General features: G+C 61.0%; 214 protein-coding genes, 6 tRNA genes, 2 pseudogenes and 1 riboswitch (1 of these 223 cut by a window edge). Of the genes and pseudogenes, 96 read left to right on the top strand and 126 right to left on the bottom strand.

The features are described from left to right. Window positions 1-111 precede the first annotated feature (111 nt). Window positions 112-3,003, top strand: a complete 2,892-nt coding sequence (locus M1E16_RS20660) for a ribonucleoside-diphosphate reductase subunit alpha (RefSeq protein WP_305499377.1) — start codon at window positions 112-114, stop codon at window positions 3,001-3,003. A 264-nt stretch (window positions 3,004-3,267) separates the two neighbouring features. Here M1E16_RS20660 and flgE read toward each other — a convergent pair whose 3' ends face one another. The 6 genes from flgE to M1E16_RS20690 all read right to left on the bottom strand — a co-directional run bounded on the left by flgE (window position 3,268) and on the right by M1E16_RS20690 (window position 8,374). Then, window positions 3,268-4,587 (bottom strand): flagellar hook protein FlgE, encoded by a 1,320-nt coding sequence (gene flgE / locus M1E16_RS20665; protein WP_458128261.1) that lies wholly within the window; start codon window positions 4,585-4,587, stop codon window positions 3,268-3,270. A 32-nt stretch (window positions 4,588-4,619) separates the two neighbouring features. Continuing rightward, window positions 4,620-5,339 (bottom strand): flagellar hook assembly protein FlgD, encoded by a 720-nt coding sequence (gene flgD, locus M1E16_RS20670; protein WP_305499375.1) that lies wholly within the window; start codon window positions 5,337-5,339, stop codon window positions 4,620-4,622. A 15-nt stretch (window positions 5,340-5,354) separates the two neighbouring features. Further along, entirely contained in the window at window positions 5,355-5,798 is a 444-nt protein-coding gene (gene flgC, locus M1E16_RS20675; protein WP_434572380.1) for a flagellar basal body rod protein FlgC, read from the bottom strand. A 3-nt stretch (window positions 5,799-5,801) separates the two neighbouring features. Further along, window positions 5,802-6,209 carry a flagellar basal body rod protein FlgB gene (gene flgB, locus M1E16_RS20680; RefSeq protein ID WP_434572378.1) on the bottom strand — a complete coding sequence of 136 codons (408 nt, stop codon included), beginning with the start codon at window positions 6,207-6,209 and terminating at the stop codon, window positions 5,802-5,804. A 356-nt stretch (window positions 6,210-6,565) separates the two neighbouring features. Next, window positions 6,566-7,393 carry a protein-glutamate O-methyltransferase CheR gene (gene cheR / locus M1E16_RS20685; protein ID WP_305499372.1) on the bottom strand — a complete coding sequence of 276 codons (828 nt, stop codon included), beginning with the start codon at window positions 7,391-7,393 and terminating at the stop codon, window positions 6,566-6,568. 54 nt (window positions 7,394-7,447) lie between these two features. Beyond that, window positions 7,448-8,374: a chemotaxis protein CheV gene (locus M1E16_RS20690; protein WP_305499370.1), complete on the bottom strand. Its 927-nt coding sequence runs from the start codon at window positions 8,372-8,374 to the stop codon at window positions 7,448-7,450. Window positions 8,375-8,452: 78 nt separating this feature from the next. On the opposite strand from M1E16_RS20690, the gene flgA reads away from it, so the two are divergent. The 4 genes from flgA to M1E16_RS20710 all read left to right on the top strand — a co-directional run bounded on the left by flgA (window position 8,453) and on the right by M1E16_RS20710 (window position 11,049). Further along, entirely contained in the window at window positions 8,453-9,217 is a 765-nt protein-coding gene (gene flgA, locus M1E16_RS20695; RefSeq protein ID WP_458128262.1) for a flagellar basal body P-ring formation chaperone FlgA, read from the top strand. A 162-nt stretch (window positions 9,218-9,379) separates the two neighbouring features. Further along, on the top strand, window positions 9,380-9,694 hold the full coding sequence (gene flgM / locus M1E16_RS20700) for a flagellar biosynthesis anti-sigma factor FlgM (protein ID WP_458128263.1): 315 nt from the start codon (window positions 9,380-9,382) through the stop codon (window positions 9,692-9,694). A 48-nt stretch (window positions 9,695-9,742) separates the two neighbouring features. Further along, a complete protein-coding gene (locus tag M1E16_RS20705) occupies window positions 9,743-10,210 on the top strand; it encodes a flagella synthesis protein FlgN (RefSeq protein WP_458128264.1) in 468 nt (155 codons plus the stop codon). 92 nt (window positions 10,211-10,302) lie between these two features. Beyond that, window positions 10,303-11,049, top strand: a complete 747-nt coding sequence (locus M1E16_RS20710; RefSeq protein WP_458128265.1) for a flagellar brake protein — start codon at window positions 10,303-10,305, stop codon at window positions 11,047-11,049. A gap of 64 nt (window positions 11,050-11,113) precedes the next feature. On the opposite strand, the gene M1E16_RS20715 is transcribed toward M1E16_RS20710, so the two are convergent. The 5 genes from M1E16_RS20715 to M1E16_RS20735 form a co-directional block, all read right to left on the bottom strand. Next, window positions 11,114-12,481 (bottom strand): MFS transporter, encoded by a 1,368-nt coding sequence (locus M1E16_RS20715; RefSeq protein ID WP_434697061.1) that lies wholly within the window; start codon window positions 12,479-12,481, stop codon window positions 11,114-11,116. A gap of 70 nt (window positions 12,482-12,551) precedes the next feature. Beyond that, window positions 12,552-13,793, bottom strand: a complete 1,242-nt coding sequence (locus M1E16_RS20720) for a glutamine synthetase family protein (RefSeq protein ID WP_458130353.1) — start codon at window positions 13,791-13,793, stop codon at window positions 12,552-12,554. A gap of 330 nt (window positions 13,794-14,123) precedes the next feature. Next, window positions 14,124-14,816 (bottom strand): sensor histidine kinase, encoded by a 693-nt coding sequence (locus tag M1E16_RS20725; protein ID WP_434572366.1) that lies wholly within the window; start codon window positions 14,814-14,816, stop codon window positions 14,124-14,126. Further along, window positions 14,809-16,416, bottom strand: a complete 1,608-nt coding sequence (locus M1E16_RS20730) for a response regulator (RefSeq protein ID WP_434656293.1) — start codon at window positions 16,414-16,416, stop codon at window positions 14,809-14,811. Before M1E16_RS20730 ends, M1E16_RS20725 begins: the two co-directional genes overlap by 8 nt. 165 nt (window positions 16,417-16,581) lie before the next feature. Continuing rightward, a tRNA-Arg gene (locus M1E16_RS20735) sits at window positions 16,582-16,658 on the bottom strand. A 528-nt stretch (window positions 16,659-17,186) separates the two neighbouring features. On the opposite strand from M1E16_RS20735, the gene M1E16_RS20740 reads away from it, so the two are divergent. Further along, complete coding sequence (locus M1E16_RS20740) at window positions 17,187-17,513, top strand: Arc family DNA-binding protein (RefSeq protein WP_010226671.1); 327 nt, start codon at window positions 17,187-17,189, stop codon at window positions 17,511-17,513. A 261-nt stretch (window positions 17,514-17,774) separates the two neighbouring features. Here M1E16_RS20740 and mgtE read toward each other — a convergent pair whose 3' ends face one another. Next, the gene (gene mgtE / locus M1E16_RS20745; RefSeq protein WP_434628968.1) at window positions 17,775-19,217 is read right to left on the bottom strand and encodes a magnesium transporter; all 1,443 of its coding nucleotides are present in this window, start codon (window positions 19,215-19,217) and stop codon (window positions 17,775-17,777) included. Window positions 19,218-19,538: 321 nt separating this feature from the next. Between mgtE and M1E16_RS20750 the strand changes: the two genes are divergently transcribed. Then, the gene (locus M1E16_RS20750) at window positions 19,539-20,024 is read left to right on the top strand and encodes a cell envelope protein SmpA (protein WP_458128266.1); all 486 of its coding nucleotides are present in this window, start codon (window positions 19,539-19,541) and stop codon (window positions 20,022-20,024) included. A 47-nt stretch (window positions 20,025-20,071) separates the two neighbouring features. Here M1E16_RS20750 and M1E16_RS20755 read toward each other — a convergent pair. The 7 genes from M1E16_RS20755 to ltaE all read right to left on the bottom strand — a co-directional run bounded on the left by M1E16_RS20755 (window position 20,072) and on the right by ltaE (window position 26,028). Continuing rightward, window positions 20,072-20,148 (bottom strand) — tRNA-Arg (locus tag M1E16_RS20755). 72 nt (window positions 20,149-20,220) lie between these two features. Further along, window positions 20,221-20,297: transfer RNA gene (locus M1E16_RS20760), tRNA-Arg, on the bottom strand. Between the two features lie 106 nt (window positions 20,298-20,403). Beyond that, window positions 20,404-20,494 (bottom strand) — tRNA-Ser (locus M1E16_RS20765). Between the two features lie 62 nt (window positions 20,495-20,556). Continuing rightward, the gene (csrA, locus tag M1E16_RS20770; protein ID WP_003178872.1) at window positions 20,557-20,745 is read right to left on the bottom strand and encodes a carbon storage regulator CsrA; all 189 of its coding nucleotides are present in this window, start codon (window positions 20,743-20,745) and stop codon (window positions 20,557-20,559) included. A 186-nt stretch (window positions 20,746-20,931) separates the two neighbouring features. Continuing rightward, complete coding sequence (locus M1E16_RS20775; protein ID WP_305499355.1) at window positions 20,932-22,173, bottom strand: aspartate kinase; 1,242 nt, start codon at window positions 22,171-22,173, stop codon at window positions 20,932-20,934. A gap of 83 nt (window positions 22,174-22,256) precedes the next feature. Further along, window positions 22,257-24,878, bottom strand: a complete 2,622-nt coding sequence (gene alaS / locus M1E16_RS20780; protein ID WP_458128267.1) for an alanine--tRNA ligase — start codon at window positions 24,876-24,878, stop codon at window positions 22,257-22,259. Window positions 24,879-25,023: 145 nt separating this feature from the next. Beyond that, the gene (gene ltaE / locus M1E16_RS20785) at window positions 25,024-26,028 is read right to left on the bottom strand and encodes a low-specificity L-threonine aldolase (RefSeq protein ID WP_458128268.1); all 1,005 of its coding nucleotides are present in this window, start codon (window positions 26,026-26,028) and stop codon (window positions 25,024-25,026) included. 259 nt (window positions 26,029-26,287) lie between these two features. Beyond that, window positions 26,288-26,455: riboswitch (FMN riboswitch) on the top strand. Between the two features lie 101 nt (window positions 26,456-26,556). On the opposite strand from ltaE, the gene M1E16_RS20790 reads away from it, so the two are divergent. Next, window positions 26,557-27,066 (top strand): 6,7-dimethyl-8-ribityllumazine synthase, encoded by a 510-nt coding sequence (locus M1E16_RS20790; RefSeq protein WP_305499349.1) that lies wholly within the window; start codon window positions 26,557-26,559, stop codon window positions 27,064-27,066. Between the two features lie 123 nt (window positions 27,067-27,189). Here the strand turns inward: M1E16_RS20790 and astE are convergent, their stop codons facing one another. The 7 genes from astE to M1E16_RS20825 all read right to left on the bottom strand — a co-directional run bounded on the left by astE (window position 27,190) and on the right by M1E16_RS20825 (window position 35,042). After that, window positions 27,190-28,197, bottom strand: coding sequence for a succinylglutamate desuccinylase (gene astE / locus M1E16_RS20795; protein WP_458128269.1), 1,008 nt, complete (start codon window positions 28,195-28,197; stop codon window positions 27,190-27,192). 12 nt (window positions 28,198-28,209) lie between these two features. Then, window positions 28,210-28,497 (bottom strand): topoisomerase II, encoded by a 288-nt coding sequence (locus tag M1E16_RS20800; protein WP_305499345.1) that lies wholly within the window; start codon window positions 28,495-28,497, stop codon window positions 28,210-28,212. A gap of 69 nt (window positions 28,498-28,566) precedes the next feature. Next, entirely contained in the window at window positions 28,567-29,913 is a 1,347-nt protein-coding gene (gene astB / locus M1E16_RS20805; RefSeq protein WP_434628957.1) for an N-succinylarginine dihydrolase, read from the bottom strand. Window positions 29,914-30,044: 131 nt separating this feature from the next. Beyond that, on the bottom strand, window positions 30,045-31,514 hold the full coding sequence (gene astD / locus M1E16_RS20810; RefSeq protein WP_458130354.1) for a succinylglutamate-semialdehyde dehydrogenase: 1,470 nt from the start codon (window positions 31,512-31,514) through the stop codon (window positions 30,045-30,047). After that, window positions 31,511-32,536, bottom strand: coding sequence for an arginine N-succinyltransferase (gene astA / locus M1E16_RS20815; protein WP_458128270.1), 1,026 nt, complete (start codon window positions 32,534-32,536; stop codon window positions 31,511-31,513). Before astA ends, astD begins: the two co-directional genes overlap by 4 nt. Window positions 32,537-32,592: 56 nt before the next feature. Further along, complete coding sequence (gene aruF / locus M1E16_RS20820) at window positions 32,593-33,612, bottom strand: arginine/ornithine succinyltransferase subunit alpha (protein ID WP_458128271.1); 1,020 nt, start codon at window positions 33,610-33,612, stop codon at window positions 32,593-32,595. Window positions 33,613-33,821: 209 nt separating this feature from the next. Further along, a complete protein-coding gene (locus M1E16_RS20825; RefSeq protein ID WP_458128272.1) occupies window positions 33,822-35,042 on the bottom strand; it encodes an aspartate aminotransferase family protein in 1,221 nt (406 codons plus the stop codon). 262 nt (window positions 35,043-35,304) lie between these two features. Here M1E16_RS20825 and M1E16_RS20830 point away from each other — a divergent pair, with 262 nt between their 5' ends. Next, entirely contained in the window at window positions 35,305-40,479 is a 5,175-nt protein-coding gene (locus tag M1E16_RS20830; RefSeq protein WP_458128273.1) for an NEL-type E3 ubiquitin ligase domain-containing protein, read from the top strand. A gap of 295 nt (window positions 40,480-40,774) precedes the next feature. Continuing rightward, window positions 40,775-45,790, top strand: a complete 5,016-nt coding sequence (locus tag M1E16_RS20835) for a dermonecrotic toxin domain-containing protein (protein WP_458128274.1) — start codon at window positions 40,775-40,777, stop codon at window positions 45,788-45,790. A gap of 6 nt (window positions 45,791-45,796) precedes the next feature. Here M1E16_RS20835 and M1E16_RS20840 read toward each other — a convergent pair whose 3' ends face one another. The 6 genes from M1E16_RS20840 to acs all read right to left on the bottom strand — a co-directional run bounded on the left by M1E16_RS20840 (window position 45,797) and on the right by acs (window position 53,470). After that, window positions 45,797-46,777 carry a GlxA family transcriptional regulator gene (locus tag M1E16_RS20840; RefSeq protein ID WP_305499333.1) on the bottom strand — a complete coding sequence of 327 codons (981 nt, stop codon included), beginning with the start codon at window positions 46,775-46,777 and terminating at the stop codon, window positions 45,797-45,799. 112 nt (window positions 46,778-46,889) lie between these two features. Further along, window positions 46,890-47,654 carry an ABC transporter ATP-binding protein gene (locus M1E16_RS20845; protein WP_434656278.1) on the bottom strand — a complete coding sequence of 255 codons (765 nt, stop codon included), beginning with the start codon at window positions 47,652-47,654 and terminating at the stop codon, window positions 46,890-46,892. 56 nt (window positions 47,655-47,710) lie between these two features. Then, entirely contained in the window at window positions 47,711-48,409 is a 699-nt protein-coding gene (locus M1E16_RS20850; RefSeq protein WP_458128275.1) for an ABC transporter permease, read from the bottom strand. Further along, window positions 48,406-49,095: an ABC transporter permease gene (locus M1E16_RS20855; RefSeq protein ID WP_215008046.1), complete on the bottom strand. Its 690-nt coding sequence runs from the start codon at window positions 49,093-49,095 to the stop codon at window positions 48,406-48,408. Before M1E16_RS20855 ends, M1E16_RS20850 begins: the two co-directional genes overlap by 4 nt. 90 nt (window positions 49,096-49,185) lie before the next feature. Next, window positions 49,186-49,959 (bottom strand): ABC transporter substrate-binding protein, encoded by a 774-nt coding sequence (locus M1E16_RS20860; protein WP_305499327.1) that lies wholly within the window; start codon window positions 49,957-49,959, stop codon window positions 49,186-49,188. 1,555 nt (window positions 49,960-51,514) lie between these two features. Next, window positions 51,515-53,470, bottom strand: a complete 1,956-nt coding sequence (gene acs / locus M1E16_RS20865; protein ID WP_434601607.1) for an acetate--CoA ligase — start codon at window positions 53,468-53,470, stop codon at window positions 51,515-51,517. Window positions 53,471-53,890: 420 nt separating this feature from the next. On the opposite strand from acs, the gene M1E16_RS20870 reads away from it, so the two are divergent. From M1E16_RS20870 to M1E16_RS20885, 4 genes are all read left to right on the top strand, one after another. Continuing rightward, window positions 53,891-54,154, top strand: coding sequence for a DUF2790 domain-containing protein (locus M1E16_RS20870; RefSeq protein ID WP_305499325.1), 264 nt, complete (start codon window positions 53,891-53,893; stop codon window positions 54,152-54,154). 489 nt (window positions 54,155-54,643) lie between these two features. After that, window positions 54,644-55,894 (top strand): ribonucleotide-diphosphate reductase subunit beta, encoded by a 1,251-nt coding sequence (locus M1E16_RS20875; protein WP_305499322.1) that lies wholly within the window; start codon window positions 54,644-54,646, stop codon window positions 55,892-55,894. A 493-nt stretch (window positions 55,895-56,387) separates the two neighbouring features. Next, on the top strand, window positions 56,388-56,864 hold the full coding sequence (locus M1E16_RS20880; protein WP_458128276.1) for an HNH endonuclease: 477 nt from the start codon (window positions 56,388-56,390) through the stop codon (window positions 56,862-56,864). 227 nt (window positions 56,865-57,091) lie between these two features. Continuing rightward, on the top strand, window positions 57,092-58,084 hold the full coding sequence (locus tag M1E16_RS20885; protein ID WP_458128277.1) for a hypothetical protein: 993 nt from the start codon (window positions 57,092-57,094) through the stop codon (window positions 58,082-58,084). Window positions 58,085-58,130: 46 nt separating this feature from the next. Here the strand turns inward: M1E16_RS20885 and M1E16_RS20890 are convergent, their stop codons facing one another. Beyond that, window positions 58,131-58,826, bottom strand: a complete 696-nt coding sequence (locus M1E16_RS20890; RefSeq protein ID WP_458128278.1) for a DUF6933 domain-containing protein — start codon at window positions 58,824-58,826, stop codon at window positions 58,131-58,133. A gap of 301 nt (window positions 58,827-59,127) precedes the next feature. Between M1E16_RS20890 and M1E16_RS20895 the strand changes: the two genes are divergently transcribed. Further along, window positions 59,128-59,445: a helix-turn-helix domain-containing protein gene (locus M1E16_RS20895; protein WP_305499305.1), complete on the top strand. Its 318-nt coding sequence runs from the start codon at window positions 59,128-59,130 to the stop codon at window positions 59,443-59,445. 10 nt (window positions 59,446-59,455) lie between these two features. On the opposite strand, the gene M1E16_RS20900 is transcribed toward M1E16_RS20895, so the two are convergent. Beyond that, window positions 59,456-60,502, bottom strand: a complete 1,047-nt coding sequence (locus tag M1E16_RS20900) for an MBL fold metallo-hydrolase (protein ID WP_434698698.1) — start codon at window positions 60,500-60,502, stop codon at window positions 59,456-59,458. Between the two features lie 189 nt (window positions 60,503-60,691). On the opposite strand from M1E16_RS20900, the gene M1E16_RS20905 reads away from it, so the two are divergent. Beyond that, window positions 60,692-61,300 carry a TetR/AcrR family transcriptional regulator gene (locus M1E16_RS20905; RefSeq protein ID WP_434572330.1) on the top strand — a complete coding sequence of 203 codons (609 nt, stop codon included), beginning with the start codon at window positions 60,692-60,694 and terminating at the stop codon, window positions 61,298-61,300. A gap of 3 nt (window positions 61,301-61,303) precedes the next feature. On the opposite strand, the pseudogene M1E16_RS20910 reads toward M1E16_RS20905, so the two are convergent. Beyond that, window positions 61,304-61,408 (bottom strand): annotated as a pseudogene (locus M1E16_RS20910) (LysR family transcriptional regulator); the annotation flags it as partial. 100 nt (window positions 61,409-61,508) lie between these two features. On the opposite strand from M1E16_RS20910, the gene M1E16_RS20915 reads away from it, so the two are divergent. Together M1E16_RS20915 and M1E16_RS20920 are read left to right on the top strand one after the other, a co-directional pair. Next, the gene (locus M1E16_RS20915; RefSeq protein ID WP_458128279.1) at window positions 61,509-62,219 is read left to right on the top strand and encodes a CTP synthase C-terminal region-related (seleno)protein; all 711 of its coding nucleotides are present in this window, start codon (window positions 61,509-61,511) and stop codon (window positions 62,217-62,219) included. Beyond that, the gene (locus M1E16_RS20920) at window positions 62,216-62,524 is read left to right on the top strand and encodes an antibiotic biosynthesis monooxygenase family protein (RefSeq protein WP_458128280.1); all 309 of its coding nucleotides are present in this window, start codon (window positions 62,216-62,218) and stop codon (window positions 62,522-62,524) included. The genes M1E16_RS20915 and M1E16_RS20920 overlap by 4 nt, the downstream gene beginning before the upstream one ends. A gap of 270 nt (window positions 62,525-62,794) precedes the next feature. On the opposite strand, the gene M1E16_RS20925 is transcribed toward M1E16_RS20920, so the two are convergent. Beyond that, complete coding sequence (locus tag M1E16_RS20925; protein WP_458128281.1) at window positions 62,795-63,121, bottom strand: DUF2025 family protein; 327 nt, start codon at window positions 63,119-63,121, stop codon at window positions 62,795-62,797. A 235-nt stretch (window positions 63,122-63,356) separates the two neighbouring features. Here M1E16_RS20925 and M1E16_RS20930 point away from each other — a divergent pair, with 235 nt between their 5' ends. The 3 genes from M1E16_RS20930 (at window position 63,357) to M1E16_RS20940 (ending at window position 66,114) form a co-directional block, all read left to right on the top strand. Further along, window positions 63,357-64,484 carry a glycerophosphodiester phosphodiesterase gene (locus M1E16_RS20930; RefSeq protein WP_458128282.1) on the top strand — a complete coding sequence of 376 codons (1,128 nt, stop codon included), beginning with the start codon at window positions 63,357-63,359 and terminating at the stop codon, window positions 64,482-64,484. Window positions 64,485-64,606: 122 nt separating this feature from the next. Next, window positions 64,607-64,912 (top strand): PepSY domain-containing protein, encoded by a 306-nt coding sequence (locus M1E16_RS20935; RefSeq protein ID WP_030142484.1) that lies wholly within the window; start codon window positions 64,607-64,609, stop codon window positions 64,910-64,912. A gap of 179 nt (window positions 64,913-65,091) precedes the next feature. Continuing rightward, window positions 65,092-66,114: a transporter gene (locus tag M1E16_RS20940; RefSeq protein ID WP_305499288.1), complete on the top strand. Its 1,023-nt coding sequence runs from the start codon at window positions 65,092-65,094 to the stop codon at window positions 66,112-66,114. Window positions 66,115-66,331: 217 nt separating this feature from the next. On the opposite strand, the gene M1E16_RS20945 is transcribed toward M1E16_RS20940, so the two are convergent. Then, window positions 66,332-67,957, bottom strand: coding sequence for a methyl-accepting chemotaxis protein (locus M1E16_RS20945; RefSeq protein WP_458128283.1), 1,626 nt, complete (start codon window positions 67,955-67,957; stop codon window positions 66,332-66,334). Between the two features lie 287 nt (window positions 67,958-68,244). Here M1E16_RS20945 and M1E16_RS20950 point away from each other — a divergent pair, with 287 nt between their 5' ends. The 3 genes from M1E16_RS20950 (at window position 68,245) to M1E16_RS20960 (ending at window position 69,959) form a co-directional block, all read left to right on the top strand. Beyond that, the gene (locus M1E16_RS20950) at window positions 68,245-68,388 is read left to right on the top strand and encodes a hypothetical protein (protein WP_305499286.1); all 144 of its coding nucleotides are present in this window, start codon (window positions 68,245-68,247) and stop codon (window positions 68,386-68,388) included. A 75-nt stretch (window positions 68,389-68,463) separates the two neighbouring features. Beyond that, window positions 68,464-68,676, top strand: a complete 213-nt coding sequence (locus M1E16_RS20955; RefSeq protein WP_305499285.1) for a hypothetical protein — start codon at window positions 68,464-68,466, stop codon at window positions 68,674-68,676. Window positions 68,677-68,759: 83 nt separating this feature from the next. Further along, window positions 68,760-69,959: an MFS transporter gene (locus tag M1E16_RS20960; RefSeq protein WP_458128284.1), complete on the top strand. Its 1,200-nt coding sequence runs from the start codon at window positions 68,760-68,762 to the stop codon at window positions 69,957-69,959. Here the strand turns inward: M1E16_RS20960 and arfB are convergent. Together arfB and M1E16_RS20970 are read right to left on the bottom strand one after the other, a co-directional pair. Continuing rightward, window positions 69,956-70,369, bottom strand: coding sequence for an alternative ribosome rescue aminoacyl-tRNA hydrolase ArfB (gene arfB / locus M1E16_RS20965; protein ID WP_030142489.1), 414 nt, complete (start codon window positions 70,367-70,369; stop codon window positions 69,956-69,958). The genes M1E16_RS20960 and arfB overlap by 4 nt on opposite strands. Before the next feature lie 266 nt (window positions 70,370-70,635). Continuing rightward, window positions 70,636-72,057 carry an amino acid permease gene (locus M1E16_RS20970; protein WP_305499280.1) on the bottom strand — a complete coding sequence of 474 codons (1,422 nt, stop codon included), beginning with the start codon at window positions 72,055-72,057 and terminating at the stop codon, window positions 70,636-70,638. A 657-nt stretch (window positions 72,058-72,714) separates the two neighbouring features. Here M1E16_RS20970 and M1E16_RS20975 point away from each other — a divergent pair. Continuing rightward, the gene (locus M1E16_RS20975; RefSeq protein ID WP_003178782.1) at window positions 72,715-72,852 is read left to right on the top strand and encodes a hypothetical protein; all 138 of its coding nucleotides are present in this window, start codon (window positions 72,715-72,717) and stop codon (window positions 72,850-72,852) included. A gap of 85 nt (window positions 72,853-72,937) precedes the next feature. Beyond that, a complete protein-coding gene (locus tag M1E16_RS20980; RefSeq protein ID WP_458128285.1) occupies window positions 72,938-73,903 on the top strand; it encodes a leucyl aminopeptidase in 966 nt (321 codons plus the stop codon). A 251-nt stretch (window positions 73,904-74,154) separates the two neighbouring features. Here M1E16_RS20980 and rluB read toward each other — a convergent pair whose 3' ends face one another. The 6 genes from rluB to M1E16_RS21010 form a co-directional block, all read right to left on the bottom strand. Beyond that, window positions 74,155-75,390 (bottom strand): 23S rRNA pseudouridine(2605) synthase RluB, encoded by a 1,236-nt coding sequence (gene rluB, locus M1E16_RS20985; protein ID WP_305499278.1) that lies wholly within the window; start codon window positions 75,388-75,390, stop codon window positions 74,155-74,157. A 144-nt stretch (window positions 75,391-75,534) separates the two neighbouring features. Next, window positions 75,535-75,726, bottom strand: a complete 192-nt coding sequence (locus M1E16_RS20990; RefSeq protein ID WP_305499277.1) for a DUF1289 domain-containing protein — start codon at window positions 75,724-75,726, stop codon at window positions 75,535-75,537. 122 nt (window positions 75,727-75,848) lie between these two features. Then, complete coding sequence (gene scpB / locus M1E16_RS20995; protein ID WP_434628903.1) at window positions 75,849-76,802, bottom strand: SMC-Scp complex subunit ScpB; 954 nt, start codon at window positions 76,800-76,802, stop codon at window positions 75,849-75,851. 11 nt (window positions 76,803-76,813) lie between these two features. Continuing rightward, window positions 76,814-77,512 (bottom strand): segregation and condensation protein A, encoded by a 699-nt coding sequence (locus tag M1E16_RS21000; RefSeq protein ID WP_458130355.1) that lies wholly within the window; start codon window positions 77,510-77,512, stop codon window positions 76,814-76,816. Window positions 77,513-77,644: 132 nt separating this feature from the next. Next, window positions 77,645-78,274 carry an L-threonylcarbamoyladenylate synthase gene (locus M1E16_RS21005; RefSeq protein WP_305499273.1) on the bottom strand — a complete coding sequence of 210 codons (630 nt, stop codon included), beginning with the start codon at window positions 78,272-78,274 and terminating at the stop codon, window positions 77,645-77,647. Window positions 78,275-78,287: 13 nt separating this feature from the next. Continuing rightward, window positions 78,288-79,151, bottom strand: coding sequence for a PHP domain-containing protein (locus M1E16_RS21010; protein WP_434572306.1), 864 nt, complete (start codon window positions 79,149-79,151; stop codon window positions 78,288-78,290). An 87-nt stretch (window positions 79,152-79,238) separates the two neighbouring features. On the opposite strand from M1E16_RS21010, the gene M1E16_RS21015 reads away from it, so the two are divergent. The 18 genes from M1E16_RS21015 to M1E16_RS21100 all read left to right on the top strand — a co-directional run bounded on the left by M1E16_RS21015 (window position 79,239) and on the right by M1E16_RS21100 (window position 96,999). Beyond that, window positions 79,239-79,835: a septation protein A gene (locus M1E16_RS21015; RefSeq protein ID WP_434572305.1), complete on the top strand. Its 597-nt coding sequence runs from the start codon at window positions 79,239-79,241 to the stop codon at window positions 79,833-79,835. Window position 79,836: 1 nt separating this feature from the next. After that, entirely contained in the window at window positions 79,837-80,136 is a 300-nt protein-coding gene (locus M1E16_RS21020) for a YciI family protein (protein WP_434656241.1), read from the top strand. Between the two features lie 114 nt (window positions 80,137-80,250). Beyond that, window positions 80,251-80,661, top strand: a complete 411-nt coding sequence (locus M1E16_RS21025; RefSeq protein ID WP_434572302.1) for a translation initiation factor 2 — start codon at window positions 80,251-80,253, stop codon at window positions 80,659-80,661. Window positions 80,662-80,668: 7 nt separating this feature from the next. Further along, the gene (locus M1E16_RS21030; RefSeq protein WP_025215146.1) at window positions 80,669-81,346 is read left to right on the top strand and encodes a response regulator transcription factor; all 678 of its coding nucleotides are present in this window, start codon (window positions 80,669-80,671) and stop codon (window positions 81,344-81,346) included. Window positions 81,347-81,664: 318 nt separating this feature from the next. Then, window positions 81,665-82,102 carry a Spy/CpxP family protein refolding chaperone gene (locus M1E16_RS21035; protein ID WP_434601636.1) on the top strand — a complete coding sequence of 146 codons (438 nt, stop codon included), beginning with the start codon at window positions 81,665-81,667 and terminating at the stop codon, window positions 82,100-82,102. A 68-nt stretch (window positions 82,103-82,170) separates the two neighbouring features. Continuing rightward, window positions 82,171-83,511 (top strand): ATP-binding protein, encoded by a 1,341-nt coding sequence (locus M1E16_RS21040; protein ID WP_458128286.1) that lies wholly within the window; start codon window positions 82,171-82,173, stop codon window positions 83,509-83,511. Between the two features lie 74 nt (window positions 83,512-83,585). Continuing rightward, the gene (locus M1E16_RS21045; RefSeq protein WP_458128287.1) at window positions 83,586-84,104 is read left to right on the top strand and encodes an RNA polymerase sigma factor; all 519 of its coding nucleotides are present in this window, start codon (window positions 83,586-83,588) and stop codon (window positions 84,102-84,104) included. A 170-nt stretch (window positions 84,105-84,274) separates the two neighbouring features. Further along, a complete protein-coding gene (locus M1E16_RS21050) occupies window positions 84,275-85,180 on the top strand; it encodes a FecR family protein (protein ID WP_458130356.1) in 906 nt (301 codons plus the stop codon). Window positions 85,181-85,298: 118 nt separating this feature from the next. Then, complete coding sequence (locus M1E16_RS21055) at window positions 85,299-87,893, top strand: TonB-dependent receptor (protein WP_458128288.1); 2,595 nt, start codon at window positions 85,299-85,301, stop codon at window positions 87,891-87,893. Between the two features lie 160 nt (window positions 87,894-88,053). Beyond that, window positions 88,054-88,644: a biliverdin-producing heme oxygenase gene (locus M1E16_RS21060; RefSeq protein ID WP_458128289.1), complete on the top strand. Its 591-nt coding sequence runs from the start codon at window positions 88,054-88,056 to the stop codon at window positions 88,642-88,644. 138 nt (window positions 88,645-88,782) lie between these two features. Further along, window positions 88,783-89,211, top strand: a complete 429-nt coding sequence (locus tag M1E16_RS21065; RefSeq protein WP_434697025.1) for a YbaN family protein — start codon at window positions 88,783-88,785, stop codon at window positions 89,209-89,211. A 33-nt stretch (window positions 89,212-89,244) separates the two neighbouring features. Beyond that, window positions 89,245-90,591 carry a CoA transferase gene (locus tag M1E16_RS21070; RefSeq protein WP_458128290.1) on the top strand — a complete coding sequence of 449 codons (1,347 nt, stop codon included), beginning with the start codon at window positions 89,245-89,247 and terminating at the stop codon, window positions 90,589-90,591. Between the two features lie 693 nt (window positions 90,592-91,284). After that, window positions 91,285-92,712 carry an arginine-ornithine antiporter gene (gene arcD / locus M1E16_RS21075; protein ID WP_458128291.1) on the top strand — a complete coding sequence of 476 codons (1,428 nt, stop codon included), beginning with the start codon at window positions 91,285-91,287 and terminating at the stop codon, window positions 92,710-92,712. A gap of 31 nt (window positions 92,713-92,743) precedes the next feature. Beyond that, entirely contained in the window at window positions 92,744-94,000 is a 1,257-nt protein-coding gene (gene arcA, locus M1E16_RS21080) for an arginine deiminase (protein WP_434572284.1), read from the top strand. 66 nt (window positions 94,001-94,066) lie between these two features. Further along, window positions 94,067-95,077, top strand: coding sequence for an ornithine carbamoyltransferase (locus M1E16_RS21085; RefSeq protein WP_434700669.1), 1,011 nt, complete (start codon window positions 94,067-94,069; stop codon window positions 95,075-95,077). Window positions 95,078-95,209: 132 nt separating this feature from the next. Next, window positions 95,210-96,139, top strand: coding sequence for a carbamate kinase (gene arcC / locus M1E16_RS21090; RefSeq protein WP_458128292.1), 930 nt, complete (start codon window positions 95,210-95,212; stop codon window positions 96,137-96,139). Window positions 96,140-96,203: 64 nt separating this feature from the next. Then, entirely contained in the window at window positions 96,204-96,563 is a 360-nt protein-coding gene (locus M1E16_RS21095; protein WP_434697020.1) for a DUF5064 family protein, read from the top strand. A 259-nt stretch (window positions 96,564-96,822) separates the two neighbouring features. Next, complete coding sequence (locus M1E16_RS21100) at window positions 96,823-96,999, top strand: hypothetical protein (RefSeq protein ID WP_305499247.1); 177 nt, start codon at window positions 96,823-96,825, stop codon at window positions 96,997-96,999. Between the two features lie 7 nt (window positions 97,000-97,006). On the opposite strand, the gene M1E16_RS21105 is transcribed toward M1E16_RS21100, so the two are convergent. Beyond that, window positions 97,007-97,900: a helix-turn-helix domain-containing protein gene (locus tag M1E16_RS21105; RefSeq protein ID WP_434628867.1), complete on the bottom strand. Its 894-nt coding sequence runs from the start codon at window positions 97,898-97,900 to the stop codon at window positions 97,007-97,009. Window positions 97,901-98,070: 170 nt separating this feature from the next. Between M1E16_RS21105 and pobA the strand changes: the two genes are divergently transcribed. Together pobA and M1E16_RS21115 are read left to right on the top strand one after the other, a co-directional pair. Then, window positions 98,071-99,261 carry a 4-hydroxybenzoate 3-monooxygenase gene (pobA, locus tag M1E16_RS21110; RefSeq protein WP_458128293.1) on the top strand — a complete coding sequence of 397 codons (1,191 nt, stop codon included), beginning with the start codon at window positions 98,071-98,073 and terminating at the stop codon, window positions 99,259-99,261. A 51-nt stretch (window positions 99,262-99,312) separates the two neighbouring features. After that, window positions 99,313-100,848, top strand: coding sequence for an MDR family MFS transporter (locus M1E16_RS21115; protein WP_458128294.1), 1,536 nt, complete (start codon window positions 99,313-99,315; stop codon window positions 100,846-100,848). A gap of 141 nt (window positions 100,849-100,989) precedes the next feature. Here M1E16_RS21115 and M1E16_RS21120 read toward each other — a convergent pair whose 3' ends face one another. Next, the gene (locus M1E16_RS21120; RefSeq protein WP_458128295.1) at window positions 100,990-102,339 is read right to left on the bottom strand and encodes a spinster family MFS transporter; all 1,350 of its coding nucleotides are present in this window, start codon (window positions 102,337-102,339) and stop codon (window positions 100,990-100,992) included. Between the two features lie 353 nt (window positions 102,340-102,692). Here M1E16_RS21120 and M1E16_RS21125 point away from each other — a divergent pair, with 353 nt between their 5' ends. After that, the gene (locus tag M1E16_RS21125; protein ID WP_434601650.1) at window positions 102,693-104,867 is read left to right on the top strand and encodes a hypothetical protein; all 2,175 of its coding nucleotides are present in this window, start codon (window positions 102,693-102,695) and stop codon (window positions 104,865-104,867) included. A gap of 274 nt (window positions 104,868-105,141) precedes the next feature. Here the strand turns inward: M1E16_RS21125 and M1E16_RS21130 are convergent, their stop codons facing one another. Next, window positions 105,142-105,447 carry a DUF2288 domain-containing protein gene (locus M1E16_RS21130; protein WP_434601651.1) on the bottom strand — a complete coding sequence of 102 codons (306 nt, stop codon included), beginning with the start codon at window positions 105,445-105,447 and terminating at the stop codon, window positions 105,142-105,144. A gap of 339 nt (window positions 105,448-105,786) precedes the next feature. Between M1E16_RS21130 and M1E16_RS21135 the strand changes: the two genes are divergently transcribed. From M1E16_RS21135 to M1E16_RS21155, 5 genes are all read left to right on the top strand, one after another. Continuing rightward, a complete protein-coding gene (locus M1E16_RS21135; protein ID WP_458128296.1) occupies window positions 105,787-106,914 on the top strand; it encodes a branched-chain amino acid ABC transporter substrate-binding protein in 1,128 nt (375 codons plus the stop codon). A gap of 230 nt (window positions 106,915-107,144) precedes the next feature. Continuing rightward, on the top strand, window positions 107,145-108,068 hold the full coding sequence (livH, locus tag M1E16_RS21140) for a high-affinity branched-chain amino acid ABC transporter permease LivH (RefSeq protein ID WP_014336891.1): 924 nt from the start codon (window positions 107,145-107,147) through the stop codon (window positions 108,066-108,068). Then, window positions 108,065-109,321 carry a high-affinity branched-chain amino acid ABC transporter permease LivM gene (locus M1E16_RS21145; RefSeq protein WP_458128297.1) on the top strand — a complete coding sequence of 419 codons (1,257 nt, stop codon included), beginning with the start codon at window positions 108,065-108,067 and terminating at the stop codon, window positions 109,319-109,321. The genes livH and M1E16_RS21145 overlap by 4 nt, the downstream gene beginning before the upstream one ends. Beyond that, window positions 109,318-110,085 (top strand): high-affinity branched-chain amino acid ABC transporter ATP-binding protein LivG, encoded by a 768-nt coding sequence (gene livG / locus M1E16_RS21150; RefSeq protein ID WP_434558356.1) that lies wholly within the window; start codon window positions 109,318-109,320, stop codon window positions 110,083-110,085. Before M1E16_RS21145 ends, livG begins: the two co-directional genes overlap by 4 nt. Further along, a complete protein-coding gene (locus M1E16_RS21155) occupies window positions 110,086-110,787 on the top strand; it encodes an ABC transporter ATP-binding protein (protein WP_186613630.1) in 702 nt (233 codons plus the stop codon). It abuts the gene before it with no gap. Window positions 110,788-110,951: 164 nt separating this feature from the next. Here the strand turns inward: M1E16_RS21155 and M1E16_RS21160 are convergent, their stop codons facing one another. Then, window positions 110,952-111,860: a LysR family transcriptional regulator gene (locus tag M1E16_RS21160; protein WP_458128298.1), complete on the bottom strand. Its 909-nt coding sequence runs from the start codon at window positions 111,858-111,860 to the stop codon at window positions 110,952-110,954. 105 nt (window positions 111,861-111,965) lie between these two features. Here M1E16_RS21160 and M1E16_RS21165 point away from each other — a divergent pair, with 105 nt between their 5' ends. From M1E16_RS21165 to M1E16_RS21175, 3 genes are all read left to right on the top strand, one after another. After that, window positions 111,966-112,565, top strand: coding sequence for a short chain dehydrogenase (locus M1E16_RS21165; RefSeq protein WP_434572253.1), 600 nt, complete (start codon window positions 111,966-111,968; stop codon window positions 112,563-112,565). Between the two features lie 59 nt (window positions 112,566-112,624). Continuing rightward, window positions 112,625-113,299: a COG3650 family protein gene (locus tag M1E16_RS21170; protein ID WP_458130357.1), complete on the top strand. Its 675-nt coding sequence runs from the start codon at window positions 112,625-112,627 to the stop codon at window positions 113,297-113,299. Between the two features lie 110 nt (window positions 113,300-113,409). Continuing rightward, window positions 113,410-115,023 (top strand): NAD(P)/FAD-dependent oxidoreductase, encoded by a 1,614-nt coding sequence (locus M1E16_RS21175; protein ID WP_458128299.1) that lies wholly within the window; start codon window positions 113,410-113,412, stop codon window positions 115,021-115,023. A gap of 121 nt (window positions 115,024-115,144) precedes the next feature. Here M1E16_RS21175 and M1E16_RS21180 read toward each other — a convergent pair whose 3' ends face one another. Then, window positions 115,145-116,239 (bottom strand): PLP-dependent cysteine synthase family protein, encoded by a 1,095-nt coding sequence (locus tag M1E16_RS21180; protein ID WP_458128300.1) that lies wholly within the window; start codon window positions 116,237-116,239, stop codon window positions 115,145-115,147. Between the two features lie 265 nt (window positions 116,240-116,504). Here M1E16_RS21180 and nhaA point away from each other — a divergent pair, with 265 nt between their 5' ends. After that, entirely contained in the window at window positions 116,505-117,692 is a 1,188-nt protein-coding gene (nhaA, locus tag M1E16_RS21185; protein ID WP_458128301.1) for a Na+/H+ antiporter NhaA, read from the top strand. 582 nt (window positions 117,693-118,274) lie between these two features. On the opposite strand, the gene M1E16_RS21190 is transcribed toward nhaA, so the two are convergent. Then, on the bottom strand, window positions 118,275-118,739 hold the full coding sequence (locus M1E16_RS21190; RefSeq protein ID WP_003184697.1) for an outer membrane lipoprotein: 465 nt from the start codon (window positions 118,737-118,739) through the stop codon (window positions 118,275-118,277). 172 nt (window positions 118,740-118,911) lie between these two features. Here M1E16_RS21190 and M1E16_RS21195 point away from each other — a divergent pair, with 172 nt between their 5' ends. Beyond that, window positions 118,912-119,196: a hypothetical protein gene (locus M1E16_RS21195; protein WP_458128302.1), complete on the top strand. Its 285-nt coding sequence runs from the start codon at window positions 118,912-118,914 to the stop codon at window positions 119,194-119,196. Here M1E16_RS21195 and pdxH read toward each other — a convergent pair. From pdxH to dinG, 4 genes are all read right to left on the bottom strand, one after another. Continuing rightward, window positions 119,144-119,791, bottom strand: a complete 648-nt coding sequence (gene pdxH, locus M1E16_RS21200) for a pyridoxamine 5'-phosphate oxidase (protein ID WP_458128303.1) — start codon at window positions 119,789-119,791, stop codon at window positions 119,144-119,146. The two genes, M1E16_RS21195 and pdxH, sit on opposite strands and share 53 nt — an antisense overlap. Before the next feature lie 24 nt (window positions 119,792-119,815). Beyond that, window positions 119,816-120,934 carry an OmpA family protein gene (locus M1E16_RS21205; protein ID WP_434656176.1) on the bottom strand — a complete coding sequence of 373 codons (1,119 nt, stop codon included), beginning with the start codon at window positions 120,932-120,934 and terminating at the stop codon, window positions 119,816-119,818. A gap of 118 nt (window positions 120,935-121,052) precedes the next feature. Then, a complete protein-coding gene (locus M1E16_RS21210) occupies window positions 121,053-122,198 on the bottom strand; it encodes a serine hydrolase domain-containing protein (protein ID WP_458128304.1) in 1,146 nt (381 codons plus the stop codon). A gap of 258 nt (window positions 122,199-122,456) precedes the next feature. Then, window positions 122,457-124,601 (bottom strand): ATP-dependent DNA helicase DinG, encoded by a 2,145-nt coding sequence (gene dinG, locus M1E16_RS21215; RefSeq protein WP_434601660.1) that lies wholly within the window; start codon window positions 124,599-124,601, stop codon window positions 122,457-122,459. A 99-nt stretch (window positions 124,602-124,700) separates the two neighbouring features. On the opposite strand from dinG, the gene M1E16_RS21220 reads away from it, so the two are divergent. Continuing rightward, a complete protein-coding gene (locus tag M1E16_RS21220; protein WP_305499219.1) occupies window positions 124,701-125,165 on the top strand; it encodes a CopD family protein in 465 nt (154 codons plus the stop codon). A 40-nt stretch (window positions 125,166-125,205) separates the two neighbouring features. On the opposite strand, the gene M1E16_RS21225 is transcribed toward M1E16_RS21220, so the two are convergent. The 4 genes from M1E16_RS21225 to M1E16_RS21240 form a co-directional block, all read right to left on the bottom strand. After that, on the bottom strand, window positions 125,206-125,964 hold the full coding sequence (locus M1E16_RS21225; protein ID WP_434696996.1) for a collagen-like protein: 759 nt from the start codon (window positions 125,962-125,964) through the stop codon (window positions 125,206-125,208). Then, on the bottom strand, window positions 125,957-126,229 hold the full coding sequence (locus tag M1E16_RS21230; protein ID WP_458128305.1) for a DUF1145 domain-containing protein: 273 nt from the start codon (window positions 126,227-126,229) through the stop codon (window positions 125,957-125,959). Before M1E16_RS21230 ends, M1E16_RS21225 begins: the two co-directional genes overlap by 8 nt. A 145-nt stretch (window positions 126,230-126,374) precedes the next feature. Then, entirely contained in the window at window positions 126,375-127,100 is a 726-nt protein-coding gene (locus M1E16_RS21235; RefSeq protein ID WP_434696993.1) for an OmpA family protein, read from the bottom strand. Between the two features lie 90 nt (window positions 127,101-127,190). Next, window positions 127,191-127,892 (bottom strand): OmpA family protein, encoded by a 702-nt coding sequence (locus tag M1E16_RS21240; protein ID WP_458128306.1) that lies wholly within the window; start codon window positions 127,890-127,892, stop codon window positions 127,191-127,193. 192 nt (window positions 127,893-128,084) lie between these two features. Between M1E16_RS21240 and M1E16_RS21245 the strand changes: the two genes are divergently transcribed. The 4 genes from M1E16_RS21245 to M1E16_RS21260 all read left to right on the top strand — a co-directional run bounded on the left by M1E16_RS21245 (window position 128,085) and on the right by M1E16_RS21260 (window position 129,838). Then, complete coding sequence (locus M1E16_RS21245; protein WP_434601665.1) at window positions 128,085-128,582, top strand: DUF6231 family protein; 498 nt, start codon at window positions 128,085-128,087, stop codon at window positions 128,580-128,582. A 14-nt stretch (window positions 128,583-128,596) separates the two neighbouring features. Then, window positions 128,597-129,073 carry a YchJ family protein gene (locus tag M1E16_RS21250; protein WP_458130358.1) on the top strand — a complete coding sequence of 159 codons (477 nt, stop codon included), beginning with the start codon at window positions 128,597-128,599 and terminating at the stop codon, window positions 129,071-129,073. Between the two features lie 70 nt (window positions 129,074-129,143). Beyond that, complete coding sequence (locus tag M1E16_RS21255; protein ID WP_458128307.1) at window positions 129,144-129,629, top strand: LEA type 2 family protein; 486 nt, start codon at window positions 129,144-129,146, stop codon at window positions 129,627-129,629. Window positions 129,630-129,634: 5 nt separating this feature from the next. Beyond that, window positions 129,635-129,838 (top strand): SEC-C metal-binding domain-containing protein, encoded by a 204-nt coding sequence (locus M1E16_RS21260; RefSeq protein ID WP_003198420.1) that lies wholly within the window; start codon window positions 129,635-129,637, stop codon window positions 129,836-129,838. Between the two features lie 139 nt (window positions 129,839-129,977). Here the strand turns inward: M1E16_RS21260 and M1E16_RS21265 are convergent, their stop codons facing one another. After that, window positions 129,978-130,535, bottom strand: coding sequence for a cysteine hydrolase family protein (locus tag M1E16_RS21265; protein ID WP_434656161.1), 558 nt, complete (start codon window positions 130,533-130,535; stop codon window positions 129,978-129,980). Between the two features lie 184 nt (window positions 130,536-130,719). Between M1E16_RS21265 and M1E16_RS21270 the strand changes: the two genes are divergently transcribed. The 10 genes from M1E16_RS21270 (at window position 130,720) to pdeM (ending at window position 144,105) form a co-directional block, all read left to right on the top strand. Then, the gene (locus M1E16_RS21270; protein ID WP_458128308.1) at window positions 130,720-133,170 is read left to right on the top strand and encodes a penicillin acylase family protein; all 2,451 of its coding nucleotides are present in this window, start codon (window positions 130,720-130,722) and stop codon (window positions 133,168-133,170) included. A 324-nt stretch (window positions 133,171-133,494) separates the two neighbouring features. Next, on the top strand, window positions 133,495-134,526 hold the full coding sequence (locus M1E16_RS21275; protein ID WP_458128309.1) for a ligase-associated DNA damage response exonuclease: 1,032 nt from the start codon (window positions 133,495-133,497) through the stop codon (window positions 134,524-134,526). After that, window positions 134,523-136,211, top strand: coding sequence for an ATP-dependent DNA ligase (locus M1E16_RS21280; protein ID WP_458128310.1), 1,689 nt, complete (start codon window positions 134,523-134,525; stop codon window positions 136,209-136,211). Before M1E16_RS21275 ends, M1E16_RS21280 begins: the two co-directional genes overlap by 4 nt. A gap of 341 nt (window positions 136,212-136,552) precedes the next feature. After that, window positions 136,553-137,335, top strand: a complete 783-nt coding sequence (locus M1E16_RS21285) for a transporter substrate-binding domain-containing protein (RefSeq protein ID WP_305499201.1) — start codon at window positions 136,553-136,555, stop codon at window positions 137,333-137,335. A gap of 57 nt (window positions 137,336-137,392) precedes the next feature. Then, window positions 137,393-138,121, top strand: a complete 729-nt coding sequence (locus tag M1E16_RS21290) for an ABC transporter permease (protein ID WP_458128311.1) — start codon at window positions 137,393-137,395, stop codon at window positions 138,119-138,121. Next, the gene (locus tag M1E16_RS21295; RefSeq protein ID WP_434628821.1) at window positions 138,118-138,828 is read left to right on the top strand and encodes an ABC transporter permease; all 711 of its coding nucleotides are present in this window, start codon (window positions 138,118-138,120) and stop codon (window positions 138,826-138,828) included. Before M1E16_RS21290 ends, M1E16_RS21295 begins: the two co-directional genes overlap by 4 nt. A gap of 28 nt (window positions 138,829-138,856) precedes the next feature. After that, entirely contained in the window at window positions 138,857-139,975 is a 1,119-nt protein-coding gene (locus M1E16_RS21300) for a succinylglutamate desuccinylase/aspartoacylase family protein (protein WP_458128312.1), read from the top strand. A 13-nt stretch (window positions 139,976-139,988) separates the two neighbouring features. Beyond that, entirely contained in the window at window positions 139,989-140,753 is a 765-nt protein-coding gene (locus tag M1E16_RS21305; protein WP_434572213.1) for an ABC transporter ATP-binding protein, read from the top strand. 209 nt (window positions 140,754-140,962) lie between these two features. Continuing rightward, a complete protein-coding gene (locus M1E16_RS21310) occupies window positions 140,963-143,449 on the top strand; it encodes a ligase-associated DNA damage response DEXH box helicase (protein WP_458128313.1) in 2,487 nt (828 codons plus the stop codon). Beyond that, window positions 143,449-144,105 (top strand): ligase-associated DNA damage response endonuclease PdeM, encoded by a 657-nt coding sequence (gene pdeM, locus M1E16_RS21315; RefSeq protein WP_458128314.1) that lies wholly within the window; start codon window positions 143,449-143,451, stop codon window positions 144,103-144,105. Before M1E16_RS21310 ends, pdeM begins: the two co-directional genes overlap by 1 nt. Before the next feature lie 38 nt (window positions 144,106-144,143). Here the strand turns inward: pdeM and M1E16_RS21320 are convergent, their stop codons facing one another. Next, window positions 144,144-144,350: a hypothetical protein gene (locus tag M1E16_RS21320; protein WP_305499193.1), complete on the bottom strand. Its 207-nt coding sequence runs from the start codon at window positions 144,348-144,350 to the stop codon at window positions 144,144-144,146. Between the two features lie 100 nt (window positions 144,351-144,450). Next, window positions 144,451-145,017 (bottom strand): dCTP deaminase, encoded by a 567-nt coding sequence (gene dcd / locus M1E16_RS21325; protein ID WP_017126297.1) that lies wholly within the window; start codon window positions 145,015-145,017, stop codon window positions 144,451-144,453. 353 nt (window positions 145,018-145,370) lie between these two features. Here dcd and M1E16_RS21330 point away from each other — a divergent pair, with 353 nt between their 5' ends. After that, window positions 145,371-145,580 carry a cold-shock protein gene (locus M1E16_RS21330; protein ID WP_002554837.1) on the top strand — a complete coding sequence of 70 codons (210 nt, stop codon included), beginning with the start codon at window positions 145,371-145,373 and terminating at the stop codon, window positions 145,578-145,580. 194 nt (window positions 145,581-145,774) lie between these two features. Here M1E16_RS21330 and M1E16_RS21335 read toward each other — a convergent pair whose 3' ends face one another. Next, complete coding sequence (locus M1E16_RS21335; RefSeq protein WP_458128315.1) at window positions 145,775-146,782, bottom strand: DUF481 domain-containing protein; 1,008 nt, start codon at window positions 146,780-146,782, stop codon at window positions 145,775-145,777. A 146-nt stretch (window positions 146,783-146,928) separates the two neighbouring features. On the opposite strand from M1E16_RS21335, the gene M1E16_RS21340 reads away from it, so the two are divergent. The 4 genes from M1E16_RS21340 (at window position 146,929) to M1E16_RS21355 (ending at window position 151,723) form a co-directional block, all read left to right on the top strand. Continuing rightward, on the top strand, window positions 146,929-147,291 hold the full coding sequence (locus tag M1E16_RS21340) for an MGMT family protein (protein ID WP_434631171.1): 363 nt from the start codon (window positions 146,929-146,931) through the stop codon (window positions 147,289-147,291). Between the two features lie 44 nt (window positions 147,292-147,335). Next, entirely contained in the window at window positions 147,336-148,907 is a 1,572-nt protein-coding gene (locus M1E16_RS21345) for an AmpG family muropeptide MFS transporter (RefSeq protein WP_434572208.1), read from the top strand. 129 nt (window positions 148,908-149,036) lie between these two features. Continuing rightward, window positions 149,037-150,752: a proline--tRNA ligase gene (locus M1E16_RS21350; protein ID WP_434601678.1), complete on the top strand. Its 1,716-nt coding sequence runs from the start codon at window positions 149,037-149,039 to the stop codon at window positions 150,750-150,752. A 17-nt stretch (window positions 150,753-150,769) separates the two neighbouring features. Then, window positions 150,770-151,723 (top strand): hypothetical protein, encoded by a 954-nt coding sequence (locus M1E16_RS21355; RefSeq protein WP_305499188.1) that lies wholly within the window; start codon window positions 150,770-150,772, stop codon window positions 151,721-151,723. 50 nt (window positions 151,724-151,773) lie between these two features. Here the strand turns inward: M1E16_RS21355 and dinB are convergent, their stop codons facing one another. Further along, complete coding sequence (gene dinB, locus M1E16_RS21360; RefSeq protein WP_434572205.1) at window positions 151,774-152,835, bottom strand: DNA polymerase IV; 1,062 nt, start codon at window positions 152,833-152,835, stop codon at window positions 151,774-151,776. 282 nt (window positions 152,836-153,117) lie between these two features. Here dinB and M1E16_RS21365 point away from each other — a divergent pair. The 4 genes from M1E16_RS21365 (at window position 153,118) to M1E16_RS21380 (ending at window position 157,573) form a co-directional block, all read left to right on the top strand. Continuing rightward, window positions 153,118-153,194: transfer RNA gene (locus M1E16_RS21365), tRNA-Met, on the top strand. Between the two features lie 220 nt (window positions 153,195-153,414). Next, window positions 153,415-153,491 (top strand) — tRNA-Met (locus M1E16_RS21370). A 150-nt stretch (window positions 153,492-153,641) separates the two neighbouring features. Next, window positions 153,642-156,284: a bifunctional lysylphosphatidylglycerol flippase/synthetase MprF gene (gene mprF / locus M1E16_RS21375; RefSeq protein ID WP_458128316.1), complete on the top strand. Its 2,643-nt coding sequence runs from the start codon at window positions 153,642-153,644 to the stop codon at window positions 156,282-156,284. Further along, window positions 156,284-157,573, top strand: a complete 1,290-nt coding sequence (locus M1E16_RS21380) for a virulence factor family protein (RefSeq protein WP_458128317.1) — start codon at window positions 156,284-156,286, stop codon at window positions 157,571-157,573. The genes mprF and M1E16_RS21380 overlap by 1 nt, the downstream gene beginning before the upstream one ends. A gap of 200 nt (window positions 157,574-157,773) precedes the next feature. Here the strand turns inward: M1E16_RS21380 and M1E16_RS21385 are convergent, their stop codons facing one another. Further along, a complete protein-coding gene (locus tag M1E16_RS21385) occupies window positions 157,774-159,615 on the bottom strand; it encodes a potassium transporter Kup (protein ID WP_458130359.1) in 1,842 nt (613 codons plus the stop codon). Window positions 159,616-159,951: 336 nt separating this feature from the next. On the opposite strand from M1E16_RS21385, the gene rimO reads away from it, so the two are divergent. The 5 genes from rimO to tsaA all read left to right on the top strand — a co-directional run bounded on the left by rimO (window position 159,952) and on the right by tsaA (window position 164,295). Continuing rightward, window positions 159,952-161,292 carry a 30S ribosomal protein S12 methylthiotransferase RimO gene (gene rimO, locus M1E16_RS21390; RefSeq protein ID WP_458128318.1) on the top strand — a complete coding sequence of 447 codons (1,341 nt, stop codon included), beginning with the start codon at window positions 159,952-159,954 and terminating at the stop codon, window positions 161,290-161,292. Window positions 161,293-161,607: 315 nt separating this feature from the next. Beyond that, on the top strand, window positions 161,608-162,081 hold the full coding sequence (locus M1E16_RS21395; RefSeq protein WP_434628805.1) for a GNAT family N-acetyltransferase: 474 nt from the start codon (window positions 161,608-161,610) through the stop codon (window positions 162,079-162,081). Window positions 162,082-162,163: 82 nt separating this feature from the next. Beyond that, entirely contained in the window at window positions 162,164-162,874 is a 711-nt protein-coding gene (locus M1E16_RS21400) for an rRNA pseudouridine synthase (protein ID WP_434628803.1), read from the top strand. Window positions 162,875-162,938: 64 nt separating this feature from the next. Next, a complete protein-coding gene (locus M1E16_RS21405; protein ID WP_305499176.1) occupies window positions 162,939-163,400 on the top strand; it encodes a YehS family protein in 462 nt (153 codons plus the stop codon). 196 nt (window positions 163,401-163,596) lie between these two features. Then, entirely contained in the window at window positions 163,597-164,295 is a 699-nt protein-coding gene (tsaA, locus tag M1E16_RS21410) for a tRNA (N6-threonylcarbamoyladenosine(37)-N6)-methyltransferase TrmO (protein WP_458128319.1), read from the top strand. A gap of 187 nt (window positions 164,296-164,482) precedes the next feature. Here the strand turns inward: tsaA and fpr are convergent, their stop codons facing one another. After that, on the bottom strand, window positions 164,483-165,262 hold the full coding sequence (gene fpr, locus M1E16_RS21415) for a ferredoxin-NADP reductase (protein ID WP_003198368.1): 780 nt from the start codon (window positions 165,260-165,262) through the stop codon (window positions 164,483-164,485). Between the two features lie 122 nt (window positions 165,263-165,384). Between fpr and M1E16_RS21420 the strand changes: the two genes are divergently transcribed. After that, the gene (locus M1E16_RS21420; RefSeq protein ID WP_434628799.1) at window positions 165,385-166,311 is read left to right on the top strand and encodes a LysR family transcriptional regulator; all 927 of its coding nucleotides are present in this window, start codon (window positions 165,385-165,387) and stop codon (window positions 166,309-166,311) included. A gap of 3 nt (window positions 166,312-166,314) precedes the next feature. Here the strand turns inward: M1E16_RS21420 and M1E16_RS21425 are convergent, their stop codons facing one another. The 3 genes from M1E16_RS21425 to M1E16_RS21435 all read right to left on the bottom strand — a co-directional run bounded on the left by M1E16_RS21425 (window position 166,315) and on the right by M1E16_RS21435 (window position 168,361). Further along, complete coding sequence (locus tag M1E16_RS21425; RefSeq protein ID WP_305499171.1) at window positions 166,315-166,677, bottom strand: diacylglycerol kinase; 363 nt, start codon at window positions 166,675-166,677, stop codon at window positions 166,315-166,317. 70 nt (window positions 166,678-166,747) lie between these two features. Further along, window positions 166,748-167,401, bottom strand: a complete 654-nt coding sequence (erdR, locus tag M1E16_RS21430; protein ID WP_458128320.1) for a response regulator transcription factor ErdR — start codon at window positions 167,399-167,401, stop codon at window positions 166,748-166,750. A gap of 213 nt (window positions 167,402-167,614) precedes the next feature. Continuing rightward, window positions 167,615-168,361: a tRNA-uridine aminocarboxypropyltransferase gene (locus tag M1E16_RS21435; RefSeq protein ID WP_458128321.1), complete on the bottom strand. Its 747-nt coding sequence runs from the start codon at window positions 168,359-168,361 to the stop codon at window positions 167,615-167,617. 183 nt (window positions 168,362-168,544) lie between these two features. Between M1E16_RS21435 and M1E16_RS21440 the strand changes: the two genes are divergently transcribed. After that, on the top strand, window positions 168,545-168,967 hold the full coding sequence (locus M1E16_RS21440) for a quorum-sensing-regulated virulence factor family protein (protein ID WP_305499165.1): 423 nt from the start codon (window positions 168,545-168,547) through the stop codon (window positions 168,965-168,967). Here the strand turns inward: M1E16_RS21440 and M1E16_RS21445 are convergent, their stop codons facing one another. Next, window positions 168,968-169,162, bottom strand: a complete 195-nt coding sequence (locus M1E16_RS21445; protein ID WP_305499163.1) for a hypothetical protein — start codon at window positions 169,160-169,162, stop codon at window positions 168,968-168,970. Between the two features lie 291 nt (window positions 169,163-169,453). Here M1E16_RS21445 and M1E16_RS21450 point away from each other — a divergent pair, with 291 nt between their 5' ends. Further along, window positions 169,454-169,639: a hypothetical protein gene (locus tag M1E16_RS21450; RefSeq protein WP_434601687.1), complete on the top strand. Its 186-nt coding sequence runs from the start codon at window positions 169,454-169,456 to the stop codon at window positions 169,637-169,639. A 98-nt stretch (window positions 169,640-169,737) separates the two neighbouring features. Next, window positions 169,738-170,856 carry an LOG family protein gene (locus M1E16_RS21455; protein WP_434696970.1) on the top strand — a complete coding sequence of 373 codons (1,119 nt, stop codon included), beginning with the start codon at window positions 169,738-169,740 and terminating at the stop codon, window positions 170,854-170,856. A 44-nt stretch (window positions 170,857-170,900) separates the two neighbouring features. On the opposite strand, the gene recX is transcribed toward M1E16_RS21455, so the two are convergent. The 27 genes from recX to M1E16_RS21590 form a co-directional block, all read right to left on the bottom strand. Beyond that, the gene (gene recX, locus M1E16_RS21460) at window positions 170,901-171,368 is read right to left on the bottom strand and encodes a recombination regulator RecX (RefSeq protein WP_458128322.1); all 468 of its coding nucleotides are present in this window, start codon (window positions 171,366-171,368) and stop codon (window positions 170,901-170,903) included. Window positions 171,369-171,376: 8 nt separating this feature from the next. Beyond that, window positions 171,377-172,429 carry a recombinase RecA gene (recA, locus tag M1E16_RS21465; protein WP_079303629.1) on the bottom strand — a complete coding sequence of 351 codons (1,053 nt, stop codon included), beginning with the start codon at window positions 172,427-172,429 and terminating at the stop codon, window positions 171,377-171,379. An 83-nt stretch (window positions 172,430-172,512) separates the two neighbouring features. Beyond that, window positions 172,513-173,013 (bottom strand): CinA family protein, encoded by a 501-nt coding sequence (locus M1E16_RS21470; RefSeq protein ID WP_434672705.1) that lies wholly within the window; start codon window positions 173,011-173,013, stop codon window positions 172,513-172,515. 71 nt (window positions 173,014-173,084) lie between these two features. Next, the gene (locus M1E16_RS21475; protein ID WP_458128323.1) at window positions 173,085-173,621 is read right to left on the bottom strand and encodes a lysis system i-spanin subunit Rz; all 537 of its coding nucleotides are present in this window, start codon (window positions 173,619-173,621) and stop codon (window positions 173,085-173,087) included. After that, a complete protein-coding gene (locus M1E16_RS21480; protein WP_458128324.1) occupies window positions 173,603-174,166 on the bottom strand; it encodes a glycoside hydrolase family 19 protein in 564 nt (187 codons plus the stop codon). Before M1E16_RS21480 ends, M1E16_RS21475 begins: the two co-directional genes overlap by 19 nt. A 24-nt stretch (window positions 174,167-174,190) precedes the next feature. Next, complete coding sequence (locus tag M1E16_RS21485) at window positions 174,191-174,637, bottom strand: hypothetical protein (protein WP_458128325.1); 447 nt, start codon at window positions 174,635-174,637, stop codon at window positions 174,191-174,193. A 1-nt stretch (window position 174,638) separates the two neighbouring features. Further along, window positions 174,639-175,535, bottom strand: a complete 897-nt coding sequence (locus M1E16_RS21490; protein ID WP_458128326.1) for a gp53-like domain-containing protein — start codon at window positions 175,533-175,535, stop codon at window positions 174,639-174,641. A gap of 108 nt (window positions 175,536-175,643) precedes the next feature. Beyond that, window positions 175,644-176,204, bottom strand: a complete 561-nt coding sequence (locus M1E16_RS21495; protein WP_458128327.1) for a tail fiber assembly protein — start codon at window positions 176,202-176,204, stop codon at window positions 175,644-175,646. 7 nt (window positions 176,205-176,211) lie between these two features. Continuing rightward, window positions 176,212-177,306 carry a phage tail protein gene (locus M1E16_RS21500; RefSeq protein ID WP_458128328.1) on the bottom strand — a complete coding sequence of 365 codons (1,095 nt, stop codon included), beginning with the start codon at window positions 177,304-177,306 and terminating at the stop codon, window positions 176,212-176,214. 25 nt (window positions 177,307-177,331) lie between these two features. After that, on the bottom strand, window positions 177,332-177,841 hold the full coding sequence (locus tag M1E16_RS21505; RefSeq protein ID WP_458128329.1) for a phage tail protein: 510 nt from the start codon (window positions 177,839-177,841) through the stop codon (window positions 177,332-177,334). Then, window positions 177,838-179,001, bottom strand: a complete 1,164-nt coding sequence (locus M1E16_RS21510; protein WP_458128330.1) for a phage tail protein — start codon at window positions 178,999-179,001, stop codon at window positions 177,838-177,840. The genes M1E16_RS21505 and M1E16_RS21510 overlap by 4 nt, the downstream gene beginning before the upstream one ends. Window positions 179,002-179,012: 11 nt before the next feature. Further along, complete coding sequence (locus tag M1E16_RS21515; RefSeq protein ID WP_434656106.1) at window positions 179,013-179,612, bottom strand: YmfQ family protein; 600 nt, start codon at window positions 179,610-179,612, stop codon at window positions 179,013-179,015. Next, entirely contained in the window at window positions 179,600-180,640 is a 1,041-nt protein-coding gene (locus M1E16_RS21520) for a baseplate J/gp47 family protein (protein ID WP_458128331.1), read from the bottom strand. The genes M1E16_RS21515 and M1E16_RS21520 overlap by 13 nt, the downstream gene beginning before the upstream one ends. Next, window positions 180,630-181,028, bottom strand: coding sequence for a phage GP46 family protein (locus tag M1E16_RS21525; RefSeq protein WP_434572167.1), 399 nt, complete (start codon window positions 181,026-181,028; stop codon window positions 180,630-180,632). Before M1E16_RS21525 ends, M1E16_RS21520 begins: the two co-directional genes overlap by 11 nt. After that, complete coding sequence (locus M1E16_RS21530; RefSeq protein ID WP_434656101.1) at window positions 181,028-181,537, bottom strand: phage baseplate assembly protein V; 510 nt, start codon at window positions 181,535-181,537, stop codon at window positions 181,028-181,030. The genes M1E16_RS21525 and M1E16_RS21530 overlap by 1 nt, the downstream gene beginning before the upstream one ends. Window positions 181,538-181,746: 209 nt before the next feature. Beyond that, window positions 181,747-182,787 (bottom strand): phage baseplate assembly protein, encoded by a 1,041-nt coding sequence (locus tag M1E16_RS21535; RefSeq protein ID WP_434696952.1) that lies wholly within the window; start codon window positions 182,785-182,787, stop codon window positions 181,747-181,749. 3 nt (window positions 182,788-182,790) lie between these two features. Next, window positions 182,791-184,029, bottom strand: a complete 1,239-nt coding sequence (locus M1E16_RS21540) for a DNA circularization protein (RefSeq protein WP_458128332.1) — start codon at window positions 184,027-184,029, stop codon at window positions 182,791-182,793. Beyond that, entirely contained in the window at window positions 184,016-185,590 is a 1,575-nt protein-coding gene (locus M1E16_RS21545) for a phage tail protein (RefSeq protein WP_458128333.1), read from the bottom strand. Before M1E16_RS21545 ends, M1E16_RS21540 begins: the two co-directional genes overlap by 14 nt. A 130-nt stretch (window positions 185,591-185,720) precedes the next feature. Further along, window positions 185,721-186,017 (bottom strand): phage tail assembly protein, encoded by a 297-nt coding sequence (locus tag M1E16_RS21550; protein ID WP_458128334.1) that lies wholly within the window; start codon window positions 186,015-186,017, stop codon window positions 185,721-185,723. Continuing rightward, window positions 186,014-186,361, bottom strand: a complete 348-nt coding sequence (locus tag M1E16_RS21555) for a phage tail tube protein (RefSeq protein ID WP_024780162.1) — start codon at window positions 186,359-186,361, stop codon at window positions 186,014-186,016. Before M1E16_RS21555 ends, M1E16_RS21550 begins: the two co-directional genes overlap by 4 nt. A gap of 66 nt (window positions 186,362-186,427) precedes the next feature. Beyond that, window positions 186,428-187,924, bottom strand: coding sequence for a phage tail sheath subtilisin-like domain-containing protein (locus M1E16_RS21560; RefSeq protein ID WP_458128335.1), 1,497 nt, complete (start codon window positions 187,922-187,924; stop codon window positions 186,428-186,430). Further along, entirely contained in the window at window positions 187,924-188,106 is a 183-nt protein-coding gene (locus M1E16_RS21565) for a DUF2635 domain-containing protein (RefSeq protein ID WP_434601704.1), read from the bottom strand. The genes M1E16_RS21560 and M1E16_RS21565 overlap by 1 nt, the downstream gene beginning before the upstream one ends. Next, window positions 188,103-188,687 (bottom strand): phage tail terminator protein, encoded by a 585-nt coding sequence (locus M1E16_RS21570; protein WP_458128336.1) that lies wholly within the window; start codon window positions 188,685-188,687, stop codon window positions 188,103-188,105. The genes M1E16_RS21565 and M1E16_RS21570 overlap by 4 nt, the downstream gene beginning before the upstream one ends. Before the next feature lie 195 nt (window positions 188,688-188,882). Next, window positions 188,883-189,227, bottom strand: coding sequence for a phage holin family protein (locus M1E16_RS21575; protein WP_458128337.1), 345 nt, complete (start codon window positions 189,225-189,227; stop codon window positions 188,883-188,885). 81 nt (window positions 189,228-189,308) lie between these two features. After that, complete coding sequence (locus tag M1E16_RS21580; protein WP_458128338.1) at window positions 189,309-189,953, bottom strand: hypothetical protein; 645 nt, start codon at window positions 189,951-189,953, stop codon at window positions 189,309-189,311. A 40-nt stretch (window positions 189,954-189,993) separates the two neighbouring features. Next, complete coding sequence (locus tag M1E16_RS21585) at window positions 189,994-190,155, bottom strand: Com family DNA-binding transcriptional regulator (protein WP_458128339.1); 162 nt, start codon at window positions 190,153-190,155, stop codon at window positions 189,994-189,996. 459 nt (window positions 190,156-190,614) lie between these two features. Beyond that, window positions 190,615-191,349 (bottom strand): LexA family transcriptional regulator, encoded by a 735-nt coding sequence (locus M1E16_RS21590; RefSeq protein ID WP_305501185.1) that lies wholly within the window; start codon window positions 191,347-191,349, stop codon window positions 190,615-190,617. Between the two features lie 521 nt (window positions 191,350-191,870). Between M1E16_RS21590 and M1E16_RS21595 the strand changes: the two are divergent. The 5 genes and pseudogenes from M1E16_RS21595 to fdxA all read left to right on the top strand — a co-directional run bounded on the left by M1E16_RS21595 (window position 191,871) and on the right by fdxA (window position 196,617). Next, a pseudogene (locus tag M1E16_RS21595) lies at window positions 191,871-192,172 on the top strand (DUF6124 family protein). A gap of 257 nt (window positions 192,173-192,429) precedes the next feature. Further along, window positions 192,430-193,188, top strand: a complete 759-nt coding sequence (locus tag M1E16_RS21600) for a zeta toxin family protein (RefSeq protein ID WP_458128340.1) — start codon at window positions 192,430-192,432, stop codon at window positions 193,186-193,188. Then, complete coding sequence (locus M1E16_RS21605; RefSeq protein WP_305499122.1) at window positions 193,185-193,352, top strand: hypothetical protein; 168 nt, start codon at window positions 193,185-193,187, stop codon at window positions 193,350-193,352. The genes M1E16_RS21600 and M1E16_RS21605 overlap by 4 nt, the downstream gene beginning before the upstream one ends. Before the next feature lie 229 nt (window positions 193,353-193,581). Next, window positions 193,582-196,149, top strand: a complete 2,568-nt coding sequence (gene mutS, locus M1E16_RS21610; protein WP_434572145.1) for a DNA mismatch repair protein MutS — start codon at window positions 193,582-193,584, stop codon at window positions 196,147-196,149. A gap of 144 nt (window positions 196,150-196,293) precedes the next feature. Next, complete coding sequence (gene fdxA, locus M1E16_RS21615) at window positions 196,294-196,617, top strand: ferredoxin FdxA (RefSeq protein ID WP_030139464.1); 324 nt, start codon at window positions 196,294-196,296, stop codon at window positions 196,615-196,617. A gap of 488 nt (window positions 196,618-197,105) precedes the next feature. Here fdxA and rpoS read toward each other — a convergent pair whose 3' ends face one another. From rpoS to M1E16_RS21655, 8 genes are all read right to left on the bottom strand, one after another. Then, entirely contained in the window at window positions 197,106-198,113 is a 1,008-nt protein-coding gene (rpoS, locus tag M1E16_RS21620; RefSeq protein ID WP_003198289.1) for an RNA polymerase sigma factor RpoS, read from the bottom strand. A 106-nt stretch (window positions 198,114-198,219) separates the two neighbouring features. After that, window positions 198,220-199,065, bottom strand: a complete 846-nt coding sequence (locus tag M1E16_RS21625) for a peptidoglycan DD-metalloendopeptidase family protein (protein ID WP_458128341.1) — start codon at window positions 199,063-199,065, stop codon at window positions 198,220-198,222. Window positions 199,066-199,291: 226 nt separating this feature from the next. Further along, complete coding sequence (locus M1E16_RS21630; protein WP_161796107.1) at window positions 199,292-199,927, bottom strand: protein-L-isoaspartate(D-aspartate) O-methyltransferase; 636 nt, start codon at window positions 199,925-199,927, stop codon at window positions 199,292-199,294. A gap of 41 nt (window positions 199,928-199,968) precedes the next feature. Then, window positions 199,969-200,718: a 5'/3'-nucleotidase SurE gene (surE, locus tag M1E16_RS21635; RefSeq protein ID WP_458128342.1), complete on the bottom strand. Its 750-nt coding sequence runs from the start codon at window positions 200,716-200,718 to the stop codon at window positions 199,969-199,971. Continuing rightward, window positions 200,706-201,764 carry a tRNA pseudouridine(13) synthase TruD gene (gene truD / locus M1E16_RS21640; RefSeq protein WP_458128343.1) on the bottom strand — a complete coding sequence of 353 codons (1,059 nt, stop codon included), beginning with the start codon at window positions 201,762-201,764 and terminating at the stop codon, window positions 200,706-200,708. Before truD ends, surE begins: the two co-directional genes overlap by 13 nt. After that, the gene (ispF, locus tag M1E16_RS21645; protein WP_458128344.1) at window positions 201,761-202,234 is read right to left on the bottom strand and encodes a 2-C-methyl-D-erythritol 2,4-cyclodiphosphate synthase; all 474 of its coding nucleotides are present in this window, start codon (window positions 202,232-202,234) and stop codon (window positions 201,761-201,763) included. Before ispF ends, truD begins: the two co-directional genes overlap by 4 nt. A gap of 43 nt (window positions 202,235-202,277) precedes the next feature. After that, on the bottom strand, window positions 202,278-203,123 hold the full coding sequence (fghA, locus tag M1E16_RS21650; RefSeq protein ID WP_458128345.1) for an S-formylglutathione hydrolase: 846 nt from the start codon (window positions 203,121-203,123) through the stop codon (window positions 202,278-202,280). Window positions 203,124-203,131: 8 nt separating this feature from the next. After that, the gene (locus M1E16_RS21655; RefSeq protein ID WP_214915574.1) at window positions 203,132-204,244 is read right to left on the bottom strand and encodes an S-(hydroxymethyl)glutathione dehydrogenase/class III alcohol dehydrogenase; all 1,113 of its coding nucleotides are present in this window, start codon (window positions 204,242-204,244) and stop codon (window positions 203,132-203,134) included. A gap of 107 nt (window positions 204,245-204,351) precedes the next feature. Here M1E16_RS21655 and M1E16_RS21660 point away from each other — a divergent pair, with 107 nt between their 5' ends. Further along, a complete protein-coding gene (locus tag M1E16_RS21660) occupies window positions 204,352-205,248 on the top strand; it encodes a LysR substrate-binding domain-containing protein (RefSeq protein ID WP_092330626.1) in 897 nt (298 codons plus the stop codon). Window positions 205,249-205,398: 150 nt separating this feature from the next. On the opposite strand, the gene ispD is transcribed toward M1E16_RS21660, so the two are convergent. The 21 genes from ispD to pyrH form a co-directional block, all read right to left on the bottom strand. Then, window positions 205,399-206,106, bottom strand: coding sequence for a 2-C-methyl-D-erythritol 4-phosphate cytidylyltransferase (gene ispD, locus M1E16_RS21665; protein WP_458128346.1), 708 nt, complete (start codon window positions 206,104-206,106; stop codon window positions 205,399-205,401). Further along, entirely contained in the window at window positions 206,103-206,381 is a 279-nt protein-coding gene (gene ftsB / locus M1E16_RS21670) for a cell division protein FtsB (protein ID WP_003184873.1), read from the bottom strand. Before ftsB ends, ispD begins: the two co-directional genes overlap by 4 nt. A 168-nt stretch (window positions 206,382-206,549) precedes the next feature. Continuing rightward, entirely contained in the window at window positions 206,550-207,839 is a 1,290-nt protein-coding gene (gene eno / locus M1E16_RS21675; RefSeq protein ID WP_258631378.1) for a phosphopyruvate hydratase, read from the bottom strand. A 153-nt stretch (window positions 207,840-207,992) separates the two neighbouring features. After that, the gene (gene kdsA, locus M1E16_RS21680) at window positions 207,993-208,838 is read right to left on the bottom strand and encodes a 3-deoxy-8-phosphooctulonate synthase (RefSeq protein ID WP_041022908.1); all 846 of its coding nucleotides are present in this window, start codon (window positions 208,836-208,838) and stop codon (window positions 207,993-207,995) included. 4 nt (window positions 208,839-208,842) lie between these two features. Next, window positions 208,843-210,474, bottom strand: a complete 1,632-nt coding sequence (locus M1E16_RS21685; RefSeq protein WP_434572132.1) for a CTP synthase — start codon at window positions 210,472-210,474, stop codon at window positions 208,843-208,845. 274 nt (window positions 210,475-210,748) lie between these two features. Continuing rightward, window positions 210,749-212,077: a tRNA lysidine(34) synthetase TilS gene (gene tilS / locus M1E16_RS21690; protein ID WP_458128347.1), complete on the bottom strand. Its 1,329-nt coding sequence runs from the start codon at window positions 212,075-212,077 to the stop codon at window positions 210,749-210,751. A 133-nt stretch (window positions 212,078-212,210) separates the two neighbouring features. Beyond that, on the bottom strand, window positions 212,211-213,158 hold the full coding sequence (locus tag M1E16_RS21695) for an acetyl-CoA carboxylase carboxyltransferase subunit alpha (RefSeq protein WP_434656053.1): 948 nt from the start codon (window positions 213,156-213,158) through the stop codon (window positions 212,211-212,213). Window positions 213,159-213,307: 149 nt separating this feature from the next. After that, a complete protein-coding gene (gene dnaE / locus M1E16_RS21700) occupies window positions 213,308-216,829 on the bottom strand; it encodes a DNA polymerase III subunit alpha (RefSeq protein WP_305499098.1) in 3,522 nt (1,173 codons plus the stop codon). A 191-nt stretch (window positions 216,830-217,020) separates the two neighbouring features. Continuing rightward, complete coding sequence (rnhB, locus tag M1E16_RS21705) at window positions 217,021-217,659, bottom strand: ribonuclease HII (protein WP_458130360.1); 639 nt, start codon at window positions 217,657-217,659, stop codon at window positions 217,021-217,023. Between the two features lie 11 nt (window positions 217,660-217,670). Continuing rightward, on the bottom strand, window positions 217,671-218,801 hold the full coding sequence (gene lpxB / locus M1E16_RS21710) for a lipid-A-disaccharide synthase (RefSeq protein WP_434572125.1): 1,131 nt from the start codon (window positions 218,799-218,801) through the stop codon (window positions 217,671-217,673). A 2-nt stretch (window positions 218,802-218,803) separates the two neighbouring features. Further along, window positions 218,804-219,580 (bottom strand): acyl-ACP--UDP-N-acetylglucosamine O-acyltransferase, encoded by a 777-nt coding sequence (lpxA, locus tag M1E16_RS21715; protein WP_434572124.1) that lies wholly within the window; start codon window positions 219,578-219,580, stop codon window positions 218,804-218,806. Beyond that, a complete protein-coding gene (gene fabZ / locus M1E16_RS21720) occupies window positions 219,577-220,017 on the bottom strand; it encodes a 3-hydroxyacyl-ACP dehydratase FabZ (RefSeq protein ID WP_008154051.1) in 441 nt (146 codons plus the stop codon). The genes lpxA and fabZ overlap by 4 nt, the downstream gene beginning before the upstream one ends. 111 nt (window positions 220,018-220,128) lie before the next feature. Beyond that, a complete protein-coding gene (gene lpxD / locus M1E16_RS21725; protein WP_458128348.1) occupies window positions 220,129-221,184 on the bottom strand; it encodes a UDP-3-O-(3-hydroxymyristoyl)glucosamine N-acyltransferase in 1,056 nt (351 codons plus the stop codon). A 3-nt stretch (window positions 221,185-221,187) separates the two neighbouring features. Next, window positions 221,188-221,691, bottom strand: coding sequence for an OmpH/Skp family outer membrane protein (locus M1E16_RS21730; RefSeq protein WP_003184901.1), 504 nt, complete (start codon window positions 221,689-221,691; stop codon window positions 221,188-221,190). A gap of 45 nt (window positions 221,692-221,736) precedes the next feature. Continuing rightward, window positions 221,737-224,124 (bottom strand): outer membrane protein assembly factor BamA, encoded by a 2,388-nt coding sequence (bamA, locus tag M1E16_RS21735; RefSeq protein ID WP_434628705.1) that lies wholly within the window; start codon window positions 224,122-224,124, stop codon window positions 221,737-221,739. 74 nt (window positions 224,125-224,198) lie between these two features. Then, window positions 224,199-225,551 carry an RIP metalloprotease RseP gene (rseP, locus tag M1E16_RS21740; RefSeq protein ID WP_458128349.1) on the bottom strand — a complete coding sequence of 451 codons (1,353 nt, stop codon included), beginning with the start codon at window positions 225,549-225,551 and terminating at the stop codon, window positions 224,199-224,201. Window positions 225,552-225,603: 52 nt separating this feature from the next. Beyond that, window positions 225,604-226,794: a 1-deoxy-D-xylulose-5-phosphate reductoisomerase gene (gene ispC / locus M1E16_RS21745; protein WP_434628703.1), complete on the bottom strand. Its 1,191-nt coding sequence runs from the start codon at window positions 226,792-226,794 to the stop codon at window positions 225,604-225,606. Beyond that, window positions 226,791-227,597 (bottom strand): phosphatidate cytidylyltransferase, encoded by an 807-nt coding sequence (locus M1E16_RS21750; RefSeq protein WP_434572113.1) that lies wholly within the window; start codon window positions 227,595-227,597, stop codon window positions 226,791-226,793. Before M1E16_RS21750 ends, ispC begins: the two co-directional genes overlap by 4 nt. Continuing rightward, window positions 227,597-228,352, bottom strand: coding sequence for a polyprenyl diphosphate synthase (gene uppS, locus M1E16_RS21755; RefSeq protein WP_305499090.1), 756 nt, complete (start codon window positions 228,350-228,352; stop codon window positions 227,597-227,599). The genes M1E16_RS21750 and uppS overlap by 1 nt, the downstream gene beginning before the upstream one ends. Before the next feature lie 13 nt (window positions 228,353-228,365). Continuing rightward, window positions 228,366-228,923, bottom strand: coding sequence for a ribosome recycling factor (gene frr / locus M1E16_RS21760; protein ID WP_434696925.1), 558 nt, complete (start codon window positions 228,921-228,923; stop codon window positions 228,366-228,368). Continuing rightward, window positions 228,920-229,561: the 3' portion of a UMP kinase gene (pyrH, locus tag M1E16_RS21765; protein ID WP_039591983.1), read on the bottom strand. It continues 102 nt past the right edge of the window; the window shows 642 of its 744 coding nt (coding positions 103-744); its start codon lies off the right edge, out of view; the stop codon is at window positions 228,920-228,922. The genes frr and pyrH overlap by 4 nt, the downstream gene beginning before the upstream one ends.

Genomic DNA, 229,561 nt, shown 5'->3' on the forward strand with positions numbered 1-229,561 from the left:
CCTACTGTCCCGAAGTTGTTATACCCGGCGCCAGCCGGTTGTAGTGCTTCAGGACGGAACGGTGGGCACCGTGATGGTGCCCAAATAAACATAGAGAACGTGGAGACACCCATGCACACCGACACAACTCGCGAGAACCCGCAGGGCACCGCGCCGCTGGCCGCTGATTCGAGCCCGGATCTGTCCGCCACCGCGCCTGGCCAGCTGCGCGTGATCAAGCGTAACGGGACTGTCGTTCCTTACACAGATGACAAGATCACCGTCGCCATCACCAAAGCGTTCCTCGCAGTTGAGGGCGGCACCGCTGCCGCCTCGTCGCGAATCCACGACACCGTGGCCCGCCTGACCGAACAGGTCACCGCGACCTTCAAGCGTCGCATGCCGTCGGGCGGCACCATCCACATCGAAGAAATCCAGGACCAGGTCGAACTGGCCCTGATGCGTGCCGGCGAACAGAAAGTCGCCCGCGACTACGTGATCTACCGTGACTCCCGGGCCAAGGAACGCGCCATCCGCACGCCGGCCGACGCACCGGTCCAGGCTCACCCTTCGATCCGCATCGCCCGCGCCGATGGCAGCCTGGCGCCACTGGACATGGGCCGCCTGAACACCATCGTCACCGAAGCCTGCGAAGGCCTGGAAGAAGTCGACGGCGACCTGATCCAGCGCGAAACCCTGAAGAACCTCTATGACGGCGTCGCCCTCAAGGACGTCAACACCGCGCTGGTGATGACCGCCCGGACCCTGGTGGAGCGCGAGCCGAACTACTCGTTCGTGACCGCCCGCCTGCTGATGGACACCCTGCGCGCCGAAGGCCTGAGCTTCCTGGAAGTTGCCGAGAGCGCGACCCACCACGAAATGGCCGACCTGTACGCCAAGGCCCTGCCGGCCTATGTCGCCAAGGGTATCGAGTACGAATTGCTGAACCCTGTCCTGGCCGAATTCGACCTGGAAAAACTCGGCAAGGCGATCAACCACGAGCGCGACCAGCAGTTCACCTACCTGGGCCTGCAAACCCTGTACGACCGTTACTTCATCCACAAGGATGGCGTGCGTTTCGAACTGCCGCAGGTGTTCTTCATGCGCGTGGCCATGGGCCTGGCGATCGAAGAGAAGCAGCGTGAAGACCGTGCCATCGAGTTCTACAACCTGTTGTCGTCCTTCGACTACATGGCGTCGACCCCGACTCTGTTCAACGCCGGCACCCTGCGTCCACAACTGTCGAGCTGCTACCTGACCACCGTACCGGACGACCTGTCGGGCATCTACGGCGCCATCCACGACAACGCCATGTTGTCGAAATTCGCCGGTGGCCTGGGCAACGACTGGACCCCGGTTCGCGCATTGGGCTCGTACATCAAGGGCACCAACGGCAAATCCCAGGGCGTCGTGCCGTTCCTCAAAGTGGTCAACGACACCGCCGTTGCGGTCAACCAGGGCGGCAAGCGCAAGGGTGCGGTCTGCGCCTACCTGGAAACCTGGCACATGGACATCGAAGAGTTCATCGAGCTGCGCAAGAACACCGGTGATGACCGTCGTCGTACCCACGACATGAACACCGCCAACTGGATCCCGGACCTGTTCATGAAGCGCGTCTTCGATGACGGCAAGTGGACCCTGTTCTCGCCATCCGAAGTGCCAGACCTGCACGACCTGACCGGCAAGGCCTTCGAAGAGCGCTACGAGTACTACGAAGCCCTGACCGAGTACAACAAGATCAAGCTGTTCAAAGTCGTCCAGGCCAAAGACCTGTGGCGCAAGATGCTCTCGATGCTGTTCGAGACCGGCCACCCATGGCTGACCTTCAAGGACCCGTGCAACCTGCGCAGCCCGCAGCAGCACGTGGGCGTGGTCCACAGCTCGAACCTGTGCACCGAGATCACCCTGAACACCAACAAGGATGAGATCGCAGTCTGCAACCTGGGCTCGATCAACCTGCCGAACCACATCGTCGACGGCAAGCTGGACACCGCCAAGCTGCAACGCACCGTGAACACCGCCGTGCGCATGCTCGACAACGTGATCGACATCAACTACTACTCGGTGCCGCAAGCGAAGAACTCCAACTTCAAGCACCGTCCGGTCGGCCTGGGCATCATGGGCTTCCAGGACGCGCTGTACCTGCAGCACATCCCGTACGGTTCGGATGCTGCGGTCGAATTCGCCGACAAGTCCATGGAAGCGGTCAGCTACTACGCGATCCAGGCTTCCTGCGACCTGGCCGACGAGCGCGGTTCGTACGAGACGTTCCAGGGTTCGCTGTGGTCCCAGGGCATCCTGCCGCTGGACTCGCAGCAGATCCTGATCGCCCAGCGTGGCCAGAAGTACATCGATGTCGACCTGAACGAATCCCTGGACTGGGCTCCGGTTCGCGCCCGTGTGCAGAAAGGCATCCGTAACTCCAACATCATGGCCATCGCACCGACCGCGACCATCGCCAACATCACCGGCGTGTCGCAGTCGATCGAACCGACCTACCAGAACCTGTATGTGAAATCGAACCTGTCGGGCGAATTCACCGTGATCAACCCGTACCTGGTTCGCGACCTCAAGGCTCGCGGCCTGTGGGACTCGGTCATGATCAACGACCTGAAGTACTACGACGGTTCGGTACAGCAGATCGAGCGCATCCCGCAAGAACTCAAAGAGCTCTATGCCACCGCGTTCGAAGTGGACACCAAATGGATCGTCGACGCCGCCAGCCGTCGCCAGAAGTGGATCGACCAGGCTCAGTCGCTGAACCTGTACATCGCCGGCGCTTCGGGCAAGAAGCTCGACGTGACCTACCGCATGGCCTGGTACCGTGGCCTGAAAACCACCTACTACCTCCGTGCCCTGGCCGCCACCAGCACCGAGAAGTCGACCATCAACACCGGCAAGCTGAACGCGGTTTCCGCTGGCGGCAACCACGGTGACGATTCGGTCCTGGCTGCTCCAGCCGGCCCTGCGCCAGTGCCAAAAGCCTGCGCCATCGACGAGCCGGATTGCGAAGCTTGCCAATAAGCTGAGCGAGTGGGCGCTGAAAGGCGCCTGCTGAGGAAAGCCCCCGATAGACCGCTGGTTTATCGGGGGTTTTCTTTTGTCTGGAATAAAGTGTTGACTGACCCACCGCTTTCGCGAGCAGGCTCGCTCCCACATTGGAATGTGTCCTCTCTGTGGGAGCGAGCCTGCTCGCGAAGAGGCCGGCACAAACAATACAAAACCATCGCCCATGAAAAAGCCCCTCTTACGAGGGGCTCCTTGTGCAGCCTCAAGCAACCATCGATATCAAGTCATCTGAATAATGGTCTGCATGATGGTGCTCTGGGTGGAGATGGTCTTGGCGTTCGCCTGGTAGTTGCTCTGGGCCTTGATCAGCTCGACCAGTTCGTTGGTCAGGTTGACGTTGGACTCTTCCAGGGAGTTGGAGACGATCGAACCCAAGGTGCCGGTTTCCGGAGCATCGTAGCCCGGGATGCCCGACGCGAAGGTTTCTTTCCAGCTGGTGCCGCCTACCGGCTGCAGACCTTGCTCGTTGGTGAAGCTGGCCAGGGAGAGCTGGCCGATCGGCTTGGTCTGGTTGTTGCTGAAGTTCGCCAGCAACACACCGCTGCCGTCGATGGTCAGGTTGGTGATCTGGCCAGTGGCGTAGCCGTTCTGAGTAGGAATCGACCGTGCGGTGTCAGCGTTGAACTGGGTGGTCTTGCCCAGGGAAAGTGTGATGGTATCAGCGCCATCGGCACCGTTGGCGCTCCACACACCATCTTTCACGGTGCCTGGAATCCAGCCTGTGAGCAGCAGATCGCTACTCTCGCGCGGCGCGCCCGACGGCATCGGCGTACTAACCTTAAGCAACTCGCCGCTCTCGCCAAAAGTCATGGTCGAAGGGACCGCAAGGGTGGTTGCGTCGGTCGGCGAATTACCGTCCAGGTTACGACCATCGATCAGGGTGTAGACGTCCCAGGTGTTGGCGCCCGTCTTGACCATGTACTGGTCCATGGAATGCTGGTTACCCTGGGCATCGTAGACCGGGGTGGTGAACTGCTTGGTGAAGGTGGCGGTATTGGCCGGATCGAACTTATAGGTCGCCGTCTTCGGAATCGCGTCTGCCGTCGAGTTCAGGTTGATGGTCGACGAAATCAGGTCGGTAGGCTTGGGCGGCAGGTTGGACGTGTCGATGCGCAGGTCGGTCAGGATGCCGTTCTGGATCTTGCCGTTGGCATCCACGCCATAACCCTGCAGGCGCGCGGTGCCTTCGCTGTTGGTGATGAAGCCTTCCTTGTCGGTCTTGAAGGTACCGGCACGGGTGTAGCTCAGCGAACCGTTGTTGCTCAGGACAAAAAAGCCCTGGCCCTGGATACCCATGTCCAACACGTTGCCGGTGTTGTTCACGTCACCCTGGCCGAACTGCTGGGAAACGTTGGCCAGGCGCACGCCGTTGCCGACGGTCTTGGAGCCCGAGCCCAGCTTGGTGGCCGAGTAGACGTCGGCGAATTCCGCGCGGGACGACTTGAAACCGGTGGTCGCCACGTTGGCGATGTTGTTACCCGTCACGTCCAGCTGTTTGTTGGCTGCATAGAGACCGCTAAGGCCGATATTGAAAGACATATTGCACTCCTTTTTGCCGGGTTAGTCGGCTCTTACATACCAATAGTTTGTACGCGTGACAGCGGGATGCTGCCCAGGCCGGCGAGGTTGAGCATCAGCTCGCCGCCGGTCTGGCTGATCGTGACGCTGCTGACCGTGGCCGGCAGGTTGGTGACCAGCGAAGTCGCCTTGCCATCGATGGTGGTCGAGGCGGCGAAGGTATAGGTGCCCGACTCGAGCGGGGTGCCGTCTTCGCCCTTGCCGTCCCAGATGAAATCGGCCTTGCCGGCGTTCTGGCTGCCCAGCTCGATGGTGCGCACCGTCTTGCCGTCCTTGTCGTTGATCTTGATCGAGAGGGAAGACACCGATGTCGGTACCACCACCGTGCCGTTGAGGCTCTTGGAGGTGTCGACCACCGCCTTGTCGCCGGGGGCAATGACCGAACGGCCCACCAGCGAAGAAGCCTGCAGGGCCTGGGACGAGTTGTAGTTGCTGGCAATACCCCTGACGGTGTCGTTGAGGGTGGTGATGCCTTCCAGGCTGCTGAATTGCGCCAGCTGGGCAACGAACTCGCCGTTGTCCTGTGGCTCCAGCGGGTTCTGGTTATTCAGCTGAGTGACGAGCAACTGCAGGAACGCATCCTTGCCCAGCTCTTTCTTGCCCGTCGCCGCAGCCGACGCCGCGCCCAGGCCATCGGTCGTGGTGTTGGTCTTGACCGAGGAGTTGGCCAGTACTTCGTTGAGGCTCAAACCGGTGGTATTGGTGACGCTCATGTGACTCGCCCCTTATCACTGACCGAGGGTCAGGACCTTCTGCATCATGGCTTTGGCGGTGTTCATCATTTCGGCGTTGGTCTGGAACGAACGACTGGCGGAAATCATGTCGGCCATTTCTTCAACGACGTTGACGTTCGGGTAGTAGACGTAACCCTTGGCGTCGGCGGCCGGATGATTCGGCTCGTAACGGGCGTCGAGGTTGCTCTGGTCTTCAACCACGCCGAGTACCTGTACACCCTGCCCGGCCGCGTCCTGGTTCTGGAACAGCGAGTCGCTGCCGCCGGACTGGCCGCCCTGGAACATGGTGGCGAATACCGGGTGGCGGGCGCGGTAGGTCTGGTCGATGCTCGACGAGACGGTCTCGGCGTTGGCGATGTTACTGGCGACGGTGTTCAGGCGAGTGGTCTGGGCACTCATGGCACTGCCGGCGATGTTGAATACGCTCGCGATCGACATGAATTACTCTCCACGCAGGGCTGATACCAGCCCTTTGAATTTACTGTTGAGCAGGGTGAAGCTGGCCTGGAAGTTCACGGAGTTTTCCGCGTAGTTGGACTGTTCCAGTTGAGCATCCACGGTGTTCTGGTCGATCGACGGCTGCATCGGCGTGCGATACATCAACGATCCGTCGCCACTGCCAACGCCCTCGGCTTCGATATGACGGTTGTTGGTCATGTTCAAGGCGAAGTGGCCGTTCTTGGTTTTTTCGTTCTGCTCGGCGAGCACCTTGGAAAAGTCCAGGTCACGGGCCTTGTAGTTCGGGGTGTCAGCGTTGGCAATATTGTTGGCCAGGACTTCGGCACGCTGGGCGCGGAAGCTCAGGGCCTGTTCGTGGATACCGAGCGCTTTATCGAAGCTGATGCTCATGGCGGAAACCTTTGGGTGACCAGAATGTTCGTACGATGGCTTTAGCAATCACCGTGCCACTTTCCAAAAGCCCGTAAACCGGGGCTTTGCGGGGATCGGCAAAGCGGCAATGCCAGAAAAGCGGCAATCGGTTTCCGCTGGCTGCCGCTTTTCTGCCGCTTTCATCCAGACAATGGGGGACAAATGTGGGAGCGAGCTTGCTCGCGATAGCGATCTGTCAGATACATGGATTTTGGATGTGCCGCCGCTATCGCGAGCAAGCTCGCTCCCACAGGGATGTGTTGGATTGGAGGAACTGGAGGGCAAAAAAAAAACGGGAGCCCCGTAGGGCTCCCGTTTTTTACAACCCAGGCCAATCACTTCGCCTGATAGATGATCCCCGGACTGCACTGGACCATCTGGTAATGATCCGGCAAGCCGTTCAACGCCTCGGACGCGCCAAGGAACAGGTAGCCGCCCGGCTTCAGGGTGCTGTGGATACGCAGCAGGATGTCTTTCTTCACCTCGGCGGAGAAGTAGATCAGCACGTTGCGGCAGAACACGATGTCGAACTTGCCCAAGCTGGCATAGCTGTCCAGCAGGTTGAACGAGCGGAACTCCACGCGGCTCTTGATCGGCGCCTTGACCACCCACTTGCCCGGCCCTTTCGGATCGAAATAGCGTTGCAGGCGATCAGGCGACAGGCCACGGCCGATCGCCAGGCTGTCGTACTCACCGGTCTTGCAGTTGTTGAGCATGGTCCCGGACAGGTCGGTGGCGACAATTTGCACGCCCATCTTCAGCTGGCCGAGGTTGGAGCGTTCGAACTCATCGATGGACATCGACAGCGAATACGGTTCCTGTCCCGACGAGCAGGCCGCCGACCAGATGCGCAGGCGTTGCCCCGGACTGGCCTTGATGGCCGCCGGCAACACCCGGTTCTTCAATACCTCGAAGGGATAGGTATCGCGAAACCACAGGGTTTCGTTGGTGGTCATCGCATCCACCACCATCTCGCGCAAACCGCTGCGGGGCTGGGTCTGGATGCGCTGCACCAGTTCGCCCAGCGACTTGAGACCCTGTTGTTCCATCAATTTGTTGAGACGGCTCGACACCAGGTACTGCTTGTTTTCACCAAGCAAGATGCCACAGGCTTTTTCCAGGAAGACCCGGAACTGTTCGAAATCCAAATTACCCGTAGACAAGATACCGCCTCTTTTCACTGTGTTGACTTGCCGGGCGCACAACGCGCCCGACCTTTATTCTGCTGCCTTGATTCGCTCGACCACCCGCGACGCCAGGTCATCGGGCCGGAACTTGGCCAGAAAATCATCGGCGCCGACTTTCTTGACCATCGCCTGGTTGAAAACCCCGGACAACGAAGTATGCAAGATGATGTGCAGCTTCTGCATGCGCGGGTCGCTGCGAATTTCCGATGTCAGGGTGTACCCATCCATTTCCGGCATCTCGATGTCGGAAATCATCATCAGGAACTCTTCTTCCGGCTTCTTGCCCTCATCGACCATCTGACGCAGGTAATCCAGCGCTTGCCGTCCGTCGTTGAGGGCGACCACTTCGACGCCGACCGTTTGTAGACAACGCGTGACCTGCTTGCGTGCCACCGAAGAATCGTCGACGGTCAGGACTCGCAGCGAAATCGCCTTGTGCTGGGTCTCGGCATCCACCACGCCGACGGAAATCGTCTCCGGGGTCGGCGCCACTTCGGCGAGGATCTTCTCCACGTCGATGATTTCCACCAACTGGTTGTCGACCCGGGTCACTGCCGTCAGGTAGTGATCGCGGCCGGTGCCCTTGGGTGGTGGATGGATCTCTTCCCAGTTCATGTTGACGATGCGCTCCACCGACCGCACCAGGAACCCTTGGGTCTTGGTGTTGTACTCGGTGATGATCACAAACGGATTGCTCTGATCCAGCAGCCGACCGGAACCGGTCGCCATCGCCAGGTCGAGAATCGGGATGGTCGCTCCCCGGATATTCGCCACACCGCACACGACGGGACTGGACTTCGGCATCAGGGTCAGCTTAGGGCATTGCAGCACTTCGCGAACCTTGAATACATTGATCCCATACAGTTGTTGGCCATCGAGACGGAACAACAACAGCTCCAGGCGATTCTGACCGACCAGCTGTGTGCGCTGGTTTACCGAATCCATCACTCCCGCCATGCCCTGACTCCTACCTAACGCTAATGTGTCCGACGCGCATTCATCACTAAACGGCACGGGGCTTGCTATTGAACCGGCATGAACGCACAAACGACATTTTCTCGACGCCTGACCACTCACTGCCGCCACTGGCTCGGTGCACTGTTGGCTGTCTGCCTGTTTGCGGTCGGCGGACGCGCCGTCGCTGATGTGCCGGTTACCTTGCCTGATCTCCTTATCGGCGTCACGCAGGGCTTTCTTGAATTCACCGTAGAAGACTATCTGGCAACCAGTCAAACCGAAGGTCGCTACGAGATTGAAGTCAACCAGCTCGACCCGCGCCTGCGCATGCCGATGTGCGACAAGGAATTGACTGCCTCGCTGGAAAGCCCGGCAAAGCCCCTGGGCCGGGTCACGGTGAAGGTACGTTGCGACAGCGCCGCGCCCTGGACGGTTTTTGTGCCCGCTCAAGTGCGGCTGTTCCGCGAGATCGTCACGACCACCCGTCCGCTCAAGCGCGCCGGGATTGTCGAGCCGCAGGACGTGGTGCTGCGTGAACGCGACATCAGTCAGATCAGCCAAGGCTTCCTGACGTCCGTCGATCAGGCCATCGGGCAGAAACTTGTCCGACCAATGGTCGCCGATCAGGTCGTCACCCTCGTGCACCTGGAACAGGCCGAAGTGATCCGCAAGGGCGACCAGGTCGTCATTACCGCCCGCAGCGGCACCCTGGCCGTGCGGATGCCCGGCGAGGCCCTGGCCAATGGCGGCGTACGCGAGCAGATCCGGGTGAAAAACCTCAATTCGAAACGGGTGATCAAGGCGCAGGTGATAGCGCCCGGCCACGTGGAAGTGGCCATGTAACGGGGGTAGACAGGCTGGCGCTTGACCTCGGTGTTCCCTAGACTGTGCCTTACGCAAAGGCAAGCGCAGACGTGCGCACGTTCATTTGATAAATGAGCCTAAAGTTATTTTGGGAATGGCCGAAAACATGGCAAGCGTCCAAATACCCAGAGGTTTTTTACCATGGTCATCGATTTCAATCGTTTAAACAGCTCCTCGCCGCTGACAGGCACAACGCGCACTGGCGCCAGCAAGGAAACCGTCGAAACCGACAAGTCCAAGCCGGCTGACAAGGCCGCCACTGTCAACAACGGGGAGTCGGTACACCTCAGCAATGAGGCTCAGCAGTTGCAGAAGGTCACTGACAAGCTGCGCGATCAACCTGTCGTCGACAATGCCCGCGTGGCCCAGTTGAAAGCAGCAATCGCCGATGGCAGCTATAAAGTCGACAGCAACCGTGTAGCCAGCAAACTGCTCAACTTCGAAGCCCAGCGCTAGGCTGATGCCAGCGCCAGGCTTTTGGACGCTTAAGACCCAAGGCCAGCCATGCACGATACTAATTTATTGCAATTGATCATCGACGACTTTGCCCCGGCGCAACAACTGCTGGAGCTGTTGCAGACCGAAGCCCTGGCATTGCACGGGCGGGATATGCCTCTGCTGGAAAATCTTCTGGCACAGAAACAGGCATTGATCATTTTGCTCGATCAGCATGGCCGCAAGCGCAGCGAGATTCTCGCCAGTCTCCACCTGCCCGCCGACAACAACGGCCTCGCGCAACTGGCCAGCCAGTCGTCGATTGGCGATCAGCTGTTGGCGCAAAGTGCGGTGCTCAATGACCTGCTCAGCCAGTGTCAGGCCGCCAATACTCGCAACGGCCAATCCATCCAGATGCAGCAGGCCGCTACGGCCAACCAGTTGCGCATCCTCAATGGCGGCGAAATCCCTACGCTGTACGACGCTCGCGGTTCGACCGCTAAAATGGTCAAGCACCGTCCGCTCAGCCAGGCGTGAGGCGAACGATGCCTGCGCACTATCAACGCGCGATACATGCTGGCAAAATGCTGGCTCTTTGTAGTCGTATTTTGCCTGGAGATTGACCCACCGTGTTCAATGCCTCAAACGCGGATGATGCTCCGCAACCGCCCATTGTCCTCGCCACCCCCCTGGAAATCTCCGGCAACCTGCGGATGCTGCAAGAGAGCCACGATCCCCTGATCATCACCTTTCATGAGCGCACCCAGCGTTTCCAGAGCTACCTGGTGGATGTCGATCGCGAGACCAACACCATTGCCCTGGACGAAATGATCCCGCGGGACGGCGAGCGTTTCCTGCTGGCAGGCGAGCCGTATCGGGTCGAGGGTTTCCATGACGGCGTGCGCATCGCGTGGGAAGGCAACGGTCCGCTGACCATCCAGGAATCGAAGGACGGCCGCTGCTACCGCGGCGCCCTGCCTGAAGAAGTGGTTTATCACCAGCGCCGCAACGCCTTCCGGGCCGCGCTGAAACTGGCGCAACTGGTGAGCGTGGAACTGGGTGGCGACAAGCTCAAGTCGCCAGTGAACGGCAAACTGCTGGATATCTCCGCAACCGGCTGCAAGCTGCGCTTCGATGGCGACATCACCGCACGCCTGCAACTGGGCCAGGTCTACGAACGCTTTGTCGCCGCCCTGCCCTTCGGCAACATGACCGCGCCGGTCGAACTGCGCTACCTGCATTTTGAAGAGCGGATCAATACCACCTTCGCCGGTGTGCGCTTTCACAACATCAGCGGCCTGGTGCAGCGCCAGGTCGAACGCTTCGTGTATCAATTGCAGCGTGAAGCCCGTCGGTTCGACAAAGACGATTTCTGATTTTTCGCGGGCGATAAAAAACGGGCAATCCCTTGCAAGGATTGCCCGTTTTTTTATCGCCGCTTCAAGGCCTGGCCCGGGTGAAATCCGAAGGTGGCGGTTCGTCTTCCGCGCCTTCGGTGACCGGCTCCAATTCCGGCTCAGGCTCAGGCTCCACGTCGGGGTTGGGCGAGGTCTGCATCTGATCCTGGACGACCTGCTCGTCTACCCGAGGGTCGAGGCACGCCACCAAGGGTGAGCTGGTCATGTTGTCCGGCATGGCCACGTGGTGCAGCGGCGCATCATCGACCTGATGCAGGTTGGTGACCGCTTTCGGCCGGATCCGCCACACCAGCACCAACGCGAACAAGGCGAAAAATCCGTACAACATCTGGCTACCGAACAGCTTCATCAGCACCCCGGCCGCCAACGGACCGATACTGGCGCCCACGCCGTAAGTCACCAGCAACATGGCCGTGAGCGACACTCGGCGATCGCCTTCGACGTGGTCGTTGGAAAACGCCACCGCCAACGGATACAGGCAAAACTGCACCAGCGAACAGCAGAATCCCGCGATGAACAGGACCTCCACCGGCACCTTCGACAGGATCGCCAGCGGCAACGCGCACACCACCAGGATCAGCGCGAAGCAGCGGATCAGCAGCGCACGATCATAACGATCCGACAGCCAACCCAGCGGCCACTGCACCAGCAGGCCGGCAAAGATGCAGCTACCCATGAACAGACCGACCTGCTCGGTAGTAAGCCCCTGCTGGGAAGCGTACAGCGGCGCCAGGCCGTAGAAGGAACCGACGATCAGCCCCGAGCCAAGCACCGTGGTCAACGATTGCGGCACGCGTTTGATAAAGAAGCGCGGCTCCATCGGTGCCGGATGCAGCGGCGCCGGGTGAATCCGCCGAGTCAGCGCCACGGGCACCAGGCACAGGGCGAAACACAACGCCACCAGCATCAGCAGCTCCAGGCCCAGGGCCGGGTGCATGACCAGGATCAGTTGGCCCAGCACCAGCCCCAGGTACGAGGCGATCATGTAGCCGCTGAACACCACCCCGCGCTGCTTGGCCTCGGCCTGCTCGTTGAGCCAGCTCTCGATGACCATGTACTGGCACATCATCCCGAGGCCGACAATCATCCGCAGCACGATCCAGGCCGGCAGCCAGTTCACCAGGCCGTGGCCCAATACCGCCGCGCCGACGATCCCGGCGCACGCCGAATAGGCCCGAATATGCCCGACGCGGGCGATCAGCCGATGACCGATCTTGCCGCCCAGCACCAGGCCGAAATAGTTGGCGGCCATCAACGCACCGACCCACAGGCTGTCGACGTTGTCGGCAGCCAGACGCAAGGCCAGGTACGTACTCAGGAGGCCTGAGCCGATGAGCATCATCAGCGAGGCGAAATAAAGCGCTCGAAAAGGTTTCCAGATTTGGCGCATCGGCGTTCCGAGCGGCTCCTTGAGGTGAGTGAGGGCTACCTTCTGAAGATAGCCCGAATGCGACGGTTGGTTATGCCTGGGCCGCCAGGACGCGCCGCTCCCAAGGCGTGATCTCGTCAAAGAAACTGGTCAGTTCCAGGCTCTTCGACGCGATGTAACCTTCGATGAACTCGCTGCCGAACAGTTCCTTCGCCAAGTGGCTACGCTTGAGACGCTCAAGGGCCGCATGCAAGGTACATGGCAGGGAGAGATTCTCCGGCACTTCGAATTCGCCCTGGATTGCGGCGCTTGGCTCCAGCCGGTTTTCGATGCCATACAGCCCGGCCGCCAGGCTCGCCGCGATCGCCAGGTACGGGTTGGCGTCAGCCCCCGGCAAGCGGTTCTCGACCCGTCGGGCCGCCGGCGAACTGGCCGGAATGCGCAACCCGGCCGAACGATTGTCATGGGACCAACAGGCGTTGTTTGGCGAAGCAAACGGGTGGCACAAGCGGTGGTAGGAATTCACGTTCGGCGCGAGCAGTGCGGTGAAATCCGCCATGCCGGCCTGCTGCCCTCCAATGAAGTGACGGAAAACAGCCGTCGGCTCGCCCGCCTCGTCGCTGAACACATTTCGCCCACCCTCCAGCTCGACGACGCTCTGGTGAATGTGCATCGAACTGCCTGGCGTCTGCGCCAGGGGCTTGGCCATGCAGACCACCGTCAGGCCGTGCTTGAGCGCCACTTCCTTGAGCAAGTGCTTGAACAGGAACGTCTGGTCGGCCAGCAACAGAGGGTCGCCATGCAGCAGATTGATTTCGAACTGGCTCACGCCCATTTCATGCATGAACGTATCGCGCGGCAAACCCAACGCCGCCATGCATTCGTAGACTTCAGTGAAGAACGGGCGCAAGCCATTGTTGGAGCTGACGCTGAACGCCGACTGGCCGTCTTCGCGGCGTCCGTCCAGGCCCACCGGCGGTCGGAACGGCTGGGTCGGATCCGGATTGGCTGCGAAAACAAAAAACTCCAGTTCCGTCGCGACGACCGGCGCCAGCCCAAGCGCCGCATAGCGCGCTATCACAGCCTTGAGCTGACCACGGGTCGACAGCGGCGAGCTCTCCCCGCTGAGCTCGTCGGCGTCGCAAATCGCCAGGGCACGGGGCGGATGACTCCATGGCAAGCGATGGGTCTGTTTCGGATCGGCCACCAACGCCAGGTCGCCATCATCGCTGCCATAAAAACGCGACGGCGGGTAACCGCCCATGATGCATTGCAGCAGCACGCCCCGCGCCATCTGCAACCGGCGGCCTTCGAGGAAGCCCTCGGCGGTCATCACCTTGCCTCGCGGCACGCCATTCAAATCCGGCGTGACACATTCAATCTCATCAATGCCCGTCAGTCGCTGTGCGAATGAACGCTGGCCATCGGTCGTCATGACGCAATCCTTGTTATGTGCGAGCCGCGAACGGCAACCCGTACAAAATAGGCTCCGGCTGTTCGGAATATCAAGCAGCTACAAAAATAAACAGCTGCTACTGAAACAACTGTGGGAGCGAGCCTGCTCGCGAAGGCGGTGGATCAGCCAACTCAGTATCGAATGGGCGGACGCCTTCGCGAGCGGGCTCGCTCCCACAGGTGAGGGAAGTGTTGCGAGAGGTTTTGCTCAGGGCAGATAAAGCCTGAACACCCCGCCGCCCAGCACGCCGCCATTGGCAATCTCGGTACGCCCGCTCAAGCCACCCCGCTGATGCAGACCGGCGATCCTCGCGGCGAAATACAGGCCCAGGCCGGTGCTGCCGGTGCTGTGGTTGATGCCCTGCACATACTCGGCCTGACGCTCGATCATCGCAGCTGGATAGCCTTCGCCGTCGTCATTGATGGTCAATACCAACTGCCCGGCCTCGTCGCTCACACTGATCAAGAGCGTCTGCCGAGCATGGCGAATCGCGTTGTTGATCATGTTGTCGAGCACCGAGGCAATCAACTCACGATCAAAAAAACCCAGCGGACTCAGCGGGTCGACTTCGTAGGTGGCCATGATTCCGCGGCTGCGGAACACGTCCTGATGGCCGGCCAGCTGCGCTTCGATGAAGTCATCCAGCTCATGATAGGCCGGATGCAACGGCAACTGGTTGACCCCCAGCTTGTACAGCCCCAGCAGTTGCACCAGCAGGCCGTTGAGGTGGGCGAACTCGAAGTCCATCACGCCCTGCTCCGAAGTCTGTCGCTCGGACTCCGGCAAACGCTCGAGCCATTGCGTATGAGCCTGCATGAGCAAGGTCAGGGAGTTCTTCATATCGTGCACGGTAGATGCAATCACCGTGGAAAAATCGAGAGCCTGTTCGCTGTCATTCATCGCCAAATGCCTTGCTTCGCAGTTTCTGATAGCGCGCAAAACGCGCATCGGTATCGGGCATCATGCCCACCAGTTTCAGGCAGGCGCGACATTCCTGGAGCAGCTCCGATTCGACGCTGGTATCGGTGCCGTGCAGCAGGGATTGCGCCATGTTCAGGGCAATACTGATGTTTTTTGGTTGCAGCTTCAGGGCGCGCCGGAACAGCTCTCGCGCCTCGGGCAAGGCGCCGGTCTTGTAGACGCGCACACCCTCACGGTTCAGCTCGGCGGCGGCGTTGCCCTGATTGAGAATGTTGGGGTCATCGGTGAGCTTGGCGATGCCTTGCATCACCGTCGGGTCATCGCCGTAGATTTCCGCGCAGTTCTTCAGCATCGACTCGCCGGCGCTGGTCTGCCCAAGCATCTGCAACTGCTTGGCCACCAGCAAGGCGGCTTCGGCGCTCATGAATTGCTCCATGCCGTCGAGGCGCTGCAACGCCTGCTCGGTGAGCTTCTCGGCGGTTTCGGCATCGTTGAGCAGCAGGCTCGTGGCCTTCATCAGCCGCGCCCGGACTTGCAGCCCCGGATCGCTGGGGTTTTCCTTGGCCACGGCGCTGAGCGTCGTGTTGATTTCCAGGCGAGTGCGGGTATCCAGGCCTTTTTCGCTGCCCTTGCTGATCAGCGCATGGGCCAGACCGAGGTTGGTTTCCGGGTCCTTGAAGCGCGACTGCGCGCCCTGCCCCACCGCCTGGCGGTAGGCTCTCGACGCGGTGTCGTAATCTTCATTGGTCATTGCCAGCTTGCCCAGCAGCGCTTGCCGGCGCACCGCCAGGGGCGACAGGCGCACCGCCTCTTCCAGCACGTTTTGCGCCTGCTTCGTATCACCTTCGGCCACCAGCACATCGGCCATGCCGTCGTACAGGGCGGGCATCATCGGAAAAGCCTTCAAGGCTTTTTCATAGACAGCCTTGGCCTCGCCCACCTGCCCGCGCTTGAACAGCAACTTCCCCAGCCCCGCGTACGCCCAAGGCAACGGACGATCCGCGATGATGGAGTTGTACAACCGCTCAAGGGCCTCGTTCTGATTCAGGTCGCGTAACGCATCGGCGCGATAACGCAGGCACAGCGGCCCGTAGCGAGGGTCCTGCTTGCAAAGGGCGATACAGGCATTGAGCACCTCCATCGGCTTGCCACGGTCAAGGGCTTGCAGGATCGGCTTGAGCAAGGTCTTGCGCTGCTCGAGCCGCTCCAACCGCTGGGCCAGGCCGGAGCGATTGAACGGCTTGGTCAGGTACGCATCCGGCTCATGTTCCAGGGCACTGAGCACCATCGCCTGGCTGGTCTCGGCGGTCACCATGAGGAACACGCTTTCATGGCTGATCAGCTTCTCGACCATCAGGTCTTCCAGCACCTGCTGGCCATTCTTGCGCCCGTCGCCCAGGTGATAATCCTGCAGGATAAAGTCGTAGCGCTTCTGCGAGCACATGCGCAGGGCCACTTCACCGGTATCGGCGGTATCCACGTCCTTGACGCCCAGCTCCCGCAACATGGACCGGACGGAACTGCGGAAATCCGAGAAATCATCGACGATCAGAAAACTTTTTTGGTGGTACGCCAGCATCGAGGATGTCCAGGCAAATAAGAAAAAATGAACTCAATGGCGAAACAAACGAAACACCGCTCCACAACGCCGGGACGTCAGGAAAGGAAACTCATCGGGTTATCGGCAGCAGATGGCGTTCCGTTAAGGGAGAGTAGATCGGCGTTGGGGGGCTGGTGCGAAAAATGGTGTCCCAGGGCAGGTTCGAACTGCCAACCTTCCCCTTAGGAGGGGGATGCTCTATCCAATTGAGCTACTGAGACACGGGTCGACCGCGAGAAACGCGGTGCGTTGGACGGCGTGCATGTTAACGGCCGCTCTCGCGTTTGTCATGTCGTCGTTGCCTGATAAGTGTAGGCAAATGGTGCAGCTAAGCCGCTGCGCAGAGCACAGACCTGGCGAATTCAGCCACCATTCATCCTTCCCCGGCTCGTCGGCCTAGTAAATCGGCATTTTGCCACTATCCTATACAAAGCAAGGACAGTCGCCATTGTGCTCCGTAGCGGTTATCCGCCAAACGGTATGGCACAACGACACGATGCAGTGGTCACAAATGCGGAACCTGTGTGTTTTTTCAAACCAGTCCGCATTTTTTGACGAAGGGTGCTGGCATAACGCCTTTACCCGGATCAGAATTTGTCACAGAATTGGCGCCAATGATCTGGCAATTTTGAGGCATCATGCGGGCCTCTTAACAATTCAGGTTGAACATTTGGCTGCGGATCTTGTCCTATCGACATCCTGCGGCCAATCCCGAGAACCGCTCCCCTGAACTAACCGGTTAAATAAATATGCGCCCAATGAAACAGGCAATTTATTCCAGCCGTACGGCTGACAAGTTCGTCGTGCGTCTGCCAGACGGAATGCGGGAACGCATTGCCGAGGTGGCTCGTAATCATCACCGCAGCATGAACTCCGAAATCATCGCGCGCCTTGAGCAAAGCCTGATTCAGGAAGGGGCACTGGGTGAAGAGTTGAGCATGCGCCTGGACAGCCCTGAGCTGTCGTTGCACGAGCGCGAGTTGCTTCAACGCTTCCGACAACTTTCCCATCGTCAGCAGAACGCCCTCGTTTCGCTGATTGCCCACGACGCAGAAATGGCCGCAGACGCGTCCTGATCGCCACCCAATTATTAAAGCCAGCCTTGTGCTGGCTTTTTTTTCACTTGAAAAAAATGAAGTACCCGTGGCGAGGGAGCTTGCTCCCGCTCGGCTGCGAAGCAGTCGCAAACCGGCGGGTGCGGTGTGTCTGATCCTCCGCATTGGCAGGTTTTGGGGCCGCTTCGCAGCCCAGCGGGAGCAAGCTCCCTCGCCACGGGTTCGTCGGTTGTCTTAAGTGAACAGCATTACGCCAATCAAGCGGGCTTTTTGAGGAGCCATTCAGAGCAGGAAAATCGTCGCCAGGCCCAGGAAGATGAAGAACCCTCCACTGTCCGTCATGGCGGTAATCATCACGCTGGCGCCCATTGCCGGGTCGCGCCCCAGGCGGGCCAAGGTCATCGGGATCAATACTCCCATCAACGCCGCCAGCAGCAGATTGAGCGTCATCGCCGCGGTCATCACTACGCCCAGCGACCAACTGCCATATAGCAGGTACGCCACCACGCCGATCACGCCGCCCCAGATCACGCCGTTGATCAACGCCACCGCCAGCTCCTTGCGCATCAATCGCGAAGTATTGCCGGTGCTGACCTGGTCCAGCGCCATGGCGCGAACGATCATGGTAATGGTCTGGTTGCCAGAGTTGCCGCCGATGCCGGCTACGATAGGCATCAACGCCGCCAGCGCTACCAGTTTCTCGATGGAGCCTTCGAACAGGCCGATGACGCGAGAAGCGACAAACGCCGTAACCAGATTGACCGCCAGCCAGGCCCAACGGTTGCGCAGGGATCTCCAGACCGAAGCGAAGATGTCTTCCTCTTCTCGCAGACCGGCCATGCTGAGGACTTCGCTTTCGCTTTCCTCACGAATCAGGTCAACCATTTCGTCGATGGTGAGACGGCCAATCAGTTTGCCGTTCTTGTCCACCACCGGCGCGGAAATCAAGTCATAACGCTCGAATGCCTGAGCCGCGTCGTAGGCATTTTCGTCGGGATGGAAACTCACAGTGTCGCTGGCCATGACCTCGGCAACCTGCTTCTCCGGGTCATTGACGAGCAGCCGCTTGATCGGCAGCACGCCGGTGAGCACGCCGTCGTAATCAACCACGAAGAGTTTGTCGGTATGCCCCGGCAGCTCCTTGAGGCGACGCAGGTAACGCAAGACCACTTCAAGGCTGACATCCTCGCGGATCGTCACCATCTCGAAGTCCATCAGCGCACCGACCTGCTCCTCGTCGTAGGACAATGCCGAGCGGACACGCTCGCGCTGTTGCCCATCAAGGGCTTCCATCAACTCATGGACAACATCGCGCGGCAGTTCGGGGGCGAGGTCGGCGAGCTCGTCGGCGTCCATCTCCTTGGCCGCCGCCAACAGCTCGTGATCATCCATGTCGGCGATCAGGGTTTCACGAACCGAGTCGGACACTTCCAGCAGGATGTCACCGTCGCGATCGGCCTGGACCAGTTGCCAGACCGTCAGACGTTCTTCCAGTGGCAAGGCTTCGAGGATGTAGGCGACGTCGGCCGAGTGCAGGTCATCGAGCTTGCGCTGCAACTCGACGAGATTCTGCCGGTGGACCAGGTTCCCGACCCGATCGGAATGAGGGCCTTCCTGGCGATGCGTCAGGTCTTCCACGACCCGCTGACGATGCAGCAGCTCAACGACTTGAGCGAGGCGATCCTGAAGGCTTTCCTGCGTTTTTTTTACTTCTACTTCGGTCATAGGCGAACTCCACTCCCAGCAGTGGAGCACGCCGGAAGGATCAATCAGTCAATTCATGATTGGTAAAACGCGATATTGAGTAACTACTGGGTAAGTCCATGAAGATATTCCAAAGCCCCGGCGGGGCTGACGGCCGCAATCATACACCGCTTGACGCTCTAGAACGTTAAAAAATCGTGGCAAGAACAAGCGCTTGCGAGACAAACCTGAACACAGGCTGAACCTCTGCATTTACGACGACTTATTCTGAAAAGAAAACACACGCTGCGGCGCAAATGTAGCGGCTACCCTTCTTTACCAACGGTCAAGGAGGAAGCCCGGATGCCCGCAAACCGCTGTCTGTTTCCACTCGCCGCCTTAGCCTGCTTGCCTCTCTGGAGCGTCGCACAAACCGTGCATCGCTGCGAAAACGGCGCCGGGCAGGTGACGTTCACGAGCCTGAGCTGCCCGTCCGGGGAGATCCTGTCCGTGCAGCAGATAAACTCATTCAACCCAGGCCACGTCGCACCGCTGCTGCCGGAAGCGCTGCCGCTGAAAACATCCGGCAAAACAAACAGACGCAAGGCACCGACCATCGTTGGCCAGTTGGAGGACGACTGCGGGAATCTGATCGACGCCAGTCAGCGCCGGGAGGCAATCATGAATCGGCGAGTAATCGCTGGCATGAGCCAGCAAGACGTAGAGAGCGCACTCGGCAGGCCCGACACGATCAAGGTGCGGAATTCGAACACGCGCTATACCTACAAAAAGAGGAACGGCCGCAGCACCGAGGTCGCGTTCGATGGAAAAGGCTGCGTGAAACGTTAAATCCCAGACAGCAAAAAGCCCGCGTTGAACGCAGGCTTTTTGGTGTTTGGTGCACTCGACAGGATTCGAACCTGTGACCGCTCGGTTCGTAGCCGAGTACTCTATCCAGCTGAGCTACGAGTGCAAGTTGTGGTTTTATACCAGATCACAACTGGTTGTAGCCAAGTTATTTGCATCACTGCAAGCAACTCTTAAATGGTGCACTCGACAGGATTCGAACCTGTGACCGCTCGGTTCGTAGCCGAGTACTCTATCCAGCTGAGCTACGAGTGCATTTGTTGCCGCGCATTATAGGTCGCCGAATCTTTTTGTAAAGCGCTTTTTTCAGTAATTTCAAACACTTACCGATCAAGCCAGAGACAGCGCACTAAACGAATAATGGCGGAGAACGGGGGATTCGAACCCCCGACACCCTTTTGAGGTGTACTCCCTTAGCAGGGGAGCGCCTTCGGCCACTCGGCCAGCTCTCCGCAACACGGGGCGTATATTAACCACCTTCATCCCCGTTTGCAAACATAAAAATCGATAAAAATTAATGGCTTGGTTCGTCGTCCTTCTCTTTCTTGATACGCAGGTAAATTTCCTCCCGGTGCACAGCGACCTCTTTCGGCGCGTTGACGCCGATACGCACTTGGTTTCCTTTGACGCCGAGCACGGTCACGGTGATTTCGCCATCGCCAATAATCAGGCTCTCTGCGCACCGACGGGTCAGAATCAGCATACCTTTCTCCTCACGCGATTCAGTTCAGGAACAACAGTCTGCAAAAAAAAGGGCATGACACCTACAACCGAAACGGTCGCAGCCCACAGGCCTAGTATTGACCAGCGGGCGCAAAAGAACAGTTTTGGGACATGCCATCCGGAAAAACAAAGGGCGCGGTCGAAACCGCGCCCTCAGGGCAACGCCTTACTCGCCCTGTCGGGCCGCAGCGTCGAGCTCAAAAGCCGTGTGCAGGGCGCGCACGGCCAGTTCCAGGTACTTCTCTTCGATCACCACCGACACCTTGATTTCCGAGGTGGAGATCATCTGGATGTTGATGCTTTCCTTGGCCAGCGATTCGAACATGCGGCTGGCCACGCCTGCGTGGGAGCGCATGCCGACACCGACGATCGAGACCTTGGCGATCTTGGTGTCGCCCACCACTTCCCGGGCGCCAATCTCGCCAGCGGTCTTTTTCAGCACGGTTTCAGCGGCCTGGTAATCGTTGCGGTGCACGGTGAAGGTGAAGTCGGTGGTGTTATCGTGCGCGACGTTCTGCACGATCATGTCGACTTCAATGTTGGCCGCGCTGATCGGGCCGAGAATCTTGAACGCCACGCCGGGGGTGTCTGGCACGCCACGGATGGTCAGCTTGGCTTCATCGCGGTTGAAAGCGATGCCGGAAATGATCGGCTGTTCCATGGATTCCTCTTCATCGATAGTAATGAGGGTGCCCGGACCCTCCTTGAAGCTGTGCAGAACGCGCAGCGGAACGTTGTACTTGCCGGCGAACTCCACCGCGCGGATCTGCAACACCTTGGAACCGAGGCTGGCCATTTCCAGCATCTCTTCGAAGGTGATCTTGTCCAGGCGCTGAGCCACGGGCACGACCCGCGGATCGGTGGTGTAGACGCCATCCACATCGGTATAGATCTGGCATTCGTCAGCCTTGAGGGCTGCCGCCAGGGCCACGCCAGTGGTATCGGAACCGCCACGGCCGAGGGTGGTGATGTTGCCGTGCTCGTCCACGCCCTGGAAACCGGCGACAACCACGACGCGGCCAGCCTTCAGGTCACCGCGAATCTTCTGGTCGTCGATCTGCAGGATACGCGCTTTGTTATGCGCACTGTCGGTCAGGATACGCACCTGGTTGCCGGTGTAGGACACCGCCGGTACGCCACGCTTGATCAGCGCCATGGCCAGCAAGGCGATGGTCACCTGCTCGCCAGTGGAAACGATTACGTCCAGCTCACGGGGGACCGGTTGCTGGTCGCCGCTGATTTGCTTGGCCAGATCGATCAGACGGTTGGTCTCGCCGCTCATTGCCGACAGCACGACCACCAGGTCATCGCCAGCGTCACGGAATTTCTTAACCTTGTCGGCGACTTGTTCGATTCTCTCGACGGTGCCGACCGAGGTGCCTCCAAATTTCTGTACGATCAAAGCCATTTCAAAGCCGCCTCTGCCCATGAAGGGCGCCCAAATAATCTCGACAGCGCCCGGGCCCGCCTTGGCGAACCCGGGGCGCTGCCTTAAATGCCCTGCTCTACAAATGCAACGGTCTGGACCAGTGCCGCGTCCAGGGCGCTGGCGTCGGTACCGCCGCCTTGCGCCATGTCCGGACGACCACCGCCCTTCCCGCCCACTGCCGCAGCGGCCTGCTTCATCAAATCACCGGCTTTGAGTTGGCCAGTCAGGTCTTTGGTCACGCCTGCGACGAGAACGACCTTTTCCTCATGGACACCGCCGAGCAGGATCACTGCGCGGCCGAGTTTGTTTTTCAGTTGATCGACCAGCGCCAGCAGCGCCTTGCCGTCCTGGCCGTCGAGACGCACAGCCAGCACTTTCACGCCCTTGACGTCCACCGCCTGGGCCGACAGATCGTCGCCCGCGGCGCTGGCAGCCTTGGCCTGCAACTGTTCAAGCTGCTTTTCCAGCAGGCGGTTGCGTTCCAGCACAGCCGACAACTTGTCGATCAGGTTGTCACGGCTGCCCTTGATCAGGCTCGCCGCTTCCTTGAGTTGTTCTTCAGCCGCGTTGAGGTAGGCCAGCGCAGCAGCGCCAGTGACCGCCTCGATACGCCGCACACCGGAGGCCACGCCGCCTTCGCTGATGATCTTCAGCAAGCCGATGTCGCCGGTACGATTGGCGTGGATGCCACCGCACAGCTCCACCGAGAAATCGCCCATGCTCAGCACGCGCACGTTGTCGCCGTACTTCTCGCCGAACAGCGCCATCGCGCCTTTGCGCTTGGCGGTCTCGATGTCGGTTTCCTCGGTCTCTACCGGGGAGTTCTTGCGGATCTCGGCGTTGACGATGTCTTCCAGCGCCTTGAGTTGCTCAGGCTTGATCGCTTCGAAATGGCTGAAGTCGAAGCGCAGGCGCTGGCTGTCCACCAACGAGCCCTTCTGCTGAACGTGTTCGCCCAGCACCTGGCGCAACGCTGCGTGCAGCAAGTGTGTGGCGGAGTGGTTCAACGCAGTCGCGTGACGGACCTCGGCGTCGACATGGGCGGCCACGGGCGCTGCGACCATCAGGCTGCCGGAGGCCAGCACGCCGTGGTGCAGGAACGCGCCGCCGGTCTTGGTGGTGTCACGCACATCGAAGCGCGAGTTGCCGGCCTGCAAGTAGCCGCTGTCGCCGATCTGGCCGCCGGACTCGGCGTAGAAAGGTGTCGTGTCCAGCACGATCACGCCTTCCTGGCCTTCGCTCAGGATATCGACCGATTGCCCGTCCTTGTAGATCGCCACGATCTTGGCCGAGCCGGTGGTCGCGGCGTAACCGGTAAATTCGGTGGCCACGTCAGCCTTGACCAGGCTGTTGTAGTCCATGCCGAAGGAGCTGGCGGAGCGCGCACGCACGCGCTGGGCTTCCATCTCGCGCTCGAAACCTTCCTCGTCGAGGGTCAGGTTGCGTTCGCGGGCGATGTCGCCGGTCAGGTCCATCGGGAAGCCATAGGTATCGTACAGCTTGAACACCACGTCACCGGGAACCACGTTGCCCTTGAGCTCGGCCAGATCCTGCTCGAGAATCTTCAGGCCCTGCTCCAGGGTCTTGGCGAACTGCTCTTCTTCACCCTTGAGGACACGTTCGATGTGCGCCTGCTGAGTCTTGAGTTCCGGAAAGGCCTCGCCCATCTCGGCCACGAGCGCCGCGACGATCTGATAGAAGAAGCTGCCCTTGGCGCCCAGCTTGTTGCCGTGACGGCAGGCGCGACGAATGATCCGGCGCAGCACATAGCCGCGACCTTCGTTGGAAGGCAGCACGCCGTCGGCGATCAGGAAGCCGCAGGAACGGATATGGTCGGCCACCACTTTCAGCGAGGCCTGGTTGTCGTTGGTGCAACCGATGGCCTTGGCCGAAGCGGCCAGCAGGCTCTGGAACAGGTCGATCTCGTAGTTGGAGTGGACGTGCTGCAACACCGCACTGATCCGCTCCAGGCCCATGCCGGTGTCTACCGACGGCGCCGGCAGCGGATGCAACACGCCGTCGGCGGTGCGGTTGAACTGCATGAACACGTTGTTCCAGATCTCGATGTAGCGGTCGCCGTCTTCTTCCGGCGAGCCGGGTGGGCCGCCCCAGATGTCGGCGCCGTGATCGTAGAAGATTTCGGTGCAAGGGCCGCACGGGCCGGTATCGCCCATGGTCCAGAAGTTGTCGGAAGCGTAAGGCGCGCCTTTGTTGTCGCCGATGCGCACCATGCGTTCAGCCGGGACACCGACCTCTTTGGTCCAGATGTCGTAGGCTTCGTCGTCGGTGGCGTAGACCGTGACCCAGAGCTTTTCCTTCGGCAGGTTCAGCCACTTTTCGGAAGTCAGGAAGGTCCACGCGAACGTGATGGCGTCGCGCTTGAAATAGTCACCGAAGCTGAAGTTACCCAGCATTTCGAAAAAGGTGTGGTGACGAGCGGTATAGCCGACGTTTTCCAGGTCGTTGTGCTTGCCACCGGCACGCACGCATTTCTGGCTGCTCACCGCGCGGGTGTAGGCACGTTTTTCCTGGCCCAGGAAGCAGTCCTTGAACTGGTTCATCCCCGCGTTGGTGAACAGCAGGGTCGGGTCGTTGCCCGGAATCAAAGAGCTGGAGGCTACTCGGGTGTGGCCTTGCTCTTCGAAGAAGCGAAGGAAGGCTTCACGGATTTCTGCGCTTTTCATTAGGTTCTTCCACGGAGGCTGCGGCCAAAGGCCTGTGCAAAACGTCAACAGACGAAGCAACGGCAAAGGGCCGCATTATATCGGCCCTTTGCGTGGGGTACAGTGTGTTATGTGATAGAAACCGTCAATCGGACCGCTGAAAGGATCAGATGCGAGAAAATTCGACGAAAGTGTCGATCACCTGGTCGATTTGCCCGGCGCCGACATCCATGTGGGTGACCATGCGCAGACGGGGCGCGGCACTGAGCTGGATGCCTCGCTCGGCGGCATAGGCCTTGATCGCCTCGGCCCGTTCGCCGATCTGCACGTAGACCATGTTGGTCTGCACCGGCTCGACGGAATAACCCGCCGCACGCAAGCCTTCGGCAAGCCGCTGGGCATTGGCGTGATCATCGGCCAGGCGTCGGACGTTATGTTCCAGGGCATACAGCCCCGCCGCCGCGAGGATCCCGGCCTGGCGCATGCCGCCACCGACCATCTTGCGCAGCCGACGGGCCTTGCCGATCAACTCGTCAGTGCCGCACAGCACCGAGCCCACCGGGGCACCGAGCCCCTTGGACAGGCACACCGACACCGAATCGAAATGCTGGGTGATCTGCCGGGCGTCCACATTCAGCTTGACGGCGGCGTTGTACAGCCGCGCGCCGTCCAGGTGCAGCGCCAGGCCATGTTGCCGAGTGAAACGCCGGGCTTGCGCCAGGTATTCCAGCGGCAAGACCTTGCCCTGCATGGTGTTTTCCAGGGCCAGCAGGCGGGTGCGGGCAAAATGGAAATCGTCGGGCTTGATTGCGGCAGCCACTTGCGCCAAGTCCAGCGAGCCGTCCGCCTGCACTTCCAGGGGCTGGGGCTGGATCGAACCGAGCACCGCCGCACCGCCACCCTCGTATTTGTAGGTGTGGGCCTGCTGGCCGACGATGTATTCATCGCCGCGCTCGCAGTGGGCCATCAACCCCAGCAGGTTGCTCATGGTGCCCGTGGGCACGAACAACGCCGCCGCGAACCCCAGGCGCGCGGCCAGCTCGGCTTCGAGACGATTGACGGTCGGGTCTTCGCCATACACATCGTCGCCGGTCGGCGCGCTGGCCATGGCATCCAGCATGCCGGCGCAAGGTTGGGTCACCGTGTCGCTGCGAAGGTCGATAACGCTCATGAATCTGGCCTCGGTTTCAGATGGGGAAATTCCCTTTCGAAGGGCAATTACTGCGGGCATGGGCAGGAATAATCAAGCCCGGTGAAAGGAAAAGAACACCTGGCCTGAAGATTGATCAGTTCCCTGTGGGAGCGAGCCTGCTCGCGAACGCGTTGGGTCAGCGACATTTATTTAGCTGACACACCGTATTCGCGAGCAGGCTCGCTCCCACAGGGGGTTATGTGTTAAAAATCCTGCGCCGTCACAAAACGTGACGGCAAAACGTTCTCAGGGCGGGGTGCAACTCCCCACCGGCGGTAATTGCGCGCAATGCGCATAGCCCGCGAGCGCTTGGTGCTACACGGTCTTTACAGTGCAGCGACAAGGTCAGCAGACCCGGTGTGATTCCGGGGCCGACGGTCATAGTCCGGATGAAGAGAGAACGGGATTGACACCCAAGGGCCGCCTGCGACTGTCTTGTGCGCGGCGTACCCTCGAATCCCCTTCGATTCATGACGCCCTGTTTTTCACACAAACAGGAACCAGAACATGCAACCCACCGCAATCGACAGCAAGACCAAAACCCATCCGGGCGAGCGCGTCGCGTTCATCCAGGCCTGCTGGCACAAGGAAATCGTCGACCAGAGCCGTAAAGGCTTCGTCACTGAGATGATCAGCCAGGGTTATCAGGAAAGTGACATCGACTTCTTCGAAGTCGGCGGCGCGTTCGAAATCCCGCTGCACGCCAAGCTGCTGGCCAAGTCAGGTCGTTACGCCGGCATCGTCGCCGCCGGCCTGGTGGTGGACGGTGGCATCTATCGCCACGAGTTCGTCGCCCAATCGGTGATTAGCGGTCTGATGCAGGTCCAGCTGGAAACCGAAGTGCCGGTATTTTCGGTCGTGTTGACGCCGCATCACTTCCACGCTGGCGAAGAACATCAGAAATTCTTCTTCGAGCACTTCGTGCACAAGGGCCAGGAAGCGGCAAAGACCTGTGCCGATACGCTGCACAAGACGCGGGCGTTGCGCCGCAGTGAGCAGCGGGCGGTAGCGGTCTAAAGAAACACTGAGACCCTGTGGGAGCGAGCTTGCTCGCGATAGCGGACTGTCAGTCACCTTCAACATTGACTGAAGCACCGCAATCGCGAGCAAGCTCGCTCCCACATTGGTTCTGCGTTGGCTTTAGGCCAGGTTCTCGTCAGTCGTTGGCACGATCAGGATGCCCGCCCGCAAGCCATTCTTGACCTTGGGGTTCGGGAAGATGATCCGCGCGCCCTCTTCTTCGATCACCCAGCGGGTCTGGGCGATGTCCTCGGCCAGGACGTAACCTTTTTCAAGTTCCGAGAAGTTCTCGATGTCCGCCGGCAGGTTCAGGCGGAAGCTGTCGCTGTGCTTGATGATTTCTCGCGCGACGCTGAACAGTTGCAGACCGTCCAGGCTTTCTTCCAGCTCTGGCTCGTTGCCTTCGATGATCTGGTGCAGGCGGGTTTCCAGCGGGTTCACGTTGACGCCATCGTTCTGCCCGAACGGCCGGGCCTTGCCCAGCTCCAGGGTGAAGGACTCGGCGCCGAGCTGATCGTAGGTGTACGCGCTGAAGACGATGGACGGCTTGTTCTGCAGCAACACCGCTTCCATGCCCGCCGCGCGCAGGCGCGCCAGCTCGCGACGTGAATGTTGGCGACCTTCCTTCCAGGGGTACAGGGCGAACTGCTCGATCTTCGAACCGCGAATGGCGGTGTGCAAGTCGTAGTGCAGACGGCTGCGGTCCGGCACGCTGAAGAAACTCGCGGCCAGCCGTTCCAGCTCACAGGCGCGCAACGCCTCGGGGCCGCCGCTCAGTTCGTGGCGGCCGTTGAACAGCCGGTTGACGTCCTGCTCGACAAAACGCTCGCCGCGACGAATCGCCTCGGGGTTGCCGAACAGAAATAGAATGCGTGCCCGCGGCTTCAGGTCGCCACGGGCAATGTCGTGCAGCAGTCGATCGAGCAACTCGATCGGCGCGGTTTCATTGCCATGGATACCGGCCGACAGCAGCAGGTCCAGGCCGTTGTCCCGGGCTTCGGGCGGCTTGACCTCCAGCGCGCCCTCGCTCAACCAGCGCATCCGTACGCCTTCGACAGTCAGTTGAGTCTTCTCCGCCGGTTCGCGGCCGGCGAGGGTCAGTTCAAGCAGTTTGCCGAGGGCGAGCATAGCGCGGTTTCCTTAGTGATCGTGGCCGCAGTCAGGGCCATGGACGTGGTCGTCATCGCCGATGTCGGCCGGTTCCATTTCCAGTTGCAGGCTGACCAGGTTGGTCGCCAATGGACGCAGCAAGAGGTTGGCGTATTCCGCGTCCCCTTCCTCGACGTCGACGCCGATCAACAACTGGCCGCGGCCGTCCTGCTGGATCCACAGTTCCTTGCCCTGCCACATCACCGCGACGCGGGTGCAGGAGGTTTCCAGTTGCGTGCCGTCGGTGTCTTCCAGGATCAGCTGCAGGGTATCGCTCATGTCTTTACATTCTCATCGGGGGATAAGGCAACGCGCCCTGCTTTGACTGTAGTCAGGACGCGCGCGCTTTCAATTGATCTGGAAAGGATAAACCGCGCCAAGTTTAAGGATTTGTGTCAGTTCATCCAGTGCCGACCGGCATTCAAGCAACAATTGCGGGTCCGCCAGGTCGTTTTCGGTCATGCGGTCGCGGTAATGGCGCTCGACCCATTGGGTCAACGACTCATACAGCGGCGCGGTCATGATAACCCCTGGGTTGACGGCCGCCAGTTCGGTTTCGTTAAGCGCCACGCGCAACCTCAGGCAAGCGGGGCCGCCGCCGTTCTGCATGCTTTGCTTGAGATCGAAGACCTTCACTTCGCGAATCACCCCGCCAGAGCCCGTCAGGCCTTGCAGGTAGTTCCAGACACGTTCGTTGCCACGGCATTCTTCCGGCACGATCAACAGCATCGAGCCGTCGGCACGCGACAGCAACTGGCTATTGAACAGGTAGGAACGTACCGCATCATCCACGGTGACCGCCGAACGCGGTACGCACACTGGCTGAAATTTCCCACCGACCTTGGCGATTTTATCGCTCAGCTCGGCCAGCATCCGGTCCGTGTCGAGGAACGCGTCCTCGTGATAGAACAATACTTCGCCGTTACCGACCGCGATCACGTCGTTGTGGAAGACGCCCTGGTCGATCACCGCCGGGTTCTGTTGGGCGTACACAACGCCCTCCTCGCTCAGACCGTGCAGGCGGGCAACGGCGCGGGACGCTTCAAGGGTCTGGCGCGCCGGGTATTTCTGTGGCGACGGGTAACGGCTGTCGAAGGCGCTGCGGCCGAAGACAAAAAACTCGACGCCGGCCTCGCCATAGGCACGGCAGAATCGCGTGTGGTTGGCCGCGCCTTCATCGCCGAACTGCGCCACCGCGGGCAACGCGGCGTGATGGGCGAAGTGCTGCTGGTCGGCGAACATCGCGCCCAACACACGGCTGGTGGTCGGGTGCTCGATGCTGCGGTGGTACTTGCAATTGAGGTTGGCGGCGGTGAAATGCACGCGACCGTCAGCGGTGTCGGCGCTCGGGCTGACGGTGGCGGCGTTGGCCACCCACATGCTCGAGGCCGAGCAACTGGCAACCAGCAGCGGCATCGCTTCTTTCGCGGCGCGCTGGATGACCTGCGCATCGCTGCCGGCAAAGCCCAACCGACGCAAGGCCGCCACGTCCGGACGCTCCTGCGGCGCCAGCACGCCCTGCTGAAAACCCATGTCCATCAGCGCCTTCATTTTCGCCAGGCCTTGCAACGCCGCTTCCTTGGGGTTGGAGGATTGCTGGCTGTTGCTCTGGGACGCGACGTTGCCGTACGAAAGCCCGCCGTAGTTATGGGTCGGCCCCACTAGACCGTCAAAGTTGACTTCATAGGATTTCATCAGCGAGGCTCCACGAGAATCTGTTTTTTATAGACATCAATAACAATTGCGGCGCGCCTATCGCGAGCAAGCTCGCTCCCACAGGGTTTTGCGCAATCCTTTGTGGGAGCGAGCTTGCTCGCGATTGGGGTTCACACCATTCTCACGCCAGGAGTGAGGGCAGCCGGCATCACCAGGCTTGGTGTCTCCAGCGACGCCACCGGATACGCGCAATAATCCGCCGCGTAATAAGCACTGGCGCGGTGGTTGCCCGAGGCGCCGATGCCGCCGAACGGCGCGCTGCTGGCGGCGCCGGTCAGTTGTTTGTTCCAGTTGACGATGCCGGCGCGGCTTTGCAGCCAGAACTGGTCGTAACGTTCTTGCGAGTCCGAGAGCAAACCGGCGGCCAGGCCATATTGGGTATTGTTGGCCTCGCTGATCGCGGCGGTGAAATCCTGGTAGCGGATCACCTGCAGCAGCGGCCCGAACAACTCTTCGTCCGGGCGCTCGGCCACGGCGGTCACGTCGAGGATCCCAGGGGTCAGCAACGCGGCCTGGGGCTGCGGCTGGGTCATTGCGAGCAGTGGCACGGCGCCCTTGCCCAGCAAATGATTTTGCGCATCCATCAGCGCCTTCGCCGCGCCTAAGGAAACCACCGAGCCCATGAACGGCGCCGGTTGTTGGTCAAAGGCGCCGACTTCGAGAGTCGAGCTGACCTGCACCAGGCGCGCCAGCAAGGCATCGCCCCAGGCACCTTCCGGCACCAACAGGCGGCGTGCGCAGGTGCAACGCTGGCCGGCGGAAATGAACGCCGACTGGATGATCGTATAGACCGCCGCATCGACGTCGGCCACTTCATCCACCACCAGCGGGTTGTTGCCGCCCATTTCCAACGCGAGGATCTTGTCCGGACGACCGGAGAATTGCTGATGCAGCAAGTTGCCGGTGCGGCTGGAACCGGTGAAGAACAGCCCGTCGATGCCCGGATCCGCCGCCAGGGCGATACCGGTTTCCCGCGCGCCCTGCAGCAGGTTCAGCACGCCCGCCGGCAGGCCGGCCTCGACCCAGCACTGAACCGTCAGCTCGGCGACTTTCGGGGTCAGCTCGCTCGGCTTGAACAACACGCAGTTACCCGCCAGCAGCGCCGGCACGATGTGCCCGTTGGGCAAATGGCCGGGGAAGTTGTAGGGGCCGAATACCGCCACCACACCGTGAGGTTTGTGCCGCAGCACGGCGGTGGCGTCGCCCAGGGGGCCGCTCTTTTCGCCGGTGCGCTCGCGGTAGCTCTGCACCGAAATCGCCACTTTGTTGATCATGCTGGTAACTTCGGTGGCGGCTTCCCACAGCGGCTTACCGGTTTCCTCACCGATGCAACGGGCCAATTCGTCAGCATGCGTCTTCAAGGTGCCGGCGAAGGCTTCGAGCACCTGGATGCGTTCATCCAGCGAGCGCCGCGCCCAATCCGGGAACGCCTGGCGCGCCGCCTGCACGGCCGACTCGACCTGCGCCGCCGTGGCGCCCTTGCCCGTCCACAACACTTGCTGGGTGACCGGGTTCAACGACTCAAAGACGTCGCCTTGGCCTTCCAGCCAGCTTCCCGCGATGTACAGCGATTTCATTATTTGGTCTCCCGAACGGCGGACAACGCCACGGCACGCACCTGGTCGCCGGCGTTGAGTTGAAGACGTTTGGCGGTCAGCGGATCGACCACCAGAGTGCCCGCGGCGAAGCGCGCAGGCGCCGCGGTGATGCGGCAGTCCTGGCACTTGCGGTTATGGATGAGGAACGGCGTGGCGTCATCGCCCGGCGTGCCGATGGCGAGTACCAGCGCCTGGCTGTCGCGAATCGCGCGGATCTTGCCGGTCTCGCATTCGACGGCGGGGCCGGCGTCGAAGATGTCGACATAGCCCTGATAACTGAAGCCTTCGCTCTTGAGCATCGACAGCGCCGGTTCGGTGTCGGGATGGACCTGGCCGATCACGGCCCGGGCATCCTCGGACAGGAAGCAGGTGTACAGCGGGAACTTGGGCATCAATTCGGCAATGAAAGCCTTGTTGCCCACGCCGGTCAGGTAATCGGCCTGGCTGAATTCCATCTTGAAGAAGTGCCGACCGAGGCTTTCCCAGAACGGCGAACGGCCGTTCTCGTCGGACATGCCGCGCATCTCGGCGATGATCTTGTTGCCGAACAGCTGGGAGAATTCGGCGATGAACAGCAGCCGCGCCTTGGCCAGCATGCGACCGTTCAGGCCGTTGCGGTAGTCGGCGTGCAGGAACAGCGAGCACAGCTCGGAGTTGCCGGTCAGGTCGTTGGCCAGGAACAGTGTCGGGATTTCCCGGTAGATGTTCAGCTCCTGGGAAGCGCTGACCGTCAGGCCGACGCGGAAGTTGTACCAGGGCTCACGCAGCCCCACGGCACCGGCGATGGCGGAAATGCCCACCACGCGACCGTCGTCGTCTTCGAGCACGAACAGGTAGTCCGCATCGCCGCGCCCGGCTTCGCCGCGGAAGGTCTTCTCGGCCCAGCCGACCCGATGCGCCAGGCGCTCTTCGTTGGCCGGCAAGGTGGTCAGGCCGGTGCCGGTGCTGCGGGCCAGGGCGATCAGCGCGGGTAAATCGCTGCTGCGTACGGGACGAACGATCATGCTATCTCCTCAAACGGGCCGCTCAAGCCACCCGCGAAAAACTCGTCTGTAAAGCGTTATACGGCTACCAGGCGCACGCTGGCACCCTCGCCGACGCCCAAGGCTTCGGCCGCTTCCATATCCAGTGTCACGGGCTTGCCCGGCGCGTAATCGAGTTCGAGCAGCACGGCGCGGTAATCCTGCAGTTGGGCATTGGCCACCAGGTACTGGCGGCCCACGCTCTTCACCGTTTCACCGATCTTGACCGGCACCACGCGGCTCTGGGCGATGGAGCGGATCCCCGAGACACGCGCATGCAAGGTCGGACCGCCGTCGAAGATGTCGATGTAGTGATCGGTCTCGAAACCTTCGCGCATCAGGATATCGAAGGTGATCTGTGCACGCGGGTGGACCTGGCCCATGGCTTCCTGGGCGGCGTCCGGCAACAGCGGCACGTAGATCGGGTAATGCGGCATCAGCTCGGCGAGGAAGGTCCGGCTTTTCAGCCCGCACAGGCGCTCGGCGGCGGCGTAATTGAGGTCGAAGAAGTTGCGACCGATGGCGTCCCAGAACGGTGAATCGCCGTTCTCGTCGCTGTAGCCGACGATCTCGGTCACCACCGAATCGGCGAAGCGCTCCGGATGGCTGGCCACGAACAGCAGGCGCCCACGGGAATTGAGCTCCGCCCAAGGCGACCCGACCAGTTCCGGGACCACGTAGAAACTGGTCAACAGGCTGTTGCCAGTCAGGTCGTGGCACTGGGACAGGACGTGAATCTTGTTGTGGATCTTCAGCTCGCGGGAGGCATGGACGAACGTCTCGTTGCGAAAGCTGTAGAACGGCTCGGAATAGCCCGCCGACGCGACGATGGCCGAACAGCCCACCAGCTTGCCGGTGGTGGTGTCTTCAAGGACGAAGAAATAACTTTCCTCGCCGTTGAAACTGACTTCGGCGGCGAACGAGGCTTCGCTTGCAGCGATCTTGTCGCTCAGGCGTTCCACGTCGTCCGGCAAGGAAGTGACACCGATCGGACTGTCCGCAGCCAGCCGCTGTACCTCGCCCAGGTCAGCCATTTGCGCGGGGCGCATCACCAGCATGGTGTCACTCCTTAACTTGAAATAAACGGTTCGGCCGTGAGGCCGATACACAGAGAATAAAAACCGGACACTGAAGTGAACCTCCTGTGGGAGCGAGCCTGCTCGCGAAGCAGACGCCTCGATCTGCCTGGCGGACCGAGGCGATTCCATTCGCGAGCAGGCTCGCTCCCACAAAAGCCCGACCCACACCAGGGCCGGTCAAGTCTGGATCAGGCTTGCGTCAGCTTCGCCGCAGCCCGCTCGAAGCGGTCCAGGCCGGCGTCGATATCGGCGTCTTCCACCACCAGGCTCGGGGCGAAACGAATCACGTCCGGGCCGGCTTGCAGAATCATCAGGCCTTCCTGCTCGGCGGCGTTGAAGATGTCCTTGGCCTTGCCTTTCCAGGCGTCGTTCAGCACGCAGCCGATCAACAGGCCCAGACCGCGCACCTGGGTAAACAGGCCGTATTTCTCGCCGATCTGCTCCAGGCGCGCCTTGAATTTCTGATGCTTGGCTTTGACGCCGCCGAGCACTTCAGGCGTGTTGACCACGTCGATCACCGCTTCGGCCACCGCGCAGGCCAGCGGGTTACCGCCGTAGGTAGTGCCGTGGGTGCCGACCACCAGGTGCTTGGCCAGCGCTTCGGTGGTGAGCATCGCCGCGATCGGGAAACCACCGCCCAGGCTCTTGGCGCTGGTGAGGATGTCCGGAACCACGCCGTAATGCATGTAAGCGAACAATTCGCCACTGCGGCCCATGCCGGTCTGCACTTCGTCAAATACCAGCAGCGCGTTGTGTGCATCGCACAGCTCGCGGGCGCCTCGCAGATAAGCCAGATCGCCCGGCAACACGCCGCCCTCGCCCTGGATCGGCTCCAGCACCACGGCGCAGGTCTTGTCCGAGACCGCTGCTTGCAAAGCCGCAAGGTCGTTATAAGGAACGTGGGTGATGCCGGTGATTTTAGGACCGAAACCGTCGGAGTACTTCGACTGCCCGCCAACGTTGACGGTGAACAGGGTGCGCCCGTGGAAACTGTTGAGCGCGGCGATGATCTCGTATTTCTCGCTGCCAAACCGATCAAAGCCGACGCGACGGGCCAGCTTGAACGCGGCCTCGTTGGCTTCGGCGCCGGAGTTGCAGAAGAACGCGCGCTCGGCAAAGGTCGCGTCGACCAGCTTGTGGGCCAGGCGCAAGGCCGGCTCGTTGGTGAAGACGTTCGACACATGCCACAACTTGTTGGCTTGTTCGGTCAGGGCTCCGACCAGGGCCGGGTGGGCATGGCCCAGTACGTTGACTGCGATACCGCCAGCAAAGTCGATCAGCTCGCGACCGGACTGGTCCCACACGCGGGAACCGGCACCACGCACAGGGATAAAGGCAGCAGGTGCATAGTTGGGAACCATTACCTGGTCGAAATCGGCGCGTTGGACCGCGGCTTGCTCAACGGACATCGGAGTCTCCTGAAGAGGAACACCCGCCTGGAACTGGCGAGCTTGGTGAGGATTGTAAGGACAGTTTTCAGCCCGGCCTTGCCGCCAAGCGACAACTTCTTATAGCGCCAACCCATGATTTTCGCGGGTTTACGCCAATGCGACAAATAGCATCGCAAAGGCGCAGTTTAAACGTTGGCGCAGGATTTGCGGCGACAGCGTCGAGATTTGCTTCAAGCATCGGCCGGCATCGCCCATGCCATACATATGTAGTGCCTTTGCGTTGCGCAAATCAGGTTTGCTGGCGTGCCGATCCCGCGGGGATCGGCCTCCATCAACCTTTTCGGAATCAACCATGAATACGCCCATCACCGTCGTGCTTCCCAGGCGCAAAATCGCCCATCACAAGCTCATTGAAAAAGCCCTGCCTGAGTGGATCGCCAAGACCCCGCTCAAGCAACTCGAGCATTTGAAAACCATCCGTCCCGAACTTCCCGATTGGTTCAAACAGGCCACGCCGGCACAACACAAGGAACTGAGAGGTACACACACAGACAGCTGGACAAAACGTAACGAGGTCGAAAAGGAGCTGGAGCGATCACTGGATGTGCATTCATTTGCCGAGCCGTTGCTCAAGAAACATATCAAGCAACGCTTCAACATCGATCTGGATGTCAGGGAAACATTCATAAACCTCTATATTCCGACCAGACTTCCAATCATTGACCTGCCCACGGACGGCTCGAAGCAATGGCGTGTGTCGGTACTCGATGCAGCCTTGCATAACTTCGAGGCCCGCGAAGGAGAAGCGGATGCACACCTTCCCGAGTCCGGCTTCATCACTCGTCCTGACGCACATGGCCGGTTCAGGATACTCGACGAGGTCACCGGCAAGCTTCCGGTCGATCAGTTCGTCAGATTCTGCCGGGAGCTGGATATCGGTCGGCGCTACGACACCCATTTGAGGGAGGAGCTGGGCCTGGATGACCATGGCAAACAACTGCGCCTCAAAACCCGGATCATCGCCAGCCAACTAGCGGACCTGAAAGCCGTCCTGCACCACGCAAGCCTGACTCTCGCCATCCAGAAAAGCAGCCTGCAGTCGCTGCTGGCCTTTATCGCGGGCCGGGATAACACCTGGCAGACCTATGACCTGACCTTGCTCTCGACGCCGTTGACCGGCCCCATGATCTTCTCCCCCGGCAATGAGTGGTCAGCCTCCGCCCCCGTTGTCGTTTACATCCCCCACGACCCGAAGGTCCCCCTCAAGGAATACCCGTCGATGGCTGCGTTCATGACGCACCTCACCGAGCAACTGCGCGGCGACAGCTACAAAAAATTTTTCAGCCGGTTTATCCAGCACGACCAACTGGGCAGTTTCCACGAGGCCCTCAAGCGCAAATTTTTTCACGTCATCGAGGATCGCCCTAACGCTCCCGACTTCGGGATGCCGGAGCATGGATTTGTCGAAGATCTGAAACCAATTCCAGACCCAAGTCTGGACTACTCGGCTTCGAAAATATCCGGGAACGTGCTGGAAGAACTCTACAACAAACAACTGAGCAAGATTTTCAAGGACGCGAAAGTCATCGCTGTGTCTACCGACAGTGAAGACCGCAAGACCCGCCATGATCGCTGGGAGCGAATAAAGAGTATCGGCCTTGCGCTGTTCAACGCCGCGCTATTTGTCATCGCACCTTTTGTCCCGGTTGTCGGCGAGTTGATGTTGCTGCAGATGGCCTATCAACTGCTCGAAGACGCTTACGAAGGTGTACGCGACTGGGTGGCGGGCAAATCGATTGAAGCTTTTGAACATTTGTTCAGCATTGTCGAAACCGTACTCCAAGCGGCCGGGTTTGCCGTAGGGGGGAGCATTGTCGGGGATTTGCTCGCCAAACCATCATCGTTCGTCAAAAACCTCAAGCCGGTGATTTCCACCGATGGCAAAACGCGGCTGTGGAACCCTGACCCGGCACCCTATGCACACCCGATCGAAGTACCGCCCACCTCGAAACCCGACACGCTTGGCCTGCACGAACATGACAGCCGCATCTTGCTGAAGCTGGCAGCGGATGACGATTCACAGCACACCCTGGCCCTGAGCAAAACCGCCGAAACAGAACGCTATACCCTGACTCACCCGACCCGGCCCGACGCCTACAGCCCGCGAATGGAACATAACGGCCAGGGCGCCTGGTTGATGGAGGGTGAACAACCGCAAGCCTGGAAAAGCCAGACACTGATGCGGCGCCTGGGCCACGCGACGGATGGCTTCAGCGATGCCAAACTGCAACAGCTGCGCATCATCAGTGGCACCGACGAAGGCGTTCTGCGCAGGGTTCATCTGCAAAACGAAGCCATGCCGCCCTTGCTGGACGATACCTTGGCGCGCTTCAGAACCTACCGGACTGTCGGCCAGAATATCGGCCGTATCCGCGCGGGCGAAGCGCTGGACACCCAGGGCGGCTGGTTTGAACCCCTGGTAACCGAACTGGATGGCTGGCCCAGCGACAAAGCCCTGGAGGTATTTGCCGACTCCACGTTAACCGGCACACCTCATCACTACGGGGCATCCGTCCCGTCCGACGACACCTTCAAGATCTCCCTGGCAGACCTGAACGGCGGAAAACTTGCTCCGCTTATTGTCGAGGGTCTCGATGAGCAACAACTCAGCGACTTGGTCGGATCGCAAACCCCGAAAGAACAGGCGCCACAGCGTCTGAACGAAAAACTGGCCGACCGCGCTGTGAGCCGCAAGATGGAAATCTTCGAGCAGGAATACCGCGAACAAGAACCCAGGCAGGCGCCAGAAGCTGCACTGATCGAAAACACGATTGCGGACCTGCCTGCGCCAGTGACCCGGGTACTGCTCGACACGGCCACGCCTGCGGAAAACACCGTTATGACCGACCAGAACCGCGTTCCCCTGCGACTCAGGAACCTGGCCGAGGAGATGCACGTACAAACCCGGATAACCCGCGCCCAGGAAGGTCTTCTTGAAGACAACCTGCTCACCCCAGAAGGTGAAACGCTGACGCTCAACACCCTCAAGGCTTTTTCCGACGCGATCAGCGACGTCCACATTGAAGTCCGCGACAAAGTAATTGACGGCACGCTGCGCGCAAACCATCAACCGCAGCGCGCTACGCTCAAACGCGTGCTGGTGCGCACAGAGCCAGGCAAATATGAAGTGCGTGACACGGATGACCAATTGCTGCATCCGGCAAAACGTTTCCACAACGCATTGCTCAATGCCCTGCCGCCGAAAAATCTCGGCAAATTGACCTCACGCTTCAAGCCAGGCGAGAAATTCAGGGACTGGCTTATCGACCAGTACCAGAACACCCGCCAGATACGCACCGCGATGGATTTCCCAGCCGTCGGCGCCTCCACCGCCCGCGAAACCGAAACCCTGCTGCGTGGGCCGATTTATAGCCGTTTATGGCCTGCGGCCGAAGCCTTGCCCGCCGAAGTCGACCCATTGGCTGAACGGCTTAAAGAAATCTATCCGACTCGAGATGAAGAGCAGATCGCCAACATGGTCAGCAGACTCGACTCCGATGAGCAGATGCAAAAGCTCGCCGAGCTGGAGGACGAGAAGGCACAGCTTTTCGATGAGCTGGATAAGTGGGCGTCCACCCTGCCCCGCCATATCAATGCTCGCAGGATCCTCGCCGCACGACGCGAGATCACCCGTCGAATCAAGGACTCCTGGCTGCGTGGCGAAAAAGAGCAGATCCGCACCAACGGTGAGATATCTCGCGAGGACGTCACACTGAAGCTGGACCAGATATCGTTTGAGGGGGTGAAAATCGAAGATCTCGCGTTGAGCAAAAAGCTGCCCCATGTAATAAAACTGAGCCTGATTCAGTGCAATTTGTCTTCACTCAGCACAGATTTCCTCTCCAACTTCCCTGAGGTTCAGGTGTTGACCGCCGTCGGCAACAACTTGCAAAGCCTGCCTGAGGCCTTGAACGACCTGCCCACATTGCGCGTTATCAATCTTTCGCAAAACAAGATCGTGATTGATCCTGCCTCCGCAGCCAGTCTGCAAAAACCCGCGCTGCTATCTCTGAACCTCAACCAAAACCCCTTGGGTTTCGCTCCCGACGTCAGTCAACTGCCCGCTCTCAAAGCGCTCATGCTGAACAGGACGCAGATCACCGACTGGCCTCAAGGGCTGTTTTCACTCCCAAGACCCGAGCACTTCGACCTACAAATGCAGGGCAACCAGATAACCACCGTGCCCGACTGCGAAGCCGGATCCCCCGAGGCCTGGATTGTCGCCCGCACGCGCTTGGACCGGCAGAAACTCGATCTGCAAAACGATGAAAAGCTCGCCAATTACCGTCGCTCGGTGGGCCTCGATCCTCATCGTACCTATCCGCCACGGGGCGATAAAGGCAGTGCTTTCTGGGTGAAGGATTATCGCGGAACGGATCTGGAGGCGCTGAGATTCACTTGGGATATTCTGGAAAACGAAGTCGGCTCCCAAGGTTTTTTCGAAGTCATCGCCAAGTTGGAAATAACCGACGACACCCTCTTCGAGACCGACGAGGATCAAGAAGCCTATGAAGAAAACCGCTCTGCACTCACTGACCAGGTCTGGCGAGTGATAGAGGCAGCCAGTGACGACATCGAGCTTCGCGAGAAGCTGTTCACAATGGCCGACGCCCCCACCAACTGTGCAGATGCCGGGGCGCAGATCTTCAATGCCATGGGGATCGAGACCATGCTCTCTGAGTTCTCTCACGCTGGCAGCGATGCCCCGACGCTGGAAAAAAACCTGATCGGCCTGGCCAGGGGCAAAGCACGGCTCAACAAGCTCTACGAAATCGCCCGCGCCGACGTGGCGCAGCGTGTATCACCTGTAGAAAAGGACGGCCTGGGCCTGCGGTTCACCAGCGAGGTAATCAACGGTGAACCCGGCACGGTGGACGAGGTCGAGGTGCACACGGCCTATCAGGCCCGTTTCGTCAACAGCCTGGAGCTGCCGTGGGTATCGAAGCACATGGTTTATCGAAACACGGCGAACGTCACCGAACCGCAAATACAGAATGCCATGCGCCTGGTGCGAGAGGGTGAGCGTAACGGTGGCCTGGTCAATCAGATCCTTGATGTCGAGTTCTGGGACACTTACCTGAGCGACGCCTACGCCGATAGACTCCAGGCCAACGATGAACTCTACGAAGCCCAGGCCGAGCAACTAGAAGAACTGCGTGACCTGCAACACGAGTGGGTCGACTCCAACACCCGCCTGGAAGACAGGGATCCGGCAAAAAAACAGAGGCTGATTGAGCTCGCCAGCCAGTTGAGCGTGCCTGAAGCTGATGTGCTGACCGCAGATAAAATGCCGGACAGCATCTATAACCGAGCCTACAGCGCCATCGCCGACCGGCGGAAAGAGCTCAGGCGCCAACTGACCAGTGAAGCGATCACCCGGGCCGGACTGGTTTAACCCTTGCTTGCGCTCAGCAGGTAACAATGACGGCTCGACGAGCCCCCTTCGCGAGCAGGCTCGCTCCCACAAGGGTTCAGGGCTGCCGCAGGTTCCGTATCCACAACAAAAAACCTGTGGGAGCGAGCCTGCTCGCGAAGCTCTTGAAACTGTGTACACCGCATCCACGCCGCGCCGCAGATTACGCAACACCGCGCGGCGTGCCATGCATTTCAGGCGCTATACATATGTAGTGCCTTTGGCTTGGGAAATTTTGTTCTGCTGGCGCCTTCACTGACTTTCGAAGGCCACCCTAATGCACGAACTTAACACTACAGCCGACACCGGAACCCCGGTCAAATCCCACTATCAGCACGTGCTCGATGCCATCCCGTCCTGGGTGGGCAAGGCCCCCGCACAACAACAGACTGAGCTCAGACAGGCCAAGCCGCTATTTGCTCCCTGGCTGCTCGGCGCATCCGCCTCCCGGCACGCGCAGATGAAGCGCTTGAATACCGCCCAGTGGCGCGCACGCAACGGGCTCGAGGAGCGACTGCAAGCGCTGCAGGACATCAATGCCTTTGCCAAGCCGCTGCTTGAAGCCGCTATCAGGACTCAGTTCGGCTTGACGCTGGACGTCGAGAAAACCCAGTTATGGCTGTACGTACCACTGAATATTCCATGGCTGCCGATCCCCTCCGGTGGCGCACGGACGTGGAAGGTTTCCTTGCTGGATGCTGCTTTGCACAACTTTGAACCGGACGAGGCAAAGCCCGATGCCTACGAACCAGACTCGACCTATGTCGCCGAGACCACGAAGAGCTCGGAGGAAGGCGAGACGGGACGTTTGAAACTGCTGATGTCGGTCAGGCAGCAGATGCCGATTCCGGCATTTATCCAGCTGTGTCGGGAACTGGATATCGGCGGCCAGTACCAGCGTCATCTTCAGCAACAACTGGGCATCGGCGACACCGTTGCAACCCGCGCGCTGCAGCGCCAGGTCAGCGAAAGCCAGGAAGCGGCACTCAAGGCCGCCCTGCACCTGGCGCTGATGAAAAAAGACATCAGCGCGCAAAGCCACTCGCAGGTCCTCGGCCTGCTGGACGGTTTGCCAGGCATGCAGCTCGACGGCCAGCCACTGCGCAGCCATGACTTGAAGATCATGGACGTTGCGCTGACCGGCATAGTGCTGTTCGCCCCGGACTTCGAACAGGCGCAGCACACCGTGCCATTGGTGGCCTATATTCCCGACGACCCCCAAGGCGCGATCAAGGAATACGCCTCTTCTACGCTGTTCAGCTCGGCGTTGACTCAAAGGCTGCGAGAAAAAGACTACCAGCAATTCTTCAGTCGCTTTGTCGGACACCAGGAACGCCCGCTGTTTTTCTTCGAGCTGAACCAGCGGCTGGCTTCCATCCAATGGCACCGACCGGCTCCCGGTGACTCCCGGCCCCCATGGCGAGAGACGCCGGCCGATCAGCCCAACCTGCAATTCAGCGCACAGCTGACTGCAGGCGACCTGATGCGGCACCTCTATCAAGGCAAGCTGAACAAAATCCTCAATGACGCGCGAACCATTGCCGTTTCCACTGCCAGCGCCGACCGCAACGCCCGCTGGAAACGCTGGGATGCCCTGTCCAGGATTGCCAGCGAACTGGTCAGTATCGCCGCGTTCATCGCCACGCCTTTTTTCCCACCGCTGGGCGCCTTGATGCTCGGCTATGCCGCTTACCAACTGCTGGACGATACGTTCGAAGGAATCATCGATTGGGCCGAAGGCTCAAAACAACAGGCTTTCGAGCACCTGATGAGCGTGATGGAAACATTAGTCGAGCTCGGCGGCTTCGTGGTTGGTGTACCGATAGCGGAGGGTATGCTGCGCCAGGCACTGCCAAAGGAATTATGGACCTTCATCGACAACCTGATGCCGGTCACCCGCCCTGATGGCCAGCAACGCTTGTGGTCCCCGGACCTGACACCCTATCACCAGGATATCGAACCGGTCAGCAGCGCCGGCCCCGATCAGCTTGGCCTGCATGAGCACCTCGGCCGAAAGATCCTGAAGCTGGACGCGCAGCGCTTTGTCGTCAGGCAAGATGCTGGCGAAGGCATTTATCAGATCGAGCACCCGGCACGCGTGGATGCCTATGCTCCACAGCTCAGCCACAATGGCGCCGGCGCCTGGCGAACGGAGCTGGACCGCCCGTTGACCTGGGACGACACCACGCTCGTCCGCCGTCTAGGCCCGCAGACCGACGCATTCTCCGACGAGCAACTCCGGCAGATGCTCACTGTCAGCGGCACTCACCCCGATGCGCTGCGCAAATTGCACATCAACAACGAACCGCCACCGCCGCTGCTGGCCGATACGTTGGAGCGCTTCAAGGTCGCCCAGGATCTTCAACGCTTCGTTGACCTGATGGGCAGTGACGATCCGTTGCTCTATCGCCGCGCCGACGTGCAAACCCAAATACAGCTGTTGACCAGTTATGGGCTGCTGCCATCGACGCGGGGGTTGCGCTTTCTCGATGGTGCCGGAAAAGTCGCATGGAGTTATCCGCCCGCCTCGCGCCTGCCCATGATCGACATCCCCGAAGCGCAGATGAACAATGGGGCGATGCTCGATACGATCATCCAGGGCTTGAGCGAACCGGAGATCAAGACGCTGCTGGACGAAGAACCTGGCCTCCCGCCCACCAGCCTCGGCGCCCGAACGGCCCGGTTGCGCCAGCAGATGGCAAAGCTGGCCAATGACAAATGGGCCTCGTTATTCGAAACGCGCTACAGCGCGAAACAGGCCCCCCCTGATCCCGCGGTTCGAAACCTGATGGACCGTTATCAGGGTCTGCCTCGCAGCGTCGCCGAAGAGCTGCTGCGCACCGCCACGGTCGAGGAATACAAAGGCATCGGCGCCCACCGTTTTTCGCCGCGCATCGATGAACTGGCGCGCTGGACCCTGCTGGAAACCCGCACCGTTCGCGCCTACGAAGGCCTGTATATCGACAACCTTGGCGGGGCCGACACTGATCGGCTGGTCCTGCATTCGTTGGATCGATTGCCCAACTGGTCCGCGGAGGTACGCTTGGACATGCGCGCTTATTCCTTCAGGGGCACGTTGCACGACAGCGTCGGAGCCCCCCAGGCAAAAATCGTCAGGACCCTGGTTCGCGGCGACGACAGACGCTATACCCCCTTTGATGATGCCGGTCTCGAGTTGCATGGCCCGACGGATATCTATCAAGGCGTGCTGCAGGCTTTGCCCGATGCGCAACGCAACGCGCTGGGCATCCACATCGGCCAAGGCGAGCGCCTGCGCCAGGCCATCGGCCGCTCCCCGCTGGACCGCGACAGCATGCGAGTACTGCTGAGCAGCGACCCGGTCCGCAAACCCCACTACGACAGCAGAATCATGCGCCTGCCCGGCGGCATGGATGGCTATCGGCCCGGCGCGCCGGCCAGTGGACCGAGCGCTTCACCAACGCCGGAGGAACGCGCGCAAGACCTGTTTCCGACGTTCAATGCAGAGCAGATCCGCAACCTGGTCAGGTCTCTGGAAAGCCGCCCTGCAGGTGCCAACTCGACCTTGGTGGCATTGCAACAATCCTACTCGGCACTGGAGGTGGACCTTTCCCGTTGGGTGAGCGATACGCCGCAACCTGCCGCCGGGACGGGAGTCATCGTGAATCGCAGCGAATACCAGGCAGCCAGACTCAACCGTCAGCGCTGGGCCGAGGAGATCAAGCGATGCCTGCGGCGGGAAACGGAGCTGGATGAGTTTCAAGGCAGCCATACCAGACCCAGCCACGTATTGGAACTGGAAGAACCGATGCCAGGTCCGTTGCCGCCCCTGAGGATGCGCTTCACGCATGTGACCTATCTGCAATTGGCTGGCGACAGCACAACCGAGGGCCTCGTCGAATTCCTGCAGGCCTTTCCCGGCCTCCGGCATCTGGACATCGATGGGATACCGATCCGAACGCTACCGGAGCAGATCACCAGCCTGCCGGATCTGGGCGTACTGACGCTGAACAATTGCCGGATCACTCTGGATGCCAACACCCATGCCGCGCTTTCATCCATGACTCGGTTGCGTGTGCTGGACCTGTCCGATAATCCACTCGGGGGGGCCCCCGATGTAAGCAGGATGGCAGAGCTGCGGCAGTTGAAGCTCAGGAACACAGGTATCGATCAAGTGCCAACAGGGCTTGAAACTCGTCCGCACCTGACCACCGCCAGGCTCGAACGCAACCGCATTATCGACCTGCCCCCAGCGCTGTTCGAGTTGCCGGGCGAGGTCAGCAAGAAGATCGACCTCACCGGCAATCCCCTCTCCCGGGCGGCGCTCGACCGAGTGAAAGCCTACGCCCTGGAAAACGCCGAGCACATGAGTGTCGATGCCCCGCATGAATTGAGCCGACGGGTACAGGCGCTGTACCCGTCACTTAGCCGCAGGGACGCCAATCGATTCATTTTCAGCCTGCCGGGTACGCTCGATGAGGTCCCCGGAGGGCTGTCACGCCTGGAAAGCGAATTGGCCCAGCTCACAGCCGACCTCGAACGATGGCGGCAAGACGTGTTCCTGCCGGATCCGATCGCCCTGACACAGGAACAGCTCAGGCGCAGTGCGCTCAAGGAGAAGCTTGTCGATTGCTGGCAACGCGACTTTTACCAAGACCCCGATGAGCTGCCCGACAGGTTCGCGTTCGCCGGGAACATCCATGGCGCGATGCCCAGGCTCGATGCGCGATTCGAGCACATTACGACAGTCGACCTGCAAGGCGGCGTTGCCACGACCGGAGTGGATGGCCTGCTCCAGTGCTTTCCCAATCTTCAGACCGTGAACCTGGCCGATTTCAACCTGGGACAGCTGCCCGAATCGATATTCAACATGCCCCAGCTGACCGACCTCACCCTGCAAAACTGCAGGATTCGGCTGACATCTGCCGACGCAGGGCGTCTCGCCGGATTGACCGGGCTGGAAGATCTGGATTTGAGCGGCAACCCGCTGGGTACTACGCCAGAGGTCTGGCGCATGACCCGGTTGAAAACCTTATTGCTACCCGACTCGCAACTGACGCGGGTGCCAGAAGACGTTTTCAACATGTCCACGCTGCTGACCCTCGACCTCAGCAATAATCTGATCACCGACCTGCCCGTCGATATCCTCGAAATGAGCGCCGAGACTGGTGAAGACTTCGAACTGGACGGCAACCCGTTATCGGAACAGGGCCTGGGCCTTTTACGAATCCGCTACCAGCAAACCGGCAACGACATGGGCGTGGCCGCGGCCAGGCTGGATGCGCAAGGGAACCCGTTGCAGACACACCGCTAGCAAATCTCAGCCGCGTTCCGACGGCACCGACGACAATTCGAACGGGCTGCTGCTGCGCCGCTGGTTACGATCTTCCCGCGGCGTGGCGCCGAAGAAGTTGCGGTAGGCGCTGGAGAAATGCGGCCCGGAGGAGAAACCGCAGGACAGGCCGATCTGGATGATCGATTTGCTGGTCTGCATCAGCATCTGCCGCGCCTTGTTCAGGCGCAGCTCCAGGTAGTACTGGCTGGGCACGCGGTTGAGGTATTGCTTGAAGATCCGCTCCAGCTGCCGACGGGACACGCACACATGCTGGGCGATTTCGTCGGTGGTCAGCGGCTCTTCGATGTTGGCCTCCATCAGCAACACCGCCTGGGTGAGCTTCGGATGACTGGAGCCGAGGCGGTTCTGCAACGGGATGCGCTGGCGCTCGCCGCCTTCGCGAATGCGCTCGACCACCAGCTCCTCCGAGACCGCGCCGGCCAGCTCGGCGCCGTGATCGCGCGCCAGCACCGCCAGCAACAGGTCGAGCACCGACATGCCGCCGCAGGCGCTCAGGCGATCGCGGTCCCAGTCGAACAAATGGCTGGTGGCGATAACCTTTGGAAAACGCTCGGAGAAATCGTCCTGCCAGCGCCAGTGTACGGCGGCCCGGTAACCATCAAGCAAACCCAACTGCGCCAGCGGATAGACACCGGCGGACAAGCCGCCAATGACGCATCCGGCGCGCACCAGTTGCTTGAGCGCGCTGCTCAGCGGCGAAGCCAGCGACGTCGGCGGCTCGTCGGCTAGCAGGAACAGTTTCTGCAGGCCTTCGAGCTTGCCGGCCCAAGGTTCGCCCGGCAGTTGCCAGGCACCCTCGGCCGGCGGCTCGGCGTGCAAAAACGACAGCTCGTAGACCACGTCCGGATGCACTCGCTGCGCAACACGCAAGGCCTCCTCGGCCAGCGCCAGCGTCAACGCTTTAGTGCTGGGCCAAATCAGGAAACCTATTCGATGGGCAGTCATGGCGAGCGATCCGAAGCGAAAACAGTGTTAAAGCCAAAAGCGGCTGCAACCAAATTAGACCATCTGGCGCGCGGTGCGCAGCATGACCCAAATCAGGTGCGTACGGGAGCGATTACTTCAGGCTGCCCGACAGGAATTGTTGCAAGCGCTCCGATTGCGGATTGACCAGCACTTCGCGCGGGTTGCCGCTTTCTTCGACGATGCCTTTGTGCAGGAATACCAGTTGGTTCGACACCTCGCGGGCGAAGCCCATCTCGTGAGTCACCACCACCATGGTCCGGCCTTCCAGGGCCAGGGCCTGCATCACCTTGAGCACGTCGCCGACCAGCTCCGGGTCCAGCGCCGAGGTTGGCTCGTCGAACAGCATCACTTCAGGCTCCATCGCCAGCGCCCGGGCAATCGCCACGCGCTGTTGTTCACCGCCGGACATGTGGCCCGGGTAGGCGTCCTTGCGATGCGCCACGCCGACTTTGTTCAGGTAATGCTCGGCCTTCTCCCGCGCCTCGGCCTTGGCCACGCCCAGTACGTGCACGGGCGCTTCGATGATGTTTTCCAGTGCGGTCATGTGCGACCACAGGTTGAAATGCTGGAACACCATCGACAACCGCGAACGCATACGCTGCAATTGCTTGGGATCCGAGGCCTTCATGGCGCCGTCCTTGCCTGCCACCAGCCTCAGCTCTTCGTTGTTGAGCAAAATCTTGCCGGCGTGGGGTTGCTCAAGCAGGTTGATGCAACGCAGGAAGGTGCTCTTGCCGGAGCCGCTGGAGCCGATGATGCTGATCACATCACCGGCGGCGGCTTTCAGGGACACGCCCTTGAGCACTTCATGACTGCCATAGCGTTTATGCAGGTCTTGGACTTCAAGCTTGTACATGCGGTCGGTTCTCACAAAACGTCAGTCGTTGAGCAGTCGATCGGATCGATGCGTTATCAGTGCTTGCGCGGGGCCAGGTAACCCAGCCAGCGGCGCTCGGCCAGTTTGAACAGGCGCACCAGGATGAAGGTCAGGCACAGGTAGAAAACGCCGGCCGTGATGTAGGCCTCGAACGGCAGGTAATACTGCGCGTTCACCGTGCGCGCGGCGCCGGTGATGTCAATCAGGGTGACGATGGACGCCAGGCTGGTGGTCTGCAGCATCATGATCACTTCGTTGCTGTATTGCGGCAGTGCCCGGCGCAACGCCGACGGCAGCAGGATCCGGCGGTACAGCTTGTAGCGCGACATGCCCATGGCCTTGGCCGCCTCGATCTCGCCGTTAGGCGTGGCCCGCAGGCTGCCGGCGATGATTTCGGCGGTGTAGGCGCTGGTGTTGATGGCGAACGCCAGGCACGCACAGAACGTCGCGCTGGACAGCCACGGCCAGAGGAAGCTCCCGCGCACCACCTGGAACTGCGCCAGCCCGTAGTAGATCAGAAACAGCTGCACCAGCATCGGCGTGCCGCGGATCACGTAGGTGTAGAGCCAGGCCGTCATGTTGACGATCGGCTGCTTGGACACGCGCATCAGCCCCAGGGGCAACGCCGCCAGCAGGCCGAAGAACAGCGACAGGGCCAGCAGCTTCAGGGTGGTCAGCAGGCCACTGAAGTACAGCGGCAAGGCTTCATAAATGACGTTGTAGTCGAAGATCATAGATCAGCCGCCCTTACGCCTACCGAGTAGCGCTTCTCAAGGTGACGCAATGCCAGCAACGAGACACTGGTGATCACCAGGTACATCGCCGCCACCGCGAGGAAGAAGGTGAAAGGCTCGCGGGTGGCATCCGCCGCCTGCTTGGCCTTGAACATCATGTCCTGCAGGCCCACGACCGAAATCAGCGCGGTGGCCTTGGTCAGTACCAGCCAGTTGTTGGTGAAGCCCGGGATCGCCAGGCGGATCATCTGCGGCACCATCACCCGGAAAAACACCTGGAAGCCGTTCATGCCATATGCCATGCCCGCCTCGGCCTGCCCCTTGGGGATTGCCATGAACGCGCCGCGAAAGGTCTCGGACAGGTACGCACCGAAGATGAAACCCAGGGTGCCGATACCGGCCGCCAGCGGGTTCAGGTCGATGTAGTCGTCATAGCCGAGCATCGGCGCGACGCGGTTGAGCAAGTCCTGGCCGCCGTAGAAAATCAGCAGGATCAGCACCAGGTCGGGAATGCCGCGGATGACCGTGGAATACAGGTCGCCCAGCCACGCCAGCCAACGCACCGGCGAGAGGCGCAACGCGACACCGATCAGCCCCAGGACGATGGCCAGGGCCATGGACGACAAGGCGAGCTGAAGCGTCAACCATGCGCCATCGAGGATGACAGCCCCGTAGCCTTTCAACATGATTCAGGTCCTCGAAAGTGGGATGAAAAAATGGCGCAAACCGCAGAGATCCTGTTGCTTGCGCCATTTCGCCGCAGTGGCGGGACGTGGTTACTTGCCGTAGATATCGAAGGCGAAGTATTTGTCCTGGATTTGCTTGTACTTGCCGTTCTCGCGAATGGCGGTGATCGCGCTGTTGATCTTGTCTTTCAGCGCATCGCCCTTGCGAACCGCGATACCGATGCCGTCGCCGAAGTATTTCTCGTCGGTGAAGGCCGGGCCGACGAAGGCAAAGCCCTTGCCCGCGTCAGTCTTCAGGAAGCCGTCATCCAGCAGCGTGGCGTCGGCCACGGTGCCATCGAGACGACCGGCGGAAACATCCAGGTAGATTTCGTTCTGCGAACCGTACGGCTTGATCTCGGCACCCAGCGGGGCCAGGACTTCACGGGCGAAACGCTCGTGGATCGAGCCGCGCTGCACACCGATGTTCTTGCCCTTGAGCTCGGCCAGGCCGTCGCTCACCTGGGTACCGGCCTTCATCACCAGGCGGGCCGGGGTGTTGTAGTACTTGTTGGTGAAGTCGACGGACTTCTTGCGATCTTCAGTGATCGACATGGACGACAGGATCGCATCGATCTTGCGTACCTTCAGCGCCGGGATCAGGCCGTCGAACTCTTGCTCGACCCAGACGCACTTGACCTTCATCTCTTCGCACAGCGCATTGCCGATGTCGTAGTCGAAGCCGACGATGCTGCCATCCGGGGCTTTCGAGGCGAACGGAGGGTAAGCCGCTTCGATACCGATCTTCAGGGGTTTCTCATCGGCGAATGTCGGCAGGGACAGCACGGACAGTGCCAGGGCGCCAAGCAGCACAAGTTTCTTCATCTTGGAACTCCATCGGTAAAGGGCGAAAACGGCAGAGTGAGCAACAGCCCAATATGCGAATGGGTGGAACGAACTTGCGTCCTAGGAAGCTCACGATTTATCCAACGCGAGCCACGACGAGCGAGTGATCGGCATTCTAACGACAGGCCCGAAGCCGATATTTCTTCAATGCGACAACTAATTACAGAAGCACCGAGAAAGCTGTTCGAGCACATTGACAGCTCCGCAAATTCATGCAAGAGCAAAAGACAGGGAACCGATCCATGCTGCAAATAGCGGGCCCATTATTCGCAAACCCTTCTAATCCGGCAAGCACAGCGTGTCGGCTTGTTTTTCCATCGGTCCGAAACGGCCCTGAAACGGGGCTTTGCGTTTCACTTCGCCCCGTCGTGGCGCCTTCGGTTACACATTTCGAAACACCGGTAACGTTCAGACACCTCCTACTTTGAAGCCCGATATTTATTCAAACCCCTCCCGTGGCGAGGGAGCTTGCTCCCGCTGGGCTGCGCAGCGGCCCCAAAACCAGGCACCGCGGTCGCTCAGGCATATCGCGCCGGCCGGTTGACGACTGCTGCGCAGCCGAGCGGGAGCAAGCTCCCTCGCCACAAAGGCGCCCCAAACCCAGGCACCGCGGCTACTGAGCTACACCCCATCGGCCGACCACCCTATCCATTCAAACACCTAACACCCGTGGCGAGGGAGCTTGCTCCCGCTGGGCTGCGTAGCGGCCCCAAAACCAGGCACCGCGGTCATTCAGGCATATCGCGCCGGCCGGTTGACGACTGCTGCGCAGCCGAGCGGGAGCAAGCTCCCTCGCCACAAAGGCGCCCCAAACCCAGGCACCGCGGCTACTGAGCTACACCTCATCGGCCGACCACCCTATCCATTCAAACACCGAACCCGTGGCGAGGGAGCTTGCTCCCGCTGGGCTGCGCAGCGGCCCCAAAACCAGGCACCGCGGTCATTCAGGCATATCGCGCCGGCCGGTTGACGACTGCTGCGCAGCCGAGCGGGAGCAAGCTCCCTCGCCACAAAGGCGCCCCAAACCCAGGCACCGCGGCTACTGAGCTACACCCCATCGGCCGACCACCCTATCCATTCAAACACCGAACCCGTGGCGAGGGAGCTTGCTCCCGCTGGGCTGCGCAGCGGCCCCAAAACCAGGCACCGCGGTCATTCAGGCATATCGCGCCGGCCGGTTGACGACTGCTGCGCAGCCGAGCGGAAGCAAGCTCCCTCGCCACAAAGGCGCCCCAAACCCAGGCACCGCGCCTACTGAGCTACACCCCATCGGCCGACCACCCTATCCATTCAAACACCGAACCCGTGGCGAGGGAGCTTGCTCCCGCTGGGCTGCGCAGCGGCCCCAAAACCAGGCACCGCGGTCGCTCAGGCATATCACGCCGGCCGGTTGACGACTGCTGCGCAGCCGAGCGGGAGCAAGCTCCCTCGCCACAAAGGCGCTTGTTCCCGAGCCACATCGCGCGGCGGGCGCGCACAAAAAAGCCCCACCCGGCAAAACTGCCAGGCGGGGCTTTGTGTGTTGCACTGAGCGTCAGGCGACGTTCATGGTCTTGTGCGTCTCGATCAGGTGCGCCACCACACCCGGGTCGGCCAGAGTGGAGATATCACCCAAGCCATCGTATTCCGCCGTGGCGATCTTGCGCAGGATGCGGCGCATGATCTTGCCCGAACGGGTTTTCGGCAGCCCCGGCGCCCACTGGATCACGTCCGGCGAAGCAATCGGGCCGATCTCCTTGCGCACCCAGTTCTTCAGTTCCAGGCGCAGGGCTTCGCTGGTTTCTTCGCCAGCATTCAAGGTGACATAGACGTAGATGCCCTGCCCCTTGATGTCGTGCGGCACACCCACCACCGCCGCCTCGGCGACTTTCGGGTGAGCAACCATGGCGCTCTCGATCTCGGCGGTGCCCATGCGGTGGCCGGAAACGTTGAGCACGTCGTCCACCCGACCGGTGATCCAGTAGTAGCCGTCCTCGTCGCGACGAGCGCCGTCACCAGTGAAGTACATGCCGCTGAAAGTCTTGAAGTAAGTATCGACAAAACGGTCATGGTCGCCGTACAGCGTACGTGCCTGGCCAGGCCACGAATCGAGGATCACCAGGTTGCCTTCGGCGGCGCCTTCGATCAGGTTGCCGAGGTTGTCCACCAGCGCCGGCACCACACCAAAGAATGGACGCGTAGCCGAACCCGGCTTCAACGCGGTGGCGCCTGGCAGCGGGCTGATCAGCACGCCGCCGGTTTCGGTCTGCCACCAGGTGTCGACGATCGGGCAACGCTCCTTGCCGACGTTCTTGTAGTACCAGTCCCAGGCTTCCGGGTTGATCGGCTCGCCCACCGAACCCAACAGGCGCAGACTGCTGCCATCGGCACCTTCGACAGCGGCGGTGCCCGAGGCCATCATCGCGCGGATCGCGGTCGGCGCGGTGTAGAGAATATTGACCTTGTGCTTGTCGATCACCTTGGCCACCCGGGTGACGTCCGGGTAGTTCGGCACGCCTTCGAACAGCAGCGTGGTCGCGCCATTGGCCAACGGGCCGTAGACGATGTAGCTGTGGCCGGTAACCCAGCCCACGTCGGCGGTGCACCAGTAGATGTCACCGGGCTTGTAGTCGAATACGCGTTCATGGGTCAGCGCCGCGTACAGCAAGTAACCGGCGGTGGTGTGCTGCACACCCTTGGGCTTGCCGGTGGAACCGGAGGTGTAGAGGATGAACAGCGCTTCCTCGGCGCCCATCTCTTTCGGCGCGCAAACGGTGCCAGCCACTTTCATCAAGTCTTCGTACCAGATGTCACGATGCTGGTTCCACTTGATGTTGCCCGACGTGCGCTTGCACACGATGACTTTCTGGATGCTGCTGGTTTCCGGGTTGGTCAGCGCGTCATCGACGTTGGCCTTGAGCGGGATCTTCTTGCCGGCACGGATGCCCTCGTCGGCAGTGATCACCACTTTCGATTTGCAATCGATGATCCGGCCAGCCAGGGCTTCCGGCGAGAAGCCGCCGAACACCACCGAGTGGATTGCACCGATTCGGGTGCAGGCCAGCATGGCGACCACGGCTTCGGGAATCATCGGCATGTAGATAGTCACCACGTCGCCGCGGTGCACGTCCTGACCTCGCAGGGCGTTGGCGAACTTGCAGACTTCTTCATGCAGTTCGCGATAAGTGATGTTGCGGCTCTCGGAAGGGTCGTCGCCCTCCCAGATGATCGCAACCTGATCGCCGCGCTCTTCCAGGTGACGGTCGAGGCAGTTGTAGGAAACGTTCAAGGTGCCATCGGCAAACCACTTGATGTCGACATGGTGATCATCGAACGAGGTCTGTTTCACCGTGGTGAAAGGCTTGATCCAGTCGAGGCGCTTGGCCTGCTCGCGCCAGAAGCCATCGGGGTTGACGACCGACTGCTGGTACATGGCCTTATAGGTCGCCTCGTCAGTCAGCGTACTGGCCGCAACCTCGGGACGAACGGGATACACAGAAGCCGCACTCATCTTTCTTACCTCGGTGACAATAGTTGTTTTTGTATGGTTCCGTTGTAGCTTGGGGCGGGCCTATAGAACCATTCGACGATGGTAGTAACAAGTCCCTACAAAATGTCGGTACTAACCTGCAAATCCCCCTGAAGATATCTTCATGTGGGAGCGAGCCTGCTCGCGAAGGCGCCCTGGTGAGCCAACATCAGTCCAACGGGTAATCAGCCGATTGTTACCAGATCAACCAACAGTGTTTATCAAAACCAAGTCTGTTTACCCCTCCCCTCGCCTCCTAAAATCAACCCCGCCAACCGGCAAACCCGATTGACGCAACACAGCCCCCACGAAGGCCGTTGATCCAACTTCCAACACTTGCTCCACACGCAGCCTCAAAAAGTCTGCGTGACCCCACTCGACCTCAAGAAAGGTGAAATACAGATGAAAGCTTTATGGGTTCTGGTCCTTGGCAGCCTTTGCGCCACCGCCATGGCGGATGAGGCCCCGACCGATGTCGCACAGCAAAAACCGGCGATCGAGGAGTACACCTACTCCACCCACCTGGACATCGCCAAAGTCATTTCCATGAGCACCATCCCGAATGTCTGCGAAGTGGTCCCGGCAAAAATGGAATATGAAGATTCCAAGGGCCAGCGCCACATCATGCGCTACAGCGTCATGGGCACCGGCTGCTCCAACGGCTGATCACAACTGATAGTTCTCAGGGCCCGATTTCGATCGGGCCTGGTTGTGTCTGGAGCCACCAAAAACCGCCAGCAAACACAACATGTAGTGCAAAACGGCAAAAATCGATCATTTTCTGAGCAAAAAAGCCCGCCATCCGATCCATGCAAAAAAAATCTTCAACGGCCAAAGCCTTGTAAACCCTCGCTCCCATGCGGGTATGCCCCCCGCGACCTCTTCTGTGAGCTATTTCGCCGCACCACGTAGGCAAAAAAGTCCTTATAATGCCGCCTTAAACGGGCCTGCAATATCCCCTTACAGGGATCAAAGCCAACCTGAAGCCTGCGTAACGGCCGACCATGCCGATGCGTGCAAGCCGCTTCAGTACAACCCGTACATTTTTCTGTTTATTGCCTGCGTCAGCTGCTGCAACAAACGACTTTCCAAGATCCACCGCGGCCAGTAGGCCTTTCAATGGGCATCTGGCCCTCACGCAGGAGACGACACGTCATGCTGAGCTGGGACGAATTCGACAAAGAAGACGACGGCGAAGTCGCGGTAAAAGGCGCCAACGCCGGCCACGCTTCTGAAGCCAACATGGACCGCCTCGACAGCGCCGGCGGTGCCGCCGCGCTCGAAGCCCGCGCCGTGACGGCCAGCGACTCGGCCGCGATCATTCGCGCCAAGGCCGCCCTCGACAAACTCGACGTCGCCGAAGGCCTCGCCGAACTCGAAGGCGCCTCCGCCCGTGTCGCCGTCGATGAAAAGCGCATGATCAACTGCCGCGCCGACCTCAACCAGCTCGTGCCTTTCAAATACGACTGGGCCTGGCAGAAGTACCTGGACGGCTGCGCAAACCACTGGATGCCGCAAGAAGTCAACATGACCGCCGACATCGCCCTCTGGAAAAACCCGGAAGGCCTGACCGACGACGAACGCCGCATCGTCATGCGCAACCTGGGCTTCTTCTCCACCGCCGACTCCCTGGTTGCCAACAACCTGGTCCTGGCCGTGTACCGCCTGATCACCAACCCGGAGTGCCGCCAGTACATCCTGCGCCAGGCCTTCGAAGAGGCGATCCACACCCACGCCTACCAGTACTGCATCGAATCGCTGGCCATGGATGAAGGCGAAATCTTCAACATGTACCATGAGATCCCGTCGGTCGCGAAAAAAGCCGCCTGGGGCCTGAAATACACCCGTTCGATCTCCGATCCGAAGTTCGAAACCGGCACCCCGGAAACCGATAAAGAGTTGCTGCGCAACCTGATCGCCTACTACTGCGTCCTGGAAGGCATCTTCTTCTACTGCGGCTTCACCCAGATACTCTCCATGGGCCGCCGCAACAAAATGACCGGCGTCGCCGAGCAGTTCCAGTACATCCTGCGCGACGAATCCATGCACCTGAACTTCGGCATCGACGTGATCAACCAGATCAAGATCGAAAACCCACACCTGTGGGACGCCGAAATGAAGGAAGAAGCAACCCAGATGATCCTGCAAGGGACCCAACTGGAAATCGAATACGCCCGCGACACTATGCCTCGCGGCGTACTGGGCATGAACGCGGCGATGATGGAGGACTACCTCAAGTTCATCGCCAACCGTCGCCTGTCGCAGATTGGCCTGAAGGAAGAGTACCCAGGGACGACCAACCCGTTCCCTTGGATGAGCGAGATCATGGACTTGAAGAAAGAGAAGAACTTCTTTGAGACGCGCGTGATTGAGTATCAGACGGGTGGGGCTTTGAGCTGGGATTGATTCCTAGTCCTCGTTGCAACATCAGCATTTAATTAAAAGCCCCGTGAAAACGGGGTTTTTAGTTTTCTATGGGAGCAAAACTGCGTTTAGCTCTGAGACTGTAACGCTGTCTTTTGCCCTACGCAAAACTCAGAATCGTTCCGTATTGACGCAGTATCGCCTCGTTACCTATCTTAGTCGCAGGTGCCTAAGAAACGCCCAACGTAGTAGCTAATCGCCGAACATAGAACCGCATACTGTCTAAGGACATTTGCATTTCTGTGTGGAGAAGAAGCTGGTTGGGATTTCTTACATCCTCTACGTCGGGCTCGCGCCGCTAACCTTCTAACGTAGAGGTCGTCATGCCCACAAAAACGCAGCTCTGTTCTCCGTGCACCTCGGAGACCCATCATGCCTGATGCTTACATTCCGGCGGTTTTCATCCGTCATAGCCTCCATCTTCAATATCTCTGCGGTCCTTGAGCAAATGGAGTTGCGGCGAATCAACGGCTACATGCCCGCCAAGAATATTGGTGCGGGTGTGGCTCAGCGAATCCGCAAGGTGCTTACCAATAAGGTGCTGCCAGGGACGGCCGAGTCTGCTCCAACCGCCGATCAAAAGACGTTGATCCGCCGGACCGCCAAGCTGCAAAAGAACGGGCTCAAGATCGAACCGTTAGGAAACCCGACCCCGCAACAAGTCAGTACGACTACGACGTCTTACGTTCGGGATCCCAAAGTCTGGGCGTGGGTTGCTGAGTTGGCTAAAGGTGTTTGCGAAGGTTGCGGTCAAAAAGCACCGTTCGAGGTGGATGGTTTGCTGTTTCTTGAAGTGCATCATGTGAAACATCTGGCTCAGAACGGATCGGACAGCATTACTAACGCGGTCGCGCTATGCCCGAATTGCCATCGGCGTTGTCATCTTGCCAGTGATAAAGAGGCATTCACTTTATCGCTGTATAAGAAAATTAGTCGATTGGTCGTTGAGTGACTAACACTCCGTTGGGTTGGGGCTGCTTCGCAACCCAGCGGGAGCAAGCTCCCTCGCCACGGGTTGCTGTCAGGGCACAAGTAGAGGGAAGGCTTGATGGTCGGATTGGGGATTGGGCATCGCAAGCAGGCTCGCTCCCACAGAGTTTTGTGATGTGTTGAAACTTTGGGTGCAGCCCGCCGCGTCCTTCGGTATTAATACACTTCCTCTCACGGACCCGAGCCTCGATGAAATTCGACACTGCCTACTGCCTGAGCCTCGATGCCAAGCTTTCGATCTATGACGTTCGGGATCTTAATTTCGACGAGACCATGGCATTCGACTCGGCCAACGAGCGCTTCCAGTGCCCCAACGATGTGTGTCGGGCGGCGTTCGATGAGGAGAATCGGCTGACGACGCTCAACGCCAAGAACGTCAATTACATCCGCACGCCACATTTCAAGAATCAGCCAACTACCCGGCATATCGAGGGTTGCCCGTATGTCAGTCCGAAGACGCCAGGGTTGGGGCTGGAGAGTGGCGAGGCAGAAGCGGATGACGGCCGTGAAGAGCATTTCCCGTCGGAGCTGTTGCTGACTCGGCGTGAGTACATTCGCAAGCCGTCGGATCAGCCGAAGGATGTTAATGCGACTCGGCCCACGTCGAACCTCCCATCGTCCCACGGCGAAAACGCCCATTCTGCCGAGGACTCGACACCCGACAAGACCAGCGTCTTCGCCCACCCGGTGGAGTGTTTCGTCTCGAATTTCGACAACAAGGATCTGCTCAAACGCATGCCGCTGAAGATTGGCGAGCACACCGCGCCTTACAGTTCCTTTTTCAAGAAGATCGACTTTCTGCTGGATAACAAGGGACTGATCTACTGGGGCAAGATCAAGGAGATCAAGGATTACACCCAAAGCTTTCGCATCGATTTCGAAGCGAAGGTCTGGTTCAAGCAGCCGGACGAGGCAAAAAAGAAGCCTTATTCGGTCAACGTCTACCTGAGCAAGAAGCTGATCGATAACTACCGCAAGCGCAAGGCGTTCCTGGAAGAGATCAAGCACGCCATCGACAGTGATGCGCCGTTGTACTGTTTCTTTTATGGCGTCACGCCGGAGTTGAAGCAGGTGCCGAGCAAGAAGAACCCCGAGCAAACGTTCGGGGTGTTCAGCGCCAATATCGAGAACCTGGATCACTTCCTTATTCGGGAGGCGCCCGGACTGACTGAGTCACTTTAAAAAAGCCAGGGCCTTGATTCGGGCAGCAAATTTCCGGCCTTCAGTTTCATTGCGTATCCCGGGCAAGTTCGCGTTCGTACGCCCAGATCTCCTGTTTCACTTCAATGTGCCGCTCATGTGCTGCCTGGGCCGCTGATTCATCCAGGCCGCCATAACGTCGCAACCAGTGAACAATCATCTCTTCATCCGGGTACTGATAGCCCTTGTATTCCTTACTGCCTCTGGGGACGTCGTTCATGCTGCCATCAAAGCGGCCTGCAGAGACCTCATTAGAGGGTAACGTGCCCCATTCAGCGGCGCAGTCCTCGAACGTCCAGGAAATCTCGTTGATGTGCTTTTGCGCACCGCGATGACCGCGCCTGTAAAAAACGTATTCGCGACAGCTCTCCTGGAAACGCTCCATCATCAGTTCGTCGTCAACCCAGTCAAGAAGATCGTGCAGCCCCGCCTGACGCATCAGGCCATCTATCCATCGTTCGGAAAACCGCCGGATAAAACCTTCGATGTCAGCCTTTTTAGCATCGGCGAAAATCATGCAGTAGCGGGTTCGTACGTGGATGACGAACAACACGTGTTTGCGCTGCACAGTGATCGCATGAACGAGCCATTGTTCGGCAAACTCACCCCCCTCATCGTCGTCGATAACAGGCGATGGTGGTTTTTCCATCGGGGTGATTTTCTTGCCTTTGCTCATACGGCTGAAAAAGTTGCTCGCCGCTTCGGTGCAGTTGAAGATCAACATCTGGGCTCTCGGAAAATGCTGGAAATACTAGGCGTCTTCGGCCCATTCAATCTCGAAGGGTGGCGATCAGCTTCAGAAATCCTTTCACGTAACTCCTCGCCCAGAACCGCCAATTCCTGATCGCTCAGCAGATCATATGCAACCAGCAATCTCAAAGAGTTTCGTCGGGTACTAGGCCACGCACCGAGCACCTGGCCGGAAACGACCGTTGGTCATTGATCAAGAAAATGAGATTGAAGCGGGATCAAAACAACTGTACAAAAACACAGTATTTTTGAATCCACAGCTTTGGAGCACCCCCATGGCCTCTCTCGCAATCAAGACCACCCTGGAACGCATCGCCGTCTATCAATTCACCCCTGCCCACAGCGCACAGGCCCGAGCCATGCTGGGGTGGAGTGTCGAGGAGCTGTCCCGTGAATCCGGCGTCTCGGTCCAGGCCATCCGACGTTTCGAGGCGGGCGGCGAGTTGCTCGATGTCACTCGGCTGGCCCTGGCGTTTCGATTCGAGGCCGAAGGCCTGGTGTTTTTCCCCGGCTTCACTCCTGGGCGCGGCATGAATATCAAGGGCGCGACGCCCAACCCGATGGAGCGGGCGGATTACGCCATGATCGAGTAGCGGCCTGCTCTCACGCCACGCCGGTCTGGTTCTGATAAACCGAGGGCTCCACGTCCAGCCACCAGGCGCGACCCCGTTGCGGTTGCGCCAGGTTGAAGGCCTCGCCCATTTGCGGCGTGGTGATGCTGACGTTGCGCTCCCAGGCCAGGGCCAGAATGCGATCGAAGGGTTCATACCAGGCGTGCATCGCCAGGTCGAACGTGCCGTTGTGGATCGGCAGCAGCCAGCGGCCCTTCAGGTCGATATGTGCTTGCAGGGTCTGCTCCGGCTGCATGTGGACGTGGGGCCAGTCGACGTTATAGGCGCCGGTTTCCATCAGCGTCAGGTCAAAGGGGCCGTATTGCTCGCCGATGCGTTTGAAACCGTCGAAGTAACCGGTGTCGCCACTGAAGAAGATTCGCGTGGCGCCGTCGATCATGACCCAGGACGACCATAAGGTGCTGTTGCTGTCGAACAGGCCACGTCCGGAAAAGTGCTGGGATGGCGTAGCGATGAACTCGATATCGTCCACCTCGGTGCCTTGCCACCAATCCAGCTGACGCACCTTGCTGGCATCGACGCCCCATTTGATCAGGGTGTCGCCGACGCCAAGAGGCGCCAGGAAGTGGCGAGTCTTGGCCGCCAGCTTGAGGATGGCCTGATAATCGAGGTGGTCGTAATGATCGTGGGACAGGATCACCGCTTCGATCGGCGGCAATTCTTCCAGGCTGATGGGCGGCTGATGAAAACGCTTCGGACCGGCCCACTGCACGGGTGAGGCACGCTCGGCGAACACCGGATCGGTCAGCCAGAACTTGTCTCGCAGCTTGAGCAGCACCGTGGAATGGCCGAGGCGGAAGACGCTGTGGTTCGGTGCGGCCAGCAGAGCGTCCCGGGTCAGCGGCTTGACCTCGATGGTGCCTGCGGGCCGTGTGGTTCGCGGCTTGTGAAAAATCATGTTCCAGATGACGCGCAGGGTCGTACCGAATCCTTCGCGCGGAGTGAAGGCATGATTGCGAAACTTGCCTTGCTCATGCCGTGATGAGGGGTTGTCGGTGCGAAACGAGGGAGTGGTCATGGTGCGATAACTCCAAGGGCGTCAACGCAGATGCGCTTCGCCGTCGTGGGACGCTGGATGGCCGCTGCATACACGCTCAGCCGTTTGGCAAATAAATTACACCGCACGGTGTAGTTTCTAGATTGCATGAATCCCGGGAGCAAGTAAACTGCCGAGTGTAAGTTCTCCCTTTCCAGCCGACGAGTGCCCATGACCGTACCGCAACGCCTTACCGAGCGAAAACGCGAAGCTATTCTCCAGGCCGCGATTGCCGAATTCCGCAGCAGCGGCTTCGAGATCACCAGCATGGACAAGATCGCGGCGACCGCGGGGGTGTCCAAGCGCACGGTGTATAACCACTTCCCGAGCAAGGAAGAGCTGTTCGCCGAGATTCTCAATCGGTTGTGGAACAGCATCACGGCGGAACAGCTCACGCCCTACAATTCGCAAACACCACTGCGCGATCAGCTGCGAACGCTGCTCCAAGCCAAACTGCAGATGCTGGCCGACGAGAATTTCCTCGACCTGGCGCGCATCGCCATCGCCGCCACGATTCATTCCCCCGAGCGGGCCCAGGACATGGTTGCGCGCATGGGCGAGCGTGAAGAAGGCCTGACCGTCTGGGTTCGCATGGCCCAGGCCGATGGCCGGCTGAAACCCGTCGACCCGGCATTTGCGGCCCAGCAGATGCACGGGCTGATCAAGACGTTCGCTTTCTGGCCGCAGATCTCCATGGGCCAACCAAGCCTGGCGCCCCATGAACAGGCGCAGGTGATCGAATCGGCACTGGACATGTTCCTCGCCTGCTACCAGCGCTGAACCTCAGTTCAGCCGCAGATTGCGCCCCAGCTCGTCAAACAGCGTCACCACCGAGCGCAACGCGCGGCAATCCGGCCGGGTCAGCAACCAGAGCGCCGTGTCATACCCGGCCAAAGGCTCGCCAATGGGCGTCAGGCGAATGCCAATATTGATTGCGTGAACGCCAATCTATAGTGGCGACCAGGAATCAACAAGCGGCGAGACTCTCATGGAAAAACAGCGTCCCATCCATATCGCCCTGATCGGCGATCATGACCCGCAAATCACCGCCCACCGGGCGATCCCCCTCGCACTTGAGCTGGCTGGCGAGCGAACCGGCTGTGACATCGGTTTCCAATGGCTGGCCACCGATCTCATTGCCGACGACACGTTGCGTGAGGACTTCGATGGCATCTGGTGCGTGCCCGGCAGCCCTTACCGGAACGAAAGCGGGGCCTTGCACGCCACCCGTTTTGCCCGCGAACAGCGACGCCCTTTCCTCGGCACCTGCGGTGGTTTTCAGCATGCCGTACTGGAATATGCCCGCAACGTGTTGGGTTGGGCCAACGCCGTTCATGGCGAAACCTCTCCAGAGGTGGAACGGGCACTGCTGACGCCGCTGAGCTGCGCCTTGATCGAAACCGTCGATAGCCTTCAGTTCGAAGCAGACTCGCTGATTGCCAAGGCGTATGGCCGCCCGACAGCGTTTGAGGGCTACCGTTGCCGTTTCGGGATCAATCCGGACCTTGAAAAAGATTTGCTCGGCCAGCGCCTGCAAGCCGCAGCCCGGGATTCGGCCGGCGACCTGCGAGCGGTGGAGCTGCGCGATCATCCTTTTTTTGTCGCAACGCTGTTCCAGCCTGAACGTGCCGCGTTGGAAGGCCGGGTGCCGCCGCTGGTCAAAGCGTTTGTCGAAGCCTGCGCGAAGAAAATGCCATGAACGGCCATTATTACGCAGTGATCTTCACCTCCCTGCGTACCGAAGGGGACCAAGGCTACGCCGAAGCCGCCGAACGCATGCTGAACCTTGCCCGAGAGCAGCCCGGATTCCTGGGCGTCGAAACGGCCCGTGGCGATGATGGTCTGGGAATCACCGTGTCCTACTGGCGCGATGAAGCAGCCATCCTGGCCTGGAAGCAGCATCCGGAACACCGCGCGATCCGTGAGCGTGGTCGCTCCACCTGGTACAGCCAATGCCATACGCGGGTGTGCAAGGTCGAACGGGACTATGCCTTCCAACGCTAAACCTGATGCCAGGAAACAAAACACAAAACCTGTGGGAGCGAGCCTGCTCGCGAAGGCGGTATGTCAGCCACCGCGATGTTGACTGACCCAACGCTTTCGCGAGCAGGCTCGCTCCCACATTGGTCTTCATTGAACCCAGATATCGGGCTCGACCCAAATCCCCTGTGGGAGCGAGCTTGCTCGCGAAGGCGGTATGTCAGCCACCGCGATGTTGACTGATCCAACGCCTTCGCGAGCAGGCTCGCTCCCACAAGGACATCGTGGCGAGGTTCAACCTCCCACCAACTGCCGCACCGCTACGATTTCCGGCAAGTCTTGGCGGGCCATGTACACCCGCAGCGGTTCGGTAAGGTTGATCCGGTCGTCGATGTTCTGGTCAAGCAGCAGTTGGATTCGCTCGCGCTTGAGCGCCATGGCGCCATCTGCCGCAGGGGTCCAGACGAATTCGCAGGTGGGGATGATGCCGTCGGCGGCCACGTCCATGCCAAAGGAGTCTTCGCTGAAACGCACGATGTAATGGCCGGTCTTGCGATTCAGGCCAACGAAGCCCCTGAGCTGGTCCGCGGCCTGGCAGATGAGTGTCGAAGTGGTGCGCATGGTAAACCTCATGGATGCGTCCCGAGAGACGTCTGATCGATGGTTTACACGCAAGGCAGGCGAACAATGAGGTTTCCCTCTACCGGGGAAACTGGTGACCAAGGGTACTTCAAAGCGACTCGAAAATGCGTGGGAAAATTCCTCTTGCATAGGTCAATGTCGGTATGGCGATAGCGTCCGCAGCGTTCAATTGTTAAAAGAGAGGTTTTACAGCCCCCACGAAAGGAACTCGAGCATGCCCGTCACCTTTACCCGTAGCGCGTTGATGTTGAGCCTGATGCTCGGTTTCGGCCCGGCACACGCCGCCGAAGTGCCAAGTCCCAAGGCCCTGGCAACCCAGCAGGGCATCCCCCATCCCGCGGTCATCGCCCATCGCGGCGCCTCGTTCGATGCGCCGGAGTCCACCGCCGCGGCCTACAAGCTGGCCCGTGACCTGGGCGCTGATTATCTTGAGCTCGACCTGCAACGCAGCAAGGATGGCGTGCTGTTCGTCCTGCACGACGATAGCCTGCTGCGCACCACCGATGTCGCCACCAAGTTCCCCGAGCGCAAGGACAGCACCGCCAACCAATTCACCATGGCCGAACTCAAGACGCTGGACGCCGGCAGCTGGTTCAACGCGGCCTACCCGGAGCGTGCGCGTCCTGCGTTTGTCGGCCTGAAGATCCTGACCCTGGATGAGGTCATCAATATCGCCGAGGGCAACCCGCAACAGAAGCCGGGGCTTTACATCGAAACCAAGGAACCGAAGCTGTTCCCGGGCATCGAGCGCGACCTCAAGGACAAGCTCCAGGACCGTGGCTGGCTGAGCCCGTCCGGTTCCAAGCTGGCCAAGCGCGCCCTCGGTGTGGGCCAGGGCAAAGGCAAGGTGGTATTGCAGACCTTCGAAAAGAGCAGCCTGGAACTGCTGCACAAGGAAATGCCCAAGGTGCCGAAAATCCTGTTGCTGTGGATCGGCGAAGGCAATATCGAGCCCCAGTCCAAGGTGCCGTTTGCCGAGTCCGGCGAGACCGACAAGGCGGTCTACTACGCGAAACAGGAGCCCAAGGACAAGGCCGAATTCGAAAAATGGGTCCAGTACGCCAAGGCCCAGGGCGCCATCGGCACCGGCCCTTCGGCAGCATTGACCCACGGCGGCAGCCAGAGTTATGCGGATCTGGTGAAACCCTGGATGAACCAGTACACCCATGACCAGGGTTTGCTGGTGCATGTCTATACGGTGGATGAGCCAGTGGACTTCAAGAAAGTCATGGATGCCGGCGTGGATGGTGTATTCACCAACCGGGCCAGCGAACTGCTCAAGTACTTCAAACGCCCTGAAACAGGCAGCGTGACGCAACTTCTGCAGAAGAACGGTTACTGATGGCCAGCAGCGGATCGGCGCATTCGCTGCAAGTTTTCCGAATTAAGGGTGAGTTAAGTTGCCAGAGATAATCTGAACCCACTTAAACGAATCAACCTTTAACGACACCAAGGAAAGACAATATGAAAACTTTGACTGCCCTGTTCACCGCTGCCGCCCTGACCCTCACCGCCGGCCTGGCCCAGGCTGATGTACGAATCGACCAGATTCCTCAGTTGGTCAAGGACGGCAAGATCAAGTCGCTGGAATCGATGAATGCCGAAGCCCTGAAGTTGCACCCAGGCGCTACCATCACCGATACCGACCTGGACAATCACTTCAACGGCTACGAATATGAAGTGGAACTGAAAACTGCCGATGGCAAAGAGTTCGACGTTGATTTCGATGCAACAACCGGCAAAGTCCTGAGCAACAAACAAGACACTTAATCAGTCGTCCAAGAAGCCGCGCAACTTTCCGGTTGCGCGGCTTTTTTGCATCCGATGGTAAACCGCTGCTGACCCGCCGACACAGTCCAACCGTCACAAAACCTTCAAACAACCCTGCAATGATGCCGCTCAAGTGAACCTGCCGTCACCACGACAGGCACTCCCGCCAGCGAGCCCGCATGAATCACAGCATCGATCAAAGCCACCGCGATCCGGATCTGTTCGGCCTGCTCTACGGGTTTCGCTTCCGCCCCGGCGAGCGCGGGCGAGAGATCGATTCGGCCCAGGCCCTGCGATGCCTGCAGCAACCGGAGGACGCCGACGAATTCCTCTGGCTGCATCTGAACCTGGCTCATGCCGCTTGCGAGCGCTGGATGAAAAACCATCTGGCCTTGCCCGAGGAGTTTTTCGAAGCCCTGCACGAAGGCTCGCGCTCGACCCGCATCGAGCACGTCGACTCGGCCTTGCTGGCCGTGGTCAACGATGTGGTATTCAACCTCAGCAACCTGGTGTCTTCGGACGTGTCCACGTTGTGGGTTTGCGTTCACAGTCGGCTGATAATCAGCGCACGCCTGCAGCCATTGCACTCGGTGGACAAGCTGCGTTCGTCGGTCAAGGCTGGCGAGTGCTTCCGTTCGCCGCTGGAATTGCTCGTGCATCTGCTGCGCGACCAGGGCGAAGTGCTGACCCAGATCGTGCGCAAAACCAGCCTCAGCGTTGACCAGATAGAAGACCAGTTGCTGTCCTCGCGGGTGTCCAACAACCGCGCCGAACTGGGTAGCCAACGGCGGATACTGGTGCGCCTGCAACGCCTGCTGGCATTGGAGCCGGGTTCGTTGCTGCGGCTGCTCAATCGCCCGCCACAATGGTTGCAGAAAGAAGACGTCAAGGAGCTGCGCAAATCCACTGAGGAGTTCGCCCTGATCATCAACGACCTCACCGCGTTGGGCGAGCGGATCAAATTGCTGCAGGAAGAAATCGCCGCCAACCTCAATGAACAGAGCAACCGCACATTGTTCACCCTGACCGTGGTCACGGTGCTGGCGTTGCCCATCAACATCATTGCCGGTTTTTTTGGCATGAATGTCGGCGGCGTGCCGCTGGCCGATGATGCCCACGGCTTCTGGATTCTCGTCGCACTGGTGGCGACGTTCACGTTGATCGCCGGACGCTGGGCGTTCCGCAAGCGCCGTGATTATTGAATCGATCCCTGTTTGCCGCTCGTATGAGCTTTTGTGGCGAGGGAGCTTGCTCCCGCTCGGCTGCGCAGCAGTCGTAAGTTTTTCCCTGATGCACCGCATTGAATGGCTAAGGGGCTGCTACGCAGCCCAGCGGGAGCAAGCTCCCTCGCCACAGGTGTCAATCATGTCCCAGACCAGACAGTGTTCATCAACGCCTATTCCCATCAGGTCAACGCACTCAAGCACTCAACCGCGCCGTGACTTCATTCAACTGCCCGGACAACCCGTGCAGATCCCGGCTCGCCGCTTCGGTGCGCTGCACGTTGTCCAGGTTGGTGCTGGCGATGCAGGTGATTTCCGTCAGGTTGCGCGAGATGTCCTCGGCCACCGAGGTCTGCTCTTCCGCCGCCGTGGCGATTTGGCGGTTCATGTCGCGAATCGCTTCGACTGCCTGGGTGATGCGTTCGAGCATCTCGCCGGCCTGGGTCACCTGCTCGACACTTTCTTCACTGCGCGACTGCCCGCTTTCGATGGCTTGGGCTGCGTCCACCGCCCCGGTCTGGACGGTCTGGATGATCTGATTGATCTCGATGATCGACGACGCCGTGCGTTGGGCCAGGCTGCGTACTTCATCGGCGACCACCGCAAAACCACGCCCCGCCTCACCGGCCCGAGCGGCTTCGATGGCGGCGTTGAGAGCCAGCAGGTTGGTCTGTTCGGCGATCCCGCGGATCACTTCCAATACCTTGCCGATGCGCCCGCTGTCGGCTTCCAGACGACGAATCACCGTGGCCGTGTTGGCAATTTCGCCACGCATCTGCGTGATGGTGTGAATCGTGCCTTGCATCACTTTCTCGCCCTGCTGCGCCGAATGATCGGCATCATCGGCAGCGCGCGCCGCATCGGCGGCATGGCGGGCAACTTCCTGGGCGGTGGCGGACATCTCGTTCATCGCCGTCGCCACCTGATCGGTACGCTCGAATTGCTCGCTGGTGCCCTGGCTCATCAGGCTGGCAATGGCATTCAACTCGCCGCTGGCACTGTCCAGCTCGGTGGCACTGCGTTGCAGGCGGGTGAAGGTTTCGGCAAGGAAATCGCGCAGCGTGTTGGCCGCCAGGGCCAGGTCGCCCAGCTCATCCTGGCGCGTGCTGGTGACACGCTCGGCGAAACGCCCGCGGCTCAGTTGAGTCACGTACTCGATCAGCTTACGGATCGGCTGCACCAGGTTGCGGTTGACCAACCACAGACTCAGCAACCCGATCAGCACTCCCGAGACGAGCATGATCACCGTCCCCAGCAGGATCGTGCGATCGGCACCGGCACTGATCAGCGCCGACTGCTCATCGCCCAGTTTATGCAGCTCGACCACCAGCTCGCTCATCTGCTCGCTGGTCGCACGGTCCACGCCCTTGACCGCGGCATCACCTGCCGCCGCGTCGGCGCCCGCCGCAACATAGGCATCACGGCCCTTTTGATAGGCCGCGCCCAGTTGGGCATGTTCGCCTCGCAGGCGTTCGATGCGCGTCTTGATCTGCGCCGGAACACCCTCGTGTTTGATCAGGTCGCCAAGGATGCCCTGGACATCGCGCTGACGGTCTTCGAATTGCTTCCAGTATTTCTCCAGGTCCGCCGGCTGCTTGCCACGCAGCAGCACGTTTTTCCATTCCTGGACCTGGACCTTGAATTGCAGGTTGGCCTCGTCGATCAATTGCGACGCACGCAACGGGCCATCGATCAGGTTGCGATAATGCTGGATGCCGTCGGAAAGGAAATGGAAGGACGCCAGGGCGATCAGCAGCATTGCCAGCAAGCTGCCGCTCAGCAACGCCAGAATCTGGGCTTTCAGGGATTTCTGTAAAAACATGGAGTCGATCTCTCGGCAAAAAGGACCGTCCGTGTCCAGGGTCCACTGTCGCAACTGAACGTGCGGGATATAGCATGCCATCGGCATGCATGCCCTGTTCTTGAGCCTTGGCGACCACCGGTAATGGTGTCTTTTCTCCGAGTGAACATGACCTGTCCAGACAAGTCCTTTTATCGCGTCGGCGGGATTTAAAAGTCTTTTTGTCATTTCTTCTGGGGTATCCTGCCCACGCTTTGTACAAGCGCGGATCTACCCGATCGATCAACAGACTTTGCGAGGAGCGCGAAATGCACGAGATTCCGAATCTCCCCTTCCCAAGCCTGCACGAACCTGAGCAGACGCCCACGCTACAAGCCGGGGGGCAACCCGACGCCCAGCAACCCGAGCCGCCGCAAGCCACTGAACGCCGCCAGGCCGACAGCGAAGACTGATACACCCGCACCAACAGACTGTGTGGAAAGCGCTAAGATGCGCTTTCCACACCGCCTGAATCCGAGCCCTGCACCATGACCGACGACACCTCCTCCTTCAGCCCGGCCCAGGCCAGCGTACTGATCGACACCGCCGAGAAAATGGTCGACATCTGGACCCGTCTCTCCCCCGAGAAACAAGCCGCCCTGCTGGCCCGCTTCGGCACGGAAGAAAATGCCCTGGCCGCTCTCGTCACCACGCATCTGGTCGCTGGCAAAACCCCTGGCGAGACGCCGTCCGGCAAATAGTTCTACTTTTCCAAGCTTCGCCCGCACGGTCGCCGTTATCATAAGCAGCCTATCTATCCAGCTGCCCCGTGGACCTTTCACCCATGCCAGATTCCCAGCGCCCCTTGGCGGTCACGCTGCAAGTCGTCTCCATCGTCCTGTTCACCTTCATCGGTTATCTGAACATCGGTATTCCCTTGGCCGTACTGCCCGGCTTCGTTCATGGCGAGCTGGGCTTCGGCGCGGTGATCGCCGGGCTGGTCATCAGCGTGCAGTATCTGGCCACCCTCCTCAGCCGGCCTTATGCGGGGCGCATCATCGACAACCTGGGCAGCAAACGGGCGGTCATGTTCGGCCTGGCCGGATGTGGCCTGAGCGGCGTGTTCATGCTGGTCTCGGCCTGGACCGCGGGCATGCCCGCCCTGAGCCTGAGCAGCCTGTTGATCGGACGCCTGGTGCTGGGCAGCGCGGAAAGCCTGGTGGGTTCAGGCTCGATTGGCTGGGGCATCGGCCGGGTCGGCGCGGCCAATACCGCCAAGGTGATTTCCTGGAACGGTATCGCCAGCTACGGCGCATTGGCGATCGGCGCGCCGCTGGGGGTCTGGCTGGTCAAGTCCCTGGGGCTGTGGAGCATGGGCGTCAGTATCATCCTGCTGGCGGTGCTCGGGCTGGCACTGGCCTGGCCGAAAACCGCAGCGCCGATCGTCACCGGCGAGCGCCTGCCATTCATGCATGTGCTCGGGCGCGTACTGCCCCATGGTTGCGGCTTGGCCCTGGGCTCCATCGGTTTTGGCACCATCGCCACCTTCATCACTCTGTATTACGCCACCCGGCATTGGGATAGCGCCGTGCTCTGCCTGAGCCTGTTCGGTGCGAGTTTCATCGGTGCACGCTTGCTGTTCGGCAACCTGATCAACCGTCTCGGTGGCTTCCGGGTGGCGATCGCCTGCCTCTCGGTGGAAACCCTGGGCCTGCTGCTGTTGTGGCTGGCGCCGGATGCGCAGTGGGCCCTGGCAGGGGCGGCGTTGAGTGGTTTCGGGTTCTCGCTGGTGTTCCCGGCGCTGGGGGTGGAAGCGGTCAACCTGGTACCGGCCTCCAGCCGTGGGGCGGCGGTGGGCGCGTATTCACTGTTTATCGATTTGTCGCTGGGCATCACCGGTCCGTTGGCCGGCGCGATTGCCGCGGGTTTCGGCTTTGCCTCGATCTTTCTGTTCGCCGCGCTGGCAGCCCTCGGTGGGCTGGCATTGAGTGTCTACCTGTATCGCCAGGCCCCTCGCTATCGCGAGGAGCGGGACAGGCACTAGAAGTCCACCTTGCCGCGCCCGGCCTTGATCGAGCCGCGCTTGGTCTTGGATTCGAGACGGCGTTTTTTCGAGCCCAGGGTCGGCTTGGTTGGGCGGCGCTTCTTTTCGACCTTGGTGGCACTGAGGATCAGCTCGACCAGGCGCTCCAGCGCATCGGCCCGGTTCTGCTCCTGCGTGCGGTATTGCTGGGCCTTGATGATCAATACGCCGTCGCCGGTGATGCGACTGTCGCGCAGGGCCAGCAGCCGCTCCTTGTAGAACTCGGGCAGCGACGAGGCCGGGATGTCGAAGCGCAAGTGCACGGCGCTGGAAACCTTGTTGACGTTCTGCCCGCCGGCGCCCTGGGCGCGGATGGCCGTCAGCTCGATCTCGGCGTCCGGGATGTGCACGGTGTTGGAAATGACCAGCATGGAAAGCGTCCGGTGTCAGGCTCCACAGGATACCGCGAATTCCTCATCCACCCCCCTGCCCTTTGGGAATGGTTGGGAACACAAACCCTGTGAACACTGCAGGACCAATGTGGGAGCGAGCCTGCTCGCGAAAGCGGTGGGTCAGTTGTAGTGATATTGACTGTACTGCCGCCTTCGCGAGCAGGCTCGCTCCCACAGGGGGATTGTGTGTGCTCTTGAAACAACAAACCCGGCACTTGGCCGGGTCTGTTTTACTGGCGAAAAACTTACTTGGCGGCAGCCGCCACGGCCAGTTCATGCCGGGCACTGCGCTTGTTCTTGATCACGTAGCAGACCCACATGAACACCACCCACACCGGAATCGCGTAGACCGAAACCTGGATGCCCGGGATCAGCAGCATCACGCCGAGGATGAACACCACGAACGCCAGGCAGACGTAGTTGCCGTACGGGTACCACAACGCCTTGAACAGCGGTGTCTGGCGAGTCTGGTTCATGTGCTGGCGGAACTTGAAGTGCGAGTAGCTGATCATCGCCCAGTTGATCACCAGAGTGGCAACCACCAACGACATCAGCAACTCCAGCGCATGCTGGGGGATCAGGTAGTTCAGCAGCACCGCCACCAGAGTGATCGCCGCCGAAGCGAGGATCGACCGCACCGGCACGCCACGCTTGTCGATTTTCGCCAGCGCCTTGGGCGCATCGCCCTGCTCGGCCATGCCCAGCAACATGCGGCTGTTGCAGTAGGTGCCGCTGTTGTACACCGACAGCGCGGCGGTGAGCACCACGAAGTTGAGGATGTGCGCCGCGGTGTTGCTGCCGAGCATCGAAAACACCTGCACGAACGGGCTGCCGCTATAGGCATCGCCAGAGGCGTTGAGGGTGGTCAACAGGCTGTCCCATGGTGTCAGCGAGAGCAGCACCACCAGCGCACCGATGTAGAAAATCAGGATCCGGTAGATCACCTGGTTGATGGCCTTGGGGATCACGGTTTTCGGCTTGTCGGCTTCGGCAGCAGTGAAACCGAGCATCTCCAGGCCGCCGAAGGAGAACATGATGATCGCCATGGCCATCACCAGGCCGCTGACGCCGTTGGGGAAGAACCCACCGTGGGACCACAGGTTGGTAACCGAGGCCTGTGGGCCGCCATTACCACTGACCAGCAGGTAACTGCCCAGGGCGATCATGCCGACGATCGCTACGACCTTGATGATCGCGAACCAGAACTCAGCCTCGCCAAACACTTTGACGTTGGCCAGGTTGATCGCGTTGATGAGGATGAAGAACGCTGCCGCCGAGGCCCAGGTCGGGATGTCCGGCGCCCAGTAATGGATGTATTTGCCGACGGCGGTCAGCTCGGACATGCCCACCAGGATATAGAGGATCCAGCAGTTCCAGCCCGACAGGAATCCGGCGAAACCGCCCCAGTATTTGTGCGCGAAGTGACTGAAGGAACCGGCCACCGGCTCTTCGACAATCATTTCGCCCAACTGTCGCATGATCATGAAGGCGATGAAGCCGCAGATTGCGTAGCCGAGGATCATCGACGGGCCGGCTGATTTCAACACCCCCGCCGAGCCGAGGAACAACCCGGTACCGATCGCGCCACCGAGGGCGATCAGTTGGATGTGGCGATTTTTCAGGCCGCGCTTCAGCTCGCCTGAATGCGTATTTTCTACAACGGTCATGCGTCACCTATTTGTTTTTATCTGTGACGAAATCGGACCCGACACGCTTGTGGCGTGGCGGAGTGAACAAGGCGGATAACCTTGAAAGTGCGTGGGTACGCGAAGGGTCACAGTAAAACGCGGCGCATTGTACACTGCACTACTCCCGCTGCCAGACACCAGCAGACCAGCGTCTCACCCCGCACTTGAGGTCTGGCGCGCATCTGACCCTTCCCGCGGCCTTGAAACAAGCGCTGCGAAGTATCAAAAAACGCGTCAAGCCGAGCCACTCGGCAGTTTTTTCTTACAGCCCTCCCAAATGCCGATACCGGTTCGCTCGACCGGTCAAAACCGTCAGCATTCCTTTACAAGCCGTAACGTAAACTTTCCATGCAGGAATTTTCCGTAGGCTGACTGAAAATTGACGGTAGCTAGCTACCTATCAAAAAAAGCACCTCAGCCAGCTGTTTTTCAACGGGTAAATTCGCTTAAAAAAATAGAACAGAAAGTTCAAATGAAAAAAATAAAATATTTTTTTGCATTCCAAAAAACCCTCGACTAGGTTTTCAGCCACTTGCCCAGGCATCGTGCCGGCGAGTTTTTGCGGTGCCGATTCAGTTGGGTTCTGCCCGCCGGATCGGCCCGCGTTTTCCGCAAAAGTCATCTAGGAGATTCACTATGCAAGCACTGGACAAAGACTTGGAAACCGAACTGCAACTGGATGAATGGTTCGAAGCACCGACCCATGAAGCCGCCGTTGAAATGATGCAAGCCGACGCCGTTGTGCCGTTCGGCACGGCGATGTGGCCTCTGTAAGCGCTACCCGGCGGAGCTGATCCGGCCGGTCGGCTCTGCCATTTACCGCGAGGGACGCCACATCAATCGCCAAGGAAGAATAAGCATGGACACCCAACGAGCCATCTCCCATTTCCTTTACTACCTCGAACATCATCCCGCCCTGGCCGGCATCCAGCCCGCCAAGGTGCTGCTCGGCCACACGGCCGACTACGAAGCCCTGACCGGCGCGATTGCCGAACAGGCCGGCAGCAGCTCACCGTTCAGGTTCAGCGCCATGCGCTTGGATCTTGAACCCTCGGAGCGCCTGTCCCAGGCAATTGCCGACAGTGACCTGTACATTTTTTTCTATGACTCTTCGACCCTGCCCAATCCCCGCCCCGACGGCCCGGACTTTGTCCGTGCGCTGCAAGGCGTGATGGCGGAAAACTGGAAGAAATCGCTGCTGTTCAAGGATTACGGCGAATATTTCTACGACACCTTCAGCGTCATTCCGCAACGCATCGCCGGGCTCAACAGCCACCTCATCCGCCGCATGTCCCAGGCCACCACCTTGAGCTTCGAAGATGAGCACGGCTCGTATTTCGACACGGCGCTGAACAGCGTCAAGAAGTGGACCGATATCAATGGCGTCGGCAACTACGACCTGGCCCCAGGCGAAATCGCCACTCACAGCGACACCATAAATGGCCGGGTGAAATTTGTCGGCACGTTTCTCAGTACGATTCCCTTCGCGCGCAAGTACGGCGTGTTGCAATCGCCGCTGGAGCTGTGGATCGAAGACTCCACCATCCAGAAAATCGCCACCGACGTACCGGGCCTGGAGCATGACTTCAACAAGTACCTGGACGCCAACCCGTCCAACCGCCGCATCGAAGAACTGGGCATCGGCACCAACGAAGGGGTCAAGGGCCTGTACGCTCGCAATGCCGGTTTCGAAGAGCGCCATTGCGGCTTGCACCTGGGGCTCGGTGGCGGGGCCAAGGGTAGCCATCACCTGGATCTGATTTTCGAAGGGGGTGTGCTTGCGCTGGACAAGGAGCCGGTGTTTGAGGGGCGGTTTGTGCTTTAAAAGCAGCTTCGAACGGCGAGCTTCAAGCGGCAAGAAGAAAGGACAATCTTTTGAATAGCGGTGGGATTGCTGGCCTCTTCGCGAGCAGGCTCGCTCCCACAGGGGCATTCAATGAGGTCAAATGTGGGAGCGAGCCTGCTCGCGAAGGCGGACTGGACTGCACCACATCACTGAAGCCAGACCCAAAAAAAACGCCAACCCAACGGTTGGCGTTTTTTCTTGCAGCTAGAAGCTTGTAGCTCGCAGTTGTATCACTCCGGCTTACGACGCCCAAACCCCGGACGCTGCCCCGAACCTGCCGGCGCGCCACGGCGCTTGCCCGACGGTGCGTCACGGTCGGCCAGGATGATACCCGGGCGTTTTTTTGGCGCCGGCTTGGCCGGACGCTTGGTGTCCGCCGGACGATCGGCGACCGGCGTGCCACGACCCGCCGGAGCACCGCGACCTTCGCCGCGCTCGGTACGACCGTTGGCCGGACGTGGTGTACGCGGGCCGCGCTCGCCGTCCTGACGTGGCGCAGGCTTGCGGGCCGGACGCTCGCCTTCGATCTGCGGTTCACGTGAAGGACGCGGGCCAGTCGCTGCGCCATCGGCCGCCGGACGCAGCGTACGCACGCGCTCGGTCTTGCCCATCGGACGCGAGGATTTGCGCTGCATCCGCTCCAGCTTGTCCTTGCTCTTGGCGGTCATCTGCGGCATGGAGACAGGCTTGAGGCCCACTTCGGCTGCGAGGATGTCGACTTCCTGCTGGGTCATTTCACGCCAGCGGCCCATCGGCAGGTCGGAGTTGAGGAACACCGGGCCGAAACGCACGCGCTTCAGGCGGCTGACCACCAGGCCCTGGGATTCCCACAAGCGCCGCACTTCACGGTTACGGCCTTCCATCACCACGCAGTGGTACCAGTGGTTGAAACCTTCACCGCCCGGCGCCTGCTTGATATCGGTGAAACGCGCCGGGCCGTCTTCCAGCACGACGCCGGCCTTGAGGCGCTCGATCATCTCGTCATCGACTTCGCCACGCACGCGCACGGCGTATTCGCGGTCCATCTCGTAGGACGGGTGCATCAGGCGGTTGGCCAACTCGCCGTCAGTGGTGAACATCAGCAAACCGGTGGTGTTGATGTCCAGGCGACCGATGTTGATCCAGCGGCCTTCTTTCGGACGCGGCATCTTGTCGAACACGGTCGGACGGCCTTCCGGGTCGTCACGGGTGCAGATTTCGCCGTCGGGCTTGTTGTACATGATCACGCGACGCACCGTTTCGGCGGCCTCTTCGCGCTTGATCACCTTGCCATCGATGGTAATGGCGTCGTGCATGTCGACACGCAGGCCCAAGGTGGCGTCTTTGCCGTTGACCTTGATGCGGCCCTGAGTGATCCAGGCTTCCACGTCACGGCGCGAACCGACGCCGATACGGGCGAGGACTTTTTGCAGTTTCTCGCCTGCTGGGCCGATTTCCTGGCTGTCGTTCTGGTCTAGGTCTTTCATTTCTGGGCACCTCCCGGTGTGGTCGAGTCAGGCTTGGCCTGACACTTTGAAAACGGGTCTTTCGGCGAAGGGATCGCCAAAGGGTCGCGAATCATACGCTCGTTGAAGGATTCGCGCATCAGAGACTAGCTGATGGAAACGCGCTCAGCGCTTTTTCCGCCGACCGGTGGCACCCAGCTTGATCAGGCGCAGCGCCGCTTCGGCCAGCACGGCGCGTTTGTCGTCCTTGTCGAGTTTTTTCCAGGCTTTGATCTCGCGCTTGCTGCGCCCGCAACCGATGCAAATATCTTCGTCGAACTTGCAGAGGCTGATGCAGGGGTCTTTGGTGGAGCTCATGATTCACCCAACAGTTAATGTGGGAGCGAGCCTGCTCGCGAAGGCGGCGTATCAGTCAAAATCATGTTGACTGAGCTGACGCTTTCGCGAGCAGGCTCGCTCCCACAAGGGAAGGAGGTGTGTCAGTCGTCGAACTGGCGCCGTTCGTTTTCGATCGCTTCGGCCAGAGCGCGGGCTTCGGCTTCTTCGTCGCTCAGTTCGGGTTCTGGCGGCTCAAGGGCGGCGACGGCGGCCAGCAGTTTTTCCCGGGCTTGGGCAACGCCGAGGATGTCTTCTTCAGGTTCCCATTCCGCTTCAGGCTCGGGCTCCACCGCGCTATCGGGCTCCGCCAGCTCATCCGACTCACCTTCAGGACCAGGAGCGTCACGCAGCAGGTCATCGAAGTCGGTCTTCAAGCCCTCCTCCATGGTGTCCAGCTCCAGCAGCAACGAGTGGAAACTGGTCTCTTCCTTCGGCTCTTCGGGCTCGGCGCTGGCGTCGGCCAATTCCTGCAAGGCCTGGGGCACCGGGGCGTCGTCGAATTCGAGCATCGGCTCGGGCTCCAGTTCCCGCAGTTCGGCCAGCGGCGGCAGGTCGTCGAGGTTCTTCAGGTTGAAGTGATCGAGAAACGCCTTGGTGGTGGCGAACATCGCTGGCTTGCCCGGCACGTCACGATAGCCGACGACGCGGATCCACTCACGTTCCAGCAAGGTCTTGACGATGTGGCTGTTGACCGCCACGCCACGCACGTCCTCGATCTCGCCCCGGGTGATCGGTTGGCGATAGGCGATCAGCGCCATGGTTTCGAGCATCGCACGGGAATAACGCTGCGGCCGCTCCTCCCACAGGCGCCCGACCCAGGGGGCGAATTTTTCGCGGATCTGCAAGCGGTAACCGGACGCTACCTCCTTGAGTTCGAAAGCCCGGCCTTCGCAGGATTTACCCAGCAGCGTCAGGGCTTTCTTGAACACGGCAGGCTCAGGCCGCTCGCCTTCTTCGAAGAGTTCGAACAGGCGCTCCATCGACTGTGGCTTTCCAGAGGCCAGCAGGAAAGCTTCAAGCAAGGGCGCCAGTTCACGGGGTTCGGTCAGATTCATCGGTTTGCTCGTTATTCGGCTCGGGCCCGCACATGGATCGCTGCGAACGGCTCATTCTGCACCAGCTCGACCAAGGATTCCTTGACCAATTCCAGGACCGCCATAAACGTCACCACCACGCCCAGCCGCCCTTCCTCGGCGGTGAACAGCTCGACAAATGGCACAAAACTGCCGCCCTTGAGCCGTTCCAGCACATCGCTCATGCGCTCGCGAGTGGACAATGCCTCACGGCTGACCTGGTGACTTTCAAACATGTCGCCCCGGCGCAGGACCTCGGCCATGGACATCAGCAGCTCTTCCAGGCTCACGTCCGGCAGTAACTTGCGCGCCCGCGCCTCGGGGGCGTCGAGCTTGGGCACCAGCACATCGCGCCCGACCCGACTCAAGCCGTCGATGCCTTCGGCCGCGGCCTTGAAGCGCTCGTACTCTTGCAGGCGACGGATCAGCTCGGCCCGTGGATCGTCTTCTTCCTCTTCGACCTCGGCCGAGCGCGGCAGCAGCATGCGCGATTTGATCTCGGCCAGCATGGCCGCCATTACCAAGTATTCCGCCGCCAGCTCCAGGCGCACCGACTGCATCAGCTCGACGTAGCCCATGTACTGGCGGGTGATTTCCGCCACCGGGATGTCGAGGATGTTGATGTTCTGTTTGCGGATCAGGTACAGCAACAGGTCGAGCGGCCCTTCGAAGGCTTCGAGGAAAACTTCCAGCGCATCCGGCGGGATGTACAGGTCCAGGGGCATTTCCATGACCGCCTGGCCATAGACCATGGCGAACGGCAGCTCCTGTTGCGCACCGGCCTGGCTGTCGACGTTTTCGACCGCGGTTTCCACAACCGACATTCAGGCCTCGACCATGAACGGCGTCGGATCGCCGCAGCCGACGCGTACCACTTGCGGTTCGCCGTCGGCCAGGTTGATCACCGTGGACGCCTTCATGCCGCCGTAACCGCCGTCGATGATCAGGTCGACCTGATGCTCCAGCAGTTGGCGCATTTCATAGGGGTCGGTCAGCGGATCGGTCTCGCCGGGCATGATCAGCGTCACGCTCATCAGCGGCTCACCGAGTTCCGCCAGCAGCGCCAGGGCAATGGGATGGCTCGGCACCCGCAGCCCGATGGTGCGCTTCTTTGGGTGCAGCAACAGCCGCGGGACTTCCCGGGTGGCATTCAGGATAAAGGTATAAGGGCCCGGCAGATGGGCCTTGAGCAGGCGGAAAGTGCCGGTGTCGATCTTGGCGAACAAGCCCAACTGCGAGAGGTCGCTGCAAATGAGCGCGAAGTTGTGCTTGTCGTCCAGCTGACGCAGGCGTCTTACCCGCTCGACCGCGTTTTTATCGCCGATCTGGCAACCAATGGCGTAAGACGAGTCGGTGGGATAGACCACGACGCCACCGCCACGGATGATTTCCACAGCCTGTTTGATCAGGCGCGCTTGCGGGTTTTCCGGATGAATCTGGAAAAATTGACTCACGTGTTCTACCTGTTCAGACGGCGGCGATAACGGGATCATGTTTGAATCTACACCATAGTGGTGGCAGATCTTCCGGCAACGGGCGGTATTCGCCAATCTCGGACCAGCCTCCCGGGCCGTGGAAATCACTCCCGGCGGTCACCAGCAGGCCAAACTCCCGGGCGAGGATCGCCAGGCTGCCGACCTGCTCGGCCGGCTGATGGCCATTGACCACTTCGATGGCATGGCCCCCTGCTTGAATATAGTCGGCTATCAGGCGGCGGCGCTTGCTGCGGGTGAATTCATAATGCCAGGGATGCGCCAGGCTGACCCACGCCCCGGCGGCCCGCAGAGTCTCGACCGTTTCTTCCAGGGTGGGCCAGTGCTGCTTGACGTCCCCCAGCTTGCCGGCTCCCAGCCATTTTCGGAAGGCTTCGGCGCGGTCCTTGACGAAGCCCTCGCGCACCATCCAGTCGGCAAAATGCGGCCGGGCCGGGGCGTTGCCGCTGTCGCCCAGTTCCTGCTGGACCTGCCGGGCGCCTTCCAGCGCGCCGGGCATGCCCTTGAGGGCCAGTTTGCGGCTGATCTCCTCGGAGCGCAGCCAGCGACCGTCACGCAACTCGGCAATGGCCTGGACCAGTGACGGTGCATTCACATCAAAGCCGTAGCCCAGCACGTGGATGGTCGCCCCGCCCCAGGTGCAGGACAGTTCGACGCCGTTGACCAGTTGCATGCCCAGCGCGGTGGCGGCGCTACGCGCTTCGTCGAGACCTTCGAGGGTGTCGTGATCGGTCAGGGCCAGGACTCGCACGCCGTGCTCGAACGCCCGCGCCACCAGAACCGCAGGCGCCAAGGCGCCATCGGAGGCCGTGCTATGGCAGTGCAAATCAACATTCACGAGACTTTGTTACCTCAAATCAGCTGGCCCTATCGCGGCCAAGGATGTTTGTTATTATGCCGCCACATCCTGCTTCTGGCTGCCACTGTGAAACAATTCATCGATTTCATCCCGCTCCTGCTGTTTTTCATCGTCTACAAACTTGATCCACGGACCGTCGACATCGCCGGCCACTCCTTGACTGTAGGCGGTATCTACAGCGCCACCGCGGTGCTGATCATCAGTTCCCTGGTGGTCTACGGCGCGCTGTTCGTGTCCCAGCGCAAGCTGGAGAAGAGCCAGTGGCTGACGCTGATCGCCTGCCTGGTGTTCGGCAGCCTGACCCTGGCCTTCCACAGCGAGACCTTCCTCAAATGGAAAGCCCCGGTGGTCAACTGGCTGTTCGCCCTGGCCTTCATCGGCAGCCACTTCGTCGGTGATCGCCTGCTGATCAAGCGCATCATGGGCCACGCGCTGAGCCTGCCGGACGCGATCTGGACCCGATTGAACATCGCCTGGATCGCCTTCTTCCTGTTCTGCGGCGCCGCCAACCTGTTCGTTGCGTTCACGTTCCAGCAATACTGGGTCGACTTCAAGGTCTTCGGCAGCCTGGGCATGACCTTGCTGTTCCTGATCGGCCAGGGCATCTACCTGTCCCGTCACCTGCACGATGCCGAACCCACCACGCCAAAAACCGAGGACTGACATGCTCTACGCAATCATTGCCACCGACGTCGCCGACTCCCTGGAAAAACGCCTGGCCGCGCGCCCGGAGCATCTTGAGCGCCTGCAAAAGCTCAAGGCTGAAGGTCGCATCGTGCTGGCCGGGCCGCACCCTGCGGTGGACAGCAACGACCCAGGCGCCGCCGGTTTCACTGGCAGCCTGATCGTGGCCGAGTTCGAATCCCTGGCTGCCGCACAGGCGTGGGCCAAGGCCGACCCGTTCGTGGCGGCCGGCGTCTACGCCGAGGTCGTGGTCAAGCCGTTCAAGCAAGTCCTGCCATAACCCCCGGGCGCGATGAGTCTTCCTGGCTCATTGCGCTCAATTGCTCATTGTTCTCGTCAGCCTGCCGACAACCTGTCTAATCTGCTCAATCTCGATTGGAATTCAGGAGTTGCAATGCGCAAAGGTCGGTTGTGCCTGTTGTTGGTCTCGTTGGCGATTGGAGCCCCCGCCCACGGCGAGGAAAGCACCGAGGCTGCTCATTCGGCGCCCTTGTCCCTGAGCGCGGGCGGCCAGATCGCCGAATTGCAGCAGCGCCTGAAAGACAGCGAGCGCATGCGTGAAGCACTCACCCAGCAACTGCAGAACACCAACGGCGAACGCGAGAGCGCGCTGGTGGGACGGCTGCGCCAGGAGAACCAGCGCCTGAAGTTGCAACTCAAGGAAGCCCAGTCCAGCCCGCTGCCGCGCCTGCTGACCGAACAGCAACAGTGGTTCGTCGTCGGCGCCGGGGTAGCGCTATTGGCCCTGCTCTGCGGTATCTTTGCCAGCGGTGGACGTAGACAACGTCGGCAATGGCTAAATTGAGTGAGTCATGAGCGAGCTGTTACTGATTGATGATGACCAGGAGCTGTGTGAGCTCCTCGGCAGTTGGCTGGGCCAGGAAGGTTTCCAGGTCCGCGCTTGCCACGATGGCCAGAGCGCCCGCAAGGCCCTGGCCGAAACCGCCCCGGCGGCGGTGGTGCTGGATGTGATGCTGCCCGACGGCAGCGGCCTGGAACTGCTCAAGCAGTTGCGCAACGATCACCCGGAATTGCCGGTGCTGATGCTCTCGGCCCGCGGCGAACCGCTGGATCGCATCCTTGGCCTGGAGCTGGGGGCTGACGATTACCTGGCCAAGCCTTGCGATCCACGAGAGCTGACCGCCCGCCTGCGCGCCGTGCTGCGCCGCAGCCATCCCGCCGCGGTTTCCAGCCAGATCGAACTGGGTGACCTGACCTTCAGCCCGGTGCGTGGCGTGGTCAGCATCGATGAACAGGAACAGACCCTCACCGTCTCCGAAAGCCGCCTGCTCGAAGCACTGCTCAAGCAGCCGGGTGAGCCGCTGGACAAGCAGGAACTGGCGCAGATTGCCTTGGGCCGCAAGCTGACCTTGTACGATCGCAGCCTAGACATGCACGTCAGCAACCTGCGCAAGAAGATCGGTCCCCACCCCGACGGCCGCCCACGCATCGTCGCCCTGCGTAGCCGGGGCTACTACTACAGCCTCTGAGAACACTGCTTGGACCGAGGAACATGGCTAACCCTGTGGCGAGGGAGCTTGCTCCCGCTCGGTTGCGCAGCAACCGCAAAAGCTTGGGGCCGCTTCGCCCGAAGCGTCGGACCGGCCCAGCGGGAGCAAGCTCCCTCGCCACAAAAGCGCCCTCACCCTAGCAAGCTCCCTCGCCACGGGGTTTTGTACAGGCTGTTTGTCAGCATTGCACCAAACCGTCTTTACCCAAGCTTTACCCACCCCTGACCGCCGCTGACCTTGATCTTTGTAATCTGCACACATCCGGAACTGACCGGGAACGAGACAAGGAGAGACACCATGCGCAAGACCCTTACCGCTCTGATGTTCGCCGCCGCCCTGCCGACCGTGGCCATGGCCATGCCCGAAGGCCCGGGGCCGATGGGCCCGATGGACGGTCCGCGCCACGGTGGCCAGATGCACGACAAAGGCCCCTACAGCCAACTGGACCTGACCCGCGAACAACGCGAGCAGATTCGCCGGATCATGGGTGAACAGCGCCATGAGCAACGCGAACTGGTCGACAAGTACCTGGCCAAGCTGTCGCCAGCCGACCAGAAAGCCATGCAGGACGAAATGGAAGCCCGGCACCAGAAAGTCGATGCCCAGATCCGTGGCTTGCTGAAGCCCGAGCAGCAGAAAGAGTTTGACGCCATCCAGAAAAAACGCGCCGAACGTCGGGCCGAGTGGGCCGAATTCAAAGCCTGGAAAGCGCAACAACCGCAAAAAGCGCAATAATGCGCTGAAGCACCCCCAGCCCAACGGCACGCCGCCGTTGGGCTTTCCTGGTTTTCGAGGATAAATCCGTGCGTTCACTGTTCTGGCGCATCCTGGCCAGTTTCTGGCTGGCCATCGCCCTGGTCGCGGGGCTTTCGATCCTCATGGGCCACATGCTGAACCAGGACGCCTGGATCCTCAGCCGCCATCCTGGGCTCAACACCCTGGCCGAAGAATGGACGCAATCCTACGAAAGCCAGGGCGAAGAGGCCGCGCAAGACATCCTGCAACAGCGCAAGCGCAAGTATCACATCGACGTTCAGGTGCTCAACGAGAGCGGCGACCCGGTGGTGCGCGGCACCTTTCCCCATCGCGCCGCGGCTTTCGAGGCGCGCCAGAACAACGACGACCGACGCCTCCCCTGGCGGCGCTTGACTGACGAGTTCACCAGCGCCAAGACCGGTGACACTTACCTCTTCATCTACCGCATCCCCCATCCCGAACTGGACGCCTGGCACCGCGACAGCCTGCTCTGGCCCCTCAGCGCCCTGGCCATTGCGCTGGTGGTACTGACCTTGTTCAGCCTGTTGGTGACCCTCTCCATCACCCGCCCGCTGAGCCGCCTGCGCGGCGCGGTGCATGATCTGGGGCAAGCCACGTACCAGCAGAACAGCCTCGCCAAACTGGCCAACCGCCGGGACGAATTCGGCGTACTGGCCACTGACTTCAATCGCATGGGTGCGCGCCTGCAAAGCCTGATCGCCAGCCAGCGCCAATTGCTGCGCGATGTTTCCCATGAACTGCGTTCGCCCCTGGCCCGGCTGCGCATCGCCCTGGCGCTGGCGGAGCGGGCGAGCCCCGCCGAGCGTGAAAAACTCTGGCCGCGCCTGACACGCGAATGTGACCGCCTGGAAGCATTGATCAGCGAAATCCTGGTGTTGGCCCGGGTCGACGCCGATAACGCCAGCGCCGAGGAAGTCGACCTCAACGGTTTGCTGGAGAACCTGCAAAAAGACGCCCAGCTGGCTTCACCGGAGCAGCACGTGCGCCTGGAAACCGAGCCGCAACTGACCCTCAAGGGCTGGCCCACCATGATCGAACGGGCGGTGGACAATCTCCTGCGCAACGCCCAACGCTTCAATCCTGCCGGGCAGCCCATCGAGATGCGTGCCGCGCGCCAAGGCGAAAGGATAGTGATCAGCGTGCGCGACCACGGCCCCGGCGTAGAAGCCGAACACCTGGGCCAGTTGAGCGAGCCGTTTTATCGCGCTCCCGGCCAGACCGCCCCCGGGCATGGTCTCGGCCTGGCCATCGCGCGCCGTGCGGCGGAACGGCATGGCGGAACCCTGGGATTGGCGAACCACCCCGACGGCGGATTCATCGCCACCCTGGAATTGCCGCTGGCGCCGGGGGCGGTGGTGCAACCTTGAGAACCAAATCAAGGCTTGACCTTTCGAGTAGATGATAAGCATTATCATCTACTCGAACCGAACCGAGCCCTACCGTGAGCCAATCACGCTTCCATCATGTGTTCCTCGCCCAGCGCCTGCCGCTGCTGCGCACCCTCGAACGCATGGTCAACAACCCCTGCACCGCCGAAGACCTGCTCCAGGAAACCTACCTGCGTGTCACCCGCGCCCTGAACGAGCGCACGGTCGAGCATCTCGAACCCTTTGTCTTCCAGACCGCCCGTAACCTGGCGCTCGACCATTTGCGCGCCCGGCGCATCCAGTCACGCACGCTGTTGGACGACGTGCCGATGGAAGTCGTGAACAACGTCGTCGCCCCGCAAAGCAGCGCCGAGGACGCCGCCCATGCCGGCCGATTGCTCGAAAAACTCAACCTCAGCCTGCAGTCGCTGAGCCCGCGTCAGCAGCAGATTTTCATCCTCAACCGCCTGCATGGCCACAGTTACCAGGACATCGCCGAACGCCTGGGCGTGTCGCTGAGCACCGTGCAGAAAGAACTGAAACTGATCATGGCGATTTGCGTCGGCGTAGCCGAACGCCTGGACGCCGATTGAGTCTGCAGGACACTGGCGGCCAACAACCACGCCGATTGCGTTGGCCGACGAGCCTGCTAGTCTTGGTCGCCTGATTACAAGCAGCCGTGCAAAGACACTGCCGAGGAACCACCGTGACGGACAAACACAGCCCCCCTGAAGCCGCTGCGGCACAGGATACCGCCCACGCCATGGACCAGGCGCTGGACTGGCTGGTCCTGCTCGACAACCCCAGCGAGGAACAGACCCGGCAGTTCCAGGCCTGGCTGGCGGCAGATCCGCGTCATGGCGAAGCGTTCTCCAGGGCCCAGGCGATCTGGAACGGCCCGCAGATCATCGAAAGCGCCCGGCAGCTCCAGGCCCGCCCCAAGGCCACCGCGCTGTCGCGCCTTCGAGCTCATTGGAAACCCCTGGCCACCGCCGCCGTGCTGTTGCTGGGGCTGTTCAATTTCAGCGACCTGCCCCTGCAATTCCAGGCCGATCACCTGACCGTGGTCGGTGAGCGCCAGCGCCTCCAACTGGAAGACGGTTCCAAGGTCCTGCTGAATACCGACTCGGCGTTTTCCAGCTCCTTCGACGAGCAGCGGCACGTGGCCCGTCTCTACAAGGGCGAGGCTTTTTTCGAGGTGCCGGCCAGTCGCAATGTGCCGTTGGAGATCGACGCCGGGCCGGTCACCGCCAGTGTCAGCGACACCACGTTTGCGGTGCGTTACCTGGACGGCGTCGCTCAGGTCCAGGTGCAGCGCGGCGATGTCGACCTGCGTGCGACCCGCTACGATGCCCATGTCCGCTTGTCGGCAGGAGAAAGCATCCGCATTGGTCCCAACGGCTTCGACCGCCCGGCACGCCTCGATGTCGGCACGGACCTGGCGTGGGTCCAGGGCCGACTGGTGTTCGAGAACCGGCCGCTGGGCCAGGTACTGGCGGAATTGCGACGCTACTACCCGGGCTGGATCATCAACAACAACCAGCAGTTGGCCGGCGTGGCCGTGACGGGTAACTATCGCCTCGACCAGCCGCTGGACGTGGTGCGTTCCCTGGCCCATATCACCTCTGCCCGCCTCCAGGAATTCCCGGCGCTGGTAATCCTGAACTGAATGAGAATTATTTTTACTCGATAGCTTTTGCTGGTTCGTCTCGTTATAGGCAATGCAATTGATTCGCATCTCGCGATGCGATCTGCACCTATAACAGATGCGACACGGAGCGCTATCGATGTCCTCTCGCCTTACTTGCCGGTTTCTTGCCCCCTCTTGCACGCTGTCACTACTCACCGCCGCCATCCTGATGACCGGCACCGCGCCGGCGGCCCTGGCTGCCACCGCCGAGCAATCGCCAGCGCGCAACATGGGCGACTACACCTTCAGCATCGCCCGGCAACCACTGGTTTCCGCCCTGAACGCATTTACCGCCGTCACCGGCTGGCAGGTGGGGCTGCCGGCAGAGCTGGCCGAAGGCGTCGCCTCGCCGGGGGTGAACGGCTCGCTGCCGCCGGAAAAAGCCTTGGAGCGCCTGTTGGTGGGGACCAACCTGAGCTATCGCAAACTGGGCAATAACAACATCGTCCTGGAAAAGCGCAGCGCCGGCAGCGCGCTGGAGTTGCAACAGGTGACCATCAGCGCCACCCGCCAGGAACAAGACATCGCCAGCGTACCGAGCACCGTTTCGATCCATGATCGCCAGGAGCTGGACCGCAACAACGTCAACACCATCAAGGACCTGGTGCGCTATGAGCCCGGCGTGTCGGTGGGCGGCGCGGGCCAGCGCGGCGGCATCAGCGGTTACAACATCCGCGGCATCGACGGCAACCGGATCCTGACCCAGGTCGACGGCGTGGAAATCCCCGGCGGCTTCTTCAACGGCCCGTACGCCAAGACCCAACGCAACTACGTCGACCCGGAAATCGTCAAGCGCGTGGAGATTCTGCGCGGCCCGGCCTCGGTGCTGTACGGCAGCAACGCGATCGGTGGTGTCGTCAGTTATTTCACCCTCGATCCGGACGACATCATCAAGCCCGGCAAGGACGTCGGCGCGCGTCTCAAGACCGGCTACAGCTCCGTCGATGAAAGCTGGCTCAAATCCGCCACCGTCGCCGGCCGCAGCGGTCCGTTCGACGGGTTGTTGCATTACAGCCAGCGCGACGGCCACGAGACCGAATCCTACGGCAGCAACAACGGCACCGGCCTGGACCGCACCGCCGCCAACCCGGAAGACGTGCGCGCCAACAACGTGCTGGCCAAACTCGGCTGGGACTACAGCGATGACGCACGCCTGAGCCTGGTGTACGAGAAGTACAAGGACGATCGCGACGTCGACCTGAAAAGCGCCTACGGCGGGCCCTATGCCAACGGCCAGCCAGCCATTCCCGGCTCCATCCTGCCCGGCGGCATGTACCAGTGGCGCACCGGTAACGATACGATCACCCGCGAGCGTTTCGGCCTGGAGCACAGCTTCGCCCTCGACAGCCTGCTGGCCGACAACATCAAGTGGAGCCTCAACCACCAGATCGCCAAGACCGACCAGCGCACCGCCGAGTTCTATTTCCCGATCACCCGCCGGGTGTTGCGCACCCGTGAAACGCTCTATGAAGAAAAACAGTGGGTCTTCGACGCGCAGGCGGACAAGTCATTCAGCTTGGCCGACACCGATCACACACTGACCTACGGCACCACGCTCAAGCATCAGAAAGTCACCGGCTCACGCAGCGGCAACGGCGTGTGCCTGGCGGTCGGCGTGGGCTGCCCCACCGTCGGCGCCATCAGCACCCGGGACGTATTGGCAAAAGCCAGCGACTTCCCCGACCCGACCATCAACACCTACAGCGTTTTCGCCCAGGACCAGATCAGCTGGGACAAATGGACCTTCACGCCAGCGCTGCGCTACGACTACACCCGGCTCAAGCCACGCCTGACCGAGGAATTCCTGCGCACCGTGGACCCCACCAACGGCGGTACGGTGAGCGGCGAGGACAAGAACTGGCATCGCGTCTCGCCGAAGTTCGGCCTGACCTACGCCCTGACCGACCAGTACACCTGGTACGGCCAGTACGCCGAAGGGTTCCGCACCCCGACCGCCAAGGCCTTGTACGGACGTTTCGATAACGCCGGCGTGGGCTACAGCGTGGAACCCAATCCCGACCTGGAACCGGAAAAAAGCAAAAGCTACGAAACCGGCCTGCGCGGTCGTTTCGACTCCGGATCGTTCGACGTGGCGGTGTTCTACAACAAGTACCGCGATTTCATCAACGAAGACGCCATCACCCCCGGCGCCGACCAGTTGACCTTCCAGAGCAACAACATCAAGCACGCCACCATCAAGGGCATCGAAGCCAAGGGACGCCTGGACCTGGACGTGTTCGGTGCGCCAAAAGGCTTCTACACCCAAGGCTCGGTGGCCTACCTGTATGGCCGCAACAACGACACGGGCGAGCCGCTCAACAGCGTCAACCCGCTTACCGGCGTGTTCGGCCTGGGCTACGACCAGGAGCAGTTCGGCACCTTGCTCAGCTGGACCCTGGTCCAGAAGAAAAACCGCGTCGACGACAGCAACTTCAATTCGCCCGACGGCGTCAGCGGCCAGTTCAAGACGCCGGGCTTCGGCATTCTCGACCTGAGCGGCTACTACAAGGTGACTCACGACGTCACCGTCAGCGGCGGCCTCTACAACCTCACCGACAAGAAGTACTGGCTGTGGGATGACGTGCGCGGCTACGACAGCGTCGGCGAAGCGGCGGTGCTGAGCCCGGCCAACCTCGATCGCCTGACGGCGCCGGGGCGCAACTTCGCGGTCAACCTGATCTGGGATATCTGATCCGGTTCCAGGCAAAAAGCCATCCGTGGCGAGGGAGCTTGCTCCCGCTGGGGTGCGAAGCGCCCCCAAGATCTAACGGTCGCTGCGCACTGGAGCGCCAGCCCGGCCGAGCGGGAGCAAGCTCCCTCGCCACGGTGTATTTCACTCCAAGGAGTTTTTCATGACCACCCCACGCCCCACTCTACGTTCCCAGCGCCTGAACCAGATCACCCACGAGCCCCACGGCAAGCTCGACGCCCTGGTCAAGGCCCACGCCCCATTCGAAACCAAGGCCAGCTACGCGCGCTTCGTCGTCGCCCAGTACCTGTTCCAGTCAGAACTGGTGGCGCTGTACAACGACGCGCAACTGGCTGCCCTGATACCCGACCTGGCGGCCCGCTGCCGCGCCGAAGCGGCCAAGGCGGATCTCGCGGACCTGGACACCGAAGTGCCCGCGCCGGTGGCCGGTGCGGTAAAAAACCCGAGCCAGGCCGAAGCGCTGGGCTGGCTGTTCGTTTCCGAGGGCTCGAAGCTCGGCGCCGCATTCCTGATCAAGCGTGCCGTGGCCCTGGGAATGAACGAAACCTTCGGTGCCCGGCACCTGGCAGAGCCGGCGGGCGGACGTGCCGATGGCTGGAAAACCTTCACCCGTACCCTCGACGGCCTGGCGTTCACCGAACAGCAGGAAGCCGAGGCGGACAAAGGCGCGCTGGAGGCCTTCAACCGGTTTACCGTGCTGCTGGAACACGCCTATGCGGCCGAGTTGGCCTGAAAACTCTTCTCCGGGCCTTGGTGGGAGCGAGCCTGCTCGCGAAGACAGAAGATCATCCGCCACAACTGTTGGCTGACACACCGCCTTCGCGAGCAGGCTCGCTCCCACAGGGATTTTGCACATGATCAGAAACCCCCCATGAACCGTCCCCGAAAACCCAGCCAACTGCTCTTCGCCCTGCTCGCCTACACCAGCCTGGCCATCGGCCTCATCGCCTTGGTCGTGCCCGGCCTGCCGACCACCGAGTTCATCCTGCTCGCCGCCTGGGCCGCGACCCGCAGTTCGCCGCGTCTGAGCGCCTGGCTGGAGCACCATCGGTTATTCGGACCGATGCTGCACAACTGGCGCAACGGCAAGGTCATCCCGCGCCGGGCCAAGGTCGGCGCCACGATCAGCATGCTCGGTTGTGCCGCAATGATGTGGCTGATGCTTGCCCACGGCTGGCCGATGTACCTGGCCATGGCCGGCATGGGCCTGGGCAACCTGTGGATCTGGTCACGCCCGGAAACTCGTGGCGAGGGAGCTTGCTCCCGCTGGGGCGCGAAGCGGCCCCCTACGCAATTTTGAACTATGATCGCTCTCTCGCCTGGAGGGCTTTCGATGTCAGATCTGCTCACATCCGTGCAAACCGCCCTCGGTTTGCCCACGACTGCGATCCCCTTCACTGGCGAAGGCGCTCTACCCTCTGCCTTCGGGGTTACCGAGTTGGCCTGCGCCAGCATCGCCACGGCCGGTCAAGCGGTCGCCGAACTCATCCATCAGCAGACCGGCCGCCTGCCGACGCTTGAAGTCGACAGGCGCCTGGCCTCGTTCTGGTTCGCCACGTCCCTGCGGCCCGTCGGCTGGAGCGTACCTTCGCTGTGGGACCCGGTGGCTGGCGACTACGCCACCGCCGACGGCTGGATCCGCCTGCACACCAATGCACCGCATCATCGTCTTGCTGCGGAAAAAGTCCTCGGAAGCGGCAGCGACCGCGCCGACATGGCGAGCAAAGTTGCCCGTTGGAACAAGGCCGAACTGGAACAGGCCGTGGTCGACGCCGGTGGTTGCGCCGCACAGATGCGTTCCTGGCAGGCGTGGCAGGCCCATCCGCAAGGTTTGGCGGTGAACGCCGAACCGCTTGCTCACTTCGATGACATGAGTGCAGCTTCGCTTGAACCCTGGCTCGGCTCAGTCGCCCAGCCGCTGGCGGGCTTGAAGGTGCTTGACCTGACCCGCGTGCTGGCCGGCCCGATTGCCAGCCGTTTTTTGGCCGGGCTGGGCGCCGATGTGCTGCGTATCGACCCGCCGACCTGGAACGAACCCGGCGCGGTTCCGGAAGTTACCCTCGGCAAACGCTGCGCCCGCCTCGATCTGCATCAGCCCGCCGACCGCGCGACGTTCGAAGCATTGCTCAAGGACGCCGACATCCTCCTGCACGGCTATCGCGCCGACGCGCTCGAACGCCTGGGCTACGGCGCCGCACAACGCCGCCAACTGGCGCCTGGGCTGATCGACGTAAGCCTCAATGCCTACGGCTGGAGCGGCCCCTGGCAACACCGACGCGGCTTCGACAGCCTGGTGCAGATGAGCAGCGGCATCGCCGAGGCCGGCATGGCCTGGAAACAGACAGACAAACCGACGCCGCTGCCCGTTCAGGCGCTGGACCACGGCACCGGCTACCTGATGGCGGCCAGTGCGATTGTGCTGCTGGCTCGGCGCTTGGCCGATGGCCGTGGCGGTTCGGCACGCTTGTCACTGGCCCGCACGGCGAAACTGTTGATCGAGGGTGGCGCCGGCGATGGGGCTGCGTTGCGCCCCGAAGACGAGGCTGACCAGGGACTGCTGGTGGAACAAACGCCCTGGGGCCCGGCGCACCGCCTGCAGGTGCCGCTGAAAATCACCGGCACACCGTTGCAGTGGGCCCTGCCAGCCACCGAACTGGGCGCACATCGCCCTCAGTGGTGATCGTTCGATCGCCATCGCGAGCAAGCTCGCTCCCACATGCTATTTTTTCGACAAACGCAGATCCCACGACCTACACAGAATCACCGTGGGAGCGAGCCTGCTCGCGAAGAGGCCAGCACATCCAACATCTCCATCGACTGATACACCGCCTTCGCGAGCAAGCTCGCTCCCACATTGGATTTTTTGACAAACACAGATCCCACGACCTACAAAGAATCACTGTGGGAGCGAGCCTGCTCGCGAAGAGGCCGGCACATCAACATCTCAATCGACTGACACACCGCCTTCGCGAGCAGGCTCGCTCCCACATTGGATTTTTTGACAAACACAGATCCCACGACCTACAAAGAATCACTGTGGGAGCGAGCCTGCTCGCGAAGAGGCCGGCAATCCAACATCTCAATCGACTGACACACCGCCATCGCGAGCAAGCCCGCTCCCACATGGAATTTTCGACAAACTTAGATCCCACGACCTACAAAGAATCACTGTGGGAGCGAGCCTGCTCGCGAAGAGGCCGGCACATCCAACATCTCAATCGACTGACACACCGCCTTCGCGAGCAAGCCCGCTCCCACAGGTTTTGCATCCAGCCCTTTCAGCTCATGCTTCGCGGTTGAACTGACCCAGATCAGCTGTCGCCCCCTTGAATCGACTTAGGCTGTTGACTCTCCTTCGTTTGAGAGTCCTGCAATGTCCGATACCCCCGGAAAACTTCGACTGGGCGCGCTGGTTGCGCTGGTAGTGGGTTCGATGATTGGCGGCGGGATCTTTTCCCTGCCGCAGAACATGGCCGCCAGCGCCGATGTCGGCGCCGTATTGATCGGCTGGGCCATCACCGCAGTCGGCATGTTGACCCTTGCATTCGTGTTCCAGACCCTGGCCAATCGCAAACCCGATCTGGACGGCGGGGTGTACGCCTACGCCAAGGCCGGGTTTGGCGACTACATGGGGTTTTCCTCGGCCTGGGGTTACTGGATCAGCGCCTGGCTCGGCAACGTCGGCTACTTCGTCTTGTTGTTCAGCACCCTGGGCTATTTCTTCCCGGTGTTTGGCGAAGGCAACACCGTGGCGGCAGTAATCGGCGCATCGCTGTTGCTGTGGGCCGTGCACTTCCTGGTACTGCGGGGCATCAAGGAAGCGGCGTTCATCAATCTGGTGACCACCGTCGCCAAGGTCGTGCCGCTGCTGCTGTTTGTGCTGATCGCGGTGTTCGCCTTCAAGCTGGATATCTTCACCGCTGACATCTGGGGCTTGAAAAACCCGGACCTGGGCAGCGTGATGGATCAGGTGCGACACATGATGCTGGTCACCGTGTGGGTGTTCATCGGCATCGAAGGCGCGAGCATTTTCTCGGCCCGCGCCGAAAAACGCAGCGACGTCGGCAAGGCCACGGTCATCGGCTTCATCACGGTGCTGTTGTTGCTGGTACTGGTGAACGTGCTCTCGCTGGGCATCATGACCCAACCTGAACTGGCGAAGCTGCAGAATCCGTCCATGGCCGCCGTACTCGAGCACGTGGTCGGTCACTGGGGCGCTGTGCTGATCAGCGTCGGCCTGGTTATCTCGCTGCTCGGTGCCCTGCTGTCCTGGGTCTTGCTGTGCGCCGAGATCATGTTTGCCGCCGCCAAGGATCACACCATGCCGGCCTTCCTGCGCCGGGAAAATGCCAATCATGTACCGGCCAACGCGCTGTGGCTGACCAACGCGATGGTCCAGCTGTTCCTGATCGTCACGCTGTTTTCCGCCAGCACCTACCTGTCGCTGATCTACCTCGCCACCTCGATGATCCTGGTGCCGTACCTGTGGTCGGCGGCCTACGCACTGCTGCTGGCGGTACGCGGTGAAACCTATGAAAACGCCCTGGCCGAACGGCGCAAGGACCTGTTCATCGGCGCCATCGCGCTGATCTACGCGATGTGGCTGCTGTATGCCGGCGGGATCAAGTACCTGCTGCTCTCCGCCCTGCTCTACGCCCCCGGCGCGATCCTGTTCGCCAAGGCCAAGCGCGAACTGGGCAAACCGGTTTTCACCTCGGTCGAGAAGCTGATTTTCGCCGCCGTGGTGGTCGGTGCCCTGGTGGCTGCCTACGGCCTTTATGACGGCTTCCTGAGCCTGTAACCGGCTGACTGTTTCATCTGGAGGATTTTTAATGACCACGGAAAAAGTGAAATACGGCGTCCATTCCGAAGCCGGCAAACTGCGCAAAGTCATGGTCTGCTCACCAGGCCTCGCCCACCAGCGGCTGACGCCGAACAACTGCGACGAACTGCTGTTCGATGACGTGCTGTGGGTCAACCAGGCCAAGCGCGACCACTTCGATTTCGTCACCAAGATGCGTGAACGCGGTATCGACGTGCTGGAGATGCACAACCTGCTGACCGACATCGTCGCCATCCCCGAAGCGCTCGACTGGATCCTGCATCGCAAGATCACCGCCAACTCCGTGGGCCTGGGTCTGGTGCATGAAGTGGGCGCCTGGTTGCGCAGCCTGGAGCCACGCAAGATCGCCGAATACCTGATCGGCGGCGTCTCGGCCGATGACCTGCCGGACAGCTTCGGCGGCAAGACCATCCAGATGTTCCGCGACTTTCTCGGGCACTCCAGCTTCATCCTGCCACCGTTGCCCAACACCCAGTTCACCCGCGACACCACCTGCTGGATCTACGGCGGCGTGACGCTGAACCCGATGTACTGGCCGGCGCGCCGCCAGGAAACCTTGCTTACCACCGCCATCTACCGATTCCATCCCGAGTTTACCCAAGCCGATTTCCAGATCTGGTACGGCGACCCGGACCTGGACCACGGTAACGCCACCCTCGAAGGCGGCGATGTGATGCCCATCGGCAACGGCGTGGTATTGATCGGCATGGGTGAACGTTCGTCGCGCCAGGCCATCGGTCAACTGGCACTGAACCTGTTCAAGCACAACGCCGTCGAGCGGGTGATTGTCGCGGGGCTGCCACGTTCCCGCGCAGCGATGCACCTGGACACCGTGTTCAGTTTCTGTGACCGCGACCTGGTGACGATTTTCCCTGAAGTCGTCAGCCAGATCGTCGCGTTTTCGCTGCGCCCGGACGAGAGCAAACCCGGCGGCATCGACGTGCGGCGCGAGGAAGGCAGCTTCCTCAGTACCGTCGCCAGCGCCCTCAAGCTGCCCGCGCTGCGCATAGTGGAAACCGGCGGCAACAGCTTCGCCGCCGAACGCGAGCAATGGGACGACGGCAACAACGTGGTCGCCCTCGAGCCAGGCGTGGTCATTGGCTACGACCGCAATACCTACACCAACACCCTGCTGCGCAAGGCCGGGGTGGAAGTCATCACCATCAGCGCCGGCGAACTCGGTCGTGGCCGTGGCGGCGGCCATTGCATGACCTGCCCGATCGTCCGCGACCCTATCGACTACTGACCTCTGAGCCTGGGTCGTTTTATCGAAAACGGCCCAGGGGATAACCGACACCCAAGGAGATCCATCATGGCTTTCAATATGCGCAACCGCAGCCTGCTGAGCTTGATGCACCACACCCACCGCGAGCTGCACTTTTTGCTCGACCTGTCCCGCGACCTCAAGCGCGCCAAGTACACCGGCACCGAGCAACCGCACCTCAAAGGCAAGAACATCGCGCTGATCTTCGAGAAGACCTCGACCCGCACGCGTTGCGCCTTCGAAGTCGCGGCCCATGACCAGGGCGCCCACGTCACCTACATCGACCCGGTCTCGTCACAGATCGGCCACAAGGAAAGCATGAAGGACACCGCCCGGGTGCTGGGGCGGATGTTCGACGCCATCGAATACCGTGGCTTCGAGCAGGAGATCGTCGAGGAACTCGCCAAGTTCGCCGGCGTGCCGGTGTTCAACGGCCTGACCGCCGAATTCCACCCCACGCAAATGATCGCCGACACCCTGACCATGCGCGAGCACAGTGACAAGCCGCTGCATGACATCAGCTACGCCTACCTGGGCGATGCGCGCTACAACATGGGCAACTCGCTGCTGATGATCGGCGCCAAGCTGGGCATGGACGTGCGCATCGGCGCGCCGAAAGCCCTGTGGCCGCATCAGGACTTCATCGACCAGTGCCAGGCCTTCGCCGCCGAAAGCGGTGCACGGATCACCATCACCGAAGACCCGGAAGAAGCGGTCAAGGGTGTGGACTTCATCCATACCGATATCTGGGTCTCCATGGGCGAACCGGTGGAGGCCTGGGACGAGCGCATCCAGCAACTGCTGCCCTATCAGGTCAACGCGCAAATGATGAAAGCCTCGGGCAATCCGCGGGTGAAATTCATGCACTGCCTGCCGGCCTTTCATAACAGTGAAACCAAGGTCGGCAAGGACATCGCCGCGCGTTATCCGAACCTGGCCAACGGCGTGGAAGTGACCGAGGACGTCTTCGAATCCCCGGCGAACATCGCCTTCGAACAGGCGGAGAACCGCATGCACACCATCAAGGCGATCCTGGTGGCGGCGTTGGCGGATATCTAAAACAAACGATACATCCCTTGTGGGAGCGAGCCTGCTCGCGAAAGCGATACGTCAGACAAATCAACGCTGACTGATACCCCGCCTTCGCGAGCAGGCTCGCTCCCACACGGGCTGACTTGAAAGGACAGCACCATGCGAATCGTCGTTGCCCTGGGCGGTAATGCCCTCCTACGTCGGGGTGAACCCATGACCGCCGACAATCAACGCAGCAACATCCGCACCGCGACCGAACAGATCGCCAGGATCCATCCCGGCAACGAACTGGTCATCGCCCACGGCAACGGCCCGCAGGTCGGCCTGCTGTCGTTGCAGGCGGCGGCCTACACCTCGGTCACGCCGTATCCGCTGGACGTGCTGGGCGCCGAAACCGAAGGCATGATCGGCTACATCATCGAACAGGAACTGGGCAACCTGCTGGACTTCGAAGTGCCCTTCGCCACGCTTTTGACCCAAGTCGAAGTGGACGCCAACGACCCGGCTTTCCAGAACCCGACCAAGCCCATCGGCCCGGTCTACAGCCGGGAAGAGGCGCAGCAACTGGCCGCAGAAAAAGGCTGGGCGATTGCCGCCGACGGCGACAAGTTCCGCCGGGTGGTCGCCAGCCCACGGCCCCGGCGCATCTTTGAAATCCGTCCGATCAAGTGGCTGCTGGAAAAAGGCAGCATCGTGATCTGTGCCGGCGGTGGCGGCATCCCGACGATGTACGACGCCGACGGCAACCTGCAAGGCGTCGAAGCGGTGATCGACAAGGACCTGTGTTCAGCACTCTTGGCCGAACAGCTGGAAAGCGATCTGCTGGTCATCGCCACGGACGTCAACGCCGCTTTCATCGACTTCGGCAAGCCGACCCAGAAAGCCATCGCCCAGGCTCACCCCGACGAGATGGAAAAACTGGGCTTTGCCGCCGGGTCCATGGGGCCCAAGGTGCAAGCCGCCTGCGAATTCGCCCGCCACACCGGCAAGCTCGCGGTGATCGGGTCGCTGTCAGACATCGAGGCTATCGTCCAGGGCACCGCCGGCACGCGCATCAGCACGGCAACGCCGGGGATTGTTTATCGGTAACCACAAAACTTATACGGCAGGCGCGGTGTCTGCCGTTCTCCACGCCTTCGAAGGAGAGACCCTTATGGCCACGTTCCAACCCGGTCACCTGCACATGGAACGCCATGCGCTGAACAAGGACGACTACAGCTACAACCTGTGCATCGATTACGAGGTGATCCAGGATCCCGAGGAAGGAACGGGCATGTCGTTCCGGCTGCACGGCACGGTGGAAGACAAGAGCGTGGACGAGACGTTTTTCCTGGCCAAGGACCAGGCCTTCGACTTCGCCCGCCACGCCACGCGCATCGCCCAGCAGTACGGCATGCCCAAGACCGCCAGCATCGGCTCGATGCACAAGTATTACGACGAGATGTTCGAAGACGTGCGGCACCAGCTCGACGTCAAGCCGGGTGATCCGATGAAGCCTGAGCATTTGGAATAATCCTGACACCCACTTCGGGCCTACAAAGCACCTGTGGCGAGGGAGCTTGCTCCCGCTCGGTTGCGCAGCGACCGCAAAATCCTCGGGCCGCTGCGCAGCCCAGCGGGAGCAAGCTCCCTCGCCACAATGAATCCCTGCACCTGGCGCTATCAGTGGCCTGAATACCGCGCTACACACAAGACCCGCCCGACTGGCAACTCGCCATGGCTGACCTATGCTGAAAACAGTACCCCCGGGTATTCGTTCAGAGGTCATCGCCATGAACATCAAAACAAGAAGACGCCTCGCCATTTTTGTCACCTGCACGGCCACGCTTGCGCTGTATGGCACCGCGGCTTATCGGGTCGAACAGGCCAGGCAGTTGCCCCGTGAATACGCCAGCTGCAACTTCGAACGCTGCATACCGCACAACGCATCCCTGAACGCTCTGCGCTGAAGCGGTTTCAGTCGTCCTGCTGATCGGTCTTGAGCCGGTCGCGGAAGGCCTTGGGCGAAATGCCGACACGCCGGCGAAACAGCCGGGTGAAGTTGGTCGGGTCGGAAAATCCGAGCAGTTCGGAGATCTCGTAGATGGTCATGCCGGTGTAGGTCAGCAGCCGCTTGGCCTCCAGCAGCTGACGCTCGTGCATGATCTGCAACGCCGGTTGCCCGGCCAGTTCGCGACAGGTGCCGTTGAGGTGCGATACCGAGATGCCCAGGCGATGGGCGAGGTCTTCGACCTTGACGTGCTGGCGATAGGTTTCCTCCACCAACTGGATGAACCCGTTGAGATATTCCCGGGCCCGTTGCGGGCGCTGCGACGAGGTACGCCTGTCCATTACCTGGCGACTGACCCAGACCATGATCACGCTGACCAATGCATGCATCAGCATTTCCCGGGCCGGTTCGTGGCCAACATATTCCGCCTGCAAGGCGCTGAAAAGGCTGTTGAGGTAGTCGGCGTTTTCGCCGGCCGGGTAGGCTTCGGCCTGGGCCAGGACATTCACCGAATGCCCAAGCTGCCCTTGCAGATGCGTCACCAGCGGCGCCGCCAGGGTAACCACGTAACCTTGCACATCCTCGGAAAAGCGAAAGCCGTGCACTGACAAGGGCGGCAGGATCTGCACCGCCGGCTCGTCGAGCCGGGTGCGCTGGCCTTCTATTTCCAGCTCGGCCTGGCCCTTGTAGACAAACAGTAACTGACACAGGTCCGCATGCCGATGGGGTTTGATTTCCCACTGGTGTTCGCTGCTGCGCGTGGAAATGGTTTCGCAATGCAGCAGGTCCGGCGTCGGCCAGTCCTGGCTCTCGCCGTAGAGCTTGAACACCGGTATCGAAGGCAGCTCGGTTTTCTTCATACGAGGGTTGGCCTCGGGTTATGGGCGGTAATCGCACCGATTGGCAGAAAGTACAGGTTTCAGCGCAGTTTTCCCCTTCAATTGACAGGTTCGCAAGCGAAAAATGCAGGCCAGGATTACTAATAATAAACACCGACCCTGGTCGCGTGCTCTTGCGAGTCATAACAACAATGAAAACCCTCAAGACCCAAGTCGCCATTATCGGCGCCGGCCCCTCTGGACTGCTGCTCGGCCAGTTGTTGCACAACGCCGGCATCGACACGCTGATCCTGGAACGCCAGACACCCGACTACGTCCTCAGCCGCATCCGCGCCGGCGTGCTTGAGCAAGGCATGGTGCAGTTGCTGCGCCAGGCCGGGGTCGGCCAGCGCATGGATGCCGAAGGCCTGCCCCATGATGGCTTCGAGCTGGTCCTCAATGGCCGGCGCGTGCACATTGACCTGAAGGGACTGACCGGCGGCCAGAACGTCATGGTCTACGGCCAGACCGAAGTCACCCGCGACCTGATGGCTGCACGCCAGGCCTGCGGCGCGCAGACCCTGTACCAGGTCGATAACGCCCAGCCCCACGACCTGCAGACCGACCAGCCCTTCGTGACCTTCGAGCATGCGGGCGAAACCTGGCGTCTGGACTGCGATTACGTGGCCGGCTGCGACGGCTTCCACGGCGTCGCGCGGCAATCGATCCCGGCGGAAAAACTCAAGGTCTTCGAGCGCGTCTACCCGTTCGGCTGGCTCGGCATCCTGGCCGACACCCCGCCGGTCCACGAGGAGCTGGTCTACGCCCGCCATGAGCGCGGCTTTGCCCTGTGCAGCATGCGCTCGCGGACCCGCACCCGTTATTACCTGCAAGTGCCCGCCGAGGAACAGATAGCCGACTGGCCGGACGAGCGTTTCTGGAGCGAGCTGAAAAACCGCCTGCCCGCCGACCTGGCCAAAGCGCTGGTGACCGGCCCTTCCATCGAAAAAAGCATCGCGCCGTTGCGCAGTTTTGTCGTCGAACCGATGCAGTACGGGCGGATGTTTTTGGTCGGCGACGCCGCCCACATCGTCCCGCCCACCGGTGCCAAGGGGCTGAACCTGGCCGCCAGCGACGTCAGCACGTTGTTCAACATCTTGCTCAAGGTCTATCGCGACGGTCGCGTGGACCTCCTGGAACGCTATTCGGCCATTTGCCTGCGGCGGGTCTGGAAGGCCGAACGGTTCTCCTGGTGGATGACTTCGATGCTGCATCGCTTCGACGACGATGCGTTCAACCAGCGCATCAGCGAAGCGGAGCTGGAATATTTCGTCGACTCCGAGGCCGGTCGAAAAACCATTGCGGAAAATTATGTCGGCCTTCCTTACGAGGCTATCGAATAGCCAACTATCGATTTAAACTGCGGGCTCCCGTCCATTCGCCTCCCCGGCGCGATGCCCGCAGGTCCAGCCTTGAATCAGCTCGATACGCCTCATGTCCCGCAACCCGCCATCCGTAGCGTGCTGGTGGCGCTGATGCTGGCGATTTTCCTCGGTGCGTTGGACCAGACCATCGTCGCCGTCTCGATGCCGGCGATTTCCGCGCAATTCAAGGATGTCAGCCTGCTGGCCTGGGTGATCTCCGGCTACATGGTCGCGATGACCGTTGCGGTGCCGATCTACGGCAAACTGGGCGACCTGTACGGCAGGCGGCCATTGATGCTGTTCGGCATGGGCCTGTTCACGCTCGCCTCGCTGTTCTGCGGCCTGGCGCAGGACATGCAGCAACTGGTACTGGCGCGGATTTTCCAGGGCATCGGCGCTGGCGGGATGATCTCCGTGAGCCAGGCGATCATCGGCGACATCATCCCGCCCAGGGAACGTGGCCGTTATCAGGGCTACTTCAGCAGCATGTATGCAGTGGCCAGCGTCGCCGGGCCGGTGCTGGGCGGCTACATGACCGAATACCTGTCCTGGCGCTGGGTGTTCTGGATCAACCTGCCGCTGGGCCTGGGCGCCTGGCTCGTGGCCCGGCGCACGCTGGTGGGGCTGCCGGTGCCGCAACGCACGCCCGTCATCGACTACCTGGGCACCGTCTTGCTGATCATCGGCCTGACTGCCTTGCTGCTGGGCATCACCCAGGTGGGCCAGGGCCACGCCTGGCACAGCCGCGAAGTGCTCGGGCTGCTCGGTGGCGCCGTGGTCGTGCTGGGGGTATTCGCCTGGCATGAGCGCCGCGCCCGGGAGCCGCTGCTGCCCATGCACCTGTTCGTCAACCGCAGCGCGGTGCTGTGCTGGTGCACGGTGTTCTTCACCAGTTTCCAGGCGATCTCGCTGACGGTGCTGGTGCCGTTGCGCTTCCAGAGCGTGACCGGCGCCGGGGCCGACAGTGCCGCGCTGCATCTGCTGCCACTGGCGATGGGCCTGCCGATGGGCGCCTATTTCGCCGGACGGCGCACCTCGATCACCGGTCGCTACAAACCGATGATCCTCAGTGGCGCCCTGCTCTTCCCGTTCGCCATCCTCGGCATGGCCTTCACCCCGCCCGCGGCATTCTGGCTCAGCAGCCTGTTCATGCTGCTTGGCGGCATCGCGTCCGGCATGCAATTTCCCACCTCGCTGGTGGGTTCGCAGAATTCGGTGCAGCAACGGGACATCGGCGTGGCCACCAGCACCACCAACCTGTTCCGCTCACTGGGCGGCGCGGTCGGCGTGGCATTGATGTCGGCGCTGCTGCTGGCGCTGTTGCAGGACTCGGGTTTCGCCCAGCTCGCCGGTTCGTCAATGATCGGCGAAGGGCATTCCGGCAACGTGCTGCTCGACGGCCTGAACGCCGCGCCGGGCGCGGCACGGGATGCCTTGCGCGAGGAACTGCAAGCGACGTTCCGGCATTTGCTGATGATCAGCGCGGCGGTGTCATTGCTGGGGTTGGCGGCGGCGCTGGCAGTGCCCGACTGCCTGTTGCGCGGGCGAGAAGAAAAAACTCGCTAGTGCGGACGGCACCGACCCCTGTGGCGAGGGAGCTTGCTCCCGCTGGACTGCGCAGCAGGCCCAAAATCCTGAGTGAGCCTGGGAATTTTTGGGGCCGCTTCGCGGCCCAGCGGGAGCAAGCTCCCTCGCCACAAAATCCCGTTAGGCCGCCCCCACGACACCTTCGGGCAGCACCACCGCGCTCATACCTTCCTTCATCCGCTTGGCATCGCGCACGAAGCAGCGAGAGGCCAGGAACAGGAACACCATGGTCAACAGCAGCGCCACCGGGATCAGGTACATCGCGTCATGCAGGCCGATCGCCTTGAACGCTTCGGTCATCTGCGGGGCGCCTGCGGTCGCCATGGCCGTGCGCGCGAAGTAGTCGGACAAGCCGCCGACCACCACCGGCCCCAGGCCACCGCCGAGCAGATACAGCCCGGCAAAATACAACGCCATCGCCGTGGCCCTCAGGCGCGGCTCCACCACGTCCTGGATCGCGGTGTAGACGCAGGTGTAGAAGTTGTAGGCAAACAGCCAGCCGACGCTGAACACGGCGACAAAAATGCCGATTTCGATGCGCCCGGCCTGCAGGGCCCAAGCGGTAGTCACCGTGGAAATCGCCAGGCTGAACGCCGCGAACAACAACCGGCCATTGGGCACGCGTTGGTGAATCTTGTCGGCCACCCAGCCGCCAAGGGTCAACCCAAACAACCCGGTCACACCGACCATGATCCCGGTCGCCACAGCCGCCTCGTGCAGCGGCATCCCGAAATAGCGCTGCAGCATCGGCACCAGGAAGGAGTTGCAGGCATAAGTGGCGAAGTTGAAGCACAGCCCCGCCAGGATCAGCCAGAGAAAGGTCGGAATCGCCAGCAACCGGCGAATCGGCTTGTCGACCTTTTCCTGGGACACCGCCACGGTTTCCGCCGCGCCGCGCTTGGGTTCCTTGATGAAAAACATGAACACCGCCAGCACCAGGCCCGGCACCGCCGCAATGAAGAACGGCGCGCGCCAGCTGTCGAACGCCTTGACCATCGCGCCAATGGTAAAAAACGCCAGCAGCAGGCCCAGCGGCAGTCCCAGCATGAAAATGCCCATCGCCCGAGCCCGACGGTGCGCCGGGAACAGATCGCCGATCAACGAGTTGGCCGCCGGCGCATAACTGGCTTCACCGATGCCCACGCCCATGCGCACCACCAGGAACGCCCAGAAACTGCCCACCAGGCCGTTTACCGCCGTCAGCCCACTCCAGGCCGCCAGGCCCCAGCCCATCAGTTTGCTGCGCGAACCGGTATCGGCCATGCGTCCCAATGGCAGGCCCGCGATGGCATAGACGATGGTGAAGGCAGTACCGATGATGCCGATCTGGAAGTCGCTGAGGCTCCACTCCATGCGGATCGGCTCGATGATGATCGCCGGGATGGTGCGGTCGAAAAAGTTGAACAGGTTGGCCAGGAACAGCAGGAACAGAATGCGCCAGGCATTCGCCGCTTGGGTCGAGTTCTGCATGGGTCCGTCTCTTCTTATTGTTGGGCGAGGCATCCGAGCCCGGAGTCTGCAATCTAGACAGCAGCGTGCGCGCTGTCTTCAATCATTCGCGCGGCTGATACCCGACCATGGTGAATGGCGCATCCATGACGACGGTCATTTTTCTGTAGGAAATGCCATCATTTTGCCCCTTCATGATTAAAGATCGTCCTACAGATGCCGATCCAGATAATCAGGAAAGATTCTCCCGAGCGGGGCCCAGGCATTGCCTGGACGCTTGGGCCGACCTTCGCGCGATCAAAAGACGCGAGCTCCCATCCGCGATGGTTCGATGACCCAATCGTCGAACCGACCAGTCAGGCATACGGCGCACAATGACCTCCAAAAAAACAGCCACTGCGGTTTCCGATCTGACCCTGAGCCCGGCCGCCAACGGCGCGGACGCCTCGGCGCTGTCGAGCAGCTCGCGATCCCTGGCGACCCAGCAATATCTGTATTTCACCGAGACCAACACCGACCGCATCCTCGACAACCTCGATGGCCTGCGTGATGCCGTATTCCCCCGCCCGCCGCACCTGGTGGATGACGAGAGCGAACGTGGCCAGCAGGAATTTCCCTCGGTGTGCCTGATCGGCCTCGGGCGCTGCGGCTCCAACATCGCCCTGGACGTAGCGGAACTGGTCTACAACGCGCGCAAGTTCTATCTCAACGAATTCAACGCCGAAGACAAGCACTACGGTGACAAGGGCTATCGCCCCGCGCAGTGGATGCGCAACCTGCGCCTGGGGACCAGCAAGGCCAGCAAACCGGTGTTCCTGGTGGAACCGCTGGTCATGCTCGGCGACCTGGACAAAGACATCGCCGGGCGTATCCGTTTTTCCCGCAAGGGCGAAAAAAGCGGGTTCTTGCGCGACTACAGCAAAATGAAAATCATGGACCTTTCCGAAGTCCATGCGGGTGGTGCCGGTAACGCACCGATTCTCGGCCAGTACCTGGCGAAGATCATCCTGAACAAGGACACCCAGCGCTTCTCCAGCCCCGACTGGAAAATGATCCACTCGTACCTGATCGATAGCTGCGGCATCAAGGCCAACCAGTCGCGCCTGTACTTCTCGATCTTCAGCGCCGGCGGCGGTACCGGTTCGGGCATGGCTTCGGAGTTCGGACTGGCCCAGCAGTACTCGTACATGAACAAGACGTTCGACACCAAGCCGATGGACGAACACGACAGCAAGAGCGGTCATTCCTTCGTCTTCGAACCGATTTTCACCAGCGGCATCTGCGTGCTGCCGAACATTTCCGATCATCGCAGTGAAATGTCCGAGGCGCTGCACATCAACGCCGGACGGCTGCTGTGCAAATACCTCTCGGAAGAATGGGATTTCTCGTACAACTTCGCCAACGAAGACAGCAGCGAAGCCAGCGTCATGGGCCGTATCCGGCCATGGAACGCGATGATGCTGATCTCCAACGACATCATGCGCTACGCCGAAGAAAGCGATGACGGCAACATCCAGAACATCGATGTCAATGCCATGGAAAAGCACGCCAACCAGTATATTTCCCAGCAGATCTTCAACATCCTCACGGCCCAGGCCGTGACCACCGACTACGACCAGAACTACTTCCGGCGCGCCGGCATCGACATCGGCGAAACCATTCGCCTGGATGCCAACGACCTGTTCATGAGCCTGGCCGGCCCGGTGGCAATTGCCTACGCTGAATCCGTCGTTCCGGAAACCCCGGCGCCGAGCGGCGACAAGTTCAAGGTGTTCGAAAAGGAGCCGCCGCGCCTGAACATCGATGACCTGTTCTTCCGCTCCATCGACCTGCCGCACTTCAACAAGGTCACCCAGGCCATCGAAGGCATCAGCCTGTTGCCGATCGAGTCCAAGCGTTACCGGGCCTCGCTGGAGCAATACAAGAATTCCGGCTATGACGCCGCCGCCCTGCACGACCTGCACTTCTTCAAGAACTGCTCGTCGGTGGTGTCGATCGTCTCGCTGCCCAAGGACTACAAGCTGTCCTACATGGACCTGAACCGGCTCAAGACCCACCTCAACAGCCTGTTCCCGAACACCACGCTCAAGCGCTATGCGCTGGTGATCGGCGCCTCGGCCAACTTGTCGCTGACTACCCTGATCGCCAAGAGCCCGTGCCTGTCGGATGACTTCCTGACCCTGATCGTGGCGTTCATCAAGCGCTGCTTTGCCCGCACGCCGTATCGCTTCGACGAGACCCTGGACAACTCGATCCTGGACTTCATCATCAATGAAGAGTTCGACGAAGCACGCATCGACGACCTGCTCAATGAATTCGAGAACCCGGCGAAGATCCTCGACACCAACTGGTACGCGATCAAGCCGATGTACGAGAAGAAGTACCGCGAGCTGATCAGTGACAAGGACAAGTTTGTCTCGATCAATGACATCCGGCTGTCCCGGGACTGCGTGAAGAAGTCCATCAAGTATCTGCGTGAGATCTACCGTCACCGGATTGGCAAGACCAAGGTTATTTCGCTGAATAACCATACGGGCAAGAGTTACTGACACCGCGTCGCGCCGATTCGCGAGCAGGCTCGCTCCCACAGGATTTGTGAACACAGATCCGTTGTGGGAGCGAGCCTGCTCGCGAAGGGGCCATGAGCGGCACCGCAAAACAACATCCAGAAACAATTAGGCAGCCCACCGGCCGCACCAAAAACTGTTCCCGTTACGTATACGTCACCCTGCCCTGTGGCGTTTCGCCACGGCAGGCTGTCATCACGCTACTCACCTACACACTTTCCGAGATGCCAAAACACGAACCAACTTGGTGCATTGATCAATTCGACGCCCTTTCCTGGATCATTATCCACGGCGAAACCACCACGGCCCACAGCAGCGGATCACGCTCGAGAAAATCCAGCGCCCGCGTTTCAGACAGCTTGGCGAGCTGCCCGCCGGCCAGCCAGGCGGCGACTTTGGTACCTTCGTCCTCGGCAATAGCCTCGGCTGCGGCGATCAGATCCAGTGCCGGATCGACCCACAATAGGGCACCCTTGGCAAAGAACGGTTCCAGCTCCTTCCAGGTAATGGATGCGGTTTCACCGAGCAATTTGGCATAGAGGGTGCTAGGTTCTTGATTCATGGGAGCTGTCCGGAAAAGAAATCGGCGCGAATAATAACGTCGGTGGTCTGGCAGAAAAACCCGGTTGCAATTGCAGCACCGATTGAAAAGCGCAGGAAAGCCAAGGATTGCCGATTTGACCGGACAAACCCCGCCGCGAATCTGTCTTTTTCTTTCAATAAAGCGACACCCCCAGGCTTTGCCCCCAAGCGCCAGCTTCCCTTGCCAACAATCGGCGCTCTACACTGTACCGGTACAGTTGCCGGGGGCATTTTCCGCGTGGGTATCCAAGATATCTGACCCGGTTCTGCTGCTACGGCGCCAGGACTATAAAAACTACAACAGCATGAGTGGAGCACTATGACTAAGGCTACTAAGCAGATTTCCAAACTGTTTGCCGCTATGGTTCTGGCCGGGGTTGCCAGCCATTCGTTTGCCGCCGACACCATCAAGATCGGCATCGCCGGCCCGAAAACCGGCCCTGTAGCCCAATACGGCGACATGCAGTTCAGTGGCGCGAAAATGGCCATCGAACAGATCAACGCCAAGGGCGGCGTCGACGGCAAGCAACTCGAAGCCGTTGAATACGATGACGCCTGTGATCCGAAACAAGCGGTCGCGGTCGCGAACAAAGTCGTCAACGACGGCGTCAAGTTCGTGGTCGGCCACCTGTGCTCCAGCTCCACCCAGCCGGCTTCCGACATCTACGAAGACGAAGGCGTGATCATGATCACCCCGGCTGCCACCAGCCCGGACATCACCGCGCGCGGTTACAAGATGATCTTCCGCACCATCGGCCTGGACAGCGCCCAAGGCCCTGCGGCCGGCAACTACATCGCCGACCACGTCAAGCCGAAAATCGTTGCGGTCCTGCACGACAAGCAGCAGTACGGCGAAGGCATCGCCAGCGCAGTGAAGAAAACCCTCGAAGGCAAAGGCGTGAAAGTAGCCGTCTTCGAAGGCGTGAACGCCGGCGACAAGGACTTCTCCTCGATGATCGCCAAGCTCAAGCAAGCCAACGTCGACTTCGTCTACTACGGCGGCTACCACCCGGAGCTGGGCCTGATCCTGCGTCAAGCTCAGGAAAAAGGCCTGAAAGCCAAGTTCATGGGTCCGGAAGGCGTGGGTAACGACTCCATCTCGCAAATCGCCAAGGAATCCTCCGAAGGCCTGCTGGTGACCCTGCCGAAATCCTTCGACCAGGATCCGGCCAACGTCGCCCTGGCTGACGCGTTCAAAGCCAAGAAAGAAGACCCGAGCGGTCCGTTCGTATTCCCGTCCTACTCCGCTGTGACCGTGATCGCCGACGCGATCAAGGCTGCCAAGAGCGAAGACGCGACCAAAGTGGCTGAAGCCATCCACGCCGGCACCTTCAAGACCCCAACCGGTGACCTGAGCTTCGACGCGAAGGGCGACCTGAAGGACTTCAAGTTCGTGGTCTACGAGTGGCATTTCGGCAAACCTAAAACCGAAGCTTCGCCTCAGTAAGGCCTGGCCTGACTGACTGCCAATAAAGCCCACGGCGTGCCGTGGGCTTTGTTTTAAATGTATTGGGCCGCGCTGGCGTGATCCGCCAGTCTCCCCACCTGAAAATCTCAAAACCGTCATCAGCGGTTCGCTGGCAAACCTCGTGTTCGAAGTGGATGCAGATCCACGGGACCCGGGCGGGAAAATGACTCCACCAGTGAAATGCGTATCAGGTTTTTAGGAGCGCTGTAATGCCTGACATCTATCACTTCTTCCAGCAGCTGGTTAACGGCCTGACCGTTGGCAGCACGTATGCCCTGATCGCCATCGGCTATACGATGGTCTACGGCATCATTGGAATGATCAACTTCGCCCACGGCGAGGTGTACATGATCGGCTCCTACGTGGCGTTCATCGCCATCGCCGGGCTGGCCATGATGGGACTCGACAGTGTCCCGCTGTTGATGACCGCAGCTTTCATTGCGAGCATCGTGGTTACCAGTTCCTATGGCTACAGCATCGAACGGATCGCCTACCGCCCGCTGCGCGGCAGCAACCGTCTGATCCCGCTGATTTCCGCCATCGGTATGTCGATCTTCCTGCAGAACACGGTACTGCTTTCGCAAGACTCCAAGGACAAATCCATTCCCAACCTGATTCCGGGCAACTTCGCCATCGGGCCAGGTGGGGCACATGAAGTGCTGATTTCCTACATGCAAATCGTGGTGTTCGTGGTGACCCTGGTCGCCATGCTCGGCCTGACGCTGTTCATCTCCCGTTCCCGCCTGGGCCGCGCCTGCCGCGCCTGCGCCGAGGACATCAAGATGGCCAACCTGCTGGGCATCAACACCAACAACATCATCGCCCTGACCTTCGTCATCGGTGCGGCCCTGGCGGCCATCGCCGCGGTGCTGTTGAGCATGCAATATGGCGTCATCAACCCCAACGCCGGTTTCCTCGTGGGCCTGAAAGCCTTTACCGCCGCGGTGCTCGGCGGCATCGGCAGCATCCCCGGCGCGATGCTCGGCGGATTGGTGCTGGGCGTGGCGGAAGCCTTTGGTGCCGACATCTTCGGCGACCAGTACAAGGACGTCGTGGCGTTCGGCTTGTTGGTTCTGGTTCTGTTATTCCGGCCGACCGGCATCCTGGGCCGTCCGGAGGTTGAGAAAGTATGACTAGGCATCTCAAATCGGCGCTCTTCAGCGCCCTGCTGGTCTGGGCCGTGGCCTATCCGGTACTCGGTCTCAAACTGACCATCGTTGGTATCAACCTGGAAGTGCACGGCACCAGCCCGACCATCCTGGCGACCATCGCCGTATGTTCCGTCCTGATGTTCCTGCGGGTGCTGTTCAGCACGCAGATCAGTGCGGCGTGGAAAGCGTCGCCCGGCGTGCCGGTGATCCCGGCCAGGGCCAGCAACTTCCTGACCCTGCCGTCGACCCAGCGCTGGATCGTCCTGGGCCTGATCGTCGTGGCCCTGGTATGGCCGTTCTTCGGTTCGCGCGGCGCGGTGGACATCGCCACGCTGATCCTGATCTACGTGATGCTCGGCCTCGGTCTGAACATCGTCGTGGGCCTGGCCGGCCTGCTGGACCTGGGTTATGTCGGCTTCTACGCCGTCGGGGCCTACAGCTACGCGCTGCTGTCGCACTACTTCGGCCTGAGCTTCTGGATCTGCCTGCCGATCGCCGGGATGATGGCCGCCACCTTCGGTTTCCTGCTGGGGTTCCCGGTCCTGCGCTTGCGCGGCGACTACCTGGCGATCGTGACCCTGGGTTTTGGCGAGATCATCCGTCTGTTCCTGCGCAACCTGACCGACATCACCGGCGGCCCGAACGGCATCAGCAACATCGAGAAGCCGACGTTCTTCGGCCTGACCTTCGAACGTAAAGCCGCCGAAGGCCTGCAGACCTTCCACGAGTACTTCGGCCTGCAATACAACTCGATCAACAAGGTGATCTTCCTCTACCTGGTCGCCCTGCTGCTGGCCCTGGCGGCGCTGTTCGTCATCAACCGCCTGCTGCGCATGCCGATCGGCCGTGCTTGGGAAGCCTTGCGCGAAGACGAAATCGCCTGCCGTGCGCTGGGTCTCAACCCGACCGTGATCAAATTGTCGGCCTTTACCCTGGGGGCTGCGTTCGCCGGTTTCGCCGGTAGCTTCTTCGCCGCTCGCCAAGGCCTGGTGACGCCCGAATCCTTCACCTTCATCGAGTCGGCGATCATTCTCGCCATCGTCGTGCTGGGCGGGATGGGCTCGCAGTTGGGTGTGATCCTGGCGGCGATCGTGATGATCCTGCTTCCCGAAATGATGCGTGAATTTAGCGAATACCGCATGTTGATGTTCGGCGCCTTGATGGTGCTGATGATGATCTGGCGTCCTCAAGGTCTGCTGCCTATGCAACGCCCGCACATGGAGCTGCGCAAATGAGCCGCGAGATCCTGAAAGTCGAAAATCTGAGCATGCGCTTCGGCGGACTGCTGGCGGTCAACGGCGTGGCCCTGACCGTGCAAGAGAAACAAGTGGTTGCCTTGATCGGGCCGAACGGCGCGGGCAAGACCACCGTGTTCAACTGCCTGACCGGTTTCTACCAGCCTACCGGCGGCACCATCCTGCTGGACGGCGAACCGATCCAGGGCCTGCCCGGTCATCACATTGCCCGCAAGGGCGTGGTGCGGACCTTCCAGAACGTGCGGCTGTTCAAGGACATGACGGCGGTCGAAAACCTGCTGATCGCCCAGCATCGTCACTTGAACACCAACTTCTTTGCCGGCCTGTTCAAGACCCCGGCGTTCCGCAAGAGCGAACGCGAGGCCATGGAGTACGCCGAGTACTGGCTGGACAAGGTCAACCTCACCGAGTTCGCCAACCGTACCGCCGGGACCCTGGCCTACGGTCAGCAACGACGCCTGGAAATCGCCCGCTGCATGATGACCCGTCCGCGGATCCTCATGCTCGACGAACCGGCCGCCGGCCTGAACCCGAAGGAAACCGAAGACCTGAAGGCGCTGATCAGCGTGCTGCGCGAGGAGCACAACGTGACCGTGCTGCTGATCGAGCATGACATGAAGCTGGTCATGAGCATTTCCGACCACATCGTCGTGATCAACCAGGGCACGCCCCTGGCCGACGGTACGCCGGAACAGATCCGCGACAATCCTGAAGTGATCAAAGCCTACCTGGGGGAAGCGTAAATGCTGCAGTTCGAAAACGTTTCCACCTTCTACGGCAAGATCCAGGCGCTGCACAGCGTCAACGTCGAGGTCCGCCAGGGCGAAATCGTCACGCTGATCGGTGCCAACGGCGCCGGCAAGTCCACCCTGCTGATGACACTCTGCGGTTCGCCGCAGGCCCACAGCGGCAGCATCCGCTACATGGGTGAGGAGCTGGTGGGCCAGGACTCGGCGCAAATCATGCGCAAGAGCATCGCCGTGGTACCTGAAGGCCGTCGGGTATTTGCCCGGCTGACCGTGGAAGAAAACCTCGCCATGGGCGGTTTTTTTACCGACAAGGGCGACTTTCAGGAACAGATGGACAAGGTGCTGCACCTTTTCCCACGCCTGAAAGAGCGTTTTACCCAGCGCGGCGGCACCATGTCCGGCGGCGAACAGCAGATGCTCGCCATCGGTCGTGCACTGATGAGCAAGCCCAAGCTGCTGCTGCTCGACGAGCCGTCGCTGGGCCTGGCGCCGATCATCATCCAGCAGATCTTCGACATCATCGAACAGCTGCGCAAGGATGGGGTGACGGTGTTCCTGGTGGAGCAGAACGCCAACCAGGCGCTGAAGATCGCTGACCGGGCGTACGTGCTGGAGAACGGTCGCGTGGTGATGCAAGGCACCGGTGAAGCACTGCTGACCGACCCGAAAGTGCGCGAGGCGTACCTGGGCGGTTGAGTCTGTCGCGATAGAAAAAACGGCCTTCGGGCCGTTTTTTTTCATCTAGATGCGCACGCCCCCGTGGCGAGGGAGCTTGCTCCCGCTGGGCTGCGTAGCGGCCCTAAGATTTTGCGGTCGCTGCGCAACCGAGCGGGAGCAAGCTCCCTCGCCACAGGGACCGGCTACAACCGATCCAACGCCTCCCCGCTGCGCTTGAACCATTCAATCAGATAATCAGCCAGCACCTGCGTACGCTTGGGCAACCCTCCCTGATATGGATGCACCAGATACATCGGCATGCGACGGGTCTGAAAGTCGCGCAGCAACCAGCGCAGGCGGCCGTCGGCCAGTTCCTGGTCAAGCAGATACGACGGCAGACGGGCGATTCCAGCGCCGGCCAGGGCGGCTTTTTTCAACAGGCTGTAATGGTTGCTGGCAAACGGCCCGGACACCCGCACCCGCAGCAACTCATGTTGCTGGTGGTACAACCACTCCTCACGACCGCTGTAGTGACTGTTGAGCAGGCATTTGTGCTCCGCCAGGGCCTGGGGAACCGCGGGCTCACCGAAGCGTTCCAGATAGGCCGGGCTGGCGCAGGTCAGTTCATGCCAGGCCAGCAGCGGGCGAGCCACCAACCGCTCGTCGATCGCCGCATCCGAGCGGATCGCCAGATCAAACCCATCGCGCGATAAATCGCGGTAACCGTTATTGAGCTCCAACTCGATCTGCACGTCGGGGTAGGCGAGAGCGAACTCGGTCAGCAGGCCTTCAAAAAAGGTTTCGCCCAACGAAACCGGCACTGTCATCCGCACCGGCCCGGAAATTTCACCCTTCAAGCGGGCCAACGCCTGACGCGCCCTTTCCACCTGCACCAACAAGGCCTGGGCCTGGGGCAACAGCGCCGCACCCGCCGTCGTCAGGCTCAGGCGTCGAGTCGTGCGCTGGAGCAGGATCACTGAAAACCGCTCCTCCAGCAGGCTGATGCGCTTGGACAGCTGCCCCTTGCTGCATCCCAACCGCTGCGCCGCCAGGGTAAAACTACCGGCCTCGACCAGCACGGCAAACGCTGCCAGATCATCGATCTCGCTCATTGGATTGTTTCCAAATGAAAACCAAAGGTTTCCTATTAGCACGCTTATCCCCAGGAAAATCCACTCTAGACTGCAACCTCGTCCACCCCATTTGAGGATCAGTCCATGAAAATCCTGTTGATCGGCGCCAACGGAACCATCGGTTCGGCCATCGCTAACGAGTTGTCGCCCCGTCATGAAATTGTCCGTATCGGCCGCCACAGCGGTGATGTGCAAGTGGATATCAGCGACAGCGCCTCGATCCGCGCCCTGTTCGAAAAAACCGGCCGCTTCGATGCCTTGGTTTGTGCGGCGGGCAACGTCACTTTCGCGCCGCTGGGCGACATGACCGAAGAAAGCTTCGCCCTCGGTTTGAAAGACAAGTTGATGGGTCAGGTCAATCTTGTATTGATCGGCCGCGAATTCGCCAATGACGGCGCATCCTTTACCCTCACCACCGGCGTACTCAGCCACGACCCGATCAAGAGCGGCGCCTCGGCGGCCCTGGTGAACGGCGCCCTCGACAGTTTTGTGCGCGCTGCGGCAATCGAGCTGCCCCGGGGCCTCAGGCTCAACTCGGTAAGCCCGAACGTATTGCTGGAAGCGATGGACAAATATGCGCCGTACTTCCGCGGCTACAAGCCGGTTCCTGCGGCTGAAGTGGCATTGGCCTATGCCAAGAGCGTCGAAGGCCTGCAAACCGGGCAGACTTTTCACGTCGGCTGACCCCTTGTGATGAAGGATCAGTCTGAGTAACGTGGCGGCACTTGTCTGGAGACCCAATGATGCGTGCCGCCCGTTCCCTGTTGTGTATTGCCTCGCTTGCGCTTTTCGCCGGCTGCCAGTTGCTCGACGCCCCGCGCCAGAGCGCCTCCCATGCCGGCCAGACGCGCATGCAGGGCGAACTCACGGCGGCCGATGGCAAGCTGGTGTTCCAGCCGTGCCAGGAACAGCGCAGTTACATCGTCAACGACACCGGCGGCACCAGCGTGCTGCAACAAGCCGCCACCCTGGCGGATGATCGCGGCAAACTGTTCGCCGATCTGCGCGGGCGTATCGTTTCCAGCGCAGCGGCCGGCACCGACAGCCAACTGGACGTCGAGCAGCTGTATCGCCTGGAACGCTCCGGGACCGCTTGCGATGATGTTGACTTCAAACGGGTGATTCTGCGGGCAGCGGGACATGCCCCTGAATGGACACTCAAGGCCAGCGGCAAGGGCCTGGTCCTGGATCGCGAAGGGCAGCCGCCGCTGGCGGTGCCTTACGTCGAGGAGCAGTTGGGCGATGGCCGCTTCAACCTCGGCACCGAGGCCAACGGCCAGAAGGTCGAGTTGTGGGTCACGCCGCAACGCTGCGTCGACAGCACCAGTGGCAGCGTGCAGCACATGAGCGCCGAGTTGCGGGTCAACGGTCAGGTCCAGCGCGGTTGCGCGTACTTTGGTGGCGCGCGCGACGACTGATTCGACGCATGACGGGTTTTAACCTGACGGAAAACCGGGATTGCGGCTTATAATCGCCGGTTTGAAGAACGCCTTGGCGCAGTTGTGCGCCCCGCGAACCGGACCCCGTCATGTTACGAATCACCGAACTCAAGCTGCCGATCGACCATCCCGAAGAAGACTTGCGCCCTGCCATCGTGCAGCGGCTGGGCATCGCCAAAGATGACCTGCTCGACTTCACCCTGTTCAAGCGCAGCTACGACGCCCGCAAGAAATCCTCCGAACTGTGCTTCATCTACACCATCGACCTGTCGGTGCGCGATGAAGCCGGTGTGCTGCGCAAGTTCGCCGATGACCGTAATGTCAACGAAGCGCCGGACATCAGCTACAAGGTGGTTGGCCAGGCACCGGCGGACTTGAGCGAGCGGCCGATCGTGGTCGGCTTCGGGCCGTGCGGCATCTTCGCCGCCATGTTGCTCGCGCAGATGGGTTTCAAGCCGATCATCCTTGAGCGCGGCCCGGAAGTACGCCAGCGCACCAAGGACACCTGGGGCCTGTGGCGAAAAAGCGTGCTCAACCCCGAGTCCAACGTGCAGTTCGGCGAAGGCGGCGCGGGGACATTCTCCGACGGCAAGCTCTACAGCCAGATCAAGGATCCGAAGTTCCTTGGGCGCAAGGTCCTGCATGAGTTCGTCAAGGCCGGGGCTCCCGAAGAAATCCTCTATGTCAGCAAGCCGCACATCGGTACGTTCCGCCTGACCGGCGTCGTCGAAAACATGCGTGAGCAGATTCGCGCCCTCGGCGGTGAAGTGCGCTTCGGCGAGCGAGTTACCGACGTTTTGATCGAAGACGGCCAACTGGTTGGCGTCGAGCTGGCCAGTGGTGAGCAGATCCGTTCGAAACACGTGATCCTTGCCTTGGGCCATAGCGCCCGGGATACCTTCCGCATGCTCCACAGCCGTGGCGTGTACATGGAAGCCAAGCCGTTCTCGGTGGGTTTCCGTATCGAACACCCGCAATCGCTGATCGACAGCGCACGCCTGGGCAAGTACGCCGGCCACCCGAAACTCGGCGCCGCCGACTACAAACTGGTGCACCACGCGAAGAATGGTCGCTCGGTGTACAGCTTCTGCATGTGCCCGGGCGGCACCGTGGTGGCGGCGACCTCCGAGCCGAACCGCGTCGTGACCAATGGCATGAGCCAATACTCGCGCAACGAGCGCAACGCCAACTCCGGCATCGTCGTCGGCATCACGCCGGAAGTGGATTACCCGGGTGGCCCGCTGGCGGGCATCGAGTTGCAGGAACGCCTGGAGTCCCACGCCTTCGTGCTCGGTGGCAGCAACTATGAAGCCCCCGCGCAACTGGTGGGTGATTTCATCGCCGGCAAGCCGTCCACGGCGCTGGGCAGCGTCGAACCGTCCTACAAACCTGGGGTTGCCCTGGGCGACCTGGCCCTGGCCCTGCCGGATTTCGCCATCGAGGCTATCCGTGAAGCGCTGCCGGCGTTCGAGAAACAGATCCGTGGTTATTCGCTGCATGATGCGGTGCTCACCGGCATCGAGACCCGGACTTCATCGCCGCTGCGCATCACCCGCAACGAAACGCTGCAGAGCCTGAACGTGAAGGGCCTGTTCCCGGCGGGTGAAGGCGCCGGTTATGCGGGCGGGATCTTGTCGGCGGGCGTGGACGGGATCCGGATCGCCGAAGCGGTGGCGCGGGATATTCTTGGCTTGAAGGACTGACTTCCATTCACTGTGGGAGCGAGCCTGCTCGCGAAAGCGATGAATCATTCAGCCTGTATATTGAATGTTAATCCGCTTTCGCGAGCAGGCTCGCTCCCACAGGGTTCTCTGAGTGTTCCAGTCAGATATTGGCCCGCAACACGCCCTCCGGCAGCGCTTCTCCGCGCTCCGCACATGCCGCCACCGCATCGATCAATGGGTCCAACTCATACCCCTGGGCCTTGAGCCACTCCGGATCGTAATAAGTCGTGGCATAACGCTCCCCGCCATCACACAGAATCGCCACGATCGACCCCGACTCACCGCCTTCCACCATTCGCTTCGCGGCGATCAGCGCGCCGATCAGGTTGGTGCCGCTGGATCCGCCGACCCGCCGCCCCAGTCGCTGGGCCAGGTAGTGCATGGCCGCGAGGGACAGGGCGTCCGGCACCTTGACCATCGCATCGATCACCTTGGGCAGGAACGAGGCTTCGACCCGTGGCCGACCGATCCCTTCGATCCGCGACCCGCAATCCAGGCGCAGGCTGGCATCGCCGCTGCGGTAGTAGTCGAAAAATACCGAACGCTCGGCGTCGGCACACAGCACACGGGTACTGTGCTGGCGGTAGCGTACGTAGCGCCCCAAGGTGGCCGTTGTACCGCCCGTGCCAGGGCTGGAGATCAGCCAGGTGGGCTCCGGATGCCGCTCGAAGCGCATCTGCTGGAAAATCGACTCGGCAATGTTGTTGTTCGCCCGCCAGTCCGTGGCCCGCTCGGCGTAGGTGAACTGGTCGATGAAATGCCCGTCATGCTCGCGGGCCAGACGTTCGGATTCGGCGTAGATCTGCGTAGGGTCATCCACCAGATGGCTTTGGCCACCATAGAAGGCGATCTGGGCGATTTTTTCCCGGGAGGTAGTGGCAGGCATCACCGCGATGAAAGGCAGGCCCAGCAACCGCGCAAAATACGCCTCGGAAATCGCCGTCGAGCCGCTGGAGGCCTCGATCACCGGTGCACCGGGCTTGAGCCAGCCATTGCACAACGCATACAGGAACAGCGAGCGCGCCAGTCGGTGCTTGAGGCTGCCGGTGGGATGGCTGGACTCATCCTTGAAATACAGCTCGATGCCCGGCAGTCCGGCCAACGGCAATGGGATCAGATGCGTATCGGCACTGCGTTGGAAATCCGCCTCGATGATACGGATGGCTTCACGCGCCCATTGGCGGGGATCGTTCATGGTGTTTTTCTCGCAGGGCCGGTAGGACTTCAGGCAGACCGATGGCCGGGGCACGATCTATTCAGGAAATACGAGACACCAGCTTAGGAAAAAACCGACATCCCGCACAGGTACAGCTAAGGTCCAATGTGCTCGGCAACTGCCAGAATGCCCGGCGCAGGCGCTGTAACGACATATAACAAAAAAGAATATAACTTTTGTTTTAACAACAAACAGTACGGGTTAGGGTGTGCCATCTTTTTGATTTGATGAATGGAGAGCAACCTTGGCTCTACGTAACTCACTGACGCGGTTTTTCCAGCTGGAAGCTGCCAGCGGCCTGCTCCTGATTGCCGCCGCCGTGCTGGCCCTGGTCATCAACAACTCTCCGCTGTCCTGGCTGTATGGCGGCCTGCTGGACACGCCCGTGGTCGTCCAGGTCGGTGCGTTGAAGATCGCCAAGCCGTTGCTGCTATGGATCAATGACGGCCTGATGGCGCTGTTCTTCCTGCTTATTGGCCTGGAGGTCAAACGCGAGGTGCTCGACGGGCAACTGTCGAAACCTTCGCAGATCGTCCTGCCGGGGGCCGCAGCCATAGGCGGCATGCTGGTGCCGGCGCTGATCTACTGGTTTCTCAATCGCGACAACCCCGCCGCGCTCGCTGGCTGGGCGATTCCCACGGCTACCGATATTGCCTTTGCCCTCGGCGTGCTGGCCTTGCTTGGCAAGCGTGTACCGGTGTCGCTGAAGCTGTTCCTGATGACGCTGGCGATCATTGATGACCTGGGCGCCATCGTCATTATCGCGATGTTCTACTCCGGCGAGCTGTCGACCCTGTCGTTGGGGCTGGCCGCGGCCTGCATCGCAGCCCTGGTGGCAATGAATCGGCTGGGCGTGGTCAAGCTCGGGCCGTACATGGTGGTCGGCTTGATTCTCTGGGTCTGTGTGCTCAAGAGCGGCGTGCATGCCACGCTGGCGGGGGTGACGCTGGCATTCTGCATCCCACTGCGCACGAGAAACGCTGAAACCTCCCCCCTGCTGACGCTTGAGCATGCGCTGCATCCTTGGGTGGCCTACATTATCTTGCCGCTGTTCGCATTCGCCAACGCTGGCCTTTCGCTGAGCGGCGTCACGGTCGAGAGCTTTACCCATCATGTCCCGATGGGCATCGCAATCGGCCTGTTGCTGGGCAAGACTGTCGGCGTGTTCAGCCTGACCTGGCTGGCGGTGAAAATCGGCATCGCCAGCCTGCCTGCCGGGGCCAATTGGGGGCAGATACTGGGCGTGGCGATTCTTTGTGGCATTGGTTTTACCATGAGCCTGTTCGTCGGCTCCCTGGCGTTCGTGCCGGAGGTGAGTGAGTATGCGGGGATGGATCGGATGGGGATTCTCACCGGGTCGATCCTGGCGGCGTTGATTGGGTATGGGGTGACGGCGATGGCTAGTCGCAGGTCTGCTGTGGTGGCTTCCTGATGGGGTGTATATCCGTTGCTGCGGTCACGGCTGCTTAGGGTTTCGCCCTTACGGCGAGTCACTTTTGGAAGAGCCCCAAAAGTAACCAAAAACGCTCTGCCCCACCACTCGGCACCTCGCTTGGGCTCGGTGTGCCCTCACTCCGGCATTGCTCCGTGGGCCCGCCGCGAAGGGCCGTCCCTGGCCCAGCGCGGCTATCCCGGCATCCATGCCGGGATGCCCACTGCGCAATGCCTGCGTTCGGCCAGCGTGGTTAATGGGGCGCCGAGATCAAAGTCAAAAGCAGAGCAACAGCAACAGCAACAGCGCGACAAGCGCTTGGCATCTCCGTAGCTGAGCCACCGCTATCGCGACCGGGATGGAATCCCTGTGGGAGCGAGCCTGCTCGCGAAGGGGCCAGCCCAACCAATATATTCATTGGCTGACACACCGTCTTCGCAAGCAAGCCCGCCCCTACTAGGAAAACGCAAACCTATCAAACCAGGTCGGTTTTATATGTTTGCGCTCTTCAAAAATGACCCGCTGTAAGAGTGGAACCTCCAGTAGCCATTACCGCAACAACGATATACATACCGATAGCCTTTAGTGCGATACGCGACTCGTACCATCGACAGTCGAAATCCGCACCCGCTCACCTACACGGAACACTTCGTTCTCCTGAACCTGCTGGACATAGGCACGCATGCTGCCGTCATCCTCACGCACAGTGATCTCTACACCCTGGGTACGGGTCAGGCCTTCTTCAGTAGCGGAGCCGATCAGGCCACCGGCCACGGCGCCGATCACGGCTGCCACGATGCTGCCACGACCACCGCCGATAGCGCTGCCGCCAACACCGCCGACCACCGCGCCGGCTGCGCCGCCGATCGGGGTCTTGGTGCCTTCGATCTTGACCGGGCGCAGGGACTCGATGGTGCCCATGCGAATCGTCTGCACGCGACGCGCTTCGTCACGGGAATAGGAGTCACCGGTCAGGCTTGATTGGCAGCCTGTCAGTAACATCGCCATCGTGGAAAAGGAAGCAACCAGCAAAACAGACTTGCGCATAGCATCAAACTCCAAAAGACAGTGATCCATTAAACTCCCCCGGCTTGATGCCTGTCACGGCCTTGCCGGGGAAAAATTGTTTTCATTCAGGTGGGATACAGGCGCACCCGAAAAATTCACCCAACAGTAGCGCCAATTTCGAAAGTTCGCGTCATCGACACCGGGATTTTCCATGGATTATTTCATCATAGTCACCACCACCGTCGCCGGTCTGTACTTTCATGGATGGCTCTACGTACGTATCAAACGCTGGATGGACCGCGACCTGGCCTTGTCGTTGGCGGGGCAGAATGGACGGAAGCGAGACTACATGCTGCAACAATTGGCCCTCGCCCGCGAACAAGGGATCAAGCGTCGGGACCTGCCGCACTGGCTCCAGGCCGCTGCGGCAGGTTACTCCGACGTCAGGGCGCCAGACGCTCGCGAATCCAGTCCGCGCCTTGCAGGCGATAGTTGAGGCGATCGTGCAGACGGCTCGGGCGGCCTTGCCAGAATTCGATGCGCTCGGGCAACAGGCGATAGCCGCCCCAATGCTCGGGGCAATGGGGTTGGCTGTCGCTGAAGCGTTGCTCAGTGGCCTTGAGCAAGTCTTCCAGCTCATCCCGCCCGGCGATCACCCGGCTCTGGGGTGAGGCCCAGGCACCGAGACGGCTGCCCAGCGGCCGTACCTGGTAATAAGCGTCCGACTCTTGTGGGGTGACCTTCACGACCTTGCCTTCAATGCGCACCTGGCGCTCCAGCGTCGGCCAGAAAAACGTCATGGCCGCGAACGGATTCGCGGCCAGTTGCTGGCCCTTGGCGCTGTCGTAGTTGGTGAAGAACGTGAAGCCCTCGGCATCGAGCCCCTTGAGCAGCAGGATCCGGCAGTGAGGCCTGCCGTCTGCGTCCACCGTCGCCAGGGTCATGGCGTTGGCTTCCACCGGTGCCTGCTCGGTTTTCACCGCCTCGGCAAACCATTGGTGAAACAAGGCGAACGGCTCGGCTGGGGCTTGCGCCTCGGTCAGGCCATCGCGGGTGTAGTCACGGCGCATATCAGCCAGGGTTTGGGTCATGGCGCGTTCCTTGTGTTCAGCCGATCACTGTTTGGCGGTATCGGCGGCAGCGACTTTCTTGCCGTCGGCAGCGGCCTTGGCCGGCTCGGGCTTCTTCGCGGGCGTAGCCTTCTTGGCCGGGGTCTTCTTCGCGGGTGCCTTCGCCGGAGCCTTCTTGGCCGCTGCTTTCTTGGCAGCCGGAGCGGCAGCCTTTTTCGTCGCCGGGGCCGGGGCCGGCGCGGCGGGTTTCACGTCCTGGGCAGCTACCATGGTTACTGGCGCGGGGGCCGGCATGTTGTACTTGCTCAGCAATGCAACCATGGTGTTCGCTGGCGTAACCAGCAACTCGACGCGACGGTTCAAGGCCCGGCCTTCAACGCTGTCGTTGGCCGCACGCGGAGCCACCGAGCCCATGCCACGCAGCATCAGGCGATCACGCTGCAAACCGCTGAGACGGAAAATCGCCGCCACCGATTGAGCACGTTCCTGGCTGAGCTTCAGGTTGGCCGGCGCCGCGCCCGACGTATCGGCGTGACCGAGGATCAGTACGGCGGTTTTCGGATCGGCTTCAAGAATCTTGGCCACGCGAGTGAACGGACCGAGTGTCACTGGCAGCAGCATGGCCGGACGATCAGGGTTGAACGAACCGTCCGCGGGAGCGGTAACCACCAGCACGTTATCGCGACGCTCGAGTTCGAGCTTGCTGTCCTTGATCGCCGTACGCAGCTTCGGCTCATAGTCGTCGAGCCAGGCCTGGGTGACTTTCGGGTCGGGCATCGGCACCGCCTTGGCGGTCTCCTGTTCCTTGCCGCCGAACGGCCACCACCATTTGCCGTTGCTTTCGGCTTCGGCCTTGGCCACGGCTGGCGCCTTGGCTTCAGGTTTGGCTTCAGGTTTCAGCGGTTCTTTTTTGGCGACATCATCCGCGGCGGATTCATCCGAAGAGAACGGCCACCACCAGTGTGTGGCTCCCTCGGCCTTGGCCTGCGGTGCCTGGGCGGTGGGTTTCAAAGGAGCCGGTGGCGCCGCATCCTTGCTCGCAACCTTGTCGGACGAGCCGAACGGCCACCAGCCACCGCCGCCCTCGGCATCATTTTGTGGGTTTTGTGCGCAACCGGTAATAGCGAAGCACAGCGCCAGAGCGAGGGTTTTATTCGATGACATTGGATATCCACAAAATGATCAGGATGAAAAAACAGAGGCCATGTTCCGGCCGCATAAACAGACGCTTGGAAACTTCAAAGGAGCCGAGGTTCCTGTATGTATTACCGACACCCACTATTTACAGACAAGTGGCAAGCACCCGCGCGAGATTCTGCGCGCGCGGGTCCATCAGGACGTAAGGTCCCAATGTGTTGGTCACGAAACCGAACGCAACGTCATGCTCGGGATCGGCAAAACCGATGGAGCCCCCTGCCCCAGGGTGACCAAACGCCCGCGGCCCGAGGCCGTAGGTCGCGTTGGGCACATCCGCCTGGTCGAGCATGCAACCCAGGCCGAAACGGGTCTGGGTCAATAAAGTCTTGTCCTCGCCGAAGCTGTGCTGGCGGGTCAGTTCGTCGAGCATTTCGCCTTCCAGCAGGCTGCCGTCGAGCAGACCGGCGTAGAATCCGGCGATGCTCCGGGCATTGCCGTGGCCGTTGGCGGCCGGTTGCTGCATGCGGCGCCACTCGGGTTTGTTGGTGCTGGTCATGATCGATGGCGGGTTGGTGAAGGCCCGGGTGGTCATGGCCGAAGGTTCACGCATCGTCACCTGCAACAGGCGCTGTGCCGCCGCATCTCCGGCGTTGCCTTTGCCACGGGCGATATGCGCCACGCGATGAAATTCCTGGTCCGCCAGGCCGACATGAAAATCCAGCCCCAGCGGTCTGGCGACCCGAGCCACGATGGACTCACCCGGCCCTCGGCCATCAGCCCTGCGCAGCAACTCGCCGATCAACCAGCCGTAGGTGATCGCGGCATAACCGTGGCCCTCGCCAGGCGTCCACCAAGGTGTTTCAGCCGCCAGGGCATCGGTCATGGCCTGCCAGTCATAAAGTGCTTCAGGCGCCATCAACTCTCTCAGCGCTGGTAGTCCGGCCTGATGGCAGAGCAATTGCCGCAGGGTGACGGACTCCTTGCCGGCGGCCGCGAACTCGGGCCAGTAGCGGGCGACCGGCGCATCGAGCTGCAGCTTGCCCTCGGCTACCAGTTGCAAGGCAGTTACGGCGGCGAATGTCTTGGTGCAGGAAAACAGATTGGCGATGGTGTCGCTGTGCCAGGCTTCATGACCATCCTTGTCGGCGGTGCCGGCCCAGATGTCGACGACGGTGCGGCCGCTCACCTGAATGCATAACGCCGCGCCGCGCTCCTGGGAATTGTCGAACAGCGCCGCAAACGCTTCACGCACGGCCTCGAACTGAAGCTCGTAATGACCTTGAATTTGCACCCGTAACTCCCTTGGAACAAAAGCTTTTTTGTCAATGGCTGGCATTGTTTCAGCGATTGGGGCTTTTGGGAACCGCCGCAAGACGGCTGGTTGAACGCAGCCCCCTGTGGCGAGGGAGCTTGCTCCCGCTGGACTGCGTAGCAGGCCTTGGAAAATTCAACGCGTTTGGCCTGATACACCACCGCGTCAGGTTTTGGGGCTGCTGCGCAACCCAGCGGGAGCAAGCTCCCTCGCCACGCAAGCCCCCTCGCCAGACGTCTAGGAAATCTCCCGCCGAAACGGCGGCAGCGCGTTGAGGATCGCCTTGCCGTAGCGTTGAGTCACCAGCCGGCGATCGAGCAGGGTGATGGTGCCGCGGTCTTCCTCGGTACGCAGCAAGCGGCCACAGGCCTGGACCAGCTTCAGCGAGGCATCCGGCACGGAAATCTCCATGAAGGGGTTGCCGCCACGGGCTTCGATCCATTCGGCCAACGCGGCTTCCACCGGATCGTCCGGCACCGAGAATGGAATCTTCGCGATCACCACGTGTTCGCAATAGGCCCCCGGCAAATCGACGCCTTCGGCAAAGCTCGCCAGGCCGAACAGCACGCTGGAATCGCCGCCATCGACCCGGGCCTTGTGCTTGTTCAAGGTTTCCTGCTTCGACAGGTTGCCCTGGATGAACACCTGCTTGCGCCAGTCACGATCGAGGCCGTCAAAGACGTCCTGCATCTGTTTGCGCGAGGAAAACAGCACCAGGGTGCCGCGCGAACCTTCCACCAGCGCAGGCAGCTCGCGAATGATCGCGGCAGTGTGGGCGGCGGCATCGCGCGGATCGGCCTTGAGGTCCGGCACGCGTAGCACGCCGGCGTCGGCATGGTGGAAGGGGCTCGGGACCACGGCGGTCACGGCTTTTTTCGGCAGGCCGGCGCGCATGCGGAAACGGTCGAAAGTGCCCAGGGCCGTCAGCGTGGCGGAGGTTACCAGCGCGCCGTAGGCGACGTTCCACAGGTTGCGCCGCAGCATGTCCGCCGCCAGGATCGGACTGGCATTGACCTCGATGTCGAACAGCGAGCCGCTCTCGGCCAGCGTCAGCCAACGCGCCATCGGCGGATTGTCTTCCGGGTCTTCGGTGGTGAACGCGGTCCACAGCTCCCAGTTACCCTGGGAGCGGGACAGCAAGCTGCCGAACAATGGATACCACTCCTCGGCCTGGTTGCTGGCGATGCCGATATTGACCTCGCCATCCATGCCTTCCTTGAGCAGATCGGTCAGGCGCGTGAACAGGTCGGTCAGGCGCGCGAAGCCCTTCTTGAGTTCGATGCCCATCTCGCGCATATGCTCGGGGATCACCCCGCCGACAAACCGATGGCGTGGCCGCTCGCGGCCCTCGACATCTTCGCCGGGCTTGAAGTCGGCCACCTGCTCGCAGGCGGTGAACATGAACTGCTGGTTCGTCTTGATCTCCCGCGCCAGCTCCGGCACCTGCTCGATGAACTTGCCCAGGTCGCCGGGCAACGGATGCTGGGCGAGCAATTTGGTGAGGTTCTTGGCAGTGGTTTCCAGCCAGTCGGCGGTTGAGCGCAGCCGGGTGTAATGGGCGAAATGGCCGATGGCCTTGTCCGGCAGGTGATGACCTTCGTCGAACACATAGATCGTGTCGCGCGGGTCCGGCAGCACGGCGCCGCCGCCCAAGGCCAGGTCGGCCAGGACCATATCGTGGTTGGTGACGATCACGTCGACCTTGCCCATGCCTTCGCGAGCCTTGTAGAAAGCGCACTGGCCGAAGTTCGGGCAATGGCGATTGGTGCATTGGCTGTGGTCGGTGGTCAGGCGCGACCAGTCAGCGTCTTCCAGGGCAGTGGACCAGCTGTCGCGGTCGCCGTCCCACTTATTGCCGGCGAGCTTTTCGATCATGCTGGTGAACAGCTTCTGGCTGGCCTCGTCGACCTCGATCTTGAAACCTTCTTCCTCGAACAGCTGGGCGGTGGCGGTCTGCGCGTGGCCTTCCTGCAACAGCATGTCGAGTTTGGACAGGCACATGTAGCGCCCACGACCCTTGGCCAGCGCGAAACTGAAATTCAGCCCGCTGTTGCGCATCAGGTCGGGAAGGTCCTTGTAGACGATCTGTTCCTGCAGGGCGACGGTGGCCGTGGCGATCACCAGGCGCTTGCCGGCGGCCTTGGCGGTGGGGATCGCCGCCAGGCTGTAGGCCACGGTCTTGCCGGTACCGGTGCCGGCCTCCACCGCGACGACGGCAGGCTCGCCGCTGCGCCGGCCTTCGTCGTCGGTGTCGATGTCACCCAGGACTTTTGCCACTTCGGCAATCATCAGGCGCTGGCCATATCGCGGCTTGAGGCTCTTGGCTTCGAGAAAACGCGAATAGGCGCCCTGGATCGTGGTTTTGAGTTCGGTGCTGATCATGAATGGTCGGGCGCAAAAAACGCTGGATAAATTTTCAGTGGTTCGGATCGGCGGCTATCATACCCCGCTAATTAATCCTGCGCAGAACGGAGTGACCCAATGACACCCTTTGCCCTCGTCTACACCCTGCATTTGCTGGCGGCCCTGGTCTGGGTTGGCGGTATGTTTTTCGCCTGGATGATCCTGCGACCCGCCGCAATCACGGCGCTTGAGGGCCCTGCCCGGCTCAAGTTGTGGGTAGAAGTGTTTCAGCGTTTTTTCGTCTGGGTCTGGGTGGCCGTGGTGCTTTTGCCGATCAGCGGCGTGGGGCTGATCCACATGCGCTTCGCCGGTTTTGAAACCGCGCCGCGTTACGTGCAGGTAATGATGGGGTTGTATGTGGTGATGGCGGCTTTGTTCATCCGTATCCAGGGCCTGCAACTGCCAGCATTGCGTAACGCTGTGACGGCGCAGGATTGGCCGACGGGTGCGGCGGTGCTGGGGAAGATTCGCAGGCTGGTGGGGATCAATCTGTTGATCGGGTTGCTGGTGGTGGCGATTGGCGCGGCTCGGCCGATGTTCTGAAAATATCATCGCTCCCACCTCAAGACAGTTTCGAGACAGCCTAGAACCGCTGCACCGTCACCGCACCCGCCGCGCCGGCAGGCCCTGGCTGGCCATCGGCACCGGGACGGCCGCTCTTGCCGCCGTCGGCGGTGTAGACCAGGCAGCCCTTGGCCTTGCCTCCCGCGCCAGGCTTGCCGCCAGGCCCCGCCGCGCCACCAGCGCCGCCATCTACCATTACCTTGATCTGTTCGTCGGGATAAGCGCGGGGCAATTGCAGCCGAACCAGCGCGCCGGCCGCGCCCGGCTGGCCATCCGCGCCGTTGCTGCCGTCGGCGCCGCGACCGGCCGAACCCCAAGTGCAACCCGGTGCCTGGCCGTTGGCGCCGTCAAGCCCCACGTAACCTGGCGCACCGGTACCGCCACGGGCATCCACCGACAGCAGCGGCGCGTTCAACGCCTCGAAGCGCAAATTGAGGTTGCGCCCCGGGCGCGCCGCCTTGGTATAGGTTCCCGGCGCGCCACGGGCGGTGATCTGGCTGCCTTCAGCCAGTTCGGCCTGGGTGACTTTCATCTCCAGCGCCTGTTGTGCCGGTACGATCGCGATCCTTGCCTCCCGCCCCAGGTGCAATTGGCCGATAGACAGCTCAGTGACGTTCGAAGGCACCAGCAGCGTGCCGTAGTCGGCCACGTCCAATCGCTCCAAGGCAAGCGTGCTGGTGGTGTTGGGCAGGCGCATCAACGAGTGGCTTTCCACCTGGACCACTTGAGCGCTGGCCCACGGGCATACGAGTAATGCGAGCAGACACAGTTTACGCATGGGAGGCCTCTGGCGCGGTCGGGAGGGTTTGCAGGTGAAAGATGCCGAACAGCAGCACCCTGAGGCGATCACGGCCAGGAGCGGGACGACCACGAAACCGAGCCCTGAACAATAAAAGTTCGAGCAGATGGATCGCCAGTAACGACACCCCGGCCAGATTGACCAACAGATGCAGCGGATGGACGAACGGCATGACCAGATTGACCAGCACCACCAGCCAGAACAGCAGGGTCAGCAAGCGCCCCAGCCACCAAAACACCTTCATACGCCCCCCGTTCGAGAATTATTCTTTGCGCGCACAGTAACGGCTTGCGCGCAGGATATGCCAGAGGGCCCGGCAAATTTAATCCAGGCCCGGCGGACCGCCTTCCTGGCGATCCGACGGCTCTGGCCCGCTTGGGCGATGATGTTTAACGCTGGATATGCAATTCGACCCGACGGTTCTGGGCCCGTCCCTCATCAGTCTCGTTGTCGGCCACCGGTTGGCTTTCGCCCTTGCCTTCACTCGTGAGTTTTGCCGGGGCCACGCCCTGGGTCAGCAAATACTCCACCACGCTGCCGGCCCGACGTTCCGAGAGGCCCTCGTTATACGCCTCGGTACCGACACTGTCGGTGTGGCCCACCACGCGGATACTGGCGACGTTGGCGTGACTCAGTTTTGCCGTCAGCTCATCGAGCTGGCTCCTGGCCGCGGCGGTGAGGTCGGATTTGTCAAAATCGAACAGCACCTTGCCAGCGTCGTTCAGGGTAATGACTTCGCTGGTGGGCATGTCCGGCTCGGCCGGTGGCGTGCTGGCCGGGTATTGCGGCAGCGGGCAGCCATGATGTTCGACGGGGGTATTGGCCGGTGTATCGGGACAACGGTCGCGACGATCGAATACACCATCGTCGTCTTCGTCGCCGTCTTGGGCGTAACAGATCAAACCACCGCCCAGCAGCCCCAACGCAGCGCCACCGGCGGCCCAGCCACCGCTTTCGATGGCCCCGAGACCACCGCCGACAAGCCCGCCGATCAAGCTGCAGATCGGCCAGGTACGCTGATTGAGCGAGGCACTGCCATCACTGTGAGTGGCGCAACCGGACAGCAGGCTGCTTGCCAGCAGTAGCGGTAAGGCGGCCTTGATTAGAACGTTCATGGTGAATGCTCCTGTGTCACCGGCCCATACCGGTCACACAGGAGTAAAGACCCGCATCCGCGACTGTACAAGCCGCGGAGAACGAGGGGTTCAGCGGTTTATCTTGATTTCGGTGCGACGGTTCATCGCGCGACCATCGACGGTTTTGTTATCCGCCACCGGCTGGCTTTCCCCGGCGCCGGCCACCGAGACGAAACTGGCGCGAGGCACGCCGCTTTCGACCAGGTATTGAACCACCGAGTTGGCGCGTTTTTCCGACAGTTTCTGGTTATAGGCATCGCTGCCGACGCTGTCGGTGTGCCCGGTCACTCGCAGTTGTGCGGTGGAGGTTTCCTGCTTCAGCCGGGTCGCGATGGTGCTCAGCACTTCTTTGTCCGTCGGCGTGAGGGTGGCCTTGTTGAATTCGAAATGCACGTCGCGGACCACGATCGTTTCTTCCTGGACCATCACGGGCGCTTCAGCCACCGGTGTCGGTGCGGGTGCCGGTGGTGGGCAGCCGTCGGCATCGACCTGCACGCCCTTCGGCGTGCCCGGGCACTTGTCACGACTGTCCGGCACGCCATCGCCGTCCTCGTCGCCATCGCCATGGGCCCAGCACCAGCCTGCCGCCACCGTACCGGCGACCAGTGCGCCCGGGCCGATCCAGGAACTGCTTTCGATGGCGCCCAATCCTGCGCCGACCACACCACCGGTGGCCGCACAGATCGGCCAGTCGGTTTTTTGCAAACCTGCGCAACCAGTCAACACACTGGTTAGCAGAACCAGGGGTAACGCTGTCCGAACTATGCTCATCGGGTTTTCTCCTTGAAGGATCGGCTTCGCGCCGATTCAGGGGAGTAAAGACCCGACTCGGGTTCTGCGCCAGCGTGACGCAACCACAGCTTTGGCCGCCTGTTTACGGCGGATCGCGGCGTTCGAAGACAAACCGCTCTAGGCCCGTGCGTCCACGCGCGCTATCGTGGCGGTTCTGACTGAGGAACTTCGATGACCGTTGCCATTTCTTCGCGCACGCCCCAGCAGGCGCTGGCCGCCGTGCTTGACCGCTATGCCCCGCAAAAGCTGCTGCTGATCGGCGCCGGCAGCTTCCCCGCGCTCGAGGCATTCCAGCAGGCGCATCCCGACACCGAGGTGGTCCATGCTGCCCCCGGCCCCTTGCCGGCGGATCTGGCTGCGCGGCGTTTCGACCTGGCCCTTGCGCTCGATTGCCTGGAGCATTTGCCCAAGCGCGACGGTCTGAACCTGTTGGGCGGCATTCGCAACCTCAACGCCAGCCGGATTGCCGTGCTGGCCGACCTCAACGCCTGCGGCTGGCAGGAAACCGACTTCTTCTCCCTGGCCCTGCAGGCCAGCGAACGCTTTCAGCGCGAAGATCAGGTGCTGACCCTGTTTACCTACGATCTGCTTGAATACAAGCAGGTCCCCGACTGGCTCAACTCACGTTTCTGGGCCAACCCGGAAAACTTTGGAAAATATTGGTGGTAGCTGTGGACACTAGCCTGCATACAACCATTTGCCCCTGCGGCAGCGGCAACCCGTTGGACGCCTGCTGCGGCCATTATCACGACGGTCATCCGGCGCCCTGCGCCGAAGCCTTGATGCGCTCGCGCTACAGCGCTTATGTGCTGGGCCTGGTGGATTATCTGGTGAGCACCACCCTGCCCGCCCAGCAGGATGGCCTCGACCGCCAGGCCATCAGCGAATGGAGCGCCGGCAGCACCTGGCTGGGCTTGGAGGTAGAGAGCAGCGAGGTATTCGGCGGCCAGCCGGAACATGCCTTCGTCACTTTCACCGCACGCTGGCACGACGGCCACGGCGAACACAGCCACCGCGAACAATCTTCGTTTGTGCAGAACAGCGGGCGCTGGTACTTCATTGATCCGACCGTGCCGGTCAAGACGGGACGCAACGACAGCTGCCCGTGCGGTAGCGGGCAGAAATTCAAGAAGTGCTGCGCCAGTTACTTCATTCGTTGATTTTCGGAAACGTCCGACGCTCGTCCACCGACCAAGGGGGCTAGACTGGAAACAAACCAGAGGCACGGACATGACCCAGACATCTCGATTGCTGCGCATCACTTGCCTGCTGCTGTTCGTCGGGCTAGGGGGGTGTGCGTCCTGGCGAGGTGAAGAGGCACCCGAACCACAGGTGCATCTGGTCAAGGTGGAGGTGGTGCGGGCCCGGTTGCTGGAGCAGAAGTTCATGTTGCACTTTCGCGTCGACAACCCCGGCGAAGACGACCTCACCGTACGCGGCCTGACCTACCGGATCCACCTGGACGACCTGCTGCTGACCGAAGGAGAACATGAACACTGGTTTACGGTGCGCCCCGGACACAGCGCCTATTTCAAGGTGCCGATCCGCACCAACCTGTGGCCGCAGGTGCGCGAACTGGTGAAAATGCTGAAGAAACCCCGGCAACAGATTCCCTATCGTCTGGAGGGGGAGCTGGAAACCGGTTTATTCATCGCCGACTACGTGCACCTGGAGCGCAATGGCGTGATAATCGCCGCCGATCTAATTGCGGAGTAACCCCGATGACCCAACAACCCCACGTCCATGGCCCTGATTGCAACCACGATCATGATCATCACCACGATCATGATCACGGCCATGTCCACGGCCCGAACTGCGGCCACGCCCATCAGGAACCCGTGCGCAACGCCCTGAAAGACGTCGGTCGCAACGACCCTTGCCCGTGCGGCAATGGCAAGAAATTCAAGAAGTGCCACGGGGCTTGATGGAGCAGGCAAAAAAAATTTTCGCCTGCTAGGCCGCCTTCGCGAGCAGGCTCGCTCCCACACTGGTGCTGCGGTGCACCATTTTTCCCTGTGGGAGCGAGCCTGCTCGCGAAGAGGCCAGCACATCCATCTCGGTTTATCAGCCCGCCGCCAGAATCCGCTCCACGCTGATCACCGTCGCATACTCCCCATGCAGATTCCCCAGGGACATCGCATGCACCTCGGCAGCCGAACGGGCATAACCGAAGAAGTCGGGCTTGTCGAAGGTGTAACAGGCATCCTCGGCTACCCACGTATCGAACCCCAGGTTGCCAGCCGTGCGCGCGGTGGACTCCACCGAATTGTTCGTGGCCACGCCGACAATCACCAGTTGCCCGATCCCCGCACTGCGCAAATCCGCTTCCAGGGTCGTGCCGCAAAACGCATCGGGCACCTGCTTCTGGACCAGCCCTTCCCCAGCCATGGGCCTGAACCGGTCCTGAACCTCCACGCCTGATTGTCCAGGCCAGAAGACTGACGCCTCGGACCGGGACAAATGATGGACATGGATGATTGGCCGCGCCGACTCTCGCCAGCATCCGAGCAATTCCAGCATGCGCAGCTCCGCCTCGGGGTTGTTGCGCGGGCCAAGCCTGGGATGGAGGATGCCTTTCTGCTGATCGATAAGGATCAGCGCCGCGTTTTTCTGTAGCTCCATTCCGGATCTCTCGGTCGTCGGTTTTTCCACACTTGAGCACCACCTTCTCTTACAAGCAAGTCTCTGGTGGCCCGGGCTTTCATCGCAAAACATCAAATAACCCCAAAGCCCGCTTGCGCGCCCTTCTCCTGCTCACTAACGTAGCGCCTTTATTGGTGCCACCCCCTCCCGCAGGAGCTTTGCCATGGCCTCGCCAGCCTCGATTTCTTTCTTTCCCAAGCTCGGCGTTGCCGCAGCAGTGGCCAGCGTGCTCGCTTTAAGCGGTTGCCAGGCCTGGAATACCCAGGACACGGTCGCGCCCACCACCGGCGTACAACCGCTCAAGGGGCTGGCGCAGAATGTCTCGGTCCGGCGTAATGCCTTGGGCATGCCGCTGATCGAAAGCAACAGCTTTCATGACGCCCTGTTTGCCCTCGGCTATGTGCATGCCAGCGACCGGATCACGCAGATGACCACCCTGCGCCTGCTCGCCCAGGGCCGCCTGGCGGAAATGTCCGGCGCCGAACGGCTGGACGTCGACCGCTACATGCGCGCCGTCAACCTGAAGAAAAGCGCGGATGAGCTGTACAAGGCATCTTCGCCACGCCTGAAGCGCTTTTTCGAAGTCTATGCGCGAGGCGTCAACGCCTACCTGTTCCGCTACCGCGACAAGCTGCCGGCGGACCTGGCCGCCACCGGCTACAAACCCGAATATTGGAAACCGGAAGATTCGGCGCTGCTGTTCTGCCTGCTTAACTTCACCCAATCGGCGAACCTGCCGGAAGAAGTCGCCGCCCTGGTGCTGGCCCAGAGCGTAACCAACGATAAACTGGCCTGGCTGAGCCCGTCCTACCCGGACGAGCCATTGCCCTTGACCGAAGCCGAGAAGCTGCAGGGCGTCCGGCTCAATGGGCAGATTCCCGGTTTGAACGAAATCAGCAAGGCCAGCGCCGAGTTGGCCAACCTGAACCTGCTGGGCGCAGCGTCTTCGAGTAACTGGGCCATCGGCCCGCAGCGCAGCCGCAACGGCAAGAGCCTGTTGGCCGGCGACAGCCATGGCCCGCTGGGCGTGCCGTCGCTCTGGAGCCCGGTGCAGATTCGCGCGCCCAAATATCAGGCGGCCGGGCTTTCCGTGGCGGGCATCCCGATGATCCTCGCGGGCTTCAACGGTAACGTCGCGTGGAGCATGACCAGTGTTCTCGGCGACAACCAGGACCTGTACCTGGAAAAGATCCGACGCCAGGGCAACGGGCTGTCCTACGAAGCCAACGGCAAGTGGCAGCAGGCAACCGTGCGCAACGAGACCTACTTCATCAAGGGCCAACGGTCGATCAGAGAAGCGGTGTACGAAACCCGCCACGGTCCGTTGCTCAACAGCGCCCAGGGTCCGGCCATGGCCAACGGTCTGGGCCTGGCCCTGCAATTGCCGAGCTTCACCGGCGACAAGACCCTGGACGCGCTCTTCGATCTGTCGCGCGCGCAGAACGTCGAGAAAGCCTCCGACGCGAGCCGGGAGATCCGCGCCCTGGCAGTGAACATGGTGTTCGCCGACGCCCGCAATATCGGCTGGCAGGTCACCGGTCGCTACCCGAACCGCCGCGAGGGCGAAGGCCTGTTGCCGTCGCCGGGCTGGGACAGCCGTTACGATTGGGACGGTTACGCCGATCCGATGCTGCACCCCTACGACCAGGATCCGGCGCAGGGTTGGCTCGGCACCGCCAACCAGCGCGTCATTCCCCATGGCTACGGCATGCAACTGTCCAACTCCTGGGCGGCGCCGGAACGTGGCGAGCGCCTGGCCGAACTGGCCGGCGCAGGCAAGCACGACGCGCGCAGCCTGATCGCCATGCAATACGACCAGACCACGACATTCGCCGCCAAGCTGAAAAAGGTCTTCGAAGCCCCGGGCATGGCCCAGCCACTCAAGCAAGCCATCGAAGCCCTGCCGGTGGCGGACCGCGCCAAGGCACGCGAGGCCTATACCCGCCTGATGGCGTTCGATGGCAGGCTCAGTCCGGTTTCTGCCGACGCAGCGATCTATGAGTTGTTCCTGCAAGAAAGCATGAAGCAGACGTTCCTGGATGAACTGGGCCCCGAGGGTAGTCCGGCGTGGAAAGCGCTGGTCGCCAACGGCCAGCTGTCTTATTCGGCCCAGGCCGATCATTTGCTTGGTCGTGAGGACAGTCCGTTCTGGGACGATGTGCGCACGCCGCAAAAAGAAGACAAGGCCGTTATCCTGGCGCGCAGCCTCGCGGCGACTGTCAGCGCCGGTGACAGTCTGCTGGGCACTGACCACAGCGCCTGGCAGTGGGGCAAGCTGCACCGCCAGGAATGGAAAAACGCCAGCGGCCAGACCGTACGCGGCCCGCTGGCAGCCGGCGGCGATAACAGCACGCTCAATACCGCCGCGTTCGCCTGGGGCCAGGATTTCAACACGACCCTGGCGCCGGCCACGCGCTTTATCGTTGATTTCAGCCAGCCTGAGCCATTGACGATCCAGGGCGGCGCCGGCCAGTCGGGCAACCCGGCCAGCCCGAACTATCTGAACGGCCTGGACCCGTGGCTCAAGGGTCAATATCAAAGCCTGCCCTTGCAACCGCAGAATTTTGATCGGGCGTATGGCAAGACTCGTTTGACCTTGGTTCCGGGTAAATAGGCCGATCTGCCTCTAATGCTATTCACTTAAGGCAATCGACAATCCCGTGGCGAGGGAGCTTGCTCCCGCTGGGCCGCGAAGCGGCCCCAAAAACCTGCCATGTGCGGAGCATCAGGCACACCGCACCCGCCGGTTCACGACTGCTTCGCAGCCGAGCGGGAGCAAGCTCCCTCGCCACAAGTGCATCCTTTCTTAAATGAACCGAATTAACCTGTGGGAGCGAGCTTGCTCGCGATGGCGTCAGCCCATCCCACCAGGAAAACCGATCGAACTTCTCCCCCCGTCCCCGCCTCTACCGGACAAGCCCATCGCCCCGGTAACCGCATGGATCTGGTCATTTCCCGCCCCGAAGGCCTGTATTGTCCGCAGGGAGATTTCTACATCGACCCATGGCGTCCGGTGGACCGCTCGGTCATCACCCACGCCCACGGCGACCACGCCCGCGGCGGCAACCAGCACTACCTGGCAGCGGCACCCGGCGAAGGCATCCTGCGCTCCCGGCTGGGCCAGGACATCAATCTGCAAACCCTGCCCTACGGCGAACGGCTGCTGCACCATGGCGTGACCTTGAGCTTTCATCCCGCCGGCCATGTGTTGGGTTCTGCCCAGGTGCGGTTGGAATACCAAGGCGAGGTGTGGGTCGCGTCCGGCGATTACAAAGTCGAGCCCGACGGCACCTGCGCACCGTTCGAGCCGGTGAAGTGTCATACGTTCATCACCGAATCCACCTTCGGCCTGCCGATCTATCGCTGGCAGCCCCAGGCGCAGGTGTTCGATGAGATCAATCAGTGGTGGCGGGGGAACATCGCCGCCGGCCGGGCCAGCGTGTTGTTCTGCTATTCCTTTGGCAAGGCCCAGCGAATCCTCCACGGCATCGACGCGAGCCTGGGACCGATACTCGCCCATGGCGCGGTGGAGCCGTTGAACCGGGTCTATCGCGAAGCCGGCGTGCACCTGCCGCCGACGATCTATGCCGGCGATGTGAAAAAGACTGATCCGATCATGAGCCAGGCACTGGTCATCGCCCCGCCCTCCGCCGGTGGCAGCACCTGGATGCGGCGTTTCGGTGATTACAGCGACGCCTTCGCCAGCGGCTGGATGCGCTTGCGTGGCACCCGTCGGCGACGGGGCGTGGATCGGGGCTTCGTGCTTTCCGATCACGCGGACTGGCCCGGCCTGCTCTGGGCCATCGAACAGACCGGCGCCGAACGGGTCATGGTCACCCATGGATCGGTGGCCGTGCTGGTGCGTCATCTCTGTGAACAAGGCCTCGACGCCCAGGGCTTCACCACGGAATACGGCGATGACGAAGAGGACATCGCCGTGGCGAGCGACAGCGGCGAGGATGCCTCATGAAAGCTTTTGCCGAGCTGTACGCCGAACTCGACGCCACCACCTCAAGCAACGCCAAGCTCGCGGCCATGCAGGATTACTTCAGCAAGGCGCCAGCCGAGGACGCCGCCTGGGCGGTGTATTTTCTCTCGGGCGGGCGTCCCAGGCAGTTGGTACCGGTGAAAATCCTCCGCGAGCTGGCGGTCCAGGTGTCCGGCCTGTCTCTTTGGCTGTTCGAAGAAAGTTACCAGGCAGTGGGCGACCTGGCCGAAACCATTTCGCTGGTACTGCCCGAATCGCCCCACAGTTCCGATGAAGGCCTGGCGGTGTGGATCGAGGAAAAACTCCTGCCGTTGCGCGGTGAGTCGCCAGAGGTACTGGCGCAGCGGCTTCCGGCGCTGTGGGCAGAACTTGACCGATCCAGCCTGATGCTCTGCATCAAGCTCATCACCGGCAGTTTCCGCGTCGGGGTGTCCAAGTTGTTGGTCACCCGGGCGCTGGCAACGATGGCCGGGCTCGACAGCAAACGGGTGGCCCAACGGCTGGTGGGCTACACCGATCTGTCCCATCGCCCGACCGCGGCCAGTTACCTCAAGCTGATCGCCGGCGAATCCGCCGATGAACATGCCCAGCGCGGCGGCCAGCCTTATCCGTTTTTCCTGGCCCATGCCTTGTCACAACCGATTGAGCAATTCGACACCTTGTTGGGGCCGGCCAGCGACTGGCAGGTGGAGTGGAAATGGGACGGAATCCGCGCCCAGGTGATCAAGCGTGACGGCCATTTGTGGGTCTGGTCCCGGGGCGAGGACCTGGTGACCGAGCGCTTTCCTGAATTGCATTGCCTGGCGCAGGCGTTGCCCGACGGCACGGTGATCGATGGCGAAATCGTGGTCTGGAAAGCCCCGCAGGCGATCACCGAGGATGCCTTTGATCCGGAAGCGCCGCTGCAGCCGGCGGTGCAACCCTTCGCCCTGTTGCAACAGCGCATCGGTCGCAAGACCTTGAGCAAGAAGGTGCTGGAAGACGCCCCCGTGGTGGTGATGGCCTACGACCTGCTGGAATGGCAAGGCGAGGACTGGCGCAGCCGGCCCCAGGCCGAGCGTCGCAAGCAACTGGAGGCCCTGATTGCCCGCTGCCACAGTCCGGTGCTGTTGCCGTCGCCCATCGTCACTGGCCAGGATTGGTTCGACCTTGCCCGCCAGCGCGAAGCGTCCCGCAGCCTCGGCGTCGAAGGCATGATGCTCAAGGCGCGCAACGCGCTGTACGGCGTCGGCCGGACCAAGGACATGGGCGTGTGGTGGAAATGGAAGATCGACCCGTTCAGTGTCGACGCGGTGCTGATCTATGCCCAGCGCGGCCACGGCCGGCGCGCCAGCCTCTACAGCGACTACACCTTCGCCGTATGGGACAACCCGCCCGGCAGCCGCGACCGCACGCTGGTGCCTTTCGCCAAGGCCTATTCAGGGCTGACCGATGCAGAAATGCGCCAGGTCGACAGCATCGTGCGCAGGACCACGGTGGAAAAGTTCGGCCCGGTGAGCAGCGTCACCCCGACCCTGGTTTTCGAGCTGGGCTTCGAAGGCATTGCCTTGTCCAAGCGCCACAAGAGCGGGATCGCGGTACGTTTCCCACGGATGCTGCGCTGGCGCCAGGACAAGACCGTCGAAGAGGCGGACACGCTGGCGACGCTTCAGGATCTTCTCAAGTAAACCCCGCTCTCGTGGCGAGGGAGCTTGCTCCCGCTGGGCGCGAAGCGCCCCCTGATTCTGAAGGACGCACCGCAGAGGGAGGCTGCGCCTCCAGCGGGAGCAAGCTCCCTCGCCACGAAGAGCTAAACCGGACAAACGCACGCTCCATCCCGGTGCGCTTTTTGATGTACGCTCACCCCCGCGCACCATTGCGTTCCGTCTCTCGCCGCCAGTGCTTTTAAAACACTTGTTCGGCACTATGGTTCGGAAATTGCTACCTTTATGCCGTCATACCGTTCAGACCTTCACCGGTAACAATCTTACGCGCCACAAGCGCTCAAATTGGTTTTAGGGACTCAATAATGAAAAAAGCACTGCTGACCCTTTCTGCACTGGCGTTGTGCATGGCCGCCGGCGTCGCCACGGCCAAGGAATACAAGGAACTGCGTTTTGGTGTCGACCCGTCCTACGCCCCGTTCGAATCCAAGGCCGCCGATGGCAGCCTGGTGGGTTTCGACATCGACCTGGGCAATGCGATCTGTGAAGAACTGAAGGTCAAATGCAAATGGGTCGAAAGCGATTTCGACGGAATGATTCCGGGCCTCAAGGCCAATAAATTCGACGGCGTGATCTCCTCCATGACCGTTACCCCGGCCCGTGAAAAGGCTATCGATTTCTCCAGCGAGTTGTTCTCCGGCCCAACGGCCTATGTATTCAAGAAGGGCTCGGGCCTGAGCGCAGACGTTGCCTCGCTCAAGGGCAAGACCGTTGGCTACGAGCAAGGCACCATCCAGGAAGCCTACGCCAAGGCCGTGCTGGACAAGGCCGGCGTCAAGACCCAGGCCTACCAGAACCAGGACCAGGTCTATGCCGACCTGACCTCGGGCCGCCTCGATGCCGCGATCCAGGACATGCTTCAGGCCGAACTGGGCTTCCTGAAATCGCCAAAAGGCGAAGGCTATGAAGTCAGCCAGCCGGTGGACAGCGAACTGCTGCCATCCAAGACCGCCATCGGTATCAAGAAAGGTAACAAAGAGCTGAAGGCGCTTTTGGATAAAGGTATCAAAGCGTTACACGACGACGGCAAATACGCCGAGATCCAGAAAAAACACTTTGGCGATCTGAATCTGTACAGCGGCAAATAATGCGCGGCGCCCACCCTGAACCGGGTGGGCGCTTTTTTCCTGCCAAAGGCAATGTCCATGTTCGAACAATTCCTACAAAGTCTGGGGCTCTCGGCCCTCAGCCTGCAGGGCTTTGGCCCGCTGCTGATGCAAGGCACCTGGATGACCATCAAGCTGTCGGCCCTGTCCTTGCTGCTTAGCGTCCTGCTCGGGTTGCTCGGCGCCAGCGCCAAATTGTCCAGCGTCAAACTGCTGCGTATACCGGCCCAGCTCTACACCACGCTGATTCGCGGCGTACCCGACCTGGTGCTGATGCTGCTGATTTTCTACAGCCTGCAAACCTGGCTGACGTCTTTTACCGATTTCATGGAATGGGAATACATCGAGATCAACCCGTTCGGCGCCGGGGTCATCACCCTGGGCTTCATTTACGGTGCGTACTTCACCGAAACCTTTCGCGGCGCGATCCTCGCGGTGCCTCGCGGGCAGGTCGAAGCGGCCACGGCTTATGGCCTCAAGCGTGGCCAACGTTTCCGTTACGTGGTGTTCCCACAAATGATGCGCTTTGCCCTGCCGGGGATCGGCAACAACTGGATGGTCATGCTCAAGGCCACCGCCCTGGTGTCGATCATCGGCCTGGCCGACCTGGTCAAGGCCGCCCAGGATGCGGGCAAAAGCACCTACCAGCTGTTTTATTTCCTGGTGCTGGCGGCGCTCATCTATCTGCTGATCACCAGTGCATCCAACTTTATCCTGCGCTGGCTTGAACGCCGCTACGCCGCCGGAGCCCGGGAGGCCGTGCGATGATCGAACTCCTGCAAGAATACTGGCGACCGTTTCTCTACAGCGACGGCGTCCACATCACCGGCCTGGCAATGACCCTGTGGCTGCTCAGCGCCGCGCTGTTGATCGGCTTTGTGGTGTCGATTCCGCTGTCCATTGCCCGGGTTTCACCCAAGGTCTACGTGCGCTGGCCGGTGCAGTTCTACACCTATCTGTTTCGCGGTACGCCGCTCTATATCCAATTGCTGATCTGCTACACCGGCATCTACAGCATCGAGGCGGTGCGTGCCCAACCCGTGCTCGACAGTTTCTTTCGCGACGCGATGAACTGCACGATCCTGGCGTTCGCGTTGAACACCTGCGCCTACACCACGGAGATCTTTGCCGGGGCGATTCGCAGCATGAACCACGGCGAAGTCGAAGCGGCCAAGGCTTACGGGTTGACCGGCTGGAAGCTCTACACGTACGTGATCATGCCGTCAGCGCTGCGTCGTTCGCTGCCGTACTACAGCAACGAAGTGATATTGATGCTGCATTCGACGACCGTGGCGTTCACCGCTACCGTTCCTGACGTGTTGAAAGTCGCCCGGGACGCCAACTCGGCCACCTTCCTGACGTTCCAGTCGTTCGGGATCGCCGCGTTGATCTACCTGACCGTCACGTTTGCACTGGTGGGCCTCTTCCGTCTCGCCGAACGCCGCTGGCTGGCCTTTCTCGGGCCGACCCACTAAGGCTTCCGTTCCCAGGACATACATGTAAATGCGCCACCAGATTCATGACCTGCTGGCCCCGCTGCCGGGGACCGCACGCAAGATCCACAGCTTTCACTTCGGCCCGGAAAAAGCCGTCGGCAAAATCTATATCCAGTCGTCCCTGCATGCCGATGAATTGCCCGGCATGCTGGTCGCCTGGCACCTCAAGCAGCGCCTGGCCGAACTCGAGGCTTCGGGCCACCTGCGGCACGAAATCGTGCTGGTGCCGGTCGCCAACCCGATCGGCCTCGAACAGGTACTGATGGACGTGCCCCTGGGTCGTTACGAATTGGAGAGCGGGCAGAATTTCAACCGCCGGTTCGTCGACCTGAGCGAAGAGATCGGCAACGAAATCGAAGGCCTGCTGACCGACGACCCGCAGCACAACCTGATGCTGATCCGCACCAGCCTGCGCGACGCCCTGAGTCGGCAGACCGCCAGCACCCAACTGCAATCCCAGCGCCTGGTCCTGCAACGCCTGGCGTGTGATGCCGACATGGTGCTTGACCTGCATTGCGATTTCGAAGCCGTCGCCCATCTCTACACCACGCCCGAGGCCTGGCCGCGGGTCGAGCCGCTGGCGCGCTACATCGGCGCCGAGGCCAGCCTGTTGGCGACTGACTCGGGCGGCCAATCGTTCGACGAATGCTTCACGCTGCTCTGGTGGCAGCTCAAGGAGCGTTTCGGTGATCGCTTCGAAATTCCCCTGGGCAGCTTTTCGGTAACTGTCGAATTGCGCGGCCAGGGTGACGTCAACCATGGCCTGGCGAGTCTCGACTGCCAGGCCCTGATCGAATACCTGATCCACTTCGGCGCCATTGACGGTGAGCCGGTGCCGGTGCCCGACCTGCCCTACCCGGCCACGCCGCTGGCCGGCGTCGAACCGGTGGCGACACCGGTCGGCGGCCTGCTGGTGTACAGCGCCCTACCCGGTGAGTACCTGGAGGCAGGACAGCTGATCGCCGAAATCATCGACCCGGTCAACGATACCGTCACCCCCGTTCATTGCCGTAATGCCGGGCTGCTGTACGCCCGCTCGCTGCGTCGCATGGCCACCGCCGGCATGGTCATCGCCCATGTCGCCGGGACCGAAGCCTACCGCAGCGGCTACCTACTTTCGCCTTGAGGATGCCTGTTCCATGTACAAACTGACCATCGAAGGCCTGCACAAAAGCTATGGCCACCATGAGGTGCTCAAAGGGGTTTCGCTCAAGGCCAGGACCGGCGACGTGATCAGCCTGATCGGCGCGAGCGGCTCGGGCAAAAGCACCTTCCTGCGCTGCATCAATTTCCTTGAACAACCCAACGACGGCGCCATGAGCCTGGACGGCCAATCGATCCAGATGATCAAGGATCACCACGGCATGCGCGTGGCCGACGCCGACGAGCTGCAACGCATCCGCACGCGCCTGGCCATGGTGTTCCAGCACTTCAACCTGTGGAGCCACATGACCGTCCTGGAAAACATCACCATGGCGCCGCGCCGGGTGCTGGGCGTCAGCAAGCAGGAAGCCGAGGATCGCGCCCGCCGTTATCTCGACAAGGTCGGCCTGCCGGCACGTGTTGCCGAGCAATACCCGGCGTTCCTGTCCGGTGGTCAGCAACAACGCGTGGCGATTGCCCGCGCCTTGGCCATGGAGCCTGAGGTCATGCTGTTTGACGAACCGACCTCGGCCTTGGACCCGGAACTGGTAGGTGAAGTATTAAAAGTGATCCAAGGCCTGGCCGAAGAAGGCCGGACCATGATCATGGTGACCCACGAAATGAGCTTCGCCCGCAAGGTGTCCAATCAGGTGCTGTTTCTGCACCAGGGCCTGGTGGAAGAAGAAGGCGCGCCGGAAGACGTGCTGGGCAGCCCGAAGAGCGAACGGCTCAAGCAGTTCCTCAGTGGCAATCTGAAATAACCCCCCGCCACCCGTGGCGAGAGAGCTTGCTCCCGCTGGGCCGCGAAGCGGCCCCCCTGGCCTTGGCTGACAAGCTGCTGGGGAGGCTGCGCCTCCAGCGGGAGCAAGCTCCCTCGCCAGAACAGCGCGCCTGCCACAACCAGGTCATAAAACCTTTCATCTCCTGCCGTGGTCTCTGAAGAAGGACTTTCAGGGCGCACACCGCACGCATGGCGACATCCAGCAACTTCGCGAAACAGTGGTTCGATGCCCGCGGCTGGAAGGCGTTCACCTTTCAAAAGCAGGTATGGGCTGCGGTCAAGCGTGGCGAGTCGGGGCTGTTGCATGCCAATACCGGCGCCGGCAAGACCTACGCCGTGTGGTTTGCCGCACTCAACCGTTTCGCCCGCAGCGTGCCGCCACCAGACAAGCCTCGTAAACGCAAACCGCCGAGCGAACCGCTGACGGTCTTGTGGATAACGCCGATGCGCGCGCTGGCCGCCGACACCGGCAAGGCTCTCGAAGCGCCCCTCGATCCGCTGCAGATTCCCTGGAGCGTAGGCCTGCGCACCGGTGACACCAGCGCCAGCGAACGCGCCCGGCAAGGCCGGCGCTTGCCCACGGCGCTGATCACCACGCCCGAAAGCCTGACGCTGATGCTCGCCCGCGCTGATGCCCAAACGGCCGTGTCGACCCTGCGCATGGTCGTGGTAGATGAGTGGCACGAATTGCTCGGCAACAAGCGCGGCGTGCAATTGCAACTGGCCCTGGCTCGCTTGCGCTACTGGCACCCCGACCTGATCGTCTGGGGCGTATCCGCGACCCTGGGCAACCAGGCCCACGCCGAGCAGGTACTGATGCCACAAGGCAAAGGGATCAGCGTGCAGGGCGCCGATGCCAAGACGTTGCAGGTCGATACGCTGTTGCCGCCAACCCTCGAACGGTTTCCATGGGCGGGGCATATCGGCCTGAAAATGTTGCCCCAGGTGGTCACCGAAATCGACACCAGCAGCAGTTGCCTGGTCTTTACCAATACTCGCGCGCAAGCGGAAATCTGGTACCAGGCCATTCTTGAGGCGCGCCCGGATTGGGCCGGGCTCATCGCGTTGCACCATAGTTCTCTGTCCCGCGACACCCGCGACTGGGTGGAACGGGCGTTGAAGGACGGCCAGCTCAAGGCAGTCGTGTGTACGTCCAGCCTCGACCTGGGGGTGGATTTCCTGCCCGTGGAACGCGTGCTACAGATTGGTTCGGCGAAAGGCGTCGCCCGCTTGATGCAACGCGCCGGACGCTCCGGCCATGCGCCGGGGCGGACCTCGCGAATAACCCTGGTGCCAACCCACAGCCTGGAACTGATCGAGGCCGCCGCCGCCCAGGACGCCGTGGCGCAGCGGCGAATCGAGCCGCGTGAATCGCCCCACAAGCCTTTGGATGTACTGGTCCAGCATCTGGTCAGCATGGCCCTGGGTGGCGGTTTTGTTCCAGATGAGCTGTTTGATGAGGTACGCGGCGCCTGGGCCTACCGCGACCTGAACCCGGCCGAGTGGGCCTGGGCGCTGGCTTTCGTGCGCCACGGCGGCCTGTCGCTGACCGCCTACCCTGATTATCGGCGGGTCGAACCGGATGAACAGGGGATCTGGCGCGTGCCTGACGCCCGTCTGGCACGGCGCCACCGCATGAGCATCGGCACTATCGTCAGTGACGCCAGCCTGCAATTGAAATTCTGGAGCAAGGGCGGCGGCGGCAAGACCCTGGGCAGCGTGGAAGAAGGCTTCATCGCACGCTTGCGCCCCGGCGATGGATTCCTGTTCGCCGGGCGGTTGCTGGAGTTGGTCCGGGTCGAGGACATGACCGCTTACGTACGCCGCAGCCAGGCGAAAAAAGCCGCCGTGCCGCGCTGGAATGGCGGACGCATGCCGCTTTCCAGCGAGCTCGCTGCCGCGGTCGTCGCGCGCTTGAGCGAAGCCGCCAAGGGCCGTTTCGACGGACCGGAAATGCAAGCCGTACAGCCGCTGCTGTCAACGCAGCTGCGTTGGTCCGGCCTGCCGACGCAGGGAACGCTGCTGGCCGAAGCGCTCAAATCCCGGGAGGGTTGGCACCTGTTCCTGTATCCGTTCGCCGGGCGCCAGGTACATCTGGGCCTGGCCAGCCTGTTGGCCTGGCGCGTCAGCCAGCGCCAACCGGTGACGTTCTCGATTGCGGTCAATGACTACGGCCTGGAATTGCTCAGCGCCACCGAACTGGATTGGTCAACGCATCTGAACCCGGCGCTGTTGCGCACCGATGGCTTGCTGGCCGACGTTCTCGCCAGCCTGAACGCCGGAGAACTGGCCCTGCGCCGCTTCCGCGAAATCGCCCGGATCGCCGGGCTGGTATTCGCCGGCTACCCCGGCGCACCGAAGAGCACCCGCCAAGTGCAGGCTTCCAGCGGGTTGTTCTATCAAGTGTTCAAGCAATATGACGCCGATAACCTGCTGCTGGCCCAGGCCGGCGAGGAAGTTTTGCGCGAAGAATTGGATATACGCCGACTGGAGCAGACCTTGGAACGCCTCGATACCTTGAAACTCGACCTGCACCTGATCAAACGCCCTACTCCGCTGGGCTTTCCCTTGCTGGTGGAGCGATTCCGCGAAAGCATGAGCTCGGAAAAGCTCGCCGATCGCATCCGGCGCATGGTCAGCGAACTGGAAAAAACCGCTGATCGAGGAAGCGCCTGATGCCCGCGCCGTATCCCGTCAACCTTGCGGGCGAAGAGCTCTGGCTGTTGCCGCAAAAAGCCCTGTACTGGCCGGCCCAGGAAACCCTGATGGTGGCCGATGTGCATTTCGGCAAGGCCGCGGCCTACCGTAGCCTCGGCCAACCGGTACCCCACGGCACCACGGCGAACAACATCGCCATGCTTGACGACTTGCTGGCGAGCCTGCCGTGCCGACTGCTGATATTCCTCGGGGACTTCCTGCATGGGCCCGGTTCTCATGCCCCAGGCACTTTGAAGGCCCTTGCCGACTGGCGTGAACGGCAACGCAAACTAGCCATCACGCTGATCCGCGGCAATCACGACAAGCGCGCCGGCGATCCGCCAGCGGCACTCGATATCCGCGTCGTCCCCGAGCCGTTGCTATTGGGCCCTTTCGCCGTGCAACACGAGCCTACCCCGCATCCAAGTCGACACGTGCTCGCCGGGCACGTACACCCGGTCTACCACCTGAGCGGCAAGGGGCGTCAACGCCTGCGCCTGCCATGTTTCCGCCTCGGTAGCGAGATCAGCCTGCTACCGGCCTTCGGTGCCTTCACGGGAGGCTATCGGGTCGATCAGGACAACGACTGCAAGATCTTCGTGGTGGGCGACAACGAAATATGGCCCGTCAGTTGAAGCGATCAGGCTTCGACAACTGAGGGGCCATTGGCTGATCAGGCTACGGGCGCGGGAGGCGGTTCGTCCGGAAGAGTCGGTTCGCCGGGTTCGGTAGGCTGTTCGTTAGGGGTATCGGGGTCGGGCTGGCCAGGGATGCCGCCCGCCGCTTCAGCAGGGTGGGCCAGTAATGACCAAGCCAGGACGCCGATCTGATTGGGCTCAAGCCTTGCCAGTTCGGCACTGATTCGCGGATCGATCTTCATAGAGCAACTCCTGAGCGAAGGCCCGTTGCGCAGACGCAAAAACGGGCAGTACACCCAATAGAGTGCCTGCCCGCTCAGGAATTCCAACAGCTCGTCAGAATCAGGTACGCGGCAGTGTCACACCGCGCTGGCCCTGGTATTTACCGCCACGGTCCTTGTAGGAAACTTCACATTCCTCATCGGACTCAAGGAACAACATCTGCGCCACGCCCTCGTTGGCGTAGATCTTCGCCGGCAGGGTCGTGGTGTTGGAAAACTCCAGGGTCACGTGGCCTTCCCATTCAGGTTCCAGAGGTGTCACGTTGACGATGATGCCGCAGCGGGCGTAGGTGCTTTTACCCAGGCAGATGGTCAGCACGTTGCGCGGGATGCGGAAGTACTCGACGGTGCGGGCCAGGGCGAAAGAGTTCGGCGGAATGATGCAAACGTCGCTCTTGATGTCGACGAAGCTCTTCTCATCGAAATTCTTCGGGTCGACGGTGGCCGAATTGATGTTGGTGAACACCTTGAATTCATCGGCGCAGCGCACGTCGTAGCCGTAGCTGGAAACGCCGAAGGAAATCAGCCGGTCGGCGCCTTCGCCACGCATCTGGCGCTCTACGAAGGGCTCGATCATGCCGTGCTCTTGCGCCATGCGGCGAATCCACTTGTCCGATTTGATGCTCATGGCGGGTTTCCTGAAATAGCGAGGTGGAAAAAACTGTCCGGCATCTTACCGGGCCGCGGGGCGGGTTCAAAGTGCGAGACGCAACTCTCGCCGATCCGCCTTGATTTCCGGGCTCTGACGGCTATCGCCATTGCCGTCAGTCATTAAAACCGAGAAACCTTCGCAAAGACCATTGGCACGTTTCGGAAAAAGGGGTAAGGTGGCGTCACTGTGTTGCTTGTGTCACTGAGAATCTCTACACGATATGTTGAATTTCGATCCAACCATCTACAAGAATTTTTCCTGCTCTTTGCACTCAGTCTCGGCCAGGGTTCTTCCTGAGTCGCAGTTATCTTTGTTCAAGGAGTTACACCATGTCTAATCGCCAAACCGGTACCGTTAAGTGGTTCAACGATGAAAAAGGCTTCGGCTTCATCACCCCACAATCCGGTGACGATCTGTTCGTTCACTTCAAAGCTATCCAATCCGACGGCTTCAAAAGCCTGAAAGAAGGCCAACAGGTTTCTTTCATCGCTACCCGCGGTCAGAAAGGCATGCAAGCTGAAGAAGTTCAAGTTATCTAACTTGTCCTTGCTTTAGTAAGAAGCCCCGCCCTCAAAAGCGGGGCTTTTTTGTGCCTGGGTGTTTTTGGAAACCGAAACCAGTGTGGGAGCGAGCCTGCTCGCGAAAGCGACGGACCAATTGCATCTGTGACAACTGGTGTACCGCTTTCGCGAGCAGGCTCGCTCCCACAGGGTCTGGTGGTGGTTACCGCGGGTTACCAGGTCACGCCAAACCCGGCGGTGTAGCGCGTCTTGCTCAGGTCGCTGTCTTCGGTCCCTTCGATGACGTCCTTCTCGGCCTTGAGATTGAGCGACGCCCAGTCAGTGACCTTGTAGCGCAACCCGATCTCCGCGTCATAGGCGTATTCGGCCACGCCTGACAGCGGCTTGCCCACTTCGCCATTGGTGAACAGCTCGACGCGCTTGCCGATCAGGTAACGGTTGTAGTCCCACTTCATCGCCACGGAATAGAAGTTGTCCTTGCCGCCGTCGCGGTATTCATAGTCGGTGCGGTTGAGCAGCGAACCCAGGGAGAAAGCGCCCAGTTCGTCGTCCCAGAACTGATAACCCGGACCAGTACCGACCACGCGCTGGCGTGCCAGGTCTTCGACCTTGTCACGCTTGTAGTTCAGGCGACCTTGCCAAAACCATTTTTCCGTGAGGAAGCGGTCGAGGGAATACTCCAGCCGCCAGTTGTCAGCCGACACCACATCATCCTGAAATTCGCGGTTGTATTCGCCTTCGGCGGTGTGCCGCCATCTGCCGTGGCGCGCCGAGGTCTTGAAGTCGATGTCGTAATCGTCGGTATCGGCTTCCGCGCGCTGGTAATCCAGTGCGGCGTCGACATTGCCTTTCCACACCAGATCCTCGACCACCGGCTTGGGCTTGAGGATCTGCTGGATGCTTGCCAGCTCGACGGTCTTGGGCGCATCACCGTTGGCCAGGGTCACCTTGCCATCCTCGGCCGCCTGCAACGCCTTGGCTTTTTCGCCGGTGTAGGCATCCTGCTTGACCAGCAGTTGCTGGTCGCTTTCAAGCGTCTTGACCTGCTTCCAATCAATCGGGATCGCGCCCGCGTAATCGGTCTGGATCAACAATTTGCCGCCGTCGAAAACGGTTATCTTGCCACTGAGCTTGTCGCCGTTCTTCAACCAGACGGTATCGGCAAGCAAAGGCATGGAGGCACTGGTAACAGCTAGGCACAACAGGGTTCTGGACAACATAAGCGATAATGGGCTCAAGTTTGCGAGGAAAAGGCGGCATTATCCCCCAGGATGACACCTCAGCAACGACTGACCTGCATAAGGATGATGAGTTCATTTATCAATTGGCCCGGCAGGCACTAATCTACAGACGGACATTTCCAGGAATCCTCCACGTGACCGACACCCCAGCGGCCCCCGAGAACGCCGCCCAGATCCGCCGCACCACGCTTTACCTGACCCTGGCCCAAGTGCCGGCCGGCCAGGTCGTCACCTATGGTCAGCTCGCCGAAATGGCGGGTCTGGGCCGCGCCGCGCGCTGGGTCGGACGAACGCTCAGCCAGCTGCCGAACGACACGAAGCTGCCGTGGCATCGAGTCCTCGGTGCCGGTGGTCGGATCAGCCTGCCGGCAGGCAGCGCCTCGGGGGACGAACAGCGCGCACGCCTGCGCATGGAAGGGATCAGTGTCCTGAATAATCGTGTTGATATTCAGCGTCATGGCTGGCGCCCGGTAGAGCACAGCGGTTAGAGTGCGCGCTTTGTTTTCGCAATTTTTGAGGCAGACTCCAGCCCATGCCCCGTAAAACCTGGCGCGCCGCCCTTGCCGCCTATGCCAGTCCTTCGACGCTCGTGCTGTTGCTGCTTGGCTTCGCCGCCGGCCTGCCTTACATGCTGGTGTTTTCCACGCTGTCGGTCTGGTTGCGCGAGGCCGGCGTGGCCCGCGAAACCATTGGTTATGCAAGCCTGATCGGCCTGGCCTATGCCTTCAAATGGGTCTGGTCGCCTCTTCTCGACCAATGGCGCCTGCCATTGCTCGGCAAACTGGGACGTCGACGCTCGTGGCTGGTGCTCTCCCAGGCCTTGGTGATCCTCGGCCTGGTCGGCATGGGTTTCTGTGACCCACAAAAACACTTGTCCTGGCTGATCGCGATTGCCGTCATCGTGGCCTTCGCCTCGGCCACCCAGGACATCGCCGTCGATGCCTACCGATTGGAAATCGCCGACGACACCCGCCAGGCCGCCCTGGCTGCCAGCTATATGTCCGGCTACCGGGTTGCCGCCTTGCTGGCTACCGCCGGCGCGCTGTTTTTCGCCGAAGGGTTCGGCTCCACCGGGTTCAGCTACAAGCATTCGGCCTGGGCCGGTACGTACCTGCTGTTTGGCGTACTGATGGTCCCGGCGCTGCTGACCTCGCTGTTCATGCGCGAGCCGCCAGTACCGTTGCGTACTCAATTGCAGGCCGGCCGCTATACCTTCGTTCATCAGTTGGCTTCGGTATTCGTATTGATCGTGCTGCTGGTGTCGGTCCCGGCGATGTTCACCCAGCTCTACAACACCGACTTTGCCAGCGTGCTGTTCGAAGGCGTCAGCCTGCTCGACCTGCTGCTCCAGGACCGCGCCTTCCTGCGCGCCATCCTCTATATCATCCTGACCGCCCTGTGCCTGTCGTCCATGGGGCGTCGCGGCCTGGCGCCGGTGCTGACGCCGGTCAACGATTTCATCCTGCGCTACCGCTGGCAGGCCCTGCTGCTGCTCGGCCTGATCGCGACCTATCGGATGTCCGACACGGTCATGGGCGTCATGGCCAACGTTTTTTATATCGACCAGGGTTTCACCAAGGACCAGATCGCCAGCGTCAGCAAGATCTTCGGGCTGATCATGACCCTTGTCGGCGCCGGCATGGGCGGGCTGCTGATCGTGCGTTTCGGCATCCTGCCAATCCTGTTCATCGGCGGCGTGTCGTCGGCCGCCACCAACATCCTGTTCCTGATGCTGACGGACATGGGTGCCAACCTGAAGATGCTGATCGTCACGATCTCCCTCGACAACTTCAGCTCCGGCCTGGCCACCTCTGCGTTCGTCGCCTATCTGTCGAGCCTGACCAACCTGAAATTCTCCGCGACCCAATACGCCCTGCTCAGCTCGATCATGCTCTTGTTGCCGCGCCTGATCGGCGGGTACTCAGGGGTCATGGTGGAAAAATTCGGCTATCACGATTTCTTCCTGATCACCGCGTTGCTCGGCGTTCCGACCTTGCTGCTGATCGCCTTGCACTGGTATCAGGAAAATCGCCGAGAGGGCTCGACGCCTGAATCGGCGCCAGAGTCGGAATCGCCGCCGACCCGGCCCGCTCAAGAGCTGTAGGAAATCTCAACAGGCGCCGACGAAAGCGGCGCCTGAATCCGGCGACCGGCCACGCGCCTGTACGCCAGGGCATCTCGCCCGTACAATGCTGCGTCACTTCTCGTCATCAGCAACCGACAACGGCCAACCATGCGCACCAGTCAATTTTTGCTCGCCACACAGAAAGAAACGCCTTCCGACGCCGTCGTGATCAGCCACCAGCTGATGCTGCGCGCAGGCATGATCCGCAAGCTCGCCTCCGGCCTGTACACCTGGCTGCCGATGGGCCTGCGGGTGATGCGCAAGGTCGAAGCCATCGTCCGCGAAGAAATGGACGCCGCCGGCTCTCTGGAAGTGTTGATGCCGAGCACCCAGCCGGCCGAGCTGTGGCAGGAGTCGGGGCGCTGGGAGGAATACGGCCCGGAGCTGCTGCGCATCAAGGACCGCCATGGTCGCGATTTCTGCGCGGGCCCGACTCACGAAGAAGTGATCACCGACCTGATGCGCAACGAGTTGAGCAGCTACAAGCAACTGCCAATCAACCTGTATCAGATCCAGACCAAGTTCCGTGACGAGATCCGTCCACGCTTCGGCCTGATGCGCGGTCGCGAATTCATCATGAAGGATTCTTATTCGTTCCACGCCGACCTGGCCTCGCTGCAAGTCACTTACGACCGCATGCACCAGGCGTACTGCAACGTGTTCACCCGCCTGGGCCTGAAGTTCCGCCCGGTTGAAGCCGACAACGGCTCCATCGGCGGTGCCGGCTCCCACGAATTTCATGTGCTGGCCGAGTCCGGCGAAGACGACATCGTCTTCAGCAACGGCTCCGACTACGCCGCGAACATCGAGAAAGCCGAAGCCGTGCCACGGGAAACCTCCCGCGCCGCACCGGCCGAAGAATTGCGCCTGGTAGACACGCCGAACGCCAAGACCATTGCCCAATTGGTGGAAGGCTACAACCTGCCCATCGAACGCACCATCAAGACCCTGATCGTGCGCGCGGAAGAAGAAGGCAAGCTGATTGCCCTGATCATCCGTGGCGACCACGAGCTGAACGAAATCAAGGCCGCCAACCAGCCTGGCGTCGCCAGCCCGCTGGTCATGGCCACCGATGCCGAGCTGCGCGATGCCATTGGTGCCGGTGCCGGCTCCCTCGGCCCGTTGAACCTGCCGTTGCCGATCATCATCGACCGCTCGGTGGAATTGATGAGCGACTTCGCCATCGGTGCCAACATCGATGACAAGCACTATTTCGGCGTGAACTGGGAACGCGACCTGCCGGTCCCAACCGTCGCCGATCTGCGCAACGTCGTGGCCGGCGACCCGAGCCCGGACGGCAAAGGCACGCTGGAAATCAAGCGCGGCATCGAAGTCGGGCATATCTTCCAGCTGGGCGACAAATACAGCAAGGCGATGAAGTGCGAAGTGCTCGGCGAGAACGGTAAGCCGGTCACGCTGCAGATGGGCTGCTACGGCATCGGCGTGTCCCGCGTGGTGGCTGCGGCCATCGAGCAGAACAACGATGAGAACGGCATCATCTGGAGCGACACGCTGGCGCCGTTCCAGGTTGCCCTCGTGCCGCTGCGCTACGAAACCGAACAGGTTCGCGAAGCGACCGACAAGCTCTACGCCGAACTGACGGCCGCCGGCTTCGAAGTACTGCTGGACGACCGCGACAAGAAAACCAGCCCCGGCATCAAGTTCGCGGACATGGAACTGATCGGCATCCCGCACCGGATCGTCGTCAGTGACCGTGGCCTGGCCGATGGCAACCTGGAATACAAGAGCCGTACCGAGGCCGAGGCGCAAGCGCTGCCGGTCGCCGACGTGCTGTCCTTCCTCCAGGCCCGTATCCGCCGCTGAGACCAGATAGAGACGTCATGTTCAAGCGAAACACCTTAGGCCTCGGGGGCGCCGCATTGTGCGGCGCCCTGCTGGTCAGCGGCTGCGCCAACCAGATGTCGCAACGCAACGAGCACGAAGAACGGATCGAGCGCAAATTGCTCGACCATAGCCTGCAGATCGATGTGGGCGAACCCAAGGTGCTCGACCTGCCGCAGCGTCGGGTGCGGATCAACGAGCAGAAGACTTTCGAGGTCACCGAGTTCGAGGTCACCCGCCATTATGATCGCTATACGCCGTACCAGCCTTGGCGGGAGGTCTACGAGATCCCGCTGGGCGCGGTGGCGGTGGTGGCCGGTGTCGGCGCGAACGTGGTCAATGTGTTCGCCCTCGGCAGCCTGCCGGACAGCGCGACCCGCGACTGGATCAGCTACGGTTTTGCCGGACTCAATCCGTTCATGAACGTGCCTTCCAATGGCCGTGCCCAGCAGAACCTGGCAGGTATCGATGAAATCCAGCGCGACAAGCGCACGGAGCATTCGAGCCTGCCCTGGAGCGAGCGTCCGGTACAGGTGAAAGCCGCCCGGCAGACCTTCGAGCTGAGCACCGACCGTAACGGCGTGCTGCGCTTGAACCTGCTGGAAAGCCCGTTCGCCGAGCATGACCTGAGCCAGTTCGGCAAACTGCAGATCAGTGTGACGGACGCCCAGGACGAGGTGCACACCGACTCATCCCTGAGCGTCAGCAGTACGTTGCGCAGCAAACTGGTCGAAGCCCACGCCTTGATCTACGACGATCTGGAAGACGACGAAGTGAGCCAATGGGTTCATCGGGTCAAGCGTCTCTCGGAGCTGGGGCTTGAAGAAGAGGCCAGCGAACTCGAACAGAGCCTGATCGAACTGACCCGCAACGATCCGGAACTGCAGGCCGAATTCATCAAGGCCCTGACCAAGGATGGCGGGCGGTTGGTGGCGGACCCGGGCGCGAGCTGACTCTGGATGCTCCCTCGCCACGGGGGTCGTTTATTTGCGCAGTGGCGGCTTTACCGCTCAAACAACTCCAACTGCTCAAACCCGCCCCGCAAGTCCTCCAGCCGCACTCCGATCCCCAACAATCGCACCGGTTTGCCGCCGCGGTTGAACGCCTGGGTCAACAGTAGCTGGTAACTGCCCAGGTCCCGCCCTGCCCCGGCCTGCTCAAGGGTGGTCTGGGTGAAGTCATGGAATTTCACTTTGACGAACGGCTTGCCCGGCCGATAGCTGCTGTCGATCCGCGCCATGCGCCCGCCCAGGGTTTCCATCAGTTCGGGCAGTTTGTCGAGGCAGCTCTGCAGATCAGGCAAATCGACGTCATAGGTGTTTTCCACGCTGATGGATTGCCGCCGGCTGTCGTTGTGCACCAGGCGCTCGTCAATTCCACGGGCGAGGCTCCAGAGTCGCTCGCCGAAACTGCCGAATTCACGCACCAGTGCCAACTTGTCCCACTCGCGCAAGTGCTGGCAGTCAATAATCCCGAGCCTGTTCAACTTGTCGGCGGTGACCTTGCCGACGCCGTGCAGCTTGCTCACCGGCAGCGCCGAGACGAAATCTTCCACTTGGTCAGGAGTGATGACGAACAGGCCGTTGGGCTTTTTCCAGTCACTGGCGATCTTGGCGAGAAACTTGTTCGGCGCCACGCCCGCGGAAACAGTGATGTGCAACTGGTTGGAAACACGCCGGCGAATATCCTGGGCGATGCGCGTGGCACTGCCGCCGAAATGCGGACTGGCGGAGACGTCCAGATAAGCCTCGTCCAGCGACAGCGGTTCGATCAGGTCGGTGTAATCGCTGAAAATCGTCTGAATTTCCCTGGAGGCCTCCCGATAGGCGTCCATCCGCGGCTTGACGATGGTCAGGTCGGGGCAGAGCTTCAGCGCGTGGCCAGAAGACATGGCTGAGCGCACACCGTAGGCCCGCGCCTCGTAATTGCAGGTCGCGATGACCCCACGCCGGTCCGCCGAGCCACCGACCGCCAGGGGTATGCCGGCCAGCCGCGGATCATCGCGCATTTCGATCGCGGCGTAGAAGCAGTCGCAGTCGACGTGGATGATTTTGCGTTGCGTCATATAAGCAGCGGTACATGCGATGGATCGGAGCGCCAGTATCTCACTCGAACCTGTACATAGCACCAGTAGTTTGAAAGATCCTTCGACAGATCTGGAAAATGCCTACATGAATGTGTTTCTTCAATCGCAGCGAACCGCCCAATAGAGCGCCAGGCCTTGCCAGGCCTGCGTCACAGCGCTGTCATATTGCCCTGGCGCAGGCTAACCGATTGAAGCTGAACAGGTTTTTCCAGCAAAGGGGTTGACAGTCGGGCGATTCGCTGTAGAATGCCGCCACACAGACGCGGGATGGAGCAGTCTGGTAGCTCGTCGGGCTCATAACCCGAAGGTCGTCGGTTCAAATCCGGCTCCCGCAACCAAACATCAGAAAAGGCTACTCGAAAGAGTGGCCTTTTTTGTGCGCGCCTGTTTTCCCCTGCCGGGTGCATTCCATGTCACTACGGCCATCGCAAAACGTCGAAGTTGTAGGACGATTTCCGTTTGTTTTCGCGCATTTAGGTGAACCGGCCGTTTATTTCATCCGGCGCTCTATTAACGGTTGACAGTCCGGCGTTCGCCTGTAGAATGCCGCCACACAGACGCGGGATGGAGCAGTCTGGTAGCTCGTCGGGCTCATAACCCGAAGGTCGTCGGTTCAAATCCGGCTCCCGCAACCAAATATCAAGAAAGGCTGCTCGAAAGAGTGGCCTTTTTTGTGTGTGCCGAAAAAGCTCCATTACAAATATTTTGTAATTATTTTCCGCCGCAGGGATTGGTAACTTGGCTGGATACCCCCATCCTGTCGCGCATAGCTCAAGAGGTGATTGATGCGCGCCCACTCGTCTGCCCCACAAGACACTGTCAATGCGACACAACCGATCAAGGCCGAGCGATTGCGCTGGCTGGACCGGATCAGCCAGTACCGGCAACCGATCGGCCTCGCCGTCACGCTGCTGCTGTTTGCGATTGCCTTGATCGCCTGCCGTCACCTCCTGAGCGAACTCGACCTCTACGCCCTTCACGACTCGATCCTCGAGGTGCCGAGGCCGGCGCTGCTCGGTGCGATAGCCGCCACCGTGGCCGGCTTCATCATTCTGCTGGGCTATGAATGGTCCGCCACTCGCTACGCCGGCGTGAAGCTGCCCACCCAAACCCTGGTCCTCGGCGGCTTCAGCGCGTTTGCCATCGGCAATGCGATCGGCCTGTCGCTGCTGTCGGGCGGTTCGGTTCGCTACCGCCTGTATGCCCGCCACGGCCTGGGGGCGGCGGATGTCGCCCACATGACATTGTTCGCCAGCCTGTCACTGGGTTGCGCGCTACCGCCACTGGCGGCCCTGGCGACGTTGAGCAATCTGCCTGCCGCCTCTGCCGCCCTGCACCTTCCCGCCACTTTGCTGGGGGTGATCGCCGTTGCCGTGCTGCTGCTGACCAGTGCGCTGGCCATCGGCATCTATCGCCGCCGCCTGCCGGAACAACCCTATCGGGATGCCCTGCTGGTCAAGGCCGGTCGCCGCACGCTGCGTCTGCCGGGCCGCCGGCTGACGTTCCTGCAACTGATCATCACCGCGCTGGATGTCGCCGCCGCTGCAACGGTGCTCTATCTGTTGCTGCCGGAGGCGCCACCGTTCGGCCCCTTCCTGCTGGTTTACCTGCTGGCGCTCGCCGCCGGCGTCCTCAGCCATGTGCCGGGCGGCGTCGGTGTGTTCGAAGCGATCCTGCTGGCCGCGTTTGCCGACAAGCTGGGGGCGGCGCCGCTGGCAGCCGCACTGCTGCTGTATCGCCTGATCTATGTGCTGCTACCGATGCTGGTGGCGTGCGTATTGTTGTTGATCAATGAGGCACAACGGCTGTTCCAGACCCGCCAGACCCTACGGGCGGCGTCCGGTTTCGCGGCGCCAATCCTGGCAGTGCTGGTGTTCCTGTCTGGCGTGGTGCTGCTGTTTTCCGGCGTGACGCCGGAGATCGACACGCGCCTGGAGCACATCGGCTTCCTGATCCCGCATCGCCTGGTGGACGCCTCGCACTTTGGCGCCAGCCTGGTAGGCGTGCTGTGCCTGTTGCTCGCCCAGGGCCTGCGCCGCCGTCTGTCCGCAGCCTGGATGCTGACCACTGTCCTGTTGCTGGTGGGCGCCCTGCTCTCGCTGCTCAAGGGTTTCGACTGGGAAGAAGCCACGCTGCTGACGCTGACCGCAGCCCTGCTGGCGGTCTTCCGGCGTTCCTTTTACCGCCCAAGTCGCCTGACCGAGCTGCCCTTCTCGCCGTTGTTCCTGATTGCCAGCCTGTGCGTGCTGGGTGCGTCGATCTGGCTGCTGCTGTTTGCCTATCAGGATGTGCCCTACAGCCATCAACTGTGGTGGCAGTTCACCCTGGACGCCGACGCGCCGCGTGGCCTGCGCTCGCTGCTGGGTGCCGCGGTGCTGTTGGTGGTGGTGTCCCTGACCTGGCTGCTGCGCACCGCTCGGCCGGTGATTCATCTGCCTACGGCTGAAGAACTGGAGCGCGCCCGGACGATTCTCATGGCGTCTTCGCAACCCGACGGCGGCCTGGCCCTGACCGGCGACAAGGCGCTGCTGTTTCATCCCAACGATGAAGCCTTCCTGATGTATGCCCGCCGTGGCCGCAGCCTGGTCGCGTTGTACGACCCGATCGGGCCGACCCAGCAACGGGCGGAAATGATCTGGCAGTTTCGTGACCTTTGCGACATCTACCACGCCAGGCCAGTGTTCTATCAGGTGCGTGCCGAGAACCTGCCCTATTACATGGACATCGGCCTGACTGCGATCAAGCTGGGCGAAGAGGCGCGGGTCGATCTCAAGCGTTTTGATCTCGAAGCCAAGGGCAAGGAGATGAAGGACCTGCGCTACACCTGGAACCGCGGCACCCGTGACGGCCTGTCACTGGAGATCCATGAACCGGGCCAGGCGCCGATGGACGAACTCAAGGTCATTTCCGATGCCTGGCTGACCGGCAAGAATGTACGCGAGAAAGGTTTCTCCCTGGGGCGATTCAGCCATGATTACCTCAAGCACTTCCGCATCGCGGTGATTCGTTTCGAGGGGCGTCCGGTGGCGTTCGCCAACCTGCTGGAAACCCATAGCCATGAGCTGGCCAGCCTTGACCTGATGCGTGCTCATCCAGAAGCCCCGAAGCTGACCATGGAGTTCATGATGGTCGGCCTCATCCAGCATTACAAAAACCATGACTACGCCCGCTTCAGCCTCGGCATGGTCCCGCTCTCGGGCCTGCAACCGCGTCGTGGCGCTCCATTGACCCAGCGCCTGGGTTCGATGGTGTTTCGCCGTGGCGAGCAGCTCTACAATTTCCAGGGCCTGCGCCGCTTCAAAGACAAATTCCAGCCTGACTGGGAACCTCGTTACATGGCCGTGCCCGCCGGACTCGATCCGCTGGTAGCGCTGGCCGATACCGCCGCCCTGATTGCGGGCGGCCTGACTGGATTGGTGAAACGCTGATGATGCAACGCTCCTGGCGATACGTAGTGGCCGCCCTGCTGGTGCTGGCGGTGATTCTCGGTGGCGGCTACTGGTACTGGAACCGCCCGGCCCCGCAACCGACCCTGGAACAACTGGAGCCGGCCGATGGCGTGCCGATGACCCGAGTCATCCCCGGCACCAAGGTACGCGCCCAGGTGCTGGTGGCGGTCAACGAGGACCAGAAGCTCAGCGACACCCAATTGACGACCCTCAGCCGCAGCGGCTCGGCGCAGATCGTCCAGGTGATCCTGCCCAAGGACTGCATGCTCCAGGGGCGCGCCTTGCAAGCCGGCCTGCGGCAGCTGCACGGCCCGGCCACGCTGGTCAGCGGCATCGGTCCCGGCGCGGTGCTGGCCTGGCGCTGGCTGGCTGAACAGAAGGACGACAAGGCCCAGGCCGTCTCGGTCGACCTGGCCCTGGAAAAACCCGGCTGCACCCACCTGCTGCCCAAAAGCGCCGCCCATGGTCGCTGGCTGGTGGCCTGGAACGATAACCCCGACGATACCAGCGCCGCTTTCGTGCGCGACCAGAAGAATGCCGAAACCAGCATCAGCGACTACGACATCAACCTGGCGCAGGTACTCAACAACGAGCTGCGCAAGATCCTGGTGGGCGCCGACAAGGGCAAGGGCGGCCTGAGCATTCCGGTGGTGGAAGTCCCCGCCAGCCAGGCCCGGGACACCGTGACGCTGTTTCTCTCCGGCGACGGTGGCTGGCGTGACCTGGACCGCGACGTGGCCGATGAAATGGCCAAGGTCGGTTACCCGGTGGTCGGCATCGACACCCTGCGCTATTACTGGCAGCACAAGAGCCCCGAACAGAGCGCGACCGACCTGACCGAGCTGATGCAACACTATCGCCAGATCTGGGGCACCAAACGCTTCATCCTGACCGGCTATTCCTTCGGAGCCGATGTCCTGCCGGCAATCTACAACCGCCTGCCGGCGACAGAACAGCAACGGGTCGATGCGATTATCCTGCTCGCCTTTGCCCGCACCGGCAGCTTCGAAATCGAAGTCGAGGGCTGGCTCGGCAACGCCGGCACCGAAGCCGCCACCGGCCCGGAAATGGCCAAGCTGCCGGCGGAAAAAGTGGTGTGCATCTATGGCGCGGAAGAAGCCAACGAAAGTGGCTGCACCGACAAGACCGCCGTAGGCGAAGCCATAAAGCTGCCCGGCGGCCATCACTTCGATGAAAACTACCCGGCCCTGGCCAAGCGGTTGATCGATGAGATCAACAAGCGGCAGACCACACCTGCCGCGCAGTGAGCTGATACACAGCTGACAAAAAGCCCCTGCAACCTCACGGTGCAGGGGCTTTTTTGTTGCCCGCTTGATACCCCCCTCTGTGGGAGCGAGCCTGCTCGCGAAAGCGTCGGGTCAGCAAGCCCTCGTGCTGGATGTGCCAGCGTCTTCGCGAGCAGGCTCGCTCCCACAAGGGATCCGCCTTGCCATAGGCCTTGTCAGGCCTACATCTCTACCTGCGTCCCCAACTCGATCACCCGGTTCAACGGCAGATTGAAGAAGCGCAGGTTGCCGTTGGCGTTCTTCAGCATGAAGGCGAACAGCGACTCGCGCCAGCGGGCCATGCCTTCGAGCTTGGAGGCGATGACGGTCTCGCGGCTGAGGAAGTACGTCGTGCGCATCGGGCTGAAATCCAGCTCATCCAGATGGCAGAGCTTGAGCGCCTGGGGCACGTCCGGTTCGTCGGTGAAGCCGAAATGCAGGATGACCCGGAAGAAGCCCTCGCCGTAGGCATCGACCTCGAAGCGCCGCTGCGACGGTACGCGGGGAATGTCCTCGTAGACCACGGTCAACAACACCACTTGCTCGTGCAGCACCTGGTTGTGCAACAGGTTATGCAACAGCGCGTGGGGCACGGCATCCGAGCGCGCGGTCAGGAACACCGCGGTGCCCTGCACACGATGCGGCGGTTGCACGCGGATGCTGCTGATGAAAACCGGCAACGGCAACGCACCTTCGTCCAGGCGCTCCACCAGCAGTTGTTTGCCGCGCTTCCAGGTGGTCATCAGCACGAACAAGGCAATGCCGGCAATGACCGGGAACGCGCCGCCCTGGATGATCTTCGGCACGTTGGCGGCGAAGTACAGCCCATCTACCAGCAGGAAACCGAACAGCACCGGCACCGCTAGCAACGGCGGCCATTTCCATAACAACAGGATCACGGCAGAGACCAGGATCGTGGTCATCAACATCGTACCGGTGACCGCCACGCCATAGGCTGAAGCCAGCGCTCCGGACGACTCGAAGCCCAGCACCAGCAGCACCACGCCGACCATCAACGACCAATTCACCGCACCGATGTAGATCTGGCCCTGTTCGGCACTGGAGGTGTGCTGGATGTACATGCGCGGGATGTAGCCGAGCTGGATTGCCTGGCGCGTCAGCGAGAACGCGCCGGAAATCACCGCTTGCGAAGCGATCACCGTCGCCAGGGTCGACAGGCCCACCAATGGCAGTAAGGCCCAGCTCGGCGCCAGCAGATAGAACGGGTTGCGCGCCGCTTCAGGGTCGCCGAGCAGCAAGGCGCCCTGGCCGAAATAGTTGAGCATAAGGCCCGGCAGCACGAGGATAAACCAGGCGCGAGCGATCGGCTTGCGACCGAAATGCCCCATGTCGGCGTAGAGCGCCTCGGCGCCAGTCAGCGCCAGCACCACCGCGCCAAGGATCGCCACGCCCATGCCCGGGTGGACGACAAAAAAACGCACGGCCCAGGTCGGGTTCACTGCGTTTAATACTTCCGGATGCTGGCTGATGCCATACACGCCCAGAGCGCCGAGCACGAGGAACCAGGTCACCATGATCGGGCCGAACAGAATGCCGATCCGCGCGGTGCCGTGGCGCTGGATCAGGAACAACGCGACCAGCACCACCACCGAAAGCGGCACCACCCAGTGATCGATGCCTTCAAATGCCAGGCCGAGGCCTTCCACCGCCGACAGTACCGAGATCGCCGGGGTGATCATACTATCGCCATAGAACAGCGCCGCACCGATCAGGCCGCAGATCACCAGCAACGTGCGCAACCGCGCCCTGCCGGCCGCCGCCCGCCGCGCCAGGGCGGTCAGGGCCATGATCCCGCCCTCGCCCTGGTTGTCGGCACGCAGGACAAACATCATGTATTTGATCGACACGACCCAGATCAGCGACCAGAAAATCAGCGACAGAATCCCCAGCACCCCGTCATGGTTGACCGGCACGCCATAGCCGCCGGAAAACACTTCCTTCAGGGTATACAAGGGGCTCGTGCCGATGTCGCCATATACCACTCCGACCGCCGCGACCAGCATGCTCAGCGGCTTGGTTGCCGAATGCTCGGCAGTCGCCGCCTGACTACTTGCATGACCCATCCAACACTCCTGATTCCCAGACCTGTCTTCTCTGTAAAAGAAGCCGTACGCTTTGTGCCGCAGCATGCGCTGTTTTACGCTTTGTTACAGACGTTTTGTTGACTGTAACAATCGCCAGAAGGCAAAGGCGCGAAGCATAGCGCAGCACTCGTCGTTTTTCCCTGCATAAAGCTGGTCAAGTGCGCCCGCCATGGATAGAATTGCGCACTTTTTGATCAGAGGCGCGTCAGGCGCCCTGTCTCGCACGAGACGATCCCCCTTATACCGAGGTTAGACATGTCCACCACTCCCGCGCCAGCCAACCCGAAGGTTGGCTTCGTATCCCTGGGTTGCCCGAAGGCTCTGGTCGACTCCGAGCGCATCCTGACCCAACTGCGCATGGAAGGTTATGACGTGGTGTCCACCTACCAGGACGCCGACGTGGTAGTGGTCAACACCTGTGGCTTCATCGACTCCGCCAAGGCCGAATCGCTGGAAGTCATCGGCGAAGCCATCAAGGAAAACGGCAAGGTCATCGTGACCGGCTGCATGGGCGTGGAAGAAGGCAACATCCGCAACGTGCACCCGAGCGTGTTGTCGGTGACCGGTCCGCAGCAGTACGAGCAAGTAGTCAACGCCGTGCACGAAGTCGTGCCGCCGCGCAAGGACCACAACCCGCTGATCGACCTGGTGCCGCCGCAAGGCATCAAGCTGACCCCGCGTCACTACGCCTACCTGAAGATTTCCGAAGGCTGCAACCACAGTTGCAGCTTCTGCATCATCCCGTCGATGCGCGGCAAGCTGGTGAGCCGTCCGGTCGGTGATGTACTCGACGAGGCCCAGCGCCTGGTCAAGTCTGGCGTCAAGGAGCTGCTGGTGATTTCCCAGGACACCAGTGCCTATGGTGTCGACGTGAAATACCGCACCGGTTTCTGGAACGGCGCGCCGGTGAAAACCCGCATGACCGAGCTGTGCGAAGCGCTCAGCAGCCTCGGCGTCTGGGTCCGCCTGCATTACGTCTACCCGTATCCGCATGTCGACGAGCTGATCCCGCTGATGGCCGCCGGCAAGATCCTGCCGTACCTCGACATCCCGTTCCAGCACGCCAGCCCGAAAGTGCTCAAGGCGATGAAGCGCCCGGCCTTTGAAGACAAGACCCTGGCACGTATCAAGAACTGGCGCGAAATCTGCCCGGACCTGATCATCCGCTCGACCTTCATCGTCGGCTTCCCCGGCGAAACCGAGGAAGACTTCCAATACCTGCTGAACTGGCTGACCGAAGCCCAGCTCGACCGCGTCGGTTGCTTCCAGTACTCGCCGGTCGAAGGCGCACCGGCCAACGATCTGGACCTGGATGTGGTCCCGGACGACGTCAAGCAGGACCGTTGGGAACGCTTCATGGCGCACCAGCAGGCGATCAGCTCGGCCCGCCTGCAAATGCGCATCGGCCGTGAAATCGAAGTGCTCGTGGACGAAGTCGACGAGCAAGGCGCCGTGGGCCGCTGCTTCTTCGACGCCCCGGAAATCGACGGCAACGTCTTCATCGACAACGGCAGCAACCTCAAGCCAGGCGACAAGGTCTGGTGCAAGGTCACCGACGCCGATGAGTATGATTTGTGGGCTGAGCAGATCGGTTGAGCAGGGCCTGGACTCAAGGGGTAATGCGGTTCACTCAGGGAAAATGCTGTACCCGTGGCGAGGGAGCTTGCTCCCGCTCGGCTGCGAAGCAGTCGTAAACCGGCGGGTGCGGTGTGACTGACGCTCCGCATGCGACAGGTTTTGGGGCCGCTTCGCGGCCCAGCGGGAGCAAGCTCCCTCGCCACGGGAATGTGCATATTTTTCCGGCTGCCCTGGACTTAAAAATCATGAAGCCCTGCTCTGTAACAAGATGCGGGGCTTTTTTACGGCTATCGTATGCAGACATAACATTTCCACCATAAGGAACAGGCGGACATGCGTCAGCATTCGGTCATCCACACACCGAAACCGAGCGATTACGAGGAATTGACCCGGGTCTGGGAAGCGTCGGTACGCGCTACCCATGACTTCCTGCCGGACAGCTACATCGAGCTGCTGAAGAACCTGGTACTCACCCGTTACCTGGACGCGGTGATGCTGATCTGTACTCGCGACCACCGTCAACGCATCACCGGGTTTGCCGGTGTGGCGGCCGGCAAGATCGAAATGCTCTTCATCGACCCCCAACACCGTGGCCAAGGCCTGGGCAAACAACTGCTGCGCTATGCCATGGAGCACCTGAACGCCAACGAGCTGGACGTCAACGAACAGAACCCGCAAGCCCTGGGCTTTTATCTCAAGCAAGGCTTTGAAGTGGTCGGGCGTTCCGCACGGGATGGCATGAACCAGCCGTACCCGTTGCTGCACATGCGCTACAAACAAGCCGACCTGAAGGCCGGACGCGGCTAAAAGCTGCCTGAGGCAAATGGACCCGCGATTAACCGGCGCCAGACAGGTACAATGCCCACCCTCTTTTTGTTACGGCCCCGTCATGACTGACCCGATTCGTCTCTCCAAACGCCTCATCGAACTCGTCGGCTGCTCCCGTCGGGAGGCTGAGCTGTTCATCGAGGGCGGCTGGGTCACCGTGGACGGCGAAGTGATCGACGAGCCGCAGTTCAAGGTCACCGGCCAGAAGGTCGAACTCGACCCGCAAGCCAAGGCCACTGCGCCGGAGCCGGTGACGATCCTGCTCAACGTCCCGGCGGGCATGGACGTCGACACCGCCATGGCAACCCTCGGACCGGAGACCCTGAGCGACGAACATCGCTTCGGCAAGCGCCCGCTCAAGGGCCACTTCCTGCGCCTGACCGCCAGCGCCGACTTGCAGGCCAATGCCAGCGGCCTGCTGGTGTTCACCCAGGACTGGAAGATCCTGCGCAAGCTCACCGCCGACGCGGCCAAGATCGAGCAGGAATACGTGGTCGAAGTCGAGGGGGAAATGGTCGCCCACGGTCTTAATCGCCTGAACCACGGCCTGACCTACAAAGGCAAGGAATTGCCTGCGGTCAAGGCCAGCTGGCAGAACGAAAACCGCCTGCGCTTCGCCATGAAGAATCCGCAACCAGGCGCCATTGCACTGTTTTGCCAGGCGGTCGGCCTCAAGGTCGTCGCTATCCGCCGCATTCGCATCGGCGGCGTGTCCATCGGCAAGGTGCCGTTGGGCCAATGGCGCTATCTGTCCGCCAAAGAAAAATTCTAGACACGACTTTACTGGCGCCGCACCGAGCTGGGGCGCCCACTGCCGATTGATCAGGACTGCACACATGATTCACAACGACGTACTGCGCAGCGTGCGCTACATGCTCGACATCAGCGACAAGAAAGTCATCGAGATCATCAAGCTGGGCGGCCTGGATGTTTCCCTGGAAGACCTGACTGGCTACCTCAAGAAAGACGAGGAAGAAGGCTTTGTGTTCTGCCCGGACCTGGTCATGGCGCATTTTCTCGATGGCCTGGTGATCTTCAAGCGCGGCAAGGACGAAAGCCGTCCGCCGCAGCCGATCGAAGTGCCGGTGACCAACAACATCATCCTGAAGAAACTGCGCGTGGCGTTCGAGCTGAAGGAAGACGACATGCACGCCATTCTCAAGGCCGCCGAATTCCCGGTGTCAAAGCCGGAGTTGAGCGCGCTGTTCCGCAAATTCGGCCACACCAACTATCGCCCATGCGGCGACCAGTTGCTGCGCAATTTCCTCAAGGGCCTGACGCTGCGCGTACGCGGCTGACTTTCCAGACCTCCTGGGCCTTTGTGGCGAGGGAGCTTGCTCCCGCTGGACGCGCAGCGTCCCCTCGCAGTGTGTCAGACAAAACCAGGGGGCTGCTTCGCAGCCCAGCGGGAGCAAGCTCCCTCGCCACAGAGAACAGAGCCAACCTGGCCCTTCGCGTTATGATGTCTTTTCAACCTCACTCCGATTCCAACCCATGACCTACAACGTCTCCCCCATCGGCTTCGTCCGCTCCTGCTTCAAGGAGAAGTTCGCCATTCCGCGCCAGCCACACCTGGCCCCGGCCGCGCGTGGCGTGCTGGAGCTGGTGGCGCCGTTCGACCAGGGCGAAGCGGTGCAGGGCCTGGAGCAGGTCAGTCATGTCTGGCTGTTGTTCCTGTTCCACCAGGCCCTGGAGGAAAAACCACGATTGAAGGTGCGTCCGCCCCGACTGGGCGGCAACAAGTCCCTGGGCGTATTCGCCACCCGCGCCACCCATCGCCCCAACGGCATCGGTCAGTCAGTGGTGAAGCTGGAACGGGTCGAAGCGGGTCGGCTGTGGATTTCGGGCATCGATCTGCTGGACGCGACGCCAGTGCTGGACATCAAGCCCTACGTGCCCTACGCCGACATCATCGGCTCGGCGACGAACAGCATCGCCAGCGCAGCGCCTGCATTGATTCCGGTGCAATGGGCGGACTCAGCCCTGCTTCAAGCCCGCGAGCATGCCCTGCGCCTCGAAGAGCCGTTGGTGGAGTTGATTGAACAATGCCTGGCCCAGGATCCACGTCCGGCATATCAGGTCCCCGCAGCCGAACGGGAATACGGCGCGCAGTTCTGGGACCTTGATGTGCGCTGGCATTATCCGCAGCCGGGGTTGATCCGGGTACTGGAAGTGATCCCGGCGCAGGAATAATCGCCGGAAACGAAAAAGCCCGCGCGGCCTTGATCAGGCGGCGCGGGCTTTTTTGTGGGCTACTGCCGAACCGAGTTGCTTTCTTCGCGAGCAGGCTCGCTCCCACATTTGGTCGAGTTGTTACAAAACCTTGTGGGAGCGAGCCTGCTCGCGAAGGCGGTAGGTCAGCCACCGCATGAACCGCGGTTTATTTCTCTACAAACGCCCGCTCGATCAGGTAATCACCCGGCTCACGCATACGCGGCGAAACGGTCAGGCCGAAGCTGTTGAGCACTTCGCTGGTCTCGTCGAGCATGCTTGGGCTGCCGCACAACATGGCGCGGTCGTCCTGCGGGTTGATCGGTGGCAGGCCGATGTCGCGGAACAGCTTGCCGCTGCGCATCAGGTCGGTCAGGCGGCCTTCGTTCTCGAAGGGCTCGCGGGTCACGGTCGGGTAGTAGATCAGCTTTTCGCGGAGCGCTTCGCCGAAGAATTCGTTCTGTGGCAGATGCTCGGTAATGAATTCGCGGTAGGCGACTTCATTGACGTAACGCACGCCGTGGCACAGGATCACTTTCTCGAAACGCTCGTAGGTTTCCGGATCCTGGATGACACTCATGAACGGTGCCAGGCCGGTACCCGTGCTGAGCAGGTACAAATGCTTGCCAGGCTTGAGGTCGTCGAGCACCAGCGTGCCGGTAGGCTTCTTGCTGATGATGATCTCGTCACCTTCCTTCAGGTGCTGCAGCTGGGAAGTCAGCGGACCATCAGGAACCTTGATGCTGAAAAATTCGAGATGCTCTTCCCAGTTCGGGCTGGCAATCGAGTAAGCGCGCATAAGCGGGCGGCCGTTGGGCTGCTGCAGGCCGATCATCACGAACTGACCGTTCTCGAAGCGCAGGCCCGGATCGCGGGTGCACTTGAAGCTGAACAGAGTGTCGTTCCAGTGATGAACACTGAGGACACGCTCGTGGTTCATGTTGCTCATGTACGGGGGACTCCTGGAAATGATGCCTGCGCCGATAATCTGCGCAATTGCATCGCATTCTAATCGCGGCGACAATATCTGTTAAATGGATTATTAAGATAAGGGTTATCGGTTATATCGATATGCGATTTACTCTACGTCAACTTCAAGTCTTCGTCGCCGTCGCCCAGCAGGAAAGCGTGTCCCGTGCCGCGGGCCTGCTCAACCTGTCGCAGTCGGCCGCCAGCACTTCCATCACCGAATTGGAGCGCCAGTCCAGCTGCCAGCTCTTCGACCGCGCCGGCAAACGCCTGAGCCTCAACGCCCTCGGCAAGCAATTGCTGCCCCAGGCAGTGGCGCTGCTGGACCAGGCCAAGGAGATCGAAGACCTGCTCAACGGCAAGTCCGGCTTCGGTTCACTGGCGGTCGGCGCCACCCTGACTATTGGCAATTACCTGGCGACCCTGCTTATCGGCGGCTTCATGCAGCGCCATCCGGAAAGCCAAGTGAAGCTGCATGTGCAAAACACCGCCAATATCGTGCACCAGGTTGCTCACTATGAAATTGATCTGGGTCTGATCGAAGGCGACTGCAGCCACCCGGACATCGAGGTGCAGAGCTGGGTCGAGGATGAATTGGTGGTGTTCTGCGCGCCCCAGCATCCATTGGCCAAACGCGGCCAGGCGACAATGGAGGAGTTGACCCGCGAAGCCTGGATCCTGCGGGAACAGGGCTCCGGCACCCGCCTGACCTTCGACCAGGCCATGCGTCACCACCGTAGCGCGTTGAATATCCGCCTGGAGCTGGAACACACCGAAGCGATCAAGCGCGCCGTGGAGTCCGGCCTGGGGATAGGCTGTATCTCGCGCCTGGCCCTGCGTGACGCTTTTCGCCGCGGCAGCCTGGTGGCCGTGGAAACCCCGGACATGGATCTGTCGCGGCAATTTTATTTCATCTGGCACAAACAGAAATACCAGACATCGGCCATGCGTGAGTTTCTTGATCTGTGCCGGGCGTTCACCGCTGGGGTGCAGCGTAGCGACGAGATCGTCCTGCCCGCCATCGCCTGAAACTCAGAGCAGTATCAGGCCCCAAACCAACGCGATCATCGTCAGGGCGACCAACTGGGCGGCGCTGCCCATGTCCTTGGCATTTTTCGACAGTGGGTGCAGCTCCAGGGAAATGCGGTCGATGGCCGCTTCCACCGCGGAGTTCAGCAACTCCACGATCAGGGCCAGCAGGCACACCGCGATCAGCAAGGCCTGCTCGACGCGGCTGACGTTAAGGAAGAACGACAGCGGAATCAGGATGACATTGAGCAGCACCAGTTGACGGAAAGCGGCTTCGCCAACGAACGCCGCACGCAGGCCGTCCAGGGAATAGCCGGAGGCATTGAGGATGCGTTTCAGGCCGGTTTGGCCTTTAAAAGGTGACATAAGGTAGGCACTGATCGAAAGGAATGGAGAAGCTAATGGAACCGCAGTCAAAAAAGCGTGAATTCAGACACTACGACTGCGGCGAAATTGACTCGAGTTGTTGCAGCAACAAGGCCGCCTGCGTTCGGGTGCGCACGTTGAGTTTACGAAAGATCGCCGTAACGTGGGCCTTGATAGTCGCCTCGGACACGTTCAGCTCATAGGCAATCTGCTTGTTCAGCAGGCCTTCGCAGACCATGGTCAGCACCCGGAATTGCTGCGGCGTGAGGCTGGCCAGCCCTTCGCTGGCGGCCTTGGCTTCCGCGGAAACACTCACCGCCTCGAACGCCTGGGGCGGCCAGGACACATCGCCATCGAGGACGGCCTTCACAGCCCTCTGGATCATTTCCAGTGAACTGGACTTGGGGATGAACCCGCTGGCGCCGAACTCGCGGGCCTTGACCATCACCGAGGCCTCTTCCTGGGCCGAGACCATCACCACCGGAATCTGCGGGTATTGCCCACGCAACAGCACCAGGCCAGAAAACCCATACGCACCGGGCATGTTCAGATCCAGCAGCACCAAGTCCCAGTCGGCCTTTTCAGCCAATCGGCTTTCCAGTTCCGCGATGCTGGCCACCTCCGTCAATCGGACAGCCGGGCCAAGGCCCAGGGTCACTGCCTGATGCAACGCGCTGCGAAAGAGCGGGTGGTCATCGGCAATCAGGATTTCGTATGTGGCCATTTTTCCAATGATCCTGTTTTTAGTGGCAGGCCCGATGCATTCGCGCCTCGCCGAACAACTCAAGACACCGCCACGCAGCGGTATCAACAGGGGGCACGTTCAACGCCAATCACAGCGTTTCAAACTCCAGCCGCACCCTGGTCGGCGCCAAGCATGCCCAGCGAAGCCGGGGTGGTCAAGCAGCACGGTCACGGCCTTATCCAGTATGGGCCACTACTCGGCCAACAGCGCAGGAGCCGCGTGAACGAAGGGCTGCAGCTCGGCATGGGCCGACGTGGACTCGTTCACCTCCTGCTGGCGCTTGGCGCCGAGGTAATGCTGGCTGAACACATCGAAATAGGCGTCCAGGGCCGACGCCGCGTCGCTGTCCCCCGCCAGTTCCAGGCACAGCGCCGCCACTTCGGCGGTACACAGGTGTTCGCTGCGGGTCGAGCGACGCAAGCGATAACGAGACAACTTGTCGGGCAACAGGCTCAGAATGGGCAATCGGTCGAAATACGGGCTTTTTCGAAACATCTTGCGCGCTTCCGTCCAGGTCGCGTCCAGCAGAATGAACAACGGACGCTTGCCCTGATCGAGCGCCACCGTGTGGGTGACACGGGACGGTTCGACATACTCGCCTGGAAACACCAGATAAGGCTGCCATTGCGGGTCGTTCAGCAAAGCCAGCAATTGCCCGTCGACCTCGGTACGCGACCAGATGAAGGCATGGTTGTCGCGCACCACATCGGCGATCAGCCAACCGGTATTGCTCGGCTTGAAGACTTCTTTGTTGGTCATGATCAGGCAGACCCCGGAACGGGTCTCGACGCTCGGGCGCCAGGCACACAAGCAATGGCTTTCGATCACCCGACACGCGCTGCAACGAGGCGCGCGCCAGCCACGGGCCTGGAGCGGCTTGATGCCATCGTCGACGCGCTGGTCGCGCAGGCGGGCTACGGCGTTGGGGGCATGGGTCATAGCGGGCGACGCCCACGGACAAGAGAACTCGACACGAACAACACTCGGCAGGACAACAGAGCCCGGCAGTCTACCAGAGCGCGCAAGCCTGTACCGTCTACCCGGGCTCCCCTATAATCGCCGCCACTGAACGCACAGTCACGTGACCGGTCGAACCCCCTGTCACTGAACCAGGAGAGTTTCATGCTGCGCCTTATCGTCCCAACCGTTGCCGTTCTGCTGGCGACGTCCATCAGCGCTCAGGCCGCGTCGCTGAAAGAACTCGAACTGAACAAGATGCTGCAGAACGTGGCCACGCAAAGCAGCGTCGGCACTCCGCGCGCCATCAACGAAGACATTCTCGACCAGGGTTATACCGTCGAAGGCACCGAGCTGATCAACCATCTCAGCGTGCAAAGCAGCCACGCCCAGAAAATGCGCGCCGACCCCAAGGCGGTCTACTTCCAGCTGGGCTCCACGGTGTGCACCAACCCAGGCTTTCGCAAGCTGATGGCCAAGGGCGCAACCATGCGTTACGAATTCACCGAAGTTAAGACCAATCGTCCGGTCGCCACCGAACGCTTCCAGGAATCGGACTGCCCGAAACCGGCCAAGACCAAGAAATAATCAACCCGAGCTGGCGCGCCGCTGCTCATCGTCGGCGCGCAGTTCCGCCACCAGCGCCTGCAAATAGCGCGAGCGCCATTCCCTGCCCTCCAGCCGACGGCAGCACTCCTCTTCAAGGCTCACCTGATTGGCCTGAGCCGCTTCCAACAGCATCAGGTACAACTGCTTGTCGAGTTCCAGAGTTACCCTGGTCATTTCTCCCGCCTCCCTGCCCCCGAAAATGCTTAACTCCCCGGCGTGGACGCCCAACCCTGGACGTCGAATAACGTCAGCACGCTTGTTATGAGTAAATCAGAGCGGGACGTAGCCAGTCGGTGAACTGACGAGCGGCGCATTACCCACTATCAGAGCTGGAGCGCCGGACGCCTTCGCGAGCAGGCTCGCTCCCACAGGAATTTTGCCGAACGCACACCTGATGTTCACTGGAGATCAATTGTGGGAGCGAGCCTGCTCGCGATGACGGGTTCCAACAAGGCCAGGTGACGGTTGCAAACCGTCATCTGCGAGCGCCATGATCAACAAGAGGCTAGATTCAAAATATCGCCTGTTACCGGGCAGAACGAGGCTGCCCTTGCCAATACCCTGACGCTTGATTTTTTTCATCCAAGGGAAACAGCAGAATCCGTTGGCTGGCTTGATCGCCTTGCTGCAATTTGCGTCGAGCCAGGTTGAATGCCCGGGCATACGCCGGGCTGACGACGGCACAGGAAGTGCCGTGGCCCTGACGAATCTCTCGTTCGGGCCAGGTTCTGTTCAGAAGGAGAAGCTGAATGCCTTACAAACCGAATGACCTGCTCAGTCGGCATTTTGAGAACCATGGCCACGACCTCACCCGCAAGGTCGAAGAGCAACTCAACCTGGTATCACCCAACAGTCCCAATCTTCCCATTTACCGCGACATGATCCTGACCGTGCTGCGCATGGCCCAGGAAGATCACAACCGCTGGAACGCCAAAATCACGCTGCAGGCCCTGCGCGAACTGGAACATGCCTTCCGCACCCTCGAACAATTCAAGGGCCGTCGCAAAGTCACGGTCTTTGGCTCGGCCCGAACGCCCATCGAACATCCGCTGTATGGCTTGGCGCGAGAACTGGGGGCGGCGCTGGCCCGGTCGGACATGATGGTCATCACCGGCGCAGGCGGAGGCATCATGGCCGCCGCCCATGAAGGCGCAGGCCGCGAGCACAGCCTGGGTTTCAACATCACCCTACCCTTCGAACAACATGCGAACCCGACCGTCGAAGGCACGCAGAACCTCCTCCCGTTCCATTTCTTCTTCACCCGCAAGCTGTTCTTCGTCAAGGAAGCAGACGCGTTAGTGCTCTGCCCAGGTGGTTTCGGCACCCTTGATGAAGCATTGGAAGTCTTGACGCTGGTGCAGACGGGCAAGAGCCCATTGGTACCGATAGTGCTGCTGGATGTGCCGGGAGGTAAATTCTGGCAGAGCGCCCTGGATTTCATCCATGAACAATTGGGAGAAAACCGCTACATCCTGCCTACCGACATGAAGTTGATGCGCCTGGTGTACACCGCCGAGGATGCGGTGGAAGAAATCAATCAGTTCTATCGCAACTTCCACTCCAGCCGCTGGCTCAAGCATCAGTTCGTGATCCGCATCAATCATGCGCTCACCGAACAGGCGATGCAGCAGATGCAGGTCCAATTTGCCGATCTATGCCTGAACGACTGCTTCCATCAGCATGCCTACAGCGGCGAGGAGCCGGAGGAGGCGCCTTTCAGCCACCTGACGCGCCTGGCATTCACCTTCAACGCCCGCGATCATGGTCGACTTAGAGAACTGGTTGACTATATCAACCTACCGGAAAACTGGGCCCAGCCTGCCGCCCAGCCCCACCCGTTGACCTGGGAACCAATCGAGGTGACTTGAGCCCAAAAAAAACGGCCCGCTATCGAAATAGCGGGCCGTTTTATCTAGTCATCCATGCTACGACCGCTGAACAGCCGATTGATCATTTCCATGGAGTATCCTCGATACGCCAGGAAACGCCCTTGCCTGGCCCGCTCCTTCGCATCAATGGGCAGATGCCCTGAGAACTTGCGACGCCAGGTATCGATTAACTGTTCCTGCCAATCGATACCGCTTTCACGCAAGGCAAGTTCGATATCCGGTCGTTGCAAGCCACGCTGGCCAAGTTCTTCGCGAATACGCATCGGGCCATAACCAGAGCGGGCGCGATAGGAGATAAAGCTTTCAAGGTAGCGCGATTCCGACAACAGCCCCTCTTCCGTCAAGCGGTCCAGGGCTGTGTCGATCAATTCATCGGAGGCGCCGCGCTGGCGCAGTTTACGCGTCAGCTCGACTCGACCGTGCTCGCGTCTTGCGAGCAGGTCCATCGCGGTTCGCCGCACTGCGACGAGGGTATCGAGTACGGCGGTCATCGGATCGATCAGATGTCAGCGTCAGCCAGATCGTCTGCAGTCTCGCGGTTGGCCACGGCCTTGACGTCTGCAACCGGGCTCAACAGTTTGTCGCGCAGTTGCTTCTCGAGAGCTGCCGCGACTTCCGGGTTGTCCGCCAGGAACTTGGCCGAGTTGGCCTTGCCCTGACCGATCTTGGTACCGTTGTAGGCATACCAGGCGCCAGATTTTTCGACAAAACCGTGCAACACACCCAGGTCGATCATTTCACCGTTGAGGTAGATGCCCTTGCCGTACAGGATCTGGAATTCGGCCTGACGGAACGGCGATGCCACCTTGTTTTTCACGACCTTGACGCGGGTTTCACTGCCGACAACTTCATCACCTTCTTTCACCGCACCCGTACGACGGATGTCCAGGCGAACCGAGGCGTAGAACTTCAACGCGTTACCACCGGTGGTGGTTTCAGGGCTGCCGAACATCACGCCGATTTTCATGCGGATCTGGTTGATGAAAATCACCAGGCAATTGGCGTTCTTGATGTTACCGGTGATCTTGCGCAGGGCCTGGGACATCAGGCGAGCCTGGAGGCCCACGTGCATGTCGCCCATTTCACCTTCGATTTCCGCTTTGGGTACCAGTGCCGCTACGGAGTCGACGATGATCACGTCAACCGCGTTGGAGCGCACCAGCATGTCGGTGATTTCCAGGGCCTGTTCGCCAGTGTCCGGCTGGGAAACCAGCAGGTCATCGACGTTGACGCCCAGCTTGCCGGCGTATTCCGGGTCCAGGGCGTGTTCGGCGTCGACGAAGGCGCAGGTCGCACCGGCTTTTTGAGCCTGGGCGATCACGGACAGGGTCAGCGTGGTTTTACCGGAGGATTCAGGACCGTAGATTTCAACAATACGACCTTTTGGCAAGCCGCCGATGCCAAGCGCGATGTCCAGGCCCAGGGAGCCGGTAGAGATGGAAGGAATAGCCTGGCGGTCCTGATCGCCCATACGCATTACGGCACCCTTGCCGAATTGACGTTCGATCTGACCCAAGGCCGCAGCCAAGGCTTTCTTCTTGTTGTCGTCCATTAAAGTCCTCACGTAATCAATAAGGCCTGACGGCCAACACCTGTATAAGTAGCCAGTATTATTCCACAGCGATTCAGGATCGCCTACCCCTGATTTGAGATTTCTGTGGCGGCATGTTGTAACAGCCCGTCTAGCGCGGCCTTCACCGTTTGTCGGCGGACCTCGTCGCGATTGCCTGGAAAGAAGCGCCGCTCGCTGAACACCGCCTCGCCAACACCCCAGGCGAGCCATACGGTGCCCACCGGCTTGCTCGGCGAGCCTCCGTCCGGCCCGGCCACGCCGCTGACCGCCACGGCGAAGCGCGCCAGGCTTTTCTGCTGGGCGCCCCGCGCCATCGCCTCCACCACCTCGCGACTGACCGCGCCGACTTTATCGAACAATTCGGGAGGCACACCCAACTGCTGGGTTTTCTGGCGATTGGAATAGGTGACGTAACCGGCTTCGAACCAGGCCGAACTCCCCGGAATCCGCGTGATCGCCTCGGCAATCCCGCCACCGGTACAGGATTCGGCGGTAGTGACATGGGCATTGAGCACCTGCAAGCGCCTGCCCAGTTCGGCGGCCAGTCCGGTAATGTCATCCATGCTGCTCTCCTGATTCGACGCGGTTGGCGCCTACCGTACACCAGCAGCCGCAGCTTGCAAGGTCCGGCAGATTACCGGCCCAACGCTCTGACATAGGCCTGGCAGGCCTGCAAGGCGATCAGTCCACGGTCGCCCTCGTCGGTGATGGCGATAATTCGTTGAGCATGCGCCGGGTCAAGTCGGGCGCGTGGGGCGCCATGATCCATGCCGCCGGTGCCGGTGGCGGCAGGCATTGCACAACCGGCGGCAACATCGTCGGCGTCGAGGAGGACTGACAGCCGGACATCGGCAGTAGCAAGGCGATCGCGCAGGCGATCCTGGTCACGTTGGGCATCGCTCAAGGCTCGGTAGTGGGTTTGTTCGCTGGCGGAGAGTTGTTGTTCCAGGGCGAGGCGTTTGTCCTGCTCGGCCTTTTGCTGCTTCGCTGCGGCCTGGGTCATTCGATTGAGCGTCTCGGACTGCGACTGCGCCAGTTGCGCCAGTTGCCTGCCGTACCGCCAGTCCTGGAGCCGCCACGCCAACATGGCCGGACCACCGATCAGCAGCGCCACCAATACAACGACACCTAGCGTCCGGCAGGAAAACAGCATCAGGCTGAAGGCTGGCATAACACTTCCCTCGCCCGCGCCCAGAGTTGCAAGCGATCCTGTAAGCCATTCAAGCCGCCATTGATGCGTCGGGTAATGCTGTTGAACTGGTCACGATCAGCCAGCTCGTTCAGGCCGTTCTGCGCCCAGAACCAGGCGGCGGATTGCGCCGCCCATTGCGGTTGTTCGAGCAGTTCGGGCAAGGCCAGCAAGCGCTCGTCACCAAACAACCCCAGGCTGCAACGAAGGTAATTGTCGTGGCCGGTAATCTGGATCAAACCCCGGCCGCGATACTTCTGACCGTCACCGTCGGGCTGGGTCGAGTTGCCCAGGCGAACGGCCAGGGTTCCGGTGTCGTATTTGCTCAGGTAGTGCTCGCTGCCCAGCTCTCGTACATAACGCAACTGCCCCGATTCGTGACCGACCTGGGCCAGAAATGCGGCGATGCGCTTGGGAGTGTCGATGCGGTAACGAGACATTGCGGTGTTCAACGCTGGAATAAAAACGCCCGCTTGGGCGCGGGCGTCGGGCATGATCTTGATAAGTTGCTGTTGCGTAAGGTCCATGTTCGGGTCACCGCACATACATGATCAAAGCTGCCCGGGCAGCCAGGACGGCGCGGCCGGACGGTGTTCGGCGGCTGGAAAGTACTCGTCCTGTGGCCATTCCCTCAGGGCCCGGCGATAAGCCTGCAACTGCGTGTACTGCGCCTGGTCCAGCGTCGTGCCGCTGCCATCGTCCATCTCGTCGCGATCGCGCGCTATGAGGCGGTCGGTTGCGGTGAGCTGGGCGTTGCGCCACGCATATTCATTTTCCGAAGCCTGGGCCAATGTCAGAGCAGGGGGATCTACGAGAATGGGATAGCCGTTGCCAGGATCGACTGACAGTTTTTTTGGCGAAACAGCGAGCTGCTGCAGCAATGAGAGCCAATAGGCCCGTGGGATTTCTATGACATCTTCGGGAATATCCGAAGTGTTGATACCTGGGACGTAGGCTCCGCAGGTACTCGGACTGAACAATAAGGTGAACTCGTTCATTTCAATAGCCCTTTGCAAAATAGTACACGGTCCACCCGGCTATTGATTGTCCTGTCATGTTGCGAACTCTCAAGCGACAGCCTTGTTTAGTGGCACTGCCTCCAACGAGGATGACCACTGCACCGTCCCCACCTACATGGTTGGCTACCAAAGAAGCAAAAGCGGTTGGAAATGAAATAGGAAAAGTGACGAACACATCGCCGTTAGCATCAGTCGTGCCGGCTCCCCATTGGTCGATGATCCCACTGGCGTATTTCTGATAGCCGGCGCTCCCCAACAGACCTGAAAACGACGAGGTGTATTTCAAAAGAACGGTGCCGCCGATCAACCGCCATTGATTGTCCAGCTTGACGAACTCTGCCGTTTCGCCACGGCCCAGATCGATGGGTCCAAGAGCTGAAGATGAAGGTCCCAGAGTATCGGTAGGCGAGGCTGTCGATACCTTTACCGCGGTCCCTACGTTGATAAGCGTGAGCGTCGCCCCATGCAAGATTCCCACGGTGTTGGGGAGCGTGACGTCGATTGCGGTGGCACTGGAAAAGCTGACGGCACCGCCGACATGGGCCGGTGTCAACGCGGTACTGACTGCGTACGCGAAAAAACCGGAGTACTGAATCCCGCTGCGCCTTACGAACTCCGTTGTCGCCACGGATCTGTCGTTATCAAATTGAGGCGCCGTGGTGAACAATTCGCTGCCACGCAAGGCCGTTACCAATTGATTGTTCAATTGTTCCGACGGCGTCTGCCCGGCAGCTTGAATAACATTAAGCAACTCCAGCGTTACCCCATTGCCCCAACTGGCGGGAATCAACGATCCCGGCGTTCCCGCCAAAGGATCCTCGTCCACGAACCTGCCGTTCGATAGACCTGCGCTGGGCACACTTTTTGGATAGTCCACATTTCACTCCTGATGGGCCAAAGATAAAAAACAGGCGAGACAAAGCCTCACCGGCATTACGCGGTGGCGCGATTGATTGGGAAAGTCTGAGAGGCTGCCCGAGGCGGGTTAAAGAGCAGGCTCGGGCAGGACAGGCCAAGTGATAGCGGTTGGAAAACCAGCTTGATGCTGGATGCGATTCAACTCGACGCTATAAAGCTTCCACTCCATCAGAGCCAGTTGTTCCTGGTCGCTGGCGTCGCCGATGTCTTCAGCGTACTGAAGCGGGGCTATACGCAACACTGCGTCGCGCAGAAGCGCATCCCGTTGGGCCAGGACCTGGCCAGTGATGTCGCTCAACTGCAAGTCAACGTCGAACTCCCAGGTGTGGTTTTTCCAGACATGGTAATTACCTGGCCATGGCTCAGTTGTGAACGCTTCCGGTAACTCTCCCAGTTCGCTCCATATCTGCTGGCCGCCGTCTTCCTTGCGGTAGACCAACCCGCGACGGTCAACAACCTCTCGGGGCACATTGTTCACCAGCGCCCATGTGCGGCCTCCTTCCAGGGAGGGCAGCTCAAAGGAAATTGCCACCGCATTACTGGGGATCTGAACGCCAATACCTGGCGTTACGGGAAACTCCACGGGTCCGGACAATGCGCCGGCTTTATCGAAAAGATAATAAAACACAGACACCTCAGATGAGTTTGATCCGCGCCGGATAGGCGACGTTGCGCGGGCGGGATCTGAATGAGTGGAGCAGCGTGTTGCCCGTATCTACCTGGAAACTGGTCCCGGCAGGAAATATCGGACCACCGTTCACCAGGTCTCCGATGATTTTGATTTCCTCACGGGTGTTGGCACCGAATCCGGTAAGGCTATCGGACCATCTTGACCCAACCGCACCAGCCCCTTGGCCTCCCAACGCATAGGAGTGGACAGTACCGGGTTGAAAGGTCCCCATTGCCCGACCAGGATCCACGGAGCGCCCTTCGTCCAGGATTCGCAAGAACTCTCCCCGTCCTTCCGGCGCACGAAAAGTGAGAACGCCATCACCGGAACTCCATTTGCCTTCACTGCCTTCCCGAGTGGCTTCGGTGCCGAGCATTCCGGACTGTTGGGCGTGATCCCACAGCCAGGGCCACTCAGCACGTTTCATCACCGTGCCGTTTAGCGCACCGTAACCACCCGGGCTGAGTTGGATAGTCGTTTCAAAAAACGGCCGCCCCAAAGCTGTGCTGTCAAACCTTCCCATGGGCCACCAACTGCCGGCACCGTCACTACGTAGATGCCACCAGTCACCACTGCCCATCAGCACGAAAAATGGATAACCGGCGGCCGAAAGATGAGTGTGAAACCTGATCCGATCAGCCCCACCGGCCTGAACCACGAGACGATTGCCACTGTTGTCCAGGCGCCGAATAACCACATCTCGAACACCCAGCGCAGCGTTGGACGAAGGCAACCCGATGGTCGTAGCGCCAGCGTTGGCGTCAATCAATACAAGGCCAAGCTCATTTGCCGTCAGCGTTTTCGACAGGGCCAACCGCGTGATTACCGAACGCATGGGGTTGGTGATACCGATGATCTTCTGAATAGCTTTGAAAAGCTGATTGGTGTCCGCTTCGGAGGGCGCGATATCGGCGCCAGAAATCACACCGAGGATTTCCTGGGTAACGCTGTTTCCCCACACAGCCGGAATCAAGGATCCCGGCGAGCCTTCGACGGGATTTTCATCCACGAACCGACCGTCCACCAGCCCGACGCTGGGAACACTTTTTGGATAATCCATGTTTTGTCTCTCTATGAGATGGGAATCAAGCCCGAAGGCGTAGCGTCCGGATGGCCGCGAGCGCGTCATCGGCGGCTTGAGTGGCAAGATCCGATTTGCCCTTGGCTAGGTGCGCGCGAATCTGCGTCTTGGACTTGAGGCGTAACTCGCGAAGCGCCAGCAGGTTCGCGTCGAATTCAGCGGCCTTGGCGAGGATCTGGTCCGCCGCCTGCCTGGCTGTGCGGCCCTTGACGACCCAGGCAGAAACCGACAACGGAACAGCTTTTTTCGGGTAGCCCTGATCCTTGAACGCCTGCGCTTGCAGGGCCGCTTGTTGATATTCCAGGGCCCGTAACGGATCACCGGCCAAAACGCGACGGGCGCTGTCGGCAGCGGCATCGATCTTGTCGCACAGGCGCTCGCCTTCCAGGCGCAGCAGTTCAGCAGCGCTCTCGTTGGTCAGTATCCATGTACCGTCCTCCCAGAAGTGGGCCGCAGAAGGTGGAGGCGGACGCAGTCCCTCTTCGTACTGGTGCAGTTCTTGAACGACTTTCATCGGATCAGCTCCCAGGACAGGTGAACGTTGACTGCGTTGATAAAGTTGACGCCGATGCCCACGCTGTAATCCGTCAGGGCCTGATGCCCCTTGATTCCCATGCTCAAGAGCAACTCGTCATTTTCTGCGCTCGTTGAGCCCAAGACGTGCTCGGCCTGGTATGACTGCCAAAGTGAGCGCAATTGGGCATGGTCAAAACTGGCAGTGACGGTAGAAACACTCACCTCATTGACGACGTTGTTGGAGGACAGCACGCACATGTAAGGACTTTCGGGATTCGCCCATCCTGCGGCATAGCTACCGGGAGTTGTTGCGACGGGTGACAGATAGCTGTAATTGCCCCCAAGCCACCCAGCCTGAACAAACGCTAACGAGGTCACAGCGTTCGAAGCAGGCGTCGGATTGCCCGCCACAAGCCGCCCCGCACGCGCATGTGGATCCAGCGGCAGATAAACCACCCCGGTACCATTTAGAGTTTGGGTCCAGGTCAAGCGAGCCCGGTTGTAGATCGTGCGAATCATCGGCAAGGAGCCAGGCGTCCCGGTCACCACCCAGGCCAGGCACATGTCCAGGGGGGTCGATGGGAACCCACCGCCTGCCGCTCCGTTGATGGTGCCTTTCAGGGATTCTGGAGCAAGGTCATACAGGCTTCCTCGCTGCACATAGAACGTCAGCGCATCACCGACTATCTGCGCCCGCAAAAAATAACTGGCGCTGGGCAACAGATCGGCGCTGCTCCAGGCCGTCGTCACGTAGGTACGTGTCCGCCCCAACCGTCCTGCTACCACCTCTTGCCCGATGCTGACGTACACACCCGCCGGAATCGAGACACGTCCGCCACTGGTGGACAGCGCTGCTGGAGTGACGGCCAAACGGCTGTCCGCCGTGGCAATCGTCGGCAGCGGCAACGCTGCGATCGGCAGAGCGAAGTCCTGGTTCCAGCCCTTGGCGGTTACCGTCCGAATCGCCGCGAGTAATTGATCGCTGCGGGTCTCATCCGGCGTCAGATCTCCCGCCTTGATGACGTTCACGATCTCCTGCGTCACCCCATTCCCCCAATCCGCCGGAATCAACGATCCCGGCGTCCCGGTCAACGGATTTTCATCGACGAACCTCCCATTCACCAAGCCGGCGCTGGGTACACTTTTCGGATAATCCATCCGTCTACTCCCTAGTCATAGTTGATGTGAACCTTGGTATGCGCCGGCGCACTGCGGTGAATAAGGCACTCCAGCGCCGACCCCGGATTGACGCCAAAACGTTCGCCCCAATAGCTCGCACCAAAGCGCCGTCCCAGCAGCAGCCGGCCGCCGGTGTTGAGGGTCCACATGAATTGCGCCTGCCACGTTCCGAAGTGCGCTTCGCCAAACCGTGCGCGGCCCATGCGCGGCGCCTTGAGTTCGGTAATCGTTGCGTTGGGGTAACCCTGGCTCCTGGCGATTTCCACGTAATAGGCGATGGCCTGGCTGCCCACCGCCAGCAACCGCCGTCGCACCGCGAGACGGCGATCGTCATACAGCGGCGTGGCGCCAAGGCACGGATCCGGCAGCTCCATCACCCGTTCCCAATCCGGCACCAGCTCGCTGACTCCCGCCGGGTCCATTTCGTTGAGCAGGTCGGCGGCGCGGGCATCCAGGCGCGCCAGCTCCTGGGCGATGCCTTGCAGCACTTCGTCCAGTTCCGGCACGCGCTCCGGGTCCCACGCCGGGCCGCTGGGCAGCAGGCTGCGCAGTTGGGCCTGGTATTGTTCGGCGGTTCTTATCCCAGCCATGTGCAGCCTCCGAAGGTCAGCAACTGGTTGCTGGCGGCGATCACATCGGCGGCGGGTGCGCTGAGCTTGTGGTCGGTTTCGCCGGTGGCGCTGCTGATCGCTTCGGCGATATGACTCAGCAACAGCGTTTCGCCAAGGCCGGCTTCGCGGTTATGAAGGTCGCGCAGTTGGGCCTCGATGGCGGCGCGCACGGCGCTGGTGTCCGGGGTGATGCGCAGCTTGTAGTTCACCGGCACCTGCGTCGGGGCCAGCACATGCAGTTCGGCGGTCACCGGGCGCAAGGGCTCGATGTAGGCCCGCACTTCCTCCAGTTGCTCGGCGTTGGGGATCGGTTGCGGATCGTCGTCGCGCATCACGAACAGGCCAACGGTCCCCGGCCCAAGGTAACTGCCGCGACACCAGGCGCGGGTAACGCCGGGACATTCCAGGGCCCAGGTCTCGTAGTCCTGGGCCGAACCGCCGTGAGGGATGACCCGATAGGAACGGATCACCCTCGACCGCAGGGATTCAAGGCTTTCCCGGGCGACACCGCCGGTCAGCCCTGGCGCCAGTACGGTGAAGCTGTTGCCGATACCCAACAGCGGCTGCACCGGCGTGAGCACCAGGCCCGCATCGGCATTGCCCAGGCTACCGGCCTCCAGTGCCGCAATGGCGGCGGTGTTCAGGCCATTGCTGGTGGTTCGCGCGGTGGTCACTTTATAAGTACGGCCATCGGCCGCTTGCAGCAGCGTGTCGGCATCCAGCACGGCACCCGCCGTGGCGGTGAAGCTGACGCTGCCGGTGGCCACCTGGGCGGCCTTGCGCGCCTGGTTCAGGCGCAGGGCGGCGATGCGTTCCAGGGTCGATTCATCGGCCTTGTCCGGCAGGATCTGCTCGGCGATCCAATCCAGATAGCCATACAGGCCATAGGCGGCGCCGCCGAGGGTACGCGCCAGGACCTGGGCGTCGGACTGGCGCAGCGAATCGCTGGCCAGGTCGCTTTGGGCGCGCTTGATCAGCACCGGCAGCGAAGGGGTTTCAAACGGCATAGGTCACCTGCCAGCTGTGGTCGGGGTTGATGTCCAGGCGCTCGCCATTGGCCAGGGTCAGGACCGTGCGCAGGTTCAGACGCTGGGCGTCGAGGCGTTCGCTGATGATGTCGATGGCGCTGCAATGACCGTCATCGATCAACCATTGCAGCGCCTCGCGGGCATAGAATTCGGCGTCGAGTTGGGTCTGGCGGGTCAGCTTGACCCGCCGCAACAGCCACAGCCGTGAGCCGATGCGATCGTCGGCGACCGTGGGAAAGGTGTCGCCCCACCAGCCGAAACGCTCGTCGTCATCGACCGCATCGCCAGCGGCGGCGCGGCGCCAGGTGAACAGGCTGATCAGCACCGAGCGGGTCAGCGCGGCGTGCAGGTTCTGGCTGATGAACATCACTGGCCTCCCGCCGGCGCACCGGTCTGGCCGTTGCCGGCCTGTACGCCAACGTGCACGTGCTTGATCTGGCTGATACCGCCGGCGATCTGGTCGCCCTGGGAAACGATCTTGCCGGTGTGGTTGATGACCGGGCTGTCGATGTTCACCGCGCTGCTGGCGCGGATGTTCAGCGTCGCGGTCTCGATGTCGATGACCCGGCCGCGCTTGAAGTGGAGCTTGTCACCTTCATCGGTGTAGAGCGCGACTTCGCCCGGGGCCAGGGCCTTGAGACGAAAGCGCCGATCGGCGACCACCAGCACAACCGCGTGGGAGCGGTCGCCGCCGAGGAACGTGGCGATGCCCTCGGCGCCGGCCAGCGGGTTGCTGGTGAAGCCATAGGGCTCGAAATGCTCCATGTCGTCGCTTACTTCGCCAGCGGTGAGGCGCATTTGCAGCGATTGTAATTTATTCGCCGAATGGGCGAGCACGACAGTGCCGCGCGCCAGGAGGCGGGTCAGTAGGCTCATTGGGTTTTTCCTTCGGAATCGGGTTTAACGGCAGAGCACTGTGGGAGCGAGCCTGCTCGCGAAGGCACCAGCACATTCAACATCGATGCAAACCGAGCCACCGCTTTGGCGAGCAGGCTCGCTCCCACAAGGAATCTGTGCTGGGCAGGAGTCTGGCGGCGGGCTCGCTCCGACAAGGGATTTGCCCAGGGCGGGTATCGGCGTCGGGCTCAGGCCTTGGGCGGCACCGGGTTCGCGTCGAAGGTGTGCGGCGGGGCGACTTGCAAGGTGGTGACGGAACCCTGGGCGGACAGCGAATAGGTGACCTTGGAGATCAGCATGTCAGCGTCAAACCCCAGCACCGGATCGATCACCCGCACCAGGGTGTTATGCCGCCAGAGATCGCCGTTGGCCTGGCGCCAGCCCTGCACGCGGTAGGTGGTGGTCAGGGCGCGGCCGCTGCGAATCGCGCTTTCCCAGTCGGCCCGTTGCTGGGCCAGCGCCGGGGTCAACTGAGCACTTTCGCTGATGACGGTCACCCGCTTGCGCTTGAAGCCCAGGTCAGTGGCGGTGCCCGAGACCTCGCTCACCGCCGCCCCGCTCTGCTGGTCATTGCCTTTGTGCTGGCCAATGACCCGGTATTCGGAAAATACCTGGCTGTAGTCCATCGGCGCGTTGCCCGAAAGAATATTCTTGCCCAGTTCCAACACATCGCTGGCCCGCCCACCGCTGCCGGGCTTGGCCAGCAGCACCCGGCCCTGCGGGTCATCGGTGGAGAACACCCGGAACAACGTCAACAAACGGTCGATGGATTGAAACACCGTTTCTCCAGGCACGATGCTGTGCTCGCTCAGGCGCGCGGTTTCCGGGATCTCGCTGACCACCCCCACGGCATAGGGCGATGCCAGCGCCTGGACGATGCTCAGCAATGTTTGCCCGCGCCATTGCGTCGGGCGGTTGATCGCCGCGCAGTCCACCAGGTCCTGAGTCTTGGAGCCGCCTTCGATGCTCAGGCTGATCTGCCGGCCGTCGTAGCTGATGGGCGCCTTGAACACGTAGCCGCTGAGCAGCAGGTCGGCGCCGATGCGCACCTGGCATTCGTCACCGGGACGAATCGGCACCGCCTGGGTCTGCCCCGGCCATTGCCAGGTGATGTCGAGTTTGAAGGTGCGGAACTGGCGCTCCAGGTCCGCACTGATTTCCACGCTTTTCCAGCCGCCGTAATCCAGCCCGCCGACGGTGAGCGTGACAGCGTTGTCGAGCTCATTCATGGCTCACTCCCCGGAGACTTTCAGGTCGTTGGGCGGCAGGAAGCCAGGATGCGCCACGCCGTTGCGCTGGGTCACCTCGGTCACCCGGGTAGCGTCAGCAAATTGCTGATACGCCACCACCAGCGCCGGCAGGCTTTGCTTGAACGACAGGTTGATCAGCCGGACACCGGACGACGCCACGGCCGTCAAGTGCGCGGCCATTTGCTGACGCAGGTTGTTCATTGCCTGATAGTGATCCGGAGCGGCCTTGAGGGAAGCCTGCCAAATGGCTTCGTTGAGGGCATCGCGCAAGGCGAGCACGTCATCGGCCACCGGCACGTCTCGGCGCTGGACCGGTTGCGCCGCCTGTTGCGCCACCGATGGAGTGGCGTCCAGCTTGACCACCGGCGCCGCCACTGGCATCGCCGCAATCCATTGCGCCGCTTGCACCAGCAAGGTGTCCTGGACCAGATCGGCAACCGCCTGGGCCGCCGCCGTGGTGTCCTTGCCGGTGGTGAGTTTGGGCGCGTCCGCCTGACGGATGGCTTCCACCTGTTGCGACACGCTGGCAATCACGCCGCGATAGCCGTCACGGGCAAAATCCTTCAGCTCCCGAATGTCACCCAGCAGTCCCTTGAATTCCGCCGCCACTTCCTTGGGCAGCTCCTTGACCGCCTTGACCAGATCGCTGAGTTGCCGATAGGTCTCGATCAATGGTTTGAGCTCCTGCTCGATGACGCCATAAACCTCCTTGAGGCTGTTGCGCAGATCCGCGATGCCGATCCGCGCCGCCTTGATCAGGCTCATGGCGTCTTCGAAACGCCGCACCGCCGAGCCGAGGAAGCTGTCGGCCGAGACCAGCAGCAGTTTCTGGCTGTTGATCGCCGCCGAAGGAAACTGCAGCGGCTGGTCGGGGTAGAACTTCAGGGCAAACGTGACCAGCCCGCCGTCCTGGCGGGTCTGGGTCATGTCGCATTCGCCCACTTTGACCTGCAGGCGCCCCAGCCATGGATGCACCAGTTCACCGCTGCCCTGCTCCAGGGCTGCGAGCAGTTTGTCGCGCTGCTCCAGGCAATCGGGGCCGACGATGAACGCCGTCAACTCGTGGATGCGTGCCTGCCGGCCGAGCCCCTCGAAATACGGCAGGTCACGCTGCGGGTACTCATGCAACTGGCCTTTATGACCGATCGGGGTTTTCGCCTGGTCGACCCAGAACCCGACGCCACGAAACGACGCCGGCAACAAACGATCACGCCAGCTCATTGGAACCTCCTGCGGAAAGTGAGCGATAACCGATGCGCGAACTCACCGCCAGGCCCGGTTGATTGGTCTGGGGCGGGTCGGCGCGCAACCCCGCCGGCGCGTTTTCGAAGCGCACCGTCAGGCCGCCTTCCAGTTGCGTGCGGTTGTTGGCGGCGCTTTGTTGCACCAGGGCTCCGGAAGTTTGCGGCAATGCCCCTGGGGTCAAGGACGCTCTGGGAGACGCCATGGCAGGCGTCGGCGCAAGGCTTGAAGACAGCCCCGAAGGCTGCTCGCTGGCCCCGCCAAAAAACGCCGGTGCCAGCTCACCCTTGCCTTCGGCATTGGTGGCGCGCTGCGCCTCGGCCAATCCCTCGACCTTGCCGGTGAACGAGGCAATCACCTCGCCGAAGCCGCCATTGAAGAACGCCTTGATTGGCGCGATCACGCCCTGCAGCTCGTCCCACCATTGGCTGAACCATTCACCCACCGGTCCCCACTGCCGGGTCAAGCCCTCGATGGGCGACCAGTCGAACAGGCCGCTGAACACCGCCAGCATGATCGAAACCTGATTGCGAATGCCCTCCCAGATCCCGGCGAAGACTTCGCCAATCGTGCCCCAGTTGGCCATGATCAGCCCCAACGGTGTCCAGTCGAACAGGCCTTTGAGCGCGGCCATCACCGGCACGGTCAAGGCCTTGAGCAAATCCCAGATCGCCGCGAACATCCCGCTCAGGGGCGTCCAGTTGGCAATGATCAACCCCAGGGGCGACCAGGCGAACAGCGTCTGCATGAAACCGATGATCGGCGTCGCCGCCGCCACGATCACATTCCAGAGTGCGCCAAAAAAGCTGCTGATCGGCCCCCAATTGCTGATCACCTGCCCCATCGGGGTAAAGGCGAACAGCGTCTTGAAGAACTCGACCATTGGCAGGACGATCGGCGCCAACCGTTGCCAGAGCCCGGCAAAAAACGCCGAGATCGGCGTCCAGTGGGCGATGATCATCCCTGCCGCCAAGGCGATGCCCATGGCAATCAAGCCGATGGGGTTCATCTTCAAGGCCAGGTTGACTACTTCCATTGCCTGGCTCGCGCCGCTGACCGCCGTCTGGATCGCGTTGAACGCGACGACGCCATTCGCCAGGCCTTGTACCAGTTGCGGGTTGTCCTGCAGTACCTGGGCCACGCCGCTGACCATCGGCTGCAAACCGACCGCCACCGCGTTGACCGCAGGCCCCAGCGCCGAGCCGAACTGCACCGACACATTGCTGATGGAAGTCTTCAATCCCTCCAGGTTCTGTGCCGCTATGCGAGGCGCTTCCGGCGCCTGGACGGCACTGGCCGCCGCGCTCGCTGCGCCAGCTTCGTCCTTGAAGGCCAGTGCCGACTTGAGCCCGTCCATGAACGGTTGGGCCAGGCCGCCGCTGGGCAGCAGCCCGGAAATATCCAGGCTGCCCAGGCCCGTGGCGTCGAGGTTCTGCTTGAAGCTCGCGACCTTCGCTCGCAGGCTGGCGAGCTTGGGCGACAGTTCGTCGATACCGGTCAGCAGTAGCGCCTTTTTCTCTACCTTCTGTGTCTCTGCCATCACTGCACCTGCTGCATCGCATTGATCCGTTGCGCGTGCTCCAGGGATTCGCGGAGCACATCCAGTGGCCTGGCCATCATCTGTTCGGGGTCAACCTTCCAGAACCAGGCCAGGTCATAGGTGGCGGTGATCAGGTCGCCGATGGCCGCGACGCCGCACTCATGAAAAAACTCGCGACGGCCCAGCTCAGCGCGTTGAGATCAGCCAGGTCCAACTGGTTGACCGACGACGGTGGGATACCGGCGCACACCGCGATATATTTGGCCGCGACGTCCATGTCCAGGCTGACCTCCTCGCTCTTGTCGATCTTGTACGGCAGCGCCTTGATCGCACGGACCTCCTGCACCGTCGGACGGCGCAAGGTCAGTTCGCTCAACGGCTCGCCGTGGGCCTCGATGGCCACGCGCAACGCCACGACATCAGTCATTGCCAGGTCCCCTTGATGCCTTCGAATTTCAGCTCGATGGTAGCGTCGTCACCTTTGGATACCGGCTCTTCCACCAGATACGCGCCAGCCAGCACGTAGACCTTGCCGTTGCTGAATTCGCAGGTGACGGTCATGTCAGTACCGGCGACCAGCTGCTTGAGCGGGAAGTCGGCGGTGTGCAGCGCGGTGACCTTGAACGACGGCGCGATGTCGGTTTCCTTGTAGAAACCCGGTACGACAGTCTCGCGTTTGGTAAACATCAGTGGCGCTTCGCAGCCGCCGTTGATGGTCAGTTGAGCGCCGTCCACTTTGACGTAGCAGGTGCCCGCAATCAGTTGACCCATGGTGTTTCTCCCTTCAATAAAAAGCCCACGCGAGGTGGGCTGAATTCATGCAACTGAGTGCCACTGTCAGGCGGCGGCGTCGTATTGCAGGCGGAATTGGTTGAGCAGCGCGAATACGCGCAGGCCGTTGATGTAATCCGGTGGGAACAGCACGTTGACCCGGCTCGGGTCCTGGCTGTCGCGTTCGACGATCAAGTGCTCGGCAAACAGCTCGGCGTTTTCCACATGGCCTTCCAACTCAAGCTTGGCGTACTGGGCGATCAACTCACCGCGAATGGTGCTCGGGGTGACGATGGGCTGGCCGGCGCCGAAACGAGTGCCGTCGGAGGCCAGTTTGTGGCGACCGTATTTGCTGGTGATCACGCTTTGCAGGCGCCGCACGATGAACGCCGACTGGTGCATGGTTTCGCTGTCCAGGTAGGAGTTGTCCGCCTGGCCGAAGGCATTCTTCTGATAGGTGGTGATGGAACGCTGGATACGAACGTAGCCGCCTTCGTAGTAAGCGGTCGCGATGCCGTAGTTGAGCAACGACTGTCGCTCGGTCAGGGTGAAACGCTCGCTGGCCGATGCCGGATCGAGCCCCGGCAGGCTGCCGCTTTGGGTCGGGCGGCTGGCGTCGGCGGAAATGAACACCGCAGTGCGCGCGGCCAGCGCAGCGGCCTGGACCCAGAACGGTTGCGGCACGCCTGGCTCCAGGGCCTGGATGGTCATGTGCTGGTCGTTGCGGGCCTGCCCGGCGGCGACAAGAGTGCCGAGGGTGCCGCGCTTGGCGCTGTAGACGTGACCGAACAACTGCTTGGCCCAGGACCAGCGACCGGTGCTGTCATCCATGACCGCTTGCCAGGTGTCGAGGCTCGACACGTCGGACCACGGCATGGCGATGAATTCGAACGGCTCATCGCCCAGGGCGGCGACGGCGGCGGTCTGGTCCGGCACACCGGCGCCGCCGGCCATGGCGGTGATGGCAGTGGTCAAGCCGGCCGGGGTGTCTTCGCCGTTGCTCTTGCCCAAGCGATTGAATTGCAGGCTGATGTCATTGCCGCTAGCGCCGGTCCATTTGGTACTCAGGGTCACCACGCCTTCGGCGGCCGCGGCGGTCACCGGCAGGTCGGCGGATGCGTTGATCTTGAGGGTCAGCGCCGTGGCCGCCTGGGCAGCGCTGGCACCTTTGACGACGGCGGCCTGGACACGCACACCACCGACGTACAGGTTGAGCACGCCGCTCTCCGCAGCGCTGCCGGTCAGCGTCAGCGTGCCTTGGGCAATCGCCCCTTCGACGTTATGCAGCGGCAGGCACCAGATCTCACCGATCGGGTCGGTTTTGCGCCAGGTTTCGTACATCGACGCCAGCATCGAGCCTTGCCCGCCAATGCTCTTGGCCAGCGCGACGCTGGACACCAGCACCAGCTTGCCGGCTTCGGCCGGGGCGATATTGTCGTTGACCTGGGCGACGATCAACCGGCGCATGGCCGACGACGCGCTATTGGCGGCCGAATTGTCCATCTCGGCGTAGAACAGCGGAACACGAATGTCCGCGGGAATGTTGCTGAATCCAATCGCCATTATTTGGCTCCCTTCGGTTTTGCCGCTTGCACGGCTTTGGTAGTGATATCGCCATCGGCCAGACGTCGACGCCACCAGGCGTTGTCCGGCACTTCACGGCCTTCGAGGGGCAACAGATCGCCCGCTTCCGGGTCCGGTACGGCGCGGCCAGGGGCCGGCAGCACGGTGATGCGTTTGCTCATGGGGTTACGTCTCCAGAGAAAGTCAGTTCCAGGCGCCCGTCGGGGCCGGGACGTTTCAGGTTGGGGTCCGCCGGGTCGATGGCATCGACGCGCACGGTGGCCCCGGTAAAGGACGACAAGCCGTCCAGTTCACGCTCATGCCAGCTTTCGGCAGGCTGGCCCGGCAGATTGCGGCCCAGCTGGAACTCGGCGAAAAAGCGCAGCCGGTACAACACACGACTGCTATTGATGGAAACCAGCTCGCTGCCGTCGTACTCGACGCCGGTGTACTCAGCGCCCGGCTTGAACCCCACCAGCGCGCGCCACAGTTCAGCCCGTAGGTCGTGCAACAGATCCAGCGCTTTTGTCGCGTCAGTCGCGTCGAGCACCAGCAAGGCATCGAAACGATCACGCACCGCTTGCAGCGTGACGTTCTGCGCCGCGTTCTTGCTGGCAACGTCGGCGGTTGGCAGGACATAGGCGCAGGGGAGTTGCAGCGGGGCCTCGGCTTGCAGCGTGGCGAGGTCAAAGCCTGCCGCCACGCGACGGGCGAGCGTGGGGCACTGCTCACGCAGTTGCGTGAGGATCGGGGTGATCTTCATGGGGGAATTCCAGTGGTATGGAAAGTAGCGTCAGGGAAACCTGTGGGCGCGAGCCTGCTCGCGAAAGCGGTGTATCAGTCGATGGAGATGTTGGATGTCAGAGTGCAATCGCGAGCAAGCTCGCTCCCACAGGAGATAAGTGGCAGGCCCTGGCATCCAGGCAAGTCGCCTCGATCTTGCAGCGGCGGCGGGAAATCAGTCGGAACGGGAATCGCGCGGCGGTAGCTCACTGATGCCCATCCGCTTGGCGGCCCAACGCTCGTAAAGCCCGATGGCCACGTCAGCCCCGGCCATCGCGGTCAGGCAACCGAAGGCACCGGCGGCCCAGATCGACAGGCCCATGGCGTACAACAGCATGATCGCCGAGACGCCACAGATCATGCAGGCGCCGGAGCGCAGGGCCAGGCGCCGCAGCAGTGACCAGCCACGGGCGCCCTCCTTGTCGGCACGCCACATCTCGCCAGTCACCCCGCCCACCAGGGCGAGCATGATGACCAGCCAGATCGGCATGTCCAGCAACGCTTGTTGCTCGTTTGTCATGTCTCGTTTCCTGGGGGTGATTAAGATTGGGCGGGCAGGTTGTTTGAAGTTGGATGAGATGTGGGTCGGTGCCCTGTTGCGCTACCGAGTAATCAGCATGTCCACACTGGTCGCGTCGCAAGAGTTGTTAGCCTTTCTGTCGATGACCAGATAAAGCGAAGACGTCGGCGTAACCGCTACGTTGTTCAGCATGAACGTGGCGCTACCGCCGTTAGCCAGGCTCCCGGACTGGAGCACGGTGTCGCCCAGGTTGAGCGACCAGCCAACACCATCCCCGCAGGCGTTATGCAGGTCATTGACCCGACCCAGCACGTTGATATTGCCGATGACAGGACTGGCCCAGCGGAAGATGCTTTGGCTGTTGGTGCCGGGATGCGTGGCCACATCGCCCTGCTTGAATACGAAACTGGTGCCCGAGCCGGTGAAGGTGAAGCTTTCATTTGGAATGGAGATCCAGGCAGCTGTCACATCGTCGCGCCAGCAGGTGGTTGGCTTGCCATTACATACCCCGGCCTGGAACGACGGAAAGAGCGTGTAGTTGGCCGAGGCATTCACCCCCGATTTGTTTTGCATGAACGACCAGGGCGAGCCGGCCGGCGCCGCTTCGGTCATCAGGTACATGTCCCGGGCCAGGTTCCACGACAAGGCCGTATCAGCCCAGGCATTCAGGGACAGGAAGGACGACAGAAACACCGTCGTCAGCAGAGTTTTTTGCAGTAGTTTCATTTTCTTGCCTCGATGGGTGTCATTGAGTTGGCAGTACGGTTTATCCCGCACGCACTGTTCGCTCGCCGGCGTTCACTCGAGGCTCAACGGCCTTCACATGATTCAATGTCCCGCAACGGGGACACTTGATCTGGAGTTCGGTGTTCTCGCCCATGCGGGCAAGAAGTCTTTTGCAGTTACCGCATCTGAAATCCTTCAGCATTTAAAGCCCTCCCACGGCGGCGGTTTGAAGTACCTCGCGGCACAGGCATTCCAAAAAGCCCGGTCGCCCAGGCTTTTCAGTAATGCGCTTGATCTTTCGGCGCGACTGGCGCGGTACGGATCCATTCAAATTGTTCCTCCGACCGCGGTCCCTGCCCGCCGGATAACTGCTTCTGGTGCTTTACGCTGCACACCCGGGTCAGTTGCCAACCCTCTGAACCGTTAAGGCCGGTTCATCGCTGCCTGTTGGTGGAACTAAAGAGCTTTGTTGCCAGCCGCTTTGTCGAGCGGCTTGGACACAGAGTATGCATGGATGCATATACAGTCAATGCGTAAATGCATTTATTTATGCACAAGGAATGCGCAAATGCATGGAGCCCGCGTAAGTACCGGGCTTGAAGGTTTCCAGGAGGCGAAAAAAAACCCGCACGGCGGCGGGTTTTATCTGACAGCGGAAGGGTTAACGGGCGTACATGCCCCACCAGAAGACGTGACCGAGGATGACGATCTGCTCGTCCTGCATTTCCTGGAACGTGTAGTCCTCGTCCGGATGCTCATCGCGGTTGAAGCTGCGTAGACGAATGCCGGTTGGCAGGCGGTAAAGCTGCTTCACCCGCAGTTGGCCGTTGTGGTTGATGGCGTAGAGGTCACCGTCGACGATGTCGCCGATCCCGCATTTGCCCGCGTTCACCCCGACCGTGGCGCCGTCGCGCAGCACCGGCAACATGCTGTTGCCGCGCACCGTCACGCACTTGGCCTGGTCGAACTGCACGCCGTTGTGGCGCAGGCTGCGCTTGCCGAAACGCAGGCTTGAGCGCTCGCTTTCCTCGATGACGAATCTTCCTGATCCAGCAGCCAATTCAACCTCACGCAGAAAAGGAACGGACACCTCGTCTTCCTCGACGGGCGTGTCATCGTCCCACAGGCTTATGTCCTTGAGTTCGGAATGCGGCTCTTCGCGGCGGCTGTTGCCGGCAGGCGCAACGTCGACCCGCCCACGCAACTGGTCGGTGCTCACGGCGAAATATTCGGCGATCTTCGAGATGTGTTTATCCGAAGGGTCGACGATCTTGCCGCTGAGGATCCGCGAGAGGGTGGACTGAGGCACGCCGGTACGCCGGTGAAGCTCCGTGGGGGAGATCCCGTGCTGATCGAGCAATGCTCTTAATACGGTAGAAACGTTGCGTTTTTGCATAACGCGCATAATGCTTGTTCTTTTCGTGGAAGACAAATGCTGTTTTGCATAAATACGCAAACACTGTGCTTAAGTTCTGCCAGATGCTTTTGTGGCGAGGGAGCTTGCTCCCGCTTGAGTGCGCAGCGCTCACAAAAGGGGCTGCTGCGCAGCCCAGCGGGAGCAAGCTCCCTCGCCACGGGATTCGTCCTACACCGCCTTAGGAAAAACCTCCCACCTCGTCCTTCAAATGCGCATCGCGAGACTACGTTGCCTTGCGCCTCTGCCTACAACTACGCCAGAATCCGCCGGCTTGTGCGCCTTGGGCCCCACCGGTACTTTTGATCTTGTCACTGTCCATCAGTGATCGGGTTTAGTAGCCCGGCATTCCAAGACGTACATCGCTCCGCTCAGCCAGATATTTTTACCTGCGCTCAATGGTAGCTGTGCGCAGGGCGCCCTCGGGCGCGCCGGTTTCTTGGATCCCCGGTCTACTAACCTGCGTACAGCTGCCGCCCATCTCGTTTAGTAGCGGATTGGTAGTGGCTCCAACTCAAGGATCCAAGACCATGTCCAAACAGATACCAAATCCCCTCGAAGATAACCTCAAGCCGAAAGCCGAAGAGGAAAGATCCGATACCCTCTACCTTTTGCTCCCAACATCGACACCGAATGCCTGCTCGCCAACCTCAGCGAAACCCTGGCCTCGGCCAACGCCATGGTCAGCGATCTCGCGTTTGACCTGGAAGGCTCGCGACGATATATCGCCCTAGGGATCCTCCAGATGATCGAGCTGAGCCAGTTGCTGGCGAATCGGGCGTTGGATGTGGTGGTTCCCAGATAAAACAGGCCGATTCGACGAGAACAAAAAAAGCCTGCATGTCGCCAGGCTGTTCATTCAAGAAGGACAACCCCCTATGGCGAGGGGGCTTGCTCCCGCCGGGTTACGCAGTCACCCCGTTTCTAGCGGCCGCTGCGCCCCCAAAGCGGGAGCAAGCTCCCCCGCCACGTCGTTATCAACTATAAATGGGCAGCAATAAGCACAAAGAGGCCTGGGGAGTTCGATACAAACAGTCAGACCATCGAAAAGGGATCGGATTAATGACGGAGAATGCCGATACACGCAGCCGGCTACTGGCCTCAGCAGACCAAGCCGTCCATGAAGACGCATTGCGCTTCGCTCGGTCCAATAAAAAAGCAATCGCGAAGCGACTGACAGATAAGGCTCTTTATCCGCCAGAGGAAGCGCCCGTGTCAGTTTTTATGGCAGGCTCTCCGGGCGCCGGTAAAACCGAGGCATCAATAGCGTTGGTGAATCTGTTCGCAGATTCAGCGATCCTACGCATAGACGCAGATGAGCTACGAAGCGAGTTTCCAGCTTACGCTGGAGCAAACTCCTGGCTTTTTCAGGGAGGAGTTTCGATTCTGGTCGATAAAATGTTGGATTTCGCATTAGATCAAAGGCAGTCCTTCATCCTTGATGGAACGTTTTCCAACATAGACGTAGCAAGACGAAACGTAGATCGCTCCTTGAGAAAAGGCCGATTCGTACAAATTCCTTATGTATATCAGTCGCCTGTACTCGCCTGGGGATTCGTTAATGCTCGCGAGGCGGCCGAAGGCAGGAGGATCCGCAAAGAACATTTCATCAAGCAATATTTCGCCGCACGTGACGTAGTGAACGCGCTTAAGCTAGAGTATCGCGGCGATGTCCATGTGGACCTTTTACTCAAACATATCGACAATTCGGGACGACTTTACAAAGCTGGTGTCGATAAAATTGACTACCATATCCCTGAGCAACACACGCGGGCCGACCTAGAGGCCATGCTCGAGCCACCATCAGGAGGGCACCTATGATTTCGATCAAGCTGGGCTTGTCCAAAGGAACCAAAAGCACCTTTGCCGATTTTATTCGTAATGCTAAATCGGACCAAAAAAAACGTGTTTATAGCGAGGTTTTGACAGAGGCTACCAAGCAGCAAAACCTGGTGATGATGCAGGCCGAGGCGAAACGAGGCTGATATCAAAATTCAAGAGAAGCCCGACTACATGTCGGGCTTTTTGTTGCCAGATTTACCTGGCCAGAGGGTTTTCCGCCACATTCTGGGAAAACAATCGAAGCCACTCATCCCTGGGTCGCACCAGACCGCCCATGTTAACCTTGCGCCCATCGCGGAAAAGCCGGGCCAATGCCCCCACTTTTGCCCCACACCTTTCAACGAGCTTTGCCTGACACCCATGAATACAGCCGTGAACGACCTGTCCTCCCACACGCCGATGATGCAGCAATACTGGCGCCTGAAGAACCAGCACCCCGATCAGCTGATGTTCTACCGCATGGGCGACTTCTACGAGATCTTCTACGAGGACGCGAAGAAGGCCGCCAAGCTGTTGGACATCACCCTGACGGCGCGTGGGCAATCGGCGGGCATGGCGATTCCGATGTGTGGGATTCCTTACCACGCGGCGGAAGGCTACCTGGCGAAACTGGTCAAGCTGGGCGAGTCCGTGGTGATTTGCGAACAAGTCGGCGATCCGGCCACCAGCAAGGGCCCGGTGGAGCGCCAGGTCGTGCGGATCATCACCCCGGGCACAGTCAGTGACGAGGCATTGCTGGATGAACGTCGGGACAACCTGATCGCCGCCGTCCTCGGCGACGAGCGCCTGTTCGGCCTGGCCGTGCTGGACATCACCAGCGGCAACTTCTCGGTATTGGAAATCAAGGGCTGGGAAAACCTGCTGGCGGAACTGGAGCGGGTCAATCCGGTGGAGTTGTTGATCCCGGATGACTGGCCCAAAGACCTGCCAGCGGAAAAACGCCGTGGCGTACGTCGCCGGGCGCCGTGGGATTTCGAGCGCGACTCGGCGTTGAAAAGTCTCTGCCAGCAGTTTTCCACCCAGGACCTCAAGGGCTTCGGCTGCGAGAACCTGACCCTGGCCATCGGCGCCGCCGGCTGCCTGCTGGCCTACGCCAAGGAAACCCAGCGCACCGCCCTGCCCCATCTGCGCAGCCTGCGTCACGAACGCCTGGATGACACGGTCGTGCTGGACGGCGCGAGCCGACGCAACCTGGAACTGGACACCAACCTGGCCGGTGGCCGCGATAACACCCTGCAATCGGTAGTCGATCGCTGCCAGACCGCCATGGGCAGCCGCCTGCTGACCCGCTGGCTGAACCGACCGCTGCGGGACCTGACGGTACTGCAAGCACGCCAGTCTTCCATTACTTGCCTGCTGGACCGGTATCGTTTCGAGCAGTTGCAACCGCAGCTCAAGGAAATCGGCGATATCGAGCGGATCCTCGCGCGGATCGGCCTGCGCAACGCCCGTCCTCGCGACCTGGCGCGCCTGCGCGACGCCCTCGGCGCGCTGCCCGAACTTCAGGTGGCGATGACCGACCTTGAAGCACCTCACCTGCAGCAGCTGGCGCGCACCACCAGCACCTATCCGGAACTGGCCGCGCTGCTGGAAAAGGCCATTATCGACAATCCGCCAGCGGTAATTCGGGACGGCGGCGTGCTGAAAACCGGTTATGACGCCGAACTCGACGAGCTGCAATCGTTGAGCGAAAACGCCGGCCAGTTCCTGATCGACCTCGAAGCCCGGGAAAAGGCCCGTACCGGCCTTGCCAACCTCAAGGTCGGCTACAACCGCATCCATGGCTACTTCATCGAGCTGCCGAGCAAGCAGGCCGAGCAAGCCCCGGCCGATTACATTCGCCGCCAGACCCTCAAGGGCGCCGAGCGTTTCATCACGCCGGAACTCAAGGCTTTCGAAGACAAGGCCCTGTCAGCCAAGAGTCGTGCCCTCGCCCGGGAAAAGATGCTCTACGAAGCGCTGCTCGAAGACCTGATCAGCCAGCTCCCACCGTTGCAGGACACCGCCGCCGCCCTGGCGGAACTGGACGTGTTGAGTAACCTGGCCGAACGCGCGCTGAACCTGGACCTCAATTGCCCACGCTTCGTCAGCGAGCCGTGCATGCGCATCAGCCAGGGTCGCCACCCGGTGGTCGAGCAGGTATTGACCACGCCGTTCGTGGCCAACGACCTGAGCCTGGACGACAATACCCGCATGCTGGTGATCACCGGTCCGAACATGGGCGGTAAATCCACCTACATGCGCCAGACCGCGCTGATCGTGCTGCTGGCTCACATCGGCAGCTTTGTCCCGGCGGCCAGTTGCGAACTGTCCCTGGTGGACCGGATCTTCACCCGGATCGGCTCCAGCGATGACCTGGCCGGTGGGCGTTCGACCTTCATGGTGGAAATGAGCGAAACCGCGAACATCCTGCACAATGCCACCGAGCGCAGCCTGGTGCTGATGGACGAAGTCGGTCGCGGCACCAGCACCTTCGACGGCCTGTCCCTGGCCTGGGCGGCCGCTGAACGTCTGGCCCAGTTGCGCGCTTATACGCTGTTCGCCACGCACTATTTCGAATTGACGGTGTTGCCGGAGAGCCAGCCGCTGGTGGCCAACGTCCACCTCAACGCCACCGAGCACAACGAACGCATCGTGTTCCTTCACCACGTACTGCCCGGCCCGGCCAGCCAGAGCTACGGCCTGGCGGTGGCACAACTGGCCGGTGTGCCAAGCGACGTCATCACCCGCGCTCGCGAGCACCTCAGCCGCCTGGAGACCACCAGCTTGCCGCACGAGGTACCGCGCCCGACCAAAGGCAAACCGGCCGCGCCGCAGCAAAGCGACCTGTTCGCCAGCCTGCCGCATCCGGTGCTCGACGAATTGGCCAAGCTCGACCTCGACGACATGACCCCGCGCCGGGCGCTGGATTTACTCTATACATTGAAGACACGGGTCTAACGCACAGGCTTTCAAGCTGTTAGAATCTCGCGCGGTTTGGGATGCTGCGGCCTATTAGCCTGGGTTTGCAGACAATCGCTCCCGAACCTCGCGACCCCTACCGTGATGGGGCTTCGCCGCAGCCGCCTGAGGAGAGAACTAGAAATGACCTTCGTCGTCACCGACAACTGCATCAAGTGCAAGTACACCGACTGCGTAGAAGTCTGTCCGGTGGACTGCTTTTACGAAGGCCCGAACTTCCTGGTCATTCACCCGGACGAGTGCATCGACTGCGCCCTGTGTGAACCGGAATGCCCGGCGAACGCCATTTTCTCGGAAGACGAAGTGCCGGCCGGTATGGAGAACTTCATCGAGCTGAACGCCGAACTGGCGGATATCTGGCCGAACATCACCGAGAAGAAAGACGCCCTGCCCGACGCCGAAGAATGGGATGGCAAGACTGGCAAGATCGCAGACCTGGAACGCTGATTACCCAGCGTTCGCTGAAAAGGCCCCTTGCGGGCCTTTTTGCTGCCTGGAACAAAATCGCGGGCAAAAAAAAGGGGCGGTTTGACCCGCCCACATTTTTTCCATAATCCCTTTAATCCTTTTCATCGTCCTGATGAATCGCGTCCTGCGATGTCCTTCCTGTCCCATCGTCCTTGACGGGTGTGTCTGTCCGTCGACACAGGATTGATATTAGAGTTTTCCCAAACGAGTGCAATGCCTCGGCGGCGCTCCGCCGGCACTGTCACGAGCCATTCACACTTATGAAAATCTTTTAAAAACAGTTATTTGCAAGCTTATAAAGCGCTTTATTAGCAATCTGTCCCATCGTCGTGGAACCGAACGCTTACGTAACACTAGGCAAAAGCTTACAAACTGAAGCTACAAAATGGGCTGATGAGAAATTCTCTCTGCGGCAAAAGCAAAAGCCCCGAACTCAGTCGGGGCTTTCTCTGCTGCGCTTGCCTGATTTACTGGAACAACGACTCGCTAGACAGGCCGTTCTTCTCCAGGATCTCCCGGAGGCGCTTGAGGCCTTCGACCTGGATCTGCCTGACCCGCTCACGGGTCAAACCAATCTCCAGACCCACGTCTTCAAGGGTGCTGCTTTCATGACCGCGCAAGCCGAAGCGGCGGATCACCACTTCCCGTTGCTTGTCCGTGAGCTCCGAGAGCCATTGGTCGATGCTCTGGGACAAGTCATCATCCTGGAGCAACTCGCATGGATCGGTCGGACGATCGTCGGTAAGGGTGTCGAGCAGCGTCTTGTCCGAGTCTGGCCCCAGTGAAACGTCGACCGATGAGACCCGCTCGTTGAGACCGAGCATGCGCTTGACCTCGCCCACCGGTTTTTCCAGCAGGTTGGCGATTTCCTCGGGTGAAGGTTCGTGATCGAGCTTCTGGGTCAACTCGCGGGCGGCCCGCAGGTAGACGTTGAGTTCCTTGACCACGTGGATCGGCAGCCGGATGGTCCGGGTCTGATTCATGATCGCCCGTTCGATGGTCTGGCGGATCCACCAGGTCGCATAGGTCGAGAAACGGAAGCCGCGCTCGGGGTCGAACTTCTCGACGGCGCGAATCAGGCCCAGGTTGCCCTCTTCGATCAGGTCCAGCAACGAAAGCCCACGATTGACGTAGCGTCGGGCGATTTTCACCACCAGGCGCAGGTTGCTTTCAATCATGCGTTTTCGACCCGCCGGGTCGCCACTTTGCGACAAGCGCGCAAAATGAACTTCTTCCTCGGGGGAGAGCAATGGTGAGAAGCCGATTTCGTTGAGGTACAGCTGAGTGGCGTCCAGCGCCCGGGTGTAATCGATGTACTTATGTTGTTTAAGTGAAGCGGAGTGTTTGGATTTGGCACGAACGGAAGGTGGAGTCGCCCCTTCATCATTCGACATCGAATCCATAGCGATGCCGGTCTCCATAAGGAGGACCTCATCGTCGATGTCAAACTCCGGCACTTCTTTACTGAGAGCCATTGTTATAGTCCTTTGGTGAGTTCGACCTCAAGCTCAAGCGACGCCTTTATCCTTGGCAACGCTGGAGCCTGTTCCCTCTACGCGACGGAACAGGCTGACAAGCAAATCAACGACGTGGCAGGAATTGCAGCGGATCCACAGGTTTACCTTGTCGGCGAATCTCAAAATGCAGTTTCACTCGATCCGTACCCGTTGAGCCCATTTCGGCAATTGTCTGTCCGACCTTGACCTGCTGCCCCTCCCGAACCAACAGCCTGCGGTTGTGACCGTAGGCACTGACGTAGGTATCGCTGTGTTTGATGATCACGAGTTCGCCGTAGCCCCTTAAACCACTCCCGGCGTACACGACCGTGCCATCAGACGCTGCCAAAACAGGCTGTCCCAAATCCCCGGCGATATCAATTCCTTTATTCAAACTACCGTTTGAAGAGAATTTTCCAATGAGAACGCCATTAGAAGGCCATCCCCAGCCGGTCGGGGCGGGGCCCGCCGGAGGCATCGGAGCGGGTGCCGGCTTGTTCGCGACGGACGGTACAGTCGCCGTTGCGGCACTGGCCGGACGACGGATAACCGTGGTTTTGCTCGAGGATGACGGGGTCGAACCCGACTGCGTCACGACCGCGGTAGGCGTTGAGGCACTGCGACCGTCAAAGCGAATTGTCTGACCCGGATGGATCGTATAAGGCGCAGGAATGTTGTTGCGAGCCGCGAGGGCTTTGTAGTCCCAGCCGTAGCGAAACGCGATGGAAAACAGCGTATCGCCGCGACGGACTACATACTGGCCGGTCGTCACTGTAGGCCGCTGCGGTGTCGCATTGTTGCGATCGACCACCCGGACATTACCCGACGGAGTACTGGAACAACCGACCAGCAAGGTACTCAAGAGAAGGCCAGTCACCAGGCGCTTGAAGCTCGTGATACCCATACGCTGCGCAATGACTGTGAGACTCACCCGCCGCTCCCTTTGTGGTGGCTGAAAAAATTGCACACTGCCTGTCCAGGCAGAAATATTGCCCCGTGGCGAGCCGACACCACGCTTCTATATAGGAAGCGCGAAAAGCTGCCGCACACGTTTGCTCGACGCTGTTGAACGCTGTTCGGCAAACCAGCGCTCGTCGAACAGCTGCTGCCGTAAGACACATGTCGTGCCCCGGAATTCAGCATCTGTCTATAAATGCTCAGGCCAATGGCCCATTGAGCAACGGCACGAAACGCACCGCCCCGAGGACGTGTCGTGAAAAACCGTGTTCTTCACGCACAATCAACATCAGTTGCTGGACTTCGCCCGCACCCACCGGAATCACCAGTCGCCCGCCGGGAGCGAGTTGGTCCAGCAGAGCCTGGGGAACATCGGTGGCAACGGCCGTGACGATGATGCCGTTATAAGGCGCCAGTGCCGGCCAGCCTTCCCATCCGTCGCCCCAGCGAAACACCACGTTGCGCAGGTTCAGCTCCACCAGGCGCTCCTTGGCGCGATCCTGCAGGACCTTGATTCGCTCCACGGAAAACACCCGCTCCACCAACTGCGACAATACCGCGGTCTGGTAGCCCGAGCCCGTGCCGATCTCCAGCACCTTGTCCAGCGGCCCCGCTTCCAGCAGCAACTCGCTCATGCGAGCCACCATGTAGGGCTGGGAAATGGTCTGGTTGTGGCCGATCGGCAACGCCGTGTCTTCATAGGCGCGATGGGCCAACGCTTCATCGACGAAAAGATGACGCGGCGTACGGCGAATCACCTCGAGCACCTGGGCGTTGGACAAGCCTTCTTCGTACAGCCGCTGGATCAACCGTTCCCGGGTCCGCTGGGAGGTCATGCCAATCCCGCGGCGCAGCATATCGTCTTGTTCACGACCCATCAGCGCAGCCCCTCCAGCCAGCCATCGAGACTTCGAAAGGCATCGTTGAAAGTGCGGTCGAGCTGCAAGGGTGTGATCGAGACATAGCCCTGCATCACTGCATGGAAGTCGGTGCCAGGCCCGCCATCTTCGGCATCACCAGCAGCGGCGATCCAGTAGCCAGCCTTGCCGCGCGGGTCGACAACATGCATCGGCCTGGCGGCACGGGCGCGGTGGCCCAGGCGAGTGAGCTGGATGCCACGGATATGATCAAGCGGCAGATTAGGGATATTCACGTTCAGCACCGTACGCGGCGGCAGGTCCAGCTCGCCATAGGCCTGCACCAGTTTGCGGGCGAAGTAGGCGGCAGTGGGCAAATTGTCGACCTGCCGTGAAACAAACGAAAAGGCAAACGACGTATGGTTGAGGAAACGACCTTCCAGGGCGGCGGCGACCGTTCCGGAATACAGTACGTCATCGCCCAGGTTGGCCCCCAGGTTTATCCCGGAAACCACCATGTCGGGCTCGCGCTCCAGCAGGCCGTTCAGGCCCAGGTGCACGCAATCGGTCGGCGTACCGTTGAGGCTGATGAAACCGTTGTCCAGGTAGCAGGGATGCAACGGACGGTCGAGCGTCAGCGAGCTGCTCGCGCCGCTTTTGTCCTGGTCCGGGGCGATGACCACGCACTCGGCAAAATCCGCCAGCGCAGCATAAAGCGCGGCAAGACCGGGTGCTGTCACCCCGTCGTCGTTAGAAATCAGAATACGCATGGGCTGTCCGTCTGCCCCACCGGCACCAGATCGACGAGTTCGCGCACCAAGACAGTGGCGAAACATCCGGCCGGCAGGACGAATTCCAATTGCAGAATGTCAGGCGAGGGATAATGCCACGACAGCCCGCCAATGGGCAGTCGCAGGATGCGACGTTCGTGACTCATTCCCGCGTTTATCAACCAGTCCCGCAGATCGGCCTCGTCAGCGGCGATGGCCTGCTCCAATTCGAAGGTTGCCGCGGCGGCGGGCGAAGGTCCTTCGCCCCACTGCGGCCCGGTCGGGTGCAGATCGAGAATGGCCAGGCGCGGATCGCTGCACTCAGCCTCACCGGCTGGGAAAAAACTGCGGCTGTCGGTAAAGGCGAGCAAGTCGCCCACCTGGGCTTGCCGCCAGGTACCGTCGGCGACTCGCGCCGCCAGCACCCGGTTGAACAGAAAGCTGCGCGCGGTGGACAACAGCCGAGAACGCACGTTGCGCTGCTCCGGCAAAGCCTTGCGCGCCGCCCAGGCACGGGCATCGACGACGTTGCCGCCATCATGGCCAAAGCGCTGGGCACCAAAATAATTCGGAATGCCTTGAAGGGCGATGTGTTGCAGACGTGTCTCGATAGACTCTTTGTCGCCCGAGAATTGGGTCAGACGCAAGGTAAAGCCATTGGCCGAGTGCGCGCCGCGCTGCAGCTTGCGTCTGTGGCGTGCGGTCTTGAGGATCTTCAGCGTATCGTTTTCTGCCGTCGACAGGTCTGGGTCGGCCTTGCCGGGCAACTGCACGCTGAACCATTGCCGGGTCAGGGCCTGACGATCCTTGAGCCCGGCGTAGCTGACCGTGCGCAAAGGCACGCCGGCGGCCTTGGCGATTCGCCGGGCAGCCTCCTCGGTATTCAAGCCGCGTTTTTCCACCCAGATCCACAGATGCTCGCCATCACCGGACAACGGAATATCAAGCACTTCGTCGACCTGGAAGTCCTCGGCGGTAGCCTTCAGTACCGCACGGCCCAATGTCTCACCGTAGGCCCGCGGGCCCAAGAGTTCCAGTTCGGTCATGGGTGCTGCAACAAGGCGACGGAATGAACGGCGATGCCTTCTTCGCGACCAACGAAACCAAGCTTCTCGGTCGTGGTGGCCTTGACGTTCACCTGGTCCAGCTCAACCTGGAGATCCTCGGCAATCCGCTGGCGCATCGCTTCGATGTGCGGCGCCATCTTGGGGGCCTGGGCAATAATGGTGTTGTCGACATTGGCGACGACCCAGCCCTTGGCGTGGATCAACGCGACCACGTGGCGCAGCAGTACACGGCTGTCAGCGCCTTTGAATTGCGGGTCGGTGTCCGGGAAATGCTTGCCGATGTCGCCCAGGGCAGCCGCGCCGAGCAGAGCGTCGCTCAAGGCGTGCAGCAACACGTCACCGTCAGAATGCGCAAGCAGCCCGAAGCCGTGTGCGATACGCACGCCGCCCAGAGTAATGAAGTCGCCTTCAGCGAAACGGTGAACATCGTAGCCGTGGCCAATACGCATAAAAAAACGCCCCGATTTTTGTCAGGGCGTGATTCTACCTGCATTAGGCGTTCAGAGCGCGCGCATGATGCTGCAAGTGTTCATCAATAAAGCTGGCGATGAAGAAATAGCTGTGGTCGTAGCCTGGTTGCAGGCGTAACTCCAGCGGATGACCGGCCGCTTTGGCCGCCTGCTGCAGCGCTTCGGGCTTGAGCTGATTGGCCAGGAAATCATCGCGATCACCCTGATCCACCAGCAGTGGCAGCTTTTCCTGCGCCTCGGCAATCAATGCACAGGCATCCCACTCACGCCATTTCGAGCGGTCTTCCCCCAGGTAGCGGGAAAAAGCCTTCTGCCCCCACAGGCAATCCATCGGGTTGTTGATTGGCGAAAAAGCCGACACCGAACGGTAGCGCCCAGGGTTGCGCAAGGCGCAGACCAGCGCGCCATGGCCGCCCATGGAATGACCGCTGATGCCGCGTTTATCCGAGGCAGGGAAATGTGCTTCGACCAGCGTCGGCAATTCCTGCACCACATAATCATGCATCCGATAGTGCCGCGCCCAAGGATCCTGCGTGGCGTTCACATAAAAACCCGCGCCCAGGCCGAAATCCCAGGCGCCGTCCGGGTCGCCCGGCACGTCGGCGCCACGGGGGCTGGTATCCGGCGCAACGATGATCAGCCCCAACTCGGCGGCCATGCGCTGGGCACCGGCCTTGTGCATGAAGTTTTCATCGGTGCAGGTCAGTCCGGACAACCAGTACAGCACCGGCAGCTTACCGCCCCGCTCGGCTTGCGGCGGCAGGTAGACGGCAAAGACCATGTCACAACCGAGCACTTCGGAACGGTGTCGGTAACGTTTGTGCCAGCCGCCGAAGCTTTTCTGGCAGGAGATGTTTTCCAGGCTCATGACCGACCTCAGAAATGAATAACGGTACGGATGCTCTTGCCTTCGTGCATCAGGTCGAATGCCTTGTTGATATCTTCCAGGCCCATGGTGTGGGTGATGAAAGTATCCAGCGGGATCTCGCCCTTTTCGGCCATTTCCACATAGCTTGGCAACTCGCTGCGACCACGCACGCCGCCAAAGGCCGAACCGCGCCAGACGCGGCCGGTTACCAGCTGGAATGGACGGGTGGCAATTTCCTGGCCGGCCCCGGCCACGCCGATGATCACCGACTCGCCCCAGCCCTTGTGGCAGCATTCCAGCGCGGCGCGCATCAACTGGACATTGCCGATGCATTCAAAGGAGAAGTCCACGCCGCCATCGGTCATGTCGACGATGACTTCCTGGATCGGGCGATCGAAGTCTTTCGGGTTGACGCAATCGGTCGCGCCGAGCTGCCTGGCGATTTCAAATTTGGCCGGGTTGATGTCGATGGCGATGATGCGCGAGGCCTTGGCTTTCACTGCGCCGATCACTGCCGACAGGCCGATGCCGCCCAGGCCGAAGATTGCCACGGTGTCCCCTGGCTTGACCTTGGCGGTATTGAGCACCGCGCCGATGCCGGTGGTGACGCCGCAGCCCAGCAGGCAGACTTTTTCCAGCGGCGCTTCTTTTGGAATCTTCGCTACGGAGATTTCCGGCAGCACGGTGTATTCAGAGAACGTCGAAGTGCCCATGTAGTGGAAAATCGTCTCGCCCTTGTAGGAAAAGCGCGAAGTGCCGTCCGGCATCAGGCCTTTGCCCTGGGTGGCGCGAATCGCCTGACACAGGTTGGTCTTGCCCGATTTGCAGAATTTGCACTGGCCGCACTCCGGTGTGTACAGCGGAATCACATGGTCACCCACCGCCACCGAAGTCACGCCTTCGCCAATGGCCTCGACGATCGCGCCGCCTTCATGTCCGAGGATCGACGGGAAGATCCCCTCCGGGTCGGCGCCCGACAACGTGTAGGCGTCGGTATGGCAAACGCCCGAAGCCACCACGCGCAACAGCACCTCGCCGGCTTTCGGCATGGCGACGTCGACTTCAACGATTTCCAGGGGTTTCTTGGCCTCGAAGGCAACGGCGGCGCGCGACTTGATCATTCGGATTCTCCGGCAAATAAAAACAAGACCGGGAGTGTAATCCTTCGCCGAACGATGAATAATCCAACCAAAAGCAAAACATTATTGCCGTATAGGGACAATCTTCCATGTCTGACAATCGCTGGGAAGGCATCGACGAGTTCGTCGCCGTGGCCGAATGCAGCCAGTTCACCGCGGCGGCCGAGCGCCTTGGGGTTTCGTCTTCTCACATCAGTCGACAAATCGTACGGCTGGAAGAGCGTCTGCAGACACGATTGCTCTATCGCAGTACCCGGCGTGTGACCCTCACCGAGGCTGGTCAGACTTTTCTCCAGCATTGCCAACGCCTGCAGGACGGACGCGAGGAAGCGCTGCGGGCGGTGGGTGATCTCACCAGCGAACCCAAGGGCATGCTGCGAATGACCTGCGCCGTGGCCTATGGCGAGCGCTTTATCGTGCCGCTGGTGACGCGGTTCATGGGGCTGTACCCGCAACTGCGAGTAGACATCGAACTGAGCAATCGCCCACTGGACCTGGTCCACGAAAGTCTTGATCTGGCGATTCGCCTCGGCCGCCTGCAGGACTCGCGCCTGGTCGCGACACGCCTGGCGCCGCGGCGCATGTACCTCTGCGCATCACCGTCCTATCTGGAACGCTACGGTCGGCCCCACAGTGTGTCGGAACTGAGCCGTCACAACTGCCTCATCGGCAGCTCCGACATTTGGCAACTGGAGCAGAACGGGCGGGAATTTTCTCAACGGGTGCAGGGAAACTGGCGTTGTAACAGTGGGCAAGCGGTGCTTGATGCGGCGCTGCAAGGGGTGGGTTTGTGCCAATTGCCGGATTATTACGTGCTTGAACATCTGCACAGCGGTGCGCTGATCTCTTTGCTGGAGGCTCATCAGCCGCCGAATACGGCGGTTTGGGCGCTGTACCCGCAGCAGCGACATCTGTCGCCCAAGGTGCGCAAGTTGGTGGATTACTTGAAGGAGGGGTTGGCTGAGCGGCCGGAGTATCGGGGGTGACCGTGGTTTTTGTGTTACCTGAGCAATTGCTATCGCGAGCAGGCTCGCTCCCACAGAGGTTTCTGGTTGTACCCAACATTCATGGCGACTGAAGATCCAATGTGGGAGCGAGCCTGCTCGCGAAGACGGTCAGGAAGACGCCTCCAGCGCTCAGCGCCGATTCGTCCAGCGCTGGCGCAACCACTCCAGGTCTTCCGGCCGGGTGACCTTGATGTTGTCCGATCGCCCTTCGATCAACCGAGGCGCCTGCCCCGCCCATTCCATGGCCGAAGCTTCGTCGGTGATCAGTGCATCCGCCACCAGGCTGTCGGCCAGGGCCCGATGCAAGGCGCCGAGGCGGAACATCTGTGGCGTGTAGGCTTGCCAGATCACGCTGCGATCGATTGTTTCCAGCACACGGCCATGCTTGTCGACGCGCTTGAGCGTATCGCGGGCGGGCACTGCCAACAGTCCTCCGACCGGATCGTTCGCCAGCTCATGGAGCAATGTGTCGAGATCGCCTCGCGCCAGATTGGGCCGCGCGGCGTCATGCACCAGCACCCAATCGAAATCGTCGGCGCCGTGTTCATGAAGGTGCAACAAGGCATTGAGCACCGAATCGGAACGCTGCTCACCGCCGTCCACACGCTGGATTCGAGGATCGCTGGCGCAGGCCAGTGTCGGCCAGTAAGGATCATCCTGTGCAACGCTGACCACCACGCCCTTGACGGTTGGGTGGTCGAGAAAGCAGCCAAGGCTGTGTTCGAGAATGGTAAGTCCGCCCAGCTGCAGATATTGCTTGGGACGGTCCGCGGCCATGCGGGCACCAACGCCCGCGGCAGGAATCACGGCCCAGAAGGCCGGCAAACGAATACTCATTGGGCCAACTGGTAGAGGGTTTCGCCCTCCTTGACCATGCCCAGCTCATGTCGAGCCCGCTCTTCAACGGTCTCCATGCCTTTTTTCAGCTCTGTCACTTCGGCGTCCATTACCCGGTTACGCTCCAGCAGCGCCTCGTTTTCAGCGTGCTGGTCGGCAATTTGCTGAGTCAGGTCGGCCACTTGCGCCAGGCTGCCATTACCCACCCACAGGCGGTACTGCAAGCCGGCCAGCAAGAGAAGCAAGACAAGAAACAACCAATTGGGACTGCGCATCGAATATCAGTATCCAGTGAAAAAAGACCGCCATGCCAAACTTGAAGGTCTGATAGCACGAAGCCTGGAAAATCCAGGCTTGTGCTTGATAAGGCATCAGATTAGAGGCAAAACCGTCGCCTTGGCGACCTTTGCGACACAATCCGCTGTCTTTTTACCATTTACCGCTTAGCCGCGAAACTCGGCACGGCCGTTGTACTTGGCCTTGCCGTTCAACTGCTCTTCGATACGCAGCAGTTGGTTGTACTTGGAAACGCGGTCGGAACGGCACAGGGAACCGGTCTTGATCTGGCCTGCCGCAGTCCCCACGGCCAGGTCGGCAATGGTCGAATCTTCGGTTTCACCGGAACGGTGGGAGATGACCGCGGTGTAGCCGGCAGCCTTGGCCATCTGGATGGCTTCCAGGGTTTCGGTCAGGGTACCGATCTGGTTGAACTTGATCAGGATCGAGTTGGCGATCTTCTTGTCGATGCCCTCTTTCAGGATCTTGGTGTTGGTCACGAACAGGTCGTCACCCACCAGCTGGGTTTTCTCGCCGATCTTGTCGGTGAGGATTTTCCAGCCAGCCCAGTCGGACTCGTCCAGGCCATCTTCGATGGAGATGATCGGGTAGCGCTCGGTCAAGCCCTTGAGGTAGTCGGCAAAACCTTCGGCGGTGAACACCTGGCCTTCGCCGGACAGGTTGTATTTACCGTCTTCGAAGAACTCACTGGCCGCGCAGTCCAGGGCCAGGGTCACGTCGGTGCCCAGCTTGTAGCCAGCGTTGGCCACGGCTTCGGAGATCACTTTCAGCGCGTCTTCGTTGGACGCCAGGTTCGGCGCGAAGCCGCCCTCGTCGCCAACCGCGGTGCTCAGGCCACGGGCCTTCAGCACAGCCTTGAGGTGATGGAAAATCTCGGTGCCCATACGCAGGCCTTCGGAGAAGGACTTGGCGCCGACCGGCTGGACCATGAACTCCTGGATGTCGACGTTGTTATCGGCATGCTCGCCGCCGTTGATGATGTTCATCATCGGCACCGGCATCGAGTAGACGCCCGGGGTACCGTTCAGGTTGGCGATGTGCGCGTACAGCGGCAGGTCCTGGTCCTGGGCGGCAGCCTTGGCGGCGGCCAGGGAAACGGCGAGGATCGCGTTGGCGCCCAGGGTCGCTTTGTTTTCGGTACCGTCGAGTTTGATCATGGCCTGGTCGAGGGCTTTCTGGTCGGCAGGGTCCTTGCCCAGCAACAGGTCGCGGATCGGACCGTTGATGTTGGCGACGGCTTTCAGCACGCCCTTGCCCAGGTAACGGCTCTTGTCGCCATCACGCAGCTCCAGCGCTTCGCGCGAGCCAGTGGAAGCACCGGACGGCGCGCAGGCGCTGCCGATGATGCCGTTGTCGAGAAGCACGTCCGCTTCGACAGTGGGGTTGCCACGGGAGTCGAGAACTTCACGACCTTTGATGTCGACGATTTTTGCCATTGTTGTGAACACTCCAAAGTTGACGAAAACGACGCAGCGAGAGGAAATCTTTACCGTCGGCGGGTACAGAGCAGCGGGCAGACTCGCCGACGATAACGCCCGGCCCGCAGGCCAGAGCGTTTATCGAGCGGTACTTTACCGGAGAAAGCCGTGTTACGCGGTTTCTATCGTCGGAAAACCCTTGACCAGCTCGTCCAGCGCCTTGAGCTGAGACAGGAAAGGTTCCAGCTTGTTCAAGCGCAGGGCACAAGGGCCGTCGCACTTGGCGTTGTCCGGATCAGGGTGGGCTTCGAGGAACAGGCCCGCCAAGGACTGGCTCATGCCGGCCTTGGCCAGGTCGGTTACCTGGGCGCGACGACCGCCGGCGGAATCGGACCGACCACCGGGCATCTGCAGCGCATGAGTGACGTCGAAGAATACCGGGTACTCGAACTGCTTCATGATGCCGAAGCCGAGCATATCCACCACCAGGTTGTTGTAGCCGAAGCTCGAACCGCGCTCGCAGAGGATCAGTTGATCGTTGCCGGCCTCTTCGCACTTGCTCAGGATGTGTTTCATTTCCTGGGGCGCGAGGAACTGGGCTTTCTTGATGTTGATCACCGCGCCGGTCTTGGCCATCGCGACCACCAGGTCGGTCTGGCGCGACAGGAAGGCCGGCAGTTGGATGATGTCACAGACCTCGGCGACAACCGCGGCCTGGTCAGGCTCGTGCACGTCGGTGATGATCGGCACGCCGAACGCTTGCTTGATGTCCTGGAAGATCCGCATGCCCTCTTCCAGGCCCGGACCACGGTAGGACGTCACGGATGAGCGGTTGGCCTTGTCGAAGCTGGCCTTGAACACGTAAGGGATGCCCAGCTTCTGGGTGACCTTGACGTATTCCTCACAGACCTGCATTGCCATGTCGCGGCTTTCAAGCACGTTCATGCCGCCGAACAGCACCATGGGTTTGTCGTTGGCAATCTCGATGTCGCCGACGCGGATGATCTTCTGGGCCATGGTCTTATGCCTTCTTCTGGTGTTGAGCCAAAGCGGCTTTCACGAAACCGCTGAACAACGGATGACCGTCACGCGGTGTCGAGGTGAACTCCGGGTGGAACTGGCAAGCGACGAACCACGGGTGATCCGCGGCCTCGACCACTTCAACCAACGCACCGTCACCGGAGCGGCCGGAGATTTTCAGGCCGGCTTCGATCAGTTGTGGCAGCAGGTTGTTGTTGACTTCATAGCGGTGGCGGTGACGCTCGACGATCACGTCCTTGGCGTAGCAATCGTGCACCTTGGAGCCAGCTTCAAGCAGGCATTCCTGGGCACCGAGGCGCATGGTACCGCCCAGATCGGAAGTTTCGGTACGCACTTCGACCGAGCCGGTGGCGTCTTCCCACTCGGTGATCAGGCCCACGACCGGGTGGCCGCTGGCGCGATCGAATTCGGTGGAGTTGGCGTCCTTCCAGCCCATCACATTACGCGCGAACTCGATGACGGCCACTTGCATGCCCAGGCAGATACCCAGATAAGGCACCTTGTTCTCGCGAGCGTATTGCACCGCGGTGATCTTGCCTTCCACGCCCCGCAGGCCAAAGCCGCCCGGCACGAGGATCGCATCGGCGCCTTCAAGCAGGCCGGTGCCCTGGTTCTCGATATCTTCGGAATCGATGTAGCGCAGGTTGACCTTGGTGCGGTTGCTGATGCCGGCATGGCTCATCGCCTCGATCAGCGACTTGTAAGCGTCCAGCAGCTCCATGTACTTGCCGACCATGGCGATGGTGACTTCGTGCTCCGGGTTCAGCTTGGCATCGACGACCGCGTCCCATTCGGACAGGTCGGCGCTGGCGCATTGCAGGCCGAAGCGCTCGACGACGAAGTCATCCAGGCCCTGGGAATGCAGGATGCCGGGGATCTTGTAGATGGTGTCGGCGTCTTCCAGGCCGATCACCGCACGCTCTTCAACGTTGGTGAACTGGGCGATCTTGCGGCGCGAGGAAATATCGATCGGGTGGTCGGAGCGGCAGATCAGCACGTCCGGCTGCAGGCCGATGGAGCGCAGCTCCTTGACCGAGTGCTGGGTCGGCTTGGTCTTGGTTTCACCGGCGGTAGCGATGTACGGAACCAGTGTCAGGTGCATCAGCATCGCGCGCTTGGCGCCGATTTCGAAACGCAGCTGGCGGATGGCCTCAAGGAACGGCTGGGATTCGATGTCGCCCACGGTACCGCCGATCTCGACCATCGCCACGTCGGCGTCGCCGGCACCCTTGATGATGCGGCGCTTGATTTCGTCGGTGATGTGCGGAATGACCTGGATGGTCGCGCCCAGGTAGTCACCCCGACGCTCCTTGCGCAACACGTGCTCGTAGACACGGCCGGTGGTGAAGTTGTTGTTCTGGGTCATGGTCGTGCGGATGAACCGCTCGTAGTGGCCCAGGTCCAGGTCGGTCTCGGCGCCGTCGTGGGTGACGAACACTTCACCGTGCTGGAACGGGCTCATGGTGCCCGGGTCGACGTTGATGTACGGGTCCAGCTTGAGCATGGTGACCTTAAGTCCCCGCGCCTCCAGGATGGCCGCCAATGAAGCCGAGGCAATGCCTTTCCCCAATGAAGAAACAACACCGCCCGTGACGAATATGTAGCGCGTCATGAAAAACCCTAGAAGTCTGCGTTAAAGCGGTCCGAGCCGCCGGGGAGAGCGAAGGAAGGCCGAAGCCCCCGATCACCTGCATTAATCACAGTGCACCTTTCAAAAAAACCGCCGCGTCGGGACAGACCGGAGGTGAAATCACCGGTACGTTGCTCGCTACACATTTTTTGGAATCGCCCAGCAAAGACTGCTTGGTAATCGGCAACTCCTGCAATTCAGGCGAATCCACAGAAGTTGTATCAAGAAGGGAGCGTAGTCTACCGGAAAGCCCCTTTCAGCTCAAACCCAGATCTTGGCTTCCTGGCGTCCAGATCAATTGCCAACTGCCATCGGCCTGCGCGTCGAGCCCGGTCAGATTGGCCACCGCCAATAATTGTTCACCTTGATAAAGCAGCGGCAATCGACCGCGGACGAACGCCGGCAGGCCGCTTTCATTGAGCAGGCGCTTGAGATCACGGTGACCACGGCCGGGAACGTCAAGCACTTCGCCGCCTTGGCGATAACGAATACAGAGTGGGCCGACGGGGCCCTTGCCGCGCAGGATCACCCTGCCGTTATCGGGCAATGACAGGGGCTGATCAACCCGTTCCCAGGCTACGGAGCCCGAGACCGGGCGCAGCCAGTGGTCGGATAACCACCAGACTCTTGCGCCGGCCCGGTGCAATTCGCCGCCGGCCAGTCGCCAGATCGGGCGGGCGTCCTCTTGCGCGTCACGCAGTGAGTCCCAGCCGACCCAATGATCGCTGTCGGGAAGGGTCGTCAGCGGCGCCAGCCAATGACTCAGCGCATTGCGCTGTCGGGCGGGCGACAAGGCCCGCAACGGCGGCAGTTCAAGCGACTGCAGCCCGAGCCAGTCGAATGCGTCCGGGATGCGGGCGCGGTGCAGATCGAGCTGCGCCAGCTCGTCCAGCAAGCCCTGGGCCTCGCTCAAATGCGCGGCGCTGCGGGCCAGGGTCAACGACGCTTGGGGCCACTGCGCGGACAACACCGGGAAGACCCGCTGGCGCAGATAATTGCGCGCGTACCGGAGATCGTTGTTGGAGGGATCCTCGATCCAGTCCAGGCCTTGCTCCGCCGCGTAGTTTTCCAACTCTGCCCGGGACACGTCGAGCAATGGCCGCAACAAGTGCCCCTGGCCCAAGGGACGCTGCCGGGGCATCGCCGCCAAGCCCCTCGCCCCTGCCCCGCGCAGCAAACGAAACATCAGGGTTTCTGCCTGATCATCACGATGCTGCCCCGTGAGCAACACTTCGTTGCCCTGCGTCGCGGCAATGAACGCCGCATACCGCGCGTCACGGGCGGCTTGTTCGATGCTGGCGCCGGGGCGGACTTGCACACTGACCACCTCCAGAGCCACGCCAAGGGCTGCGCAAACCCGATGACAATGTTCAGGCCAGGCATCGGCCACAGCCTGGAGGCCATGATGGACGTGGATGGCGCTCAGCGCAGGCAACGAATGGTTTTTCGAAAGGGTCGCGAGCAGATGCAACAGGACAGTGGAATCGAGGCCACCGGAGAAAGCGATGCGCCAGGTGGCGGCGTTGCGCCAGGGGGATAGTTGGGTGAGGAGCCGGGCCGTCAGGTCAATGGTGGGTTGATTCATGGAAACTGGCCTTCACACAAAGCAAATGTGGGAGCGAGCCTGCTCGCGATGGCGGTGTATCAGTCAACTCATCTGTTGAATGTCAATCCGCTTTCGCGAGCAGGCTCGCTCCCACATGGGTGTTGCAGTCGGATCAGAGACCGTAGCTCATCAACCGCTCGTAGCGACGCGCCAGCAGCGCGTCGTTATCGAAGTTCTTGAGCATCGACAGCTGGGCGCTCAGCTCCGCGCGAATCAGCGCTGCGGCCGCGGCCGGGTCGCGATGGGCACCGCCCACTGGCTCGCTGATTACCTTGTCGACGATACCCAGGCCCTTCAGGCGTTCGGCGGTGATGCCCATGGCTTCTGCGGCGTCCGGCGCCTTCTCGGCGGTTTTCCACAGGATCGAGGCGCAGCCTTCCGGCGAAATCACCGCGTAAGTGGAATATTGCAGCATGTTCAACTGGTCACAAACGCCGATGGCCAACGCCCCGCCGGAACCGCCTTCGCCGATCACGGTAGCGATGATCGGGGTCTTCAGGCGAGCCATCACGCGCAGGTTCCAGGCAATCGCCTCGCTCTGGTTGCGCTCTTCGGCGTCGATACCCGGGTAGGCGCCCGGCGTGTCGATGAACGTCAGGATCGGCATCTTGAAGCGCTCGGCCATTTCCATCAGGCGGCAGGCCTTGCGGTAGCCTTCCGGACGCGGCATGCCGAAGTTGCGGCGTACTTTCTCGCGCACTTCGCGGCCTTTCTGGTGGCCGATGATCATCACCGGCTGGTCATCCAGACGGGCGACACCGCCGACGATCGCGGCGTCATCGGAGAAGTGACGGTCGCCGTGAAGCTCATCGAACTCGGTGAAGATGTGTTCAATGTAGTCCAGGGTGTAGGGACGACGCGGATGCCGCGCCAGACGCGCGATCTGCCAGCTGGTCAGCTTGCCGAAGATGTCTTCGGTCAGCGTGCGGCTTTTGTCCTGCAGCCGAGAGATTTCATCGCCGATATTCAGCGAATTGTCGTTACCGACCAAGCGCAACTCTTCGATCTTGGCTTGAAGGTCGGCGATCGGCTGTTCGAAATCTAGAAAATTCGGGTTCATAGGCGTCCGTCTTGGGTCGACGTCCAAGTGAGCTTGGGCCGGCCGGTTGTCTATTCGCGCCTACCTTAAGGGAGAGGCGCGTTCAGGTCGAGATTAAAAATTCGAGTCGAGGTCAGGGGCGCTCCAGGTTCAGGAGTGGCCCCTGGCCGTCAACGGTATTGGAGGAAGACGTTGTCTTTGCCGAACTGGTCACGCAAGGCTTGAATCAACGCATCCGCCGGGTCGATCCGCCAGCCCTCGCCGAACTGCAGCACGGCCTTGGCATCGGGGCGCACGTATTCCATGGTGATCGGGCACGCACCACGGTGGCGCTTGAACAACTCGCCCAACCAGCGTAGCTGATCGCCCTTGAGGTCCTGGGTCTGCAACTTCAGGCGCAGGCTCTCGGCCAGGTTGGTACGGGCATCCTCCATGCTCATCACCCGCTTGACCCGCAGCCGCAGGCCACCGGAGAAATCGTCGTTGCTGACCTCGCCTTCCACCACAACCATTGCATCGGTCTGCAACAGCGACTGCGCCGAATGGAACGCATCGGCAAACAACGACGCTTCGATACGCCCGGAGCGGTCGTCGAGGGTGATGAAGCCCATCTTGTCGCCCTTTTTGTTCTTCATTACCCGCAGGGCGATGATCATGCCGGCGACGGTTTGCGTATCGCGAGCGGGCTTGAGGTCGATGATGCGCTGGCGAGCGAAGCGGCGGATTTCGCCCTCGTATTCGTCGATCGGGTGGCCGGTCAGGTACAGGCCCAAGGTATCTTTCTCGCCCTTGAGGCGCTCCTTGAGGGTCAGCTCCTTGGCCTTGCGATGGTTGGCATACACATCGGCGTCTTCCTCGACAAACAGCCCGCCAAACAGGTCGGCGTGGCCGCTGTCGTGGGTACGGGCGGTCTGTTCAGCAGCCTTGATCGCCTCCTCCATCGCCGCCAGCAACACCGCACGGTTGCGGTCGATGTTGGCCTGGTAGGCCTTGGGCTCATCCTGGAAGTACGGGCCCAAGCGGTCCAGCGCGCCACTGCGGATCAGCCCGTCGAGGGTGCGCTTGTTGATGCGCTTGAGGTCGACCCGCGCGCAAAAATCGAACAGGTCCTTGAACGGCCCGTCCTGGCGCGCTTCGGTGATCGCCTCCACCGGACCCTCGCCCACGCCCTTGATCGCGCCAAGACCGTAGATGATGCGGCCTTCGTCGTTGACCGTGAATTTGAACTCCGAAGCGTTCACATCCGGCGCGTCGAGGCGCAGCTTCATGGTCCGCACTTCTTCGATCAAGGTCACGACCTTGTCGGTGTTGTGCATGTCCGCCGAGAGTACCGCGGCCATGAACGGCGCCGGGTAGTGCGCCTTCAGCCACGCGGTCTGGTACGAAACCAGGCCATAGGCGGCGGAGTGGGATTTGTTGAAGCCGTAGCCGGCGAACTTTTCCACCAGGTCAAAGATGTTGCCCGCCAGGTCCGCATCGATACCGTTGTTCGCACAACCCTCGATGAAACCCCCGCGTTGCTTGGCCATCTCCTCGGGCTTTTTCTTACCCATGGCTCGACGCAGCATGTCCGCGCCGCCGAGGGTGTAACCGGCCATGACCTGGGCAATCTGCATCACCTGTTCCTGATACAGGATGATGCCGTAGGTCGGCGCCAGCACAGGCTTGAGGCCGTCGTACTGGTAGTCGGGGTGCGGGTACGCCAGCTCGGCGCGCCCGTGCTTGCGGTTGATGAAGTCATCGACCATGCCCGATTGCAGAGGGCCCGGACGGAACAGGGCCACCAGTGCGATCAGGTCTTCGAGGCAGTCGGGCTTGAGCTTCTTGATCAGCTCCTTCATGCCGCGCGATTCAAGCTGGAACACCGCGGTGGTTTCGGCTTTTTGCAACAGGCTGTAGGTCGGCTTGTCGTCCAGCGGAATGAAGGCGATGTCCAGCGGCTCTTCGCCGACCTTGGCCCGGTCGCGGTTGATGGTCTTGAGCGCCCAATCGATGATCGTCAGGGTCCGCAGGCCGAGGAAGTCGAACTTCACCAGGCCGGCCGCCTCGACGTCATCCTTGTCGAACTGGGTCACCAGGCCGTCACCCTCTTCGTCGCAATAAATCGGCGAAAAGTCAGTCAGTTTGGTCGGCGCGATCACCACGCCACCGGCGTGCTTGCCGACGTTACGCACCACGCCTTCGAGCTTGCGCGCCATCTCCCAGATTTCCGCCGCTTCTTCATCGACTTTGATGAAATCGCGCAGGATCTCTTCCTGCTCGTAGGCTTTTTCCAGGGTCATGCCGACTTCGAAGGGAATCATCTTCGACAGGCGATCCGCCAGGCCGTAGGACTTGCCCTGCACCCGCGCCACGTCACGCACCACCGCCTTGGCGGCCATGGAACCGAAGGTGATGATCTGGCTTACCGCGTTGCGGCCGTACTTCTCGGCGACGTAATCGATCACCCGGTCGCGACCGTCCATGCAGAAGTCGACGTCGAAGTCGGGCATGGAAACCCGTTCCGGGTTGAGGAAACGTTCGAACAGCAGGTCATATTCCAGCGGGTCGAGGTCGGTGATCTTCTGCACATAGGCCACCAGCGAACCGGCACCCGACCCCCGCCCTGGGCCGACGGGCACGCCGTTGCTCTTGGCCCACTGGATAAAATCCATCACGATCAGGAAGTAACCGGGGAAGCCCATCTGGATGATGATATCCAGCTCGAAATTCAGCCGGTCGACATAGACCTGGCGCTTGGCTTCGTAATCTTCGGTGGTGTCCTTGGGCAGCAGGACCTTGAGGCGCTCGTCCAGGCCGTCGAACGACACCTTGCGAAAATACTCATCGATGGTCATGCCATCGGGAATCGGGAAGTTGGGCAGGAAGTGTTTGCCCAGCTTCACTTCGATGTTGCAGCGCTTGGCAATCTCGACGGTGTTTTCCAGCGCTTCGGGCAGATCGCTGAACAGCTCCGCCATCTCCTCGGCGCTCTTGAGGTACTGCTGGTCGCTGTAGTTCTTTGACCGACGAGGATCATCAAGGGCCCGCCCCTCACCGATGCAGACGCGGGTTTCGTGGGCTTCGAAATCTTCCTGCTTGATGAACCGCACGTCGTTGGTCGCCACCAGCGGCGCGCCCAGCTTGTCGGCCAGGGCCACGGCGGCGTGCAGGTGCTCTTCGTCATTCGGACGGTTGGTGCGTTGCACCTCGATATAGAAGCGGTCCGGGAACACCGTCATCCAGTCGCGAGCCAGTTGCTCGGCTTCCTCGGTGTTGTCGCTGAGCAGGGCCAGGCCGATCTCACCTTCCTTGGCCGCGGACAGCATGATCAGGCCTTCGCTCGCCTCGGCCACCCACTCGCGCTCGATGATGATCGAGCCATTGCGCTGGCCCTCGATAAAGCCGCGGGAAATCAGCTCGGTGAGGTTGCGGTAGCCGACGGCGTTCATCACCAGCAGGCTGATACGGCTCAGCGGCGCATCCGGGTCCTTGTTCGCCAGCCACAGGTCGGCACCGCAGATCGGCTTGATCCCGGCGCCCATGGCGTTCTTGTAGAACTTGACCAGCGAACACATGTTGTTCTGGTCGGTAACGGCCACGGCAGGCATGTTCATGCCGACCAGGGTCTTGACCAATGGCTTGATCCGCACCAGGCCGTCGACCAGGGAATATTCAGTGTGCAGGCGTAGATGAACGAATGAAGCCGGCATAGTGATCCTGCGTTAAGTCATGAAAACAACAAGGCCCGGATTGTACCGGGCCTTGGGTAAAACATCAGCCAGCAACCGCGCTGTCCACTCGAACCCGTGGCGAGGGAGCTTGCTCCCGCTGGGCTGCGCAGCAGCCCCTTCTTATGGGCGCTTCGCACCCAAGCGGGAGCAAGCTCCCTCGCCACGATGAATCAGGTGAACCCCTCGCTTTCGATCAACCCATCACGGGCTTCATAGGCCAGCCGCACCGGAGCGAACGAGCGCCGGTGGATGGGCGTCGGCCCGAGGCGCGCCAAGGCTTCCAGATGAACGGGGGTCGGATAGCCCTTGTGGCTGCCGATGCCATAGCCTGGGTAAATCAATTCGAACGCGGCCATTTCCCGGTCGCGGCTGACCTTGGCCAGGATCGAGGCCGCTGCGATAGCCGGCACCTTGCCGTCGCCCTGGATGACCGCTTCAGCGCGCATCGACAGCTGGGGGCAACGGTTGCCGTCGATCATCGCCAGCTTCGGCGTGATGTGCAGGCCGTGTACCGCCCGCTGCATCGCCAGCATGGTGGCATGCAGGATGTTCAACTCGTCGATCTCTTCGACCTCGGCCCGGGCAATGCACCAGCTCAAGGCTTTTTCGCAGATTTCGTCGTAGAGTTTTTCACGCCGGGCCTCGGTGAGCTTCTTGGAGTCATCGAGCCCCAGGATCGGCCGCTTCGGATCGAGGATCACCGCCGCCGTCACCACCGCACCGCACAACGGGCCACGGCCCACCTCATCGACACCCGCGACCAACTCTTCGACTTCGGCGACCAGGTTGAAATCCAGGCCCATCTGCAGCTTCACGTTGCTCATCGTCTGGCGCCGATCAAGGTCAGTACCGCGTCTGCTGCCTGGTTGGAAGCATCGCGACGCAAGGTACGGTGGATTTCGTCAAAGCCCCGGGTCTGTTCCTCGCCGCCATCGATCAACGGCAAAAGCGTGCTGGCCAGGGACTCGGCGGTCGCGTCATCCTGCAGCAGTTCAGGCACCAGCAGGCGCTGGGCCAGCAGGTTCGGCAGGGAAACGTAAGGGCTCTTGACCATGCGCTTGAGAATCCAGAACGTCAACGGCGCCAGGCGATAGGCAACCACCATCGGGCGCTTGTACAACAATGCCTCAAGGGTAGCAGTGCCGGAGGCAATCAACACGGCATCGCAGGCCGCCAGCGCTTGATGGGATTGGCCGTCAAGCAGCGTGACCGGCAAATCGCGATCGGCCAGGAGCGCTTCGAGCTGGACCCGCCGCTGTGGACTGGCGCACGGCAAGATGAATCGTACGTCCGGACGCATCGCCCGCAGACGCTCGGCGGCGTCGAAGAACAGCCCGCCCAGGCGACTCACTTCGCCGCCTCGGCTACCGGGCATCAACGCCACCAGCGGGCCCGCGGCCAGGCCCAGCGCCTGGCGAGCCGCCTCGCGGTCCGCCTCCAGGGGAATGGTGTCGGCAAGGGTGTGACCGACAAATCGCACGGGCACGCCTTTTTCTTCGTAGAACCGGGCTTCGAACGGCAGCAGCGTGAGCATCAGGTCGCAGCCCTCGCGGATCTTCAACACGCGCTTCTGTCGCCAGGCCCAGACCGACGGGCTGACGTAATGCACGGTCTTGATCCCCGCCTGGCGCAGCTTGAGTTCGATATTGAGGGTGAAATCCGGCGCATCGATACCGATGAACACATCCGGTTTTTCTTCGATCAGCGTCTGGATCAGCTTCTTGCGCCGGGCCAGCAGCTCACGCAAGCGGCCGAGCACTTCCACCAGCCCCATCACCGACAGGCGCTCCATCGGGAAGTAGGACACCAGCCCCTCGGCTTCCATCAATGGCCCACCCACCCCGATGAACTCGACCGCCGGGTGCTGCGCCTTGAGCGCGCGCATCAGGCCGGCGCCCAGGATGTCACCGGAAGCTTCGCCCGCCACCAGTGCGATACGCAGGTTCGCCATGATCAGCGGGTGATGCCGCGGGTCGAAGAAAGAATGGAATCGCGGAATATTGCGACTTCCGGAAATTGTGCCGCTGCCTCGGCCAGTTCGGCGAGCGCCTGCTCGACCGTCAGGCCCTGGCGATACACAACCTTGTAGGCGCGACGCAGAGCAGTTATGGCCTCTTCGCTGAAACCACGCCGACGCATGCCTTCGAAGTTCATGCTGCGAGCTTCGGCCGGATTGCCGAATACGGTGACGTAGGCAGGGACGTCCTTGCCAATGGCGGTGCCCATGCCGGAGAAGCTATGGGCGCCAATGTGGCAATACTGGTGGACCAAGGTGAAACCGGACAGGATCGCCCAGTCATCTACGTGCACATGTCCGGCCAACGCGGTGTTGTTGACCAGGATGCAATGGTTGCCAATAACGCTGTCGTGGCCGATGTGGGCATAGGCCATGATCAGGTTGTGGTCGCCCAGCGTCGTTTCGGAACGGTCCTGGACGGTGCCACGGTGAATCGTCACGCCTTCGCGGATCACGTTGTGATCGCCAATCACCAGGCGGGTTTCTTCACCTTTGTACTTGAGGTCGGGCGTGTCCTCGCCTACCGATGAGAACTGGTAGATGCGGTTGTGCCGGCCGATCCGGGTCGGCCCCTTGAGGATCACATGGGGCCCGATCACCGTGCCCTCGCCGATTTCCACACCTGCGCCGATGATCGACCAAGGGCCAACCTCGACATCGGCGGCCAGTACGGCCGTCGGATCGATGATTGCGCGAGGGTCAATCAAACTCATAGCTTGCGTTCCGCGCAGATGATTTCAGCGGAGCAGACCGGCTTGCCATCGACCGAAGCCTGGCATTCGAATTTCCAGATCTGGCGCTTGCAACTGATGAACCTGGCTTCGAGGATCAACTGATCGCCCGGAGTGACCGGCTGGCGGAAGCGCAGCTTGTCGGAGCCAACAAAGTAGTAAAGCGTGCCGTCGGCAGGCTTCACGTCGAGCATTTTGAAACCAAGGATCCCGGCAGCCTGAGCCATCGCCTCGATGATCAATACGCCCGGCATGATTGGATGCGCGGGGAAGTGACCATTGAAGAAGGGTTCGTTGATGCTGACATTCTTGTAGGCGCGAATGCGCTTGCCTTCAACATCCAGGTCCACGACCCGATCCACCAGCAGGAACGGGTAACGGTGAGGCAGGTATTCGCGAATCTCGTTGATGTCCATCATTTCGGGGGGAAGCCTATGTAAAGATTGGGAGCGCACGATTGACGCGCACCCCGCTAGCAAATCAAGGAGGCCAGGGCCTAGCGGCTGTGCACACTTGATATGGAAATGGTATCAGCCATCTGATGAAGCATTACCGCCAGGGGTCACGTCCCCTACACGCTTTTCCACCTGCTTGAGGCGCCGCGCGATGTCGTCGAGCTGGCGGATACGCGCCGCGCTCTTGCGCCACTCGGCTGCCGGTTGCATGGCTGTGCCGGAAGAATAGGCACCCGGCTCGGTAATCGAGTGGGTCACCATGGTCATTCCGGTCAGGAACACGTTGTCACAGATATCGATATGGCCCACCAGGCCCACGCCACCGGCGAGCATGCAGTGCTTGCCGATTTTGGTACTGCCGGAGATGCCCACGCAGGCGGCCATGGCGGTGTGGTCACCGACCTGGACGTTGTGGGCGATCTGGATCTGGTTGTCGAGTTTGACGCCATTGCCAATGACCGTATCGGCCAGCGCGCCACGGTCGATGGCGGTGTTGACGCCGATCTCCACGTCATCGCCGACGGTTACGCCACCGATCTGGGCAATCTTTTGCCAGACGCCTTTCTCATTGGCAAAACCGAAGCCTTCGCCACCGAGCACTGCGCCAGACTGGATCACTACCCGCTTGCCGATGCGCACATCGTGATACAGCGTCACCCGGGGCGCCAGCCAGCCACCTTCGCCGATCTCGCAGCGCGCGCCGATGAAGCAATGGGCGCCCAGCGTCACACCGGCGCCAATCCGGGCCGCGCTTTCAATCACGACAAACGGGCCAACGCTGGCCGAGGGATCCACCACGGCGTCCGCTGCGATCACTGCAGTCGGGTGAATACCGGCAGCCGACTTGGGCTTGGGATCGAACAGATGGGAAATCCGCGCATACGCAAGGTAGGGGTCGGCCACGATCAGCGAATCACCCGCAAACCCTTCGGCATCACCGGCCTTGAGCAACAGCGCGGCAGCCCGACTGTCAGCCAGGTATTTGCGGTATTGAGGATTTGCCAGGAAGCTCAACTGAGCTGGGCCAGCCTCTTGCAAAGTGGCTAGCCCAGTGATGACCTTCTCCGGGTCGCCACGCAGGGTGGCGCCGAGGAACTCGGCCAACTGGCCGAGCTTGATAGTCGCTGTCATGGATTACTTCAGCTGATTCATGCGCTCGATAACCTGGCGCGTGATGTCGTACTGAGGCTTGACATCAATCACTGCACCACGCTCGAACACCAGGTCAAAACCACCCTTCTTGATGACTTCTTCCACGGCGCTGTCGAGTTTCGGCTTGAGCTGCTTGAGCATTTCGCGGTCGGCAACGGCTTTCGCTTCGTTCAGTTCCTTGGACTGGAACTGGAAGTCGCGGGCCTTTTGCTTGAATTCAAGCTCCAGACGCTCGCGCTCACCCTGGGCCATTTTGTCGCCACCGGCCACCAGACGATCCTGGATACCCTTGGCGCTGCTTTCCAGGCCTTTGAGCTTGGTCAGTTGCGGGCCGAATTTTTTCTCCGCGTCCACAGCGTATTTCTTCGCCGCGTCGGATTCCAGCAGGGCCATCTGATAGTTCAGGACGGCGATCTTCATGTCGGCAAAAGCCGGACCTGCGACCAGTACGGTCGCCAGGAGAACCAATTGAGTCAACTTACGCACGATGTACTCCTACAAAATCCATTGTCGTTATCTTGGGTCAGACGCTTAGAACGTCTGACCGAGGGAGAATTGGAAAACCTGGGTTTCAGCGTCATCCGGTTTCTTGATCGGCATCGCCAACGCGAAGCTCAACGGGCCCAGCGCGGTGACCCAGGTCACGCCGACGCCGACGGAGCTGGCGAGGTTGCTCAGGCTGATGTCGTTGCACTCTGCGTTGGATGACGTGCCATTGTTGTTAGTAGGCTTATCGCAGCTGGAGTCGAATACGTTACCCACGTCCCAGAATACCGAGGTACGCAGGGAGCGCTGATCCTTGACGAACGGCATCGGGAACAGGAGCTCGGCACCGCCCTGGATCAGGACGTTACCACCGAACGGCAGTGGATCCTGGTCCGGATCCCGGATGGTCCCCTGGTTGCCAGTGACAGCTGCACCTCGGCTCGGGGTACTGCGCGGGCCCAGGGTGCTGTCCTTGAAGCCACGCACCGAGTTGAAACCACCGGCGTAGTAGTTCTCGTAGAACGGCAGGCCGTCGGTCGAACCGTAGCCATCGCCATAACCCAGCTCGGTGTGCAGGCGCATGGTGTAGTTGTCAGACAGCGGCTGGAACAGCTGGCCGCGGTAGTCGAGCTTGAAGAACGACAGGTCACTGCCAGGCGTGGTGGTTTCCAGGACCAAGCTCTGGGAACGGCCACGGGTCGCCAGCACACCCTTGTTCAGGGTCGACTCGGACCAACCAACAGACGCCTTGAAGTTCAGGTACTTGTCGCCCTCTTTCTCGACGAAATCGAAAATTTCGTCAACGGTATAGCGGCCAGTGCTGATCTCGTCCTGCTGGGCGGTGAGGCCGAAGGTCAGGCGCGACGTTTCGCTGATCGGATAGCCGATGTTGACGCCGGCACCCAGGCTGTCCACCGCATAGCTGGAGATGTCAGAGTCGAGCTCGTCGTAGTCGGTGGTGCGATAGAAGGCGTTGTAGCCCAGGCTCACACCGTCGGCAGTCCAGTAGGGGTCCACGTAACCGAAGTTGTAGCGGGTCTGGTACTCGCTGCGGGTCAGGCCCACGCTGACGCGGTTACCGGTACCGAGGAAGTTGTTCTGGGTGATCGAACCACCCAGGATCAGGCCCGCGCTCTGGGCGAAACCGACACTGGCGGTGATCGAACCGGAGGCTTGTTCCTCGACGCTGTAGTTCACATCCACCTGGTCATCGACGCCCGGTACGGCCGGGGTCTCGACGTTGACTTCCTTGAAGAAGCCCAGGCGCTCCAGGCGGGTCTTGGACTGGTCGATCAGGTAGGTCGACGCCCAGCCACCTTCCATCTGGCGCATTTCGCGACGCAGCACTTCGTCCTCGGACTTGGTGTTGCCACGGAAGTTGATGCGGTTGACGTAGGCACGCTTGCCGGGGTCCACGCCGAACGTGATGTCGACGGTATGGTCTTCATCGTGCGGTTGTGGCACGCCGTTCACGTTGGCGAAGGTGTAACCCTCGTTACCCAGGCGGCGAGTGATCAGCTCGGACGTGGTGGTCATCAGCTTGCGCGAGAACACCTGGCCCTTCTGCACCAGCAACAGCGATTTGACCTGGTCTTCCGGAACCTTCAAGTCACCACTGAGCTTGACGTCACGAACGGTGTACTTCTCGCCTTCGTTGACGTTGACAGTGATGTAGACGTGCTTCTTGTCCGGGGTGATGGACACCTGGGTCGAAGCAATGTCCATGTTGATGTAGCCACGGTCCAGGTAGTAGGAACGCAGGCGCTCCAGGTCACCGGAGAGTTTTTCACGAGCGTACTTGTCGTCGTTCTTGAAGAACGACAGCCAGTTGGTGGTCTTGAGTTCGAACAGGTCGATCAGGTCTTCATCCGGGAACACCGTGTTACCAACCACGTTGATGTGCTGGATGGCGGCGACGGTGCCTTCGTTGATGTTGACCTTCAGGCCGACGCGGTTGCGCGGCTGCGGCACGACTTCGGTGTCGACAGTCGCCGAATAACGGCCCTGGGCAACGTATTGGCGTTGCAGCTCGTTACGGACGCCTTCGAGGGTCGCGCGCTGGAAGATCTCGCCTTCGGCCAGGCCGGATTGCTTGAGGCCTTTCATCAGGTCTTCAGTGGAGATCGCCTTGTTGCCTTCGATTTCGATACTGGCAACCGATGGGCGCTCGACGACCGTGATGACCAGGACATTGCCGTCGCGGCCCAGCTGGATATCTTGAAAGAAGCCGGTCTTGAACAGCGCACGAGTGGATTCCACCAGGCGCCGATCATCCGCCTGCTCGCCGACGTTCAACGGCAAGGCACCAAAGACGCTACCCGCGGAAACCCGCTGGAGGCCGTTGACGCGAATATCAGAGATAGTGAAGGACTCGGCGTGAACTTCGGCGATCATCAATACGGTGAGAACCGCAGTTAGCAGCAGACGTTTCATGAAGTCCTTTCTTATTCCAACTGGCAATAAACAAACTGCCGCAAAATGCGGCAGATTCGCAATTCAGCGAAGCGTTACAGACGACCCAGATCGTTGACCAGAGCAAGCAACATCACCCCGACCACCAAGCTGATACCGATCTGTATCCCCCAACCTTGCACCCGATCCGACAAGGGACGACCACGCGCCCACTCGATCAGATAAAACAGCAGATGCCCCCCATCCAGTACCGGAATGGGCAGCAAATTCAGAACCCCCAGGCTAATGCTCAGATAAGCAAGGAAATTCAGGAAATCAGCGACGCCCGACTGGGCAGAAGCGCCCGCCACTTTAGCAATGGTTATCGGTCCACTCAAGTTTTTTACCGAGAGCTCGCCGAACAACATTTTCTTCAGCGAGTCCAGGGTCAGGACACTCATGGTCCAGGTACGACGCGCACCCTCGCCAATCGCCTCAAGAGGGCCGAAGCTGACCTCGCGGATCATTTCCGGCGGCCACTCGACCGCCTTGACGCCCGCCCCCAGGTAACCGGTCGGCGCCTTGCTTTCGCCACGGGCGGCCAGAGTCACCGGGACGTCGATTGAAGCACCGTCGCGTTCGACGCGCAGCAGGATTTTGGTATCAGGACGTACACGAACCGAATCAACCACCTGTTGCCAGTCATTCACCGACTGGCCATCGAATGCCAGCAAGCGGTCACCGGTTTTCAGACCTGCGGCGTGAGCCGGGCCTTTCGGATCGAGCTCGGCCAGCACAGGCGGCAGCGCCGGACGCCATGGGCGGATCCCCAGGGAACGGATCGGATCCGGCTCGTCGGCGCCCTTGAGCCAGTTGTCGAGAATCAGCTCTCGCGGCGAATCCGCCGTCGAGCCCTGCTCGCGCACCAGCAATTGCAGCGAGCCACTTTCGCCCAGGCGGCGCACTAACTGCAGGTTGACCGCCGCCCAGCCCGACGTAGGCTCACCATCGATGGCGACAATTTCCTGGCCTACGCCCAACCCGGCCCGAGCCGCCACGCTGCCGGCCTCTACCGCACCGATGACCGGGCGCACCTGCTCGCTGCCAAGCATCGCCAAAGCCCAGAAAAACACCAGAGCCAACAGGAAATTGGCGATCGGGCCCGCCGCCACGATAGCGATACGCTGACGAACGGTCTTGCGATTGAAAGATTGGTCAAGCTGATCGACAGGCACTTCGCCTTCGCGCTCATCGAGCATCTTGACGTAGCCGCCCAGCGGGATGGCCGCGACGACGAACTCGGTGCCCTGCTTGTCGTGCCAGCGCAGCAAAGGCATGCCGAAGCCAACGGAAAAACGCAGAACCTTGACGCCACAGCGACGCGCGACCCAGAAATGGCCGAATTCGTGAAAAGTGACCAGCACCCCCAGCGCAACCAGGGTGCCGACAATCATATAGAGCGCGCTCATCTGTTTTCTCCACAATCCTGCCCGGGACAACCCTGGCTAAGGTACCGCAGTCTCAACGCCCGTGGCGCTTCAACCAATGGCCCGCCAGCTCACGAGCCCTGGCGTCGACGGTAAATACCGCATCGAGATCATCAAGCGAAACCACGGCCTCGAGATTCAAGACCTCCTCGATGATACTCGCGATCTCGAGGTAACGGACACGCCCATCGAGAAACGCTGCGACCGCCACTTCGTTGGCCGCGTTAAGCATGGCCGGGGCACTGTCGCCGGCCTCGGCCGCCTGCCGCGCCAGGCGCAGGCAAGGAAACCGCTGCTCGTCGGGCGCCTGGAAATCCAGACGGGCGATGGCAAACAGGTCCAGCGGCGCCACCCCCGAATCGATCCGCTCCGGCCAGGCCAGCGCATTGGCGATCGGCGTGCGCATGTCCGGGTTCCCCAGCTGGGCGAGGACCGAACCATCGACATAATCCACCAGGGAGTGGATCACGCTTTGTGGATGGATCACCACCTCGACCTGGGACGGCCGGGCATCGAACAGCCAGCAGGCCTCGATCAGCTCCAGCCCCTTGTTCATCATGCTGGCGGAGTCCACGGAAATCTTGCGTCCCATGGACCAGTTCGGGTGGGCGCAAGCCTGCTCGGGCGAAACATGCACCAATTCTTCCAGGGGTGTCTGCCGGAATGGGCCGCCAGACGCTGTCAGAAGAATCCGCCGAACGCCGACCGCCCCCAGGCCGCGGGAAAAATCCTGCGGCATGCATTGGAAAATCGCATTGTGTTCGCTGTCGATGGGCAGCAGTACCGAGCCGCTTTTGCGCACCGCCTGCATGAACAGTGCACCGGACATCACCAGCGCTTCCTTGTTCGCCAGCAGGATTTTCTTGCCAGCCTCCACCGCCGCCAGCGTCGGACGCAAGCCCGCCGCCCCGACGATTGCCGCCATCACGGCGTCGACTTCAGGGTCGGAAGCCACCTGGCAAAGGCCCTCCTCGCCCACCAGCACACGAGTTTGCAGGCCAGCGGCGCGCAGGTCGTCCTGCAGCGCCCGCGCCACATCGGCATGTGGCACCACGGCAAAGCGCGGCGTGTGGCGGATGCACAGCGCCAGCAGCTCGCTCAGACGGGTGAAGCCACTGAGAGCGAATACCTGATAGCGCTCCGGATGGCGACCGATGACATCAAGGGTACTCAGTCCGATGGAGCCCGTGGCCCCCAGAACGGTAATCTGCTGAGGACGACTCACGGTGCCGCCATCCACAACAGCACGGCGAAGATCGGGATTGCGGCGGTCAGGCTGTCGATACGGTCCAGTACACCACCGTGGCCCGGCAGCAGGTTACTGCTGTCCTTGACCCCGGACTGACGCTTGAACATGCTTTCGGTCAGGTCGCCGACGACCGATACGAAAACCACCAGGGCCGCGCCGAACAGGCCCATCAGCAATTGCGCGACGGTCCAGTCCCGCACAAAACCGACCACAGCGGTAATGACCAGGCTCAGGGCCAGGCCACCGTAGACACCTTCCCAGCTTTTGCCCGGACTGACTTTCGGCGCCAGCTTGCGCTTGCCAAAGGCACGACCGGAGAAATAGGCGCCAACGTCAGCCCCCCAGACCAGCACCATCACCGCCATGATCTGCCAGTTACCCAGCGCGCCCTGCTTGATCCAGATCAGCCCTTGCCAGGCCGGCAGCAGGATCAACAGGCCGATCATCAGCTTGGTCGCGGCATTTGCCCAGTGGTGCGTAGTGCGTGGATAGGTCAGCACCAGGAAGGTTGCCGTCGCCCACCACAGCACTGCCGCCCCCAGCACCCACGGCGCGATGCCAGGCACGAGGTACATGATGAACAGCATGGCGGCGACCACTGCCGCGTAGATCATGCGCGCCGACTGCGCAGCAAAACCTGCCAGCCGCGCCCATTCCCAGGCGCCCAGCGTCACGACCAGGCCGATGAACAGGGCGAAGCCGGCTCCTTCAAGCAGGAAAAAGCCAGCCAAGGCGATGGGCAACAGGATCAGGGCGGTGATGATTCGTTGTTTGAGCATTAAACCCGGGCTCCAGCTTCGATCTGCTCGCTCGTTTTACCGAAACGACGCTGACGGGAAGCGAAATCGGCCAGCGCAGTGCGCATGGCTTCGTGTTTGAAGTCCGGCCAGAACAGGTCGGAGAAGTACAGCTCGGCGTAAGCCAGCTGCCAGAGGAGGAAATTGCTGATGCGATGTTCGCCACCGGTGCGGATGCACAGATCCGGCAACGGCAGGTCGCCGGTTGCCAGGCAGGTTTGCAACAGCTCGGGCGTGATGTCCTCGGGCCGCAGGTGGCCGGCCTGGACTTCCCGCGCCAGGCGCTGGGCCGCCTGGGCGATATCCCACTGACCGCCGTAATTGGCGGCAATCTGCAGCACGAACCGATCGGCGCCAGCCGTGGCGGTCTCGGCTTCGCGCATCGCAGCCTGCAGTTCCGGGTGAAAGCGCGAGCGATCACCGATGATCCGCAGACTGATCCTGTTCTCGTCGAGCCGCTTGGCTTCACGCCGCAACGCCTTGAGGAAGAGGTCCATCAAGGCGCTGACCTCATCGGCCGGACGCTGCCAGTTTTCGCTGGAAAACGCGAACAAGGTGAGCACCTCGACCCCGGCCTCGGCACACACCTCAATGACCGCCCGAACCGCGTCGACCCCGGCTTTATGCCCGGCAACACCGGGCATAAAGCGCTTCTTGGCCCAGCGGTTATTGCCGTCCATGATGATCGCCACATGGCGCGGTACCGCGAACGGCACGGCCTGCTTGGTCTTATCCATGAAAACGAGACCCTTATACGGCCATCAGGTCTTTTTCTTTCTCGTCCGTAGCCTTGCTGATCAGGGCCTCGGATTCTTTGGTCAGCTTATCGATATCAGCGATGGCACGACGCTCTTCGTCTTCACTGATTTCCTTGTCCTTGACCAGCTTCTTCAGCTCACCCAACGCGTCACGACGGATATTGCGCACGGCAACACGCGCATCTTCCGCGGCGCTACGGGCCTGTTTCGTGAAGCCTTTGCGCGTTTCCTCGGTGAGGGCCGGCATCGGGATCAGCAGCAGCTCGCCCAGGTTGGTTGGGTTGAGGTTCAAACCGGCGCTCTGGATCGCCTTGTCTACAGCGGCGAGCATGTTGCGCTCGAAAGCCACGACCTGCAGGGTGCGCGAGTCTTTCACGGTGACGTTGGCGACGCTGCTCAGCGGCGTGTCAGTGCCGTAGTAAGGCACCATGACGCTGCCGAGGATGCTCGGGTGAGCCTTGCCGGTACGAATCTGGCCGAATGCGTGGTTCAGAGACTCCAGGGATTTCTGCATGCGCTCTTGAGCGTCTTTCTTGATGTCGTTGATCATTGCTTGCCTTCCTCGATCAGTGTTCCTTCGGCGCCACCGTGCACGATGTTGAGCAGGGCCCCGGGTTTGTTCATGTTGAAAACGCGCAGCGGCATCTTGTGGTCGCGGCACAGGCAGATAGCGGTCAGGTCCATTACACCCAGCTTGCGATCCAGCACTTCATCGTAGGTCAGATGATCGAACTTCTCGGCATGCGGGTCTTTGAACGGGTCAGCGGTGTACACGCCATCCACCTTGGTAGCCTTGAGCACGACATCGGCGTCGATCTCGATCGCTCGCAGGCACGCGGCCGAATCCGTGGTGAAGAACGGATTGCCGGTACCCGCGGCAAAAATCACCACCTCCTTGGAATTGAGGTGGCGCATGGCCTTGCGGCGATCGTAGTGATCGGTCACGCCAACCATGGAAATCGCCGACATCACGATCGCGGAGATATTGGCACGCTCCAGCGCGTCGCGCATAGCCAGGGCGTTCATCACAGTGGCCAGCATGCCCATGTGGTCGCCCGTGACCCGATCCATGCCCGCCGCGCTCAGCGCCGCGCCACGGAACAGGTTGCCGCCGCCGATGACCAGGCCGACCTGAACGCCGATCCCGACCAGCTGGCCCACTTCCAGGGCCATGCGATCCAGCACCTT

Source organism: Pseudomonas sp. Z2-11, from assembly GCF_054161305.1.

Coding starts and splice junctions, on each gene's coding strand:
- M1E16_RS20895 (WP_305499305.1), top strand. CDS start 59,128: ATGGCCTCTCTCGCAATCAAGACCACCCTGGAACGCATCGCCGTCTAT.
- M1E16_RS21115 (WP_458128294.1), top strand. CDS start 99,313: ATGCCCGCAGGTCCAGCCTTGAATCAGCTCGATACGCCTCATGTCCCG.
- livG (WP_434558356.1), top strand. CDS start 109,318: ATGAGCCGCGAGATCCTGAAAGTCGAAAATCTGAGCATGCGCTTCGGC.
- M1E16_RS20800 (WP_305499345.1), bottom strand. CDS start 28,497: ATGAGCGATACCCTGCAGCTGATCCTGGAAGACACCGACGGCACGCAA.
- M1E16_RS20860 (WP_305499327.1), bottom strand. CDS start 49,959: ATGAAGAAACTTGTGCTGCTTGGCGCCCTGGCACTGTCCGTGCTGTCC.
- M1E16_RS20740 (WP_010226671.1), top strand. CDS start 17,187: ATGCGCCCAATGAAACAGGCAATTTATTCCAGCCGTACGGCTGACAAG.
- M1E16_RS21085 (WP_434700669.1), top strand. CDS start 94,067: ATGGCTTTCAATATGCGCAACCGCAGCCTGCTGAGCTTGATGCACCAC.
- M1E16_RS21590 (WP_305501185.1), bottom strand. CDS start 191,349: ATGCAAAAACGCAACGTTTCTACCGTATTAAGAGCATTGCTCGATCAG.
- M1E16_RS21160 (WP_458128298.1), bottom strand. CDS start 111,860: ATGAGCGAGATCGATGATCTGGCAGCGTTTGCCGTGCTGGTCGAGGCC.
- mprF (WP_458128316.1), top strand. CDS start 153,642: ATGCGCGCCCACTCGTCTGCCCCACAAGACACTGTCAATGCGACACAA.
- M1E16_RS21525 (WP_434572167.1), bottom strand. CDS start 181,028: ATGTTCATCAGCCAGAACCTGCACGCCGCGCTGACCCGCTCGGTGCTG.
- pdxH (WP_458128303.1), bottom strand. CDS start 119,791: ATGACCCAAACCCTGGCTGATATGCGCCGTGACTACACCCGCGATGGC.
- M1E16_RS21480 (WP_458128324.1), bottom strand. CDS start 174,166: ATGGACCTTACGCAACAGCAACTTATCAAGATCATGCCCGACGCCCGC.
- M1E16_RS21405 (WP_305499176.1), top strand. CDS start 162,939: ATGATTCACAACGACGTACTGCGCAGCGTGCGCTACATGCTCGACATC.
- lpxA (WP_434572124.1), bottom strand. CDS start 219,580: ATGAGTTTGATTGACCCTCGCGCAATCATCGATCCGACGGCCGTACTG.
- M1E16_RS21445 (WP_305499163.1), bottom strand. CDS start 169,162: ATGACCAGGGTAACTCTGGAACTCGACAAGCAGTTGTACCTGATGCTG.
- dinG (WP_434601660.1), bottom strand. CDS start 124,601: ATGATCAGCACCGAACTCAAAACCACGATCCAGGGCGCCTATTCGCGT.
- M1E16_RS20930 (WP_458128282.1), top strand. CDS start 63,357: ATGCCCGTCACCTTTACCCGTAGCGCGTTGATGTTGAGCCTGATGCTC.
- uppS (WP_305499090.1), bottom strand. CDS start 228,352: ATGGATAAGACCAAGCAGGCCGTGCCGTTCGCGGTACCGCGCCATGTG.
- M1E16_RS21570 (WP_458128336.1), bottom strand. CDS start 188,687: ATGAAGATCACCCCGATCCTCACGCAACTGCGTGAGCAGTGCCCCACG.
- M1E16_RS20775 (WP_305499355.1), bottom strand. CDS start 22,173: ATGGCTTTGATCGTACAGAAATTTGGAGGCACCTCGGTCGGCACCGTC.
- ltaE (WP_458128268.1), bottom strand. CDS start 26,028: ATGAGCGTTATCGACCTTCGCAGCGACACGGTGACCCAACCTTGCGCC.
- M1E16_RS21230 (WP_458128305.1), bottom strand. CDS start 126,229: ATGAAGGTGTTTTGGTGGCTGGGGCGCTTGCTGACCCTGCTGTTCTGG.
- M1E16_RS20790 (WP_305499349.1), top strand. CDS start 26,557: ATGCAACCCACCGCAATCGACAGCAAGACCAAAACCCATCCGGGCGAG.
- M1E16_RS21285 (WP_305499201.1), top strand. CDS start 136,553: ATGAAAAAAGCACTGCTGACCCTTTCTGCACTGGCGTTGTGCATGGCC.
- M1E16_RS21455 (WP_434696970.1), top strand. CDS start 169,738: ATGCCTTACAAACCGAATGACCTGCTCAGTCGGCATTTTGAGAACCAT.
- aruF (WP_458128271.1), bottom strand. CDS start 33,612: ATGCTGGTGATGCGCCCCGCGCAAATGGCTGACCTGGGCGAGGTACAG.
- M1E16_RS21580 (WP_458128338.1), bottom strand. CDS start 189,953: ATGAAACTACTGCAAAAAACTCTGCTGACGACGGTGTTTCTGTCGTCC.
- M1E16_RS21125 (WP_434601650.1), top strand. CDS start 102,693: ATGACCTCCAAAAAAACAGCCACTGCGGTTTCCGATCTGACCCTGAGC.
- M1E16_RS20915 (WP_458128279.1), top strand. CDS start 61,509: ATGGAAAAACAGCGTCCCATCCATATCGCCCTGATCGGCGATCATGAC.
- fabZ (WP_008154051.1), bottom strand. CDS start 220,017: ATGATGGACATCAACGAGATTCGCGAATACCTGCCTCACCGTTACCCG.
- M1E16_RS21320 (WP_305499193.1), bottom strand. CDS start 144,350: ATGAAGATCGATCCGCGAATCAGTGCCGAACTGGCAAGGCTTGAGCCC.
- M1E16_RS21555 (WP_024780162.1), bottom strand. CDS start 186,361: ATGGGTCAACTGATTGCGGGCACCTGCTACGTCAAAGTGGACGGCGCT.
- fdxA (WP_030139464.1), top strand. CDS start 196,294: ATGACCTTCGTCGTCACCGACAACTGCATCAAGTGCAAGTACACCGAC.
- M1E16_RS20725 (WP_434572366.1), bottom strand. CDS start 14,816: ATGAATGACAGCGAACAGGCTCTCGATTTTTCCACGGTGATTGCATCT.
- M1E16_RS20660 (WP_305499377.1), top strand. CDS start 112: ATGCACACCGACACAACTCGCGAGAACCCGCAGGGCACCGCGCCGCTG.
- M1E16_RS20990 (WP_305499277.1), bottom strand. CDS start 75,726: ATGAGCTCCACCAAAGACCCCTGCATCAGCCTCTGCAAGTTCGACGAA.
- M1E16_RS21540 (WP_458128332.1), bottom strand. CDS start 184,029: ATGAGCTGGCGTGATCGTTTGTTGCCGGCGTCGTTTCGTGGCGTCGGG.
- recX (WP_458128322.1), bottom strand. CDS start 171,368: ATGACCGCCGTACTCGATACCCTCGTCGCAGTGCGGCGAACCGCGATG.
- M1E16_RS21345 (WP_434572208.1), top strand. CDS start 147,336: ATGCCCCGTAAAACCTGGCGCGCCGCCCTTGCCGCCTATGCCAGTCCT.
- M1E16_RS21290 (WP_458128311.1), top strand. CDS start 137,393: ATGTTCGAACAATTCCTACAAAGTCTGGGGCTCTCGGCCCTCAGCCTG.
- M1E16_RS20880 (WP_458128276.1), top strand. CDS start 56,388: ATGCCCGCCAAGAATATTGGTGCGGGTGTGGCTCAGCGAATCCGCAAG.
- M1E16_RS21380 (WP_458128317.1), top strand. CDS start 156,284: ATGATGCAACGCTCCTGGCGATACGTAGTGGCCGCCCTGCTGGTGCTG.
- fghA (WP_458128345.1), bottom strand. CDS start 203,123: ATGAGCCTGGAAAACATCTCCTGCCAGAAAAGCTTCGGCGGCTGGCAC.
- M1E16_RS20980 (WP_458128285.1), top strand. CDS start 72,938: ATGGACACCCAACGAGCCATCTCCCATTTCCTTTACTACCTCGAACAT.
- astB (WP_434628957.1), bottom strand. CDS start 29,913: ATGAAATCCTATGAAGTCAACTTTGACGGTCTAGTGGGGCCGACCCAT.
- M1E16_RS20945 (WP_458128283.1), bottom strand. CDS start 67,957: ATGTTTTTACAGAAATCCCTGAAAGCCCAGATTCTGGCGTTGCTGAGC.
- eno (WP_258631378.1), bottom strand. CDS start 207,839: ATGGCAAAAATCGTCGACATCAAAGGTCGTGAAGTTCTCGACTCCCGT.
- M1E16_RS21535 (WP_434696952.1), bottom strand. CDS start 182,787: ATGAATGAGCTCGACAACGCTGTCACGCTCACCGTCGGCGGGCTGGAT.
- M1E16_RS21255 (WP_458128307.1), top strand. CDS start 129,144: ATGACCCAGACATCTCGATTGCTGCGCATCACTTGCCTGCTGCTGTTC.
- fpr (WP_003198368.1), bottom strand. CDS start 165,262: ATGAGCAACATGAACCACGAGCGTGTCCTCAGTGTTCATCACTGGAAC.
- M1E16_RS21435 (WP_458128321.1), bottom strand. CDS start 168,361: ATGACCCATGCCCCCAACGCCGTAGCCCGCCTGCGCGACCAGCGCGTC.
- M1E16_RS21310 (WP_458128313.1), top strand. CDS start 140,963: ATGGCGACATCCAGCAACTTCGCGAAACAGTGGTTCGATGCCCGCGGC.
- ispD (WP_458128346.1), bottom strand. CDS start 206,106: ATGAGTATTCGTTTGCCGGCCTTCTGGGCCGTGATTCCTGCCGCGGGC.
- flgD (WP_305499375.1), bottom strand. CDS start 5,339: ATGAGCGTCACCAATACCACCGGTTTGAGCCTCAACGAAGTACTGGCC.
- flgA (WP_458128262.1), top strand. CDS start 8,453: ATGAACGCACAAACGACATTTTCTCGACGCCTGACCACTCACTGCCGC.
- M1E16_RS21550 (WP_458128334.1), bottom strand. CDS start 186,017: ATGACTGATGTCGTGGCGTTGCGCGTGGCCATCGAGGCCCACGGCGAG.
- bamA (WP_434628705.1), bottom strand. CDS start 224,124: ATGAAACGTCTGCTGCTAACTGCGGTTCTCACCGTATTGATGATCGCC.
- M1E16_RS20720 (WP_458130353.1), bottom strand. CDS start 13,793: ATGACCGCCGAGGGCTTCCTCGAAGGCCGCCGGTTGCAGATGGCGCGG.
- M1E16_RS21565 (WP_434601704.1), bottom strand. CDS start 188,106: ATGAGCAAACGCATCACCGTGCTGCCGGCCCCTGGCCGCGCCGTACCG.
- lpxB (WP_434572125.1), bottom strand. CDS start 218,801: ATGGCGAACCTGCGTATCGCACTGGTGGCGGGCGAAGCTTCCGGTGAC.
- M1E16_RS21220 (WP_305499219.1), top strand. CDS start 124,701: ATGACACCCTTTGCCCTCGTCTACACCCTGCATTTGCTGGCGGCCCTG.
- M1E16_RS20875 (WP_305499322.1), top strand. CDS start 54,644: ATGCTGAGCTGGGACGAATTCGACAAAGAAGACGACGGCGAAGTCGCG.
- M1E16_RS20730 (WP_434656293.1), bottom strand. CDS start 16,416: ATGCTGGCGTACCACCAAAAAAGTTTTCTGATCGTCGATGATTTCTCG.
- arfB (WP_030142489.1), bottom strand. CDS start 70,369: ATGCTGGTCATTTCCAACACCGTGCACATCCCGGACGCCGAGATCGAG.
- M1E16_RS21500 (WP_458128328.1), bottom strand. CDS start 177,306: ATGGATTATCCAAAAAGTGTTCCCAGCGTCGGGCTGGTGGACGGTCGG.
- M1E16_RS20900 (WP_434698698.1), bottom strand. CDS start 60,502: ATGACCACTCCCTCGTTTCGCACCGACAACCCCTCATCACGGCATGAG.
- M1E16_RS21300 (WP_458128312.1), top strand. CDS start 138,857: ATGCGCCACCAGATTCATGACCTGCTGGCCCCGCTGCCGGGGACCGCA.
- M1E16_RS21095 (WP_434697020.1), top strand. CDS start 96,204: ATGGCCACGTTCCAACCCGGTCACCTGCACATGGAACGCCATGCGCTG.
- M1E16_RS20920 (WP_458128280.1), top strand. CDS start 62,216: ATGAACGGCCATTATTACGCAGTGATCTTCACCTCCCTGCGTACCGAA.
- M1E16_RS21470 (WP_434672705.1), bottom strand. CDS start 173,013: ATGGATGACATTACCGGACTGGCCGCCGAACTGGGCAGGCGCTTGCAG.
- M1E16_RS21180 (WP_458128300.1), bottom strand. CDS start 116,239: ATGAACGATCCCCGCCAATGGGCGCGTGAAGCCATCCGTATCATCGAG.
- M1E16_RS21035 (WP_434601636.1), top strand. CDS start 81,665: ATGCGCAAGACCCTTACCGCTCTGATGTTCGCCGCCGCCCTGCCGACC.
- M1E16_RS21055 (WP_458128288.1), top strand. CDS start 85,299: ATGTCCTCTCGCCTTACTTGCCGGTTTCTTGCCCCCTCTTGCACGCTG.
- csrA (WP_003178872.1), bottom strand. CDS start 20,745: ATGCTGATTCTGACCCGTCGGTGCGCAGAGAGCCTGATTATTGGCGAT.
- M1E16_RS21655 (WP_214915574.1), bottom strand. CDS start 204,244: ATGATCAAGTCGCGCGCCGCCGTTGCCTTCGAGGCCAAGAAACCCCTG.
- M1E16_RS20750 (WP_458128266.1), top strand. CDS start 19,539: ATGCCCGCAAACCGCTGTCTGTTTCCACTCGCCGCCTTAGCCTGCTTG.
- M1E16_RS21050 (WP_458130356.1), top strand. CDS start 84,275: ATGGACCAGGCGCTGGACTGGCTGGTCCTGCTCGACAACCCCAGCGAG.
- M1E16_RS21165 (WP_434572253.1), top strand. CDS start 111,966: ATGAAAATCCTGTTGATCGGCGCCAACGGAACCATCGGTTCGGCCATC.
- lpxD (WP_458128348.1), bottom strand. CDS start 221,184: ATGACAGCGACTATCAAGCTCGGCCAGTTGGCCGAGTTCCTCGGCGCC.
- M1E16_RS21275 (WP_458128309.1), top strand. CDS start 133,495: ATGGATCTGGTCATTTCCCGCCCCGAAGGCCTGTATTGTCCGCAGGGA.
- arcA (WP_434572284.1), top strand. CDS start 92,744: ATGACCACGGAAAAAGTGAAATACGGCGTCCATTCCGAAGCCGGCAAA.
- M1E16_RS21070 (WP_458128290.1), top strand. CDS start 89,245: ATGTCAGATCTGCTCACATCCGTGCAAACCGCCCTCGGTTTGCCCACG.
- M1E16_RS21265 (WP_434656161.1), bottom strand. CDS start 130,535: ATGGAGCTACAGAAAAACGCGGCGCTGATCCTTATCGATCAGCAGAAA.
- M1E16_RS21235 (WP_434696993.1), bottom strand. CDS start 127,100: ATGAACGTTCTAATCAAGGCCGCCTTACCGCTACTGCTGGCAAGCAGC.
- M1E16_RS21575 (WP_458128337.1), bottom strand. CDS start 189,227: ATGACAAACGAGCAACAAGCGTTGCTGGACATGCCGATCTGGCTGGTC.
- rluB (WP_305499278.1), bottom strand. CDS start 75,390: ATGAAAGACCTAGACCAGAACGACAGCCAGGAAATCGGCCCAGCAGGC.
- flgE (WP_458128261.1), bottom strand. CDS start 4,587: ATGTCTTTCAATATCGGCCTTAGCGGTCTCTATGCAGCCAACAAACAG.
- M1E16_RS21335 (WP_458128315.1), bottom strand. CDS start 146,782: ATGTTGTCCAGAACCCTGTTGTGCCTAGCTGTTACCAGTGCCTCCATG.
- arcD (WP_458128291.1), top strand. CDS start 91,285: ATGTCCGATACCCCCGGAAAACTTCGACTGGGCGCGCTGGTTGCGCTG.
- erdR (WP_458128320.1), bottom strand. CDS start 167,401: ATGGCCACATACGAAATCCTGATTGCCGATGACCACCCGCTCTTTCGC.
- M1E16_RS21190 (WP_003184697.1), bottom strand. CDS start 118,739: ATGCGCAAGTCTGTTTTGCTGGTTGCTTCCTTTTCCACGATGGCGATG.
- M1E16_RS21355 (WP_305499188.1), top strand. CDS start 150,770: ATGTTCAAGCGAAACACCTTAGGCCTCGGGGGCGCCGCATTGTGCGGC.
- M1E16_RS21660 (WP_092330626.1), top strand. CDS start 204,352: ATGTCTGACAATCGCTGGGAAGGCATCGACGAGTTCGTCGCCGTGGCC.
- M1E16_RS21520 (WP_458128331.1), bottom strand. CDS start 180,640: ATGCCGTTTGAAACCCCTTCGCTGCCGGTGCTGATCAAGCGCGCCCAA.
- tilS (WP_458128347.1), bottom strand. CDS start 212,077: ATGAATCAACCCACCATTGACCTGACGGCCCGGCTCCTCACCCAACTA.
- pobA (WP_458128293.1), top strand. CDS start 98,071: ATGAAAACCCTCAAGACCCAAGTCGCCATTATCGGCGCCGGCCCCTCT.
- M1E16_RS21685 (WP_434572132.1), bottom strand. CDS start 210,474: ATGACGCGCTACATATTCGTCACGGGCGGTGTTGTTTCTTCATTGGGG.
- M1E16_RS21065 (WP_434697025.1), top strand. CDS start 88,783: ATGAACCGTCCCCGAAAACCCAGCCAACTGCTCTTCGCCCTGCTCGCC.
- M1E16_RS20840 (WP_305499333.1), bottom strand. CDS start 46,777: ATGACTGCCCATCGAATAGGTTTCCTGATTTGGCCCAGCACTAAAGCG.
- M1E16_RS20835 (WP_458128274.1), top strand. CDS start 40,775: ATGCACGAACTTAACACTACAGCCGACACCGGAACCCCGGTCAAATCC.
- ispF (WP_458128344.1), bottom strand. CDS start 202,234: ATGCGTATTGGCCACGGCTACGATGTTCACCGTTTCGCTGAAGGCGAC.
- M1E16_RS21280 (WP_458128310.1), top strand. CDS start 134,523: ATGAAAGCTTTTGCCGAGCTGTACGCCGAACTCGACGCCACCACCTCA.
- astE (WP_458128269.1), bottom strand. CDS start 28,197: ATGCTCGCCCTCGGCAAACTGCTTGAACTGACCCTCGCCGGCCGCGAA.
- M1E16_RS21475 (WP_458128323.1), bottom strand. CDS start 173,621: ATGCCAGCCTTCAGCCTGATGCTGTTTTCCTGCCGGACGCTAGGTGTC.
- M1E16_RS21400 (WP_434628803.1), top strand. CDS start 162,164: ATGACTGACCCGATTCGTCTCTCCAAACGCCTCATCGAACTCGTCGGC.
- M1E16_RS21505 (WP_458128329.1), bottom strand. CDS start 177,841: ATGAAAGTCGTTCAAGAACTGCACCAGTACGAAGAGGGACTGCGTCCG.
- M1E16_RS20975 (WP_003178782.1), top strand. CDS start 72,715: ATGCAAGCACTGGACAAAGACTTGGAAACCGAACTGCAACTGGATGAA.
- M1E16_RS21695 (WP_434656053.1), bottom strand. CDS start 213,158: ATGAACCCGAATTTTCTAGATTTCGAACAGCCGATCGCCGACCTTCAA.
- M1E16_RS21530 (WP_434656101.1), bottom strand. CDS start 181,537: ATGAGCCTACTGACCCGCCTCCTGGCGCGCGGCACTGTCGTGCTCGCC.
- M1E16_RS20890 (WP_458128278.1), bottom strand. CDS start 58,826: ATGTTGATCTTCAACTGCACCGAAGCGGCGAGCAACTTTTTCAGCCGT.
- M1E16_RS21120 (WP_458128295.1), bottom strand. CDS start 102,339: ATGCAGAACTCGACCCAAGCGGCGAATGCCTGGCGCATTCTGTTCCTG.
- M1E16_RS20905 (WP_434572330.1), top strand. CDS start 60,692: ATGACCGTACCGCAACGCCTTACCGAGCGAAAACGCGAAGCTATTCTC.
- M1E16_RS21225 (WP_434696996.1), bottom strand. CDS start 125,964: ATGCGTAAACTGTGTCTGCTCGCATTACTCGTATGCCCGTGGGCCAGC.
- tsaA (WP_458128319.1), top strand. CDS start 163,597: ATGACCTACAACGTCTCCCCCATCGGCTTCGTCCGCTCCTGCTTCAAG.
- pdeM (WP_458128314.1), top strand. CDS start 143,449: ATGCCCGCGCCGTATCCCGTCAACCTTGCGGGCGAAGAGCTCTGGCTG.
- M1E16_RS20935 (WP_030142484.1), top strand. CDS start 64,607: ATGAAAACTTTGACTGCCCTGTTCACCGCTGCCGCCCTGACCCTCACC.
- scpB (WP_434628903.1), bottom strand. CDS start 76,802: ATGAATCTGACCGAACCCCGTGAACTGGCGCCCTTGCTTGAAGCTTTC.
- dnaE (WP_305499098.1), bottom strand. CDS start 216,829: ATGCCGGCTTCATTCGTTCATCTACGCCTGCACACTGAATATTCCCTG.
- truD (WP_458128343.1), bottom strand. CDS start 201,764: ATGACCGAACTGGAACTCTTGGGCCCGCGGGCCTACGGTGAGACATTG.
- M1E16_RS21135 (WP_458128296.1), top strand. CDS start 105,787: ATGACTAAGGCTACTAAGCAGATTTCCAAACTGTTTGCCGCTATGGTT.
- M1E16_RS21155 (WP_186613630.1), top strand. CDS start 110,086: ATGCTGCAGTTCGAAAACGTTTCCACCTTCTACGGCAAGATCCAGGCG.
- M1E16_RS20850 (WP_458128275.1), bottom strand. CDS start 48,409: ATGATCTTCGACTACAACGTCATTTATGAAGCCTTGCCGCTGTACTTC.
- M1E16_RS21245 (WP_434601665.1), top strand. CDS start 128,085: ATGACCGTTGCCATTTCTTCGCGCACGCCCCAGCAGGCGCTGGCCGCC.
- M1E16_RS21060 (WP_458128289.1), top strand. CDS start 88,054: ATGACCACCCCACGCCCCACTCTACGTTCCCAGCGCCTGAACCAGATC.
- M1E16_RS21585 (WP_458128339.1), bottom strand. CDS start 190,155: ATGCTGAAGGATTTCAGATGCGGTAACTGCAAAAGACTTCTTGCCCGC.
- M1E16_RS21630 (WP_161796107.1), bottom strand. CDS start 199,927: ATGACCTCCCAGCGGACCCGGGAACGGTTGATCCAGCGGCTGTACGAA.
- M1E16_RS20950 (WP_305499286.1), top strand. CDS start 68,245: ATGCACGAGATTCCGAATCTCCCCTTCCCAAGCCTGCACGAACCTGAG.
- astA (WP_458128270.1), bottom strand. CDS start 32,536: ATGATCGTTCGTCCCGTACGCAGCAGCGATTTACCCGCGCTGATCGCC.
- M1E16_RS20855 (WP_215008046.1), bottom strand. CDS start 49,095: ATGTTGAAAGGCTACGGGGCTGTCATCCTCGATGGCGCATGGTTGACG.
- M1E16_RS21020 (WP_434656241.1), top strand. CDS start 79,837: ATGCTCTACGCAATCATTGCCACCGACGTCGCCGACTCCCTGGAAAAA.
- M1E16_RS21560 (WP_458128335.1), bottom strand. CDS start 187,924: ATGGCGATTGGATTCAGCAACATTCCCGCGGACATTCGTGTTCCGCTG.
- M1E16_RS21330 (WP_002554837.1), top strand. CDS start 145,371: ATGTCTAATCGCCAAACCGGTACCGTTAAGTGGTTCAACGATGAAAAA.
- dcd (WP_017126297.1), bottom strand. CDS start 145,017: ATGAGCATCAAATCGGACAAGTGGATTCGCCGCATGGCGCAAGAGCAC.
- M1E16_RS21395 (WP_434628805.1), top strand. CDS start 161,608: ATGCGTCAGCATTCGGTCATCCACACACCGAAACCGAGCGATTACGAG.
- flgM (WP_458128263.1), top strand. CDS start 9,380: ATGGTCATCGATTTCAATCGTTTAAACAGCTCCTCGCCGCTGACAGGC.
- M1E16_RS20870 (WP_305499325.1), top strand. CDS start 53,891: ATGAAAGCTTTATGGGTTCTGGTCCTTGGCAGCCTTTGCGCCACCGCC.
- ftsB (WP_003184873.1), bottom strand. CDS start 206,381: ATGCGCAGTCCCAATTGGTTGTTTCTTGTCTTGCTTCTCTTGCTGGCC.
- rseP (WP_458128349.1), bottom strand. CDS start 225,551: ATGAGCGCGCTCTATATGATTGTCGGCACCCTGGTTGCGCTGGGGGTG.
- M1E16_RS21605 (WP_305499122.1), top strand. CDS start 193,185: ATGATTTCGATCAAGCTGGGCTTGTCCAAAGGAACCAAAAGCACCTTT.
- rimO (WP_458128318.1), top strand. CDS start 159,952: ATGTCCACCACTCCCGCGCCAGCCAACCCGAAGGTTGGCTTCGTATCC.
- dinB (WP_434572205.1), bottom strand. CDS start 152,835: ATGACGCAACGCAAAATCATCCACGTCGACTGCGACTGCTTCTACGCC.
- M1E16_RS20955 (WP_305499285.1), top strand. CDS start 68,464: ATGACCGACGACACCTCCTCCTTCAGCCCGGCCCAGGCCAGCGTACTG.
- M1E16_RS21205 (WP_434656176.1), bottom strand. CDS start 120,934: ATGTCATCGAATAAAACCCTCGCTCTGGCGCTGTGCTTCGCTATTACC.
- surE (WP_458128342.1), bottom strand. CDS start 200,718: ATGCGTATTCTGATTTCTAACGACGACGGGGTGACAGCACCCGGTCTT.
- flgC (WP_434572380.1), bottom strand. CDS start 5,798: ATGTCGATCGCGAGCGTATTCAACATCGCCGGCAGTGCCATGAGTGCC.
- M1E16_RS20885 (WP_458128277.1), top strand. CDS start 57,092: ATGAAATTCGACACTGCCTACTGCCTGAGCCTCGATGCCAAGCTTTCG.
- alaS (WP_458128267.1), bottom strand. CDS start 24,878: ATGAAAAGCGCAGAAATCCGTGAAGCCTTCCTTCGCTTCTTCGAAGAG.
- M1E16_RS21295 (WP_434628821.1), top strand. CDS start 138,118: ATGATCGAACTCCTGCAAGAATACTGGCGACCGTTTCTCTACAGCGAC.
- M1E16_RS21545 (WP_458128333.1), bottom strand. CDS start 185,590: ATGGCAGAGACACAGAAGGTAGAGAAAAAGGCGCTACTGCTGACCGGT.
- M1E16_RS20690 (WP_305499370.1), bottom strand. CDS start 8,374: ATGGCGGGAGTGATGGATTCGGTAAACCAGCGCACACAGCTGGTCGGT.
- M1E16_RS21105 (WP_434628867.1), bottom strand. CDS start 97,900: ATGAAGAAAACCGAGCTGCCTTCGATACCGGTGTTCAAGCTCTACGGC.
- M1E16_RS21420 (WP_434628799.1), top strand. CDS start 165,385: ATGCGATTTACTCTACGTCAACTTCAAGTCTTCGTCGCCGTCGCCCAG.
- M1E16_RS21170 (WP_458130357.1), top strand. CDS start 112,625: ATGCGTGCCGCCCGTTCCCTGTTGTGTATTGCCTCGCTTGCGCTTTTC.
- M1E16_RS21240 (WP_458128306.1), bottom strand. CDS start 127,892: ATGAGCATAGTTCGGACAGCGTTACCCCTGGTTCTGCTAACCAGTGTG.
- M1E16_RS21750 (WP_434572113.1), bottom strand. CDS start 227,597: ATGCTCAAACAACGAATCATCACCGCCCTGATCCTGTTGCCCATCGCC.
- M1E16_RS21440 (WP_305499165.1), top strand. CDS start 168,545: ATGCTGCGCCTTATCGTCCCAACCGTTGCCGTTCTGCTGGCGACGTCC.
- M1E16_RS21305 (WP_434572213.1), top strand. CDS start 139,989: ATGTACAAACTGACCATCGAAGGCCTGCACAAAAGCTATGGCCACCAT.
- M1E16_RS21175 (WP_458128299.1), top strand. CDS start 113,410: ATGTTACGAATCACCGAACTCAAGCTGCCGATCGACCATCCCGAAGAA.
- M1E16_RS20705 (WP_458128264.1), top strand. CDS start 9,743: ATGCACGATACTAATTTATTGCAATTGATCATCGACGACTTTGCCCCG.
- M1E16_RS21195 (WP_458128302.1), top strand. CDS start 118,912: ATGGATTATTTCATCATAGTCACCACCACCGTCGCCGGTCTGTACTTT.
- kdsA (WP_041022908.1), bottom strand. CDS start 208,838: ATGGCCCAGAAGATCATCCGCGTCGGCGACATCGAGATTGCCAACGAC.
- M1E16_RS21100 (WP_305499247.1), top strand. CDS start 96,823: ATGAACATCAAAACAAGAAGACGCCTCGCCATTTTTGTCACCTGCACG.
- frr (WP_434696925.1), bottom strand. CDS start 228,923: ATGATCAACGACATCAAGAAAGACGCTCAAGAGCGCATGCAGAAATCC.
- M1E16_RS21145 (WP_458128297.1), top strand. CDS start 108,065: ATGACTAGGCATCTCAAATCGGCGCTCTTCAGCGCCCTGCTGGTCTGG.
- M1E16_RS21600 (WP_458128340.1), top strand. CDS start 192,430: ATGACGGAGAATGCCGATACACGCAGCCGGCTACTGGCCTCAGCAGAC.
- M1E16_RS21510 (WP_458128330.1), bottom strand. CDS start 179,001: ATGGATTATCCGAAAAGTGTACCCAGCGCCGGCTTGGTGAATGGGAGG.
- M1E16_RS21130 (WP_434601651.1), bottom strand. CDS start 105,447: ATGAATCAAGAACCTAGCACCCTCTATGCCAAATTGCTCGGTGAAACC.
- recA (WP_079303629.1), bottom strand. CDS start 172,429: ATGGACGACAACAAGAAGAAAGCCTTGGCTGCGGCCTTGGGTCAGATC.
- arcC (WP_458128292.1), top strand. CDS start 95,210: ATGCGAATCGTCGTTGCCCTGGGCGGTAATGCCCTCCTACGTCGGGGT.
- M1E16_RS21350 (WP_434601678.1), top strand. CDS start 149,037: ATGCGCACCAGTCAATTTTTGCTCGCCACACAGAAAGAAACGCCTTCC.
- rpoS (WP_003198289.1), bottom strand. CDS start 198,113: ATGGCTCTCAGTAAAGAAGTGCCGGAGTTTGACATCGACGATGAGGTC.
- M1E16_RS20970 (WP_305499280.1), bottom strand. CDS start 72,057: ATGACCGTTGTAGAAAATACGCATTCAGGCGAGCTGAAGCGCGGCCTG.
- M1E16_RS21030 (WP_025215146.1), top strand. CDS start 80,669: ATGAGCGAGCTGTTACTGATTGATGATGACCAGGAGCTGTGTGAGCTC.
- M1E16_RS20715 (WP_434697061.1), bottom strand. CDS start 12,481: ATGCGCCAAATCTGGAAACCTTTTCGAGCGCTTTATTTCGCCTCGCTG.
- M1E16_RS21385 (WP_458130359.1), bottom strand. CDS start 159,615: ATGCTGGTCGCGGCGGTCGGAGTGGTATATGGCGACATCGGCACGAGC.
- M1E16_RS20845 (WP_434656278.1), bottom strand. CDS start 47,654: ATGTACAAGCTTGAAGTCCAAGACCTGCATAAACGCTATGGCAGTCAT.
- M1E16_RS21025 (WP_434572302.1), top strand. CDS start 80,251: ATGCGCAAAGGTCGGTTGTGCCTGTTGTTGGTCTCGTTGGCGATTGGA.
- mgtE (WP_434628968.1), bottom strand. CDS start 19,217: ATGACCGAAGTAGAAGTAAAAAAAACGCAGGAAAGCCTTCAGGATCGC.
- M1E16_RS21270 (WP_458128308.1), top strand. CDS start 130,720: ATGGCCTCGCCAGCCTCGATTTCTTTCTTTCCCAAGCTCGGCGTTGCC.
- M1E16_RS20940 (WP_305499288.1), top strand. CDS start 65,092: ATGAATCACAGCATCGATCAAAGCCACCGCGATCCGGATCTGTTCGGC.
- M1E16_RS20925 (WP_458128281.1), bottom strand. CDS start 63,121: ATGCGCACCACTTCGACACTCATCTGCCAGGCCGCGGACCAGCTCAGG.
- M1E16_RS20960 (WP_458128284.1), top strand. CDS start 68,760: ATGCCAGATTCCCAGCGCCCCTTGGCGGTCACGCTGCAAGTCGTCTCC.
- M1E16_RS20825 (WP_458128272.1), bottom strand. CDS start 35,042: ATGTCCGTTGAGCAAGCCGCGGTCCAACGCGCCGATTTCGACCAGGTA.
- M1E16_RS21515 (WP_434656106.1), bottom strand. CDS start 179,612: ATGGCTGGGATAAGAACCGCCGAACAATACCAGGCCCAACTGCGCAGC.
- M1E16_RS21425 (WP_305499171.1), bottom strand. CDS start 166,677: ATGTCACCTTTTAAAGGCCAAACCGGCCTGAAACGCATCCTCAATGCC.
- livH (WP_014336891.1), top strand. CDS start 107,145: ATGCCTGACATCTATCACTTCTTCCAGCAGCTGGTTAACGGCCTGACC.
- M1E16_RS21485 (WP_458128325.1), bottom strand. CDS start 174,637: ATGAACGAGTTCACCTTATTGTTCAGTCCGAGTACCTGCGGAGCCTAC.
- flgB (WP_434572378.1), bottom strand. CDS start 6,209: ATGAGCATCAGCTTCGATAAAGCGCTCGGTATCCACGAACAGGCCCTG.
- M1E16_RS21260 (WP_003198420.1), top strand. CDS start 129,635: ATGACCCAACAACCCCACGTCCATGGCCCTGATTGCAACCACGATCAT.
- acs (WP_434601607.1), bottom strand. CDS start 53,470: ATGAGTGCGGCTTCTGTGTATCCCGTTCGTCCCGAGGTTGCGGCCAGT.